This is a genomic window from Flavobacterium nitrogenifigens (genome assembly GCF_003254565.1).
Classification (GTDB): domain Bacteria; phylum Bacteroidota; class Bacteroidia; order Flavobacteriales; family Flavobacteriaceae; genus Flavobacterium; species Flavobacterium nitrogenifigens.
Genome location: NZ_QJRI01000172.1, coordinates 1 through 208146, shown reverse-complemented (window position 1 = coordinate 208146; position 208146 = coordinate 1). Strand labels below are relative to the sequence as shown.

The following is a 208146-nucleotide window of genomic DNA, read 5'->3' as shown; positions in this document are numbered from 1 at the left end:
TCGAACCTGCGAAGTTCACACAGCAGATTTACAGTCTGCCCTCGTTGGCCGCTTGAGTATCTCCCCTAATTTTAAAATTCCATTATTTTAAAGAACCAATTTCAAATCGCATTTGAAATTTCCTGAGCCGATAGAGGGACTCGAACCCACGACCTGCTGATTACAAATCAGCTGCTCTAGCCAGCTGAGCTACATCGGCGAATACATTAAAAAAGTCCGCTATTTCTAACGGACTGCAAATGTAGCTATTTTATCTTTTAATCAAAACATTTTTTAAAAAAAATTTCAATTAAATGTGCGCTCTAATTTTTTCCTTCCTTTTTACAAGCAAACGTTCTAACGACTCTGCAGAAAGCTCAACGGCTTCTTCAAATGTTTTACACTGTTTTTTTACCAAAAAATCATCACCAGGAACATTAATCTTTATCTCCACCACCTTATTCTCTTTATCACTTGTTCTTTCCACTTTTAAAAAAACATCTGATGAAACCACACGATCGTAGTATTTCTCTAGCTTACCCATTCTTTCTTGGATAAAATCGACCAATTTTCTGTCGACAGTAAAATTAACTGCATGAACATCTACCTTCATAATAAAAATTTTAGGATTAACATTTTGAACCGCTATTTACTTCTCGGATGCGCACCTTTATACACTTTCTTAAGCTCCGCAAGACTATTATGAGTATAAACTTGTGTAGACGCCAAACTAGAATGCCCTAGCAATTCTTTAACTGAATTCAAATCTGCCCCATTATTTAAAAGATGTGTTGCAAAAGTATGACGAAGCACATGCGGACTTTTTTTTACCTTTTCTGAGACCCTACTAAAGTATGAATTTATTAAACGATAAACAAAAGATTCGCTCAATTTTAACCCTTTTTTCGAAACAAAAAAATAGTCCGAATCAACCAAACTTTCCAAACCATCCCTTTCCTCTATATACAAATCAATTTGATCAGCAATAATTGGCAGAATAGGAATAATACGCTCCTTATTTCTTTTTCCTAAAACTTTAATCACACCACCAGAACGATCAACATTTTTAATCATTAAATGAATTAACTCCGCCCGACGCATTCCTGTAACATAAAACATCTCCACAATAAGCTTATCTCGAACTTCTTCAAAACCAACTGGAACCTCCATCACATCCAGTAAATCTTTCAATTCTTTTTCCGAAAAAGGAACCTGAACCACTTTGGGCGTTTTCAAAGATTTATGCTTCAACATCGGATTAACTTCAATCTGTTTTGACTTTAAAAGAAACCTATAAAAAGCTTTCAAAGAAGCCATCTTTCTATTAATCGAAACATTCGAAATATCCCGATCCACCAAAAAAACAATCCAACTTCTTACTTGACTATAATTCACCAAATCAATACTTTCTTGATCAAAAGACTCCTTCACAAAAGACTCAAAAGCCGTTATATCATTCAAGTAAGCGCCAACAGTATGCGAAGAGTATTTTTTCTCTAATAAAAGATAATCCGAAAAAGCTTCTTTATTCGTTTTCATAAAATCTAAAAATTAAGCACAAAAAAAACCGTTAGTGTCAAAATTAAAACATTTTGACCACTAACGGTAATTATTTTCTAAAAGCTGATATTAACTTTCTAAACTATCTTTCAAGCCTTGAATGTAAGCCGCTTTTTGGATTTGAGCTCTTTTGATAACAGAAGGCTTAATAAAAGCAGTACGTGCTCTTAATTGACGAACAGTTCCTGTTTTATCAAATTTTCTTTTATAGCGCTTTAATGCTCTATCGATATTTTCTCCGTCTTTAATTGGTATAATTAACATAATATAGACACCTCCTCTCGTTAAGGCTGCAAATGTATATATTAATTATGAATTATGAATTATAAATTATGAATTATTTTTTCAAAAAGAGGAAAGAGCAGAGAATATAGAGAATAGACCTTATATTCTTTATTCTTTATTCTTTATTCTTTATTCTTTATTCTTTAAGCAAATTTCTAGAAATAACCAATTTTTGAATTTCAGTTGTCCCTTCGCCTATAGTACATAATTTAGAATCTCTGTAGAACTTTTCTACTGGAAAATCTTTAGTATAACCGTAACCGCCATGAATCTGAACTGCATCATTTGCAATTTTCACACATGCTTCTGACGCATACATTTTTGCCATTGCACCTAGTGTTGTTACAGGTTTATGCTCTTGTTTTAAATAGGCCGCTTTATGCAAAAGTAATTCTGAAGCTTCAATTTCTGTTGCCATATCTGCCAACTTAAAAGAGATTCCTTGAAAATTACTAATAGGCTGTCCAAACTGATGCCTTTCTTTTGAATATTTCAACGCTGCTTCATACGCTCCTTTTGCAATTCCTAAAGATAGAGCTCCGATAGAGATTCTTCCTCCATCAAGAATTTTCATAGCCTGAACAAAACCTTCACCAACTTCTCCTAATCTATTTGCATCAGGAACACGACAGCTGTCAAAAACCAATTCGGCAGTTTCACTTGCCCTCATTCCTAATTTATTTTCTTTTTTGCCAGATGAAAAACCTTTCATGCCCTTTTCAAACACAAAAGCCGTCATTCCTTTAGAATCACCTTTTTCTCCAGTACGAACAATTACAACAGCAACATCTCCAGATATACCGTGTGTAATAAAATTTTTCGCACCATTTACAATCCAATGATCACCATCCTTTACTGCAGTTGTATTCATTCCGCCAGCATCAGAACCTGTATTATGTTCTGTTAATCCCCATGCTCCAATATGTTCTGCTGTAGCCAATTTGGGCAACCATTTTTTCTTTTGTTCTTCGTTTCCGAAAGTTAAGATATGATTTGTACATAAAGAATTGTGTGCTGCGACTGACAATCCAATTGAAGGATCTACTTTTGAGATTTCCTCAATTACTGTAATATACTCATGATAACCTAAACCTGAACCTCCATATTCTTCTGGAACCAAAACTCCCATGAAGCCCATTTCGCCAAGTTGCTTAAATAATTGTATTGGGAAAATTTGAGCCTCATCCCACTCCATTATATAAGGTCTAATATTTTTTTCTGCAAAGTCTTTTATAGACTGCGCAATCATTAATTGTGTTTCGTTGTAATCAAAGTTCATGAGTTAGTTTCTTTTAGAACTCCAAATATAAACTAATTATTTTTGCTTTTTCAACAGGAAAATCTTTAATTTTTGCTAAATCCTCAATATTCTTAAAATTTCCGTTCATACTTCTATACGTTACAATTTGTTTTGCAAGCCCATATTTAAAGTAAGAAAACTGAGCAAGCTCCTTTAGTGACGCCTCATTTACATTTATTTTCTTCAAAGTTGAAGGAATCACAACCTTAAAATGACTATTCAGCTCATTTATCACTTCAGGCGAAAGTCCCCAAATATCTTTCATCTGCTCCATTGACACAAATGAACCTAGGATTTCTTTCTGGTTTAATATTCTAGTTGAAAGCCCTTCTCCTATTCCGTAGATTTTCATTAAATCTTCTTTAGTAGCCTGATTGATATCTAATATTTCAACCCTTTCTTTTTTTGGAAAACTTTTTATACTAAAATCTTTTTTCTCAATGCTATAATTATTTTTATTCTGTTTCCAATCTGGAAATTTAAACAAAGGAGAAATTTTATTTAATAGCGAATCAGAAATACCTGTAACTTTTTGAAATTCTTCTGCTGAGTTTACATATTTATTCTCTTTTCGAAATGCCAATAAACGATCGATTTCTTGAACAGACATTCCAAGTTTGTATCCTTTATAATCAGAAATAAAATTAGGATTGAAAAGATAGCTAATTGGTTTTGCTTTTTTATTGATTAAGTTTTCCTGGTCGATTTCTGATTGCAAAGCAAGCCATTCTTCTTTTTCTGCGCTATTGGTTTCTGATATATTAAAATCGGCAAACAAATAAAACACCTGCAGTCCGATCATTATAATAAAGAGCATAAAAATGCCTATTCGCTGTTGTCTTGTAAAATGAAAATATTGGTTTGAAAATTTAAAATTCATCGCCGAAAGTGCTTTTTAAAATTAAATTAAGAAAAATCTTTCAAATTTATTAAGAAAAATAGTAAGAAAAGTAACTTTTAAAAAATTATCGAATCTTTTACAAAAGCCTAATTAATTTAATGAATATCAATACTTGAAGAATGTTTCTTACGAGTACTGTAAAAAAATCAAAGATTTTATAACTTAAAACATGATAATTGTTTTTATTTTTTACAAAAAACAATACATTTGGCACTTAATAACAAATAAACCAATAAAATTATATGTCAATTTGGAGAGTTAAACCTATATCAGCCTTTGAGGCCGATATGAAAAAGAGTGATTTAAAGAGAGTCCTAGGTAAATGGAGTCTTACTGCCATTGGTGTTGGTGCCATTATCGGCGGTGGAATTTTTGTACTTACAGGTACTGGGGCTTATTATCATGCAGGTCCAGCATTAGCAATTTCGTTTATCATCGCAGGTATTGCGTGTGTTTTTGCGGCTCTTTGCTATTCTGAATTTGCTTCTATCTTGCCTGTTGAAGGATCTGCTTACGCATATGCTTACGGTACGATTGGAGAAGTTTTTGCCTGGATTATTGGATGGGGACTAATTCTCGAATATGCAATGGGATCGATGACCGTAGCAGTTTCCTGGTCCGGGTACTTTAATAAATTGCTCAAAATATTTCACATTCACCTTCCAGATTGGTTAACTACAGATCCTGCAAGCTACACAGGAGAAGGTTTTTCTATGAATCTTCCTGCTTTCTTGATCGTTATTTTAGTTATTTCATTGCTTATTAAAGGAACAAAAAGTGCTGCTAAAGCGAATAACGCTATTGTAATCCTTAAAGTATCTGCAGTTATTTTCGTAATTGTTGCTGGTCTTTTCTTCATTAATACAGCAAACTGGAGCCCATTTATTCCTGAAGCAACTCAGATCATTGAAAAAGAAACTACTCACAATGCTTACGGAATTGGAGGTATTATCTCTGGAGCTGCAGCAATTTTCTTTGCCTATGTTGGTTTTGATGCCGTTTCTACACAAGCTGGAGAAGCTATTAATCCTAAAAAAGACGTCCCTTTTGCCATCATTGCTTCTTTATTAATCTGTACTACTTTATATATTCTTGTTTCTTTAGTATTAACAGGAATGATGAATTACCAAGACTTTAATCCACTAGGGAAATATCCTGAAGCTATCAAAGCTCCTGTTGCTTATGCATTTGATATTGCAGGACAAGGCTGGGCTGGCTCTATTATTACTGTTGCAGCAACTATAGGTTTGATTTCAGTATTAATGGTAATGATCATGGGACAATCTAGAATTTTCCTTGGAATGTCTAAAGATGGTTTAATTCCACAAGTTTTCTCTAAAGTAAATCCTATTTCTGGAACTCCGAAAACTAACTTAATGATTCTTGGAGCTATTATCGCAACTGTTGCTGCTTTTACACCAATCAACAAATTGGCCGATATGACAAGTTTTGGTACTTTGTTTGCCTTTACAATGGTTTGTATTGCTGTTTGGATTTTAAGAGTAAAACAACCAGGATTAACCAGAACATTTAAAGTTCCTGCTTTACCGGTTATTGCGGTATTAGGAATTGCAATCAATTCTTATTTGATCTTCAATTTAAGTAAAGATGCACAGTTATTATCTTTCGGATGGCTTATTCTTGGTATCATTGTATACTTTGGATATAGCAAGAAAAGATCTAGACTTAATAATACAGATGCGGATGTTGAATAATTTTCAATTCTAGTCATAAAAAAAGCTCCAAACTAAAATTTGGAGCTTTTTTTATAAATCAAATACTGATGTTCTTTTTGAACGAATCAGATCTTTCAATCTAATCCAGAAAGCAAGGGTTAAATATATCCCAAATCCTAGACCCGCTGTAACAAAAGAAATATAGATAAAAAACAATCGAACGCTTGTTACGCGCATTCCGAGTTTATCTGCTAGTCTTGAAGAAACATGAAAACCATATTTTTCAAAAAAGAATTTAAGTTTTAAAATTGCTGACATCTCTATATTTTAGATTTAAGACTTGAGAGTTTTAGATTCCTGACTACTCAGGATTACAAAAGTACAAATTATCTAATTATTTTTAAGCAATTCCAAACCAAGAGCACATTTTAAACATGCTTTACGCTCGCAATATTCATTTTTGAGCTCTAGCAATGACTGACTTTCAAATGCAGATTGAGATTTTATTCCGAATGAATTAAACTTATCAATGATGGTATTTTTCTCAGAAGCAACTTCATTTATAAAATCAATTAAATCTTCGGCAATTGATTCGCCTCTTATGTTTGAATAAGCAAATTGAAGCGGAATTATAGTATTGATAATCAATAAATCTATAAATGACTTAGAAAGCATTTTAGCTTTCTTTGGGCTTTCTTTATCAAATTGATAATGGTTTTGCCAATATGGACTTGCAGAAACATTTAGTAAGCGATATCCTTCGTTAACAGATTTTAAATCAATTACTTTTGAAAATAAGTTCTGATGTTTATGATATAACGATACCAACTGAGAAAGCCTAATTGTAGGGAAATTATCTGGACGGAGTTTAAAAAACTGAAGAGGATCTACATAAGTATTTTCCATTTGATATTTATGCAGCAAATAGAAGTAGCGAAACTTTAAATCTTTATAATAAACATCTTCTTTCTCTATTTCTAATAATCCTGAAGTTCCAAAAAGCAATGCTTCAAGATTTTCGACTTCAAAACTTTCTTTTCTAATCACCGAAAACGGAATTGCCTTTGATATCTGCAAAAAGGAATTTCCATTTGTATTTAACCCAAAATTCTTCGCTAGAAGACAAAATAAGACCGCTTCCCAATCTTGATTAGTTTCTTCCAATAATTGATAAATAAATTTGGATTTTCGCTCTAAGCGCTCAAAAAACAGTCTTTCCTGCCAATTTTTAAAAACAAATCTATCAATTTCTTTTAATTGTCTTTCGCAAGAAACCCAAGTTTTCGGAGAAATCAATGCATTGTAGCTTTCAATTATTTCTTTTGAAATATAATCTTTCAAAACTAAAACAGGTATTTCTGTATTGTCTTCTCTAAAAATAGCGGTATCATTCTCCCATACTACATGAAGAATGACATTTTTATAAGCAGGATCTTTTTCATGGTTATGCAAATACCAATCTGAGGATTTTAAATGGATCTCTACATTACCTGCCCACTTTTGATTTCCGATTTCTATATAGGCATTAAAAAAATCAGGCCCAGCAAGTTCTAAATAATCGCCCGTTTTAAGAACAGTAATTGGCTCACCTTGAGAAGATTCTAAATTCAAACTGTCGAATTTCTTGAATTTCCAAAGATAATGAAGGAAGTCTTCTTTCATTTTAGATTTTATAGTATGTTACAAAATCTAAAAGTAAATAAATTTAATATTATTCTTACAAATTATCAAGATTATTTTAGCGAAGCATATATAATTTAGCGCAAGCTCTTGCATCTGACAATGCTTGATGGTGATTGAGCTGAATTTTCATTTCGCGACAACAATCGCTTAGTTTTGTAGGCTTAATGCCTTTTGCTTTGTAGATTTTAACTGTGCATTCCCATTTTGTGGCGATATTCAAATCATCATAATTTAAACCATGAAGCAACATTGTTTTCATTAAAACATTCCGATCAAAGCTTTCATTATGTGCTACAACAACTCTATTTTTTAGCCTTCTTTCTATCTCAGGATATATCTGAAAGAACGATTTTGCATTGACAGTATCTTTTGGATAAATTCCATGAACACGAATCGTAAACGGATTGTACTCGTTATTTGGTGGCTTAATTAAAGAGACATATTCGTCTACGATAATTCCATTCTCAACTGTAACTATACCAACTGAACAGGGATGATATCCCGTTGCAGTTTCAAAATCAATAGCAGTAAAATTCATATTCTGTTTTTAAAAGACAAATCCATAAACCTTATCGTAAAACAATTAGGTTTATGGATTATTAATATTTGTAAAGGCTTATTTTATTGAGCCAATAATATCATATTTAGTAATAATATGATGGTGTCCGTTTCCTAAATCTACCAAAACAGCATCGTTTTCTTTGCTGAAAAGTTTTGAAACTTCTTCAATTGGCGTTCCTAATTTTACAATCGGGAAAGGTTTCCCCATCACGTCTTTAATTGGTTTTTCGGCAACGTTTTTATCAGCTACATAGCTTCTAAATAAATCTGTTTCGTCTACAGAACCAACAAAGCCATTGATATCGACAACCGGAATCTGCGAAATTTTATATTTACGCATACGCTCAATTGCGTGCGAAACCAATTCTTCTGTACGTACTACAATCAATTCTTTATCAATATGATCTTTGATAACGTCTTCTGCTTTTGTTACGTTTTCTTCCAGGAATCCGCGTTCGCGCATCCAATCATCATTGAACATTTTACCTACATATCGGCTTCCAGAATCGTGAAATAATACCACAACAACATCTTCTGGTTTAAAATGCTCTTTTAGCTGTAACAAACCTTTTATACAAGCCCCTGCAGAGTTTCCAACAAAAATACCTTCTTCAAGAGCAATCTTTCTAGTATAGACTGCAGCATCTTTATCGGTTACTTTTGTAAAACCATCAATTAAAGAAAAATCAACATTCTTAGGCAAAATATCTTCTCCGATACCTTCTGTTATGTACGAGTAAATTTCGTTTTCGTCGAAGATTCCTGTTTCATGGTATTTTTTGAAAACTGAACCATAAGTATCGATCCCCCAGATTTTGATATTTGGGTTTTGCTCTTTCAAGTATTTTCCAACTCCAGAAATAGTTCCTCCTGTTCCAACTCCCACAACAAAGTGTGTAATTTTTCCGTCTGTCTGTTTCCATATTTCTGGTCCTGTTTGTTCATAATGTGCCAACGAATTTGACATATTATCATACTGATTTACATACCAAGAATTTGGAGTTTCTTCTGCCAGACGTTTTGAAACAGAATAATAAGAACGTGAATCTGTAGGTTCAACATCTGTAGGGCAAACAACAACTTTTGCTCCAACAGCACGAAGAATATCCATTTTCTCTTTTGACTGTTTGTCTGAGATTACACAAATTAATTTGTATCCTTTTACGATTGCCACAAGTGCAAGTCCCATTCCCGTATTTCCAGAAGTTCCTTCAATGATAGTTCCTCCAGGTTTAAGTCGGCCATCTGCCTCTGCATCTTCAATCATTTTTACAGCCATTCTGTCTTTTACAGAATTACCAGGATTAAAGGTTTCGACTTTTGCCAATACTAACGCATCAATTTCAGCAACAATTTTGTTGAGTTTTACCAATGGTGTATTACCAATTGTTTCTAAAATGTTATTTGAAAAGTCCATTTTTATTTAAGTTTTATTAGTGGTTCTAAATAAAAAATAAGCCAGTTTTTATTGGAAGAAATTCCAAACCAGACCAAAACGCAACACAAAATCACGATACGGATTATGAGGCGCCGCATAATAGTTGCTTTGTGAAAATAAAGCATTAAAATGTTCCGCTTTTAAATAAAAACGAGTCTGGCGTATTCTGGCATTTACAAAGAAATCGAATGTTGCAAAACCACCGATTTTTTTATCCTGCTGTACAAAAAATTCTGCAATTACAGGGTTATAATCATCTCCGTAATATTTTGTCATATAATTAAACACAAGCCCTGTTTGCATAAACAATGCTTTTTTAAAGAAATGATTTGAATAATAGAATGTATTTCTAGTTACAAAATCAGGTACATTTAAAATTAAATCAGACTGATCTACTTTCTGATATAAAAGTGTATTATCTAGAGCAAAAGGCCCAAATTTAAATTCTCGGCTCGCTTTTATTTCTAAATAATTAATGGCATTTCCATACTGCATTGGCTTAACAATCTGCGCACTTACAGCTTTTTCAGCATCCGTAGCCATATCAGTAAAATACAAATGGTCTTTTAGTACTGTATACTGAACTTGCCCTGTTAACCAAGGAGTTGTAATTTCTGCACTTAACGAATTGATTTTTTCGTTTTTAAAATTATTCGACCAATTGTACGAAATCCAGCTACTTTGATATAAATTATAATTGTTATTTGGCAGTTTATTAATGTTGCGATATCTGAAATCAAATTTGATTTTTTCGCTCATATCGTATCGCAATTTAGCATCCAAATCTGAAAGCGATTCATTGGTTATTGATCTTGAATATAAAAATCGACCATTCCATTTATTTTTCTGATATTCATACTGAGCACCGAAATTATTAAACTGCAAAAACAAATTGTCTGGAACTGCACTTCCGTCAGCATTAACAATAATTCTATTGTATTTATAATTGGATCTATAATCGTCTATAAAAAATATAAACTTACCTAATAGAGAATTCTCATAGGCCGCCCCTACCTTATTATATAGTCTTTCATATTTAGTCTGATCATTAATACTACCTGCCACGTAAGATTCTCCAAATCGCTGTATACGCTTAGTAGATCCATCGTTGGCCGTTATAGTTGAGATTACAGTTGGTTGTTTATATTCATAATCTTTATATTCATAATTAAACTGATGCGTTATGTACAAATTATTACTTCCATCAGTTGGGTTTACTCTAAAAGCATGATCAAAAAACAATCTTCGCCCTTTTAAAAATGATTCTGCATCGGTCAAATAAACCTGCAATCTTTGTCGGTTTTTATAATCTTTATTATCACTTTCAAAATCCGCATCGTTTGTAATACCTCCATTTTCCTCATTCAATATATCCTGATTCGTAAAATGAACGTTTATTGCGTAGCGTTTATTGGTTGTAGCATAACTGGTTGTAATTCTTAAATTTCCAGCACTAACCAATTGGTTATTATAATCTCCTTCAGATCTTAACCCTTTGTAAGCAATAGAAAAATTAAGATTTTTAGAAGCATTTAATGTAATAAAAGAATCTACATTCTGTCCTTTTTTTATAGTGGTATTAAAAAACAATTCTGTAAAAGGTGTTGCAACAGAATAATATCTAATTTGATCTGCCTGCATATAAAGAGAATGCTTCCCATTAAAACCAATTTCTGGATAAGGAGAAAAACTCGTCAAGCTATATTGCAGTGTATTTAATGGCTGTCCAATATTAGATAACTCCTGAAATCCAAAAAGATCTTTTCTAAGATGATTTTGTCTATAAGCACTTTTAATAGTCAGCGAAGTATCTGCATAAATGGTATCATGTTCTAATGTCACAATTCTATACTGATCTATCGTCGCTATTTTCTGTTTTTTCTTTTTTACGGTATCCGTTATGCTTGAATATTCCGTATTCATATCTAAATTATTTTTAGGAGCAGTTTTTTTTTCTTGCGAAAACAATAAAGTTGGAACAACTAATAGATATAGAAAAATGAATATTCTCATTTGATGGCTTTATATAAATTTATTTTGACAAAATTTGCGAAGCAAAGGTAAGATAAAAACGTATAAACGAAAAAACATAATATATAATATGAGGCTAGAAATGTTCTGGTCTTTTGAAAACGAAAACCCCGTATACAAAAGTATACGGGGCTCCCAAAAAAAAATCAAAATATTTATTTTCCTTATTCCCAAAATGGGTATAATTTACTTTGAATCATCAACTTAATTGATGTATATTATATTCTAAAGATTAGAACTTATCCCAGAACAATTTAGTATTTAATAAATCTCCACCAATATCAGCAGAAGCTTTAGTATAATTTGCTTTGTTAATATTTGCTTCTGCAGCTGGATAGGTATATCTAACTGGTACAGTAAAAATAAGCTTGTTTATAGCTGCTTGAGGCGCTTTTAATACAGGGAAATCTAATCTTCTGTAAGAAGTCCATGCCTCGTATCCTCTGTTGTAAAGAGCAAACCATGCTTGAGTACCAATTTTTTCTTTATATGTTGCACCACTTAAAGGATTACTATAATCTACTTTTGGACTTGCAATATAAGCATCAATAGCAGCAGCATCAGTCACTCCCCAGTCTGCCATAGAAGCTTTAATACCCGCTTCATAATATGTTTTTGCTTGAGCAGAACCACCTGGAATTAAATTTTTCTCTGCAGCTTCTGCTAATAGGAAATTCAACTCAGCGAAATCAAAGATAGTCCCAGGAAAAACTGGATTGTTTAATGTTGACGTTATTTGCGAATAAGATGTATAAACGTTTCCTGCACCATACGTTCCACCAACAAATGTTCTTCCTGCAGGAATAACTGGAGCTGGAGAAGTTAGATTCGTAAAAAATTTAGGCATCCTTGGATCTCCGCCAGGAACAATAGCATCCATAGCAGAAACAAAAGGCTCAGCAGGAATAAAATCAAATCTCTGGCTAGTTACTAAATCAGCATATAAAGGGTTTTGATTTCCTGATGTAGTCAAATAAGTCAATTTTGTATTGTCATTATTACCAGCCAAAGCACCAGAAGCAAGAGCTCCCTGAACTTGTGTAGTTGCATAAGCCGGATCGATATCAGACATATTAACTGCCATTCTAATTATCAACGAATTAGCAAATTTTGCCCATTTTGCAGTACTTGCAGCGTTACCTTGATAAATAATATCTGCCGCACCAAAGTTAGCAGCTGTACTGTTTGTTTTTAATATCGCAACGTCTGCATTTAATCTTTTAATAAGATCTTTATAGATTGTTTTTGCATCATCATAAGCTGGCAAAGGATATTTGTTAATATCAATTGCTTGCGAATAAGGAACATTTCCAAAAGTATCTACCAATACACTGTAAGCATAAGCTTCTAAAATATCGATAAGCGCTAATTTATTCTGCTTAACTGCTTCGTCAGCAGGAGTTGCAGGAGTTGTTGCTTCAATCATAACTCTTGAATCGTGAAAATCAGCAAGAACGTCTCTGTACAAAACCAAAAAGTGCGTATCAGGAATTTTTCTGTTTGTAATGTTATATTGGCTTTCATCAGGATAAGTGGTCTCTGTCCATTGCTGTGCAAATAATCTAAAAACATTATTATTCACACTAGTACTAACCATTTGATCGACTAATTTTTTCTCTGCATTTGTAAACAAATATTCCGCTTTGGTTGTTGTTGGTCTTTTCGGATCAACATTCATATCTGTAATGTCCTGGCTGCACGAAACCATCATACCAACCACAGACATTAATAAAAGTACTTTTTTCATGATTTAAAATTTTAATGTTAGGTTACAACCAATGTTTCTTGTTGTCGGAAGTGAACCTCCTGAATAACCTGATGATAAGTTACCTGAACTTAGACCACTTTCTGGATCTGCATCTGGAAGATTTTTACTGATGATCCATAAGTTAGAACCTACTAAAGAAAGACGTAAATCATTCAAACCTGCTTTAGCTATAAATTGTTTAGGAAAACTATACGTAATGCTTACCTCTCTTAATTTCACATAACTTGCATCATAAACAAATGCTTTTTGTGGATTATTATTGTAACCATAGATACTTCCAGCTACTTCAGGATTTGGTGTTCTTGTAGTATTTGGAGTACCATCTTCATTTACTCCAGGTAAAATAACACCTCCACCATTAGCCAATGTATTTCTTACTGGGTTTCCAAGTTCGTTGTTTCCTGCTGTAGTAGTATATAAACCAGAGCTTTGTCCGTAATATTGATCAAGAGAGAAAATATCTCCTCCTTTTTGAACATCAATTAAGAAACCTAAAGAAACCTGTTTGTAAGTAAATTTATTACGGAAGCCACCAATCCAATCTGGAGTAACATTACCAATTACATTAGTAGCAGTTGAAGTTTGCAAATACACTCCATTTTTAGTTACTCTTTGTCCGTCTTTGTAGATATAATCTTTTCCAAGAATATCACCATAAGCATGTCCTTTTGTACCAACGATACTAACACCACCTTGGAATGTACCAATTGTTAAAACATCAACACCTGGAGCTAGAGCTACAACTGTATTCTCATTTTTAGACCAGTTTACACCTAAATCCCATTGAAAATCTTTTGTTTTAACAGGAACCGCATTGAATATCAACTCAATACCTTTATTTTCTACTGATCCTGCGTTTATATACCTAGAAGAGTTACCAGTTGCAGTAGAATAATCTACTGGAAAAATTTGATCTTCACTTAAACTTTTATAAACACTTACCTCAAAACCTACTCTTCTGTCTAGGAATTGCATCTCTAAACCAAGCTCTTGAGATTTGGTTTTTACAGGATGCAAATCTGGGTTATTAGCCGTGTTTGGTCTTGAATAAAGTTGGTTTGACCCAAATGGATTAAATTTAGTGAATACATCTTGCAATGCATAAGGATCAATACTTCCTTGTGGATTCTCAGCATAACTCGCTCTAAATTTACCAAAAGTCAACCATGGCGCATTAATATGTTTTGTAAAAACATAACTCGCAGAAGCAGAGTATGTATTAACATCATTATTACCTTTTGGTAACATCGAGAATGCATCATTTCGTACAGTTCCTTCCACATAAAGGAAATCTCTAAATCCTACTGAAGCAGATGCATAAACACTGTTTACCGCTGAATTATCTTCAACCTCAACCGGGAATGGAGAAGGATTTACCGAATTTGATAATGCATAGATTCCTGGAATAATAAGTCCTCCATCTGTAGAAGCCAATGTAGAGGTGCGTCTAGTTCTTAATGCATTGTACCCAACTAAACCTGTCAATGAAAAATCTTCAGTAAGTTTTTTATTAAAGTTTAATGTAAACTGATAGTTTTGCTCAGAAAACATACCTGTATATTTTTGGTATCCTGAACCAACAGCTAAACGGTTAATTCCAAACGTTCCAGCCAAAGATCCTACCGCTTTTCTCTCTTCACGTAATTCTGAATAAGAATCTGTACTTACTTTTCCTGTAGCGTTTAACCAATCTGTAAATTTATAATCAAACTGTCCATAACCGATGAAACGGTTTCTTTCGTCATTTTGGTAGTTTTTATATCTTGTAAAATATGGGTTATCCCAATATTTAGGATTTGTATTTCCATTAGCAGGATCTGCCATGTTCCATGAAATATTTTGTCCACCTGAATTATTAAAAGCTTCTTTCTGAGATTGAATATCTACGTTAGTTCCCCACCATTGACGGAATAAACCTGCAACGTTATCACCACCGTAACCAGTAGTATTTCTACCCATTGTAGTTTGTGCTAAATAATTTGCAAAAACACTTACAGATAATTTATCTGTTAATTTGTGGTTGAATTTAATACTTGCATTATTTTTCTTCAATTCACTATTTGGTAAAATACCAGTCTCTTTATAGTTGTTGTAATTGATAACAAAATTGTTTTTGTCTGTACCACCTTCAAAAGAGATTGAGTTATTGAAGGTTTGAGCTGTTTGAAAAAATGTTATTGGACCATTTTTAGCTGCTACCCATGGAGATTTTTGTCCAAATTTTGAAGAATATGGAGAATATGACTCCCAAGTATAAACAGAAAGATTTGGATCAAATGCAACACCATAAGAAGCATCGTCTGTAGTACTTACCACTTGGTTACCATTTTTATCTATAACAAAAAACGCACCTGTTGGCCCAACTGGAGTTCCTTTTGGATTACCATTGGCATCGTAAGTTGGTCCATAACCTTGTCCGTATTTGTTTTGGTAAACAGGAAAAGTCTTTTTATCAACAGAACCAACACCAAACTCACTAGATATAGTTACTCCCATACCTTTTTGAGCTTTTCCTTTTTTAGTAGTAATCATAATTACACCATTACCAGCTTGAAACCCATATAAAGCAGATGCAGCAGCACCTTTCAATATGTTTAATGATTCGATATCATCAGAATTAATATCCATACCAGCATTACCATAATCATACGTATTACGAGCTCCTTGTGTTTGCGAACCTTGGCTTGAGTTTACGTTGGTATTGTTAATAGGCATACCATCAATAACAATAAGCATTTGGTTATTTCCAGTAAGGTTTTTAACACCTCTTGACACTACGTTTGTAGATCCTCCGAAGTTTGTATTTTTTCTAATATATACCCCCGCAGATTTCCCAGAAAGATCGTTTAGGAAGTTTGCGCTTGCTGTTCCTCCCGCTAAATCTTCTCCTTTTATTTCCTGAGTAGCATATCCAAGAGCTTTTTTCTCTCTCTTAATACCAAGGGCGGTAACAACAACACTTTCTAATTCTGTAGTATTACTAGTTAATTTTACATTTAATGCTGTAGAACTAGCGGCAACTTCTTGCGTTTTCATTCCAATGTAAGTAAAAATCAAGACTTCGCTTGACGTTGCTTTGATAGAGAATTTTCCATCAAAATCTGTTTGCGTTCCGCTTTTAGTTCCTTTAACTAATACACTCACACCTGGAAGAGGCAATCCTGCATTATCGGAAACTACACCCGAAACAGTTCTTTCTTGCGCAAAGGTTAGTTGCGTAATCAGCGCCACCAGAAGCACTAAGAATCCATTTAACTTTAGTTTCATTTTTAAAAATTTTGAATTAGTATCCGACAAACATCATAATATTTTCTTAAAACAACAATGCGATTCATTGATACTATATAACTTTTTTTTAATATTATTTTAACATGTGTTTATTTTGAAATAATTAATTAACGCAAAATTAGCGATATATGAAATTTTATACATAAAATACTGTAATTTTGTTAATTAAAATATTAACATTTATTTAACATTTAAAGCAAGAATTACCTCAAAAAAAAGAGGTAAAGAAGCAAAACAGAAGTAAGTATTATCCCGCATAAAAACCAAATAAATAAAACATTCTACACTGAAAATGTTTCATTTGACAAATTTTTAATTTAGATTTCATTATCAAATTGTAACAAATTGTAAATCAAGTCTTATAAAACTGAATTTTTATATTTTATAATCAATTTTAAAAAATCAACAATTAAACATTCTGCAAAAAAAATCATAAAATTCAATAGTTTTTACCTGATTTTACTGAAGATCACAAGCTTTTAATCAATCTGAAAAATCATGAAATTTGCGCCAATTTTGATGGCAATATGTCCACTCCAAAAAATGCAAATATCTCTGGGAACCTATTACTGATTTTCAGAAAAAAAAGCACCATATTTGCTTTTTTAAACTCGAAAAAATGCTTGAAAAAAATTTCTCAGGATTTGTTTTAGAAAGTGGTACCGATGAAGCCGGAAGAGGGTGTTTAGCTGGACCAGTTACTGCTGCTGCTATAATTTTACCTGAACAGTTTGAAAATAAAATTCTGAATGACAGTAAACAATTGTCCGAAAAAACAAGAGCGCTTTTAAGACCTATTATTGAAGAACAGGCGGTTTGTTTTGCCGTTACGCATTTGTTTCCAGATGAAATTGATGAAATAAATATTCTAAATGCGTCAATGAAAGGAATGCAGGAATGTATTTTAAAATTAAAGCATGTTCCTGAATATATTATTGTTGATGGGAACCGCTCTTTAAATGCCAAACTCGGACTTAAAAACACTTTCGGAAAACAGTTTTCTCAAGATGAAATTGCGCTTTTAAAATCGATTCCGAACCAAAGTATTATAAAAGGTGATGGAAAATATTTAAGCATTGCAGCTGCGTCTGTTTTAGCAAAAACGTATCGTGATGAATACATGGACAAAATTCACGAAGAGTATCCAATGTACAACTGGAAACAAAACAAAGGATATCCGACTAAAGAACATCGAGAAGCTATTAAAGAATTTGGAACTACAAAATATCACAGAATGAGTTTTAGGCTTTTGCCTGAACAATTAGAACTCGATTTGTTTTAATAAAAAAACGACCTATTATCTAGGTCGTTTTTATTACTTTTTGCTTTTTAAAAACTCAGCAAATGTTTTTGTGTCATAATAAAAAGGTCTAACTGCAGTAATTTTACCATCTTTCAAATCAAAATGTTCTGAAATCGGAACTGACATTGTTTTGCCTGACTTTTTAGATTTACAGTTTATTGTAAAATAAATGATTACTTCATTTTTAGAAACATCACTAAAATAAGTCGGTTCTTTTTCTATCTGAAGATCAAAAAACTCCGTCGATTTTGTAAACATCTTTGTCCATTCGCTAAAACCAGTGTAAGTTCCGCCATAAGGCAATCCAGCGGCCTGATTGTAAACTGCTCCATCTGCCACTACAGTTGCCAAAGCATCAAAATCTTTTGTTTTAAAAAGGCTCTCATAATATTTTGCCACTACATTTAAATTATCAGCCTCAAGATTTTTCAAAACATCAGCTTCAGACAAAGTCGCTCCTTTATCCCAAAAACCGATAATTTTACTTACTTGCCCTTTACCATTTAGACGTGCAAAATCGCGGCCTGCCATTACAAGATTGTTTTTAGAATCAAGAACTTTCCATTCCCACGTTACGTAATTGTCTTTTACAATTTTTGGTCCTGATGTTAATACAGCATCTGGGTTTTTCTTATAAAATTCGTTAATTACATTATTAAAGGCCGCAATTCCTTTTATCGAAGCCGAAGGATCTTCAAAAGTACTGTCTTCTAACCAGATTGATTTAATCATTTTTAATCTGGTATCGCTGTTCTTTTCCTGCCACACTTTTTCATAAACTGCAACTGGATATAATTTATCTTTCTTTTGTGCAAAAAGACCATTAAGCGCAAAAAGGAAACAGAATAAGTAGATTTTTCTCATAAGCAATCAGAAATAAAATGAAATTTAAATTTAATAGTACAAAACCAAATTTAGCATAAAAAGCTAAGAGAACTACAAGAAGTCTAGAATTTGCCATCCCTTCAAAATCTTAACTTTTATAAGATGGTTTTTCAGTTTTTCAATATAAATTTAAGAAAAAAACGCTTTCTATTTAAAAAACGAGCTCCGTTTCCTCATTCACAAGCAAAATAACAACCTAAAAAAACATTTATCACTCAAAATAAAAAACCCGTTTCAAATGAATACTTGAAACGGGTTAATTTTTATTAGCAACTGTTTTTAAACAAATTCAGCTTCAAAAAGCTCGGTCAAATGTTTGATGATTTTAGATTTTACTTCTTCTTCATCTACTTTCTCTACACCAAGTTCTACATTTAAAGATGTAACGCCTTTTCCGCGAATTCCACACGGAATTATATTATCAAAATATCCTAGATCGACATTTGCGTTTAAGGCAAACCCGTGCATGGTCACCCATCTTGAAGCGCGAACGCCCATTGCACATATTTTACGAGCAAACGGAGTTCCAGCACCAAGCCAAACACCTGTTTCTCCTTCACTTCTACCCGACTCCAAACCATATTCTGCCAAAGTCAAAATAATAGACTCTTCCAGCAAACGAAGGTATTTATGAATATCGGTAAAGAAATTTTCTAAATCTAAAATCGGATAACCTACAATCTGTCCTGGTCCGTGATACGTAATATCACCTCCACGATTAATTTTATAAAAAGTCGCTCCTTTGGCTTCTAGCTGTTTTTCGTTTAATAACAAGTTTTCAAGATCACCGCTTTTTCCTAAAGTATAAACATGCGGATGCTCTACAAACAATAAATAATTTGGTGTTGGCAGATCTAATTCTTCTCTTCTGTTCTTTATTTTTAAATCGACTATATCTTTAAAGATTTCTTCTTGATATTCCCAAGTCGATTTATAGTCTCTTTTGCCCAGATCCTGAAGTTGGATTTTTTTATTCATTTTAATTATTTTTCAAACTCAACATCAAAGTTAAGCTTCTCGGGATTCTCCATATAATCCGTAAAAGAGTATTGAATTGTAATTGATTTTCGGTCGTCGCTAAACAAAGCATTGGGGTTAGAGACTTTCTTAATCTTTTTTGGAAAATGATAATTTACAATATAACTAGACGAAGCAAACATCATTTTAGTCATATCAGCAGCCGTATCTTTTGCCTTTGCAGCCTGTAGTTTCTCCTGATCGATTACTGCTTTTCTTGTAAATTTCTTTCCGTCATAAGTATAGCTTAATTTACTTTTGTTATCTCCAAAACCATTTCCAAGTGGACTTGCATTAGCTCCTCCTTCTAATTTTTGGAATGTGCTTAAAGTCTGTAAAATGTCCTGCAGTTCATTGACATTTTTAAAATCTGTTCCTAAATTCATTAGAAACTGTTTTTTCTCTGAACTCATTTTGGTGGATACCACGAAATTTTCTAGCTTTTTAAGCTCTTTCTGAGTTTCTGGTGATAGCTTCGCAATACTGTCTTTTTTTTCTTCAAACAGCTGCTTGAAAGTAAAAGTAGTATCAATATCTTTTTTAGCGTTGCCCATTTGACCTGCAATCTGATCTCCAGCCATTTCCATTAAAGCAGAACCATCCATGTCAACCGAAAATTTTCCGGTTCCATTATCATTCACGTAAATGTTTTCAGTAAAAGTACAGCTTGTTAATGTCGCTATTAAAAAAGAAAAACTCAGTAATTTATATAATTTCATCGCAGTATATTTTTATCAAAGATACAAAGACTATTTTTAAAAATGCATTTTAATGAAAACCTTCAATTATTGCTCAAACTCTACTTTGAAACCAAAATCTACATTACTTTCCTGCATGTTATCTAAAGGAACTTCTAAAGTAAAACCTTTTCTATCTTCGGTTATTACTGCTTTCTTTAGTGAAATGGTTTTGATTTTTTTAGGAAAATGATATTCAGCTATATACTTACATTCCTTTATCATTTCTTCCATTTTTTTTGAGAATGGATCATCGCTTTTTTCTTTCTTAGCTTCTTTTTTCTTTTTAGCCTTTTTATCATCTTTAGCAGGCGTTACAGCCTTTATAAAAACCTTACCATCATAAAAAATAGTCGTGGTTGCTTTTTCTTCTGGTTTGGGTGCAGCACTTAGAAGTCCAAAATTCTTTTTGTCTGCCGCTGCCAACCCTTCTAAACTTTCTGCCGGAGTTGCAATAGATTTATAACCTGTTCCACTAGGAAAATCAAATGCCATAGCATATTCGAATTGCTTTTTTTCGTCATTTACCTTTATGCTTACTTTAAAATTCTCTAAAATTTCAAGTTTCTCTTTTTCTTTTTCAAGTAGCTCTAGTTTTTCTTTATCTCCATTTGGAAGTTTAGAGATGCTGTCTTTTATTTTTTCTAGAACATCTTTGAAAGTAAAAGTAGTATCTAAGACTTTATTGACTTTGGTCGAATCTGATTTTTTCATTCCCATTTTATACATTGGTGACATATCAAATCCGTAAGAGAAAGTTCCAGATCCATCTTCGTTCACGACCACCTGTTCCTTAAGCGTACAGCTTGTAATACAAAATACAATAAAAAAGCAAAGTAGAATTCTTTTCATAATTGAGGTTTAAGTTATTTGAGCGAAGATACCTTCTTTTAAAAATTATTTGAGATTTTTATTCTAAAACTACTTCCAGATTCGTGATTTCAGGATCTCTCAAAAAATCTGAAATCAGAAGCTCTAAGGTTAAAGATTTTCCATCTGAGCCAATAGTGGCTTTTGAGTTGGAAACAGATCTTATCTTCATCGGGAAATGATACTTTAAAGTATAATTTTGAACCAAATTTGAAGCGCCGTATTTAGCAACAAATTGTTCTGATTCTCTTTTTGCTTTTTCAAATTCAGCAGCATTTATAATGGAAACTAAACGTTTAAAAGTTTTCCCATCAAAATCATACGTGATTCTATAATAATAATTTTCTGCAGATAAAGCGTAATTATGCTGAATGTCTGATGCATAATTTTCGGTTTTAAATAAATCTGGAATTTCGGAAACTTTATTAAAATGAAGCGAAAGTTCATTTTTATATTCTTTTTCAAAAGAGCTTCTTTTTAAATGCACTTTTACTTTAGCATATTTTTGAAATAACTGCTGCTCTTCTGCTTTATACTTTACGAAGTTTTCGTTGTATTTATTGATATAATCTTGAAAGATATAAGTTGTATCCTGAAAAACATTTTCTTTAGAATATTCTTCTCCTGCTATTTGCATATAACTGTTTTCTTCTCGAATCTGTTCTATTTCTACAGTACCACTTCCGTCTGATTTTATGGTAATTGTTTCTGTAATTTGACAGCTTGCAAAAGAAATTAGCACAAGAAAAACAGATAAATATTTCATTTTTTTTAAAGAAGATAAGGTTTTAAGTGGCCAAGATACAAAGTTTTTTTTTAGTCGATTTCTTACAGAAATATTTTTCGTTTTTTAACCTTATGAAAAACAAAAACTTCTAATCTAGCCCCGATAGAAATGGAAATCCTTTTGTGCCGGGGTTCGGCACGAAAGATTGAAATGTATAGCGGGACTAAAGTTGATTGAAACCCAATAAATTGCTGCTTCAAAAAATCTAAAAACTGCATTAAAAAATCTACATTCTTTTCTTTATCTTTGCACACTTAAAAAACAGAGCACAAAATGGCATTATCAGAACAAGAAATCATCAGAAGAGAAAAACTTCAAAACTTACGCAATCTGGGAATCAATCCTTATCCAGCTAATCTTTTTCCTGTAAATCATACTTCGAAGCAGATAAAGGAAACTTTCGAGGAAGGTAAGAAGGTTATCGTTGCAGGACGTTTGATGAGTGTTCGTGATCAAGGTAAAGCTTGTTTTGCTGAATTACAAGACAGCGAAGGACGTATTCAATTGTATGTGAATCGTGATGTTTTGTGCGAGGGCGATGATAAAACTTTATACAACCAAGTATTCAAAAAATTAACCGATTTAGGTGATTTTATTGGTATTGAAGGTGAATTGTTTACTACACAAGTTGGTGCAAAATGTATTCGTGTAACTGGTTTTACTTTCTTGAGTAAAACATTGCGTCCGTTGCCTTTACCAAAAGTTGACGAAGATGGAAAAGTACACGATGCTTTCAATGACGCTGAATTACGTTATAGAATGCGTTATGTAGATTTAACTGTAAATCCGCAAGTTAAAGAAACTTTCCTTAAGAGAACTAAATTGTTCACTGCAATGAGAGAGTATTTTAATACTGCAGGATACCTAGAAGTTGATACCCCAGTTTTACAGTCAATTCCTGGTGGAGCTTCGGCAAGACCATTTATTACACACCACAACTCGCTTGATATTCCGCTTTACATGCGTATTGCAAATGAGTTATACTTAAAAAGATTAATTGTTGGTGGATTTGAAGGTGTTTATGAGTTTTCTAGAAACTTCCGTAATGAAGGAATGGACAGAACGCATAATCCTGAATTTACTGCAATGGAAATATATGTAGCCTACAAAGACTACAACTGGATGATGGACTTTGCTGAAGGTTTATTAGAGCATTGTGCAATTGCCGTTAACGGAACTAGCGAAGTTACTTTTGGCGAGCACAAAATCAACTTTAAAGCGCCTTATGCTCGTGTTACCATGACCGATTCTATCAAACATTTTACAGGTTTTGATATTTCTGGAAAAACAGAGCAAGAATTGTTTGAAGCTGCAAGAGGAATGGGAATCGAGGTTGACGAAACAATGGGTAAAGGAAAATTGATTGATGAAATTTTTGGAGCAAAATGCGAAGGAAATTATATTCAGCCAACTTTCATTACAGATTATCCAAAAGAAATGTCTCCGCTTTGTAAAGAGCACCGTGATAATCCAGATTTGACGGAACGTTTTGAATTAATGGTTTGCGGAAAAGAAATCGCAAATGCATATTCTGAACTTAATGACCCTATTGACCAAAGAGAGCGTTTTGAAGATCAGATGCGTTTGGCAGCAAAAGGTGATGATGAAGCAAACGGAATTATCGATGAAGATTTCTTAAGAGCTCTTGAATACGGTATGCCTCCAACTTCTGGAATGGGAATTGGAATGGATCGTTTGATTATGTATTTAACAAACAATGCTTCTATTCAAGAAGTGTTATTGTTCCCTCAAATGCGTCCGGAGAAAAAACAAGCTCAAATCGAACTTTCTGACGAAGAAAAATTCATCATTGACTTGCTTACAAAAAATGAAAATAGAATGGATTTAACGCAGCTAAAAATTACAGCTAACTTAAGTGGTAAAAAATGGGATGCGTCTATGAAAAACTTATCTAAACACGGTTTAACTAAAGTCGTTGTTGACGGAGAGTTTAAATTTGTGGAATTGGTGGGATAATTATTATCCTATTTTATTATAAATACAGCCCAGCAGGTTTGAATCTGCTGGGCTTTTTTATTTAAATTGCCTAAACAGAAAACAACTTAACCATGAATAATCAAGAAATTTATCAATTGGATGAAGAAGAAATAGATATCATCAGACAAAGTGAAGAAGATATAAAATATGGCAGAGTCATTTCTCAAGAAGATTTAGATAGACAAAATTTGGAATGGCTCTCTTAATTTTAAACAACAAACCCGACAGGTTTTAAAAACCTGTCGGGTTTAGTTTTAACTTTCAATTGAAATTTAAAACGAATACTTCTCCAATTTTTCCCCTTGAATATCCAAAACCTTTGTGCTTTCTTTTGGAACATCACCTTTTATAACCTGCTGAACAGAAGGATTGGATGGATATTTTCCGCTTTTCATTTTTAGAAGATGAAATTTTCCTCCGCTTTCAAATATAAGATCATAAAATTTTTCTGTTGATGAAGTGGTTACATAAATAGGAAAATCGGCTACAGTGAAACGATTAATTACGCTTCCATCATTTTTTAAAATATAACCCGAACAGCCTCCGCTTCCGCAGAAATACGGATTTGAGAAACCTACAAAATATTCATTTTTCTGATCGTTATTTAAATCAAAAGCATCATAATAAAAATAACGTTCTTCTTTTGTCAATGCAGGAATGTCATTCTTTAATAAAACCAATAACTGTTTACGGATTAACTCTACTGCTTTATCTTTTTTTGAAGTAACTTCACTCAAATCTGCAGTTCCACCAAGTGTTTTAGACAATGTATCCTGAACAATTGTTTTTACAATATTTTTCGAATTGTCTTTATTCTGACAAGAACTCAATGTCAGAATTGTGATTAGAATTAAAATCTTATTTTTCATAATCCTATATTTTAAATTCGTTATAATTTACACCAGCAATGCCGATTTATTTTCAATATCATTTCGAGTCAGCAATGATTTTATATTGTTAAAAGTCACCAAAGCAATCTGCGTTAAAGCTTCATTGGTAAAAAATGCCTGATGCGCGGTTACCAAAACATTCGGAAAACTCATCAAACGCTGAATCGCATCATCTTGTATAATATCTGCAGAAAGATCTCTAAAAAACAGTTTTTCTTCCTGTTCATAAACATCAATTCCTAAATAGCCAATTTTCCCTTCTTTTAAACCTTCAATTACAGAAGAAGTTTCAATCAATCCGCCACGGCTTGTATTGATAATCATAACACTGTCTTTCATAAAAGAAATAGAAGTAGTATTGATAACATGCTTCGTCTGCTCATTTAGCGGACAATGAAGCGAAATAATATCACTTGATTTAAAAATCTCTTCTAAACCTACAAAAGAAACGCCGTCCTTTTTCATTTCTTCACTTTCCACAATATCATAAGCCAAAACTTTACAGCCAAAACCTAATGCAATTTTAGAAAATGCTTTTCCGATATTTCCTGTGCCGATAATTCCAATTGTTTTCCCGAATAAATCAAAACCTAATAATCCGTTTAATGAAAAATTCTGTTCGCGAACTCTGTTGTAGGCTTTATGTGTTTTTCGGTTTAAAGTCAAAATCATTGCCATGGCGTGTTCGGCAACTGCCTGAGGCGAATATGCGGGAACACGGCAAACTTTTATTTCATGTTTTTTAGCCGCTTCCAAATCGACATTATTAAATCCAGCGCAACGTAAAGCAATTATTTTTACTTTTTTTTCTGCTAATTGATTAATAACCGTTTCATTTACAATATCATTTACAAAAACACAAACAATCTCGCACTCTTCAATTAAAGCTACTGTCTGAGGATTTAACTGTGTTTCGAAAAAGTTCAACTGAAAACCAAAGCCTTCGTTGTATTTATTAAAAAACGTTTTATCGTAAGGCTGAGTAGAGAAAAAGGCAATTTTGCTGTTACTTGGTTCCATAAATTTGATTTTGAATAGTTCCTTAAAATTACGGATTTTATTTTAAAGTAATTTAAGACATAAAAAAAGAGCTTATTAAGCTCCTTAATTATCTTATGTCTCTGCTATTCCACCAACTGCTACTATTTTATTATCTTTTAATTTAATTTCAATACCATGTTCTGTATCTAAATCATAACGAATTGGCATTTTAATCTCATTTCCTTTTAAAATCCTTACGTATAGTAATTCTTTAATGTATTCAAAATGTTTTTCTTTGGTATCAATATTTAAAGGCTCCTCTCCCGACTGTTTTGAATCCTCATAATATTTTGCATAAATCTTTTTATAGCGAAGAAAAGCTTCTTCTTTTATTTGAAGAATAATATCATCAATATTTTCTAAAAAACTGCTATACGTTTTCTCAAAACCATCTAATTCTTCATTTGTTGGAAGCTCTTCAATTTCTTCTCCATCTTCATCAAATTCTTCTCCTAAAAAAACTTGAATTTCATCATCTTTAAAATGTGAAATTTTAAAAAGCTTATTGCCTGAAATTCCTGCCCAGTCTTCTTGAATTTCACCCCAAAATTTATGATTCATAATTTATACTTTTTTTACAAACTTAAGCTTAATCTATTATTCTCAAAATTCCAATTTAAATTCATTCTTCAAAAAAAAACTAAAAATCAATCTGTTAAATAAAACATAATTTTAAATATAAGATTAAACCTAAAGATTTTAATAAAGTCTAATCTGAAAACAATTAAAAAACTTGAATATGAAAAAATTATTTATCGCAGCTATGCTATTTGTTGGAATAGCGAGTTTTGCACAAGACATGGATCAAAAACCAGCGCGTGAGCAAAGAGAAAGAATGACGCCTGAACAGCGTAATGAGAAACAGCTTCAAAAACTGACGACAGAATTAAGTTTAGATGTTAACCAACAAGCACAGGTAAAACAGCTTTTAGCAGACAGAAGCGCAAAAGCCGAAAAATTTAGAGAAGCTAGAAAAGAAAAAAAAGACAGTAACACAAAACCAACTGCTGAAGAAAAAGCAGCTTTCAAAAAACAAATGGAAGACGAAGTCGCAGCAAATGATGCCAAAATGAAATCGATCTTAAAAGCTGATCAATACACAAAATGGAAAGCGCTGCAAGAAGAGAAAAAAGACAAAATGAGAGATAAAATGAAAGAGCGCCAAAAAGATAAAATCTAATTTGATGCATAAAAAAAGAGGCTTTAAAAGCCTCTTTTTTGTTATTTAAAATGTTTTCGAAACTTTATCGATCGCATTAATTGTAAAATCTAAATCTTCGTAAGTCAATGCATCTGTAATAAACCACGTTTCGTATGCAGATGGCGCAATGTAAACACCTTCTTGCAATAATCCGTGGAAGAATTTCTTAAACGTTTCGTTATCACCTTTCGCAGCAGTCTGAAAGTCGGTTACCGGATTTGCATCAAAGTGAACCGAAATCATAGAACCTACTCTATTGATTGTAAATACAACGTTATTTGCTTTTAAAACTCTGTCAATTCCTGCTTCTAAATACGCTGTTTTTTCTTCTAAACGAGTAAAAATTTCTCTATCGCTATCTAAAGCTTTTAACATTGCATATCCCGCAGCCATCGCCAAAGGATTTCCAGACAATGTTCCTGCCTGATAAACTGGTCCAAGAGGCGCTAAATAATTCATGATTTCTTCGCGTGCAGCAAAAGCTCCAACAGGAAGTCCTCCACCGATAACTTTTCCGAAAGTCACAATATCAGCATCAATTCCGTATAATTCCTGAACTCCTCCACGTGCTAAACGGAAACCTGTCATTACTTCATCAAAGATCAATAAGATTCCGTTTGCAGTACATAAGTCTCTTAAACCTTGCAAGAAACCTTCTTTAGGCACAATACATCCCATATTTCCTGCAACTGCTTCGATAATAATCGCCGCAATTTCTCCTTTATTAGCTTCAATTAAAGTTTTTACATTCTCTAAATCATTGTACTTTGCTAATAAAGTATCTTTTGCAGTTCCTTCTGTAACTCCTGGACTATTTGGAGATCCGAAAGTTACAGCGCCACTTCCTGCCTGAATCAAGAATGAATCAGAATGTCCGTGGTAACAGCCTGCAAATTTGATGATTTTATCTCTTTTTGTAAATCCGCGAGCCAGACGAATTGCGCTCATACAAGCTTCTGTACCTGAATTTACAAAACGTATTTTATCAATATTTGGAACCATAGAAACGGCTAGAGCTGCAATTTCTGTTTCCAATTCTGTTGGCATTCCAAATGAAGTTCCCAGTTTTGCTTTTTCGATTACAGCATCAACAACTGGCTGATAAGCGTGGCCTAAAATCATTGGTCCCCAAGAGTTGATATAATCTATTAATTTATTTCCGTCTTCATCATATAAATACGCGCCTTTAGCACTTTTTACAAAAATCGGAGTTCCGCCAACCGCTTTAAACGCTCTTACTGGTGAATTTACTCCTCCTGGAATTACTTTTTCTGCTTCAGCAAAAAGCTGACTACTTCTTTTGTATAACATTTTTTATTTTAGATTTTAGAGTTCAGATTTTAGACTATAACCTGAAAACTTATTTTTGGATTTTTTTTAGATTGTTTGAAAACTTAGACTGAACACTAAAAACTGAACACTGCCCACTTAATTACTTAACCTTAAGTCTCTGCCCGATCGAAATCGCATTATCGGTTAGATTATTCTTCTTTTTTAAATCTTCAACCAATAAATTAAATTTCTTTGAAATTGAATATAATGTATCTCCTTTTTGAACCTCATACAAATTCGGATCGTATTGATTCATATTGATCTTTGGATCAGAAGCAACATCATAAGATGATTTTTTTGGTGGAGCCGAAGTATTTATTGGCACATAATTTCTTCCTGTAACCTGACAATCGTATTGATGCAGATTATATCTTTCAATATAACTAATTAATTTATCTGGATATTTAGGATCTGTTGCATAACCGCAAGCTCTAAGTCCTTTTGCCCAAGCTTTGTAATCGTCTTTTTCATAAGTGAATAAGCTAGCATATCGTTTTTTTCCAACCAAGAATAAAGCGTGATCTCTATACGATTCTGATGCCTGAGGATATTTTCTAAAACATTCCTGAGCCGAGTCATCGTCATGGCGAACACTTTCTCCCAACCAATCATTATGACATTTTATTCCAAAATGATTATTAGCATCTACAGCCAAATCTCCTCTTCCTGCACCCGATTCTAAAATTCCCTGTGCCAGAATAATACTCGCCGGAATTCCGTAAATCTTCATGTTTCCCATTGCAATTTCTTTGTACTGCGACACATAATTATTAATCAAATCACTGGTAACAACTGTTTTAGATGTAGATTGAATAACCTCAGTTGTATTGTTTGTAGAAGGGTAATTTTTACCGATTGGTTTAGTAGGAGTACTTCTTTTTGTTGCCGCCGTTCGAGTTTGAACTGCTGCCGCTTTTTTAGTCGTCGCGATGGCAGGCTTACTAGAAGAGCAGCTTGCTAAAGCTAATATTACGAGAAGTAATACAATTTTTTTAATCATTGGTTTTGAGTATTGGTAATTTCTTCTGCTTCAGCTTTATATTCATTCCGTCAATTCCTTGCAATCCGCCTGTGTGAATGAGCAAAATTTTTGAATGTGCAGGAAAATAATTTTTGTTTATTAAATCTATAACGCCAAAAACCATCTTTCCTGTATAAATTGGATCTAAGGGCACTTTTGTTTCTTCAAAAAAAGCATTAATAAATTCAATTAATTCTAAATTTATCTTGCCATAACCTCCAAAATGATAGTCAGAAATTAAATTCCAGTTATCCTTTTTTGCAAAAATACGAATTTCATCGGTTAAAAAATCACCTTTTAACGCTGGAAAGCCCAAAATTTTCTGATTTTGCAGCGAACTATTAATTAATCCCGAAATCGTACCACCCGTTCCAACTGCACAGCAAACGTAATTAAAAACCGAATCTTCATCTGTCAAAATCTCTTCACAGCCTTTTACGGCAAGTTCATTTGTGCCTCCTTCGGGAACGAGATAAAAATCGCCAAATTTATCTTGCAGCTTTTCTATAAAAGATTCTTCACTTTTTAAACGATACTCCTCTCTCGAAACAAACTCAAACTGCATTCCGTTTTCCTGAGCAAATTTCAAGGTTGGATTTTCTTGTATTTTATCTAAAAGCTCGTCTCCGCGAATGATGCCGATAGTTTTAAAGCCATGCTCTTTTCCTGCATAAGCCACGGCTGCAATATGATTGGAAAAAGCTCCGCCAAAAGTCAATAAAGTCGCTTTGTTTTCGTCTTTAGCCTGAAGTAAATTGTATTTCAGTTTTCTAAATTTATTTCCTGAAACGAAAGGATGAATTAGATCTTCGCGCTTTATTGTCAAAGAAATATGATTCGGAAAATCGATATTTATATGTTGATTGAAAACCTTCATTTTAATTTGATGTAATTCAAAAACTGAAAAAATGATCTGTTTTTAAGATAATTTAAATTGGTTTCGTTTGTATAGGCTTCTCTTTCAAAACTGATATTTCGGTACGCTAAATCTTTGTTTTTGTATTGGATGAAACGAATTAAAAACTCAAAAACATACCAAATAAAGAATGGAAGAATTAACATTTCTAATTGCTGACGTAAATGTATCTTTTCGTGATTGACAAAAACTCCATTTGCTTTATCAAAATCATATTTTACCAAAACAAACGGAAACACAGCCATTCCTCGATATCCTTTCGGAATTAAATATTTGGCAACAATCAGAAACATTGGCTGTAAAATTTATAAATTTGTAGCTATAAAATTGTTCGATTTCAACAAAATCATAATCAAATATTTTTATTTTTGATTTTTAATTATTCGAAAAAGAACGCGAAGCAGATTTATGAAAGAGCAAAGTAATGAAAATAAATTAATCGAAGGCGAAGATTTTTACTATACGCCCGAAGGTTACAAATGCTTTACTGAAAAACATCATTTAAAACGTGGTTACTGCTGTAAAAGTGGCTGTCGCCATTGTCCGTACGGATTTGATAAAAGAACAGGAGAAATAAGAAGAAAAACGAATTAGATAATTTAAATAAATTCCAAATTCTAATCTAAAATTTAAAATCAACAATCTAAAATATTAATATGGATATCCATTCACGAAAATTCAGGATTAAAATCCACAAGTCCTATCATAGGTCGGATATCCGTTATCCTTAGTTTTTTTAATTAGAAAATGTGACAATTTGCCAATGAGTCAATTTGAAAATGGGATAATTAAAATAAATTCCAATTTCCTCGGCTGATATTTCGCTCCGATGGAGCTTTTATATTGGGTGATTATTGTCTTCTATAAATATTTCGCCTTTCCAAGGCTTTATTTTATCAGCTTCAGAGGAGCTAAATATTTATAGAACCAATTAACCGTCAGTCGCATTTAAGCCCCAGCGGGGCGACATAATTTTATAAAAAATAAAAAATTAATCTGTTGTTAATCTAACTAAAATACCTTAGCGTCTTAGAACCTTAGCAACTTAGCATCTCTAAAAAAAAATGACTTTCAAAGAACAAATACAACAAGGAATACCTTCTATATTACCACCAAAACAGGCATACGATCCAGCAATTAATCATGCTCCGAAAAGAAAAGAAATCCTTTCGGCAGAAGAAAAAAAGCTGGCTTTGAAAAATGCTTTGCGTTATTTTGATCCAAAACATCACGCTGAACTAATCCCTGAATTTTCAGAAGAATTAGAAAAATACGGGCGTATTTATATGTATCGTCTTCGTCCAGATTACAGAATGTACGCAAGACCGATCGACGAATATCCTGGAAAATCATTGCAAGCAAAAGCGATTATGCACATGATTCAAAACAATCTGGATTATGCTGTAGCGCAGCATCCGCATGAATTGATTACGTATGGCGGAAACGGTGCTGTTTTCCAAAACTGGGCGCAATATTTATTGACGATGCAATATTTGTCTGAAATGACAGATGAGCAGACTTTGACAATGTATTCAGGTCACCCAATGGGATTGTTTCCTTCTCATAAAGAAGCACCAAGAGTTGTGGTTACCAACGGAATGGTGATTCCTAATTATTCAAAACCTGATGATTGGGAAAAAATGAACGCTTTAGGAGTTTCACAATACGGACAAATGACAGCGGGAAGTTATATGTACATTGGCCCACAGGGAATTGTACACGGAACAACTATTACAGTTTTAAACGGTTTTAGAAAAATAAAACAAAATCCTGAAGGAAGTTTATTTGTAACTTCTGGTCTTGGCGGAATGTCTGGTGCACAACCAAAAGCAGGAAATATCGCCGGATGTATTACTGTTTGTGCTGAGGTAAATCCGAAAATCACCAAAATTCGTCACGAGCAAGGTTGGATTAACGAAGTGGTAACTTCTACAGACGAACTGGTTGCCAGAGTCGCTTTGGCGAAAGCCAATAAAGAAACTGTTTCTATTGCTTATTTAGGAAATGTGGTGGATGTTTGGGAACGTTTTGATCAGGAAAACATCAAAATTGATTTAGGTTCAGATCAGACTTCACTTCATAATCCTTGGGCTGGAGGTTATTATCCGGTTGGAATTTCGTTTGAAGAAGCAAATGATTTGATGGCAAATAATCCAGAATTATTCAAAGAAAAAGTTCAAGAAACTTTACGCCGTCATGCAGCAGCAATTAATAAACACACCGCAAAAGGAACTTACTTTTTTGATTACGGAAATGCCTTTTTACTAGAAGCTTCACGCGCTGGTGCAGATGTAATGGCAGCAAATAATATCGATTTTAAATATCCGAGTTATGTTCAAGATATTATGGGACCAATGTGTTTTGATTACGGATTTGGTCCTTTCCGTTGGGTTTGTACATCTGGAAAGCCTGAAGACTTATTAAAAACAGATGCCATTGCTTGTGAAGTTTTAGAGAAAATGGCAGAAACTGCTCCAAATGAAATTCAGCAGCAAATGCAGGATAATATCAAATGGATAAAAGGTGCTCAAGAAAATAAATTGGTCGTAGGTTCTCAAGCTCGAATTCTTTATGCCGATGCTGAAGGTAGAATTAAAATTGCTGAAGCTTTTAATCAGGCAATTGCAAAGGGAGAAATTGGTGCAGTGGTTTTAGGACGCGATCACCATGACGTTTCTGGAACAGATTCTCCTTACAGAGAAACTTCAAACATCTACGACGGCTCTCGTTTTACTGCCGATATGGCGATTCATAATGTGATTGGAGACAGCTTTAGAGGAGCAACTTGGGTTTCTATTCATAATGGCGGTGGCGTTGGCTGGGGAGAGGTTATAAATGGCGGATTTGGTATGGTTCTTGATGGTTCTACTGAGGCTTCAAAACGCTTAGCTTCAATGCTTTTCTGGGATGTTAACAACGGAATTTCCAGAAGAAGCTGGGCTAGAAATGAAGGTGCTGTTTTTGCTATAAAAAGAGCCATGGAAGTTGAGCCATTATTAAAAGTAACTTTACCTAATCTAGTCGATGAAAGTTTGCTTTAAAATAACGTAATGTCATCCTGAGCGAAGTCGAAGGCTTATAGAGACGAAAGGGCTTTGACTACGCTAAGCCTGACAGATTTAAAAAAGAATATTAATTCTTAGAAATATGAAAACACTTAAGTTAATTCCGTTTTTGCTACTGCTGATATTTACTTCTTGCAGTACTGTGACCGTTTATTCTGATTATGACAAAACTGTCGATTTTACGCCTTATAAAACGTATGCCTATTTTAAGCCCGGAATTGACAAGGTTGAAATATCAGATTTAGACAAGAGAAGAATTCTACGTGCAATTGATGATCAGATGCAAGCTAAAGGTTTTACAAAAAGTGAAAATCCTGACTTGCTGGTAAACATTTTTACAAAATCAAGAGAGCAAGTAGATGTAAACCAATTTACCGCGGGCTGGGGTTACGGTTGGGGCTGGGGTTGGAATCCTTACATGATGTACGGAGGTCAAACTACAGTTTCAACTTCTACTGAAGGCACTTTGTATATTGATTTAATCGATGCTAAAAAGAAAGAAATGATCTGGCAAGGTGAAGGAGTTGGAACTTTGACAAGAAACATTGATAAAAAAGATGAAAAAATTGCTGAATTCGTTGCTAAAATTTTAGCGCAATATCCGCCAGTTAAAAAATAGTTTTCAGTCGCAGTTGACAGTTTTCAGTTTTTGTAAAACTTTAAATAGTTGCGAACTTTTCAGAAATAATTAATACATTTGCGCTTCAATCAGTAAAGAAAATGACAAACTTTAACAACATTATTATCGCTATTATTAGCATTATTGCAATTCAGCAGTAATGGCGAGGTGTTATATAAGTTTGTAAAATATAATTTATAGAAACCTCCCAATTGGGAGGTTTTTTATTTTAAAGAGATTTTAAATCGCCACGAATTACACAAATTAGCACGAATTATTTTTTTTTCTAAAAATAATAAAATTAGTGTCAATTCGCGTAATTCGTGGCAAAACGAAAAACATCATGAGTTTATTTGACGAAGTACTTAATGCCCAAAAGCATCTTGAGAATGTAGTTGCTGCAACGCCTTTAACGCAAAATTTAAATCTTTCAGACGAATTTGAATCGACTATTTTATTAAAAAGAGAAGATTTACAAATTGTTCGTTCGTATAAAATTAGAGGCGCTTACAATAAGATTTCTTCGTTAAGCGAAAAAGAAAAAGCGAACGGAACTGTATGTGCCAGTGCAGGAAATCATGCTCAAGGAGTTGCCTATTCTTGCAATCTTTTAAAGATTCATGGTAAAATTTACATGCCAAAAACCACTCCAAAACAAAAAGTAAAACAAGTTCAGCTATTCGGAAAATCGTTTGTTGAAATTGTTTTAACTGGAGATACTTTTGATGATGCTTATGCTTCAGCAACTGCGGATGCTATCAAAAATCACAAAACATTCATTCATCCTTTTGATGATGAAAAAGTAATCGCTGGTCAAGGAACTGTAGGATTAGAAATCTTAGAAAGTTTTAAAGAACCAATCGATTATGTTTTTGTTCCTATTGGCGGCGGCGGACTGGCTTCTGGTTTATCTGAGGTTTTTAAACATTTAAGTCCGCATACAAAAATAATTGGTGTTGAACCCAAAGGTGCTCCTTCGATGAAAACTTCAATTGAAGAAAATAAAAATACGGCACTAAAAACTATAGACAAATTTGTTGATGGTGCTGCTGTAAAACAAGTTGGCGACAAAACTTTTGAAATCTGCCGATATAATTTAGAAGATATTATTCTGGTTCCAGAAGGAAAAGTCTGCACAACCATTTTGAGATTATACAATGAAGAAGCAATGGTGGTTGAACCTGCCGGAGCTTTAACTATTGCTGCTTTGGATTTTTATAAAGATAAAATTAAAGGCAAAAACGTAGTTTGCATTGTAAGCGGAAGCAACAACGACATTGAAAGAACAGCCGAAATAAAAGAACGTTCTTTACTTTACGAAGGTTTAATGCATTATTTTATGATTCAGTTTCCACAGCGACCAGGAGCTTTAAAAGAATTTGTCAATAATATTTTAGGCCCAGACGATGATATTACATATTTTCAGTTTGCGAAGAAAAATAGTCGTGAAGTAGGTTCTGTTGTGGTTGGTTTAGAATTGAAAAACAAAAATGATATTATGCCAATTAAATTGAAAATGACCGAAAATGGTTTTGAGTTTCAATACCTGAATGACAATCAGGATTTGTTTACGCAATTGATCGGATAAAATAAAAAACAAAGGCTGTCAGATAAGATGACAGCCTTTTCACATTCAATACAAATTACTAATTGAATTGTGGATGTAATTATTGCTTCAAGATTTTTTTCGAATAAGAACCTTTGCTATCGTTAACTTTTACAATGTAAACGCCTTTTGGTAATCGAGAAATTTCTACTTCAGCTTGATTTCCTTTTACAAATTTTACGTTTTTCTTTAAAACTGGCTGTCCAGTAATATTGAAAACCTGTACTTCTGCATCTCCTTCATGATTAGTATCAATTTTTAAAGAGTCATCTGCTTCATTTACAAAAATGGTCATGTCATTTGAGCTTGTATTTTCAACTACAGGTGTTTGCGTGGCTAAAGCACTTTTTGCTGCAGAAGATTCAACCTGTACAAACTGCCATTGCTGATTTAAGCCTCCTGTATAAGCCCAAACTTGAATATTGGCACCATTTGCTGTAGAAACATTTTCAACATCAAGCGATTTGCCACTGTTTACGTTTATAATTTTGTAATATCCTGTACCAAGACTTGTTACCGTCCATTTAAATTCATTTGAAGATGAGAATGTTTTTTGCTGTACTTTTAACCCATCAGCTGTTCCGTTGTTTTCAACAGCCAAATACATTCCTGTCGATTTTATGATGATATAATAATTCCCGCTTCCATCAGAAACAAATTTCCATCTTTGGTTACTTCCTCCTCCATTTGTTATATCGTACTGCTGAATTCTGCTTCCGCTTGTCGTAGCATTATCTGCAACATCTAAACCTTTATTGCTGTTTCTTGAAATAATGTTATAATACCCTGGAAATCCTGTTGAACCAGCCGTTACAGTAATTGCGCTTGTTGCTGTTTTAGCACCATCAACAGTTGTTGCAGTGATTGTTGCATTTCCTGCAGCAATTGCAGAAACCAATCCGTTTGAGTTTACTGTAGCCACAGAAGTATTGCTCGAACTCCAATTTACTGCAGTATTTGTAGCATTGCTAGGAGAAACTGTCGCTGTCAATTGCTGTGACTGACCCGCTGTAAGCGTTGCAGAAGTTGGGCTTACGCTAACTCCCGTAACCGCAACTGGGTTTGATGTTCCCCAAGTAAAAGTAACCGCAGAAGACGCTGGAACTGCATAATTAAATGCTGATGATCCCGAAACTACTTTTATCGTATTTGATGATCCTCCAGAATTATAAATTACAAGTGCAGTTGAACCATCAGGGTTTTTAAATGCAACTGAAGAAATACTTCCGCTTGTACTTGAAGAATTAATTCTTACTGCACCCGGTTTCACATATTTAGAAATCTGACCAATAATATAATATGCAACATTTTTACTATAACTAGTACTATTATTAACCGTGATAGCGCCTAAACAAGTACTGCATCCTCCAGGAGTACGAGGGCCAAGACTTGAGTTGTTCGCAGCATTCCATTCTAAAACTGTTTTAGACCAGTTATTTGTACTTCCAATAACAACGTTTTGCATATGCCAGCCAAAATCTCCGCTAAAGCTTCCGCCTGAACCCGTGTATTGTTCGGTAAAATAAACGTTTTTATTGGTTTGAGTTTTTACCGTTGACATGGCTGAAATGTTTCCTAAATACAAGTGAAATGCCGCTCCGTCAACATAAGAACTATTATTTAAAACATCGATTGGATAAGCTGTATTATCGCAATTGTGATCGAAAGCAATAATTTTGATGTTTCCGTAACCCGCAGCTGCCATTTGAGGGCCAAGCTGTTGATTGATGAAATTCTTTTGTTCTGTAGAATTCATCAGCATACTTGGTTCATTGTTTGGATTTTCTGGTTCGTTTTGCGGTGTAATTCCCCAAATATTAATACCTTGTGCTTTCATAGCATCAAAATATTTTACGAAGTATTTTGCATACGCTGCATAATATTGCGTTTGAAGAGATCCTCCAACCCAAGATCCGTTGGTTTTCATCCATCTTGGTGCAGACCAAGGTGTTGCCAAGATTTTGATGTTAGGATTAATCAATAAGATTTTTTTAAGAATTGGAACCAAATAAGTCAAATCTGGTCCGTTCAAACTAAAATTGTTCATATTGGTGTCGCCCGAAGTTTCATTATAACTGTAAGATGAACTGCTTAAATCTGAAGCGGCAATACTAATACGAACTACGCTTGCATTTAATCCCGTTGTTGGATTGTACAAATCATTCAACAGTTGGTTTTGCTGTGTCGCTGCCATTCCAGAAATGACTTCACAGCTTCCTTCGGTAAGGGTATAACCAAATCCGTCCATAGTTTGATAGGTCGTTCCTGCATTTACTGTTACAGTTGAAGGATTGGTTCCTGAGTTGGTTCCGAAACTTACTGTTGCCTGTTGCTGTAATAGTTTCGTTTGATCTCCTGTGGTCATCCACGGAGTTACCGTCTGAGCATTTAAGCTGTTCATGAATAAAAGCGTACCGCAACATAATAGTTTCAACGCTTTACTTACCCGAATTGTAGGTGTTTGAGTAGTTTTGTGCATTCTTTTGTGGTTTTGGTTTGATAATTAGTTTTTTCTTATTTATTCAGTTTTATTTTACTAAAACAGCACAATATTATGAGTATTTTTATAACATTCTTAATTTTTTAACTTTACAAATACACATCAAATTAAAAAAACTGATATAACAAAAACTCATCTTATTGTTTTCCAAAACACTGAATAACAATATTTTAAAAAATTAAAAATCATAAAAAACTTACCTATTAAAATCGAAATAACTCATCATAAAATAAAAAATCTATACAATTCCTTACAAAACGCGATTTTACCTAGCAAATAAAGGGCATATGACATTTATCAGGGAAGTAAAAGAAAGATATATTGTATTTTTGCAGCTTACTTAAAATACAATAAAATGACAGCTTTAAAAGATATTTCGACAATAGAAGACATTCAGCAAATGGTTAACAGCTTTTATGCAAATGTTAGAAAGGACGATTTAATCGGGCCGATATTTAATGATAAATTACAAGATCGCTGGGAACCGCATCTTCAAAAAATGTACAATTTCTGGCAAACCATTTTATTTGATGTTCGCGCTTATTCTGGAACACCTTTTCCTCCGCACAAACAATTACCGGTAGACAAAACACACTTTGACCGTTGGATTGCTATTTTTAATTCTACAATAGATTCGCAATTTGCAGGGCCAATAACAGAAGAAGCTAAAATGCGTGCTACCAATATGGCTTTTATGTTCAGCCACAAAATTGAATATTTTAGAAATGCAGAAAATGAAATGAGAAATACTATCAAAAAATCTTAAAAAATTTCTTTCAATTAAAAAGTAGAATTTTATATTTGATTAAATGAATTAACCCCAAATCTATATTCTTTTATTTATGAAAAAAGTAATTTTCTTTGTTACAATCTGTTTCTCATTTTTAAATCAATTATCAGCACAATCACAAACTTCAGCTTCAAATTTATATAAAGGAACTGTTGACGGAAAAACGCCGATAACGGTTTATATTAAAATAGAAGAAAACCCTTGCACAGCCGATTTAATGTATACTTCGATGTATCGTCAGAATAAATCGAAAAATTGGATTCAGCTTAATGTTACTCAAAACAGAAAAAAAGAAAATGAATTTGTGTTAGTTGAGCAAGGATTTAGTGGTGTTTTGATTTTACAAAAATCAGGAGACTCTTTCACTGGTTTATGGATTAGCCCTGATGCTAAAAAACAATTAAAAGTGGATCTGAAAGAAGCTTCGATGACTAAAAAAGAACTTGAAAACTTCGAAAAAACAATGGAGAAAGTGAATTATGAAAATAATGACTGCTAAAATTCCATTTATTTCAGCTTTGTAAAAATCTACAAAAATGCAATAAAAGTCAATTTCGAATAAAAATTTTGTGATGGATGATAAAAAATCGAGCCATAAATTCGTAATTTTACATTTTAATCTACAACGTTTTCGAAATGAATCCAAACATTGAAACCAATCCGTTATTAGAGCGATTGCCTAAACATTTACAGCAATTCATTAAACCTCAAGATTATAGTGATTACACTCCTATCAATCAGGCGGTTTGGCGATATGTTATGCGTAAAAATGTAGATTATCTTTCTAAAGTTGCCCATGATTCTTATCTAGAAGGTTTACGTAAAACTGGCATCGAAATCGATTCGATTCCAAGCATGTACGGTATGAACCGAATTCTTAGCGAAATTGGCTGGGCAGCGGTTGCCGTTGATGGATTTATTCCGCCAAATGCTTTTATGGAGTTTCAAGCTTATAATGTTTTGGTTATTGCCTCAGACATTCGTCAATTGGAACATATTGAATATACTCCTGCTCCAGATATTATTCACGAAGGTGCCGGCCACGCTCCTATTATTGCAAATCCTGAATATGCAGAATATTTGAGACGTTTTGGCGAAATTGGCTGTAAAGCGATTTCTTCTCATAAAGATTATCAGATGTATGAAGCGATTCGCTTGCTTTCTATTTTAAAAGAAGCAGAAGATACTCCGCAAGAAAAAATCGATGAAGCTGAAAAAGCGGTTGCCGATTTGCAGAACGATATGGGAGAATTGTCTGAAATGGCTCAAATAAGAAACTTACACTGGTGGACTGTTGAATATGGCTTGATCGGAAACGTTGAAAATCCAAAAATATATGGCGCTGGATTACTTTCTTCTATTGGAGAAAGTGCACACTGTATGACCGATAATGTAAAGAAAATCCCTTATGATATTTCGGCAGCAAATCAGAATTTTGATATTACGCAGTTGCAGCCACAATTATATGTTACTCCAAATTTTTCTTATTTAAGTTTAGTTCTAGAAGAATTTGCTCATAAAATGGCACTTCGTACAGGAGGTCTTTCTGGAATTAAAAAACTGATTCAATCAAATGCTTTAGGGACTATTGAATTGAGCACAGGTTTACAGATTTCTGGAGTTTTCACAAATGTTATTGAAGAAGAAGGAAAGCCAGTTTACATTCAAACTACTGGAAAAACAGCTTTGGCTTACCGCGAAAAAGAATTAGTTGGTCACGGAACTTTAACGCATCCTCACGGATTTGGAAGTCCGATTGGGAAATTGAAAGGTTTTAATCTCGCCATTGAAGATATGAGTCCGAAGGATTTACAGGCTTATAATATCATTGAAGGCGAAAAAATAAAATTAGAATTCGAAGGAAATATTATTGTTGAAGGTGAAATCATTACAGGTTCTAGAAATCTTCACGGAGAAATTATTTTAATTAGTTTTAGAAATTGCACCGTAACTCATGGAGAAACTGTTTTGTTTCAGCCTGAATGGGGCAATTACGATATGGCAATTGGTAAAAAAGTGATTTCTGCTTTCTCAGGTCCAGCCGATGTAAATAGTTTTGACTTGATCAATATTGTTCCTTCAACAAAAACAATCAAAGCGAAACATACTGAAAAGCGCGATGAATTAGAACATTTATACGCAATAGTTAGAGATATCAGAACAAATAAAAGTGATAAAACAGAACTAAAATCTGTTTTTGAAAAACTAAAAAACAATCATCCGAACGATTGGTTATTGGCTATTGAAATTGCTGAACTTTTGAAAGATTCTGATGAAAAGCAGCTTTTACAGGAAGTTTTGATTTATCTGGATCAATTGAAAGTGAAACGCCCTGAAATTGCACATTTGATTGCTGGTGGTTTGGATTTGATTTTTGATAATTTGCCACAATCACGATAGCTATCGGAACTAAGACACAAAGTTTTTTTCTTTTGATAATTTTTTAATCTCGCAAAGACGCAGAGTCGCAAAGTTTTTTACTTTTTAAAGTTTACTTTGCGACTCTGCGACTTTGCGAGATTCTTTTTTACAGCTTTGAATTCAAATCCTGAGTCAATTCTGTTTCCGATTCAATAGTTTTTCCGTTATACTGCAGTTTCCATCCCATCGAATTGGTCATGATTAAAATCTTAGACAATTCACTTATCAATCTATTTTGAGCGTTTGTTTTTAGGGTAGAATTTTCGATTTTCTTAGCCAGATTGGCTTTTACCGATTTATTGATTTTATTGTAATCATCTCCCGTAAACGGATTCAGTTTGCTTTGTTCTACATCGTAAAACTGAATGTCTGGATTGATGGTAATTTCTTCTTTTGGGATATTTAAAATTGTAATGGTCTTGTTTTTTTCATCAATATCATATTTCATCTGATGCAGATCATAAGCAACCGTTACATTAGCATTGACCACAATGAGTGCTTTTTTCTCAAAAGAAATCATGTCCATTAAATACTTTTGCTGATTTTTATAGGTGATGACTTCTGAAAAATGCCCTTCGGTAACAACCAATTTCCCAACGTTAAGAATCTGCTGCTGAATTAAATTGGTATTATACTGAATATCAGAATCGTCTTCTTTTTTGAACTGGCAATATTTAAACCCCAGAACAATTATTAAAACAATAACTCCAATACCTATAATTCGTTTGATCAAGTTTTGCATTCCTCTAAAATATTTTAGACCAATTTACTTCATTTTTTTCTTTTTTTAGCCACGAATTCACGAATTTTCGTTAATCTATGGGGATAATTATAATTGAATTTCACAAATTAAAATTTGTGAAATTGGAAAAATTAATAGACAAAGAAATTAGCGAAAATTCGTGAATTCGTGGCAGAAAAAAATAGCAAAAAAACTTTAGAAAGGATATCCGATAGCGATATTCAAAATGAGGTTGTCTTTTCTCCACGAACTGCTTCCGAAATTAATATCATCAATTACCCATCTTTGCCCATCTGGCAAGGCTGGGTTTCGGAGCGGAATGGCTAAATCGGTTCTTAAAATTAAAAATGATAAATCAAAACGTAAACCTGCACCTGCTCCAACAGCAATTTCTTTCATAAAATCCTTTGAAATTTCAGCACCAGGTTTGTTTGGATCGGCGTGTAAAAGCCAAATATTACCAGCATCCAAAAACACCGCGGCTCTTACAATACTGAAAAGTTTTGCTCGGTATTCTGTATTGAATTCCAGTTTTAAATCGGCAGATTGATCTGGTGTATAATTATCGCTTGTATTGGTCGGAATAACATAACTTCCTGGCCCTAAAGTTCGTGCTCTAAAAGCTCGAATACTATTGGTTCCTCCTACAACAAACTGCTTAGATGCGGGAAGTGTTCTCGAATTTCCGTAGGCAAATCCAGCGCCGACAATCAATCTGCTGGCCAATTCACTTTCTTTTCCAAGCTTTAAATAATGCCTGAAATCTGATCTGATTTTCACATATTGGCTAAACGGAACATCAAAGATTTTTATCGTATCGTTTTTCTTAATATTGGCTCCAGTAATCGCCCCTGTTAGATTTCCAGCCAAATCCAATTCACCATTAAAATAGATAGTATTCTTTTTACGTTTCTGCATGGTATTGGTATAGGTGTAATTGTAGGTAGGTCCAAAAACCAACTGTTTTTCAATTACTTTTCCCAATGCCGGATCTTCATCAATATCTGCCATATATTCTGGTGTTACATGATTCGGACTTACATAAGTCACGTCAATAACATTCAATTGATGTTCTTTACGAATGTTTTCTTTCCACATATAACCAAAAGAAGTATTAAAAGAATTCAAAGCATACAATTGTGTTCTTTTTTGATACTCGTAACGTAAGGTCGCTTTGGTTCTTGGCACATATTCGCTGTTCCCTTCAATATGAAAAGGCGTTATAAATCTTGGCCAAGTTAAACTAACTTCACCTCCAAGTTTATAAATATTTTTCCCTCTGTTTACTCCACCCAACTGAAAATCGGCTCCTCCGAAAACAGAAGCCGTAAACAATTCAGCTCCTTTAAGAAAGTTTCGGTTATTCCAGTTTAGATTTAATTCTGTACCTGTATAACTTGCAGAATTGGTTTTTCCAATCACTTCAACACGAATAAACTTCTTAGGTAAAAGAGTCAAATAGTAATAAGAATCTAAAGTATTCGGAATGGAATCTGACGGTTTAAATTCATTCTTTACAAAACTGAAAGTTCCAAGATTTACAAATCGGTTTAAAGTTAAGTTATGATCTTTTCGATTATACACATCCCCTTTCTTAAAATAAATTGTTCGATCATAAATTCTTGGTTTAAAAGTTTCTGTCGTGTCAATTATAGTGAGATCTTTATATTGCGTGATATTTCTTTTTCTATAAACCGCACTATCATTCGTTAGAGAATAATTAGGATACACAAAGATTTTATCAATCTTGTAAGAAGTCAAGGCTTTTACAGGCGTATCATCTTTTATAACCAATCTGATTCGCACTTCATGATCGCCTTTACTACTGTCAACTTGAGCCAAAATATAATCTGGATTAAAATAGAAATAGCCTTTTTCTTTTAATCGCGCATCGATTCTTTCTCTTTCTGCTTTTATGACATCCAAATCATATGGTTTTCCCACTTTAAGCAGACTCCTTTTATGACTTCTAGCAATAATTTTTGACATTTTTAAAGAGTCGTCAGGAAATGTAACGCTTTTTATAATGTACTGTTTTCTTGGCGTCACAATATATTCTGCAGTTACCCTTTTATTTCGAACAGTTGAATCGGCACTTACGCGGGTTTTAAAATATCCTCTGTTTTCTGTAAAATTTCGCAAAACGGAAGCATTATAATCCAAATCAACTTTACTGAAAAGTACTGGCGGTTCTCCAACTTTATTACGAAGCCAATATCTTGTTCCTTTATCTTTTTTGGGTTGGCCTGCAAGATTATATATCAATAATTTAGGACGAAGTCCGAAGATTTGTTTGTTTGGTTTTGGACGCAATAAACCTTCTAATTCTGTTTCCAAAGCTTTTCGATCTTTCTTTTTCATAATCGAATCTTTGATGGTAACAGAACCGCCTGTATAAAGCAACTCTCCATCGGGAAGGTATTTCGTATTACTGCATCCTAAAACAAAAAACAAGGAAAGCAGCGCGATATACTTTAAATATATATTTCTATGATTAAGTCTTTTGCTCATTTCCTTCAATTGTTTTTTCGTCTTCGTTCTCTTGCAGTTTTCCTTTTTCTTTATCTTCTTTCTTTTTTTGCTTTTCTTTTTCCTTGCGAATTTTTTCTTCTTTTATTAATTCTTTTTCTGCTTCCGTACGATGAAAAAGCTCTCTGAATTTGTTGTAGCTCATTGTAATCACAAAAGCAACTCCTGTCTCGATTACCTGACCTTCTACCGCAACCTGATATTGGTTCTTACGATAGGCACGAACCATATAACGACCGTCTTTTGTTAATTGATAATCTAACGCAACGTCTCCGGCAATATTGGTGCTTTCTTCATTGGCACGTTCTTGTCCTTCAACACCAAAACTGCTTCCAACGGTAATTTTCAGTCGATCATCAAGCAGTTTTTTAGAAACTTCAACATTAAGATCTGTTCTGTTCTGCATCGTTCCTGTTGTATAATCTTCTGTCGATTCTAAATCAAAATTAACTTCAAATCCTTCAATAAGATCTCCTGCCAGATTATTCAATTGCTGCGAAAGTATCTTACTCACACTCTGTCTGGCAAAAGATTCTGCATTTATACCGCCACTTTCACTCGCAAACGGATTTTCGCCCACAAATCTGTTCAATAATAAAAGGGCAAAAACTTGTTTGTTTAATTCTGCTGGATCTTGCTCTAATTGTTTCAGTTTTGCCCGTGTCATATCTACCACATCTGAAGCAACATTATAATTTCCTTCAGGAAGTACAATTCCAAATGAAATTTCAGGTTTCATCAGCTCTCCATTCATTTTCAGTAAAGTCTGAAACGGAAGTTTTTGTTTGTAGGTATTCTGTTCTGCCGGTGTTTTATTCTGTAACTGACTCCCTAACAAATCAATTGGAGCAGTATTTACTTTGTAAATAGCTGTAATATTTAAAGTTGCCATTGTTGGTTCGCCGTTCCAAGTGATGAAACTTCCTTTCTGAATATCAAATTTTCTTTTGATTCCGTTGAAATTCATTTCATAAGCGCCATCCGAAAACTCATATTTCCCCGTCAAAGTTGTTTTTCCCGATTGATCGATTCCGCCGACTAATTCTGCTTCTCCCTTCAAATTCAAATAATCGCCATTAGATTTGTCAATCAGCAATGTCAATTCTGCTTCTTTATTGATCGAAATAGCCACATTAACATCCATTCCTTTCAATTCCGATTGATTCAGTTTGTTCTGCATATCAACCGTTTGTTTCAAGTACAGATTGTCTTCATCAACAAATTCTACAATTCCTTCGCGATCTGCAATTGAAGGATCTGACTGTGGCATTACAACAGTAAAATCGGTTTCTTTATTAATTTTAATAGTTCCATCAACAACTGGACTGTCCAAATTTCCTTTTATATTGAGTTTGGTATCTAAGAATAAATCTCCATAGAACAAATCATTGTCTTTGGCTTTTGAATGAATGGCTCTAAAATCGTCAGCTTCAACCAGCAGATTGAAATTGTATTTGACAAAATCGGGAGATTGAATCATTCCATTTACAAACAGTTCGTTGTCATTTTCATCAAAAAGAGAAAATTTATCAAACGAAATGGTTCCATCATTAAAAGTGATTTTTTCGTTTTTCGTTTTAAAATACGAATTCAATTGTGTCACTCTAAAACCAGCATCATTAAAAATCAATTCTCCATTAACTTTTGGAGCCGAAGCATTTCCTGTCAGTTTAAAATTTCCTGAAAGAAAGCCTTGTCCTTCAGTAATATTCCCCATACTAAAACCTTGAATACTTTTGATATAAAGTTTATTAATCACCACATCAAAATCAAAGTTTCCAGTATCCATCAAATAATCTCCTGTTAACTTTAAATCATTTCCTTCATCGGTCAAGGCAACATTTGCGGCAAGCGTATTAGCAGTTTTATTGTCAACTTTTATTTCTAAGTCACCAACTTTTGAGCCTTTAAAAGTAAAATCATCAATTTTTAAATCGGATGTAAAAGTCGGGTTTGTCATCACGTTTTCAACCAACGCATTTCCGTTTATCAAGCCTTGCATCAACAATTCGTCTTTTTTAACCATATTCATAATGGTTTCGATTTTGAAGTTTACAAAATCTACTTGCAAAGGCGCATTATCTTGCGTTCCTTGTGACTGAATTTTTAACTCGTTTCCGTTATTACTTAAATTGAACTTATTAACATAAAGTCGTTTTTCTCCAAGCTCAATTGCATTTTCAGGATCGACATTCCATTGATCATAATTTAAAATAAAGCTGTCTGGATTCAGTTTTAAAATATTCTTAGAATCTTCTGCTTTAAATTCACCCGCAATAAAATATTGCTGCTTTTGTTTTGCATCTTGAACTTCAAGCGCATAAGTCAGAATATTATTTTGCACATTTCCTGACAAACTTGTTAACGGAATTTTTAAAGAACCGCTTTCAATTGTTGCGACAGAAACCAAATATTCCAGTGCATTTTCTTTGGCTTCAATATTGATTTTTCCGTCAGAAATGGTATTTCCATCATAAACAATTCTCGGAATCGTTCCTTTTACTGTCAAGGAATCAGTCTGATTATTATAATTCCCTTTTATGGTAAAAGGTTCTAATCCAGTTAATTTTGGCAGTAATTTAAAAAGCACAGGATCATTGTCTACTTTGAGCATAAAAGCCAATCTTTGCTCATCTGATTCTGCATTGACTTTCGGGTTTTTAAGGTCAATATATTTGGATAATGATTTTTGAAGTGAGTTTGCCAAAGTCGTCAATTTGTATTTTCCGATCACTTCGGCTTTTAAAAACTGAGACGAAATTTTAATCGAATTACTGTCTTTATCGGCAAAAGCCAAAACATGAATTGAATCTAAAACAATCGGTTCTGCATCTTGCAAAACTTGAATGTTCGAAAGAAAGACTTTTCCATTTAAAAAATCAGGATTACTGTTTGTGATATCCGCATCGACATTTCCGCGCAGTTTCATTGGCCCCGCATGCAGATTCAGTTTTTCTAAATCGGCGATATCCAGATTCAACTTTAGTTTTACGGTCGGATATTTATCTTTTGCATCTCCAGAAGCTATTAAATCGAAATTTAGATTTGGATCTTTCATTCCCGATTTTACAGCAAAAGAACCATTTTCGATATTTCCTTTTAAAGCTAAATCTTTATAGGTGTATCGATTAAAAACCGCTTTCTGTACCAAACCATCAATCGCTGCATTTGCGGTTTTAGGATCTAAACCATTTCCTTTTACTTTCGCTTTAAGCGTAATTTTTCCGATCGAATCGTTTTTAATTAAACGTCCCAAATCGAAATCCAACAGATAAACCTGCGCATCGTATTTTTCTCTTTTTTTAATGCGTTGATCAAATAAGGCATCAACTTTTGCATTTCCGAAACTGCTGGCTAAAGCCATATTGGTTTTAAAATTCTGAGCAGAGCCTGTAAATTTTCCTTGTAAACTTAATTGAGATGGCAGCTGAATATTCTTCGGAATTGTTCCCGCCGGCACAAGCATATTGATGTCTTTTGAAGTCGTCGAAGCTTTTTTAATATCTAGATCATAATAGGCTTTTTGCGCATCTGGCAATCCGGCAATTTCCCCCGAAAGAGAAACTTTTGTAGAACCAATTCCGCTCATTTCAAACTTCGAAATATTCAAATCTTTGACTTTTCCGCTTACACGACTGTCTACATACAAAATGGCATTTGGGGTACTTTTGAATGGGTTTGTATTTTGAAGATCGGGAACAAACAATAAAATGTCTTTGAAACCAATTTTAGATTGCTTTAAATTAGCATCAATACCCAGATTTCCCAAATCTTTCTGAAGAGATTCTAGCGATTTATATTGTGCTTTAATTTTATCCTGAACGAGTGTTTGCGGTGTTTTCAAATATAAATTTTCTAGCGAAGCATTTTTAGGTCCGTAAAAGAAATCGGTTTTGAAAGACTGAATCTCTAAGCCACTTTTTTCGTTTACGGCAAGTGTTTTTATCTTTCCTGAAATCGTATCATTTCCATAATATAATTTCTCGGCTTTAAAATTGAATTTGCTCAAATCTAAATGCGCATAATCTAAACCTCTTGTTTTGGGTTTTGACTGCATATCATCAAATTTGAAAGCGATGTTTTCTAAATTGGTTTCGTTGAGTTTAACCTTCCAACCAGCTTGTTTTATCGCTGTTGTATCTAAATTGGGAGTTTCAATTTGTTTGTCTTTTGTGCCTAATCTCAGATTTCCGCTTAAATTTTTTACTTCGAAAGTATCAAAATCTAAAAGCTGTTTGTTCAAATCAATTTCGTTTACAGCAAGATTTAAATTTCCTAAACGAATGCCTGAATTGAGTTTAGAATCTTTATTGTCATATAAAATATCAATTTTGGACAGGCTTATTTTTTCTAGAACAAGTTTAAAATCTGGCCGTTTCGAAACTGTATCAACCGTCTTAACTGAAACTTCAGCAATTTCCTCTACAACATCCTGATCTAAAACTACTTTTAAACCATTCAAATTAATGTTCGGAATATTAAAATCCATTTTATCAAGATCGAACTTTTTGAATTTGGTGTCAAAATGCGTCAAGTTCACTTTGATATCATTCTTCGAAAAATCGTCTTTAAAATTAAATTTAACCTGATCGAGATTTACTTTTACAACAGATATTTTAAACGGTTTTGCATCAGGATCTTCTACTTTTGGCTCTTTAAATTCGAACGCTTTTATGATATAATCGAAATTGAAAATACCTTCTTTGTTTCTGGAAATATTGGCTTTTACATTTTCTAATGAAATAGAATTAATTTCGAGTTCGCTGCTTACCAATTTAAAAAGATCAACATCAACCTCTAATCGTTTACCAGCCAACAAAGTATCTTTTTTTTGATCTTCAAAATAGAAACCTTCCAGAACTACATCTTTGGGAAATTTGATCGAAATATAATCTAAGGAAACTTTGGTTTTGATCTTACCTTCAAGATAAGTAATCGCTTTGTCTTTAACGAAATTTTGAACTGACGGAACCTGAATTAAGATTATTAAAAGTAATAAAAGTGCAACTATAGAAACCACGCACCATATTAAGATGCGAAGTGTTTTTTTAAGAAAATGAATTGATTTCTTATTCATACGTCAGCAAAACACGATTAGATTAAAGTTGCAGCTTTATAAGACTATAATTATACAGCCTACAAAATTGTGGATTTTAAATCTCAACAATTTACACAATTATCTGCAATTATTCTAAAATTTCACTGATGATAAAGAATCCCGAAGCATTTTTCTACTGGGATTACGTATTACATATGATGAACTTTCATTTACTTCATCCATATTTTGTGCCAGTAAGTTAAACCATGCCAATGACTTAATTGCTAATATTCTATATGGAAACCTATTTGTGATAAAACATTTTCAATCTTGTCATAATCACAAATAGTTGGGAAATCGTATTCTAAAAAAATGCCTTTAATATTGGTCATGTATTTTTGAAAAGCATTTAATACCTATTCTAGACGTTCATAATCTATGACATTTCAGTTCTTAAACCGTCAATTAGGTTTACAGCCCCTTCTTCTATTCCAAATCTACTTTTAGTTAGTAATGGATTTGCTGGATTTTCTTCGTAAGCCCAATCCTTTACGCCAAGTTCTTCAAAACGCTCTTTTATCTTCTGATTATAAAAAGCAGCAATAGTCCGAACCCTACGCTGAATATCTTCTCTAGCTGTGTCATGAGTATTTGCAGCATTTTCGTTAGAATAAATAAATTGCAAATAACCTATTTTAGGCACTCTAAGCAACTTGGTTGCAAGAAAAGTTCGTACTATTAATTCGTAATCATCTGCAATAGATAGTCTTCTTCTATGTCCTCCTATTTGATGATATACTGATTTTCTCCATACCCGAATATGATTTGGAACTCCAACGATATGACGAATTGTTTTTGGGTTAATATTCGCAGAAATAAAGACTTGCATTGATTTCCCCATAACAAGCTGGTTTTCGTATTTGCCATAACCAAAAACGAACTCTCCAGAATAGGTTAAGGAATTCCAGTTCTCATCAATTTCTGCACAATCAGAATACACAAATCCAACTTCTGGATATTTTCTAAATGCTTCAACCATATTAAAAGCACAATCTGGTATAAGATAATCGTCATGATCCAGCTCTGCTAAATAATCTCCATTACACATACATGCAGCGCGATATTTAACCTCGCCAATCAGTCCCCTAGATTTTTCTTTAAAATCATACACTTTTACACGTACGTCATTTGCTGCTATTTCTTCCGCAATTTTTAGCGTTTTTCCGTTATCATTCGAGTCATTTACTATTACCCATTCCCAATTGATGTATGTTTGATTTTTTACTGATTCATACGTTCTTAAAAGTTTTTCACCTGTATTATAAATTGGGGTAAAAAAAGAAATCAAATCATGCGTTTGAAATGATAGAATGTAGTTCATCGCACAGTTATACGCGATTTCGCCAATTTCCTCTTTTTTAGAATCGGGTAAATTTACCCATCTTCTTCTTATGTCTATTGGCAGGCTCATCAGATTGAGATAGCACTCAGGTGAGTTAACCGTAGTTACAATACAGTCAGGATTAAATGAAATAATGCATTTATTAATATCACTATCATCTTTTAAATGCATTACATCTAAATCATTAGATTCAAAACTTCTAATTTTTTTAGACTTAAGATCTGGCTCATCATCTCCAATATAAATAATACGAGGCAACCCTCTTCTCGATTCTAATGCTTTCATTTCTCAACTTAATTTAGAGTTAAAATAAAAATCAAAATTTTACTTTATTTTGTAAAAGCAAATATACAAAAAGCAAGATATTACCTACAGTAAATTAATCTCAGTGTTTTGAGTTTCATAATTTAGTTTTAGAATTTAATATGTGGCAATTTTTCGCCTAAGACATATATTTTTTGCTGTAGTTTTGCTAAGAACTTTTGATACTGTTCTGATTCTGGATTAAAACTTCTATGACGCAAACTTTTTTGAATTTCGTCTACTTCTTTCATTACGGGAACACTATCTTCGGAAACATAGTTTTCACTGAAAAGCTTCCAGATATAATCTATCGCAATCTGATTGGGATGCAGCATATCTTCGTTATAAAAACGATAATCACGAAGTTCGTCCATCATGATTTCGTAAGAAGGAAAATAGTTATGAGTTTTTAAAACTTGATGCAAAGCTGTAAATAAATGCGATTTGCTCAATTGGTTTTCTACGAAACCGTCTTTGATATGACGAACTGGAGAAATCGTGAAAATGAAGTTTATATTCGAATTCAAAGCCTGAATAGATTCAATTGTATTTTGAATACTTTTTTGAATTATTTCTGGCGACAATAATTCTTTTGAAAATTGTTTTTGTGGCACTTTATGGCAATTGGCTACAATTTCGTCTTTTTCAAGATTTCTATAAATCCACGAAGTTCCAAAAGTGATAATAATATGAGTGGCTTCTTTTAATTGTTTGTGAGTTTCTGTTACAGCTTTATTAAGTGTTTCTAATAATTCCTGACGATCAGAATTGCTTAAATCGGAATGAACTTCAAAACTATGCCAGCGTTCGTTATGAAAGAAAACATCTTTTTCTTCGAACCATTCTTGTTTAGAAATTCTGCTAAATATTTTCTCAATAGAAACCGGATTAAAAATAATTCCAAACGGATTTGTTTCATTTTGAAATTTAAAATAATCAAACTTCTCCGCCATGTTTTCTGCAAAACAAGAACCAACAGAAAGTACTTTCGAATCGTAATTGATCGGATTATTACTTTTTGAAATGGGTATTTGGGTTCTGAATTGCATGATTTTTAAATTTAAACACGAATTTCACCAATTTTAACCAATAAAAAAACCAAATACAGAAGTATTTGGTTTTTGTTTAATTTAAAGTGGCAAAATTAATATGTATATAGCATTGTGTAACTTAACTTTGTTCCGTCAAATCGTTTTTGTTCAGTAGGGAAACCATCATTATTATACAAATACGAATATGTAACTTCCTTAGTGGATGAATCTGCAACTGTTGTAACTTTAACCGTATTATTAAGCGTTAAATCGATTCGCCTTATCAAAAGATTCATTCCTAAAATATTAATCATTGGATTCTTTTTTACATCATATTCAAATTGGCTTGTTCCATCTACCTGACCATTCGAAATAGATTGAATCTTTACCACATTACCATTTTTTAAAGTATATTTTTCAGATAAAAAGCTACTTTGACCTATTGGCAAATTCATTCCTTTTCCATCACAAGAAATTGTACCATCTTCATTATAAGTATATTTTATTTCGAAATAATGGGTTTCATTAGGAAATCTTTTAATTTCAGTATTTAATTTCCCATTAAGATAAGTGTATTCTGTTGTCAATGAAAGAACTGTAAAAGATTGAAACTCTTCAACTTTTGTAATTTGATCACCTGTATAAGTATATTTCAATACAAATCCATCGTCATCAGTTGCACTAATTATTTTATTTCCGTCATATTTTATATCTGTTGTATATACTACCTTATTATCAGTATCCATATAAACTATTTTGGTTGGTTTAATATTTTTACTGTCATTAGAATCTGACGAAGATGAATCATCACTTGAACAAGACGTTAATACTAACGTCAAAGCTCCAAAAAGACATAAAATTTTTTTCATTATGATTTGGTTAAATTTGTTATTGAAGCAAACGTAATACAAACAAAAATCAAAACCTTACGGGATTCCATATTGAGAATTCGAATTCGTTTTAACATTTTTCAGCACACTGAAAACAAACAACATACATGTTATTTTTTTTGTAAAAAATCTTTAAAAGAAAAAAAAGAATCTTTCGTTCTCATTTTTTAATTGTAAAATAATCTAAAAAATAGATATAAAAAAAACCAAATACAAAAAGTATTTGGTTTCTATAATTAAAGTATGCTTTTAATTAATAAGTAAACTCAAAAGATTCAGCAGGTGTGATTCCGTCTCTTTGGAAATTAGTAACTTTTGAAAGGAAATTATTTGCATCGTATACGATTTCGCTTTTGTATACTTTTGGTGTTTCATTTGAATAAGATGCTGTATACTTAACAATATTGTTCACAGAACTAAATACAGAACCTTCACCCTCACTATGATCTATTAGCAAATTGAATCCTGCAATGTTTTTGTATGGATTGTTTTTATTGTCATATTCATATTCAGCTGTAAATACACTATCTGATTGTGAATCTGTTTGTACACTTTTAACTAGATTTCCGTTCGCAAAAGTCAACACTTCAGAATAAACACTTTTTGTTTCTATAGTACCATTTACATTGTAGCGCTCTCTTTTTACTGTTCCATCTGCGTTATGCGTAAATACTATTCTGCTATTGTATTCTCCATTAGGGAATTCTGTCGAAAAGCCTTCTGCATATAGAGACTCTGTAAGCTTTCCGTTTGTATATTTATAAGTTGTTATGTCGCTAATAATATCTTTACCGCTTTCAGTATCATAATTAGTTTCTTTTACCACAAGGTTACCATCGTAAGTATAATCAGTTCTTCCTGTTTCATCTTTCATGCTTACAATTTTAGTACCATTGTAAGTTGCTACACGAGTAGAATTCTCTGAAGGATATGCTACACTAGAATATTTAATTGTTTTTGGCAAAATAGCACTTTCTTCTTTATTATCATCACTTGAACAAGATGTTAAAACTAGTGCTAAAGCACCAAAAAGACATAATAATTTTTTCATTTTGATTTGGTTAAAATTCTTAATGGTGCAAACGTAGCATAACCAAATATCAAATCCTTACGGGATTCCACATTAAGAATTCAAATTCGTTTTAACATTTTACAACACACTGAAAACAAACCGAATATAACTTAAATTTCTCGCGAAAAAATATTTAAAAAGTAAAAACAAACATAAAAAAATTGTTTGTTCTCATTTTTTAATTACTCAAAAACCAAAATTATAGATACAAAAAAACACAGACAGAAGTATTTGTTTTTTTAATATAAATATTTTGTTGTACTTGATACTTGTTCTCCCCCGCCTTTATAATAAGTTTTTAAACTTGGATACTCTTTATCATTATATTCATAAGTGTTTTTATCGTAAACAAAATTTGTATTACTTGAAATTGTTAAAATATTATTGCTTGAAGACATCTCATCAGCAATTAATAAATTGACACCTTTAATGTTTTTAAATGGAGAATTTTTATTGTCATACGCATAAATTTGCGTATACATATCAAGTGATGTTTTGGCGTTTACAGTGGTTCTTCTTCTTACATTTCCATTTTTATAGATCAGCATATCATAGGTATCGCTTTCTTTTTCAATATTTGTAAATTGATCTGTATCAAATCTTTGCTCTTTAATTAATGTATCCGATATAAAGGTATATACATTTCTACCTGTAAATTTCCCATTTGGATAATCTATACTAATGCTACTAATAAATTTGCTTGCGGCTAGTTTTCCGTTTTCATAAAAATAAGTTACAACTGTAGTCTTACTTTCTTTACCTTGAACAATCTCATAATACTGTTTTGATTGAATCAATCCTCCTTCGTAAAAAAAGTAAATTTTGTTTTTTTTAGTGGTCATACTTTCAATTTTATCTTCTTTATAAGTGATAAAAGTAGTATCGGACGGAGATCCCGAATAAGTAGTTATAATACTTTTTGGAAATGTATCATCTTTTGCGTCAAGAGAAGAATTTTCATCACTGGTACATGATACTAATAGTAGTGCCAAAACTCCAAAAAGCGGTATTAGTTTTTTCATGATTTATATTGGCTTTTGTGTTTTTTTTAGATTCTGAGATTTCTTAATAAGCATATTCTATTTCGTATTCAATATTCTTGCCACCTCCATCAAATGAAGTATGTCTTGTTGGATATGAAGCCTCATTATAAATATAAGTAGTTAAATAAACCGATGGATTCGGAAATTCAGTTGTTGTTCTTGTAGTTTTTACAATATTGTTAGTCCCAAATCCATCAATTTCGTTTAGTAACAAATTGAAACCTAGTATGTTTTTGAGAGGATTTTTTTTGGAATCGTATTCAAAAACTAATGTTGCGGTTGAAGAGCCAGACTTTTGTTCCTCTTTTATTAGGTTTCCATCTTTATAAGTTAAAGTTCCTTCTCCATCTTTACTTTCAGTTTTCTTTACATTATCAACCGTATAATTAATGTAAGAAACGGTTCCATTGGAATTATGAGTATAAACCACCTTCTCAATAAAATAACCGTCAGGATATTCGGCACTTATCCTTTCTCTAAAAACTCTCGTTTTTAGTTTTCCATTTTCATAACTATACGAAACTTCTTCATTTTTGATTTCTTTTCCATTTTCTATATCAAATTCTTCTTGCTTCACAATTACATCTCCATCATAAGTAAATACTGTTTTTGAATCATCCTTTAGAAGGCTAACTATTTTATTTCCATTATAAGAAGCCGTAGTCTTAGAATTTGTCCCTAACTCGGGAGAAGGATAAATATAAGAAATGTTTTTAGGCAGAGTAGAGTCAATTTCTTCCGAAGAAGATTTCTCATCACTAGAACATGCTGTTAATAACAAAGCTAGAACACCAAATAGCCATAATTGTTTTTTCATAATTGAGAGATTAGTTATACTTTTCAAAAGTAAGAAAGCCAGAAGCATTTGCAACTGGCTTTTTATAATATTAATAAACTTGTTCAAGTATTAATAAAAATATTCAGTTGTGCCTAAACTATCAGATCCTGTATTAACTTCTTTAGTTGGGTATCCTTGATCATTATAGGTAAAAGTGCTATTTCCCCATAAATCACCATCTACTGTATCTGTTAAAATGTTTAATTTAACTCCATTTCCTTCTCCATCAACAAATGCAATTTTATCCATTCCTAAAATATTTTTTGTAGGATTGTTTTTATTGTCATATGTATATTTATGATTCGTTTGATTTGCTGTAATTGCAAGGATTTCACTTACTTCGCCATTTACAAATTTGATTGTTGATGTAACACCTTCACCAGTTTGAGTTTCACTATCTCCAGAATATGACGTAACCAAAATTGTACCATCAGCATTGTACGTATAAACTTCTTTATGTCCCCAATCCATGTTTGGTTCTACTCTAACAAAAGTTGTCAATTTACCTTCGGCATTATAAGAAAAAGTATTTATCTGGTCTATCGTCCCGTCAGGATATTTAAACTCTATTTTAGTGATTAAATCTCCTGTATAAGTATAATACAAGTTTGCATCACCTGTATCGTCTATAGCACTGACAATTTTATTACCATCATATTGATAGTTTGTAGTATATTTTTCTCCATCAGAATTTGTAACAACTGTTTTTTTAAGTAACACATTTGAAGAATCTGAAGAAGAATCATCACTTGAACAAGAAGCTAACAGTAACGTTAAAGCTCCAAAAAGACATAAAATTTTTTTCATTTTGATTTGGTTAAATTTGTTATCGACACAAACTTAATGCAACCAAAAATCAAAACCTTACGGGTTTCCTCATTTGAAACAAACAATACACTTGAAACATTTCTAACATATTGTTTGTAAACAAAATAACCACAACAATTGCCCTATTTTAAAAAAGCAAAAAATGGAAAACACGTACAAATACTTAACTTTTTTCTTATATTTTAATTTATCAAAAAAATTACATTTTTAATAACAAAAAGGAACTTCACAAACTAAAACAATTCCTTATTTTTGCATCTTCCACTTTTTTAAAATCTTTTATGAAATTATTATATACCTACATTATCAGACACAAAATGCTCTTGTTTTTTGCGTTGATAATGGCTACTATCAACATTTGTTTCAGTTTGTCAGACTCCGTAATTACAGGTAAATTAATGCAGGATTGCGGTGTCGGAATTGCAAAATACAAAGGAAACGAAATCGGATTTATAAAATCTTTAGCCTTTTGGCTTGGTCTTTCGCTTGGTGCTGCCATGATTTCCAGAATTACCAAAAATTTTCAAGATTATTTTACCAACGTCGTAATTCAGAGAACCGGTGCGCAAATGTATACTGATGGAATCAAAAAATCTCTTGATCTTCCTTACGCCGAATTTGAAGATCAGCGAAGCGGTGAAACTTTAAGCAAACTGACAAAAGTTAGAATCGATTCAGAAAAACTGATTACACTTTCTATTTCTTTAATTTTCCAGACTATTATCGGATTCATTTTCGTAATTGTTTATGTAGCAAGAATCGATTTTAGAATTTCGATTATCTTTTTAATTACAGCGCCAATTATTGCCTTAGTAAGTTTATATTTAGGAAAAAAGATCAAAATTGTTTCTCGAAAAATTGTGAATCAAACCAATGCATTGGCGGGTTCTACTACCGAAAGCTTACGAAATATCGAATTGGTAAAAAGTCTTGGTTTGACCTATCAGGAAGAAAAACGTTTAAACTTAAATACGTTTAAGATTCTTCAATTAGAATTACAGAAAATCAGATTCATTAGAAGTTTAAGTTTTATTCAGGGAACAACAGTACACTTTTTAAGAACTTGCGTTGTTTTTGCTTTGTATTATTTCTTATTTGGAGGAAAAATTATCGTTGGAGATTTATTGACAATGGTATTCTTTACTTTCTTCATTTTTGGACCTTTACAAGAATTAGGGAACTTTATTATTGCTCTAAATGAGACAAAAGTTTCGATGGAAAACTTCAAGCATTTATTGAACGCTCCAAAAGAATTCCGCCCGAAAACGCCAAAACATATTGGCGCCATTCAGAAATTGCTTTTCGAAAATGTTAGTTTCCAGCACAAAACTGCCAAATTTAAAGCGGTTGAAAATATCAATTTCGAAATCAAACAAGGTCAGACTGTTGCCTTTGTTGGTCCATCTGGGTCTGGAAAAACCACTTTAGTAAAATTATTAGTCGGTTTGTATACTCCAGAAGAAGGACAGGTTTTATATAATAATATTGATTCAACTGAAATTGATTTACTTGATTTAAGAAAACAGCTTGGTTTTGTAACGCAAGATGCACAATTATTCTCTGGAACAATTCGCGAGAACTTGTTATTCGTTAAACCCAACGCAACTGACGAAGAACTTTATGATGCGTTAAAACGTGCAAGCTGCGACAAACTTTTAAGACGTGCTGAAGACGGCTTAAACACTACAATCGGTGAAGGCGGAATTAAAGTTTCAGGCGGTGAAAAACAGCGTTTATCTATCGCAAGAGCTATTCTTAGAAATCCGAATTTATTGATTTTTGATGAAGCAACTTCTGCTTTGGACTCTATTACAGAAGAAGAAATTAATGCAACTATTAGAAATATATCAGACAAAAACCGAATCACAGTTTTAATAGCTCACCGTTTATCAACAGTTATGCATGCTGATAGAATTTTTGTTTTGGAACAAGGTAAAATCATTGAGCAAGGCAAACATGATGATTTAATTGTGGAAAAAGGTCTTTATTACGCTATGTGGCGCCAGCAGATTGGGGAGCGTAAGTAGATGCGCGTAAAGAATCTCGCAAAGACGCAGAGTCGCAAAGTTTATTTTTTAAGCTTTGCGACTCTGCTTTTTTATTTAAGTTTTTTAAGTGCTTATTAAAGATTTGAAACCACTCTTTTAATTCCAAATTTGATAATTGGTACGTTAAAGTTAATTAGTAAACCTAACTTCATTTTTGTGATTTTGAGATATGTTAGAACTTGTTTTGCATGAACATCTGTCAATTGTTCGATTGATTTAATTTCTAGAATTACTTTATTCTCAACTATTAAATCTGCTCTAAATCCAATATCCAAATTTATTTGATCCCAGATAACAGGCAACGTTTTTTGTCTTTCAACACTTAATCCTCTTTTAATTAATTCATGAAACAAAATCGCTTCATAAACTGATTCCAATAATCCTGGTCCTAATTTGACATGTATTTTATAACAAACATCAACCACAACAGCTGAAATTTCATTCTCATTCATTCTCATAAAATTAAAGTATAAACTTACAAAAATAAAATTTAAAAACTTTGCGTCTCTGCGACTTTTCGAGATTAAAACACCATCAACTTAACAAAAAAATCTTAACTATTAAATTGACTTAAAAAAAAAGCCACAAAGCTTAAAAAAATAAACTTTGCGACTCTGCGTCTTTGCGAGATTAAAAACACTTTCAACTTAACAAAAAATCTTAAAGATTAAATCAACTTTAAAAAAAAAGTCGCAAAGCTTAAAAAAACAAACTTTGCGACTCTGCGTCTTTGCGAGATTAAAAACACCATCAACTTAACAAAAAATCTTAAAGATTAAATTAACTTAAAAAAAAAGTCGCAAAGCTTAAAAAATAAACTTTGCGACTCTGCGTCTTTGCGAGATCAAAAAAAAATTACTTCAGGAAATCGATAGCTTTAGTAAGCGCCTCGCCAATTCCGTCAACATTTTTACCTCCAGCAGTTGCGAAGAAAGGCTGACCTCCTCCTCCACCTTGGATGTATTTTCCTAATTCACGAACTACTTGTCCTGCGTTTAGGTTTTTCTCAGCTACAATTTCTTTAGAGATATAACAAGTTAACATTGGTTTTCCTTCATGAGCTGTAGCGAAAACAACGAATAAGTTGTTATAAGAACCACCTAATTCATAAGCTAAATCTTTTGCTCCTTCTGGATTTAAGTCTACTTGTTTTGCCAAGAATTGAACTCCGTTGATTTCTTGCAATTCTTTAGCCAAATCAGCTTTCATATTTTTAGCCTTATCTTTTAATAAAGCTTCCAATTGTTTTTTCAATTGAGCATTTTCATCTTGTAAAGCCAAAATAGATTTTACTGGATCTTGAGCATTTTTAAGCGCTTCTTTAATTTCTGCTAAAGAAACAGCCTGAGACTCAAAATACTCTTTTGCTGCTTCACTTGTAATCGCTTCAATTCTTCTAATTCCAGCTGCAACAGCTCCTTCAGAAACAATTTTAAAGTGCCAGATATCAGATGTATTGGCAACGTGCGTTCCTCCACATAATTCAACAGAATCACCAAATTTAATGGTACGAACTAAATCTCCATATTTCTCTCCAAACAAAGCAATAGCTCCATCTTCAAGTGCTTGCTCTTTCGGAATGGCTCTTTTTTCGATTAATGGCAAACTCTCACGAATCCTTGCGTTTACGAAATTTTCTACTTCTACTAATTCTTCATCAGTAACTTTAGCAAAGTGAGAAAAGTCGAAACGTAATGAAGCATTTCTTACCATCGAACCTTTTTGCTCAATGTGAGTTCCTAAAATCTTACGTAAAGCTTGGTGCAACAAGTGCGTAGCCGAGTGATTTGACGAAGTTTTAGCTCTTTGATTTGCATCAACAACCGCGTTAAAAGTTCCCGTAAGGTTTTCTGGTAACGATTTTGCTAAATGTATCGTTTGGTTATTTTCTTTTTTAGTATCAATAATATAAACGATATCTCCGTTTTGAGCTTCTAAATATCCTTTATCTCCCGTTTGTCCTCCGCTTTCTCCATAAAATGGCGTTGCATTGAAAACCAATTGGAAAATTTCTCCGTCTTTTGCACTTTCAACTCTACGATATTTAGTGATTTTTACTTGCTGTGATAATCTGTCATATCCAACAAATTCCTGAATATCATCTTCTACAAGCACATTCCAGTCACCAGCAGTTACTTTAGAGGCTGCACGAGATCTTTCTTTTTGTAATTGTAATTGTTCTTGGAATCCTTCTTCGTCTAATTTCAATCCTCTTTCAGAAAGAATCAAAGCTGTTAAATCAATTGGGAATCCGTAAGTATCATACAATTCAAATGCTTTTTTACCATCAACAGTATCTGTATTGTTATTTGAAATTACAGCATCTAAAAGAACTAATCCTTGATCTAATGTTTTCAAGAATGAATTCTCCTCTTCACGAATTACATTCGAACAAAGTGCTTTCTGCGTTCTGATTTCTGGGAATGATTCTCCCATTTGTTCGCTTAAAGTTTCAACCAATTTAAAAATAAACGGCTCTTTTGTTCCTAAGAAGGTAAATCCGTAACGAATTGCACGACGTAAAATTCTACGAATTACATATCCTGCACCCGTGTTAGAAGGCAACTGACCGTCAGCAATAGCAAAAGCTACCGCACGAACGTGATCTGCTACTACACGAATAGCAATATTCATTTTATTTTGTTCTTCACTAATGCCTGTTACATCATTAGTTGTATATTTTGCTCCAGTAATGGTTTCGATTTCTCTAATTAAAGGCATGAAAACATCAGTATCATAGTTTGATGTTTTTCCTTGTAAAGCCATACACAAACGCTCAAATCCCATTCCGGTATCAACGTGCTGTGCTGGAAGTTTTTCTAAAGATCCATCAGCTTTACGGTTGAATTCCATGAATACATTATTCCAGATTTCAACTACCTGTGGGTGATCATTATTTACTTCTTCTTTACCTGGTTTTAAAGCTTTCTCTTCTTCAGAACGTAAATCAACGTGAATTTCAGAACAAGGTCCGCATGGTCCTTGGTCACCCATTTCCCAGAAATTATCTTTTTTATTTCCTAAAATGATTCGGTCTTCGTCGATTAAAGTTTTCCAGATATCCCAAGCTTCTTGGTCAAAAGGAACGTTATCTTCTTTACTTCCTTCAAAAACAGAAACATAAAGATTCTCTTTTGGAATTTTGTACACTTCTGTCAATAATTCCCAAGCCCAGTTGATCGCTTCTTTTTTGAAGTAATCACCAAAAGACCAGTTTCCTAACATTTCGAACATGGTGTGGTGGTACGTGTCAATACCTACTTCTTCAAGATCGTTGTGTTTTCCTGAAACACGAAGACATTTTTGCGTATCGGCTATTCTTGGACTTTTTGGAGTTCCGTTTCCTAAGAAAAATTCTTTAAACTGGGCCATTCCCGAGTTATTGAACATTAGGGTTGGGTCGTCTTTAAGAACAATAGGAGCTGAAGGAACAATAGTATGCCCTTTACTCTCAAAAAAATCTAAAAATTGTTTACGTACGTCTTGTGATTTCATATTTAAATTAGAAAAATGTGTCAATTTAATGTGTCAATTTGATAACTAGATGATTAGCTAATTTATTCATTTGATGATACGTTAAGTTTTTTATAATGAAATTAAAAAACTTATATTTTAAACAATAAATTGCCTATTTTGCGCATTATCTAATGATAAAATAGCCCCAATATCTAATCATTAATCCTCGTAAAAAAGTGTCGAATAACTGAAACAATTAGCAGTTTTATTCGACTAACTCATTTTACAAGGTGCAAAAATAGCGTATTTTAAAATATGGCGAAAGTAAAATATTATTACGACCCAGAAAATCTGGCTTATACAAAAATAAAAACCAGAAAAAGAATAAAAATAGGTTACGCACTACTGTTTTTACTGGCATCGGCTCTATTTGGTTTTTTAGTTTTTGTTCTTTTAATTAACACCCCTTATTTCGAAACTCCAAAAGATCGTTTACAGGCACGTGAAATTGAAAATTTAAAGCTTCAATATGCCATTTTGAATAAAAAACTGGATGAAATTGATGCCGCCGCAGACGCATTAGAAGAACGTGACAATAATATTTATCGCGTATATTTTAACAAAGCTGAAATTCCAGATTCAATTCGAAAAGCTGGTTTTAGAAGTTCTGATAAATACAAAGCGCTAGAAGGATACAACAATTCTCAATTGGTTTTGAATGCAACAAAAAGAGTTGACAAATTATCGAAGCAGCTGGCAATTCAGTCTAAATCTTTAGACGAAATTTTAAAATTAGCTGGAGCTAAAGAAAATTTATTATTGGCTATTCCTGCCATTCAGCCAGTTCGAAATGAAAATTTAAAGCGTGTCGCGTCAGGTTTTGGATACCGCATTGACCCTTTCACGAAAGTGAGAAAAATGCATAACGGAATGGATTTCACTGCCAATACAGGCGCGCCAATATATGCAACAGGAGATGGCGTTGTAGAAAGAGCTGACAACACTGCCTCTGGATACGGAAACCACGTAGTGATCAGGCATGGTTTTGGATATGAGAGTTTATATGCGCATTTGAGCAAATACAACTGCCGTCCTGGACAACGAGTAAAACGCGGTGATGTGATTGGATATGTTGGAAGCACAGGAAGATCTGAAGGTCCGCATTGCCATTATGAAGTTCATAAAGACGGTAAAGTAGTGAATCCGCTAAATTTTTATTATGGAAATATTTCAGCTGTAGAATATGTGGCAATTTCACAAATGGCAAACCAAGAAAATCAATCATTAGATTAATAGTACAAAAAATACTATTTTTGAAGTAAAATAGAAAAAAACGAACCATGCATATTGAACTTTCTAAAGACAAAAGATATTACAGTATTGGCGAAGTTGCCAAAGCTTTTAATGTCAATGCCTCTTTGATACGATTTTGGGACAGCGAATTTGACATTCTAAAACCTAAAAAAAATGCAAAGGGAAATAGAATGTTCACTCCAGACGATATTACCAATCTTCAATTGATTTATCACTTAGTTAAAGAAAGAGGATTTACACTTGAAGGTGCCAAAACACACTTAAAAGAAGGCCAGAAGAAAACGTTAGATAAATTCGAAATAATACGTAAATTAGAGTCGATAAAAACGCAACTGAACGACATAAAAAACGAATTGTAATTAAAAATAGAAATAAACTTAAATCAAAACAAACATGAAAAAGTGGTTAATCCCTGTAGGAATTATTGTAGCACTTATTGCTATTATCGCATTTTGGTCGATTGGTATTAAAAATACTGCTTTACAACACAGTCAAGCTGTAAATAAAGAATGGGGAAATGTTCAAACGGCTTACCAAAGACGTAATGATCTTATTGGGAATTTAGTAAACACTGTAAAAGGTGCTGCAGATTTTGAAAAAGGAACTTTAACTGCTGTAATCGAAGCTCGTGCAAAAGCTACTTCAGTAACAATTGATCCAAGCAATGTAACTCCTGAGCAATTAGCAGCATTTAACCAAGCTCAAAGCGGAGTAAGTTCATCTTTATCAAGATTATTAGTTTCTGTTGAACAATATCCAACTTTAAAAGCTAATGAGAACTTCTTGAAATTACAAGATGAACTAGCAAGTACTGAAAACCAGATTTTAACTGCTAGAACACGTTTTAACGAAGCGGTACAAGTTTACAACGGATATGTTTTAAAGATTCCAAACAACTGGTTCTTGAGCGAATACAAAGAGAAACCATACTTTGAAGCTTCTACTGGAGCAGATAAACCTGTTGAAGTAAAATTCTAAAGATTTAATATTTTTGATTAACGATTTTAGATTTCAGATTTAATCTGCAATCTAAAATCTACAATCTAAACTCTAAAATAATTTCCATGTCAAAAGTAGAAGATTTTTTAACCAAAGAAGAAGAACAAGAAATTGTTGAAGCTATTCGCACGGCCGAAAATAATACTTCTGGCGAAATTAGAGTACATATAGAAAAAACAACTTCTAAAGTCCATTTTGATAGGGCTTTAGAAGTTTTTCATGAATTGCGAATGGACGAAACTAAACTGAAAAATGGCGTATTGCTCTATTTTGCCGTTGAAGACAAAAATTTTGTGATTTGTGGAGATAAAGGAATTAATGATTTAGTTTCTAATGATTTTTGGGATTGCACCAAAGACATTATGGTGAATCACTTTAAAGCTGGCAATTTTAAACAAGGAATTGTTGACGGCATTTTGAATGCCGGCGAACAGCTTAAAAAATATTTTCCTTCTCAGGAAGATGATGTAAACGAACTATCTAACGAAATCTCAAAAGGATAAATAATGAAAAATTCCAAAATTAAAATCCCAAATTCCAATAGAATTTTTCAGATTACTTTTTTATTTATCGCATTATTTATCAGCAATGCTATTTTTGCGCAATTTGAGATTCCAGCAAAGCCAAGTTTTCAAACTTCTGTTTACGATTACGCTAACATTTTAAGCTCTACGGAAAAAGCGCAATTAGAAGAAAAGCTAATTCGTTACTCCGATTCGACTACCACTCAAATCGTAATTATCACTATTGAAAGCTTAAAAGGAGAAGATGTAAGCCAATTAGCAACAAAATGGGGCCAAACTTGGGGAATTGGAGGAACCAAAGAAGATGATAATGGAGTTGTCATTCTTTTAGCTAAAAATGAGAAGAAAATTGCCATCAATCCAGGGTACGGACTTGAGGATCGTTTAACGGCTGGTATTGGCGGAGCAATTATCAGAAACATCATTATACCGGAATTTAAAGCAGGAAGTTTCTACAACGGTCTTGATAAAGGAACTGATGCCATTATTGATGTTTTTAAAGGAAAATTTAAAGGCGAACGTAAACAAGCAAAAGGACAAGACTTCCCTATTCTTCCATTTATTGTAATTGTTGTAATCGTATTAATTCTACTTTCTCGAAATAAAAGAGGAGGAGGAGGAAATTCTGGCAACAATGGCGGTGGTGGCCCTAGCCTACTTGACGCTATTATTTTAAGTAATCTTGGAAGAAGCAGTGGCGGATTTGGAGGTTTCGGTGGCGGATCATCTGGTGGTGGTTTTGGCGGAGGCGGTGGCTTCGGTGGCGGATTTGGCGGTGGAGGTTTCTCTGGTGGCGGATCTAGCGGAGGCTGGTAATTTATTCTGGTTCTAATTTTCTTTGTTTGAGGTTTCAAGTTTAGGTTTCAATCTTAAAATATCATACATTTACATTTTACAATTTATTAATAGATGTTATCACATAAAGCAAAATACGCCCTTAAGGCCTTACTTTATTTAGCAGAACAAGACGAAAATCACATTTCCAGAACTGTGGAAATAGCTGAGGGAGCTAATATTCCCAAAAAGTTTTTAGAGCAGATTTTGTTAGATCTAAAACGCGGTCGTTTTGTGAGCAGTAAGCAGGGAAAATTTGGCGGATACTATCTAATTAAATCCAAAAATGACATCACTTTGGCAGAAATTCACCGATTATTTGACGGTGCAATTGCACTTTTGCCATGCGCTTCTTTAAATTTTTATGAGCCTTGCTCTGATTGTAAAACCGAGTCAGAATGCAGTCTGCGTCACGGTTTGATGCTTATTAGAGACAAAACTTTGAAGGCTATGGAAGGTATCACAATCGCTTCACTGGTAAAAAAATAAAAAAATATTTTCTAAAGTCTAGTAAATCGATAGAATTAATTATATATATTTGCCAAAAATAATTAACTAATCATTTACAAAATTTTAACTCATGAAAGTACATTCTAGTCAATCAGGTGGACAAAATCTTTTGCAAAAAAAACATAATTATAATTTCACAACTGTGAATACTGTTTCATCTATGATGTGTATGTGTTGGTAAAAAAAATTTAATTTTAAATTCTACTAATCACATATACTTAATATAAAAATGAAAACATCTATAAAAAACATATTTACAATACTTGCAGTTTTAACATTCTCAATCTCATTTGCTCAAAAAATAGACGGGGTTGTTACAACAGATCAAAATATTCCTTTAGAAGCTGCCAACGTGGTAATTAAAGGAACAACTTTTAGTACAATTACAGATTCTGAAGGAAGATTTTCAATCGAATCACAAGGTAAATTACCCCTTACACTTTTAGTTCAATACATTGGTTATAATACTACTGAACTTGAAATTACAGCCATACCAGCTTCGCCATTATTAATCACTTTACGTGAAGAAAATAAACTTGTTGAGGTTGTAGTTTCTTCACGAAGAAGAATAGAAAAAGTACAAGATGTGCCAATTGCAGTTTCTGTTGTTACAGGAAAACAAGCTGAAGCAGCGGGAGCGTTTAACGTAAACCGTATTAAAGAATTGGTTCCTTCTGTGCAATTGTATTCTTCTAATCCTAGAAATACTGGAATCAACATTAGAAGTTTAGGTTCTCCATTCGGACTTACCAATGATGGTATCGATCCTGGAGTTGGTTTCTATGTAGACGGTGTTTACTATGCGCGTCCAGCAGCAACTACTTTAGATTTTATCGATGTAGAACAAATCGAAGTATTGCGCGGACCACAAGGATCTTTATTTGGAAAAAACACAACTTCTGGAGCTTTTAACATTACTTCTCGCAAACCAAGTTTTACAACTGGTGCCGATTTTGAATTAAGCTATGGTAATTATGCATTTTTACAAGCTAAAGCTTCTATAACAGGAGCATTAGGAAAAAAAGTTGCTGGTCGTTTATCTTTTTCAGGAACTCAGCGTGATGGTTTAATTGATAACATTGCGACAGGAAGACCAACCAATACTTTGAACAATCAAGGTTTTAGAGGACAATTATTATGGACTCCTACAGAAAACACAAACATTACTTTTGCAGGAGACCTTACAACACAGCGTCCTGACGGATATGCTCAGGTTGTTGCTGGTGTTGCTCCTACTCAGAGAGCTGCATACCGTCAGTTTGATGCTATTATTAAAGATTTAAATTACCAATTGCCAAGTTTAAATGCCTTTGACCGTAAGATCGATCATGACACTCCTTGGCGTTCTGGACAAGATTTAGGAGGGGTTTCGTTAAACATTGACACCAAAATTGGAGGCGGAACACTTACATCTACAACTGCTTGGCGTTTCTGGAACTGGGATCCGTCAAATGATAGAGATTTTACAGGATTACAGGTTTTAGCTAAATCTCAAAACCCAACAAGACAAACTCAGATTACACAAGAGGTTCGTTATGCTGGACAATTAACATCAAAAATTAGCGGTGTCGGTGGAGTATTTTTTATCGATCAAACATCGCAGACAGATGGTACAGAAGAATCAGGAAATGCACAATGGAGATTCTCTCAAAGCACTACAAGTCCGTTATGGAAAACTCCAGGTCTATTTGAAGGTTACGGAATCCATACTGATGCAAGAATTAGAGCTTCTAGTGCTGCCGTGTTTGGTCAAATTGACTGGGCTGTTACAGAACGTTTCCATATTTTACCAGGTTTGAGATATAACTTTGATAAAAAAGATGCAAGTTATTCTCGTAAAACCTACGGAGGTCTTCAAACTACAGATCCAGCCTTATTGGCTTTGAAAAAATCAGTTTACTCAGATCAGGCATTTGACTCAAATACAGATAACACAGACTTTTCTGGAAACATAACGCTTACTTATAAAGCGTCTGACAAGATTAATATCTATGGTACCTTTGCTAAAAGCTACAAACCTGTTGGAGTTAACGTAGCTGGACTTCCAACAAATTCAGCAGGCCAGCCGATGACTGAACTTGCAGTGGTAAAACCAGAGAAAGTATACCACTATGAAGTTGGCGTGAAAACATCTCCATTTAAAAATTCAATCTTTAACTTAACGTTCTTTAATACTGATATCAAAGATTTTCAAACTAACGTTCAGGCTGCTGAATTGGGTGTAAACCGTGGCTATCTTGCTAATGCAGATAAAGTACGCGTAAGAGGTGCCGAATTGGATGCCAGTTTTGTAATCAACTCACACTTAACAATCAATGGTGCTGCAACTTATACAGATGGTAAATATGTAAAGTTTACAAATGCACCACTTCCGTTGGAAGAAACTGGAGCACCAGTTGCCTTCAAAGATGTTTCTGGAACTGAATTGCCAGGAGCTTCGAGATGGGCTGGTTCTCTTGGAGGTGAGCTTTCTGACAAAGCAAGATTCTTTGGCAATGCTGGAAAAATCTTCTTTGCTGCTGATGGATATGCTCGTTCTGAATTTTCTTCAAGCCCTTCGGCTTCAAAATATTTAGTAGTACAAGGTTATGCCATCTTTAATGCTCGTTTAGGTTTCCGTGCTTCGCAAGGCTTATCTATCCAGATTTGGGGCAGAAACCTTCTAAACAAAGATTACTACGAACAATTATTGCCTGCAGGTGGTAACTCAGGTCAATATGCTGGAGTTCTTGGTGATCAAAGAACTTACGGAGTTACATTTAAGTATTCACTGTAAGCGGTTAGGTTAGTTAGTTTTAGTATTAAAAACGAGATGCATTTTAATGTGTCTCGTTTTTTTTATTTTCACAAAAAAAAATATAAAACAGATTTTAAAATAATTAAGAATGGGATCATTTGTATAAATTCGCAGCCTGAATTTATCGCAATTGAGCCGAAACCTAAAACTTATATTCTCTCTATTCTTTTTTAGCCAGTTAATTACAGGGCAAAATCAAAGAAATATCGACCATCAGACTTTGACTTGGATTCGATACTATAATATTTTTCCATTATCTGAAAAGTGGGCGCTACATTCTGAATTTGATAATCGAAGCTTTGTAAATCCTGTACATGAAAATCTTTTTGTTATACGGTCTCAAGCGCGTTACAGAGCGACTAAAATGATGGATTTTGGTGCTGGATTTGCCTTTTTTAGCGTGAATACTCAAAATCCAAACATTGATCCCGATTTTTCTGTTCCAGAATATCGTGCACAGCAAGACCTTACTCTTATTAATGATATTGTTAAAATCACTTTTCATAACCGTTTTCAGCTCGAAGAACGCTTCATTCAAAAAGCAGACAAAAACGGACTTTTAGATGAATTCTCCTATGCTTTCAGATTTAGGTACCGTTTACAATCCATGTTTACCCTTTGGGAAAAAGAAGGCAGAAGCATAAAGGGAACTATCTCTGATGAAATTTTATTCAATTTCGGAAAAGACAATCGCAGAAATACATTTGATCAAAACCGTTTCTACATTGCTTTACGCTATCATTTCAATCCAAATCTTGGTTTAGAGTTGGGGTATTTAAAAAACTTTCAAAGGCGCGCCAGTGGCATAGATTTCTATGATCGCGATATTATCCGATTTACTGTTTATCATAGAATTAATCGGAAATTTTAGATTTTCTAATAAAAAAAGAGCGAATCAATTTTGATTTGCTCTTTTTTTATTAGTCACTTTATCCCTTAGAACCTTAATATCTTAGCATCTCAGGACCTTTAAAAAGACTAAGATCCTCTCTGTCTCCTTCCTCCTTTTTTGCTTTCCGCAAAGTTTCCAATTTTATAGGCTAAAGAAAACATTACATATCGTTTTAAAACCGTATTTTCTTCATCTCGGATCGAAGTTGGTGAAATAGTTCTTGTTGCGCTTTGATTCTGGTTTAAAACATCATATACTTTCACTTTTGCATATAATTTTTTATCTAAAAATCCGTAAGACAAACTTGTATTCCAAAGGAAGAAATCTTTTTTGAAATCGTCTGAAATATTTGAATTATAAGTATATCCAAAGTCATTTCCGAAGATTAAATTAGCTGGCCAATATGAGGTTGTCTGCAAATTAATTCTGTGAATTACGTTTGAAGTGGCGTCTCTTGAATAATTTTCATATCTCGTTTCGTTATACGATAAACTATAAGATGGCGCAATCGAAAGCACTTCTCCATAATCATAAGAAGCATAAACACTTGGCGTAACGACAACCGATTTGGCATAATACAAAACAGCATTTGTAAATCCTTTATCAAAATTATAATTACCGCTTAAACGTAAACCATATCTGATAGTATGCGCATCTTTTTTAATCTGCTGGTTCCAGTTTCCTCCAAGCGAAGCCGAATAAGTTCCTGAAATATTTACATAAGTCGTATTTCTTTTTCCGCTGTCGTCATATATAGATGTCGAAACGATATCATTGTTATAATAATCTCCTTTAAGGAATAAACTATAGCCAGAACGCGTTCTAAAATCAAAATTCTTAAAATCAATACCCGCTGTACTTTTTTCAATCGGGTTTAGATTCGGATTTCCAATTACACTATTTAACGGATTATTTAAATCTGCAACTAGCATTAATTGCGTTGCCGACGGAAGAGCATTAGAATAATCGTATTTGAAAGTTAAGTTTTTAGAACGGTTGAATTTGTATCGAAGTTGTGCTGTTCCGTAAGGCAGCATATATCTCTTATTCAGATCTGTAGCTTGATTTAAATAAAAAGAATGATTATCAAACTCAACAATCGACGTTCTCGAATTTACATTCAGCGTAAATTTACTTTTCTGCCAAGTAATACCCACTTTTGGCGTAATAGAATTTTGTTTTGATGTAGTATAATTGGTCAACGATAGATTTAAATCTGAATACTCTTGTGAGGCATCATCAAAATTGAATGTTTTTTGATCATTCATAGAACTTTGCCAGTCAAAATCTGTTCCGAAACGTAATCTCAACGAATCTGTTACAGGCTCTGTATATTCTAAGTCAAGTGAATAAGCATCGCTTTTAGAGGTGTTTTTTGCATTCTGGTTTCTTTCATCATTTGGTTTATTATCCTGATAAAAAATAGTCTCCGAAATATTAATTCCGTTCGAATCGTTTTTAGTGTTATTGTTATTAAAAACCACACTTAAATTTCGCGATTGCTTCTTAAAAGTTTTATTGAAGTTAATACTGTTAGCAAAACTTGTATTTGAACTTTCTGTGTGCGATGTTGCCGTACTTTCGTTCAATGCATCGCCATTTTCATTTTCAGAAAAAGTCGAAGAAGACGAATTGCTATTTGATTCGGATAAATTCAATTTAGGAGCAAAAACAATCTGCGTAGTAGGATTGATTTTGTATTCTAATTCAAAATTTACTTTGTTTCCTGTGTTTTCATTTCTGGTTTTAGAATCTGCTTCGGTTAAGATATTTCCTGTTGGCAATAAACTCAGCTGGTTGGATTTGCTTTCGTTTTTGGTTACAGCATTTGTAAAGTTGTAACTGCTCATAAATTCCAAATCTTTTGTCCAGTCATCAGAGTAATTGATTCCGGCAAGAGTAGACTGCGTAATTCCTTTTCCTCCACTGCTCGCACCTTGACTGCCTCCTTTTGAGTTACGTCCGCCTCCCATATTATCAAAAACCTCATCCATAGAAAATCCCGTTGAGTTGATATTGTTTGATGAAGCGAGTACGCTTATTTTTTGCTTATTCTTAAAGAAGTTCATCATTAAACTGCTTTCGTAGCGCTCGTCTGAACCATATCCGCCAAGAACTTTTCCGAAATAGCCTTTATTTTTCTTTTCGTCAATGGTAATATTTATACTCGAATAATCTGAAGTTGATTCTTGTTTTGCCAGTTCTTCTTTTTTGGTTTTAAAATCAGAAACCTGAACTTTTTTGATGATATCAGCTGGAAGATTTTTAATAGCAATAGCTCCATCTTTATCAAAAAATGCTTTTCCGTTGACTAAAACCTGATTGACTTCTCGCCCATTTACTGTAATTTTTCCTGTATTATCTACATCAAAACCAGGCAACTGTTTCAGTAAAGTTTCCACATTTCCATCTGGACGAACTTTATACGAGCCTGCATTAAATTCAAGAGTGTCTTTTTTAATGGTTATTGGTGGTGCTTCGCTTTTAATTACCACTTCATTTAAAACATTGGCATTTTCAAGCAGGTACAATTTACCAAAGTCTTTACTTTCTGTAAGCGCTTTTTGCTCTTCAAAATAAGTTTGATATCCTGTATAATTTACTTTTAAGAAAACTGGCTTATCATACTTTTTAGTATTGATGATAAAATTTCCGTTTTTATCTGTTGTAGCATACTCAATAATGGTCGAATCTTTTACGGCTGTAAAATAAACGGTCGCGAGTTCAAGCGGAAGCTGCGAGTTGATATCAACTACAGTTCCTTTAATAACGATATTGTTTTGGGCATTTGCCGAATATACAAAAGCTAAAAACAATAGTAATGAATAAATTCTGGTCATAAAATTAGGTTAGTTAGATCAGTAAGACTTAAAAAAACGCAAAAGGTTTAATTGTATTTTTTACATTTATTCAAATATAATGCCAATAAAAAAAATGATACTACAATAAAGATAGACACAAAACATAAAAAAGTCCCCTATTCAGGGGACTCTTTTTTTATAATATTTTTTAATAAATCATACATCAAATCTTAAAGGCATGCATTAAATATCCTTTTGATCTGGTAATGGTGATTTAAAATCAGGCACTAATATTGTCGTTTGCAATTTATTTCCCTCAGGTATTTTATCTGAAAGTATTGTATATATAGTATTAACACTTTCTCCATTAACTACAGTTACTGGGACAGCATATTCTGCAACTTTTTCACCCTTATCATCAAAAATGCTAACTAAATGTTTAAGTGGCGCTCCTTGATAAGCGTAATAACCATCAAGGTGAGTTATACCATTATGAGTTTTATCAACATTTGCCATTCCTGAACCGCTACCTCCTTCAAATTTAGTTTGCACTTTAGCACTATAATTCCAATCTTTCAATTCATTAGATAATTGGAAAACTGATATTATACGCCCATTAGTTGGGATTAAAGTAAATGATACAGGTGTATTTATCCCGGCAACCGCATTTATGGTTTGCGCATTAGATATATAATTAACTGCAGGAGATTGAGCTTCCCATTTAATGAATAAATCATTAACAGATAATGTACTAGATTCATTTGTCCAATTACCATAAACGTATTCCTGTACAGTGCTACTAGAATTTGCTGTAACTGATAATCTCGAAACTCCTGTACTAAAATTTCTTATTTCAAATCCATCTGCTGCACTAGTATTATTATCTGCAACAATATTAAAATTAAAAACACTTGCAACTCTAGTTGGATCAATTCCTCCCCCTGTAGTCCAAGGTTGAACTTTAATTACAACAGAATTAACAGTAACAGGAAGTATTCCTCGTTTTACATCTTTCCCAGTAATATTAGTCTTTTCTGAATTAAGAAGAATATTCATTGAAGTTTCTTGAGCAACAATTTCATTATTATTTGCATCATCTTTAGAGCAACTTATTAAGCTAAAAAAAAGCAAACTTAACAGTAATTTTATTTTCATATCTAATTTTTTAGTTCAAACAAATTTCATTTAAAATAATATTAAATGCAAGTCCATTTTTAAAAATTAACAATGTTATTACTCTTCTTTTCACTAACTAATAATCATTCTTTGTTTTTATAAAAAACAAAAAAACGCTCATGAATGTGAGCGATTTTTATTTTGACAATAAGTTATGCCGTTTATTTTTCTCTTATATAAATATCGATTGGAACTCCAGCAAAATCCCATTTCTCTCGAATTTTATTTTCTAAATACCTTTTATAAGGTTCTTTTACATATTGAGGCATATTGGCAAAAAATACAAACTGAGGTGTTTGCGTTGGCAATTGCATACAATATTTAATCTTTACATATTTTCCTTTTGTCGCTGGTGGCGGATACGCTTCAATTACTTTCAACATATACTCGTTGAATTTTGAAGTTGCAATTCTTTGTTTTCTGTTTTCGTAAACTTGAACTGTTGCTTCAAGCGCTTTTAATAAACGTTGTTTCGTTAAAGCAGAAACAAATAAAATTGGCACATCTGTAAATGGCATCAATTCTTTTTTGATTTTCTCTTCGTAATCACGTGTAGACATAGTATCTTTTTCTACTAAATCCCATTTGTTTACCAAGATTACAACACCTTTACGGTTTTTCTCAGCCAACCAGAAAATACTTTGGTCTTGACCTTCAAATCCGCGTGTCGCATCGATAACCAAGATACAGATATCAGCATGCTCAATTGCACGTACAGAACGCATTACAGAATAAAACTCTAAATCTTCTTTTACTTTTGCTTTACGGCGAATTCCTGCTGTATCAACTAAGTTAAATTCGAAACCAAAACGGTCAAATTTAGTATCAATTGCATCACGAGTTGTTCCAGCAATATCAGTAACAATATAACGATCTTTACCAATCAAAGCATTGATAAAACTAGATTTTCCAGCATTCGGGCGTCCTACAACTGCAAAACGAGGCAAATCTTCTTTAACCTCAACTTCTGGTTTCTCTGGGAAAGCTTCAATTAAAGCATCCAACAAATCTCCTGTTCCGCTTCCTGAAATACTTGCAAATGTGAAATAATCTCCTAAACCAAGATTATAAAACTCAATTGCATCTTTCTCACGCATTGCGTTATCTACTTTATTTACAGCCAATAAAACTGGTTTTGTTACTTTACGAAGTAATTTTGCAACAGTTTCATCCATTGGCGTAATTCCTTCTTCAACATCAACCACAAAAATAATAACATCGGCTTCGTCGATAGCAAGCTCTACCTGTTTACGGATTTCACCCTCGAAAACGTCATCAGACCCTCGAACATATCCACCTGTATCAATGACAGAAAACTCTTTTCCGTTCCACTCGCTTTTACCATAGTTTCTATCACGGGTAACCCCAGATACTGAATCTACAATAGCTTCTCTTCTTTGTATCAGCCTATTAAAAAGGGTCGATTTCCCTACATTAGGTCTTCCTACTATCGCAACAATGTTATTACTCATTTTATTGAATTTTAGTCCCGATAGCTATCGGGATTAGATTTAAGATTTCACTTTCTGACTATATAACAATAAATTATAAGTCAAAAATGCCTTATTTAAATTTTTTGCAAAGGTAGTCTTTTTTTTAGTTTGCAGTCACAGTTTTAAGTATTCAGTAAAAAACTAGTAAAAATGAGACTCTAAACTAAAGACTTATTACATTTTCAGCAATTATTTCTTAATGTATTTTTAGTTCTATGTCGCAGTCACAGTTTTCAAACTGAGACTGTAAACTGCGACTGAAAACTATTTTTACTGATTATAACCAAATCGTTTCAGCATATTAGCATTGCTTCTCCAGTTTTTGTTCACTTTTACATAAAGCTCGATGTGAATTTGTTTTCCGAAGAATTTCTCTAAATCAGCTCTTGCATCGGTTCCAACTTTTTTCAAAGCAGCACCTTTATGTCCGATAATAATTCCTTTTTGCGTATCGCGTTCCACCATAATTACCGAACGGATTCTGATAATATTGTCGGTTTCATGAAATTCTTCTGTTACGATTTCTACTGCGTATGGAATTTCTTTAGCGTAATTCAATAAGATTTTCTCACGAATGGTTTCGTTAACAAAGAAACGCTCTGGTTTGTCTGTTAATTGGTCTTTTGGATAATAAGGTGGTGATTCTGGAAGTAATTCGATAATTCTTCCGAAAACTTCTGGAACGTTGAAATTCTGCAATGCCGAAATTGGGAAAATCTCTGCATTTGGCACTTTTTCTTTCCAGAAAGAAACTTGCTGTTCTAATTGTTCTTGGTTTGAATTATCAATTTTATTTAAAAGCAATAAAACCGGAATCTTAGCATGAATGATTTTCTTGAAGAAATCTTCATCTTTAAGGTCCTGCTCGCCTATTTCGACCATGTAGATTAAAATGTCAGCATCTTCAAAAGCCGATTTTACAAAATTCATCATCGATTCCTGCATTTCGTATGCAGGTTTAATGATTCCTGGAGTATCAGATAGAACCAATTGAAAGTCTTCTCCGTTTACAATTCCAAGAATTCTATGACGTGTAGTTTGTGCTTTTGATGTAATGATCGACAATCGTTCTCCAACGAAAGCGTTCATCAATGTTGATTTTCCAACATTTGGATTTCCGATAATATTTACGAAACCTGCTTTATGTGACATTTTTTGCTTTATTTATTTTGCAAAGGTAGTCATATCAACTCAATACAGAAAATAAAACATTTTTTTAAGTTTTCGTTGGATTTCTCAAAAAACGCCGTATCTTTGCACCCGAAACATCGCGGGATAGAGCAGTAGGCAGCTCGTCGGGCTCATAACCCGAAGGTCACAGGTTCGAGTCCTGTTCCCGCTACAAGGTAAAAGACCTATCTTTCTTAAAGATAGGTCTTTTTTTATACCTTTTTTCGACAATAACAAAGTTTTATCTTACATGAACAGAATGATTCGTAAATCTTTTTAAGTTAACTTGATGGGATTCGAACCTTTTTTTAGTATCTCTATAATCAGCGATTAATTTATTTTTCAACATATCTAGAAATTAAAGTCTAACTTTATTTATAAAAAATCTTTACAGAATAAATTATATTAGCACTTTATAAAACTTGTAATATGTTTAATTTCTTCAAAAGAAAAAAGAGAGTCCAGCTCTTTGGATGGGAAAAAGAATTGTTCAAAAACATATTCACATTACTTGGAAATGAATATCGTAATTTTGAAAAACAAATTTCTGAGGGAATAATTGAATCTGTAAGATTTGACAAGGACATTCCTGATTTTATCAGTTTTAAATTAAATGTAGTATTACTTAATAAATTTGAAATAAAAAAAGAGCAACCTTTTACCCTCAGAGGAATTCAGGTTTACGATAAAACATCCTGTCAATATAAACATCTTGAAGTTGAAATTGGTTATGGTCTAATCTTAGGATATTCAGTTTCTGAAATATTAAATTTTAATCCTGATGTAAATAAAATCAAAATTCATTCAGCTTATAAAATCTTTGTAGAAAATGACGATTTTAAAAATATCCTATTCTTGTTCAATCATGAAGAAATCAGCTTATTAAACACTTCCGATATTTATAAAATTGAATTAAATGGGAAAATTTATTATCATTTAAAAGATTTAGAAGATGGTGATTTTATTGGAATAGATACGCAAAAAAATATTTATCTAATCACTCATGATCCTTTTAAAATTGCTTTACAAGATAATGATTTGAATTATTACCTTAATAATTACTAAAACTAATACTTTATGAATCTTTTAGAATTAATTAAATATTTCAGATCAAACGGAAAATATGAAGCCTTTTGTTTGTCAAGATCATTAAATACTAATTCAGAAGCTATAGATATATATATGACTAAGCCTTTTGTCTTAAATAAAGAATTGGCTTTCTTCGAAATAGAAGATACTGAAGGCAAAATTGAATACACATTTAATGGTTTAAAGTATTTTAATCTCTTTGACTTTTATTTTTTTCTTGACGCCATTGAAGAATTAAACAATGATTTTTCTATGAATGATAATTTACTAGCTCAGAAACTATTTAATTATGCAATTCAAGATGCATAAAAACTTCTTACAATATTCAAATTAAAAAAATACTTACATATGAAATTAATTGATTTAATAGACTCATTATTTAATCCTAGAAAACTGAAAAAGTTAATTACTGAGTTAGGATTAAATACTGAATCTGAAGCATTATTAGTATATATGAAGGAGAATTTAAACATGGCAGCCGATATTCAAATTTTTGAAGTTGAGGAGACAGAAGATGAGATGTTTTTTGAAAAAGACGGCATTAAATATATCCAGCTATTTCCAATTGAACATATTCAGAACTTAATTGAGTTTGATTTAAATATGAAAAATAAAGGATTTTCTGAAATACAAGTAGTCGAAAAACTTTTAGAATATAGAAAACATGATGCATAGCGAATAATCTTAATTGATAGTTAGAAAAGTTTCTAGAAAAGCATCAATATCTAATAAAATTAATTTTCTTTAAATCATCTGAAAAATGGTTCGAAAATTGTCCCGTTGGGGCTACTAAAGAAAAACACCACTTCTACAAGTGGTGTTTTTTTCTTTATACCAATTTATTCTATATTTAGCATCAATTACTTTTTAGTTTATCCCCATTATAAACACAGGCTAAAATAACGAAAAACACGCTGCATAAGGAAGATAGCGATCTTATGTTATTCCAAAAGTTCCAACGGTCTTCGAATATATTTCTCATTTGTCTTGCACTTGCGTTTGAGGAACTTGCAAGATCTAACAAATCCAGCTTATTATTAAGAGGAATGTTTACAAACACAGTTACCACAAACACACCAAGTGAATAAAATAGAGTAGCTATAATGAGTAACAGAAACGATTGCTTTTTGTAGTGCAGAAAACTGGTAATTGGGAGCATAATCAACGTTCCAAAAAAACAAATGAAAAATGGTATATTTTGAATCTCTCGATTGATGTTCTGCATGGCATTTAGAAATTCCTTATCGTTTAGTTTTCCCAATCCCAAACTCACCGAAATCGAATATGAAAAGAAAAGCCCAGCCATTAATGCCGTTATTATTGCCGTAATAATTAGTAAAATATTTGATGCTTTCATTTTAATTGGAAATACTAACTGTTCTTTTTAAATATTCATTGGTATCTAGCTGACGAATCATAAAATCTGCAACTTCCTTACGAGCAATTTTTAGATTGAGCTTTTTATAACTTCCGTCAAAACCTATGCGATACGTATTGGTAATTTGGTCATCGGTAAAAGCACTTGGCCTAACAATTGTATAATCCAAATTACTGTCTAAAATATATTTTTCTTGCAATTTATGGTCTTGAAATGCTTTTTTTAGCAACATCCCGAACATAACATGTTTCCAGATAAAATTAAGATTTCCATAGCTTTCGCCCAAGCCGAGCGTCGTTTGGCAAATCAGCCTCTTTGATCCTTTTTTCCTCATCGCCTCAATAATTTTTTTTGTTCCTTCTGCGCGTATTTTGCCTTTTCTACCATCGCCTAAGGCACAAAAAACTGCTTCTTGATTCTGCAACGCATTTTCAACATCATTCAAACTCAAAACATCACCTACATGAATATGAAGGTTAGGATGAGAAATGGTTTGTAGTTTTTGGGGATCACGAACAAAAGCTGTTACTTCATCACCATTTTTTAATGCTTGTTTTACGATTTCAATGCCAACTGTACCTGTGGCTCCAAAGATTATTACTTTCATTTTGTATCAATTTTTAAGATTAGTGGTACAAAATTGCAATAGATAAATGTTCTAAAATAGAATAAAAGCGACAGTGATTATTATTTCTCAAATAATTTTGGAGTTTTACCAGTAAAAGCTTTAAAAACTCTTATAAAATGAGATTGATCTGAGAACCCATTTTCATATACAATGTCGGTATGTTTTTCATAATCTTTAACAGTCAATTGATCCAAGGAGGCTTGAAATTGAATAATCTTAGCAAACTGTTTAGGAGTAAGACCTGTTTCAGTCAGGAATCTTCTCTCAAAGGTGCGAATATTGAACTTTAATTTACTGGCGATCGAACGGATGCTTTCTTGACCTTTTGTTTGAAAGATGTATTCTATGCCTTGCCGTATTTCAAAATCAAGGTTTTCTTTTTTCTTTTCAAAATACCGTAAAAGCAATTTTGATATAATTTCAATTTTATCTTTTGCGCTTTCATTCGATTCCAATTGTTTTTTAAGCCACCTTATATCTTCTTCAGTATCATCAAAGTAATAACAATTATCATTTATGCTCTGAGGTTGTATATCAAAAAATGTCTTCAAAACATAGGGATACAACTGAAAAACGATAATAAGAAATGCGCCCGAAATCTCAAGTTCAATTGGCAGAATGGTTTGTCCGTAGAGAAAAACTCCTGGCATCTTTTTATCATGAGGCTTTACGATCAATCCGTGATCGGTTTGCTGAAACATCAAACCTGGACACCCATCTGCAAAAAAAGGCAATGTTGTATGCATATTTTTATCTTCATTTTCAAACACCCATATGTTTTTCACAAAAAGTGAAATAGAGTCTTCGGGAACAATATTTTGATAGTTCATATTATTGTGATTACCGATTTTATATATCAAATATCTGAAAATTTTCCAAAACTCAAATTTCGAGACATTTACGAAAATCTTCAACTGTCAACAGAAGCAATACCAATAGCAAACTGTATCTATTATTCAGAACTAGCTATTTTGCAATAACCTAAAAAACACACTCGACAGAATTATTTTTTCTCTATCTTCCCAAAATAAATTTTTCTAAAATGAACCACCAGTTTTCAATAAAAAAATTATTTTTATTCAGTTTCATTGTACTAACCAGCTATTTCTTGGTTTCTTTCCATATAAAAAATACAGAACAGAACACTTCTTATAAAACCAAAAAAGTACTGATTTTCTCTAAAACTAATGGCTTCAGACACGAAAGCATTCCTGCCGGAATTGCAGCAATAAAAAAACTGGGACAGGAAAATCATTTTATTGTAGATGCTACTGAAGATTCTCTGGCAATTAATTCAAAAAACTTAAAGCAATATCGAGCTGTTATATTTTTAAGCGCCTCTGGCCATGTTTTAGGCGAAAATCAAAAATTGGCTTTACAAAAATTTATACAAAACGGAAATGGTTTTGTCGGCATTCATTCGGCCACAAACTGCGAACCAGATTGGTCTTGGTACACCCAAATGATCGGCGGAATCTTCGAGGATCATCCTGAACCGCAGAATGCTAAACTTATAATTGTAAATCATGAACATCCATCTACAAAACATCTTCCTGCAATCTGGGAACGAAAAGACGAATGGTACAATTTTAAATATTTAAACTCAAACGTAAATGTGCTTATAAAGATTGACGAATCTTCGTGTAAAGGAGGTAAACATGGCGATAATCATCCCCTGGCATGGTATCACGAGTATGATGGCGGCAGAGCATTTTACACTGCTTTAGGACACAGCCCTGAAAGTTACAATGATCCTCTTTTTGTGCAGCATTTACTTGGAGGAATTACTTATGCTATTGGCAGATAAAAAGATAGCATAAATATCAAGACTTATAAACTTGCCATTTTTAACTTCACATTCTTTCATAGTTCCTTCATACTGAAAATCAAGTTTAGCCATTACGTTTTTACAATTCTTATTTTCTGTCTCAACAAATGCTTCAATTCTGTTAAGTTCTAAATTATCAAAGCCATAATTACAAATTAGCGGTATTGCTTCTTTGATAATTCCATGTCCCCAAAAATCTGGAATTAACCAAAAACCAATTTCTGCTTTTTTATGTTCTTTACTTAAATTATTTAATCCCGCCGCTCCATAGAATGTTTTATTGTCAGCAGAGCAAATAGCAAACCAAATTCCTGTATCGTTTTTTTCAAGGTCAGCAAAGAAAATCATTTGTTCTTTTGTTGCTTCCAATGTTTGAAAACTCACTCCATAATATTGAATAACTTCTGGATGCGAAAGCCCTTTGAAAACATTTTCAAGATCATTATCCGCAAATTGTCGCAGCAAAAGTCTTTCGGTTTTTATGGTTGGAAATTCTTTTTTCATGATTTTTTTTCTGTTTCTGATTATCAGTTTTCGCGATCAAGGCTAAAAATAACTCATTTATTTTCAAACATGTAACTAAATTCAATTTTATTTATTGGTATTCCGAAAGCTGTTTGGTGTCATACCTGTCGATTTTTTAAAAGCATTGTGAAAAGTAGTCTTCGAAGTGAATCCAGATTCTAATCCTATTGCCAGCAGGCTGTAGTTTTCATAATCCGAATCGAGAATCATTTCTTTCACGGCTTCAACCCTATAGTTATTTATGTAATTGGCAAAGTTATCTCCCGTAATCACATTGACGAGTTGTGAAACATATCCCGCACTTATTCCCAGCTCTTCTGCTACTTTTTCTCGGTTTAAATTGCTGTCTTTATAAATTTGATGCTCTTCGCAAAGTATTTCCAATCTCTTAAAATAAGGGTTTTCTTTTGTAAAGATTTCTAAGCCATTTGCGTCATTTCCTCTTTTAATAGGTACTTCTTCAACAAATATTTCATCGTCTAACAAAGTCTTATTATTTAGCAATTCTTCGATTTCAGTTTTATTGTCAGCCAACCTGTATCTGAACACACCATAATATGCCGTGCAATGAATTAAAAATGTAGCAAACAACGCCAAAATCTGCATAACATAAGAAAGATCATATTCAAAAAGCAGCCCTGTCAAAATAACCACCATCCAGGAAAGCATTAATGCATAAACCAAAAACCATAGAAAAGTGATCCATTTTTTTTCCTGCTTATCTTTTGAAAATTTAATAAAACCGAAAGTATAAACAGCCATAAAAGGCATAAATAACAGAACAAGATAAAAATCAAAACTTCCTAAAGTTTCTAGAAAACTTTTAAGAAAGTGCGGAATTGTAAAAATATGTGCGACAGCATCACAGTCATAAAAAACATTTGTAATGGCTGAATATACAAACGGAGCATACAACCAGCGGATCTTTTTCGTATTTCTAATTGGATGGTTTACCTGATGTATAACAAACATAAAAATGAGAACCGGAAAAAGAAATGCCCATTCTACATTATCCAGAAAACGCAGGAAAGGCATACTGCTGTAAAGATCAATTATTTCGAAAACGAGATTGGCAATAAGCACCGAAAGCGCAAATATTGCATAAGCCAGATATCTATTGGCATTACTCTTAAATAGTGGTGATTTTAGAATAATTGCTCCAAGAACTATTCCTTGAAAAATTGCCGTGTTAAAAAAAATAGTAAAGATCAATCTATATAGTGGTTATTTAGTTAGGATGCTGTTTCTGTTTTTTTTTTTAGGTAATTACCTATAATTTTCCATCACGAAACTATACTTAATTGATTTTATTTACTGTTAAAGGAATTACAATTAAAACTAAACAAAATGACAATTAATAAGATCTGAATTACAAATTATCATTCGATTATTCTGTAAAATCTTTAATAGAATTGGTTTATTTCAACGTTTCATGTTCCTAAGAAAAAGTTAAGAAACAGCTGGAAATAAGTACCAATTTATCCACTTTTAAGCTTTTGAGACCTCTGCTAATTTTGCTTTTTTGAATTTTGGTATCAAATAATTCAAAACACTATTTTATGAAAAAAATTTTATTGTTAGCTGTTTTTACAGTTTTAGGATTTGTGAATGTAAATGCCCAAGAAATTAAATTTGGAGCTAAAGCGGGTTTAAACTTTGCAACTATCAGTGAAGATAATACCGAAAATGCTGATTTTGTAACATCATATAATATTGGTGTTATGTCAGAAATTCCATTGTCTGAAAAGTTCTCTTTTCAACCCGAAATAATGTATTCTCGTCAGGGATATAGTTTCAATAATGATATAATTGCTATGAATTATTTGAACATTCCCTTAATGGGAAAATACTATGTAACAAAAGGATTGAGTCTTGAAGCTGGACCGCAAATAGGCTTTTTGCTTTCTGCTAAAAATGAAAAAACAGATATAAAAGATTCGTTTAATACTTTTGATTTTGGTGTTAATTTTGGCTTAGGATACAAACTTGAAAACGGGCTTAATTTTGGTGTAAGATATAATCTGGGATTAACTAACATTAATAATGTAGATAATTCTTCAATTAAAAATAAAAACGGAGTATTTCAAGTATCTGTTGGTTATTTCTTTTTCTAAACCAATAATAATTTAAAAAAACACCACTCTAAAATAAGTGGTGTTTTTTTGTTTCTTTTATCCAAAAGAGCTACGCAAATAAGTACCGATTTATACAGTTTTAAGCTTTTGAAACCTTTTATAATTTTTCTTATGTCAATTTTGGCTTCAAATAATTCAAATCAATTTTTATGAAAAAAAACTATTTATTACTTATCATTCTTTTTACCTTTTTTTCTGCTAATGCTCAAAACGAAATCGAGTCAAATTCTTTTGAGAAAAAAAATGATATTACCATAAATGCAATTGCCGCTTTAGACAAAACTCTAAATGTAAGCTATGAAAGGCATTTAAACAAAAGATCGTCGTTAGGTATTTATTACTTTCATGTATTAACGAATGATACAAGCAATGACATGAATTATTCTATCTCTCCCTATTACAGAAGATATTTTGGTAAAAAATATGCATCTGGTTTTTTTGCTGAAGGATTTGGAATGCTGACTTCTATTGATGGCAAAAAAGTGTACACATCAGAAGACCATTCAACCTATACTGAAAATCCCGATGTTATCGATTTTGCTCTTGGAGCAGGTGGAGGATGGAAATGGGCCAGTAAAAGCGGATTTATTTTTGAAGCAAATGTTGGCTACGGGTTTTTATTGTTTAATGCGAATAAAACAGACCATAATATTGTAGCAAAATTTGGATTGAGTGCTGGATATAGGTTTTAGAATTAATGTTTGAATACTTCCAGTTAGTGAAAAAAGCTTCAGAGAAATCTGAAGCCTTTTTGCTTGAATAAATTCAATCGCACTAATGGTGAAGATTTTACTAGAAAATTCCAGAAATATATTATTCTACATACATTTAATTGTACCGCCATCTACCCTAATAGTAGCTCCGCTAATGTAATTGGCATAAGTACTACAGAGATATGCAACTGCTCCAGCGATTTCCTCAGGTTCTCCAAAACGTCCCGTATCATTTGGAATTAGCTGCTGAACAGCTTTAGATTTTATTTCATTTAAATCTGTCCCCCAATTAAACTTAGGCGCAGCATTTACAAGCCAATCTTCGACCATAGAGTTTATAATTGCTCCAGGAGATACAACATTTGAAGTTATTCCGGTTTCTTTCAATGATCTCGCAAGTGAGATCGAAAGGTTATGTCTTGCTGCAAGGGTCGCATTATAATGTGGCTGTTCCTTAATAGGCTGTATGCCTAGGCCTCCACCAATATGAATAACTCGCCCCCAACCTAATGTTTTCATTTGTGGCACTATACGCTGAATCATTCTTACATATGAAACCACATTGTTGTTATAAATATCAGCCCAATCAGCCGCTGTTGCTTCACCCCAAGATTTATGCGATGTTGCGCCCGCGTTATTAATTAAAATATCAATTTGACCATTTTTTAGCGCTGCAGAAGCAACCTCATCAGCTCCGTTATCGGTGTTAAGATCTCCTAAAGCGATTTCTGCACTTCCCCCATTGTTAATAATTTCCTGACACACAACATTGGCACGATCTTTATTTCTACCATGAACTATAACGGTCGCTCCTTCATTTGCCAACATTTTAACTATTGATTCTCCAAGTCCCGAACTTGAACCCGTTACAAGTACTCTTTTTCCTTTTAATTTTAAATCCATTTTATCTGTAAATTAGTTGTTCTTATTTCTTTTGCAAAGGCGAAATCCCAAATTCTTTTTTATAGGCGTAAGAGAAATGAGACATATTAGCAAAGCCGATTTCTAAGTAGATGTCGCTTGGACGCTGCTTGCAATTTTCTATTAAATATTTTGCTTCAGAAAGCCGTTTTTTAGTCAGCCATCTGCTTGGAGTAATCTTAAACAATTTCGCAAAATCCCTTTTGAAACCTGACAAACTGCGCCCAGTAAGGAAAGCAAATTTTTCTAACGGAACATTGTATCTATAATGACCATTCATAAACCCTTCCAAATCCAATTTTCCAGGCTCGTTAAATTCAAACAGCATTTGCTTAATTTCAGGATCGATATCTGCAAGTATTAAAACCAGTTCTTTAATTCTAATCCTCAAAATTTCATGATCAACATCTTTTCTTTGGGCATATTCATTTAATAGAGCGACAGATTTTTTCAGCATGTTATTTGCCTCAATAATCTTCACCCCTTCACCATGAAACCTTTCTGATTTAAATCCAAATTCTTTTGAAATTTCTTTAAGCGTATTTTGGTCAAAATGAACCGCTATAGATTTAAATCCGTCAGATTCTGTATGCTTAATTGATTTTGTTAATTGATTCCTTCTAAAGAAGCGGTAATCACCAACAGTAAACGTATATTTCTTATATCCTATCCAAACATCATGTCTGCCACTAATGATATAGCTAAAGATGTGATCGGACACAAAGGCTTCGTTTTCAACGTTCTCTCCCGAATAGAAGTTTTGCATGAGCTTTGGCTCTGAAAGAATTTGATCTTTTTTTGATTCCATTTTCCCTTCATTTTTATCTGATACAAATTTCCCAAATATTTTAATCCGCAAGTTTGTTCAAACGTCCAAATTCATTTATTATCTCTAAAAAAACAGTTCTTAGTAAACTATTTAGCTTTCAAATGCATCCAGCTACTAAACAGAAAAGCTCCAGATTTTTCTGGAGCTTTTTTTAATAAATATACTTTATCGAAATAAAACCCGTTATTTCTTTACAATAATTTAATATCACGTTTTCTTAATAACTGATTTTATATTACTAAATGTTTTATTAAATTCGCAATTCCATAATGAAATCATTTGTTTTCATTCTAAAATTGTGATTTTCACATAAATACCACCAAAAACAACTTTACAACTCTTAAAAACAAATTATATTATAACTACAATTCAACACAATGCTTAAAAAACACAACCCCAAATTTTTATTTTTTACTCTTTTAACATTATTTTTTTCTGTCACTGCATTTTCTCAAAAAAGTGTTTATGCTGGAATTGAAATTGGCCGTCGAGCCATAAAAGTTTCGGTTATTGATGTTAGTAACATCAGAAAAGCCGATTATAAAATCCTTTCTTTCTGGACTGAGAGAATTCCTTTTGCTGACCATATTGACTCTAAAGGTGAGCTTACTCCAGAAGACATCACAAAAACCAGCGTAACGGTTACAAACCAATTGCAAAAAATAAAAGCTGAAAATAAAATTCTTGAAGAAAACATCTTCATTGTAGCAGCTCCAGTATTTGCATCTGCTCGCAACATTGATGTTCTAAAAAACAAAATTGCTATTTTAACTGGTAAACAATTAGAAATTCTAGAAGTTAATGAAGAAGCAAAAACACTTGTAAAAGGTGCAATACCGCCTGTAGATTTTGCTAATGCTTTTCTTCTTGACATTGGTGCTCAAACTACAAAGGGAGGTTATATCGACGAACTTAAAGACGGCAAATTAGAGTTTGTTCCTTTAGAACTTAGTTTCGGAACAATGACTCTTACTGATGCTGTAGAAAAAACGGTGGTAAACAAAAGCCAGGTAAACGATATGTCTACATATCAGGAAAAATCTTTTGATTATAACGTAATTCTGCGCAAAAAGACTAAAGAGCTATTTGATGCAAATCCACCTTTAGCAAAAAAGAATAAACTATACTTATCTGGTGGTGCTGTTTGGGCGTTTTCAACTCTTTTTTATGATGAAACCGTTAATAAAGATCATTACGTTGCTTTAACTCTTCAGGATGTTATTGATTATGATGCTATTCTTAAAAACAACTTTGGCAAGTTTACCAACCTTGCAAAAACTAACAAAGAAGCGGCAAGAGTTTTAAGTACTTACGATCAAAAATATCTGATTTCGGCAAACAATATTCTTGTAACTTGTCTTGAAAGTATTCCAGATCTAGCTTCAAAGAAAGTTTATTTTGCAAAAGAAGGACAGGTAATCTGGTTAATCTCTTACATTGCAGATCGTTCGAAAAAAATAAATACTAATTTCTAAAAAGTATTTTTCAATATTATAAAGCCTCAGAGAAATCTGGGGCTTTTTTACATCTAATTATAACAGTATTTTATATTCCGCTAGGAATATCTGGTCGGTAGAAAAAAATAATTTCGTTTTGCATTGTGTCCTGTAGGGACACCTGATTTGCGAAACATTTAACCAATCAAACGTTCCTAAGGAACGTATAATCATGCTTTATATTTAAATTCTACCTACAAGACGTTCCTACGGAACGTTTAATTGTGATTCCAATTTTATTTCTACCAACGAAACATTCCTAAGGAATGAATTGCTCCAGATTTCTTTAGTTTTTATTTAATCTCAACATAAGATTCTTTAATCTGCATTTCATTAATAATATCTAAAAGCTCCATTTCATCAATTGAAAATAATTGAAGGGCTTGTTCTAAAACATTGATTTCTGTATGGTAACCTTTATCAGCCGATTTTAAAATATTTAAATATTGAGCTGATTGTTTTTTTAGATAACTTATTTTCTCTATTTCTGCCGTTTCCATTCTTTCAATTTTAAATCATTTTCAACAATCCAAGCATCAGAAATACACTCTCAATAATTGGTTATCTTATACGATAACAATTGTTAATATTCCGCTAGGAATATCTCATCGGTAGAAAAAAAATAATTTCGTTTTGCATTGTGTCCTGTAGGGACACCTGATTTTAGGCAAATAAAAAACATGTCCGATTAATCAAACGTTCCTACGGAACGTATAATCACGGTTCATATTTAAATTCTACCTACAAAACGTTCCTACGGAACGTGTATTCGGAATTCAAATTTCATTTCTACCGACGAGACATTCCTACGGAATGAACATAATTTAATGTCGCTCCTCTGGAGCTTTTTGATCATGGGATTTGGATTTTCTACAAATATTTTGTTCCGCTGGAGCATACAAATCTGATTCTATTCCTATGAAATATTTAAAACATAATATTAAACACCAAAAATGCGTAAACCCAAAAGGATTTACGCATTTTTTTTGATGAAACATTATAAAAAACGCCGTTTATCTTCTTCTTCCGCCACCTCCGCCGAAGCCTCCGCCTCCACTAAAGCCACCTCCACCACGAGAACCGCCTCCCATTTGCCCAGCACTTGGTCTTGATGAAGAACTTCCTCCTCTATTAAAATTAGAGTTTGAAGAACTTCCTCTATTAAGATTTGAAGTCCCCGCACTTGGCGATGCACTTTGTCTTGTTCTTCCAGATGCACTGGTATTTCCTGCACGATTGGAGTTTCCTGCAGATGGGCGCGTGCTTGCTGAAGGGCGCGAATTACCTCGATTGGTATTGTATCTGTTATTGGTAGAATTGTCTCGTACGGTAGTAGATCTTGATCTATTATTATTGTAATTATTAAAACTGTTTCTGTTATTAATATATACATTGTTATGTCCGCCATGATAATGCCCGCCATGATAACCATGATGATGGTAGTAATGGTTATGACGATAAATGCCGACTGCCATTACGGTAAAAGCGGCAAAATAAGGCGGATAAAATCCGTAATAATAAGGTGGATAATACGGTACATAAGCTGGTGAATATACATATTGTACAATTGGCACCGTTTCTACCACAACCGCTGTTACGGCTGGCGAACTTTGCACAGGGTCGTCTCCTGCATAGGCAGGATTTGCTGTTTTTGCTGGTGAGGATTTACTTACTGGTTCAATAACATAATCCTTTCCGTACAGCAGTTCATCGCCCACAATCTGCATTTTTACCTTTCCGTTTTTATCTTTATCGACCAAAATAACAGCAACGTCTTGGTTTTCTTTCTTGTTTACAGCAACTTGAAGAATAAAAGTAAACGAATTTCCATTTTTCTTTGTGACTACTTTTATAAAGTCTACTTTTTTATCCAAATCCAAATCCAGATTATTGATTCCTGTTTTCTCCAGATTCAGATTTTTTTCAAATTCCTCAATGGTTTTTGATTTCTGAAACAGAGACATAACGGCATACAAATCAAGATTATCGCCAGGAAGCCCAAGTTCTGGACCATCATTTTCAGATTGGCAAAAAATCAACTGGGCTGACATGATTAATGCAACTGTCAAATATTTTGTAAGTTTCTTTATCATAGTAAGAGTATAAAATATTAATAAGTGGAGTAGAAAATCTTTTTATACTTTCTACTCTGTACCCAGAAATTGTCTAATGCATTTTGGTTTTATCCAATTCGCCAATAAAAGGAATCGCGTTCTGAATTTCAGATCGTATGGTTACTTGCAAATATTGCTCAAGCTGTACAAATTTTGCGGCATTAATTCCGCCAATGGCTTTTACCAGTTTAGAATGCGTTTTGGCTAGGAGTTTCTCAGCTTCTTGATTGTATTTTAGATTTGCCGATGTTAATTCTGTCGCTTTAGCATCGCTCAGTGTGGCATAATTCTTTGCATAATCTTCAAGAATTTGAATCTTCTGCTGACTCAAAGCTTTGCGTTCCGCTTCGTAATTGTCATAAATCGGCTGAAATGCTGTAGCCTGCACATCTGTTAAACCCAAATATTCTTTAACTACATCTGCCTTAGACTTTCCGTAAAGATCTTGGATTAATTTTATCTCATCTACAGAACTTTGAGCAGTGGCATTCAATCCAAAAGCCAATAACAGTACAAATAGTATCTTTTTCATAATCTTTATTTATAAATTACTCTACCAATCCATCAGAAGCACTCATGTCTCTTACGCATACATATTTGCCATCTCTTTTTTCGAAAAAGCTCATATAGTTTCCAGTATTAATTGGTGTTTTGGTAGAATCTGTTACTTTATAATATCCTACTTCTACAACCATATTTCCATCATGAGAAACAAAAACTTCTTTGGTTTCAAATGATATCGTATTGGTGTTATCAGTTAAATCTGATTTCAAAAATTCATATCTCGCCTCTTTACCAATAATTGGTGGCCTGTTCTGATAAAAAGTTATCGCATCGTCTGCATAATACCCTATCTCTTTTAGCTGACCAGCATTGTATGTTGCGGCATATTCATTTTCTTTTGCCTGAATTTGCTTCTTAACTTCCTTTAAGTCAATTACAGTATTTTCGTCCTTTTTTGTATTGCAAGAAATCAATAAAGCACAGAATCCTGCAAGAACCCCTCTTGTAATTATTTTACTTTTCATATATATTTAATTTTCAAGTTGATATTACATTATTCCCTTTTACTAGCAGGCCAAAAAGTGGCTGTTGACTTTAGCAATGATTTTATCAGCATCAATAATAGTATTAGGATCATAAATTTAGATTTGCTTAAACAACAAGATTAATACTCTTCGAATATCTTTTGCAATTCTGCTAAACTTCTCTGTTTCAGCAATGCTACTGATAATAAGATTCTTGATTTTTGCGGATTCAAAGCGTATGAAGCAATAAGTCCTAGTTCATCATCATTGCATTCTACATTACGACTTACAAGTCCAGTTGCAACGCGCGTGCTTCGAACTACGATAATTCCTTTTTTGCTCGCTCTTGCACAAGCGTCTAAAGAAGCTTTGTTCATGTTTCCGTTTCCTACTCCAGCAATTACAATTCCTTTGGCGCCGCGTTCTATTGAAGCATCAATTAAATCTGGTTTCATATCTGCATCTGCATAAATAATATCTACGCGAGGAAAAGTGCTAACGCCTTTCACATCAAATTCTGAGTTTTTTCCAAATTTTTGACTTGGATAATTAAAGAAATCGTTTGTTCCGTAAGAAGTAATACCGATAAGTCCACGAAGCGGAGACATAAAAGTTTGAACGGCCGTTGTACTTACTTTTGTTAATGATTGCGCCGAATGAATCCAGTCATTCATTACCAAAAGCACTCCGCGCCCTTTTGCTTTAGGATCGCCTGCTACTGCAATAGCATTATAAAGATTTAAAGGTCCGTCTGCACTAATTGCTGTTGATGGACGCATTGAACCTACTAGCACTACTGGTTTATCTGTTTTTGTAGTTAGATTTAAAAAAAAGGCCGTTTCTTCCATCGTATCAGTTCCGTGCGTAATTACGAAACCGTCTACATCATTACTATTGGCTAATTCATTAATTCGATTGGCTACTTTCAGCATAATTTCAAAAGACATATCCTGAGATCCAACATTCGCAATTTGCTCGCCTTTTATGTCGGCCACTTTTAAAGCATCTGGAATTGCATTTACCATTGCATCAATGGTAACCTGACCCGAAGTATATCCCGACTGTACTCCAGTTTTAGCAGAACCTGCAATTGTTCCTCCTGTTGCCAAGATTAAAACCTTAGGTTTAGCCTGTCCGAACATGCTGATGTTTAATGACAATATCAGCAGTAAAATTATTTTTTTGTAAAAGTTGATATTTAATTTCATGTTTTTTAATGTTTAAGGTTGAGGTTATTTTTGGCCTGTTAAAGTTGCTGGATCAAGCAGTTTTTTAATTTGATCTTCTGTCAGCAATTTCTTTTCGCGTATAAGTTCCAGAATACCTTTATTGGTTGCCAATGCTTCTTTGGCTAGTTCGGTTGTTTTTTCGTAACCCAAAACAGGATTCAGAGCCGTTACAACACCAACACTTCTATCCATATAATGCGCCAAAACGTCTTTGTTTACCGTAATGCCATCGATACAGTTTTTTCTAAACAATGGCATTGCTTTAAAAAACAATCCTTGCGATTCCATCATGGCAATGGCCTGAACAGGTTCAAAAGCATTTAACTGCAATAAACCAGATTGTGCCGCAATTGTTACCGTAAGATCATTCCCCATTACTTTAAAACACAGTTGGTTCATCAATTCTGGCATAACCGGATTTACTTTTCCTGGCATAATTGAAGATCCTGGCTGAAGCGCAGGCAAATTGATTTCAAAAAAACCTGTACGTGGCCCAGAAGCTAAAATGATCAAATCGCTGCTTATTTTTGCCAGCGCAACTGCCATACTTTTAAGCGTAGAAGAATACATGACAAATCCTTGCTGACTGGTTGTAGCCGCAATAAGATCTTTGCTCATTACTATTGGTTTTCCTGTAATTTTTGCCAGATGTGCTGCTACTTTTTCTGCATAACCAGGAGAAGCTGTAATTCCTGTGCCTATCGCTGTAGCTCCCATATTTTGTTCGCATAGATAAACTTCAGATTTTTTCAAAGCACTAATCTCTGCATCAAGCTGATTTCCGAAAGCATGAAATTCCTGACCTACCGTCATTGGTACAGCATCCTGTCCTTCGGTTCTTCCCATTTTTAAAACATCTTTAAATTCATCACCTTTTTTATGGAAAGCTTTAGCCAAAAGATCGGCTTCTTGAAGCAGTTTGTCATTATGAAGCAGTAATGCCACTTTTATAGCTGTTGGGTACACATCGTTGGTTGATTGCCCCATATTAAGATCATCGTGAGGTTCAATGTATTGATATTCTCCTTTTTTATGTCCGCTCAGTTCCAGTGCAATATTGGCCAAAACTTCGTTCACATTCATATTTGCAGAAGTACCAGCACCTCCTTGGTACAAATCAACCAAAAATTGATCGTGATATTTACCATCAATTACTGCCTGACAAGCTTTTTCTATGGCAGCCAGCCTATCTTTTTTAAGTCGGCCAACATCAGCATTGGCACGTGCCGCAGCTAGTTTGACCATTGCAAAAGCTTTTACATAGTCAGGATAAGATTGCGTAGTCAAGCTACTTATCTGAAAATTTTCTAACGCACGTGCGGTCTGCACACCGTAATAAGCATTTGCTGGGATTTGTTTTTCTCCTAGAAGATCTTTTTCTGTTCGGGTCTGAGCATTAAGACTGCCTAACGACAGTCCGAACAATAGCAGGTATTGTACAGTTTTACACATATTTTCTTTTTTTATTAATTAAAAAACTAAAGGCTTTTACTGATTTCTTTTATAAAATGATTGCGAAAAATTATATCTAAAAGAAAACTGTATTTTATTTATTGAAGTACTCCAACCGTCATTGAAATTTTCGCGGTTACCCCACTGAAATTCCACACCTACCATACAATTTTTCACGGGAGTGTATAAAAGATTTCCCAACACGTACTGTCCCTTTTTAAAAGCTTCATCTGTTTGTCCATCTGAGTTATCGATGTCAATCATAGAATATCCAATTGCAGTACTAAATTTATCACTCCAGTTATGATCTAAGAAAGCAACAACACCCACTAGAGGAAGCGCAACACCTTTTACAGGAGTTACCGGATTGCCAAAATTGTTTTCGATGCCGATGTCTACGGGAGCATCATTCATGTAGTTTTGAATTCCTTCTCCATATACAACCTGGCCTCTAAAAACATCATTTTTACTAAAATTGATATTAGTACTTAAATTAAGTCCCCAGCCTACCGCATCTCCAGACAAATCATACTGATCATTATTCTGATCTTTCCATTCAATTTTTCGAACTATACCAGCTAACTCAACATAGCCCCATTTGGTAGCATGATGGTACTCAGCCGTAAGATCTGGCAACGGAAATCTTGCCTTTACTCCTTGCAGTTCCACACGATTTGCATAATCTCCCTGATCGGCACTTGCTCCAGGTCTTTCTAATGCAATGGTTAAACGGGTATCGCCTTGAATTGGCATATAGCGAATTTGAATATTTCTAAAAAACACCATTCCGGTTGGCCCCCAATATTCTAGCGAATTCGGGAATACGCCAATATCCATAAAAGGGCTCCAAGTTTGACCAGCTCCAAATTTTCCTAATTCAGCATAGGCATGGCGAAGACGAAAAGTAGTTTGTCCTGCATCGACACCTGTACCGAACAATTCGAATTCAAAATGAGTTTTTAATTCGCCAATTCCTGTATCAAAATAATTTTTAAACCCTAATCTAGTTTGACGAACAGAAGCGTAGTAACTGCCATCTGGCCCGTATTGGTCTTTAAAAGCGGGAAGTTTTGTAGGTCTCACCACATCGTACCAATCTGATTGTATCTGATTAAAATTATAACCAATATCGGTCATAATAAATCCGTAGATTTCCATGCTTTTATTCCCTTCATCTTGAGCCTGAACAAAAGTGGAAATGAAGAAACAAATTATGAGGACACTATGCCTCATAGCTGTCATTTGCAAAAACCTTTTTTTCATAATGATTATAGTTTGTTTGTTATGGGATACAACTTTTAATCTGATTTTTGCAGTCCTGGTTTTAAAATAAAAGTCATTTTATTTTAAAAAAAAATCGATTTTTCTCAGTACGAATTTTTATTCACCTTAAAAACTTTTATCTGATCCTAAAAGCTTCTAACAATGGGAATGCAAAAATTTCAACACTTATATTACAGTCTTTTTTTGTTAAAAAAAGAAACAAAACACAGTTTATACCTGATTACCAAACAAATATAACTAATACAACAGCACAAATAGGGTTATTAACCGTTACATTTAACGGTTAAAAATATCAGATTAATAATACTAACATGTTAAAAATTTTCATAAATTTATATCTTCATAAGTATTTGTCCTTTAACATTTTATACGCCCCAGTGACTTTTTTTCGACATTAATAATTTTCAAATAATTTATTATGGAGTCTACAAAAAAAATCCCCTCGGATAAAATCTATAATGAACTGGAGAATGTTTTAAAGTTTTATTCTTTCAAGAACTCAACGCTTTTAAGTAATTTTCTGCGCTATATTGTCACGGAAACCATAGATGAAAGGCAGCAGTTTATAAAAGAATATTCTATCGCTGTAAATGCTTTAAGCAGGCCTTCTCATTTTAATCCTCATGATGACGCCATGGTTCGTATTCATGCAGGACGGTTAAGGAAATTGCTTACTGAATATTATTCTTCTGACGGAAAAGACAATTCGGTTATTATTCACGTCCCAAAAGGCGGTTACGTTCCAGAATTTGTTCATAATAATAAAATGAGATCTCCTGATCTCCCCGTCAGCACCAACAAAACCAGTCCTGTAATTACCGTTTTTCCTTTTAAAACAATTGCCCACCGTCCAGATTTAGAAGCCTTTTCGCAGATTCTTTCTGAAGAAATCAGTGCAGAACTTTCACGTTTTCAGGATATCTCTGTAATAGGTCATTTTTCTTCTGATGTTATAGCAAAAATTAATGAAAATATTCTAGAAGCCGCAAATTTAATCGGAGCAGACTTTATTATCACAGGACATATTCAAATTATCAGTAACAAACTGCAAATCAGAGTCAATTTGATAGACTCATCCTCAGGAAAGTTTATATTGACCAAATTGTTTACACCTGCCACTTTAGATGATGGCATTAGAATTCAAAATGAAATTGTAAAGGATATTGTAGCTTCTATGGGTGGTTATTATGGTATTATTTTTAAAGAAATGATAAAGACTGCACCATCAAAAATAGCAAACAATTCAGTCGTTTTAAAGGCAATCTGCAGTTATCATGAATACCATTGTTCGTATTCTATCGAAAATTATGCTACCGCCTTGTCTAACTTAACTGAAGCTGTAGAATTGGCCCCAAACTATGCAATTGTTTGGGCAATGCTGGGCGAAATGCAGTTGGCCTCTATTGCCTTAGGATTAGACAACTGTAAAAAAACAATCGAAAAAAGCAGTCATTGCATCTCAAAAGCTTTAAATATCGATCCAAATTGCCAGCAGGCTTGGTACGCCTTGGCCATTATAAACTGCTTTAAAAAAGATCAGGATAACTGCCTAGCAGCAGCAGAACAATGCCTCAAAATAAATCCTAATTCTTCTGGTATTGCTTCGGGGATAGGCTGCGTATTGATTTTTGCAGGTTATTTTGAAAAAGGTTTTAATTTATTAGAAAATGCGACCCACATAAATCCCGCACATCCGTGGTGGATTAATGTTGGATATTGTTATTACTATATCCATAAAAAAGAATATCAAAAGTCTTTATATTGGGCAGAAAAAATGGATTTTAACGAGACCATTTGGGATTCTTTGCTTAAAGCTGTGTCTTTATCCCTACTAAGTGAAGACGCGAAAGCCAAAACACACTTAAACAACCTTCTGGAACTACAACCTCAAACAGCAACAGAATTGAAAGAAACCCTTTCTAGTTTCATGTTTTCTGATGAAATCGTTTTTAGAATCATAAACAGCTTGAAAAGAATTGGACTAAAAAATGACTTTTAATCCACAATAGATTTAATAAAAAACTACGCAAAACCTTATAAATAAAAGTTTTGCGTAGTTTTTTATCTAAAAATGCAATTTAGTAGATTGTTTGATATAACTCATTACAAACGAACTCTGTACTTTACTAATATTAGGAATATCCGAAAGCTTTCTGATAAAATCGTTAAACGATTCGGGATCTTTCACCACAACCTTTAGAACATAATCGAAGATTCCTCCTGTTACATATCCTTCAACAACCTCATCGAGTGCCGCAACTTGTCTCGAAAATTCTTCAACCAATTCTAAACGCTGACTGTTTAGAGAAACATTAATAATTACCGTAAAATTTAACCCTACCCTTTTCGGATCAATTATCGCCACATAATCTTTAATATAGCCTTCGTTTTCGAGTTTTTTAATTCTATCATAAACCGAAGTTCTCGACATATTAAGTCTTTCAGTCAAATCTGTAATATCAAATCTTGCATTCTCCTGAAGGATTCGAAGTAACTCTATTTCTTGTTTGCTTAATTCTTGCATCGGATTTTTTCCAGTTAAAGTATAAAAAATAATTCAATTTCGGACAAAACACATAAATAATTACATTTTAAAACATTAAATACATATTTAAATCTAAAATATCGACCTTTATTCTTCATTATATACTTTTGTCTGTACAAAACATATTTCAAGAATAAAAATGAACAAATATATTATCATTGTAGCTTTGGGCGCATTAAGTTTCGGAATGCTTTCTTCTTTTGCTAAAATCGCATACGGAGAAGGTTATTCTCCTGCCGAAATCACTTTGACACAAGCACTTGCAGGAACCCTAATTTTATGGTCGATCGCGATTTTTAAAAACCTAAAAAACGGTCATAAAATGGCTTTAAACTGGAAATTGCTTTTGGCAGGAATCACAATGGGATCTTCTGCTTACACTTATTATTTATCTGTTGCTTATATTCCCGCTTCTTTGGCGATTGTTTTATTAATGCAGATTACGTGGCTTAGCATTTTGGTTGATTGGATATTTTTTAAGAAAAAGCCCAATACAGTTGAGATTGGTTCTGCACTTTTCATCATTTTAGGAACCGTTCTTGCAGGGAATCTTTTAGATCTAAACAATGCTGCTATTTCTTTTACAGGAATCGCTTTGAGCTTATTATCGGCATTGCTTTATACGCTTTATATCGTTTTTACCAGCAAAATTGGCAAAGAAACGCCAATGTTTGAAAAAAGTGCTTTAATGACCAGTGGTTCTGCCATGATTATATTTTTAATCAACTGCGAAGCGATTACCACTAGCACGCATTTAGATTTTGGATTATTGCAATGGGGAACATTTTTGGCCATTTTCGGAACCGTGATTCCGCCAATCTGTTTTACAGTCGGAATGCCTAAAATTGGTTCGAGTTTGAGTTCAGTCTTATTAACGCTAGAATTGCCTGCTGCTGTTTTTTGTGCGCACATTATTTTGGGCGAAAAAGTCACCTTTCTGCAAATTGTCGGCATTGCTATAATGCTTGGCTCAATTGTTTATCTTAATGTTTCGAAAGCTAAAAAAGAAAAAGAAATCCAAAACGAAACCGTAATATGCTAATCAATATAGACGGAAATAATCTCTATGCCGAACATTACAATGAGTTTGAAAATCGCCCTACAATTGTATTTCTTCACGATTCTTTAGGTTGTGTAGAACTTTGGAGAGATTTTCCAAAACAGATTGCTGAGGTTTCTCAATGTAATATTTTAATTTATGATAGATTAGGATATGGGAAATCTGACCCAATGCCGACTTATGTTCGTCCTGTAAATTATCTAGAATTAGAAGCTGACGTTTTAAATACTATTCTAGAAAAGCTAAAAATTGAAAATGCTATTTTATTTGGACACAGCGATGGAGGTTCGATTGCATTGATTGCTGCAAGTAAATATCCGCAACGCATTAAAATGGTTATTTGTGAAGCGGCACATATTTTTGTTGAAGAAATTACGCTTAACGGTATTCGTGAGGCTGTCGTTGCGTATCAAAACACAAACTTACCTGAAAGACTTCAGAAATATCACGGAAACAAAACGGAAACTATTTTTAAAGCTTGGACTGAAACTTGGCTCCGCGTTGATTTTAGAAATTGGAACATTGAAAACCTTCTCCCCAAAATAAAATCTCCGTTGCTATTTATTCAAGGCGAAAAAGATGAATATGGAACTTTAGATCAAGTCAGGAAAACGATAAATGCCGTATCTGGAAAAACTGAAAAATATATCATACCAAACGTTGGACATACTCCACACAAAGAAGCTCCAAAAACTGTTTTAGATAAAATCGCTGCATTTATAGCAGAGAACTACTAAGCCACTTTCTTTGCAACGCGTTTTTTCTTTTCTAATAATATAAGATGATTTTCGGCACATAGAATTTTCTCTGTTGTGCCATTTTTGTGTATCTCAATAAGATAATGAAAATCACTTTCTTTTGAAGTCGATTTTATTATAAGCCCCTTTTTAAAAACCATTTTTCTTTCGATAATAGTTCCCTTGTAAGATATCCCACTCAATGCTGTGTAGGAAACATCTTGTCCTTTTACAAATTTCATTGTTTTAGCCGTTTGTTCCTAATATTTGCTAATACTTCTAAATTTGAAAAACCAATGTTAAGGGGGGAAATCAGTTTTTCTCTTTCGGCGAATGTATAAAGTTTCAACAATCTACAAACCCGTATTTATACCTGTTTTTTGAATTTTAAATATAGTTATTTTTTTAATGTAAAAATAACCTTCCAAAAAAAATTAATACAATTTAGAACAGCTTATTTGGCTAATTTTCTAACATGAATTCTTGGTATTGAAAGAATGGCTTTTCGCTCTAAAAAACTAAAATTCAGCAGTGTTAATATCAAATCAAGAAAAAATACCAAACACATGCCAAAACGATATTGGAGAAACCTGACGAAGAAAATCCCTAATCTTAAAAACAAAAGATAAGTTTATTTACTTTTCCTCAGCGCATCCAGCAATTCAACCATATCCACCACAGCATAAGTTGAGCAATAATCTGAAACGGCATAAGGCAGAATCAAACTGTTATTATGAATAATCGCGCCGCAAGAATATACTACATTGGGCACATAGCCTTCTCGTTCATCTTCCGAAGGCGAAAGCAAAGGTTCAGTCAATCTTCCTATTTCTTTAGACGGATCATCTAAATCAAATAATGAAGCACCAATACAGTAACGTCTCATTGTACCAACTCCATGGGTAATAACAAGCCAGCCTTCTTCTGTCCATAATGGAGAACCGCAATTTCCTATCTGGGTCAATTCCCAAGTAAATTTAGGCTTTTGCAAAAGAATTGGCGTATTCCATTGCGTTACACGATCAGAATACATAATATAATTATTCACACCATCAATTCTCGCCAGCATAGCATATTTGCCTTTTATTTTTCGAGGAAATAAAGCCAGGTTTTTATTCTGCGCTCCTTCTCCGTGAAGTGGCATAACTCTAAAACTATAAAAATCTTCGGTTGAGATTAATTTAGGAAGGATTGTATGGCCGTTATAAGCTGTATAAGTTGCCATAACGCGATCAGAACCGTTATCATCAACAAAACGCACAAAACGTGCATCTTCTATTCCTCGGCTTTCAGAATCAGAAATAGGAAAAATGACGCGTTCTGTTATATCTGAATCATGTTTGAACTGCAAATCGTAAAAAGAATTCGCCAGCCACAATATTTCTTCCAGCGCAACTTTTCTCTCTTCTCTAATTAAAGGATCTTTTAAAGCTTCAATAAGCGTGTTTTTCAGCACAGCAAATTCAAACTCCTCAGGAAGATCCTGCATAATCTGAGCGATATATTTATCAGTTGTATGCATCTCATACAACTTAGTTAAAAACCGCTCTTTATTAAATAATGTTTTATGTTCGATTTCTGCCTGATCAATATGATTTCCTATCTTCATAATGTGCAGATTATTGTCACGGTCTAAAATGGCTCTTCTAAAAACAATCGACGAAATATGGCCTTCGCCCGTTGCACGAAAAGAAATAATAACACGTTTTTCTCCCATTTCCAGCCCCGTCTGATCAAAATCTTCAACAATTGAAGGGTTAAAAATCGCCGCCGATTCTATGGCATATTCCATTGTACAATAAGATCCAATAAGCATTTTTCGGTCTAGAGACATGGCCTCATAATCGATCTCCATTCCTTCAATTATAGGACGAATTCTTTCGCAGTGTCTAAAAAATACAGCCGAGATATTTCGATGTCTTCTGGCAAATTCGCGAAGTGTCTGCTCCAAAGTCTGCAGTACTTGTTTCTCATCCAGCATCATTATTCGAAGCACCATTTGCTGGGTCCTTTCCTGCCCATTCATAAAATATCGGGCAACAACTCTTTTAGAATCTGGCAACAACTTTACATTTTTTCGAACAACGGATACTCGCATAACTGGAAATTTTATGACAACATCATTAAAGGAATCATTTATTACACAACAAGTTAGTGAATTTTGTTAAAGAAAAAAACTTAATTTTTTATTAAACTTTGAATTGGCATATAATCAAAGGTTTTATTCGTACCTATTTCATCAAAACTTTTTTCATAATTTCGTCTTTAAACCAGCAGTTTAAAACCATGAAGAATAAAGTTAAACTTTTGAGAGAAGAAAAAAACATGACTCAAAATGAACTTGCCGAAAAATCGGGTCTTTCATTGCGAACCATTCAGAGAATTGAAGCTGGAAATATTCTCAAAGGTTTTACCCTAAAAACTATTGCTGAAGCTCTTCAAACCGATCCTGAAAACCTCATCGTTAAAAAAGAAAATGCTCAAATTGACAGAGCCAAACTCATTAATCTTTCTGTTTTATCTGGGCTTATTATTCCGTTTGGGAGCATCATTTTTCCTTTAATTTTAACCTACAAAACTAAAGATGAAACAAACAAAGAATTAGGAAAACAAATTGCAAGTGTTCAAATTGTCTTAAGCCTTGTGATTTCTCTTTTAATGATTTTAAGTCCGTTTATCCAAAAAATATTTACTTTAAAATTTCCTCTTTTTATTATTCCTTTAATTGCATATTTGGGCTTAAAACTCCTGATTGTTTTTCTAAACGGAATCAGTTTAAACCAAAAACAAGAGTTATCTATAAAACTGAAAAACAACTTCTTATAATTCAAGTCATAAAAATGGCGTAAAACTGTCGTATTGTTTTTGCACGAAAATCGAAATCGAAATCCGAATCTTGCAGAAAAAACAGACCATGAAATTATTTAAGAAAATTGCAACCGTATTTTTAGTTAGTATCATTTTGTTCCTGCTCGGAGGATATTTTTATTTTCAAAAGAAATTCACCCCGCCAGAAAACTATTTAAATGTTTCAGGAGTTGCAGAAAATATTCCAGCAAAATGGATTTCGAGCAACGGCAACTCCCATTCTGCTCTACTTTTACCTGTTAAAATAAAAGGAGTTAATCACACATTCTACATGCAATTTGATTCGGGTTCGCCTATTACCGTTTTTTACAAAAAATCATTAGAATCTATCGCAGCAAAATTTCAAAATCAACTGATAATTGGCAATGAAAACTCCACGATTTCTACTGCTTTCACAATTGGAAAAATGAATATATCTTCAGATAATTTTGAAGTTTTGAATTATGGTGAAAAAATCAATTTTGATGATTTAAAAGCCGTGAACATAATCGGTACAATCGGAACCGATTTATTAGAAAAACGTGTTACTGTTTTAGATTTCAAGAACAATCAATGTTCATTCATCGAAAAAATCAAAGAAGATGATTTCACCGATTTTGAATTCAAAAAACGTAAAATACTCATTCCTTCCGTTATCGAAAATGAAAAACTAAAACTGCTATACGATTCTGGAACTAGCGGTTATGAACTCATTACAACAAAAGAAATCTGGCAGCAATACCGCAATAAAAACAGTAAGATAAAAACCGAAAAAGGAAATTCGTGGGGAAATACTTTGAGTGTGTATTCCGCTTCCGCGAAAAAGAAAATACAATTTGGAAAAATAACATTGAACCTTTCTGAAGTTACTTATATCGAAGGCACTTCAGATCTTCAAAAATTCTTGATGAAACGTTCTGGAATGCAGGGAATGATTGGCAACAAACTTTTCCTGAACCACAAATTGATTCTAGACTGCAAAAACGAAAAATTCAAATTGGAATAAAAAGTAAAATTCTATAATATTAAGTGTTTTTAAGAATTGATTTCAATGATGTTTTTAACGCTCTCAATAAAAGTTTCGGTATCTTTAATTTCTTGTTTTATCAATTGATAATGGTCAGATAAATTGTGCTGTTCCATCATATCTTTTTTCAAATATTTAATCATCGAATCTAGACTTCGTGTGTCTTTTTGATCTTGTCTTTTTAATTCGCGCTGTTTGCTTTCCAGATATTTTAAAGTCTCTGCTAACTTCTGAACGTTTAATTTTCCCAACCTTTTATTTTTAATAGTGATAAAAATAATAGCTGGAAATGCGAAAATTCAATATGCTCCAAAAACCAATATCATTTGAATTTAACTCCATTCCCAGCCATTATTATTGGTACTTACGAATAAATCGATTACTTGGATTTCAGAAAATTCATATTTTTTCTATAATATTTCAGTTTAAAAACCAAACGATTGTTTTACAGCGTTTTACATTAAAAACATAAAAAATGAAGCCAAATTATTCAGTAAAAATCACAACTTTCAGATTCTCAAAACATTACCTAAAATCATCTAAAATTGTGAATATCTATTTGAAGATTTAACTATTATTTCTGCTGTAAAATTTATCTTTGGCATCCTTAAAATTTAAAAAGAGATGAGCGCAACTTGGTACGAATGCAAAGTAAAATATAGAAAGACAGATGAAACTGGAGGACAAAAAGTTTTAACCGAGCCTTATTTGGTCGATGCTTTGTCTTATACAGAAGCTGAAAAAAGAATGACTGAGGAAATGGCCGCTTATACTAGTGAAGAATTTAAAATCACGGCGATCAAAGTGGCAAATTATGCCGAAATTCATCCTTTTGAAAATGCAGACAGATGGTTTAAATCTAAAATCACTTTAATCGCTTATGATGAAGAAAGCGGTAAAGAAAGAAAAACAAGCATGTATATGTTAGTTCAGGCAAATGATGTTCGTGAAGCTTATGACAATACACTTCACATAATGAAAAATACAATGGGCGAATATTCTATTCCTGCTATTACAGAAACCCCAATTATGGATGTTTTCCCTTATTTCAGCGGTGAAGAAGGCGAAACAGAAATGCTGGAAAGATTTAATGCATTGAAAGCTTCTAAACCAGAAAAGCCAGAAGCAGAAATTATCGACCACATGGAATTTGAAACTGTCGAGGAATAAGACCTTTCGATCAAAGATATTTTCTGAAAATTTGAAAATAAAAAAAGCAAAATAGATTTCTATTTTGCTTTTTTTATTTTTAAGCTATTTCAATAAAGCATTTTTGCCAATGGCGTCACTGCCGAAGCTGATTTGGGCAATAAGGATGTAAGTGCATCAAATTGTGTTGGGCTGATATTCTTTTTCATTTTGGATATAAAAGATTCTCTAGTGGTGGTCATTTTAGAAGTATAACCTGCCTTGTCAGTAGCCATTGTAGGCAAAATATTCTTCTTTTTGTTTAGAGTTTCATTTACCAATGAATTTACAATCGGTTTTTGAGCATCTGTTAATTTCAATTTTGGAGATAGTACCCCCATAACCTGATTCGCTAAACTAGCAACATCAAAACCGGGTACTGCCGCTGTCGACGCCTTACTCGCCGCTTTTGTAACATCTCCTATACTTTGTGCATTTGTAAATGAAATTGTCCCTAAAAAGACAACTAAAATCAATAATTTCTTTTTCATGGTATTTTCTTTTAAAGTTATTTGCTTGATAATAAAGGTAATAAAAATGTTCATCCAACTAACATTTCAATAACATAATTATCTAAAAACCCGCACTTTACATTATTACGCTAACCCCATTTGGAGTAATTTATTTTTATTCAACACATAGAAACATAGATTCTACGTGTCGAAAAGAGTTTAAAAAAGAAACTAGTTTCTAACACATAGTCAACTATGTTTGTTTAAAACAAGTGAAACGCCTTTTTTAAACATTCTAAATCTATGTTTCTATGTGTTTAATTAATTGCGCCCAACTGGTATTTTATGAAATGTTCTAAACATTCAAAAATCAAAATAAGTCCTATCTTAGCTACAGAATTACGTGTTGATTTGAAACTACTTACACCACAAAACCAAACAAGCCTAAGAAACCAAAATCTACATGAACAAAAGAACACTTATTTTAATTGGGTTTATCATTTTAAAATTTGCACTTCAATGTATTTTAGTGAGTCCCGAATACGATTTGCAACGCGATGAATATCTGCATCTGGATCAAGCGCATCATTTGGCTTGGGGCTATTTGTCTGTTCCGCCCGTTACTTCTTGGTTTTCGTATATTATTTATCTACTCGGAAATTCAGTTTTCTGGATCAAGTTCTTCCCTGCCCTATTTGGCGCTTTGACGCTTTTGGTGGTCTGGAAAACTATAGAACTTTTAAAAGGCAATCTTTACGCTTTAATATTAGGTGCTTTATGTGTTTTGCTTTCTTGTCTTCTTCGTCTCAACACACTATATCAGCCCAATTCTTTTGATGTTTTATGTTGGACTGCATTTTATTATTTTCTGATACAATACATTACTTCAGAAAACACAAAATGGATTTATTTCGCTGGAATAACTTTCGCCTTGGGTTTCCTGAACAAGTACAATATCGTATTTTTGTTCCTCGGATTAGTTCCCGCTATTTTACTTTCTAAACAACGAAAAATACTGGCAAAAAAAGAGTTTTATTTCGCCTTGATTTTAGGATTAATACTAATTCTTCCAAATCTCTATTGGCAGTATAGCAACCATTTTCCTATTGTGCATCATATGAAGGAATTGGCCGAAACGCAATTGGTTAATGTAGATCGAGCCAATTTTCTTAAAGAACAGATTCTCTTTTTTATCGGCGGATTACTGGTGATTTTAGCTGGACTTTATGCCGTTTTATTTTACCAACCTTTCAAAAAGTACCAGTTGTTTTTTGCAACCTTTGTTTTCACGCTTTTGATTTTTATTTACTTCAAAGCCAAAGCTTATTATGCAATTGGATTATATCCAATATACATTGCTTTTGGAGCTGTTTTTTTATCGGAAATTTTAAACAACGGATGGAAACGTTTTCTAAAGCCTGTTTTTATCTTACTTCCGTTATTGTTTTTTATTCCGATGTACAACATTGCTTTTCCAAATAAAAGTCCAGAATATATGGTAGCGCATTCAGAGAAATATAAAAAAATGGGAATGCTTCGCTGGGAAGACGGAAAAGACCATCATTTGCCTCAAGATTTTGCTGATATGCTGGGCTGGAAAGAATTGGCCAGAAAAACAGATTCTCTTTACGATTTAATGCCCAACCAAAAAGAAACTATCGTGCTCTGCGATAATTACGGACAAGCGGGAGCCATCAATTTTTATTCTAAAAAAGGAATAAAAGCGGTTTCTTTCAACGCCGATTATCTCAATTGGTTTGATCTTAGTATTCAGTACAAAAACCTGATTCGCGTTAAGGAATTTGACGAAAACAATGAGGAGCTTAAAGAAACAAGTCCGTATTTTGAAACGTCTGCTATTGGCGGTCAGATAAAAAATCAATACGCCAGAGAATACGGAACTACAATTTTTGTTTTCAAAAAAGCTAAAATCGATATCAACAAGAGATTAGAACAGGAAATCAACGAAGAAAAAAGCGATATTATAAATGATTAATTTCAAAGACATATCTTATTTAAAAACAGGAAACCTTAAACAGCAAACCGCCTTTCATATTTTGACCAAACATCAAATTTTGGAAAATCTTGCAGATTTTGATCCTATTTTGGTTGGCACAATTCCGATAAATATTGATATTGAAAATAGCGATTTGGATATTGTTTGTTATTGGCAAAACAAATCTGTTTTTATTGAAAGAATTAAATGTTTATTCGAAAACAAAAACCATTTTTCGATTCGAGAAATTATAATTGACAATCAAGAATCTATTGTGGCAAACTTCTTTATTGAGACTTTTGAAATCGAAATCTTTGGACAAAATATTCCAACAGAACTTCAAAATGGCTACAGACACATGCTTATTGAAGACCAGATTCTTCGTTCTAGAGACGAAAACTTTAGATTAGAGATCATAAAACTAAAAGAAAGCGGTATAAAAACCGAACCTGCATTTGGCTTGCTACTAGGCTTAAACGGAAACGTTTACCAAGAATTATTGGATTATAAAATCTAAGAAAAGTCGTCTTTTATAAAAATTATAAAAAATAAAGTACTAAAATTATTTGCATAACCGTATTTAGTGTGTATCTTTGCACCCGAAACATCGCGGGATAGAGCAGTAGGCAGCTCGTCGGGCTCATAACCCGAAGGTCACAGGTTCGAGTCCTGTTCCCGCTACTAAGACGAAAAGCTTCAGATTCCTCTGAAGCTTTTTTGTATATGATATTTTATATTCACGAGCGAGACGCTGGTACCAGTAACGAAAAATACAACAAATTACTATTTTACTTCCAATTCTGTTTCGGTATGCATCACACACCCCCATTTGTTATTTTCTTTTACCCAAGTAGAAGTACAAACACATTTTATAGGCGCCTTTTCACTTTGATCTACTATTTCAAAATCGAGATGATATCCTATTACAGCAGTATTTTCGGCAATTAGCTTTTCTTTTACACCATAGATGTTCAGCACTTTTATTTTATTGGTCTGTCCAGAGTCAAACATATTTTTGAAATCAGCTTCGCTGATACTTTGAATACCGTTTTTTCCAGCAACTATGCAAGGAAACAGTGTCAGATTTCTTACCGTTTCATAGTTATTGTTTTCAACTCCGTGCCAGTATTTTTTTTCCAATTCTATAATTTGTTCTTCCATATTATCTTGTTGTTAATTAGACATTTCACAAATTTCACATTAATATTGAAATAAAGCCGCTCTTTTAACATAGATTTAATTCAAGCTACTTACTTACAAATCTGGTTTTGGCCCTTTTGAAATGATGGATCTCATCACGCCAGGAAACCATCTTTGCAACCATACGGCTAGTTTGCCATGACTTGTAAAAATGTAATTTCTCTTTCTTTTCAAAATAGCGCTTACCATCACTTTAGCAGCTTTATCAGTAGGCCACATTAAATTTGATGGTCGTGGATCTGACTGTTCGGGATGCCAGATTCCGTCATTATCAATTCGCGCAATTTCAGAAACTACAAATCCGGGATGCATCGTAGTACAACTCACGCCTGTCCCCATTAATTCAATCTGCAAAGTTTGGCCAATAGAGTTTACAGCTGCTTTTGAAGCACCGTATGCACCCACATTAGGATTAGGGAGATAAGCTCCAACACTTCCAACCAAACCAATTCGTCCTTTGTTTTTCTTTAAATGTGGGAGTGCATATTTTACCGTTAGAGCCAATCCTGTCACATTGCCCTGCAATTGCCTGTTCCAATCTTTGGCTGTTAGGTTTTCGACACTTCCGAAAACGCCAAAACCAGCATTGGCTACAACCACATCCAAACGCCCCCACTCTTTAATAATTTGTTGGACTGCATTTTCAATAGAGGTTTCTTCCATTATGTCACACGGAATTACTAATGCTTCTCCACCTGAATCCATAATAGCATCCGCAACTTCATCCAACAGTTCTTTACGTCTTGCGGAAAGAACCACTTTATATCCTAATCTTACCCATTCAAAGGCCATCGATTTTCCAATGCCAGATGAAGCACCTGTTATCCATATCACTTCTTCTTTTGCTTTTGTCATTTTGAATCAATTTTAATTAGTATAGTTATTTCTAAGTTGCGATAGTCTTTATAATCCTAATTTCATATCAAATATTTTTTGCTCTTTGGTCTCGTTAAAACCAATTCTATTGTAAAAAATATGAGTTTCTTTGCGAACCGCATTGCATCTTACTCTGATTTTAGTGCTTTTTCTAGTGCCGGCCCATTCTATTACCTTTTCAACCAAAATTTTACCTATTCCATTTCTTCTGTAATTTTCATCTATTACTAGACCGCCAATTTCCACAAAAGAATCAGACTCAACTCTAAGCGAATAAAAACCATGAACCCAACCAATAACATTTTCATTATCGACACATACATAAATACAATTATCGGTATTGTTTAAAATTTCTGAAAGCCGCTTATGCATTTTCTCAATTGTTGTTTCATAACCTAATTGATTAGATAGCTTGCTTATAAATTCAACATCATTTAATTCTGCTTGCCTTAAAAAAAACTCCATATTTCTATATTTATCATAATCGCTAAAGCATTGACGTCATGATGATTTACAACGAATTTAAGTCCATTCTTCGGATTTGCAAAATAATTTTTTAAGCAATAGACAAATAATCTTTCAAGGAAGATATATCAATTCAGTAAAGAGGGTATGTCTTTATAATTTTTTTTTAAAAGTCAGAAGATTATTCTTTCAAAAACAAAATTATTCAATATTTCGAAAAAATATTTTCCACTTAAAAAATAAACAATTTCTCGACATATACACAAAACAACCAATTATTAATCAAACAAATACAAACCAATTAGCTCAGCTATTGAACAAATATTGATGATTCAAAATGATTTTCAGCCAAAAAAAATCAAAAAGTTTTTTCAAAAAAGCTTTGTACATCTCAAAAATAGTTGCATTTTTGCACCCGCAATAGCAAAGCAGGTCCGTTCGTCTATCGGTTAGGACGCCAGGTTTTCATCCTGGTAAGGGGGGTTCGATTCCCCCACGGACTACTTACTAAGACAAAAGCTTCAGAGAAATCTGGAGCTTTTTTTGTTTATATTTACTCCTTTAAATATTTGAGAAAAAGACAATCAAAAAATCAACCCAAATCTTAAAATGAAACACAAATTAATAGCCCTTTTATTTGTATTCGCCTTTGCAAATATGTCTGGACAAGCGCCCGCCAGCAAAACTAATTACACGAACAGCAATTTACCTGCAGAAGAAGCTGTTACCAATAAATCTCTAAAACCACTTAAAAAGATTTCTCTAGACGACACCTCAATTTTAATTTACGATTATGATGGTTCGCTTTTTTCATGGGATTTAGAAGTCGAAAGTATTGTTTGGACAATAAAAGCTTCAGATGCTCATACTGAAATGTGCGCCAATAAAATTACTATTCATGACGGAGTTGTATATATTCCGTTTATTAATGGCGAAATTTATGCCGTAGATAATGGCACCGGAACTATTTTCTGGAAATCTAGATTAGGAAACATCACAGACCAGATTGTTTTAAAAGATCAGACTCCGATTATAGCTAATGGAAAACTTTTTATAACTGCTCAAAATCAAAATCAGAGCAGTAATTTATACGCTTTAGATCTAAAAGATGGAAGTTTAGCTTGGAACTACAAATTAGACACTCCAAACAACGATATTGAGCCATTGTTTTTTGACAATAAAATCTTTACTCAAAGCGGAACAAATGTGTATTGTTTTGAAGCCAATACAGGAAAATTGCTTTACCAAAAAAGCTTTGACGAAACCATGACCGGAAAACCTGTTACCGATGGCGAAAGTGTTTTTATTGCCGGCGATAAGAATTGGTTGTATGCTTTAAAACCAAACAGCTTAGATGTGTTATGGCAGTTTAAGATAGACGAAAACCAAAACAATGTGAAAGAGCGTATAGTATGTCACGACAAAAAACTATACTTTGCAGCACAAGGCCCTGAAGTCTCTTCAATTTATGCCGTTGATTCTAAAACAGGAACTCAGCTTTGGAAAACAGATTTTAAAGGCGATAATGTCCAATACATCGTTAAAGAAGTTGATAATCTTTGGGGATATACTCTTAACAAAAAACTTTTTGAATTGGATTTATCTAATGGCGAAATAGCTTTTGAAGAAAAACTGACTACGTTGCCAATTTCAAATATTGAATTTCCTGCCGATGACAACTTACTTTACTATTATTGCGATGCAGGCTTAATTCAGTTTGATTTAAAAGAAAAAGACGAAAACGTATACTACATGCGAACTTCGCTTAAAGATGATCCTTACAGCGCTTATTTAAAGATTATTCGATAATAAAAAAAAGAAGCTTTTTCACTTAATGAAGAAGCTTCTTTTTTTTGTTACTCTTTTGAGAAAAATTTATGCTCTAAACAAAGCATATTTATTGTAGTTATACAAGACTTTATCATAAGGAACATAAAGCGAAACTATTTTCTCTGACGATTCATTGAATGTGATTCCGTTGTGTTTCCTGAACAAGTAGATTTCTCTTAAGCAATTAGAAAGACTTTGGTGAATTTCACTTGTAAAAGTTGGCAGTTTTTTGTCGCCCACCAAAAGATCGATCTGATAGTTTGAACTGCTTTTTGACAAATTGTTTCCAATAATTCTAATTGTAAAAGTAGTTGGTTTTCCGTACTGTTCACCTTGATATTGTAGTGTCATGATTTCTTCTTATTAAGTAATTAGTAATACCGCTGATTAATTCGGTTTTTGGTTCTCCGGATACTTTTTATTAAAGTTATAAAAATTTAGACAAACATAAAAAATTCAATTCTAAATTAAATGTTATATTTTTAAAAGACGAAACCTCTAGAAACCATAAAACCGTAACACAGTTACGGTTTTGGCAATTAACTAAATATATTTAATCAACTTGTTTAACGAGTGTAAAATTCATTCATAAGCATCGATTAATTTTGGGTAAACTATTGTAATTTATTTTCTTGGTTTATTTCTAATAAAAACGGATTTCCATTTTCGTCTATCATTGTCACATTTAAAGCATCCAATAAAGCTATCTTTTTTGAAACTTCTCCTGTAAATTTATTATATGAAAGATTCAATTCTTCCAAATTGCTAAGCTTTTCAATTTCCTGCGGAATATCTCCTGTAAAATCGTTATTAAACAAACTAAAATTCTTCAATGCATTCCAATTAATAATTTCATTTGTCAAATTTCCTGACAACTTATTATCGTTTAAAAGCAAGATCTTTAATCCCGAAATTTTATAAATAGAAATAGGAAGCTTTCCATTAATCTCGTTATTAAAAACAGCTAAAATTTCCAACTGATTCAGCTTTCCAATTTCTGATGGAAGTTCTCCAGAAATCTTATTCATAAAAAGCTCTAAATCTTTCAATTTTGTCAATTGACAAATAGAGGACGGAATTGTGCCTGATAATTTATTATCAGCAACATTAAGCAATTCCAATTCCTTCAAATTAAAGATTGACGAAGACAAACTTCCTTCAATTTTATTCTTCTCCAGATTTAGCGATTCTAAATTTATAAGATCGTAAAAAGCTTCTGGCAATTCTCCCTGCAAATTATTATCCGCCAGATTCAGTGCAACGACTTTTCCGTTTTCGGCTTTAACACCATACCAGGTAGAAACAGACAGACTTAAGTCCCATTTGTTTTTCCATTGCAAACCATTTGTTGCATGATATAGCTTTATAAGCGCTTCTTTTTCTTTATCCGAAACGGTATCCGCTAAAACACTTAGTGAAAAAGCAAATATTAAAGAAAAGGTAATTAAAATTTTCATAACAGATTTGGGATTTGTTATTAGCGTAAAATTATACAATTCATAGCTATATTACACTAAATATCGTTAAACTGTTGATAAAAATTTAACTCGTAAGATTTCCATTACTTTTTACTATTTTTAAAAACCTGCATTTTTTTTGATTACATTTGATCAACTAATTCTAAAAACCTCACATTATGCAAATTAACTTCGTTGCATTATTCATTGCAGCTATCGTCACACTGGTAACCGGTTTTATCTGGTACAGCCCAAAAGTATTCGGAACTATCTGGATGAAAGAAAATAATCTTACTCAAGAAGAGCTAAGAAAAGGAAATATGCTTAAAATTTTCGGATTAACGTACGTTTTTTCTTTAATGATTACCATGACTTTAATGTCGCTAACCATTCATCAGTCTGGCGCAATCGGAATGGTTGGCGGACCACCATTGATGGACAGCGCAAAACCTTCATTTGCAGCTTTTATGGCAGATTACGGAATGGCTTATAGAACTTTTAAACATGGCGCGCTTCACGGTTTTATGTCAGGATTATTTTTTGCTTTTCCATTAATTGGAATCAATGGTTTGTTTGAAAGAAAATCTTGGAAATATATTTTTATTCACAGCGGTTATTGGATTCTTACCTTGACTCTTATGGGCGGAATCATCTGTGGATTTGCTTAATATCACTTATAAAAAACCCGTTTGAAAAATTATCTCAAACGGGTTTTCTTAATAATAACTTAAACCCGTTTAGTTATTATAAATATTATCTAATTTTGAAGAAATTAGCTCACTCTTTTGAATACAACTTATTCTTTCCAGATTTACAAAAGCGCATCGTTACTGCCTGTAGAATGGAACTCGCTTGCAGCAAATAACATTTTTTTGACACGCGAATATCTCGAAGTGCTGGAAAACTCTTGTCCAGTAAACATGACTTGCCATTTCATCGGACTTTTTGAAGAAAAAAAACTAATCGGAATTGTGCTAACGCAATTCTTATTTGCAGAAAAGCTAGAGTCTTTTGGAGAACGTGACAAATGCTTAAAAACTTCGGTGCGTAATTTTGCTTTAAAGAATTTTGCTTCGCATGTTTTATTCGTTGGAAACAATATGCTTACAGGACAAAATGCCTTTATTTTTGACAAAAGCGTCAAGGAATCAAAAGCGATAAAAACACTTCATAAAGCAATTAATCATCTTAAAAAAGATTTAAAGGAAAACGGAAAAAAAGTCCACATAACAAGCATAAAAGATTTTACAGCAAAAGAAATCGAACCGCTTCAAGCTGAATTCAAAAACAATTATACCTTTTCGACGCAGCCTAATATGATTTTCAACATCAAAGAAAGCTGGAAAACCGAACAAGATTACATCGACGCTCTGTCAAAGAAATATCGCGATCAATACAAACGCGCACGAAAAAAATCGGAAGGAATTGTAAAACAACAAATGTCTCTTTCTGATATCAAACAATATGAAGACATTATTTACGACCTTTATTTTCATGTTGCCAAAAATGCACCTTTCAATACTTTTTTCTTAGCTCGCAACCATTTTAGCTTTTTTAAAGAAATAATGGGAGACAACTTTCTTCTGTACGGTTATTTCTTGGATGAAAAATTAATCGGCTTCAATACTTTAATCAAAAATAGCGAAGTAATGGACACGTACTTTTTGGGTTACGATGAAAGCATTCAGCGCGAGAAAATGTTGTATTTAAATATGCTCTACGATATGATTGCTTATTCTATCAAGAAAGGTTTTCGTGAAATCGTCTTTGCCAGAACCGCTCTCGAAATCAAAAGTTCTGTTGGTGCAAAACCTGTAAAAATGTACGGTTTAATTACGCACAGCAACGCTTTGATTAATCATAACATTTCGAGATTTTTCAATTATTTGGAACCCAAAACAGAATGGCAGGAGAGAAATCCGTTTAAATAAAAAAAGATGTCGCTCCGCTGGAGCTCTTTGTCTTATCGCCATATTTTTCTATAAATATTTCGCTCTTCCAGAGCTAAAAAAAGCTCCGTTAGGAGCAACATATTTGTAGAAAATGTATGATTCACAAGCCCTAAAAGCTCCAGTGGAGCGACATAATTCACAACACCAATATTTCTTCAATAAAATCACGGAACCGCAATTTTCATTTGTTTATGCAGGATATCAATTTCCAGTGAAGTCTGTGCTCCGCAATATTCTCCATCAATCTGAAAATTAACAGGATAATCTGTTTTTATCGCTGCTTTGTTCGTTGAAATTATTACAATATCATCTGAATCAATCGGCATATTTCCAGTAATTATTTTTCCAATTAAAAGCAGATCAAGACTTTTTAAAATAACCAGCTCAAACTTTCCATCATTCATAGCACCATTTGGGTTGATGATGACTCCTGTTCCGTATTTCTGAGAATTGGCAATTACAATCATTCTTGCAACATGCTGTACCGTTTTATTATTTGCCGAAATTGTTGCTACAAAAGGTTCTTCAGATTCTTTAAGCGCAGTAAAAGCCTGCAATGCGTAACCCCAAAATCCACGAATATCACTTTGCTCATAGTTTTTAACCAGATTTGCGTTCAAGCCAAGATCGCTCAGATGAATACTTTTTTTGCCGTTAATGCAAATCATATCCATTTCGATATAATGGTGTAGGAAAGCTATTTTAAGGTTCTCCTCTATTTCAGCAGGAAGATTCAAATCTACCGAAAGTCCATTTGCAGAACCCGCAGGCAAAATTCCAATTATCACGTCTTGTTCTTCCACAGCTTCAGCCACCATTTTTATCGTTCCGTCGCCTCCGGCAACAATAATTCGTTCTGGAACAGATTCATTATATAAAGATTGTATTGCTCTTAAATCATTTTTTCCAGTTGTTTCATACACTTTCAAATCAAAATGATTGGTTGCCGCAAACTCTTCGACAGCATCTATCAAATCTGATTTATCCAAGTCTCCAGAAATAGGATTTACAACAAATAGAATATTCTTTTTCAAAATTTTACTTTTAAAACCAATTAAATTGAGTAAATTACAGTTACATAAATATACGTAATTAATGAAACCAATTCTACAATTATATCGTGGTTATGCAAATGAACAAGAGCTAATTGTAATGGGGCATGTTTTAAAAAGGGAAAACAAATACAATTTTGAAAAAAGGAAATTAAAAAATGCCACTTCTATTCTCCGACTGTTCAGAATAAAAACTATTAAAAATTTTGATATTTATCTTCATTACAACAACGAAGTAATTCACACCAAAACACTTGATGACGGTTTCTTTAACTTCTGTATTCCGCTAGAAAAAGAAACTCATTTCGGATGGATGTCTTATGAAGTAAGCATAAAATATCGTAACGAAACCACGACCTGCAAAGGCAGTTTTATAAGACCTCACAAAGGTAAACTTGGAATCATATCGGACATCGATGACACTTTTTTGATTTCGCACACCAATAATATCTTTCGAAAAATTTATATTTTATTGTTTAAAAACGTTAATGACCGTAAAGTCTTCAAAGATGTTGTATCTCATTATCAAGCTTTAAGTTCTGCGGGAAGAGATAACCTAGAAGAAGTAAATGCTTTTTTTTATATCTCTAGCAGCGAATGGAATTTATACCGATTTATTGCCAAATTCACACGAATTAACAAACTGCCAAAAGCTGTTTTTCTGCTAAAAGATATCAAACGAGGCATTACCGATTTCTTTATGAGCGGAAGAGGAAATCATGATCATAAATATGAAAAAATTAAACACGTAGTAGAATTTTACCCTACGCTTAAATATGTTTTAATGGGCGATGATTCTCAACACGATCCAATGCTTTATGAAAGAATCTGTAAAATATTTCCAGTAACTGTGGTTGCTGTTTATATAAGACAGACTGGAAAATCTCCTAAAAAAGAAGTTCAAAAGATTCTAAAAAATCTAGAAAGTATAAATGTTTCGGTCTGTTATTTTAAAGAAAGCAGCAAAGCTATTGAGCATTCTCGATCTATTGGAATTATTAAGTAATTTGTTTCAGGTTTCAAGTTTCAAGTTTCAAGTTTTGAATAGAATGAATATTTTACTGCAAAGCACGCCAAGTTTTTTTTAAACTTTTGAGGTTTTATAAAACGCAAAGTTCGCAAAGCTTTATCAGTAGAAAACTTTGCGAACTTTGTACATTGTAAATGTAAAATATAAAACTTAGCGTGCTTTGCGTTAAAAATTACTCGTCAAGATAAAACTTGAAACCTGAAACTTGAAACAAAAAAACTATGCATTAAAACTATCAATTTCCTCTGAAACAACTTCCCAATCGATTAATAATTGCTCTAAATCTTGTTTCTTTTTATTGTAAGCCGTAAAAAATGAAGCATCTTCAATATGTTTGTCATAATTGGTTTCTAACATTTTATCGTCATGCTGGATCTGTTTTTCTAATTGCTGAATCTGACTTTCAATTTTACTTAATTTGTTCTGAAGTGCTTTTCCTTTCTTCTGATCTTCATAAGACACTTTTGCAACTTCTTTTTCTTTTGGAGCTTCTTTTTTCACAACATCCTTTTTCTCCACTTCGCGCATGTTTTCAAGATTGCGTTGCTCTAAGAAAAAGTTGATATCTCCTAAGTATTCTTTAATCTTTTGATCTTTAAATTCGTAAACAATATTCGACATTCCTTGAAGAAAATCCCTGTCGTGAGAAACCAATAATAAAGTTCCGCCGAATTTTTGAAGTGCTGCTTTTAAAACGTTCTTAGATTTAATATCTAAGTGATTCGTAGGCTCATCCATCAGCAACACATTGATTGGCTGTAATAACAATTTACAAAGCGCCAAACGGTTACGTTCACCTCCAGAAAGTACTTTTACTTTTTTCTCAACATCATCACCGCGGAATAAAAAAGAACCCAACATATCACGAACTTTCATACGATTTGTGTCAGTTGCCGCATCTTCCATTGTCTGAAGCAAAGTAATCTCACCATCTAGATATTCAGCCTGATTTTGAGCAAAATATCCTAATTGTACATTATGTCCTAATTTGATATTTCCCTGGTATTCAAATTCGTTTACCAACGCTTTAATGAAAGTTGACTTTCCTTGTCCGTTTTGCCCAACAAAAGCAATTTTACTTCCTCTTTCAACCAGTAAACTAATATCTTTAAGAATCGTCTTGTCTCCGTAAGCTTTCGTTACATGTTCAGCTTCAATAACTACTTTTCCTGGTTCTTTAGAAACCGGAAACGAGATATTCATTACTGAATTATCATCTTCGTCAACTTCGATTCTTTCTACTTTATCTAATTTTTTAATCAACGATTGCGCCATTGAAGCTTTTGAAGCTTTTGCACGGAATTTCTCGATTAATTTTTCTGTTTCTTCAATCTTCTTCTGCTGATTCTTTTGAGTTGCCAATTGCTTCTCACGAATTTCATGGCGTAGTTCTAAATATTGAGTATATGGTTTATTGAAATCGTATGCTTTTCCTAACGAAATTTCGATTGTTCTATTCGTTACATTATCCAAGAACATTTTATCGTGCGACACAATTACCACTACTCCAGGATAATTACGAAGGAAATTTTCTAACCAAATAATACTTTCAATATCTAAGTGGTTGGTTGGCTCATCCAGAAGCAATACATCATTAGACTGCAATAAAAGTTTTGCTAATTCAATACGCATTCTCCATCCTCCAGAAAAAGTCTCGGTTTGGTTATTAAAAACCTCTCTTTTAAAACCTAAACCTAAAAGAATTTTCTCTGTATCTCCAACATAGTTATATCCTCCAAGAAGATCAAATCGATGAGTGTAATCAGAAAGATCTTCTATAATCTTAGCATATTCTTCACTTTCATAATCGGTTCTAGTCACCAATTGATGATTAATTTCTTCTAGTTTTTTCTCAACAATTTTAATTTCTGTAAAAGCCTCATATGCTTCTTCCAAAACAGTTCTTCCTTGTTCAAAATCAATATCCTGACGCAAGAATCCCATTTTAATATCTTTCTCTTGAGAAATTACTCCAGAATCAGGTTTAAAATCGCCAGCTAACATTTTTAGCATTGTAGATTTACCTGCTCCGTTTTTACCAACAAGACCTACGCGGTCACCGGCGCCTAAACGAAAAGTAACTTCTTCAAATAAATAGGTTCCTCCAAAAGAAACGGACAGATTGTGTATATTAAGCATAATGTATTGTGCTGTAAATGTAAAAAGGCTAGAAAACCTTTTTATTCATTAAATAAATAAACTGTAAACAGGCAAATTATCCTGTTACAATTTTGAAAGTGCAAAAGTATAACTTTTAATTGAAGTTTTTATACTGAAAAACAATAGCTTTTGTAAAATTCAAAAACTAAAAACCTTATTTAATTCTGAGTTTTTCTTCTTTAATGAGCCAAAAAATAATTGCATTGAGAATATACTCTTATATGCATTTTAGAAAAAAAGAAACATTATCGCGACAAACATTATACTCAAAATCAAATCAGCATAAGCTGTAAGTTTTTATCCTAATTTAATAGCTTAAAGCCTGAAAATACCTTATATTTGCTTTAAATAATTACTCCCATTCACACTGGTATCCAAATACAAATGAGGTGAATTAAAGACTATAAAATCTACTTAAAATGTTCAAAAGAGGCTCCAAACTAAATAGCATAATAACAGGAAGTTGTCCAAAATGCCAAAAAGAAAGCATGTATGAAGACACAAACCCGCTTCATTTAAGTAAAGTTCTCAAAATGAATGAGCATTGCAGCCACTGCGGATTCAAATATCAGATTGAACCTTCATTCTTTTATGGTGCCATGTATGTTAGTTATGCTCTAAATGTAGCCGTAGGGGTCGCTGCTTTTATAGTTTCTTTTGTGTTTTTCAACACCACAATAGAGCAGTCATTTTTAGCAATTATCATAACGCTGGTTCTTTTATTCCCATTCGTTCTACGTCTCTCAAGAAACTTATACATTAATATGTTTGTTTCTTACGATCCTAATGCTGGCCAAAAGTAAGACCTTTCAAATATCTTTTATGGAATCGTTTAATGTCAGCTTCTTTATCTAGCGGCACATTATTCTCGATATGATCATATAATGCTTTCGCCATAGCTGGACCAAGCATTACACCTCTTGTACCTAATCCGTTTAGAATGTGCAGAGACTTATGCTGTTCATGCGTTCCAAGCAAAGGTCTTCTGTCTGCAACCGTTGGTCGAACTCCTGCAAAATGTTTTACTATTTCAAAATCGCAAGTTATAATTTCTTTAATACGCTCCAAAAGCTCTTGCTTACCTTCTTCTGTAGGTTCAGCAGTTTTATCATGCCAATTATAGGTCGCTCCAACCTTGAACAAATCGTCACCCAGAGGCAAAATAAAAACACTGGTATTCACTATTACATCTAGATTTAAATCTGGAGCTTTTATAATAAACAATTCTCCTTTTGTTCCATCTAGTGGAAGATAATTAAAGAAGGGGTTTTTATGCATTCCAAAACCTTCTGCAAAAATGATATGACGAACTTGGATATCTTTATATTGAATTCCTGAATCTAAAAACTTAACGTGACTAAATTCAAAAGATTCTTTTCTCAATAAATCATTCTGAAGCAAATATTGTCTATAGGCATCTAGCAATAAAGCCGTATCGACATATCCTGTGTGCAAAACTTCTCCGTAATCAAATGGCGAGTCTATGCTGTTATATTTCTTTGAAATTAGTTTAGTTGACAAAAAAGGCGCAAGATTTATTTTATCTGAAGCCGCAAACCAATTGTTCTGCTCTTCAATGGAAAAAAACTTTCTTAAAACAGGCATTTTAAAATTGAACTTCTCTTTTAGTTTTTCTTCTACTTGATCGTAAAAGCCATTCATCAAAACAAGTTGCTCTTTTGCATTCCATACCTCACTAAAACGCTTTAAGATTACAGGATTGTACAAACCACCAGCAACTCTAGAGGAATTTTGAGATTCATCATCTAAAAGTAAAATTGTTTTGTTGTTCTTAAGGGCGACTTCGGCAAAAGAAATTCCAGCCAATCCAGATCCGACAATTAAATAATCAAGCATTGTGAAGTATATAAATAAATAAAAAAAACTCTTACTACAAAGGTAGCAAGAGTTTTTCTTATAATGAGTTTATGAACTTAGTAATTCCACATATCTTCTTCAAAATTACGAATCTTCTCTTTCACTCTCTCCGATTCTAACAATTGGCTTTGTGCATTATCCTTAATGTAATCTTTAATTTCACGATCACCATAAACATTCTCTTCCTTATATATTACAGAATTGAAACGTCTCGAATTTAAAATCTGATCAAATGAAATAGGCAGGGCGGAGTTTTTATCATTAAAGGCTTTTCCTTCATTCAACACTTCTCTCGCATTAGGAAAGAAAACCCAAAACAGCTCTATATAATCTTTTTCATCGCTATTCATGGTATAAACATCAGGAGTAACTGGGCAAATTCCAAGTAGACGGTATTTTAAATCACCTTGTCTTTTATCAAAATACCAAAATCCTTTAATTTTATATTGGCTAACATCAGCAGCCGTAAGATCTTGCTTTAAAATATATTCAGCGGGAACCGTTCTTGTTGGCCCAACTGTCTGGTCAACATAATTCACTTTTTTATTCTTTCCTGAGCCAGTAACCACTTTCTTTTTAATAGTACGCGTTCTATAATCATCAGGATACTGATTAATTAGTTCACGTCCTGCATCTGTTGTGTCAACACGCGACAACGCCCCTTGAATATCTTTTAAAGTCTTTTTTGTATTAAAATAACTATCTGTGTAAACTTCTGTAATTTTTCCATCCCTAATGCCTCTAGTTAGAACATCATAAAGAGAACGCCTATCGGGACCTATGTTAGCAGTATCTACTGGAAAATATAATGGAAAATTGATTTTTTCATTCAAATCAATAATTTCCCAAACTGTTTTTCCCATCAAAATATCCCTATCATTTACATAACCATACTCTAAAGGTTTATCATTATCGAATATTTTTTGGGCTGCCGTCTTAACTCCGATCTGATCGGCAGTTTTAGCATTAAGTAAATTAGACTGAGCATTAGAAGATAAGCTTCCGAGAACAGCAACAATAGCAATTAATAAATTTCCTACTTTCATCATGATAATTTTTACAGAACATTAAACGAAATTTCATTACAAATATTGTTATTTTTCTTACATAATCAAAAAGAAATCAAATATTAATCTATATCATACTGTTGTTAACTTTTTGACATAAAAAAAACTCTTACTACAAAGGTAGTAAGAGTTTTTTAATTATTATGCTATGTATCAACTTAGTAGTTCCACATATCTTGTTCGAAGTTGCGAATTTTCTCTTTCACTCTTTCAGATTCTAACAACTGATTTTGAGCGTTGTCTTTCATGTAATCGCTAATTGCTCTGTCTCCATAAAGGTTTTCTTCTTTGTAAACAACAGCATTAAAGCGTCTTGAATTTAAAATCTGATCAAATGAGATTGGAAGAGCTGAGTTGTTGTCATTAAAAGCTTTTGCTTCATGCAGTGCTTCTCTGGCATTTGGGAAGAATACCCAAAACAATTCAATATAATCCTTTTCGTCACTATTCATTGTATAAACGTCTGGGGTTACTGGGCAAATTCCTAGCAAACGATATTTTAATTCACTTTGGCGTTTATCAAAATACCAGTATCCTTTAATTTTATACTGAGTAACATCTGCAGCAGTAAGATCTTGTTTCAAGATGTATTCAGCAGGAACCGTTCTTGTTGGTCCAACTGTCTCTTCTACGTAAGAAACCGATTTGTTTTTTCCTTTACCAGAAACCACTTTTTTCTTCACAACACGTGATTTGTAGTCATCTGGATATTGGTTAATTAACTCTCTACCTGCATCTGTTGTATCAATACGAGATAAAGATCCTTCGATGTCTTTCATAGATTTTTTAGTGTTGAAATAACTGTCAGTATAAACTTCAGTAATTTTTCCACCTTTAATAGCTTTAGTTAAAACGTCATAAAGAGAACGTCTGTTAGGACCAATATTAGCAGTATCTACCGGAAAATACATTGGAAAGTTGATCTTTTCATTTAAATCAATGATCTCCCATGTTGTTTTTCCCATCAAGATATCTCTATCATCTACATAACCATAAGCCAAAGGCTTGTCGTTATCAGAGATTAATTGAGCTGGAGTTTTAAGTCCAATCTGATCAGGAGTTTTAGCGTTTAGCAAATTTGATTGCGCATTAGAAGCAAAACCTCCAGCGATAGAAACAATAGCTATTAATAAATTTCTTACTTTCATCGTGGTATCGTTATAAGATATTGAATCGTAGTTTACACTACTTTATTATTGTATTTCGTAAATTACAGGAGCTGTTCTTGGCAATAAATAACTACCAGCTCCAACAAGTTTAGTTTTAATTTCAGAAATAGTAACTTGGTCTCCTTTACCTGCTCTTGAAAGTACTTGTTTACATTGTGCATTCATTTTGTTTCCTGTAACAACAACTGTAGGCTGTCCAGCAATTTTCATATTGAATCCAACAACATCTAAACCAACTTCAAAATCAAAATCAAGAAGTTTAGCTCCAATAGTAGCAATCTCTAAGTTAGATTTAGGACCTTTAACAACTCCCATCTCACCTCTAATTGTTCCTGTTGGACCAGGAATACCTTTAATTCTGAATGTTTTCTTATCAGTTACTTTATCACCGTTTGGTAAAGTACCAGTTACAGAAATTGTAGTTTCAGTACCTTGACCTGGGCTCATGTTATATTTTCCTGGTTTTCCAGCAGAAGATAAACCTGGAGCACTTGCAACAATTTTGTTAGCGTCAACACCAGCAAAAGATACAGAGATTGGGTTAACAACTCCTCTATATACTACGTTCATTTTATCTGCAGAAATTGTAGCAGCGTTTGGTCTTGGAACCACAACATATTTACCAGAGAATTTTAAAGGAATATTTTTTCCATCCTCTAAGAAAGTAAATTGTCCGTTGATATCTTGTTCTCCAACTCCACCAGCAGTCAAAGAGATAACAGCTTGTCCGTTTACAATTTGTCCAGGACCTTGGAAAGAAGTTGGTGTAGTGTTTTCGTCATAACGACCTAAAACAACTTTACCAGTAACTTTTTCGCCTTGGAAATAAGCATTTTTATCTAAAACAACTATTGCTTGGTAGTTGCTGTAAGAAGCAGCAGCAACTGCAGCTTTACCTAATGCACTGTTGTAAACGTCTGTTTCAGTCTTTTTAACATCGTTCTGCCAAGCTGAAAGTTTAGCTGCAGAAGCAATAGCTGGGAATCCTTTAAAGTGGTAAGCTAAATATTTTTCTTTAAGTCCCTCTTTGTTTTTAACATCAGAAACATCAAATTTCTTCTCAACCTCAGCAATAATTGCTGCGTATTTTTTGTCTGTTCCTAAAGCAGCTTTGATATCAGCTTTATATTTTTCGATTTTAGCGATAATTTCGTTACCTTTTTTAGTGTAACCATCTCCTGTAAACCAGTCGTCGATATTATCACCTCTATCCATAGACTCATAAGGCATTTTTCCTGTTGCTTTATCAACTTCGAAACCTTTAACAGCCTGAGTTTTTAGAGTACCTATATAATCATAAAATTCTTTTGTAATTGTTTCAACTTTGTGAGCTGTTACTGCAGCAATTGCAAATTCTCCTTTTGCTTCAGCAGCTTTTTGATCCAAAGAAGTTAATAAACCTGCATTTGTCTCTGTTGATGTTTTATTTGCACCTTCAAATTTTTCATTCATCAAACCAAAAGCAGAAATAACTTCTTTTGATACGTTCATTGCTAACATTGCGATGAAAACCAGGTACATCAGGTTAATCATCTTCTGTCTAGGGGTTAATTTTCCTCCTGCCATTTTACTTTAATTAGTTCTTATTAATAAATTTAATATTTAGTTAAAAACTAATTATCCTTTGTTACTCATTGCAGAAAGCATACCACCGTAAACGCTGTTTAAAGAAGCAATATTTGCAGTCATAGATGCCATTTGCTCTTTTAATTTAGACGCATTTTCAGCGATTTCTTTGTTAGCCTCAGCGTTTCTAGAAGCGCTTTCTAACTGTACTTTATATAAACTGTTTAATGATTCCATTTGAGCAGCTGCAACAGATAATTCTTCAGAATATTTCTTTTGTCCAGCGATTGAATCTACAGTTGGAGCAATTCCTTTAGCAGCAGATTCGAAGTTTTTGATGCTGTTTCCTAAACTTGACATTAATTCACCGTCAATTTTAGCTTCTTTTAATAATGTGTCTAATTTTTGAGATAATAATCCTTGAGCATCAGTTGGAGTTTCAGCTTTAGCTTTTTTCTCTCTAGCTTGTCCGTTAGCTAATTCTGGGTAAACTAGAGTCCAATCTAGTTCTTCTTCAACTGGTTCGAAAGCAGAAAGCGCAAAAATTAACGCCTCAGTAACCAATCCTACTGAAAGCATAACTGTACCTGTTAATGGTCCAATCTCAAAGTGAGTAATTTTGAATAACGCTCCAACGATTACCACTGCCGCTCCCATACCATAAGCGAAATTCATTGCTTTTTTACTTAATAATGCCATAATACTTTTTTTTTAGGTTTAAAATAGATTTGTTGGATATTGAATTAATTATAAATTACTTTTTTCTGTTTCCTGTAACTTGAGTACCCATGTAATCTTGTACAGTTCTGAATCCGATGTAGCTTCTCGCTGAGTCAGCATATTCGTGGTCACGAGTACTTACCTGCAGGAAATAAGCAACGTCTTTCCAAGAACCTCCACGAACAACTTTTCTTTGGTTTTTACCATCGATAACGTTTGGATTCATTGTTGATACATATTCGTAAGCATTTGGATTATAAGCTGAATCTGTCCACTCAGAAACGTTTCCTGCCATGTTGTATAATCCGTAACCATTTACATCGTATGATTTAGCTTCAACTGTATAAAGTGCTTCATCAGCAGCATAATCTCCTCTACTTGGTTTGAAGTTAGCTAAGAAACAACCTCTATCACTCTTAGTATAAGGACCACCCCATGGGTAAGTTGCAGACTCTAGACCTCCTCTAGCAGCATACTCCCATTCTGCTTCAGTAGGTAATCTGAAAGCATTTACTAAGTCACGTCCTTTTTTCTTTGATTTAATGTAGCTGTTTTTGTTTAAAGTTCTCCAAGCACAGAATGCTTTAGCTTGTTTCCAAGTAACACCCACAACAGGATAATCTCCATAAGCCTTATGCCAGAAGTAATCATTGTGCATTGGCTCATTATATGAATAAGCGAAATCTTTAATCCAAACTGCAGTATCAGGATAAACATTTACCTGCTCAGTTTTTACGAAATCACTTCTTTTTCCAACTTTTGCTTTTGCAGCAGCTTGAATATCCATCCAAGAATAGCGGAATTTCAATTTATTTACATCAATTGTTCTTAAACCATTGTATGATTCTTCAATTGGCAAATACATAGAATCCATTACTTCTGTGTAATACTCATCTGGATAAGCTTTTGTATCTTTAATTAATTTTACTTTTCTGTTTAATTTTCTTCCAGCATATGGATCATCTTTTGTACCAACACTGTAGTAGTTGTCGTACATATATTTATCATAAGCTGTCATTTTTTCTGGATCAGAATCATTAAAAGCGTAATCAGCAATACTTCCGCCTTTTTTACCTTTTCCATCAGTAGCTTTTTGCCCAGTTTCGTCTGCTAAGATTGCTAAACGAACTCTCATTGTAGAGTCTTTTACCCACTCCACAAATTGACGATACTCACTATTTGTAATCTCAGTTTCATCCATGTAAAATGAACGAACAGTTACAGTTTTAGTTGGAGCATCTTCTACGTTAGCTAAATCAGCATCTGATTTACCCATAATAAAAGATCCACCCGGAACTAATGTCATTCCATAAGGCTTCTCGGGATGCCATTTCCCTCCTGTAACACCGACTAATTCACCTTTGTCACCAGACTTACCACAGCCGATTACTAGTGTTAACATTGCTGCAAATGCAATAAACTTCTTCATATAAATTTGGGATTATCTATTCATTATTAAAAGTCCGTAAACGTATTTATTATTTATCTAAAAAACAATACTACTTGCGAATTTATTTTACCGTTCAAAAATAATGTTAAATAAAATAAAAAAAAAATATTTTATCGACAAACTGTAGTAAAAAATCGATGTAAAACGTTAATTTTTATGTTATATAAATATTTTCTTACTAATTTATTTTAACCTTTTTAAACAGGTTTTAAAAACCTAAGAATTCACTTAAATTTTCGATCTATAAAGCATTTTTTCTTTGCGCTTTCCACCATCTTTCTGGCAATTCTTGATTGCAAGCCGACAAATATTCTTCGTAAGAACAAGGTAATAACGTATTTCTTTTCAGTTTATTGCTGCCGTTTGATTCGTATGGAATTTCGATCCACCAACGGTCTGTTTTATCACTTTTGTAAAATATCAATTCTTCATCATCAAGTGGCACAATATATTTCAAATAATTGGCTCTACTTCCAAACGGATATTCTTTTGAGCGATAGTGATAACCTTCAATAAAATACCATACAATCTGAGCAATGATTGCTGATTCCGCCAATGTACTATTATGGTTAAATACGCCAAAAGAGGAAACTTTATCACTGATACCAGCATATCTAGCCAAGGCACAAATTTCTTTTCCGTTGAATCCGTTTGGTTCAAAAGTTACCATGTTTGCTGAAGCAGAAGACTTTACAGAATTCAAATCTATACTAACCAAGTCTGCATCTCTAAAAACTGGCTCGGCCAATGTAATTTTATTTGAAATTTCACCCAAACGATAAGCATCAAAAAACAGCTTCTCAATCAGATCGATTTCTTCTTGCGAATTATAATAAGTTTGATATCCTATATTACAGTAGTTAAAAAGGTTATTTGGCTCATCAATAATGATTTTTGTAAGATATGAATTAGCCGAAACTGACTCATTTTCTTTACCAAAATCGAATTTATTATCAACTGCAACCAAATTTACCATCTGCTCCAAATCATCGTAAGCACGATATAAAGCATAAGTCAAATCCTGAGAACCTCCTAGGACTATAGGTATGACTTTATTCTTGATTAATGCTGCTGTAACTTTCTTTAACGCAAAATAAGTGTCCTCTACAGAATCGCCTGCAAGTATATCCCCAAGGTCCGCTATTGAAGCATCCCAGTTACCTGGAAACATACTATAAAGCTTTTTACGCACAGCAGAAAGATTAACTTCGTTAATCATATTGATATTTGTGCGGTCTTCTAAGACACCAACAATAGCAATATTTATTTGCGCAATATCAGGAAACTGATCTTGGGTATGAAAAACAACTTTACTTCCAAGCTCTTGTGAAGACAGTCCTCCGACGAATCTTATAATTCCATCATTAACTGGTTCTAGAAAATCAAATTCCATTTATATACTTATTTCTTTTTAGCAGCTGTTTTTTTAGCTGGAGCTTTTTTAGCAGTTGTTGTTTTAGCTGCAGTTTTCTTTGCAGGCGCTTTTTTAGCAGGTGTCTTAGCCGCAATCATTTCTTGAACTTGTGCTAATGTTAATTTTGTTGCATCAACATCTTTGCTTAATTCAATTTTGACTTTGCCTTTCAGAATCACAGAACGTCCCCAGCGGGCTTTCTCTACTACAATTCCTTCTTCCTCCCAGTTATGAATAACCTTATCGATGTTTTTCTGAAGTTTTTCTTCAATCAATTCTTCAACATCTGCTTGAGAAAGATTATCAAAATTATATTTCTTGCTCACATTTACAAAAAGACCGTTCCATTTAATGAATGGCCCAAAACGCCCCACTCCTTTTTGAACAGCTTCTCCTTTATAAACCGCAATTGGCGCATCAGCAAGTGCTTTTTCGTCAATTAACTCTTGAGCTCTTTCTTTAGAAACATTTAAAGGATCTTCTCCTCTTGGCAATGAGATAAAAACGCTTCCGTGACGAACATAAGGACCGTAACGACCGTTATTTACTTCAACTTCTTCACCTTTATATTCACCTAAACTTTTTGGAAGCAAGAATAAATTCAAAGCTTCTTCAAGCGTTATGTTTCCTATATTTTGATCTGCCATTAAGCTGGCAAACTTTTTATCTTCATCGTCTGCTTCTCCAATCTGTGCCATGGGCCCAAATTTTCCTAAACGAACAGAAACTTGTCTTCCGTCAGCATCTTTTCCTAAAATTCTTTCTCCGCTTTCACGTTCGGCGTTGGCCTCAACTTCTTTTACATTTGGATGGAATTTATTGTAGAAATCCTGCATCATTTTTGCCCAGTCAATATTTCCTTCGGCAATTTCGTCAAAATCCTGTTCTACTTTCGCAGTGAAATTATAATCTAAAATGTTTCCGAAATTCTTCACCAAGAAATCAGTAACAATCGTTCCGATATCAGTAGGAACCAATTTTCCTTTATCTGAACCTGTATTTTCTTTCAACACTTTTTCTCCTACTTTACTATTTTGCAAAGTAAGCTGTGTATAATTACGCTCTACACCTTCAAGAGTTCCTTTTTCAACATAATTTCTATTGATAATTGTAGAAATTGTTGGCGCATAAGTCGAAGGACGACCAATTCCAAGTTCCTCCAGTTTTTTAACCAAAGACGCCTCAGTATAACGCGCTGGTGGTCTCGAATATCGTTCTGTAGCTGTAATATAGTTATTAGCCAGTTTTTCGTTTACTTTTAAAGCTGGAAGCATTCCTTCTTGCTCTTCTTCGTCATCATCATGACCTTCTAAGTATACTTTTAAGAAACCTTCAAAAAGCAATACTTCTCCTGAAGCTGTAAAAATCTCATCGTGATTATCTGCTTCGATCTTCACATTTGTTCTTTCCAACTGTGCGTCGCTCATTTGAGAAGCCAAAGTTCTTTTCCAGATCAAATCGTATAAACGAGCTTGATCACGATCAATATTTACAGTATGTCGAGACATATCTGTTGGACGAATTGCTTCGTGCGCTTCTTGTGCACCTTTATTTTTATTAGCAAAAACTCTTGGCTTAGAGAATTCTTTTCCGTAAGATTTGATAATTTCTGCTTGTGCAGCATCCATTGCCTCTTTAGAAAGATTTACAGAATCGGTTCTCATATAAGTAATAAGTCCGGCCTCATATAAACGCTGTGCTAACTGCATGGTAATTCCAACTGGCAAATACAATTTTCTCGCTGCTTCCTGCTGAAGTGTCGAAGTTGTAAAAGGTGCTGTTGGAGATTTTTTGGTAGGTTTAGTTTCTAAATCGGCTACCTTATATTTAGAACCGATGTTTTGATTTAAGAAATCTTCGGCTTCTTTTTTAGTGTTGAAGTTTTTTGGCAATTTTGCTTTGAAAGCTTTTCCTGCTTCGTTTACAAATTCTGCAACAATTGAATATGTTGCAACTGCATTAAAACTTTGAATTTCGCGTTCTCTCTCTACAATCAAACGTACAGAAACAGATTGTACACGACCTGCTGAAAGTCCGCCTTTGATTTTTCTCCATAAAACAGGAGATAATTCATAACCTACTAAACGATCCAGAACACGACGTGCTTGTTGTGCGTTTACTAAGTTATAATCAATTTCTCTAGGATTATCGATTGCTTTAAGGATCGCAGATTTTGTAATCTCATGAAAAACAATACGTTTCGTTTTTTTTCTATCAAGTTTCAGTTCTTCCGCCAAGTGCCATGAAATAGCCTCTCCCTCGCGGTCCTCATCGGATGCTAACCAAACCGTTTCGGCATTCTTAGAAAGTGATTTTAGTTTCGTTACCAAGGCTTTTTTATCCGGAGAAACTTCATATTTTGGTTTAAAACCATTTTCTACATCTACTCCTATTTCCTTTGATGGTAAGTCTGCTATGTGACCATAACTTGACTCCACCTGAAAATCACTTCCGAGAAATTTCTCGATCGTTTTCGCCTTTGCAGGTGACTCCACTATTACTAAATTCTTTGCCATTGCTCTATTTTTCTGCAACAAAAGTATTTATTTTTTTTAAATATTAACCTTACGAATGCATTTTTGAGGTATTTTGATATTATGAAACTTAAAATTGCAGATTTATCTGTAATAATCTCGATAATATATATAGGTATAACTTTTAGTGATTTTTAACCAAGAAATCCCTTTATTTTAGATAGCAGATTTTAGATTTTAGATTTTTCGCAGTTAAATTTAAACTTACAACTAGCACATATCAAATGATAAACAACACATATTCTAAAATCTAAAATCTGCTATCTAAATTTTTTAAAACATTGTTAATTCTTTATCTGACATCTTGTCATATTCATTTCAATTACCCTATCTTTGCACTTTGAATTTTTACAATGGAAAAGATTATTGAAGAAAGCAAACAGGGCGAAAGTCTTGTTTTGGAAAATAAACCTGAGAATACTAAAAAACTTTTTATAGAAAGTTACGGCTGTGCGATGAATTTTTCGGACAGTGAAGTCGTAGCTTCCATTTTATCTGACGGAGGTTACAACACTACTTCTGTTCTAGAAGAAGCCGATTTGGTTTTGGTAAATACATGTTCTATTCGTGATAAAGCTGAACAGACAATTCGTAAGCGTCTTGAAAAATACAACGCTGTAAAACGTACAAATCCGAAAATGAAAGTGGGCGTTTTGGGCTGTATGGCTGAGCGTTTGAAAAGTCAGTTTTTGGAAGAAGAAAAAATAGTTGATCTTGTTGTTGGTCCTGATGCTTATAAAGATCTTCCGAATTTATTGGCTGAAGTTGAAGAAGGCCGTGACGCCATTAATGTAATTTTATCAAAAGAGGAAACTTACGGAGATATTTCGCCTGTTCGTTTAATGAGCAACGGAATTACTGCTTTGGTTTCTATTACTCGCGGATGCGATAATATGTGTACGTTCTGTGTTGTGCCTTTTACACGCGGACGCGAAAGAAGCCGTGAACCACAAAGTATCATGAATGAAATTCAGGATTTATGGAATAACGGCTATAAAGAAGTTACACTTCTTGGACAAAACGTTGACAGTTATCTTTGGTACGGTGGCGGATTGAAAAAAGATTTTGTAAATGCTTCTGAAATGCAGAAAGCAACTGCAGTAGATTTCGATCAATTGCTTGAAATGGTTGCTGTTGGTTTCCCAAAAATGCGTATTCGATTTTCGACTTCAAATCCGCAGGATATGCATGAGAGTATTTTACATGTTATTGCAAAATATCCTAATATCTGCAAACATATTCACTTACCGGTTCAGTCTGGAAGTAACCGAATTTTAAAAGAAATGAATCGTTTGCACTCTCGTGAAGAATACATGGCTTTGATTGACAAAATTAGAGCTATTGTTCCAGATGCTTCGATTTCGCAAGATATGATTGCTGGTTTCCCTACAGAAACAGAAGAAGATCATCAAGATACAATGAGTTTGATGGAATATGTAAAATATAATTTCGGTTATATGTACTCGTATTCTGAGCGCCCAGGAACTTTGGCTGGAAGAAAAATGAAAGATGATGTTGAAGAGGAAACAAAAGCTAGAAGATTACAGGAAATTGTCGATTTACAGCAAAAGCACGCTTGGTTTAGAAGCGAGGAATTTGTTGGAAAAACAGTTGAAGTTTTAGTTGAGAAAGTTTCTAAGAAATCTAAAGACGAATTCTCAGGAAGAAATTCTCAAAGCATAACGGTAGTTTTCCCAAAAGAAAATTATAAAATTGGAGATTTCGTAAATGTAAAAATCACAAGCTGTACAAGTGGAACTTTAAAAGGTGAAGGTGTAGGGCTTAGTAGCATGAATTAGTTTTTTTTTGCCACAGATTAAAAGGATTAGAAAGATTTTTTTTAATATTTTTCTTACTTTTAAATCTTGATAAAAATTAACTGTTTTATGCAACATTATAAAGAAAAAGAGACTTACAAGATTATTGGGATTTGTATGGAAGTACACCGAAATCTTGGGCCAGGTTTATTAGAAGTGGTTTACAAAGATGCTTTAGAAGTAGAATTTAAAGAAAATAATATTCCTTTTGAAAGAGAGAAAGAATATTCGATTGAATATAAAGGAAAAGTTTTAGCTCATAAATTTTATGCAGATTTCATTATTAATGAAGACATTGTTTTAGAGGTAAAAGCAATAAGAGAATTTTCAAGCGAGCACATTGCTCAGATTTTAAATTACATAAAAATATCAGATTCAGAAGTAGGCTTACTTGTAAATTTTCAAACAAAATCTCTTCAATACAAAAGATATATTTTATAATTTAGAAAATCTGTGTTAATCACTTTAATCTGTGGCAAAAGATAAAAATTACAAGCCAAAAGTTTAAAAAGTTAAAGGTCAAACTAAAAACTTGAAACCTGAAACAATAAAAAACTTGAAACAAAAAACTATGGAAACAGTTCAAGCAATAAAACAGCGATTTGAGATTATTGGTAATGATCCGAAATTAAATCGTGCCATTGAAAAAGCCATTCAGGTTGCTCCAACTGATATTTCGGTTATGGTAACTGGAGAAAGTGGTGTTGGTAAAGAAAATATTCCTAGAATTATACATTCGCTTTCGCACAGAAAGCATGGTAAATATATTGCCGTAAACTGCGGTGCAATTCCAGAAGGAACAATTGACAGTGAACTTTTTGGGCACGAAAAAGGAGCTTTTACAGGCGCTACAAGCACACGTGAAGGTTATTTTGAAGTAGCAGATGGCGGAACAATCTTCTTAGATGAAGTTGGAGAATTACCATTAACAACTCAAGTAAGATTGCTTCGTGTTTTGGAAAACGGAGAATTTATTAAAGTAGGTTCGTCTCAGGTTCAAAAAACCAATGTGAGAATTGTTGCTGCGACCAACGTGAACTTATTCAATGCAATCGAAAAAGGAAAATTCCGTGAAGATTTGTACTATCGTTTAAGTACAGTAGAAATTACTTTACCTCCTTTACGCGAAAGAAATGACGATATTCATTTATTGTTCAGAAAATTTGTGGCCGATTTTGCCCACAAATACAAAATGCCTCCTTTAAGACTGGATGATGATGCTGTTCAGCTTTTGCAAAAATTCAGATGGAGTGGAAATATTCGTCAGCTTCGAAATGTAGCAGAACAGATTTCTGTTTTAGAAACCAATCGCGATATTAGTCTTGCTACTTTACAATCTTATTTGCCAGCTGAAGGAAGCAATTTGCCTTCTGTTATCAACGACAGTAAAAAAGAAAGTGACTTTAGCACAGAAAGAGACATTTTGTATAAAGTGCTTTTTGATATGAGAAGCGATTTGAACGATTTGAAAAAACTGACTTTGGAGTTAATGAAAAACGGAACTTCTAAAGTACAGGATATTAATCCGAATCTGATTCAGAAAATTTACGGAAATCAGCAAAACGACAGCGAAATTGATTTTGAAGAAGAACCAAGAACCGCTGTTATGACAACGCCTACTGTTCGAGAAGACAATTATCAGATGCAAGACGATAATTATTTGTTTGCCGAAACCATCGAAGAAGAAGAAATTTTACGTTTGGAACAAAAAGAAATCGAAATGATCAAAAAATCATTAGAAAAAAACAAAGGAAAACGTAAAGCTGCTGCAGATGAACTAGGTATTTCTGAAAGAACTTTATACCGTAAAATCAAGCAATTCGATCTATAAAAATAATTAAATTACAATTTCGAAATTCCAAATTCCAATTATCTATATTTGGCGCAATTGGAATTTGGAATTTAAAAATTGGGATTTCCTCTTAAATATTATGAAAAAAATATATTCTCTTTTCGCATTATTAAGCCTTTTTATGCTGAGTGGCTGTTCTGTTTATAACTTTACAGGAACTGGAAAAATCGATGCTAAAACATTTCAAGTTAACTTCTTTCAGAATAATGCAGACTTAATTGAACCGGGAATTGACAGAATTTTCACTTTGGCTTTGCAGGATTTGATTATGAATCAAACCAATTTAAACTTAGTTAGCAATGGCGGTGATTTGGTTTACGAAGGAGAAATTACAGATTACAGAATTACGCCGATGACTGCAACCGCAGATCAGCAGGCTGCGCAAAACCGTTTATCGATTCGTGTTAATGTTCGTTTTATGAATAAAAAGAAAGAAACCGATGATTTTGAAAAATCTTTCGAATTCTATTACGACTTCCCAGGAAGAGACCTACCAACAGGATCTGTTTTAAGCGAAGCAATCAGAGTTATTTTTGAAAGAATTACACAGGATATCTTCAATGAATCATTAGCAAAATGGTAGTTTTGCTGTTTGTTGAATCGTTTAATCGTACAACCGTTTAATCGATAAAACAACCAAAAACATTAAACAATTAACCGATTAAACCAAAAATAAAGAATGAACGTCAGCGATTATACCTACTTAATGAACAAACCCGATGCTATTACAGAAAAGCAAGCGGATGCATTAGGCAGTGTTTTGAATGAATTTCCGTATTTTCAAAGTGCACGCGCATTGCGATTAAAAGGACTTTACAATCAAAACAGTTTTAAGTATAATTATGCTTTAAAGGTGACAGCTGCACATACAGCAGATCGTTCTGTTTTATTTGATTTCATTACGTCTGAAGCTTTCACTTCTATTCAGAATGATTTCTACGAGCAAAAATTGAGAGATCTTCTTGAAATAACAGTTTTTGACAGCGAAATCATTTCACCTGAACAGATCCAGAAAGCTATTGAAATAAAAACAGATCTTGAAGAACAGCCTGTTTCGGAAACGATTAAAGAAGCACCTATTTCTTCAATTGAAACTCCTTCGGTTACAAAAATCGAAGAACCAGTAAAAGCACAGGAACCTTTAAAAGCAGAAGAACCTGTAATTATTGAAGAACCTAAAAAAGTTCCTGAAATTGACCCTTCTATTTTTCTGGCCATAAAAGAAGCGCATTCTGTTACTTTTGAGAAACCAGTAATAATAGAAGAGCCTAAAAAACTTCCAGAAATAGATCCGTCTATTTTCCTTGCTATCAAAGAAGCTCATTCGATTACTTTTGAAAAACCAGTAATCGAAACAGAAAATAAAATTGATTCTACAGATTCCATTTCAAATATTGAAAAAGAAGAGGAAACTGAAATTTTAGCAGAAGAAACTGAAGAAGAAACAATAATAACGGAAGAGCCTAAAATTGATCGTGTTGAAAATTCTATTTTAAGTTCTATTAAAGTTGCTGAAACTCCTTCTGTAACTGAACCTGAATCTATAATTGCAGTTGAAGAACATAAATTTGATCGTATTGAAAATTCGATTTTAAGTTCGATTAAAGAATCGGAAGCTGCAACTATTGAACAATCTGCAAAAGCGGAGGAAATAAAAACTGAGCCTATTGTAGAACAGCCTATTTTAAATTCGGTTGAAGAAGACGAAGATGACAGCGTTATTGAAGAAATGATTATTCCGGAATTTAAAATGAATTCTGTTGAAAGATCTATTCTTTCTTCAATTAAAGAAGCTGAAACAAAAGCGCCTGAAGAGCCAAAAGAAGAGATTCTAGAAGTTCTGCAATCTGAGGATAAAGAAGAAGAGGAAATTCAAGAAGAAAACGAAGAACCGATTGAAGAAATAATCGAAGAAGAAGAGCCTAATGAACCTGCTAAAACGGCTGCAGAACATTTAGAAATTGGAAAACCTTTGGATTTTTCTCTTAGCGAAAAACATTCGTTCCAAGAATGGCTTCAATTATCTCGAACAGAACCTATTGACCGCTCAAACGAACTTTCTCCAGAAGAACAAGCTAAAATTGAAGCTGCGAAAGAAGAAGAGAGACAAAAGAAGGCTGAAATTATCGATAAATTTATCGAAACCAATCCGAAAATCTCTCCAATTAAACCTGGAACAAGTGCTCCAGTAGTTCAAATTGAGCCCCCAGTAGAGGACAATTCGTATCTAATGACCGAGACTCTGGCCAGAGTATATCTGGAACAAAAGAAATATACAAAAGCAATTCAAGCTTATGAAATATTAATTTTGAAATATCCAGAAAAAATTACTTTCTTTGCAGACCGCATATCGGATATAAAGATTTTACAACAAAATAACAATAACAATAATTAAGTAATGAGCACATTTTCAATTTTTTTAGTTTTAATCACAATAGTTTGTTTTCTATTGATCGTAGTTATCATGGTACAAAACCCTAAAGGAGGCGGATTATCGTCTACTATCAGCGGAACTCAAATGTTAGGTGGAGTACAAAAAACAACTGACTTTTTAGATAAAAGTACTTGGACTTTAGCTACTGTTTTAATTGTGCTAATTTTACTTTCAAGCTTAAGCTTCTCTGGATCTTTAAGCGATACAGAATCTAAAATTATTGACAAAACTGAGGCTCCAGCAAATGCACCTGCAGCTCCAGCGCAAGGAACTACACCAGCTCCTGCAACTCCAGCACCAGCTAAATAATAGAAGCTCTATATAAAATCTAATGCCAGCCTGTCAAAGCTGGCATTTTTTTTAAGAAATAATGTCAGTTTTTCTAGCATGGCATAGTTTCTGAAAGTTTATAGAACAGAAAAAAAATCGTATAACTTATAATAATATAAAATCATGGCTTTAAACATTAAACCGCTTTCAGACCGCGTACTTATTGAGCCTGTTGCAGCTGAAACTAAAACTGCCTCAGGTATTTTTATTCCAGATACTGCCAAAGAGAAACCACAAAAAGGAACTGTAGTTGCAGTAGGAAACGGAACTAAAGATCACACTATGACTGTAAAAGTTGGTGATACTGTTCTTTACGGAAAATATGCTGGTACTGAATTAAAATTAGAAGGTACTGATTATTTGATTATGCGTGAGGACGATATCCTTGCAATTATCTAAAGATTGCTGTAAGCCGTAAGCTTTAAGCTATAAGCTTTCACAAAATGCCTATAGCCTACTGCCTAAAGCTTAAAGCCAACAAAAAAATGAGAGATTTTAAAAAATATGACATTTGGCAGCTTAGCCATTCTTTAACTTTAGAAATCTATAAATTAACATCTCTTTTTCCAAAAGAGGAGTTATACGGATTAACAAGTCAGATTAGAAGGGCATCTTCCTCAATCCCAACAAATATTAGTGAAGGATGTGGAAGAAATAGCGACAAAGAATTTAATCAATTTCTCAACATTGCTTTAGGTTCTGCAAATGAAACAGAATACTTATTGATTTTAGCTCGAGATCTGCAATATTTAAATAGTGAAATTGCAGAAAATCAAATAGAAAAAATCAACAGTATAAAAAGTAAAATTTACAAACTAAAGCAAGTATTAGTTCAGCAATAAGCTGTAAGCCATAGGCAATAAGCACTATGCTGTAACTGAAACCCACAGTAGAAAAGCCTAAAGCTTAAAGCCTACTGCGTAAAGCATAAAAAAAATTATTAACAGCAGTAGAAAAAGCCTAAAGCTTAAAGCCTACTGCCTAAAGCAAATAAAAAAATGGCAAAAGATATAAAATTTGATATTGAAGCACGTGACGGTTTAAAACGTGGTGTTGATGCATTAGCAAATGCTGTAAAAGTAACTCTTGGACCAAAAGGTCGTAACGTAATTATCGGAAAATCATTTGGTGGACCAACGGTTACTAAAGATGGTGTTTCTGTTGCAAAAGAAATCGAATTGAAAGACGCACTAGAAAATATGGGTGCGCAAATGGTAAAAGAAGTTGCTTCTAAAACCAATGATTTAGCTGGAGACGGAACTACAACTGCTACAGTTTTAGCTCAAGCGATCGTAAAAGAAGGTCTTAAAAACGTTGCAGCAGGTGCAAATCCAATGGATTTAAAACGTGGTATCGACAAAGCTGTTGAAACTATCGTTGCTGACTTAGCAAAACAAGCTAAAGTGGTTGGAAGTGATTCTGATAAAATTCAGCAAATTGCTTCTATCTCTGCTAACAATGACGAAGTTATTGGCGAATTAATCGCTACAGCTTTCGCTAAAGTTGGAAAAGAAGGTGTTATCACTGTTGAAGAAGCTAAAGGAACTGATACCTTCGTTGACGTTGTTGAAGGAATGCAGTTTGACAGAGGATACCTTTCTCCTTACTTCGTAACAAATCCAGAGAAAATGGAAGTTGAATTAGACTCTCCATACATCTTATTATATGACAAAAAAGTATCTTCTTTAAAAGAATTACTTCCAGTTTTAGAGCCAGTTGCTCAATCAGGAAAACCATTATTGATTATTGCTGAAGATGTTGACGGTGAAGCTCTTTCTACATTAGTAGTAAACAAATTAAGAGGTGCTCTTAAAATTGCTGCTGTAAAAGCTCCAGGTTTTGGAGACAGAAGAAAAGCAATGTTAGAAGATATCGCAATCTTAACTGGAGGTACTGTAATTTCTGAAGAAAGAGGTTATACTCTTGAAAATACAACTATCGAAATGTTAGGAAACGCAAAAAGAGTTTCTATCGATAAAGACAATACAACTATCGTAAGCGGTGCTGGTGAAGCTGATATCATCAAAAACAGAGTAAACCAAATTAAAGGTCAGATGGAAACTACTACATCTGATTACGATAAAGAAAAATTGCAAGAGCGTTTAGCTAAATTAGCTGGTGGTGTTGCTGTTCTTTATGTTGGTGCTGCTTCTGAAGTTGAAATGAAAGAGAAAAAAGACAGAGTTGATGATGCTTTACACGCAACTCGTGCTGCTGTAGAAGAAGGAATCGTTGCTGGTGGTGGTGTAGCTTTATTGAGAGCTAAACTTGCTTTAGCTGACTTAAAAGCTGACAATGCTGATGAGGCTACTGGAATCCAAATCGTTTCTCGCGCTGTTGAAGCTCCATTAAGAACTATCGTTGAAAACGCTGGTCTTGAAGGTTCTGTTGTTGTGGCTAAAGTTGCTGAAGGTGCTGGCGATTTTGGATACAATGCAAAAACTGACGAATATGTAGATATGCTTAAAGCTGGAATTATCGATCCTAAAAAAGTAACTCGTGTAGCTCTTGAAAATGCTGCATCTGTCTCTGGAATGATCTTAACTACAGAATGTGCATTAATTGATATTAAAGAAGAAAATGCCGGAGGCGGAATGCCAATGGGAGGCGGAATGCCAGGAATGATGTAATTCATTCTCTTCTTAAAAATTAAAGCGCCGGATTTTCTATCTGGCGTTTTTTTTGTTTTGTTCGCCACGAATTCACGAATTATTTTTTTCTAATCTGTGTGTTTTTATTTATTTGCCACAGATTAAAAAGATTACACAGATTATAATCTTTTAATCTGTGTAATTTATCGATAATGATACCCGCAAAGATTTAAAAAAAATAATTCGTGAATTGCTTCGCCTGTTCGCTATCGCTCGGGTCGTGGCTAACTTTTTATTTAACATTCTCTTTTTCTTTAAAATACCTGTTATCTCTACCTTTGTGGTTATTATAAATTTAAAAAATGAAAAAGCATTTTACCTATCTTCTATCTTTCACTTTTCTTTTACTTTCTTTAACTATACAAGCCCAAACCAATAAAGACAATTATGTAGTTTTAGTTTCTATGGATGGCTTTCGCTGGGATTATGGCAAAATGTACAATCTCCCAAATCTAAAGCAGATTGAAAAAGAAGGCGTTCATGCAAAATCAATGAAACCATCTTACCCAAGTAAAACTTTTCCAAATCATTATTCGATTGTAACGGGACTTTACCCAGATCATCACGGCATCATCAATAATGTTTTTTATGATGCTTCTTTGAACCAAGCTTTTTCTTTATCAAGTAATGCAAAAAATGATTCAAGATTTTATGGCGGAAATCCGATTTGGAATTTAGCTGAAGAACAAGGCGTAAAAACAGCTTCTTTCTTTTGGCCAGGTTCTGATATCGACAATAGAAATCCGAGTTATTTCAAAAACTACGATGGCAAAGTTCCTTACGGAGCTAGAATAGATACCGTTATGAAATGGCTACAGCTTCCCGAAAAACAGCGTCCGCATTTGGTAACTTTATATTTTGACGAACCAGATCATACGGGTCATAATTTTGGTCCGCTTTCGCCAAAAACCGAAAAAACAGTGATTAAAATGGATTCAATTATGGGCGAAATATCTAGAAGATTAGATCAATTGCCTATTGGAAAACAAATCAATTTGATCATCGTTTCAGACCACGGAATGGCTACTATCAGCAATGATAAAAAAGTAGCGGTATTGGATTACATAAAACCAGAATGGTTAGGCTATAAAGACGTTATTAACCCAATTATGAGTCTGCAGGCAAAACCAGGCTATCAAGATTCGATTGCCAATGCTTTGAAAAAAGTGCCACATATTAAATTCTGGAAATCGACTGAAGTTCCTGAAAGATTACATTACGGAACAAATCCGCGTGTACATGATTTTGTAATTGAAGCCGATAAAGGATGGAGTTTAGTTAGCAAAGAAAGCACGCATATCAATGGCGGAACGCATGGTTATGACAATGATGAAAAAGATATGCATGCCATTTTCTATGCAAAGGGACCTGCTTTTAAAGTCAATAAAAAAGTAAAACCGTTTCAGAACGTTTCGGTTTATCCTTTAATTGCTCATATTTTAGGCTTGCAAGTTGGCGAAATTGATGGAAAATTGAGTGATGTAGAGGCAATGCTACGTTAAATTAGATAATGTGTCAATTTGATAATTAGATAATTTTTGAATTGGAATAGCTTAATATATTGAATTGCCTCCAGTTTTAGCTGGAGGTCAGCTTATTTAAACATCTCCAAAGGCTTTAGCCGAACTATCAAGTTTGGCTAAAGCCTTTTTTATACACTTTTTATTCCTCCAGCTAAAGCTGGAGGCAATTCAAAAAAACAATTTCATACAGCATATATCTGTAGAGACGCACCGCAGTGCGTCTAGTCTTGTATCTTGTATATCAATCATTGTGGTTACGTTGCATAGACGCACTGCAGTACGCCTCTACAAATACACATTGTCAATAGCATTATCTAATTATCAAATTGCCACATTATCTAATTAACTAACCACTTTATAAGTAGGATCTTCAATAACATTAACATTTATAACCGCATCAGCATTTTTGAGCAGTTGTCTGCAGTCGGCACTTAAATGTTGTAACTCTACGGTTTTATTGAGCTGATTGTATTTTTTAGTAATATTATTCAAAGCTTCAATCGCCGACATATCAGAAACACGGCTTTCTTTAAAATCGATTATAATATGATTGGGATCGTTTTGGATATCAAACTTTTCTAAAAAAGTAGTAGTTGAACCAAAGAATAACGGCCCGTAGATTTCGTAATGTTTTATTCCGTTTTCATCAATATAATGCCTTGCACGAATTCTTTTAGCACTTTCCCAAGCAAAAACTAGAGCTGAAATAATTACGCCAATTAACACCGCTAAAGCCAGATTATGCAACACAATGGTAATTACAGCTACTAGAATTCCAACCAAAATATCATGTTTTGGCATTTTATTAATAATCCTAAAACTTGCCCATTCAAAAGTCGTAATGGCTACCATCATCATTACCCCTACTAAGGCCGCCATTGGCAATTTGCCTATTACAGGCGCTCCAAAAAGGATAATCAATAAAATAGTCAGTGCAGCAATAATTCCCGAAAGTCTGGCTCTAGATCCTGCACCAAGATTCACTAAAGTCTGCGCAATCATAGGACAACCTCCCATTCCGTAGAAAAAACCATTTAAAATATTTGAACTTCCTTGCGCAATACATTCTCGGTTACTATTTCCTCTTGTTCCTGTAATTTCATCAACCAAATTCAGTGTAAGCAAACCCTCAGTCAGACCAACAGCCGCAACAATTACCGAATATGGAAATATTACTTTTAAAGTTTCAAAAGAAAATGGAATATTCGGAATATGAAACGGAGGAAATCCGCCTTGAACCGAAGCGATATCTTCAACCGTTTTGGTTTCGATATTAAAGACAATTACCAAAGCAAAAACGACCATAATAGCTACCAAAGATGCCGGAACTGCTTTTGTAATCTTCGGGAAAATCAAAACAATCGCAATGGTCAAAGCAACCAAGCCTAGCATAATGTATAAAGGAGTTCCCTGAAGCCAAGAAACCTGTCCATTAACAACGGTTTTAAACTGTTCTAGCTGCGACATGAAAATCACAACTGCCAAACCGTTTACAAAACCAAACATTACGGGTTGTGGAACTAACCGAATAAATTTTCCGAGTTTAAAAAGTCCTATGCAGATCTGGACAACACCGCCAAGAGCTACGGCGGCAAAAACATATTCTATTCCGTGCGATTTCATTAAGGCGATCAAAACAATAACCGTTGCTCCCGCCCCGCCCGAAATCATTCCGGGTCTTCCTCCAAAAATAGCCGTAACTAATCCCGCAATAAAAGCGGCATATAAGCCGACTAATGGTGGAAATCCTGCCAAAATAGCAAACGACAACGATTCTGGAATCATAGTCATTGCTACAGTTAAACCCGCTAAAATTTCGTTTTTGTAATTGACTTTCTGGCTAAAATCGAAGAGTTGGAATGCTTTTTTCATACCGTACAAATGTAAAAAATAATGCTTAAAAGCAGAACACACCACTATTTAATAAAAACTAGAAGAAAATAATCCTAAGAACTGTTATTCTATTCTAATCTTTATTTAAAATTTTCTACTTAGCCAACACCCCACAACCATAAACTATAAACTATAAACTATAAACTATAAACTATAAACTATAAACTATAAACTATAAACTATAAACCAAAAACACAAAGCATCTACTTTTTATTTTGGCTGTTTGCTGCAATTTGAGTTTCTAAATATAAAATTACCTTTTGAAGGCTTTCAATCGTTTCTTTTCTGGCCTCAGCCAATTCTTTATAATTAATAAGTTTCTCAGTATCTTCTTTTTCTGTTCTATTATAGACTAATCCTTCTTCATTTAAAACATCACATTTCAACATATTTCCGTTTCCTGTCAAAAGCCATTCTATATTAATTTCCGAGTACTTTTTTAAGATATTTTCTAATTTATCTACCCCGATAGTTTTATTATTTTTTAATTGACTAGCAAAAGAACCATTGGACATCCCAACCTCTTTTTCAAATATACTGACTTTAATCCCTTTAAAATCGATATACTGCTTAATTCTATGTATGGTATTTTCTATCATTAAAGTGATATTTAGAAAATTTCTTACTATTTCTTGTTTGTTTAGGAAATATCTTACTATATTTGTCCGATTGTTAATACAAACAGATCAATGGGCAAAAATATAAAATCTAAACCAAGTTATAATCAAGATGTCTTAAAGATTATAAAAGACAGATACGGGTATTCATACGATTATATTCGAAAATCTATTCGTGGAGATCGGGTTGGAATTATCTGCGACATGCTCAAAACCGAATACCACAAACTGAACAACGAATCTATAAAAGCAATAGAAAGTAGAGCCTATAAACTATAAGCCGTAAGCCTAAGTCATTAACTATAAGTCAACCTTCAAAATGAAAAAAATTACCTATCTATTATTATTGATTCAAAGTGGATTTTTAACTGCCCAAACTAAAACAGTTGTCACTCAATTTGGAGAAAAAGTTAGCATCAATCCATATGTAAATAACGGATTAGAAACCAATAATGGTTATATACAATTAGGAGGTGCGTTGACAAAACCATCTATTCTGACAACAACACCAAACTTTACTTTAGCATTTACAGGACTACAAGCTGGCGGAGCTTCAGATAATGTATTAGTGACTGATGCAAGTGGCGTTTTAAAATCTGTTGCCAGATCAAGTTTTGGAGGCAATGACAACTTAGGAAACCATATTGCCACTATGGATTTAAATATGTCCAACAAAAACATTACAAATATTTATAATGCTTACATTAAAAATGATTTTCAAATTTTTGACCGTATCACTTCTAATACCAACTATTTCGGGCTCTATAAAACCCAAGGAAAACTAGGCATTTGGAATAATGCAAAAAGTGCCAATGCTTTAACAATTGATGAAAATACAAACACAACGACACTGCAATCTGCCGCCATAGCCAAAGGAACAGACAATAAAACTCCCGTACCTGGCTCTGTGGCGACTGCAGCCGATACAAATGGGAATGTAATCTGGACAGCAACAAGCGAGGTAACAGGAGTGCTAGTAGGAGCTTATAATGTGACAGGTTCTGGATTGCCTCTACAAGATATACCAATATCAAGTACAATAAATGATTACTATGATATCAACGGATTAACCTTGTCAATAACAGTAACAAAACCCTCTAGACTCGTTGTTGTTGGTTCTGTACTAGTAACCAGCTCATCTGCCGGATACACTGGTCAAGGATCTATTGCCACATTTGTTGATGGCGTTAAATACAATCCAAATTATTACAGCTTTTTTGACGGCTACGCAAATGGCGCCAGTGGTGGACTTGTCCGTTTAGGTTCAACAGTACCTGTTAATACTGTAGTAGATGTAGAGCCTGGCACTCATACTATAAAACTAAGAGTAAGAGCATGGGCTAGCTATATAGGAGGAATATCGAATTCAACTATTAAACATCGAATTAATCCTACAACAGGTTCGTATTTAGGCTCCTTCAACGAAACAGGAGCACAAGCTCCCAATATGACTGTTTTGGTCTATACAAAATAATGAAGCCATAAAAATATCTACTAAAAACACTAATACGCTCTCAACAAAACAACTAATCTTAAACAATCACAAAACATTTTCATGAAAGAAATTAATTAAAAGCATACAATCAACTTTTAAACTTATGCTTCATAAATGCATTATCTTTTTTTGACTAAAAAAAGCATTCACCTTATTTTATTACAACTAAAACTTTTTAAGGCATAATGTCATATATGAGGTAATTAATTTTGCACTCGATTCTCATGGGAAAATTTTAATTGGACTTTACCATTTCCAAAAACAAAATACCCTAATAATCAATGCTTAAAAAAAAATTACAAATAGTTTAAAAATAATTTAAAATGAAAAATTTAACTTGTATGCTTTTATTAATCTGTAGTGGATTTGTAATGGCACAAACAAAAACAGTTGTTACTCAAAATGGAGAAAAAGTAACAATCAGCCCAACTGTTGATAACGGATTAACAGCAACTAATGGGCATATACAATTAGGCGGTGCATTGACAAAACCATCTGTTCTGGCAACAACATCAGCCTTTACTTTGGCTTTTACTGGACTGCAAACAGGTGGAGCTTCAGACAATGTATTAGTCACTGATGCAAGTGGTGTGCTAAAATATGTGCCGAGATCTAGTTTTAGCGGAGCAGATAACTTAGGTAATCACATCGCAACGCAAGATTTAAACCTCTCAAATTTTAATCTTTTAAACATAAAGAATGCTTACATTAAAAATGATCTTCAAATTTTTGATCGTATCACTTCTAATACCAACTATTTCGGAATCTATAAAAACCAAGGAAAATTTGGCATTTGGAATAATGTAAAAAGCACGAATGCTTTAACAATTGATGAAAGCAACAATAAGACAACTTTACTTTCAGCGCAAATTACTGCAGGAACAAATGGTAGTGCCCCGCAAACAGGCTACATGCTAACTGCAGCAGACCCTTCAGGTAATCTTGTATTTACTGCTCCAAAAGCAATTCCTGGTGCTATTTCGGGTGTCTATGAGTTTTTAGGAACCGATTTAATATCAATTCCAGCCAACACGACCGCAACTATCCCTATGAATGCAAACTCATTTACAATGAGCACTTCTGGAAAAGCATTAATTACTTATTCTGTATTACCCCTTCCTGCAAATGCTTCTCAGCCCGTACAAGGAAGTATCGATTTAATAATAGACAATACTAAAATGATATCCTCTTATTATTCAGCAACAGACTCCCCTTCTACCTTAGTAAAACTAGGAAATTACTCCACTGCTCAAAAGATGATCAGTCTTCCTGCTGGAACGCATACTGTAGGGGTTAACCTTAAATCTTGGTCTGGCACAACCAGAACCAATGTTAATCCTTTCCCTTCGTATGTCGGCTCTATAGCAAATGACAATCAAGCTATGGTAGCAAGAATTACAGTTATTACTTTTAATGATTAAGCACTTTTAAAACTGTTATAAAAACAGCTTACCAAAAGTAAAGAGGCTTATCTTAAAGAGAAACTTCCAAACTTTCAGTTTTGAAGTCTTTTTATCAATATAAAAAAGAAAGAGGGATATCTCATAGTTTTGAGACTTCCTCTTTTTTTTTCTCAATTCAAACCACTTTTTTTCGCAATGATACTCGAGATTATACTATCGATCATGTAAAAAATAGCAAAAAACAACTCTTACTAAAAATACCATATGCCTTTTAAAATATAAGTTTAAAAAAACAATTTTAGCACGATGTAGACTGTTTTCAACAAAACACAGACAATAATAAAACTAGAACAAAAAGCAACAAACAAACCGTGATTCAACAGCAAATTACTCATTTTTCAACAGCATTAAACTCAATAATCAAAGAGAGGCATATAATCCCACACTTTTATCATTTAATAGAAAAACAAAAAAACATCTCTCTAAATTATTGTTTTAGAAATAGTTTACAATAAAATAAAGATCAACTCACAAGCTCAATTTTAAGAAACGATACATCTATATTTAGCATTCATACCATTATAAAGTTTTCTTTTTATCTGCATAAAACACCTTGTAAATTATATATTGACAAAGCATTATATCTGGTTTCTATATGTTTTCCTCAATTATTTTATTCCCTAAAAAACATCTCGAAATTCTATCCTATTAGATCTTCATTTCATTAAAACACAAATTGATTTATTTTATTAGAAATCGCACTTAAAAACCATAAAAAATTCTCGTTTCTTTTTTCGCCAATCCATATTTCACTTCCTCTCTATTCCGCTTTATCCGTTAATTATAATAGTTTTTTTAACACGAAAAAAACCCTAATTTACTACAACTATGTCCTTTAGCGGGTTATATTTTTTTATTGATCAACTTAGTTTTGCAAAAATTTATTTTGATTTCAATTATTGAAATTAATCTTTAACAATCATTTTTAAAGTTTTTCGTAAAAAAGCACAATCCTTTTTTTATTGTAAAAACATGATCGTCTTACATCTTTAAAATCTTAAATTTTAAAAAAATGAAAAAAACTATCTGGATACTACTACTAATCCCATGTGGATTTTTGACAGCACAAACAAAAACAGTAGTAACACAACATGGAGAAAAAGTACAATTTGACCCAAACTCAATCGGCTCTGCAGATAATGGTTTAACGGCACTCAACAAAAATGTACAGCTAGGCGGTGAGTTAAACAAACGCACCACTATCAAAGCCTCTACAACCAATACTATAGCAATTTCAGGATTAACTTCTAGCAATAATACTAGCGACACTCCAGTTGTTGCAACTGCAGACGGCACCTTAAAAAAAGGAGCTTTCCCCATGATAAACATTCTGCCAGACGACATAGGAACTGTTATCGCTATAGATGGCAAGCTTGAAGTTGCGCAAGAAATAAGCGCGATGATTACTGCTAACCTTAATATTGCTGGCACTACTGGAAATATTCCTACTCCTCTTGGCGGAATGACTAAAGTATTTATTGATAATCGCCATACTTTTTACAGCGATAGCAATACCAATTACTTTACCATTAAAACTACTGGAATTTATGCTGTTAACATCAATGTTCCAGTTACCCCTTCAGCCGCAAGTACACCTGCTGTTGGTGTCTGGTGCAATACGGATAACAAATGGGTCGCCCGTGTAAATTTAGATGCTGTACAAAAAGTTCCCTTAACCTTAATGACATCAATTACTTTGGATGCCTCTAAAACCTATTCTTTTAGAGTTATAAATACAGTAGACCTATTAGTAGAGGCTCTCAATTATGGTACATCAGGAACAGGGCCTGTCGGGTTCTTTTCTATCAAAAGATTAAAATAACCCAATTACAAAGTTTGATTCACGCTAAATTTTATCCTCAACATAATATCTGCTTTGCAATTCATTTTTTTAGCTTCAACAAGACTACAATCTAAGCTCGTTTTATTTCAAATTAAAAATTTTATGAACTAATGAAAAAAATCACCTGTCTGCTATTACTATTTCAATGCTTATGCACAATAGCACAAACAAAAACAGTAATCACTCCTCACGGAGAAAAAGTACAGATTAACCCTAATTTAATTGGCACTGCTGATAACGGGCTAACTCTTACAAATAAAAACATTCAGCTAGGAGGCGAATTAAACAAGCCTACTACCATTAAAACTAGTCAGGCTAATCCTCTTGCAATTGATGGTTTAGCTGTTAGTCCTAATACAAACGATATTCCTCTTGTTGTAGATGCAAATGGTGTCTTAAAAAAAGGAGCATTCCCTGTCATCAACATTGTTCCAGATAACATAGGAACAGTTATTGCAATAGATGGAAAGCTTGAAGTAGCTCAAGAAATAACTGCTATGATGACCGCCAACTACTCTTTTGCAGCTGGAACTCCTTATGCTATAGGCAATCTTACCAACGTACTTATCGATAACCAGAACACCTTTAAGAGTAGTGCTACTACAAACTCTTTTACTATTAAAACAGCTGGAGTTTATGCTGTCACAATGAACATGCCTCTTATTACAACAGATGGAGGAATGGTGGTAATAGGTGTTTATTGCGATACCGATTCACTATGGGTGGCCCGCATTAATATTAATGTAATAACAGTAGGAAGAAGAACCAACTTAACCTTACTTACTGCTATAAACATGGATCCTGCTAAAACCTATTCTTTTAGAGTTGGAAACACTGTACCGTCAACAGTTGAGGCTATAAATTCAGACAATACAGGATCTGGACCATCAGCTAGTGTTTCACTAAAAAGATTGAAATAAATATTGCCTTTTTAATAAAAAGACATGATAGGGATACAGTATTTACAATACTAAGAACTTAAAAAATAGAACAATGAAAAAAATCACCTTCCTGCTATTACTACTTCAATCTGTTTTAAGTATAGCACAATCAAAAATACTAGTCACACCACATGGAGAGAAAGTATCTGTTAATATCAACTCGGCTGCAACTGCCAATAATGGTTTAACCGCTGCGAACAAAAATGTGCAACTAGGGGGCGACTTAACTAAACCTACAACCATCAGCACTTCTGCTACTAATACCTTAGCCATAACAGATCTGACAACTAGCACCAATACAAACGATACTCCCATTGTAGTTGCCGCAGATGGTACCTTAAAAAAAGGAGCTTTCCCTTCAATTAATATTGTTCCTAGCGAAATAGGAACTGTTATTGCCGTAAATGGCAAACTTGAAGTTGCCCAAGAAATTATAGCTCTTATGTCGGGAAATTTTTCAATTAACGGCACAACAGGAACCACTCCTGCAGTTATAGGAAATATTACTAACATAATCGTAGATAATCTGCAAACTTTTTCTGGTACTGCGACTAGCAATTCTTTTTCAGTTGCAACAACTGGAGTATATTCTATTAAGATGTCTCTTCCAGTTATTCAATCAACAGGAACACAAGCTATTGGCCTTTGGAATAATACAGACAATAAATGGATGGCTCGCATTAGTATCGTCCTTACAGGAAGAACCAATTGCAATTTAGTTTCCTCAACTAATCTAGAGGCTGGTAAAACCTATTCTTTTAGAGCTGCCAATACGACTAATTTTACCATCGAAGGTCTTAATTTAAATCCAGCAGGAACAGCATCGGTTGCTTCTTTCTCTGTAAAAAGATTAAAATAAGATCCCTATAGACTCCGCAATATCTAAAAAAAATACCAGTCGAAAATCGCATTTCGACTGGTATTTTTATATTAAAAAAATGCTAATGAATCTAAAATCTTCCCTATAGCATAAAAGACTTCTATAGTCGCTTGAACTAAAAAAAATTAACTTCATTAAAAGTTCTATAAAATTATTATTCAAAACTAAAAATCACATTTTACCAGAACTTAAAATCTATACAAAAAAACAAACCATTAATAAAGTCTGATTTTCAACACTCTACCAAAACCTAATCTATTTTAACACAAACATAACCTAAACGAGATACATAATCTATTACGCTATCGCATTGCAGATCAATACCTTCAATTCGTAAAATTTTATCGCAATCTTCCAAATCAAAATTGATTTTGTAATCTGGAAACTGATTTTGCATAACAGCTACAACATAATCTCGATCAGATTCTTTCTGAACATTTGTTTTAAAAATCTCCACGATCATATTGGTATCTTTTAATTCTTTAAACTGGTACATTTTACTTTTATTAAAAAGAGTATAGAAATTCGAATTCAAAAATAAAGGAGAAGCTCCTATTTTAACAGCAATTTTATACCAATGGCGTACGATTTATACGAATGGCGTTGGTATAATTTTTTCTTGATAAATATCTACAAACTATACGATTGTATTATTTTTGTCGATATGACAATTGCAAAAATCTACCAGAACTTTTTTCTACGAAACCTAATCGTAAATACACTTGTTTACTTAGTTATTTTGGCCTGTATTTATGACGAAGTAAAACTCGACGGACATAGCTGGTCTTACATTCTCAGTAAAATTGCTATGGGATATTTTCCGTGTATTGTCTGGATTACGGTTTTTAATATCTGCATTATCAAACCTTTTTTATTTCACAAAAGGTTCAAAATCTTTTTCACGCTTCTTGCAGTCTATTGGACTTGCTTTTATTTCTTCATGAACTGGTTCCTTCCTCTTGTGGAGTTAGGAAATTTAAAAACCCTTCAGATTGTATCGCTCATCATAAACGGCTGCTTTTTTTATTTCCTGCATATTGTTATTAGCAAAAAAATGAGCCAAGCCGACAAAGATATTATGAATTTCAAATCGGAACTTTCGTTTTTAAAACAGCAGCTGAATCCGCATTTTTTACTCAATGCAATGAATAATCTTTATGGAGAAGCTTTGGCAGAACCCGAAAAAGTTCCAGATCGAATCCTGAATCTTTCAGATATGCTGCGTTATCAGATTGAAGCTTCTAAGAAAGATTATGTTTTAATGCAGGAAGAAATTGCGTTTATTAAAAAATACATCGAATATTACACCTTTAGAAACGAAAGACTAGCTGTAACGCAAAAAATTGAAGGTGTTCACGACCAAATCGAGATTCCGCCTTTGTTTTTTCTGCCTTTGGTAGAAAATGCAGTGAAATTTTCTGCCGAAACTGCCGAACCTTTTATCAATCTCGACTTGAAGGTAAATTGCCGAAGTGTTACTTTTACTTTAAAAAACAATTATCTCGATTCGGGATCGCGCCTTTCGAGTACGGGAATTGGAATTGAAAATCTAAAAAGACGTCTAGAAGTATACCGTTTAAAACACGATTTGAGCTGTAGGAAAGAAAAAGATATGTTTATTGTAAAATTGAGTATATGGCACTTACCTACCGCTGTCTAATAATTGATGACGAATCTCCGGCACACAAAGCCTTGATTTCTCATATCTCCAAATTTGACGAACTGGAACATTCTGGAAGTGCTTTTAATGGTATGGAAGCCATAAAACTGCTCAACGAAAACCAGTACGATATTATTTTTCTAGATATTAATATGCCCGTAATTTCGGGTGTAGAATTAATGGAACTCCAGCCCAAACGCCCCATTACAATTGTTACTACGGCTTATTCTGATTTTGCCCTTTCGGCTTATCAAAACGATGCGATCGATTATTTGATGAAACCCATTTCGTTTGATAAATTTTCAAAAGCAATCGAAAAAGCCAAAACGTATCATTCTGGAAATAATCTTAAAAAAGAAACCAGCGATGACGAAAAAGTACTTTCTTATCGTTCCAACGGACAGGTGATTGAAACGCCTCTTTCGGATATTTTGTACATCGAAAGTCTAGGCAATTATATGAAATTGTACAACTGCAAATTAAAATCTCCAATTGTCATTTATGGTTCACTTGCGAGTATAAGTGCCGAAATTGATTGTGCCCATTTTTTGCAAGTTCACCGGTCTTTTATTGTAAATACAACTAAAATTTCTTCCGTTACTTCCAAAAATCTTACGATGTCTAATGGTGATATTGTTCCTGTGGGAAGGAAATATCAGATTCTATTGAACAATCTTTCGATTAGATAATTTGTCCATTTAGATATTTAGATAATTTTTGAAAGGCTCAACTTTTTAAGTTGGGCTTCTTTCTTTATATGAAATTCTAGACAACTCCAAGATCTCTTATTCTTAGTTATAATAAGACTTACAGAATCTAGGAATTATTGTTTTTATTTGTTTTAATCCTGTAGCAATTACCGTCAATTGATATTTTGTGAATTATTTTCTTAAAAAAAACAGCAAACTAAGAAACTTTTCTTACTTAATTATTTAAATTCGCGCCAACCGAACCACTAAGCCCCTAAAAAACCAATGAACATTTTTAATTTTTTTAGAAGATCAGATACAAAATGTCCGAGATGTCTTGGAAAAAGATTTGTTGATTGGGATGATATCCGCCGTTTAAACCGTCAATTAAAATGGGTTCCTGCACCTTGCGCGTACTGCGACGCAACAGGAAGAGTCCCCAAAGAACTGCTTTCGAAAGTTGCTGTTGACTGCATGTATCTCACAATAGACTTGCCAGAATCTGTAATCGAAAAAATAAAAGAAGGCGATCTAGAAACGATTGAAAAAGGAAAACAGCGCGAACTTTTTGTAGATCATCTTATACAATATGCAGAGCATCATTACCTCACTCAAAATCTTGATGCCGAAAGCATTGCCAATTTATATTTGGAATTCGAGGCAGAAAAAGCTCCTTTTGCCGTTACCAAAGAAGAATTAATAAAATATATTCAAGGCGTAATCGAATTAAAGAAATCTGCATTAAGCTAACTCTTTTTTATTTTTTTGCACTTTTTAAAATGTTATGACTTCACTCATTCGTAAACAACTTTTCAAATCAATAAAACATGATTAAAACTTTAAAGCTGATTTTTATTGCAATTTCTTTTTTATTCTTTTTTGGCTGTTCTTCTGGAGATTGCACCAAAATGATTACTATTCCTGCACAAACTATACAAACACCATCTGGATCATCTTACATGCCTGCGTATGAAAGAGAAGTTTCTTGCGATTTTGAAATTGAACCTGTGGAAGAGAACACCAAAGAACTTGAAAATTTCTCGTACGAAATTTTGAATTTCGTTTATACCCCAGACACTGGAAAAAATACTAACCGACTTCAAATGGAGATAAAACTAAACAATCGTAATGACTTTAATGTCACAGGGGCTCCAGTAATTACTATTAATGTTGATGGCGCAGAATCTATTGGAAATTTTGCATCAAAAGCCACCTCACCATGTTATGGAATTGACGCTAAATCTAGTTGTATTTTTACATTTGATCAAGAAACTTCCTTAAATTTTGGACTGATAAAATCTATAAAAATTGTTTCGGTAAAATATATCGTTGCAAAAAATTAGTTTCCTTCTTTTAAAATCTAAAGAAAAAATTCTTCTAAAAAAAACAGGTATAAATACCCGTAGTCATCACTTAATTTTAAACTAATATTGTTCTGAATAATTTTTAGTTTAGGCAAGGTTTTCTAATAGAGAGCTTTTTAATTTTTGTCACTTTTTTTTTGGAACAGAAAGTGGGATTTCAAATCGCTGGTACCGATTAGAAATTTCACTTTTTTTTGTTTACCTATCTAATCTTTTTTTACCGCAAAGGGTTACGCAAAGTTCGCTAAGTTTTTTTTTGAGAAGTTTGCTAAGACACAAAGCTTGATCTACACAAAGCTTTGCGGACTTTGCGGTTTATTAAGTCTTTAATTAAAAATTCTTAGCGCACTTTGCGTTAAAAAAACATTACTCTTAGAAACCTCTGTTGCTTTGTACCTCTGCTCCTTTGCGCCTAAGAAAAAAGCCTTATTTTTGTGCTCTGTAAAAGCCACGAAATTAAGTCCGCATGACTAGAGAACATTATATTCCGTTTAACAAAGAATTTTTACTAGAGCAGCAAATCGCTACGTTTGCCGGAAACGCGCAAAAAGCTGATGATTTTAAAAAGTTATTCGAAATTATCGAACACTATTATCATTACGAATCTTTTAACCTTAATAGAAATCTAAAACAGCATTACGCACTTTACGATCCTGATTTAAGCGAAAAAGAACGTGAACAGTTTATCAATAAAAGCGATTTCCCCCTTTTTAAAGAAACGTTGCTAAAAGTTCTCGAACGTGGCAATTACTACAGAATTAACCAGAAAGCTTTAAACGACGCTTTTAATGAATCAGATTTGATTGGACTAAACCTTTCTATCGATTTTAATGCTTTTAAAGATTTTGAACTCTATGCGCGCGGACATCACAAGGCGAAAGAAAAAATCAAAAAATACTTTTTCTGGACCAAAGAAGTCGAAATTGAATATTATGATAGAGTGCTTATTTATCTTAATTATAGCGACGCTGATTACCTAAGAGAAAAGAAAGTCAAACTAGGAAAAATGCCAATTGATCCAGGTTCTATTGCACTGAAAATCTTTAAGCGTGTTCCTAAAAACGATCTTGAAACCATTTTTCCGAACGCTATTCCGAAAATGTCTCTCAAAGATAAATTGCTACTTTGGGTTCCAGGAGTTTTTGGTGGACTTTCGTTATTAAGTGCAAAAGTAATTCCAGCTTTGATAAACATGTATGAAGCGTATCAAACTGGCGAAACCATCGATTTATTAAACAGTAAAACTTCTTTAAATCAAGGTTTAATTGCGCTTGGAATTTTAGGTGCTTATTGTTTCCGCCAATACAACAACTTCATAAATAAGAAAATCAGATATTCTAAAACACTTTCTGACAGCTTGTATTTTAAGAATATTGGAAACAATAGTGGCGCTTTTTACTCTTTATTAAATTCTTCTGAAGAAGAAGCTTTAAAGGAAACCATTCTAGCTTATACTTTTTTACACGAAAGTGAAGATTCTTTAACAGCCGAAGAGCTGGACAATCAAATTGAATCTTGGTTTCAAACCAAACTAAATACCGATTTAGATTTTGACGTAAACGATGCTTTATTAAAATTAAAAAGCATTGGTTTGGGATTAGAAACTAATGGGAAATGGGAAGTGATTCCGCTCAATGAAGCGCTTATTGCCATAGATGAACTTTGGGATAATGTTTTTCAATACAATCAGAAAGCTGATGCTCTAAATAATTAAAAATGTATACCTACAAATGTTCCTGCTGCGGAGAAGTTTTTGACGAAATGCCTTTATGTTTCGGCAACGAATTTCCTGCTTATTATTTTACAATTCCGCCCGAAGAAAGAGAACAAAGAATTGAATATGGAGGAAGCTGGTGTTATGTTGATGAAGAACATTTTTTTCATCGCGGAAGATTGACCATTCCGATAATCGATTATCATGAAGATTTGGTTTTTAATGTCTGGACTACGATAAGCGAAGATAATTTCTGCCTACGAATGGATTTATGGGAAGATACCAACAGAATTAATCAAGAGCCTTATTTTGGCTGGATGCAGACTGATGTTCCCACTTACGGCAAAACCATATCTCTAAAATCAATCGCCATTGAACAAGATTTAGGATTAATTCCGGAAATAAAACTGATCGAAGAAAATCATCCTTTAACTCTAGATCAGGAAAACGGAATTACACTGGAAAAAGCCATTTCGATTGTAGATCAAATAATGAAAATTCAGCACGGTAAAAGCTAAAAGAAATTTTACTAGATTTACGCATCTAACCTTAAAACCACAAAAAATGAGAACATTAGATCAATGGTTTGCAGAATATGCCGTAAGTCACCAAAACCCGACCAATAAAGCGATTCATTACATTTGCGTTCCCGCAATTTTCTTTTCTATCGTTGGATTATTAATGAGTATTCCGAGCGGAATTATTGCCAACACTTTAAACCTAAATTTACCTATTGTCGAAAATTGGGCTTTTGTAGTTCTGCTTTTTGTTTTGGTTTTCTACATTAGATTATCGGTTGCAATGGCAATTAAAATTGCTTTGTTTTCGGGAATCTGTTTAATCTTAAATTATTATATCGGACAAGTTGTTCCGTTATGGGCATTTTCAATCGGCGTTTTCGTCATTGCTTGGATCGGACAATTTTATGGACATAATATTGAAGGCAAAAAGCCTTCATTCTTAAAAGATCTTCAGTTTTTATTGATCGGTCCTGCTTGGGTTGTTGAGAATTTGTTTTCTAGGAAATAGAGCTTCTCAGCAACTAAAAGAACAAGAGCTAGAAACAAATATTAGAAATTTAAAAAAAGGACAAATATTTTTTGTCCTTTTTTTATGACTAAAATATACTTCAAATATTTTTTATATTAGCGTAATAAATCAAGTCCAAAAATGAGAAGATTAACTGCGTTATTAGCTTTCGGAATTTTACTTTCTGCCTGTAAAAAAAATAACGACAAACCTATTTCTAGCGTCAATAAAACAAAAAGCAACACTATTAAAGAGCAGTCCGCTCCAACAACAGAAAACAGTAATTCAGAATCACTTTTAGAACAATTTTCTAAAAATAAAAATGAAGTTATTCTCAAATTAAAAACACTTTCTAATAAAGAAGCCAATGCTTTGTATGAAAAATATTCTGAAGAAAATACCGCTTTAGTACAGCAAATAGCCGAAAAAGAAGCTGGAGTATTGGATAAATTCTACAATGAAGATGAGGCCAATAAAAAAGCTGTTAAGCTTTTAGGCGAAAAACTTTCTAAACACCAACTAGAGTTTTCTGAAATTGGCGAAGGATATGTTGAAATAGATCCCGTTCATGATTTTTACTATCAGATTTTTAAAAACTATGTTACGAATGATTATAAAGATTATTTGTATTTAATAAGTGAAGAAAGCAAATCGCTTTATTCTGCAGATGCTGGACTTGTTATCTCTTTTAAAGATTTGGGAGAAAGAATAATTTCATGGGAAAATTTCATGACCAAATATCCTGATTCAAATTTGATTGCATCTGTAAAAGAGCAATATAAAAATTACCAGATGGATTATCTTGTTGGTCAAGACAATACACCAACTGCAGAGCGAGCAACAGACGAAAACTATATTTATCCAGAAAATATTCAGGAGTTCAACCGATTCATGAAAAAATATCCAAAAAGCCCAACTGTTCCTCTAATTAACTTGTTTATGGAGAATTTCAAAAACGAGAGTATTTTTGATCTATTAAGAGCTGAACAGGATAAACTATAAATCTGAACCAAAAAAAAATTAACAACCAACAATCTAATTATGGAAAATAAAAACCAACCTATTACATTCGTCTTTTGGATAGTAGCCATTATTTTGGGCGTGACCTTGTATAAGCAATTTGACTTTCATAATCTAAAATTTGAAAATCCGGCAATGGCAGTTATTTATAGCATTGTCTTTGTATTTTCGGTTTATTACATCATTAAAAATTCTAAAAAGAAATAGTAAGAAAATACAATTTAATAATAAACCTTGGAAAGTTTATGAGATATATCTGCCAAATATTGATTAATAGGTCTGATATTTTCTGTAGTATTAACTCATTCGTGTCAAGCAAAAGCCAAAATTTCGCCTAAAAAATAAATCAAAAAAAGACAGAATGGAATTGAATTTTAAAGATTTCCCTAAACTGATTACCGAAAGATTAGTATTAAGAAACATTGAAAACACTGATGTCACTCTAATACATAAATTACATTCTGATGCAATTGTAAATGCTTTTGTTGGAAGAGAAAATTCATCAAGCTTAAAAAAAGCAGAAGAATATATAATCAAAATGCAAAATTTAATTGCGAGAAATGAATGCATTTATTGGGTTATAACAGAAAAAGAAAATAACAACCTAATTGGTTCAGTTTGTTTATGGAATTTTGATATTGAAAATGAAATTGTAGAAATAGGATATGAAATGTTGAGTGAATTTCAAGGCAAAGGAATAATGACCGAAGCAATCAAAAAAATAATAGAATATGCGTTTGAAAAAATAAAAGCAAAAATAATAACTGCTTTTCCCTCTTCTGACAATATTAATTCTGTATCAATATTAAAGAAAATGAACTTTGAACTGGAGAATAAAAAATATAACAATACCCATGAGAATGTAAAAAATCTGGTAACTTACACTTTAAGAAATAGCAAAAATCAATAACTAGAAGAGAATCTTAAAATCTTCAAACCATAAAAAAAACCTGCAAAATATATGCTTTACAGGCTTTTTTATTATTGACCTCGATTGTCTGAAATGTTCACAACAGTGATTATTCTATTGTTTGTCAATATCTTCTAATATTGAAATTCCGGTCAAATTTGCCTGGTTGTTTTTTAAAAATGCGTAAGTAATTTTGTCAACTTTACAATTAATAAATTGAACTTTTTTAAATCTATCATTATACTTAAAAAAAGTGTTTAAAATTGTCGCGTCCTGAAATTTAACTCCATAGAAGGAACAATTTTCAAAATGACAGTCTTCAAAAGCTCCTGTGAATACAATATTACTAATGTTTGATTTGCAAAATTTCGTAAACTTCCATACGACATCATTTACAGTACTGCTCTCTAAGTTTGATTCCAAAATTTCCGCACCCGAAAAGTCAGCTTCAGAAAAATTACATTTTTCAATATTACTTTTAAAAATATTAGCATCAATAAAATAGCAGTTTTTAAACTGATTGTTTGAAAGATTAGAAGACTGGATTTTGGTGTTTCTAATGTCCGAATTAGAGAAATCGCACGCTTCAATATTATTTTTTCCCAGAATTAATCCAGATAAATCAGATTTTATAAACTTGCAGTTCTTCATATTTGAAGAGCTAAATTTTTCCTTTAAGTTTTTTAAACCCGAAAAATCAGCATCAATCCAATTACCTTGAGACATATCCCAATTCCAGTCAAATTTTTCACTTGGATTGTTTTTTGCACTCTCTCCTGTTTCTTTAGAAATCTTTTCAATAAATGGTGTTACATTTTTTTCAGTCTGAAAACTATCAGAGAAATAGTTAAGGTCAACACCCAGAATTTCTGCAAGTCGGTTTAATGTCGTGATATCCGGCATAGATTCGCCACGCTCCCATTTACCAACTGCTTGAGGACTTATGGATACCTTTTGTGCAAGTTCAGCTTGTGAAAGATTTACTTTCTTTCTTGCTGCGACAATTTTATTGCCAATTGATTGTGAATTTAGCATCATAATTTTTGTGTATTTGTGATGTCACAAAGTTATTTTGTCCGTTAGTCCCGATGCAAAAAATAGCACCTACCTTTAGTTGCTTTTACACTACTTTCAGTTGTATTCTGGCAACTAATAGTTGTTTTTGTGTTTTTTTGCTTATTTGAGTCAATTATGCATCTTCATTAAAAATTATTTTAACTGAATATGATTTTTCTTTTAAGAATATCTTGCCAATAAAAAGACCGCAATTGTAATAATTAATTACAGAAGTTTAAGCTTTAAATTAGCGAGCTTAAATCACCAATAACTCACTCATAAACAAATATATCATTATTATTTTTACTACAAATTTAATGTACTAATAAAAAACGGAGATCATTTAAGTAGTTATGGTATTACTTAAAACGAAAAAAACTTGACAGCGTTTAAACCTAAATTCTACGTAAATGCAGAATATATTAAAATTAGATCATTTCTAAATCGATTTTCAAACCATAAAAAAAATCTGAGAATCGACATTCTCAGATTTTTAATTTTTATTGTGACATTGACGGTGCAGACTTCGAATCGTTACTAGAAGAGCTAAGGATTTTAAATAGCTGCATAATCTAATGCCTATTTTCTATTTAAGTAACATTTTAGTATAAGTACTTCGATATAATATTTAAAAATAATTTACTCTAAAATTAAATCGCAAACCAATTCCCGTAAGGGAAAATGAGATCTTAAATGACAATTTCATAATTATCACAGTAATTTTATTGGTATATAAATATCAATAATGTGATGTTTTTCGGGATGCAATTTAGGATCATTTAAATGACTTAAGAAGAAATTTCTATTATCTGGTTGATACCCATTTTCTTCAAACCATACTTCGTAAATATAATTCCATGTTTTAAAGCATTCAGACATTGGCGCTTCTTTATGGAAAATAGCATACAATCCACCACTTATTGTCGTATTGCCAATTATTCCTTCTCCTATTATTTTTTCAGGAACAGACAAACAAACATCTGCTTGAAGCATTCCTTCTAAATTAGCATTACTCCTATAGACGGTTAATGCTTTCGTTTCAGGAAAATTTACCAAATCCCTCGGAGAAGCCCAGCTAAAAAGCTGTTTAAACATATCTTCAAATGTCTCACTATCATGTTTGTGAATATTCAGATTTCGAATATAAATAACATTAAATGCATCCAGTTTTTTGACTTCAAAATCAAGTTTCATAGTTTCACTCATTTCAATATTTTTTAAATTATTTAATTTGAGTGCAAGGTAGTTTTCGATTTCGGACTGCATTTTTCCAATATTGCTATCTATTATACCGATATTGCTATTTTTATACAACTTCCGCCATTCAGAAGGTGTTTGCTGTTTAACTTCACGAAAAGCTCTTGAAAAGGACGAAATACTTAAAAAACCACAATCAGTTGCTATTTCGCTAATCGTTTTGGAAGGATTGTTCATTAAGAAGAATAAGGCTCTTTCAATTTTTGCATTTTTAATAAAATCATTAATTGTTCTCCCTGTAACTGACTTAAAAATTCTATGAAAATGAAACTTTGAAAAATTTGAAAGAACAGCTAATTGCTCTAAAGAAAGTTCTTCATGAAGGTTTTCTTTAATATAATCTATACTCTTATTTATTCTAAAATAATACTCTTTAATAGATTCTTCTTTTGTCATGCTTTTGGATCTATATTTCGTTTCGACTAAAGATTCATGATGTGTAAACCAATATTGAAACCAAAGTTAAGAATGTATTTTTCAACCACAAAAAAGCCTGAGAATCAATATTCTCAGGCTTTCATTTTTTTTATAGTGACCTTGGCGGTACAGAATTCGAATCATTTGTTGTAAGATTTAAAGATTTTGAATGATATCTAATTTTACTATTTTGAATTTAACATCCCTTATTGGTTACAATCGCTTTCCCGATTCATAAAGGAACAAGTACACCAAATTCACATTCATGTTAGTACGAAAATTACTTAATAAATAAAAAGCCCGTTTGATTATTAATGAAATAAAAATCCTATTTTTGAAAATCAGTAAACACTGAGATTTGACATGTCTGGCAAATCTATTTAGGGTAAGTAAGTCTGATATCCTCAGGTACATATATAAATATAGGAGTAATCATAAAAACTCAAATGGAAAGAACAAAAATTAAAAGAATTTTATCAGCTATAGAATTTCATCAAATAAATGAAATTTTATTAAGAGAAATTAATTTTCCAATTGAGGGGGAAGGAATTTATATAAAACATGCTGGAACACATTACGGGCATGTTAAAATTCAAATTTTCGAAAAAACGGAGTTAGGTTCTTCAATTTGCTATTGGCATCTAGAAGAAGAAAAATTTCCAAAAGGTGCTTATCGAGAAGCTATTGAAAAAGTTTTAAGTTTTTTTATCTCTTATTTAGAAGCTATTAGAGGAGAAAGAGTCAATATATATTTTGAGATACTTGATGCAACTTTTCATCCAGTTGATTCAAGTGTAGGAGATTTTGAAATTGCTACTATACAAGCAATAATAAATGCTTTTGATGAGAATTTATATATTCCTGATCACAAGTATGTTTATAGAAAGTGATCTTCTACTAATAATTACTACAAAGGATTTCGGTAATCGGCTTAATGAAAAATTTGCTTTGTATTTGGGAGATTTGACAAATTTTAATGATAGACTTAATTTAATCCCAAAACCACTGTTGTACATAAACCTTTAGCCAAAATTCTAAATCAAACTTAATGAAACAATTTGAGATTATATACGATTTCGGAATTTCGGACGTAATACAAAAATCATGGTTTATGATTATACCCCTATTTATCTATTGGATAGCAGTTAATAAAATCCGTAATAATGAAAATGAAGAAGGAAATTTGATTCAGAGTTTATTTCGACAAAACGAAAGCGCTGATAATACAAATGCACAAATAATTAAATATGTTGCAGTAATCTTTTTTGCATTTCTGCTCTTTATTCAAACAATTAAAATATACCGAACTTACAGCATGTTAAATAGTGGATTAAAATCTATAGAAGGTTATGTGAAAAACTTTCACGGAATGCCATACTCAGGACACGATACTGAAAGATTTAATGTTAAAAATGTAGAATTTGAATTTTCAGATTTTGATTTATCTGACTTTGGCTATAATAATGCAAAATCAAAAGGAGGAGTGCTAGATGAAAATGTCTATGTTAGAATAAAATATTATCAATCAAAAGATCGAAATGTTATACTTAAATTAGAAAAGAGAATATAAAATTTCAACTAACAGCGATGATGGGGTTCGAACCAATTTCTCCCATAAATACTGGTATTCTTAAAGCTAGAAGAAAATGTTGAAAATTTTCGAACCACAAAAAAAGCCTAAGAATCAATATTCTCAGGCTTTCATTTTTTTTATAGTGACCCCGGAGGGGTTCGAACCCCCAACCCTCAGAGCCGAAATCTGATATTCTATCCAGTTGAACTACGAGGTCAAAAATATTTAAATTTTCAATTTTTAAAATCCCAAATTCCAAGTTTAGTATTGGAATTTGGAATTTATATATTGAACTTTCCAATTTGGAATTTGGAATTTCTTTATTGGAATTTAAAAATTACGACAGTAATTTTTTCACAATTGTAGAAATGGTTTTTCCTTCAGCCGTTCCGCCTAATTGAGCAGATGCCAATCCCATTACTTTACCCATTGAAGCAATTCCAGAAGCTCCTGTTTCAGCAATGATTTTTGCAACTACAGCTTCTACTTCTTCTTCGCTCAACTGAGCTGGTAAAAACTTCTCGATTACAGCAACTTGAGCCAATTCTGGTTCTGCTAAATCTGGACGGTTTTGCTCTGTAAAGATTCTTGCGCTCTCTTTACGAGTTTTAACCAATCTCTGAAGTAATTTAATCTCTTCATCTTCTGATAAATCTTCTTTAGATCCAGAAGCAGTTGAAGCCAATAATAATTCAGATTTAACAGCTCTTAATGCTTCTAAAGCTACTGTATCTTTTGCTTTCATGGCCGTTTTAATTTCGTCCATGATTTGTGTTTGTAAACTCATGTCTATATTTTATTTGAATAAGCTAAGCGCTTATTAATTGATCTATTAATTTGGAATTTGTTCTCGACTATTACTATAGTTTGTCAGGCTGAGCGGAGTCGAAGCCCTTTCCGACAAGAAGTCCTTCGACTACGCTCAGGGTGACAATATTATTTTAAAAGTACTATTTAAAAGTCAAATTTTGAAATTCTGTGCGAAGATAAAAAAAATAACCCGAAAATTAAATCCAATTTTCGGGTTACCTAATATTATGATTCTAAAAATTAATCTACATTATCGTGCAAAAATGAATTGTTTGAACGTAATTGTAAATCATTATTACTGTCTGTTCCAACAGAGATTCTAGAATTTGTATTATTAGACTGAGAATTAGACAAATCTATTCCTAATCTTTTGTAAGCTGGCTCTTTTTCCAACTCATCAATTCTAGAAACATTGTTGTGGAATTTATAGTTAAATTCTTTTAGTTTCTTTCTTCTTTCTTCTGCTCTTAAACGCAATGTTTCTTCAATAGTTAATTCTAAAGGAGAAACTTCAGAAGTTGTTGAAATATCTGGCTGACTTGCAAAATCAACTCTTTGTTTCAATGTAATATTTAATTCTTCTGGAATTGTAGGCTCAACTACTTTTTCAACTGGTTTAGAAGCTAATAAATCATTTTCAACTTCCATATATTCTTCTAAAGAATATTTAATAATTCCGTTGTCTGAAACTTCAGTTACAGGAACAAATTGTACTGGATCGTTTACTTTAATATCACGAGTTTCATTTGTCAATTCAAACAAAACTCTATTATCCTCAACAACTGGCTCTCTTTTTACAGGCTCTTGCTTAAACAAAGGAAGATCAAAAGAGAAAGCTGTTTGTTCTTCTTTTTCGAAAACTCTTTGTTGTTGCACTGGCTGGAATGGCTGTTGTTGCTGTACTTGCTGAACTTGTTGAACAGCTGGTGCCTCAGGAGATGAAATTGTAAAATCGATATCTGTAATTGGCGAAACAATTTCGAAAGTTACATCTAGATTTTTGATAAACTCAGACATCACCACTAACTCTTCCTGATTAATTGCTGGAGCAACAGCTTGTGCAGTTGGAGTAAAGGTTTCATCATCGTCAATCAAATCAAAAACAACTTTATCTTCTACTTTTGCTGTCGGTGTATCAACAGTTAAATCAAAAGAAGCAAGTGGTTTGTTTGTTAAATTATGAACACTTCTCTGCTCATCTTCTAACGTATGAATGATTTTCTTTGGCTCTGTATTTACAATTTCATTTTGTTGTTCTACATCAAAACCTGTAGCGATAATAGTTACAGCAATAGCTTCACCAAGAGTTTCGTCTTCACCAACCCCCATAATGATATTTGCATTGTAACCAGCTTCGTCTTGAATGTGGTCGTTGATTTCTCCAATTTCGTCAAGAGTAATCTCATTAGTTCCAGAAACGATAAGCAACAATACGTTTTTGGCACCCGTAATTTTATTGTCATTTAACAATGGAGAATCTAACGCTGAAACAATAGCATCTTTAGCTCTGTTGTCGCCTTCAGCCACAGAAGATCCCATGATCGCAGTACCGCTGTTAGCCAAAACAGTTTTCGCGTCACGTAAATCGATATTTTGCGTATAGTGGTGCGTAATTACTTCGGCAATACCTCTAGAGGCTGTTGCCAAAACTTCATCCGCTTTAGAGAATCCTGCTTTAAAGCCAAGATTTCCGTATACTTCTCTTAATTTATTGTTGTTGATTACAATTAAAGAATCGACCTGCTTACGCAATTTCTCAATTCCAATAATCGCTTGCTCCTGACGCACTTTCCCTTCAAATTGAAACGGAATGGTCACGATACCAACTGTTAATATTTCTCTTTCTTTTGCTAATTGAGCAATTACCGGAGCTGCACCAGTTCCAGTTCCTCCACCCATACCAGCAGTGATAAATACCATCTTAGTATTCTTATCCAACATTTTTTCAATATCCGAAATACTTTCGATTGCCGACTGCTGTCCAACGTCTGGGTTTGCTCCTGCTCCTAACCCTTCAGTTAAATTAACTCCTAACTGAATTTTATTAGGTACCGAACTATTTTGAAGCGCTTGCGAATCGGTATTACAAACGATAAAATCTACGCCTTTAATACCTTGTTTGAACATGTGGTTAATTGCGTTACTTCCGCCTCCACCTACACCTATTACTTTGATTACATTTGATTGATTTTTTGGTAAATCAAATGAAATACTTCCAAATTCTGAGTTGCTCATCATCTTTTTGGTTTTTTGAAATTCTTATTAAGTACATTTTTTACTTCTTGACTTGGGGCAAGAAATAATCCTTCTCTTTTTATTATTCTGCGTTGTCTAAAAATTCTTTGATTTTGTCGACATATCGATCAAAAAATGATCTTCTTATTTTGGTCTCAGTAGATTCATTTTTAGGCACCCTTTGACTTACGGTTTCTCTAGGTTCTTCAATGGTTTCTACTTTCTCAACGTAGTTTTCTTCTACTTCGTATCGCTGTACTGGCGGAGCAGTTCTGTAAACAATTTTTGGCTGTTCTTGAACCATTTCCATTCTAATCGCACTTTGCGAACTGTTTTCAATACTATTCATTACTAATCCTACTGCGGTTGCATATAGCGGGCTAGAGATTTCTTCACTAGAGTTTCCTGCCAAATGCTCGTTCGGATAACCAATTCTAGTATCCATTCCTGTAATGTATTCTACCAGCTGTTTAATGTGCTTTAATTGTGCACCCCCACCTGTTAATACAATTCCAGCGATTAGTTTTTTACGAGGATCTTCGTGTCCGTAAGCTTTAATCTCAGCAAAAACCTGTTCTACAATTTCCACAACTCTTGCATGGATAATTTTAGATAAGTTTTTAAGCGAAATCTCTTTGGGCTCTCTTCCTCTTAAACCTGGGATTGAAACAATCTCGTTGTCTTTATTTTCCCCTGGCCAAGCAGATCCGAATTTTATCTTTAAAAGTTCAGCTTGTTTTTCAATAATCGAACATCCTTCTTTGATATCATCTGTAATTACGTTTCCTCCAAAAGGAATTACAGCTGTATGACGAATGATACCATCTTTGAAAATAGCTAAATCTGTTGTCCCGCCTCCAATATCGATAAGCGCAACACCAGCTTCTTTTTCTTCCTGACTTAAAACAGCATCAGCCGAAGCTAATGGCTCTAATGTCAATCCAGACAATTCAATTCCTGAACTCTGAATACATCTTCCAACGTTTCTGATTGAAGATGCCTGACCCACTACAACGTGAAAACTAGATTCTAATCTTCCGCCGTACATTCCGATTGGCTCTTTAATTTCAGATTGCCCGTCTATTTTAAATTCTTGCGGTAAAACGTGAATAATTTCTTCTCCCGGTAACATCGCCAGTTTATTTACCTGATCGATTAGGAGCTGAATATCTTTTTCCCCAATTACTTCTTCTGGATTATTTCTGCTGATGTAATCGGTATGCTGTATACTTCTGATGTGCTGTCCGGCAATACCCACAACCACATCTTTTATTTTGTATCCTGAATTATTTTCTGCTTCGATTATCGCTTGCTGTATCGATTGTATCGTCTGCGTAATGTTGTTTACTACTCCTCTGGCAACACCCAAACTTTTGGATTTGCCAATGCCCAAAATCTCCAACTTACCATATTCATTTTTTTTGCCAATCATGGCAACGATTTTGGTTGTTCCAATATCTAGACCTACTGCAATGTTATCTTTTTCCATTTTCTATTATTTAGTGCAAACTACTTGTTCCGTAAACCTAAGGTCAATTTTTTTGTATTTGTATAACGAACTATCTAAAACCGCTTTTTGAAAGAAAGCTTTATAGTTTCTAAATTTCTTATCAACATTCATCGTTCTGCCAAAATCTATGAAGTAATCATAGTTACGATTAAACATTTTTAAGCTTCCATTCGGCATAATCTCTATAGCAATGATGTTTTTTTTCAAAAACGCATCGTCATAAATTGTGCGAAATAAAGCTGCTAAATCTTCGTTATTTTTTTCATTTATTGCCCCTGAAACAAGAGGAACTCGCGCAGTGAAATTGTCCGACAAGGGCATTTTATTACCCTCATAGTCAATATAAAAAGAAGCGGCGCCATCATAAACTCTTGCTATGGGCGTCTTCTGTTTTACTACTGCTTTTAGAACTCCATCGATACTTACAAAAACATTTGACTTCTCAATCATCTCTTGCGTATCGAGGGTTTTCTCTATCTTATTCAAATCTACTTCATCTTTTCTAATACTGGAAGCGTCTCTTTTATTTTCTATCAACAATTTATTAACCGTTTCTGGCTTCACAAAAAGCGTATTTTCTCCTACAAAAACAACCATCGATTTTTTCAATTTTCGATCGCCATTTCGATGTTGCGCGAAGGAATATAGAAACAAAACCAGTCCGAAAATAAGTACTAATCTTATATTTGCCCAATTAAATATTTTCATTTAAAACCTTTTTAATTGACGGAACCATCTCTCCCAGATCACCAGCTCCAATTGTTACAATAATAGGCGCATCGCTGGCTTTGATTTCACCTAATAAATTTTCTTTTGCAACAATTTTTTTGTTCGAATTTGTCATTTTACCCAAGAGCCACTCAGAAGTCACTCCTTCCATCGGAAGCTCTCTTGCAGGGTAAATATCCATCAAAAACACTTCATCAAACTGCGATAAGCTTTCGGCAAATCCGTCAACGAAATCTCTTGTTCTGCTGAACAGGTGCGGTTGGAAAATCGCTAAAACTTTACGTCCCGGATATAATTCTCTAACTGCCTGATGAACAGCGTTTATTTCTGTTGGATGATGCGCATAATCATCAATATACACTAAATTTTCGCTCTTAATCTGATACGAAAAACGTCTTCTGATTCCGTTGAATGAAGCAATGGCTTTTGCAATAGAATCGGTCGGGGTGCCGAAAGTTTTAGCCATCGCAATAGCCATCAATCCATTCATTAAATTGTGTTTTCCAGGCAATCCGAAACGCAAGTCCTTCATAATTTCTGACGGCGTTTGCACGTCAAAAACATAAGCCCCATCTTCGATTCGAACATTATAAGCCTTATATACAGCATCTTCATTTATAGCACATTGAACACCGTCTAAAGGCAATTCTTTGGTTATAAAAAGATTATTTTTATCTTCGACTTTTGAAGCAAATTCTCTAAACGAAGCTTGAATAGCATCGCTAGTTCCATAAATATCCAAATGATCCGCATCCATAGAAGTCACACAAGCGATATCTGGACGCAAATGCAAAAACGATCTGTCAAATTCATCTGCTTCGACAACTGTTACGGTTTTTCCGCTTCCGATTAAATTAGAATTATAATTCTCAACAATTCCACCAATGAAAGCTGTTACATCAGCACCACTTTGAAACAAAATATGCCCCAAAATACTTGACGTTGTTGTTTTTCCGTGTGTTCCAGCAACTGCAAAACAGAAAGTATCTCTACTTATAATTCCGAGAACTTCGGCACGTTTTTTAACCTCAAAATTTCTTTCAATAAAATAATTCCATTCTGAATGAGTTTTTGGAACCGCTGGTGTGTAGATTACCAGTGTATTTTCAACAAAATAATCCGTTGGAATTAAATTTATATTATCTTCAAAATGAATATCAATACCACTTTCAATCAATTCACTAGTCAGCATAGAAGGTGTTTTGTCGTAACCTGAAACTTGTTTTCCAATAAACTTGAAATAACGAGCCAGAGCACTCATTCCGATACCTCCGATACCAATAAAATAAACGTTTTGTATTTGATTTAAATTCATTTTCTTTATTTATAAAAATATTCTAAAACTTTATTTCCTAATTCTGAAAGAATATAAACTCCCAAAACAATTACTATCAAAGACAGAATGTCTCTTATAGACTTTTTGAAATATCTTTTATTCTTTTTAAAATCATAATAATATGCTACACCAATTAAAACAATAAACAGAAGAAAAATAATTAGAATATAATTCATTTAATTACTTATTTATCAATTTCACAATCTCAGCAACAATAGCCTGAGTTGCTTTTGGCATAGCTAATTTTTTAATATTATCACTTAATTGTTTCTGTTTTCCGTGATCTTTCAGCAGCGCTTCAAAAACAATGCTAAACTGACTATCAAGCTCAGATTCTTTCAACAAAATCGCACCTTTTTCGTCTACAATTGCCTGCGCATTTTTAGTTTGGTGATCCTCAGCCACATTCGGCGATGGAATAAAAATCACTGGTTTTCCAACAATGCATAATTCTGACACCGACGAAGCACCTGCACGTGAAATTATGACATCTGATGCTGCGTAAACAAAATCCATTCTTTCAATAAAATCAACCACTTTTACATTTGGCTGATTGTAGTTTTTGTATTCTTCAAAATATAGCTTCCCACATTGCCAGATTACCTGAACGTCTTGCGAAAGAAAATTTTGCAATTCTTTTTCGATTAACTGATTGATTCTTCTCGCTCCTAAACTCCCTCCTAAAACCAGTAATGTTTTCTTATTTGGGTCTAAACCATAAAAAGCAATTGCTTCCTCTCGTTTACTTTCGATATCAATCAAATCCTGACGAACTGGATTCCCTGTTAAAACAATTTTTTCTTTCGGGAAAAAACGCTCTAAATTTTGATACGCCACACAAATTGCATTTGCCTTTTTGCTCAACAATTTATTTGTTATACCTGGATAAGAATTCTGCTCTTGAACCACTGTTGGAATTCCAGCCGAACCTGCCGCTTGCAATAATGGCCCACTGGCAAAACCACCCGTTCCGATTACTACATCTGGCTTGAACTTTCTAATTATTCTTTTTGATTCCAATAAACTGCTCGCCAATTTTAACGGAAACATTAAATTCTGCAAAGTCAATTTTCGCTGCAATCCAGCAATCCAAAGACCTTTTATTTCGTAACCTGCCTGAGGCACTTTCTGCATTTCCATTTTATCTTTGGCACCTACAAAAAGAAATTCTGCATCAGGAAATTGTAATTTTAATTCATTTGCAATCGCAATTGCAGGATAGATATGCCCTCCTGTTCCACCTCCGCTAAGTATGAATTTATACTTTGTCATAACTATTCGATCCTTTTATTTGTTCAAAACTGCATTCATCGGATTTCTTGAATTATCTTCGATAGAATACAAAGCTTCTTCTTCGTAAATCTCTTCTTTTTCATTGCTAGCCAAATCTTCTTCAGCCAATTCTTTATCTATTAATCTTTGAAGCGCTTCTTTTCTTCTTGCTTTTTCTTCTTGCTCTTCGGCAATTTCTTCTTCTTTCTTCGTTACACTAATAATAATTCCGAGAGAGAAACATGTCATCCAGATAGAACTACCTCCAGAACTTATCAGCGGAAGCGTCTGCCCTGTTACTGGCAATAACTCTACTGCAACCGCCATATTAATCATTGCCTGAAATATCATCGGAAATCCGAGGCCAACGACGACTAGTTTTCCAAAAAGCGTATTCGCTTTATGCGATGCTATAACAAATCGGAACAATAACAATAAGTACAGAACCAATATTGCAACTCCGCCAACTAAACCATATTCTTCTACTACAATTGCATAAATAAAATCTGAAGATGACTGTGGCAAGAAATTTTTCTGAACACTTTTTCCTGGTCCTAATCCGCCTAATCTTCCAGATGCGATTGCAATTTTTGCTTTTTCAATCTGATAATCATCTTCGTCTGGCTTATCGGTTGTAAAGTTCATAATACGACTTTCCCACGTTGAAACCCTACTGAAGAATCTTGAATCTGGAAATGCTTTTGCCACCAAAAGGAAAAAAGCCAACATTGCAATTCCCGATCCTATGATAAAAGCAATATATTTTAATGGATATTTACCAATAAACGTAAGCATCATTACCATTGAAAATATCAACGCTGTGGTCGAAAAGTTGGCTGGCAATATTAAGGCCAAAGTGATAAATACCGGAACCCAAAGCTGAATAAACGAGGTTTGAAACGGCTCGTTTTCTTCTTTGGTTTTCGACAGATAACGCGCAACGTAAATAAACAATACGCTTGCCGCTAAAGTCGAAGTCTGAAACGTAATTCCAATGAACGGCACCTGAATCCAACGGCTCGCATTTGCTCCCGCGATTACTGTTCCTTTCAATAAGGTGTACAACAACAAAAGCCAAACCACTGGAAGCGCAATTTTCGAAATTGCTCTAAAATAATGATATGGCACTTTATGAACCCAGTAAATAATCAAGAAACCAATACAAACGTGAGCCAGATGTTTTACCAAATACCCCAATGTATTCCCAGTTCCATGACCTATATACGCCAGATTACTACTTGCACTAAAAACAGGCATAAACGAAAACAAAGCCAATAAAGCCACAAATGACCATATTACTCTATCTCCTTTTAGTTTGTTTACCAGCTCTTTCATAATTCTTTCGTTTCAGGTTATTCTTGTTTCAGGTTTCACGTTACAACTTGAAACATGAAACTTGAAACTCTTTTTTATAAGTTGTGGACAGCTTGTTTAAATTGTTTTCCACGGTCTTCGTAGTTTTCGAATAAATCGAAACTCGCGCAGGCTGGAGACAATAAAACTACATCGCCTTTTTCTGTTAATCTTTGAGCAGTTTTTACTGCGTCATTCATATTGTTTACTTCAACCATAATATCTACAACGTTTCCAAAAGCATCGATAATTTTACGGTTATCAATTCCAAGACAGATAATTGCTTTTACTTTTTCGCGTACTAAAGACATTAATTCGTTGTAATCGTTTCCTTTATCAACACCTCCAACAATCCATACAGTTGGCGCATTCATACTGTCTAAAGCAAAGAAAGTAGCATTTACGTTTGTTGCTTTTGAATCGTTGATATATTGAACGTTCTGTATTTTTAATACTTTTTCTAAACGGTGTTCAACACCTTGGAAATTAGATAGACTTTCACGAATCGTTGCATTTCTAATTTGCATCAATTTAGCTACAGAGCTTGCTGCCATGGCGTTTTTCATATTATGTTTTCCTTCTAACGCAATGTGTTCTGTATCCATTGTAAACTCTTCTTGGTTGATCTTTATTTCCATTTTGTTGTTATTTATAGAAGCCCCTTCATCAAATTTTTTCGTCAATGAAAAAGGAATTAGTTTTGCTTTTGTTTTGTTCTTCTTTAACCATTCTGTGCTTGCTTCATCATCTGCATCGTAAATGAGATAGTCATTTTCAGTCTGGTTCATCGTTACTCGGAACTTCGAATTAATATAATTTTCATATTTATATTCGTATCGATCTAAATGGTCCGGACTTATATTGGTTATTATCGCAATATCGGGTCTGTAATTTATTATTCCATCTAACTGAAAACTGCTTAATTCAAGAACGTAGGCATCAAATTTATTTTCCGCCACCTGCCAGGCGAAGCTTTTTCCAATATTTCCTCCCAATCCTACATTTAATCCTGCATATTTCAGCAAGTGGTGCGTGAGCATTGTGGTGGTCGTTTTACCATTACTTCCTGTAATCCCAATCGTCATTGCTTCTGTGTAAGGAATCGCAAATTCTATTTCCGAAATCACTTTAATTCCTGCCGCGACGAGTTTTTTTACTATCGGAGATTTATCAGGAATCCCAGGGCTTTTCATTACCACATCAGCATTTAGAATTAAATCTTCTGTATGCTGCTCCTCTTCCCAGGCTATTTTATTAATGATAAGAACTTCTTTATAACTCTCTTTTATTTTTCCGAAATCGGATACAAAAACCTCATATCCTTGTTTCTTCCCGAGGATCGCGGTTCCTACCCCGCTTTCTCCTCCTCCTAAAACTACTAATCTCATTTATCTTAATTTTAGGGTAATGATTGACAATATGGCTAACATTACAGCTACAATCCAGAATCGGGTTACGATTTTACTTTCGTGATATCCCTTTTTCTGATAATGATGATGAAGTGGCGACATCAGGAAAATTCTTCGTCCTTCACCGAAACGCTTCTTCGTATATTTAAAATAAGTTACCTGAATAATTACTGAAGCACTTTCTGCTAAGAAAATTCCACAGAATAAAACAATCAATATTTCTTTACGAACTGCAATTGCTAAAACCGCGATGATTCCACCAATAGTCAAACTTCCTGTATCTCCCATAAAAACCGATGCTGGATATGAGTTGTACCAAAGAAATCCGATTAGAGCACCAACAAAGGCAGAAATAAAAACCGTCATTTCTCCCGAATTTGGGATATACATAATGTTTAGATAATTCGAGAAAATAATATTACCTGAAACGAATGTAAAAATCCCGAGCGCGAGGACGGATATTGCGGAGGTCCCTGCGGCGAGTCCGTCGATACCATCTGTTAAATTTGCTCCGTTTGAAACTGCCGTGATAATAAAAATTACTACTGGAATAAATACTAGCCAAGCCCATTTTTCATATCCATCACCCATAAAAGACAAAACTTCAGCATAGTCAAATTCGTTGTTTTTCACGAAAGGAATTGTGGTTGCTGTAGACTTTTCTTCAACACCAGCAGGAACAACAACTGTTGAATTTGCTGCCGCTTTAAATACATCTGTACGTCCAGTATCCGTTCTTACTGTAACTGCCGGATTAAAATAAAGCACTGCCCCAACGATGATTCCAAGACCAACTTGACCAATTACTTTAAAAATTCCTTTTAATCCTTGCTTATCTTTTTTGAATATCTTGATGTAATCATCAACAAAACCAATTGTCCCCATCCATAATGTCGTTACAATCAGCAAAACAATATAAATGTTATGCAATCTTGCAAATAACAAAACTGGAATAAGAGTAGCAAAAATGATAATTAATCCACCCATTGTTGGTGTACCCGCTTTTTCGTTTTGACCTGCAAGACCAAGCTCTCGTACAGTCTCTCCTACTTGCTGACGACGCAAAAAGTTGATTACCCTTTTACCATAAATAGTCGACAAAAGCAACGAAAGCATAAATGCCAAAGCTGATCTAAATGTGATGTACTGGAAAACTCCTGTTCCCGGAAGATCCAATGTTTTATCAAAATATTCAAATAAATAGTACAGCATATTTTTCTATTTTTTTTAAATTCCAATCTCGAATTAAATTCCAATTTTTTAAAACCCAAAATCCAATTTTATTGGGATTTGAAATTTGGAATTTCCTTTTTGTTATTTATTTAGTTGTTCTAAAATTTCTTTTACCGTTTCCATATCATCAAAATGATGGCGAACACCGTTTATTTCCTGATACGTTTCATGACCTTTTCCTGCGATTAGAATAATATCTTTAGGCTGAGCCAATTGACAAGCTGTTTTGATTGCCTGTTTTCTATCTGTAATTCGCAGCATTTTTTTATAGTTGTGTGGCTCAACTCCCTGTTCCATTTCATCCAAAATAACTTCTGGATCTTCATTTCTTGGATTATCCGAAGTCAGAACTGCTTTATCACTCATATCCGAAGCAATCTTTGCCATTATCGGACGCTTTGTTTTATCACGATTTCCTCCACAACCAACTACAGTAATCAATTGCTCGTTTTTTGTGCGGATATCATTTATCGTTTTCAAAACATTTTCCAATGCATCTGGCGTATGTGCGTAATCTACAACAGCAGTAATTCCGCTATCTGATACGATATACTGAAAACGACCTGAAACACTTTCTAAATCAGACAGTAAACGCAACGCTTCTAAGCTATCAATACCTAACTCTACAGCAGTTCCATAAATAGCTAAAACATTGTATGCGTTGAATGTACCAATCAGTTTTACCCAAACCTCATTGTCATTGATTTTTAATAATAATCCAGACAATTGGCTTTCTAAAATCTGAGCTCTATAATCTGCATAAGATTTTAAAGCATAAGTCAGTTTTTTAGCCACGGTATTCTGAAGCATTACAGAACCGTTTTTATCATCAATGTTCGATAAAACAAAAGCTGATTTGGGAAGTGAATCAAAAAATGATTTTTTAACATCTCTATATTCAGCAAATGTTGGATGATAATCTAAATGATCGTGAGAAAGATTCGTGAAAATTCCGCCCACAAAATGCAAAGCTTCTGTACGTTTTTGGTGAATTCCATGCGAACTAACCTCCATAAAACAATGCGTAACTCCAGATTCAACCATTTCATTTAAATAATGATTAATCGTTAAAGAATCTGGTGTTGTATGCGTTGCAGGATATTCCGTTTGATCTACTACGATTTTTACTGTTGATAATAATCCAACTTTAAAACCTGCCTTTTGAAACAACTGAAACAATAATGAAGCAATTGTCGTTTTTCCGTTTGTTCCGGTTACACCAACTAATTTTAATTTTGCAGATGGATCTCCAAAATAATTAGCAGCCATAAAAGCCAAAGCGGTATTGGTATCTTTTACTTGAATATAAGTTACCTCATTGGCCGTATTTGCTGGAAGCGTATCGCAAATAATTGCTTTTGCTCCTAGCTGAATTGCTTTCTCTATGTAATCATGTCCATCTGAAAGCGAGCCTCTGATTGCAACAAAAACATCATTTGCTTCAATCTTACGTGAATCAAATTCAATTTTAGAAATAGCAATATCTGTTGAACCTTTTACAGATTCAATAGCTACTTTATATAATATGTCTTTTAATACTTTCACGATAATTCTAATACAATTGTTGTGTTTTTGCTAATACTGGTTCCAGCTTGAATCGATTGATTTTTTACTTTCCCCATTCCATTTACTTTTACTTTCAAACCTAAATTCTCCAGCAAAGCAATCGCGTCCATTCCCGGCATTCCTTTTAAATTAGGAATCTGATTAAGCTTTTTATTAGCTTCAGCCGTGTATTTATCATAACTAGCATCCTGTTTTGGAATTCTAGTGTCTAATTTTTTAATCTTATTTGTTGAAGGCGCATCTGTAAAAATCTTTTGAGCAATTCTTTTGAAAACCGGTCCAGCAACATCTGCTCCATAATAGTTATTTCTAGATGTATTTGGTTTATGAACCACCACGATACAAGAATATTTAGGATGATCTGCCGGAAAATAGCCTGCAAAAGAAGAAGCGTAATACATTCCTTCTCTTCCTGCATTACCATAATTTACCATAGCCGTTCCTGTTTTTCCTGCCATCGAAAAATCTTTTGAATACAACTTAGAACCTGTTCCTTTTTTTACCACATTCGCCAAAACTGCTTTTACTTTTTTTAGTGTTTCTGGCGAACAAACCTTTGGATTCATTACTTCTGTATCAAACTTTTTAATGGTTTTGTTCCATTCTTTAATTTCTGATACAAATTGTGGTTTTACCATTACCCCATTATTCGCAACGGCATTATACAAAGTTAAAGTCTGCATTGGCGTAACCGAAACGTTATATCCAAAAGCCATCCACGGAAGTGTAGTTCCTGACCAATGTTTGTCTCCAGGCTGTGGAACATAAGGTCTTCCTTCTCCTTTAAAATGCAATCCTAATGGCTTATTTAAACCTAAATCATTAATATGATTTACAAACTTACGCGGGTTACTTTTGTAATTATCATAGACCGCTTGTACCATTACCGTATTTGATGAAAGTTCAAATCCGCGTGCTAAAGTAACTTTCCCGTAACCACCTTTATGCGAATCGCGAACAGCTCTTCCATAGTATCTGATTTCCCCACCGTGACTATCGTAAACTGTACTTGTATCAGCTACTTTATCTTCTAAAATCGCCATTAAATCAACTAATTTAAAAGTCGATCCAGGCTCGTGAGATTCAGCAACAGCATAATTTGTGGTTTCATAATAAGAACCATCTTCTGCTCTTCCTAAATTTGAAATCGCTTTTATGTATCCTGTTTCCGTTTCCATTACTACCACACAACCGTGATCTGCTTCGTAATCTTCCAATTGTTTCAACAAAGCGTGGTGCGCAATATCTTGAATAAAAACATCTATAGTCGAAATCACATCGTAACCATCAATTGGATCTACTTCGTTTACATCACGAATTGGTTTCCACTGTCCTTTTGCGATTTTCTGCTTTAAAATTTTACCGTCTTTTCCGTTCAAATAACTTTTAAAAGCCCATTCAATTCCTTTTCCAACTTCTACTCCAGTTGCAGGATCAATACGGTCGTAACCAATTGTTCTTTCTGCAATTTTCCCGATTGGGTGTTTTCTAACCGTTTCTTGCTCAACTATAATTCCACCTTTGAAAGCTCCTAAATTGAATAATGGAAAACCTTTAATTTTCACATATTCAGTATAACTCAAATTGCGTGCAATCAAATAATAGCGGTTTTTATTTTCGCGTGCTTTTCGCAATTCTTTCTGGAAATAACTGCTTGGCTTATCTAAAACTGTCGCCAGAGAATCTGATAATGGTTTTACATACTTCTCAAACGTTTCTTTTTTTGGCGTTTTGGCATCAAAACGAATTTCATAATTCGGAATTGATGTTGCCAGCAAACTTCCATCAGCAGAATAAATATTTCCTTTATTGGCAGGAATCACAAAGTTTCTTACCGTACGCTGTTTTGCCAGTTTTCTGTAATAATCTCCTTCAACCCATTGAATATTGGTCAATTTAACAACAATAGCAATTGCCATCAAAAAGATGAAAACTGCTACGAGGTAAATTCTGTAGGATATATGTTTATCTTCTACTGCCATATTCTTTTAAAGAAACTTTTTTCTTCTTCTTTTTTAACTTCTATTTTCACTGGAGGAACCGTCGACGGAAAAATTTGTTTTTCTAACATTTTATCCGAAATAGTTGACTCCATTTTTAACTTCATCAATTCTGAACGTCGATCTACAAATTCCGATCTCAGTTCTTTTACTTCATTATTTAACTTCGCGATTTCAAAAACCTTTTGTTCATATCGCTGTGTATTGGCAATCATCAAAATGGCCAGCAGAATTATAAAGACAATAAATCGCCAATTTTTTACTGCATCTTCATGAATCAGGAATCTTGCTTTTAATATGCTAAATACACCACTTTTCATTATTTCCTACCTTAATATATATTATAGCTTTTCTGCGACTCTTAATTTGGCACTTCTTGCTCTATTATTAATCTTGATTTCTTCGTTGTCTGGAACAATAAGTTTTCCGATAGTTTTAAATGGAACTGAAAAGTTTCCGTAAAAATCTCTTTCAGGTTCTCCTTCAAACATTCCGTTTTTTATGAATCTTTTTACCAAACGATCTTCTAAAGAATGGTAAGAGATTACAGAAAATCTTCCTCCCGGTTTTAAAATCTCCAATGACTGTTCTATAAATTCTTTAAGAACATCCATTTCTTGATTTACTTCAATTCTGATTGCTTGATAAATCTGAGCCAATACTTTGTTTCGAACTTTCTCTGGCAAAAATTTTTTCAGAACTTCTTTTAATTCTTCAGTCGTTTTGATTGGGTAATCTTTTCTCGCCTCAACAATTGTTCTTGCCAAAACTGGCGCATTTTTCAACTCCCCATAATCAAAAAAAACACGACGTAAATCCTGTTCTTCATATTCGTTAACCACTCGATAAGCATTTAAATCATTTCGTTGACTCATCCGCATATCTAACTCGGCATCAAATCTTGTTGAGAAACCTCTCTCAGGAACATCAAACTGATGTGATGAAACTCCCAAATCTGCCAAGATTCCGTCAACCGCTTTTACTCCGTGAAAACGTAAAAACCTTTTTATGAACCTAAAATTCTCATTTATCAAGGTAAACCTTTCGTCTGGCAATGCATTGGCAAGCGCATCTTCGTCTTGATCAAATGCAAACAGCCTTCCGTTTGGCCCTAATCTTTTTAAAATCTCTTTTGAATGACCACCGCCCCCAAACGTAACATCTACATACACACCATCAGGTTTAATATTTAAACCATCTACTGTTGGATGAAGCAAAACCGGATTATGATATTCCATCTTCGTCGTCATTAATATTTCCCATTACTTCTTCGGCTAGATCTGCAAAATCCATATCTTCGCCGCTTATTGATTTCTCGTATAAATCTTTGTCCCAAATCTCAACAATATTAACCGCAGATGAAAAAACCACATCTTTAGAAATACTTGCAAACGTTACCAAATCCTTTGGAACAAGCAATCTCCCCAGTGCATCAACCTCAACTACTTTAACACCAGCAGTAAACCTTCTAATGAAATCGTTGTTCTTTTTTACAAAGCGATTAAGCTTGTTGATTTTTTTCATCATTGCATCCCATTCTACCATAGGATATAATTCTAAACACGGCTGAAAAACAGAGCGCTTCAAAACAAATCCGTCTTGAAGAGAAGCCGTCAACTGCTTTTTTAAAGGCGCAGGCATCATTAGCCTTCCTTTAGCATCGACTTTACACTCATATGTTCCAACAATTGTGTTCAAAAAAAACTAGTTAACATGTTATACAGCAAAAATATAAAAAATATTACCACATTTTACCACTTTATACCACTTTGTTAATAAGTTTAACCACTTTGCTACCACTTTCTATAATCAGCAATCAATCAATACGTTAACTATTAATTAACAGATTCTTAAATACGTTATTCATTCGAAAAAATAATGCGCTAATTTTCTTAAAAAATTGATTATAATGCATGTTTCTTAACATTTGAATATTTTAACAAATACACGTTTAATTACTGATTTTTAACCTTTTACATATTCTACTCAAATTATCTAGTTAAAAAATGACATCAAAAATTCATTTTTGTTGAATTAACCCTATATTTGTCGAAATTGAAATTGGCATTAGATTAGATGGACAAACACTATAAAAAAGAAGGCAAATACAGCTATTTCGAAGCTGGAGAAGGAACTCCGATCGTTATCCTGCATGGTTTAATGGGAGGCCTAAGTAACTTTGATGGTGTAGCACAATATTTCCCAACAAAAGGATATAAAGTTGTTATCCCAGATTTGCCAATATACACCCAAAGCATTTTAAAAACGAACGTAAAAAGTTTTGCGAAATACGTAAAAGACTTTATCACTTTTAAAGGTTTTGACAAAGTAATTCTTCTAGGAAATTCTTTAGGAGGACACATCGCTTTGTATCATACAAAACTTTATCCTGAGAAAGTTGCCGGACTTGTAATTACAGGAAGTTCTGGACTTTACGAAAGCGCAATGGGAGACAGCTACCCACGAAGAGGCGATTACGAATACATTAAAACAAAAGCCGAAGCTGTATTTTATGACCCAAAAATTGCAACCCCAGATTTGATTGATGAAGTTTACGCTACTGCTAATGACAGGATCAAATTAATCAAAACTTTAACCATTGCAAAGAGTGCAATTCGCCACAATATGGCTAAAGATTTGCCAAAAATGGATGTTGAAACTTGTATTATTTGGGGTCGTAATGACTCTGTAACCCCTCCAAATGTTGCAGAAGAATTTGATAAATTACTACCAAATTCAACTTTATACTGGATTGACAAATGCGGTCACGCAGCAATGATGGAACATCCTCAGGAATTCAATGAAATTCTTGAAAAATGGCTTACTGAAAAGAATTTTTAGCCGTAAAATTTATTTTTTTTAGGAGGTTTTAAAACGAGAGATTATGAAAATTAACACCGCCGAATTTATTGTCAGCAATTCTGACGCATCAAAATGTCCGAAGGATTTTTTGCCAGAATATGCTTTTATAGGAAGATCAAACGTAGGTAAGTCATCTTTGATAAATATGCTTACCAACAACAAAAACCTAGCTAAAACATCTGGAAAACCTGGAAAAACACAATTAATCAATCATTTCAAAATCAACAATAATTGGTTTTTGGTCGATTTACCAGGTTACGGATATGCTAAAGTTTCAAAGAAAACAAAATCAATTTTCCAACAGTTTATTACCGATTATTTCGAAAACAGAGAGCAATTGGTTTGTGCTTTTGTTTTGATTGATATTCGCCACGAAGCACAAAATATTGACATTGAATTTATGTCTTATATGGGCGAAAGCGAAATTCCGTTTTGCATTATTTTTACTAAAGCAGACAAGATTGGCAAAACAAAAATAGATTCGCATATTGCCGCTTACAAAAAACAGATGTTTGCCAACAACTGGGCCGAAATGCCACAGTATTTTGTAACCTCATCTACAGAATCAATAGGAAAAGAAGAGCTTTTGTCTTATATAGATCAAGTGAATCAGGAAGTTTTTAAAAACAACTCAGAATTTTAGAATTAAATTCCAAATTCTAAACTTTAGAAACTCAAAATATTAAATCCCAAATTCCAAATCTTAAAATTGGAATTTGGGATTTTTTTATTGGAATTTACCATTGTAGTTTTTTCTTCGTTTTTCTCCTAAAATTTAAAGATCTCCATTCTTTATAAATCAGAAACTGATAGAAGATGTAAAAAAGAGAATTGAAGAACCAGAAATCCAACACAAACGGTTCTGTAAAAATCACCGATTCACTATTTCCAGACAGAAAAATACCAGCACTGCTTGTTACATAAATAATGAGTCCATTACAGAAATAGAAATAGTTATGCTTATGCTTTTTTAAATTTAAAACAATATAATAGACTGCATAAAACAACAGCGGAATAGATGTTATAGCTATTTCTATCAAATTAAACTCCCAATACAAAGAAGGTCTATCATAATATTGATATCCTAAAAAAAGTAGCACCGAAACAAACACAATTGCCATAATCTGCTTTAGCACTTTACTTGAAAAACTTTTATAAAAAAAGAGATTAAGTGTGATAAACTGGAAAATAAAATAATAGTGCGAAAGGAAGAAATTAGAATTTGGATAAAGGAATCCGATTATATGGCAAAGTAACTCTACACAAAACAACAGTACCAAATAAGCTGTTATAATATGATACAATACATCTCTGTTTTTGCAGGTCATGTAAAACCGTATCGCATTGGCAAGTAAAAAAAACAATCCGACAAGGCTTACCAGAAAAGGAAACAGCATATAATTTGTTTTACCCAGACAATGTACAAAATAAAAAATCCCAAACCCAATATTTAAGATTGGAATTTGGGATTTTCTTTATCTAAAATCTGACTATTTCGTAAGTTCTAGTTTTTCTGCAAAGTAATCGCAGAAATCTTTCATGGTATCAGACATTTTTTCGTCATCTGTTGCACGTTTAAAAGTGTCCGACATTGCCACTAAAGTCTGGTGGAAGAAAATTTTCATTTCATCTACCGGCATATCTTTTGTCCACAAATCAATACGCATGGTTTCTTTTGCTTTACTATCCCAAATAGACAGCATAATTGCTTTTGCCTCTTCGGCTTGAACTCCACCGTCTTGTGCACTCCATGTTAGTTTTTCCGGAACGCGGTTTTCGTCCAATTCTATATTGAATTTAATTTCTGAGTTTATATTTGCCATTATTTCTTAGGTTTATATTTTGATTTTTCGAAGATTTCTTTTGGCTCAAGCTTGAACAATTCAGCCAAAGAAACATCACTATTATTTTTCATGTAAGAACGTACCATCTGCCAGCCAATCCAAGCTCCCACTCGCCCTGGAGAATCGTTATCTATTTCTAAAAAGAATTTAGAAAAAGGTGCTGGAGCTATAAATCGTGCTCTCAATTTAGGATCTTCATTGTAAAGCATTTCATTCTCTATAAAATAACGCCACATATAGGCCTCATTTTCTTCGCACCATTTTATCTGTTCAGGAGTATACCCCATTTTTTCTGCATCTGTATATTCAGGAATCAGCAAATCTTTTGCATAAAGCTGTTTTCCTTCAAAAATCATTTGAGCAACCAAACTCCTATCAATTGAATTTGGAATATTTCGATAAGAAAAACTAGAAACCACGTCTGGCATAATCTGTCTTTCTTCAAAATTCTCTTTTAAGTAATTCGGAAACTCATAAAACTTATGATCCTTTCCTAAATACAATTCCAAAGCTACCACTACAAGACTGTCTGCATAAATTGATTTTGCATTATAATCCATTTCCCCAATAACAGTAATTACTTTAGGAATTTTAGTTTTAGGAAAATAATATTTTACGTGCTGAAAAAGCTCATTAAACTCTTTGCGAACAGGTTCAAAATTGCTGTATTTTTTCTGAACTTCTTCGTAAACTTCTCTCCAGATCGGATCGTTCATTTTCTGAACCCAGACATTATCATCATTGCCAGGAAAGAAAAAAGGATATTGTTTTTTTATTTTTGGAAGATCTTGAGGTTTGGTCTCAAAAAACACCTTATCAAATCTTTCCACTTTAATATCAACAGGAATTTCTTCTACTGCTTTTTCAACCTTACTTTTTTGGTTGCAAGACAAAAAAAACAGGCATAGAACCACTGCAAAGCGATATATTTTCATTTTATTTTAATTAGATTTGTGTTATCAGAATTTTAAGTAAGTGCATACTCAAAATAATTCTGCAAATATACATCCCTGTATCTTAAAACTTAAACTATTATGGCTAAAAAAAGCACAATTCAGACAGAAAAAGTAAATACGCACATTGTAGAGTGGTTAAAAAATTACGCTGCTAATGCAAAAGTAAATGGTTTTGTCATTGGAATCTCAGGAGGTGTAGATTCTGCAGTAACTTCAACTTTATGCGCACAGACCGGACTGAAAGTTTTATGTGTAGAAATGCCAATTCATCAGGCAGAAAGCCAGGTGTCAAGAGGAAGAAAGCATATTGACCAGCTTAAAAAACGTTTCCCTAATGTTTCTGATGTTAAAACTGATTTGACAGGAGTTTTTGAATCTTTTAAAAGCAGTGTCCCTTCAACCGATGATCAAGCTAAAGTAAATTTAGCTTTGGCAAACACGCGTGCACGTATTAGAATGACTTCTTTATATTATTTAGCAGGAATTCATGGTTTATTGGTTGCTGGAACAGGAAACAAGGTTGAAGATTTTGGCGTTGGATTTTATACAAAATACGGAGATGGCGGAGTAGATTTAAGTCCGATTGCCGATTTAATGAAATCTGATGTATACGCTTTAGGAGAATTTTTGCAAATCCCACAATCAATTTTAACAGCTGCTCCTACTGATGGCTTGTTTGGAGACAATCGTACCGATGAAGATCAATTAGGAGCAAGTTATGACGAATTGGAATGGGCGATGCTAGCCGCGGAGTCAGGAAAGACGGCATCTGACTTTGAAGGGAGAGAAAAATCTGTCTTTGAAATCTATAAACGATTAAACACCAGTAACAAGCATAAAATGGATCCGATTCCAGTTTGTTTGATACCAAAAACGTTAAAATAATACATTTTAACATTCTCTGCGAGTTATTACAGAATTTATTTATTAATTTTACCGTTCCAAAAACATGAACAATTCTAAAAAAGGTAAAAATTATGATTAAAGTATGTCTAGCAGACAATCATCCTGTGACGCACTTTGGCGTTAAGTCTTATTTCAAAGACCACGATCAAATTTCAATTGTTGCCAACGTAGGCAATTTTTCAATGGTTAGAGATATCCTTCAAACGAAGGAAATCGATATTCTAATCTTAGATTTAGAACTAGAAGGGCTTTCAAGCATCTTCGAAATCAAATCAATCCTGAAAAATTTCCCAAAAACAAAAATTGTTATTTTCAGTGATCTTGCTGAGCAAATGTATGCTCCAAATGCAATTAAAGCAGGAGTTTCTGGGTATGTACACAAAACAGAAAAACTTGAAACATTAGGTCATTCTATTATTAAAGTACACGAAGGAAAAATTATCATCAACGAAACAGTACGTAAAAACATGGCACTTATCGCTAAACAAAGCAAGAGTGAGCGTCTGTACAGAAAACTTTCTAACCGTGAGATCGAAGTTTTACGTTACTTAAGTGATGGTAAGAAAAACAACGAAATCTCTAAAATCTTAAATCTGAACGAAAAAACGATCAGTACTTACAAATTGAGATTATTAACGAAATTAAACGTCACTAATTTGGTTGACTTAGTAAACAAAGCTAAGACTTTAGAAATTATTTAATTACAGCTCGACTAGCTTAATTTAAGCAAATCGAAAACCTATAAAAACTCTATCTTTTTTTGAATCAATCAAATTAGATAGAGTTTTTCTCTTTTTAATGATAAGGCACCACTACACGACCTAACTTCTTCGAAAAATTATTCAGCAGTTTAGAATAATCAATCACCATGCTTAAAATTTCTGAATTATCTTCTTGCGGATTCGTTAGAAGAGAATTTTTTAATTCTGCTATGATTGCAGACACCAAATACCATCGCATAGCAAATATCGTCTCAGAAACATTCTGCTCAATCGTTTCACTTTTTTGTTTCGGAAAAATATTCTGCCCTTCCCAATTATGAATGGTCAACCTTTCGTCTTCCATTAAAATATTGGTCACTTCCTGAGCAAATTCAGGCTCCAAATGCATCAAATATTTATCCAAACTAAATTTCTCATTCTGATTATAAAAATCAATAATATTAGTGTAAATATTTTTAAATAAAACATTCGACAACTCTATCTCATCTTCCTGAAGGCTTAAATATATTTTTTCGAATACCTTATATTGTCTTTTTTCAGAGACTTCTTTTACATTCCCTTCTTCATCTGCTTTCAAGAAAACATCTTCAAAATCTTCTACCACACTTCCGTACAAAAGTAAAACCTCAATGACTTTTCTTTCGAAACCATATAAAATATCTACTTTTTGAGTTTGTTGCGGAGGGTAATATCCTGGATCTCCTGGATAATCGTAACCTTCTGGCGGGCCTGTTCTCGGATCTTCTGGATCTCCTCCAGAAAACGTACCTGCTTGTGGAGGTTGATTTCTAACAACCTCAAAAGGTTTTTGTTCTTGTTTCTGCTTTTTATTAGCATCAGCTATATCCTTCTGAATTAGCTGAGCTAAAGTGCTCGTTAAAACCTGCTCAGAAATATCCATAATTCGGGCACATTCCTGAATATATACTTCACGCTGAATACGATCTGGTATTTTTGAAATACTCGTAACCATATCACGAATCAGATCAGCTTTTTTTATTGGATCGTTTTTAGCTTCGCCCATTAAAATCGAAGCCTTAAACTGAATAAAATCTTTACTGTTGTTTTCTAAATAAGCAACTAAATCGTCATGAGAATTTTTACGGGCAAAACTGTCTGGATCTTCTCCCTGAGGAAAAGAACAAACTCGCACGTTCATTCCTTCTTCCAAAATCAAATCAATTCCTCTAATGGCCGCTCGTAGACCAGCTGCATCTCCATCAAAAAGAACGGTGATATTTCGCGTCAGACGATTGATCAAACGAATCTGATCTGGAGTTAAAGCAGTTCCAGATGACGCCACAACATTTTCTATTCCGGCTTGATTAAACTGAATCACATCGGTATATCCTTCAACTAAGAAGCAGTTATTTTGTTTGGCTATAGATTGTTTTGCATGATAAATTCCGTAAAGGACTTTACTTTTATGGTAAATGTCACTTTCTGGCGAATTCAGGTATTTTGCCGCTTTTTTATCATTGGTTAAAATACGCCCACCAAAACCTAAAACACGCCCCGACATACTTTGAATCGGAAACATCACACGGCCTTTAAATCGGTCAAACGGACGATCTTCTCTCGGAATTGTTAAACCTGTACTTTCTAAAAATTCTAATTTATATCCTTTCCCAAGAGCCTCTTTCGTCAAAGCATCCCAAGTTTCTGGAGAATATCCTAAATTGAACTTTTTAATGGTTTCGTTGGTAAATCCTCTTTCTTTAAAATAAGACAACCCAATTGCTTTTCCTTCTTCAGAATTAACTAAAACATCCTGAAAATATTTGGCTGCAAATTCAGAAACCAAGTACATACTTTCACGAATATCTGTATTTGCTTTTTCTGCTTCTGTCTGTTCGGTTTCTTCAATTTCGATATTGTATTTTTTAGCCAAGTATCGAATCGCTTCGGGATAGGTAAATTGTGAATGTTCCATTAAGAATTTAACAGAATTCCCTCCTTTTCCTGTACTAAAATCTTTCCAGATCCCTTTTGCCGGAGAAACCATGAACGAAGGCGAACGCTCATCTGAGAATGGACTCAAACCTTTAAAATTACTTCCTGCGCGTTTTAAATTGACAAAATCGCCAATAACCTCCTCTACTCGAGCAGTTTCAAAAACAGAGTCAATGGTGCTTTGTGAAATCAAAGTATATTAAAATTTTAAAAGTTGAGAGCTTGCAAAAATACGCAATTCTTGCTGGAATTTTTATCATTTTAAAGCAAAAAAGCATCTTAAATAAGATGCTTTTTTCACTAACTAAACGACCAGTAATTTTAGTTTAAATCTACGCGAAGTCCTAACGATATGTTATTCTCTTTTACTAGATTATCCTGAAACAATGGGTTTAAATCGTACTTAAAATATAAACTCAATTCTCTATAACCGATATACGAACTCAGACCATAAATAAAATTATTTACATTGTAATCGCCTTTTATGGTGGTTTTATATTTTAAATCTTCTTCTTCAAATTTTAAAATCTGTTTTGATTTTACGTTGATTCCTGCATAACCTCCAACACCAAAACGGAAACTTTTATGGGTTTTAAAATACGTTTTCCCGTCGCGCTCTATTGGCCTTGTAAAATCAAATTCTAAATGCACAGGTGCCACCAAATACACATTTCTGAAACGAGATTCAGTTAAATGAACTGGATTTTCAACCAGATTTGTCTGTTCGCCATCTACTACAAAACTTCTGTTATTTGTTGGACGTATATTATTGTACATTAATGAAAGTCCGTATTTGGCATGAAGCAGATTATCGTTTTTCATTAATCTTGAATTATAGGTAAATCCCCATTCATAAAAATGCGATCCCATAAATTTATAATTTGAGTCCTGAAGTTTTCCGTCGACCATCATATTGTTTAATCCCATTGCAAATACAAATTGGGATGTTGTTCTTTTTTCACTGCGAATAGAATCTTTATGGTGACTATATGACTTCCAACGAATCATATACACTTTTGCAGAATCTTCTTTTATTTTTCCGTCTACTTTTTTCTGAACAAGATCATTTAATTCATTTTGAGCGAGAGTTACTTTTTCTTCGATAATTACAGCTCTCGCTTCTGCTAATTCTTTTTTACGTTTGTCTGCCTGTTCTTGTGTAATTTTCCCTTCAGACAACTGAACATTTACAGCTTCAACTTCTTCCTTTAAAGTTTCTTTTTCCTCTTTGGTAATTTTCTCAATTTTATCAGCAATTCTTTTCGCTTCAGACTCAAAAGTTTCTTGTCCTACTACTTTACTTATTACTAAAAAGAAGAAAAGTATAAGATAAATGGTAAAATTTCTCATGATTGATTGTTTTAAAATGATTGAATATTTGATTGATGATGATTTTTTAAATTGTGAGTGGTAAATCCTATTCTTGCTGATTTCTGTTAGATATAGCAACTTTAACTTCCTGAAGATTTTTGTTCACTTTTGTGATTACTTTTTCTCTAAAAGAAAGTTCCAGTTCTCCATCGACCTGATTGAGCAAATCATTAGCATTGATTTTTACTTTTGCCTTTTTGATTTGATTTTGAGCTACAACTTTATTTTCAGCTGTCTCTAATAACTGATCTACATTTTCTTTTTTTGAAGTTTCTGTAATTTGAATTTGATTATTTACTGATTCTTTTTCTTGATTGTTTTTGATGATGATTGAAGACTCCGCTACTTGATTTGATACATTTTTAATGATTTTATTTGAGATTTGACTTTTGGCTGTTTTTTCTTTATTAACTGTTTCCTCTGAAATTTTTTCAGCAATTATAGTTTCCGTTTTTACCGAATCTGCTTTATTTAAAATAGGTTCTGTAACTGATTTTTTGGTTTCAGTTTCTTTTTCAACAATTACCGTTTCTGGCGTTGCGACTGATTTTTTATTTTGATTGAAAAACAAAGTCCCAATCAATAAAAATCCGATCAAACTGGCAGCGATATACAACCATTTTCTATTTCTCTTTGGTTTCTTTTCTTCTGCTACACTCAACATGGCATCCAATCGATCCCAAGCTTTGTTGCTTGGTTCAATTTCGCGTTGGTTTAGTTTTTCACGGAAATCCTTTTCAAAATTATTCGGTTCCATTATCTTGTTTTTTTAAAATAGTAATTTGTGTTTGCAGCATTTTTCTAGCATGCGATAATTGCGATTTTGATGTTCCTTCATTTATTCCCAACATCTTGGCAATTTCATTGTGTTTGTAGCCTTCAATCGCATATAAATTGAAAACCATTTTGTAGCCATCGGGCAAAGCATCAATTAAATATTGGATCTGTTCTACCGTAAATTGGCTGTCGATTTCATTAAAGCTTTCTTCAACAAAAAATTCATCTTCGGCAAATTTTACTTTTTTCTGAACTCTTAAATAAGAAATGCATTCGTTAACCATAATTCTTCGAATCCATCCTTCAAAACTTCCTTTGTGCTCAAAGTTTTTGATATTCGTAAAAACCTTCATGAAAGCCGTTATCATTACATCTTCTGCCAATTGTATGTCTTTTATATATTGACGGCATACACTTAACATTTTTGAAGAAAACTTACTATAAATCTGCTGCTGTGCCTGACGATTGTTCTCGACAGCCAGCTTTATGATTTTGGTTTCTTCTTGATGTAACGAAATAATTTTCATTAATAAGCTTTTCGGTTTTGGTTTTAGAAACAGACTTCTATTAGCATAGACGATTGTCGATTTGAAATGGTTGCATCTGGTTTAAAAAATTTCAATAAAAAAAATCCAAATTCCAACCACAAGAAATATAACACTGATTTACAACAAAGTAAATCAATTATCAAATTGACAAATTTTCTGATTATCTAATTAAAAAAGATTATTTTTTTCTCTCAATAACGTAGTTCACCATCAAAGTCAAAGCGTCTTTGTATTCTGAATCTTCGAAGTTTTGAAGTAGAGAAAGTGCTTCCTGCTGGAATTGCACCATTTTGTTTTCGGCGTAAGCCAAACCATTGTTATTTTTCACAAAGGCAATCACTTCTTTTACGCGTTTTTTGTCTTTGTTGTGGTTTTTGATGGAGTTTATCAGCCACTTTTTTTCTTGCGGAGTACAAGTATTTAAAACATGAATTAAAGGCAACGTCATTTTTTGCTCTTTAATATCTATTCCAGTTGGTTTTCCGATGGCTTCTTCGCTATAATCAAATAAATCGTCTTTGATCTGGAAAGCCATTCCTATCAATTCACCAAACTTACGCATGTTTTCTACCTGAGCATCGTCTTCGATTACAGCTTTCGCGCCAAGCGCACAACACGCTGCAATAAGCGTCGCTGTTTTCTTTCTGATGATTTCGTAGTAAACATCTTCTGTAATATCAAGTCTTCTTGCTTTTTCGATTTGAAGCAATTCTCCTTCGCTCATTTCACGAACGGCCACAGAAATAATTCTCAATAAATCAAAATCGCCATTATCGATTGAAAGCAGTAAACCTTTCGACAATAAATAGTCTCCAACCAAAACAGCAATTTTGTTTTTCCAAAGCGCATTGATTGAGAAAAATCCGCGACGGCGATTACTGTCATCTACTACGTCATCATGTACTAAAGTTGCGGTGTGAATAAGCTCAATTACTGAAGCTCCGCGATAGGTTCTTTCGTTTACTGTCCCGCCAGAAACCATTTTTGCAGTAAGAAAAACAAACATCGGACGCATTTGTTTTCCCTTGCGGTTTACGATATAATAAGTGATTCGGTTTAATAACGCAACCTTTGAAGTCATCGACTCATGGAACTTTTTTTCGAAAAGTTCCATCTCGTTAAAAATGGGCTGCTTTATTTGAGACGTAATATTCATTTAGACTCCAAATATACTATTTTAAATAAAAATACGTTGTGTATTTTAGGTTACGATTGCAATATTTTATGTCTAAACCTAAAAATTCCCACCAAAAATAGCTCTAACTAATACTGATTTGAATTCATTAACGTAAAAGAAAACCCAAAACTATTTATTTATGAAAACAAAATTTTTATTAATTGGAACATGTATAATTACATTGTCTTTTTTCATTAGCTGTAATTCTGATGAAAAAACAAATGACGGATCATCAGCTAAGATTACAAACGACGAAATTGTAGCTAATTCTAAAATCGACGCTTCTGTAGAAGACGTTACTAATATTGCTGAAGACCAGTTTAGTTCTCAGCTTAACGTAACTTCAAAACCAAGCGGACCAATAAAAAATTATCTTCCAAGCTGTGCCACAATTACTACGGTTTTAACCAATAATACTTGGACAAAAACAGTAGATTTTGGCGTAGAAGGCTGTACACTTAATAACGGAAATACTGTAAAAGGAAAAATGGTCGTTTCTTTCTCGAACGATTTTACATCTTCCACACAAACCATCAGCTATACTTTTGAAGGGTTTTATCATAATGGCAGAAAACTTCAGGGAAGCAAAAGCATTGTAAGAACGATCAAGGAAACTGATTTATTAGTAACACCACACCCCGTATCAACAGCAGCCATAGATCTAACAATTACTTTTGATGATGGAAAAGTTTATTCTAGAAAAGGAACTCTCATTAAAGAAATGACTTCTGGTTACGATACTTGGTTTGATTGGGATGATAATGTATTTGTCGTAACAGGAAGCGGTTCTACGACTTTCCCTAATGGAGATACTTTTTCGGCAGAAATCACAACTCCTTTAGAATTTAATGCTTCTTGCAGAAAATCTATTGCAGTAAAAGGAATTGTTTCTATTACTAAAAATGGCGCTTTGGCAACTATTGATTATGGAAACGGAGAATGCGATACTCTAGCAAAAGTAACCAAAGATGGAGTTACAGAAGAAATAGATTTGAAAAAATAAGCATCCTTTTTGTCCAAAAAAAAGCATTAAAAACGAGAAATAAGTCTTGTTTTTAATGCTTTTTTTATACCGATCAGATACTCCTAACGGAGTATTTCTTTACGCTTCTTTGTTGGCTAATTGTCCGCAGGCGGCGTCGATGTCTTTTCCTCGGCTACGACGTACTTTTACCACTACTCCAATATTTTCCAACGCTTTTATGTAAGCCATAATCGATTCTTCTGAAGCTTGTTGGAATTCACCATCATCAATTGGATTGTATTCAATCAAATTAACTTTACATGGCACATATTTGCAGAATTTCACTAACGCATCAACTGAAGCTTTATCATCATTGATTCCTTTCCAGACTACATATTCGTAAGATATCTTACTTTTTGTTTTTCTGTACCAATATTCTAATGCTTCTCGCAAATCTTTTAAAGGAAAGTTTTTACTGAAAGGCATAATACGAGCACGTGTCTCGTCTATTGCCGAATGCAGAGAAACTGCAAGCTTAAACTTCACATCGTCATCTGCCATTTTTTTGATCATTTTAGGAATTCCTGATGTCGAAACCATAATTCGTTTCGGAGACATTCCTAAACCTTCTTCAGACGTAATCATATCGATAGCTTTAATGACATTATTATAATTCATTAAAGGCTCTCCCATTCCCATAAAAACAATATTCGAAAGTGGGTGATTGTAATATAAACGGCTTTCTTTATCGATAGCTAGAACTTGATCGTAGATTTCGCCCGGTTCTAGGTTTCTCATTCTTTTTAATCTTGCTGTTGCGCAGAAATTACAATCTAGACTGCAACCAACCTGACTAGAAACGCAGGCAGTAGTTCTTGTTTCTGTCGGAATTAAAACCGATTCTACCACAAGTCCGTCATGAAGTCGAACGGCATTTTTCACAGTTCCGTCACTACTTCTCTGCATGGTATCAACTTTAATATGGTTGATTACAAAATTATTTTCAAGCATTGATCTTGTAGCTTTCGCTACGTTTGTCATATCTTCAAAACTGTGAGCGCCTTTGCTCCATAACCACTCATAAACCTGATTTCCGCGGAAAGCTTTATCTCCATTTTCAACAAAAAAATCGCGAAGCTGGTCTTTTGATAAGGCTCGTATGTCTTTTTTCTCCATTTGCATGCTGCAAAGTTAATCACTTTTGTCATTTTTTGCTTTGTTTTTACATTCATTCTTAATTAAACCTCAAAAAAAGCTGGTCAAAAAATGAAGTTGACATTTTTCGACAAACAACACAACAAGCTAACAAGCAAACAGTTAACTCTTAATTCTGTTTTACAAAAATCAAAATCCTAGGAACAACAAGGCTTCGCACTCTTTACTATACCAATTTAATAAAACTTTCGCCATGATTTTTATCATTCCTATTTCTTCACGCGCGTGATAATTTTGGTCTAAGAAATAAGGGCATCTCATAATTCTTTTACCACTAACTGAATTCTACAGCTTCCTTATTTAAATGATTAACCTATACTTTATCAACATGAAAACAATTCAATCATTTTTACTGACAGTAATTTTTACAACAATGGCATTGCAGGCAAATGCTCAAAAAAATTATAATGTAGCTGCAAACTCAACTTTTGAAGTGGCAGGCACTTCTACCGTACACGATTGGGTAATGAAATCTACAGAAGGAACAGGAACTGCCAGCCTAATGGTTAAAGATGCTAAACTAGCAGGAATAAATAGCTTGACTGTTTCTTTATTGGCAGAAAGCCTAAAAAGCTACAAAGCAAGCATGGACAAAGTCGCTTATGAAGCCATGGATACCGAAACACACAAATACATTGAGTATGTTTTAAAATCCGCAGAAAAGATTGATGAAACAACTTGGAATCTTACAGGAGTGTACACTATTGCAGGCGTAAGCAAAGAATACAAAACTCAGGTAAAAGTAACGACCAGCAAAGGAAGTTTCATTTTGCAAGGTTCTAATCAAATCACTTTTGGCGATTTTGAAATGACGCCTCCTAAAGCAGCTCTTGGAGTTGTAAAAGCGGGGAAAGATTTAACTGTAATCTTCAATATTATTCTGAGTTAGAATTCTTATTGATAATGTTAAAGAATACTCCTTTTTTAACTTTTTGCCAATTCAAAATAAATGTTAAAAAATATCAATTTGATAAAATCAACCTTCTCTTTTTGCTTTAACAATCGATTCTCTAAAAAATGAAAACGTTGTAGTTATTAAATACCTATTTAATAAAATTTTAACAATGATTTTTATCATGTACAAAGCTAATTTATAGAGAGATCTTTGATTCAAGTTAAAACAACATTCTTAGTACTAAATAGAAACTGGCCGACTATTAACTTATTTTTTCACAATATAAACATGACAAAAATGAAAACAAATACATTAAAACTTTTCGCCATTGTAACAGCTTTTTTAGGAATCAGCACATTTGCGACAGCACAAAAATCATATGCATTAGATGACAAATCAACTTTTTCTGTTGCGGGTACTTCTACGCTTCATGACTGGGAAATGAAATCGGCTTCTGGAACTGGAACAGCAACTTTAAATATTGCAAATGGAAAACTGACTGATATTGAAGCTTTGACTGTTACTCTTTTAGCAGAAAGTGTTAAAAGCGAGAAAAAAAGCATGGATAAAGTGGCTTACGAAACCTTAAAAACAGACAAAAACAAAAACATTAAATACGTTCTTAAATCTGCTGAAAAAGTAAATGAAACAACTTGGGAACTTACAGGAACTTATACCATTGCCGGAGTTAGCAAAGTTTACAAAACTTCTGTAAAAACAACGGTTACAAAAGATGGATTAAACCTTCAAGGAACTAACAAAATCACTTTTACAGATTTCGGAATGAAATCTCCAACAGCAATGCTTGGAACAATTAAAACAGGTCAAGACCTAACACTAAAATTCAATTTAAACTTTAATTTATAAACGCCATGAAGAAAATTTATATTCTATTCGTCACATTAATCAGCACATTTGCTGTTCAGGCACAGGTCAGTTTTGGAAACATGCAAAACCAAATCTCTAGAGGAAAAGATGGTATCAACGTATTCGACGTTCAAAAAGACAATCGAGAATTTAAAGGTCTTAGTATTGACCTTGGAGGTGCTTTCAACATGGATTTCCAAGCAACGAATTCATTCAACGACCAACCTAATAACATTACAACTACTACAGGGACAACAACTAGATCAATTACAGGATATCGTTTAATGAATACTGAGAACAATTTTACGCTTCCTGCTGCTGATATGTATCTTGGTGCTCAATTGTTTGATGGTGTAAGAGTAAATTTAGATGTCTACTTAGCTTCAAGACACCATAATGAATCTTACGTAAAAGGTGGATATTTACAAATTGACAAGTTAGATTTTATCAAAAAGGATTTCTTGGCTGATTTCATGAAATATGCTACAATTAAAATTGGGCAAATGGAGAACAATTTTGGTGATGCTCACTTTAGAGGTTCTGACAATGGTAATACAATCAAAAATGCATTTGTTGGAAACAACATCATGTATTCTTTCACTACAGAAATGGGTATGGAAGTTTACTATAACAGAAGCGGATTGGTAAGTATGTTAGGTGTTACAAATGGTAATTTAAATCAAAGTAACGAAGAAGTTTTTTATCCTAATGGACCAAACGCTAATACAACGCACAGCCCTTCAATCTTAGCTAAATTAGGTTTTGACAAACAACTTAATGAAGATTTGAGAGTAAGATTAACCGGTTCTTATTATCATAATGCAAATCTTGGTAATGCCAACATATATTCTGCTAATAGATCAGGATTTGGTTATTGGGGCATATTGAACAATAACGCTTATAAAAACACCATAACTAAGACTGATGCTAATGGTGATACCACTACAACTCCAATTGATGTTCCTGCTAGTTTTAATAAAAAATCTACTCCGGAAGCAACGTTCAACCCTAATTTCGGAAATTGGGCTACTACGTACATGATCAACCCTTTTGTAAAATATAAAGGACTTGAATTCTTCGGAACAATCGAATTAGCTTCAGGAGGAGATAAAGTTGGTAGTGACGATAAACGTACTGCTAATCAATATGCTTCAGAGCTTATTTACAGATTTGGAGGAACTGAACAATTCTATATCGGAGGAAAATACAATACTGTATCAGGAAAATTATCTAATGCTGATGCTAAAAAGGTTACTGTAGATAAATTTGAAGCAAGTGCTGGTTGGTTTATGACTAAAAACATTTTAGCTAAATTAAACTACGTTAATCAAAAATATAAAGATTATTCACAATTTACAGGAGATCCTGCTACTGGAAATCTAAACAACTTTTATGGTGGTAAATTTGAAGGTTTAGTATTCGAAGCAACTATTGCATTCTAATGTAACAAAAATGAAAACGAGATTTTCAATCTTAATTATGGGTTTAGTAGTTTTCTTTTTCTTAGGAAGTGCTAAACCCACTTTTTTTCCAGAAGATACAGCTGTGGTAATAAATAAAATAAAAATAGAAATCACAGGCCTATCAACTGTGGGCAAATACAATTGCTCAAACACCTTTTCTATAAAAGATACTGTTTACGTAAACTCAGTTAAAAAGAACACTTTTAATACCGACATTAAAATGTCAAACTTTGATTGTGGCAATAAAATAATGACGAAAGATTTACAAGGAACAGTAAAAGTGAAAAAATTCCCCAACAGCACAGTTTCTATCAGCGATATAAAATCAATGGGGAAAAATTACAAATGCAGACTAAACTTTTTCATAACTGATAAAACACTCAAATACAAAGATTTTATACTATATAACACCGATGATAAAATTCAAGGAACACTTAGTTTAAAGTTCTCTGATATTGAGTTGGAGCCACCAGTAAAAATGGCTGGTCTCATTAAAGTTAAAGATGATATTGTGATTAATTTCAGTTTATACAAAAACTAATATTTTTCTTCTAAAAAATTAATGCCCTACAGCATAATTTCAAAATTTGGCACAAGAATTGTTTTACTCTAAAAAGAAAACATAATCTTACAAAGAGCTCAATCATTTTAAAATTTGTAATTTTATTTTTCAGCCATTTTAACCTTTAAGTTTTATCAACCTAAAAAAAAAATTGAAATTATGAAAAAACAAATTTTGAGTTTAGCTATAATTGCTTTATTAGCATTCGCTGTTCAATCATGCGAGAAAAAAGAAAACAAACCTGCAGAAGACGAATTAACTCTTGGCAACAAAGTTGATTCTCTGACATCAGATATCGAAGAAGTGAAAGATACTGCGGTAAGTAAAGCTGAAAGTGCCGCTACTAAAGCTAAAGATGCTACAGAAAAAGCAGCAAATGATGTAAAAGACGCTACTAAAAAAGCAGCGGAAGATGTAAAAGATGCTACTAAAAAAGGTGCTGAAAAAGTAGAAAATGCTGCAAAAGCTGCAAAAGACGGAACCGTAAAAACAGCTAAAGAGGTAAATGAAGCTTTGAAAAAATAAATTTCATCTAAATCTGAAACAGAAACCATCCACTCACAGCGGATGGTTTTTTTTATGCCTAATATTAAGGGCATATTTTTGTATTTTTGTAACTAAATTACAAGATACTACAACATGCATTTTATATCTCAAGAATTAGAAGATTACATCGAACAGCATTCTGAAAAAGAACCAGAATTGTTGGCGAAACTCAATAAAGAAACTTATCAAAAAATACTTCTACCAAGAATGCTAAGCGGGCATTTTCAAGGCCGTGTTCTAAGCATGCTTTCAAAACTGATTCGCCCAGTTAATATCCTTGAAATTGGGACCTATACTGGTTATGCTGCTTTGTGTTTGTGTGAAGGAATGCAAGAAAACGGACAGCTACATACCATTGATATCAAAGAAGAATTGGTCGATTTTCAACGAAAATATTTTGATATGTCTCCTTGGGGAAAACAAATCTTTCAGCATTTAGGAGAAGCCGTAAGTATTATCCCGGATTTAGATTTAAAATTCGATTTGGTTTTTATTGACGCAGATAAGGAAAACTATTTGAATTATTGGGAAATGATTGTCCCAAAAATGAATAAAGGCGGCATCATTTTATCGGATAATGTTCTTTGGAGCGGAAAAATTCTAGAACCAGTTCATCCAAATGATGTCAGCACAAAAGTACTTTTAGAATACAATCAGCTTTTAAAAGACGATCCTAGAGTAGAAACAGTTTTATTGCCAATTCGTGATGGATTGACGGTTTCAAGGGTATTGTGATTTTTTAGGTTCTAAGGTTCTAAGATACTGAGATTCTAAGTTTTTAAACTGAATTAAGTGCTATTTAGTTATCCCCAGCTAAAGCTGGAGGCAACTCAACAACTATTAAAGATGAATTATAATACCGAAATAAGCTCTGAAGGTTTTTCAATCATAAATAATGTTTTTACAGAAAATGAAATTGAAAATCTAATTTCATTGATTGAAAATAAAACTGCAAATAATCAAGAAAATTATACTTTTAGAAAGTCTCAAGATTTATTTGCCATTAGACAATTTCATAAAGAAATTCCAGAAACGCTTCCTTTTATTTTTAATAAAAAACTACAGGACATTGTAGAATCTACTTTTGGTAAAGGCTTTTTTATAACTAAATCCATCTACTTTGATAAACCAGAAAAATCAAATTGGTTTGTAGCTTATCATCAGGATTTAACAATTTCTGTAAATCAAAAAATTGAAGCTGAAAATTTTGAAAACTGGACTGTAAAACAGAATCAATTTGCGGTTCAGCCGCCAACAGAAATATTAGAAAATAATTTCACAATTAGAATTCATATTGACAAAACCACTAAAGAAAATGGTGCCTTAAAAGTGATTAATAATTCACATTCGAAGGGAATCTTAAGAATTGAAAAACTTGATTTCGAAAAAGAAAAAGAAACAATTTGCGAGGTAGAAAAAGGTGGTATAATGATTATGAAACCGCTATTATTTCATGCATCAAATAAAACCACAAATAACGAACGCAGAAGAGTTATCCATATTGAATTTAGTAAACAACAACTGCCAAATGGTTTGGAATGGAGCGAAAAAACAATTCTGAATTAGTTTTTTTTTAAGATACTGAGGTTCTGAGATACTAAGATTCTAAGTTTTAAACTGAGAAATATATTAATGAATTGCCTCCAGCTTTAGCTGGAGGAACATAATTTAATATCTAGGGCTTTAACCAAATTAAGATTATTTAATTTGGCTAAAGCCCTTTATTTGTCCATAAAAAAACCTCCAACTAAAGCTGGAGGCAATTCAATTATATAACTTTCAAAATCCTAAAGAAAAACCTTAGAACCTCAGTTTCTTAGCAACTTAGAACCTTTCCAAAAAAATCTATCCTGGAAAATACTGTGGTTTTAGCTTTTTATAAACTAAATAAAGTAAAAATCCGAAAAGTGCTCCAAAAAAATATCCAGTAAGGATATCACCCGGAAAATGCAATCCTAAATAAATTCGGCTGTAAGCAAAAACTAAAGGCCAAAGAAATATGAATCCGAAATATTTGAAATAGCGTTTTAAAATCAAAAATAAGAAAGTTGCAACAGCCATAGTGTTGGCCGCATGTCCGGAGAAAAAGCTATATGATTTTCTAACCTGAACCACTCTTATAATTGTGTTTACTTCTGGATCATTACATGGTCGCAAACGCTGGAAAGTGTGTTTGAATAAGTTGCACGTTTGATCCGTAAAGGCAATCAAAACAGCTACAAAAAGCAGTAAATACAGGGTTTGTTTTCCTCCTATTTTTTTATAAATAAGATAAAAAAGCAATAGAAAAAATGGCGTCCAGTATAACTGATTTGTTATAATAAGCCATAATTTGTCGTATGTTTCAGAACCTAATCCGTTAAGAAAGATTAAAAGATCTTTATCTAATTCCTGTATTTTTTCAAGCATTACATTTGGCGTTTAATAGGTCCAGAAAGAGTATCAATATCTTCTTTTACTTTTTCGATTTCAGTTGCAGTATCTCCCAAAAGATTTCCTGGATCTCCAAGTAAATTTGATTTTGCATTATTAATTTCTGCGTTGATATTTCCAGTAATATCAGTCAAGGATTTCGCATCAAGACCATTAGCCTCTGCTCCTTTCTGAATTTCGCTTTTAATATCATTAGTTGCATTTTTTAATTGAGCCATAGCTTTTCCCATTGTACGTGCGATTTCCGGCACTTTATCTGAACCAAAAAGCATTAGTACTATAAACAGTATAAAAACTAATTCTCCTCCTCCTATACCAAACATAACTTTTAATTTTGTAGTCGCAAAGATATTAAATTTTGCAGCTTAGAGTTTTAAAATTAACTTAAAAAGTCCTTGAAAATACATTTAATTAAAATAAAAAAGCTCATCAAGCTTGTATAAACCTGATGAGCTTTTTATCTTTTATATTTTGATTAGTCAAATTTTGACTTCGTTTCTACTTTTGGCCAAGAGTTATTGGTTACATCAATATCTGCTGTTAGCAATTGCGGATCAACTTGAATACTTTTAATCGCTTTTGTAGTAGCATAGACTTTTCTAGCTGTCTCATTACTTTTTCTCCAGATTTGAGCTGGATATTTGTAATTGTCTTTAGAACCGTCTTCGTAAGTAATCTCAACTAAAATAGGCATAATCATTCCGCCTGGTTTGTTAAATTCTACTTCGTAGAAATATTTAGGAGATTTAATACTCGCTTTTTCTTCAGCTGTAAAAGTCTGATCCACATAATCTGCCAAAGGTTTAAAATCTTGTACTTTTAAAGCTTTTTTCTTTGAATCGCTTACTTCTGCATTATCTCCAGCAACTAGGTAAACAAAAGGTCCTTTTTCGTATCCAAAACGTCCCTTTCTAATTTTTACATCTTTAATGTCTGCCGTAGGAGTATCTGAAACGTAATATTGTTTTACATCTTTAATTCCGATATCTACAAAATCTGTTGAATAAAACCAACCTCTCCAGAACCAATCCAAATCTACTGCCGAAGCATCTTCCATTGTTCTAAAGAAATCTTCTGGAGTTGGGTGTTTAAACTTCCATCTGTTTGCATACGTTCTGAATGCATGATCAAATAATTCTCTTCCCATAACTACTTCTCTCAAAATATTAAGACCTGTAGCTGGCTTTCCGTAAGCATTATTTCCAAATTGATGAATAGTTTCAGAGTTAGACATAATCGGCTCTAAAAACTTTTGGTCACCACTCATGTAAGGAACAATGTTTTTTGCAGGTCCTCTTCTTGAAGGGAAATTTGAATCTAATTCCTGTTCTGCTAAATATTCTAAGAATGAATTCAAACCTTCATCCATCCAAGTCCATTGACGCTCGTCAGAGTTTACAATCATAGGGAAGAAAGTGTGTCCAACTTCGTGGATAATAACACCAATCATTCCGTTTTTAACTTCTTTGCTGGTTACCCCATTTTCATCAGGACGGCCATAATTCCAACAAATCATTGGATATTCCATGCCTTGATCTTCTGCAGAAACAGAAACGGCTTTTGGATAAGGATAATCAAAAGTATGAGATGAATAACTTTTTAAAGTATGAGCCACAACCATTGTAGAAGTTTCTCCCCAAAGCGGGTTTGCTTCTTTTGGATAAACAGATTCCGCCATAACAGTTCTGTTTCCGATTTTCACAGCCATTGCATCATAAATGAATTTTCTTGAAGAAGCAATTCCGAAATCACGAACGTTTTTAGCACTGAATTTCCAAGTTTTTTTCTTTTCAGAAAAACCTTTTTCAGCTGCTTCTGCTTCTGCCTGCGTTACAATAACAACAGGTTTGTCAAATGATTTTTGCGCTTGCTCGTATCTTTTTACCTGTTCAGCAGTAAACACTTCGCTTCTGTTCATCAATTCACCCGTTGCGTCGATTACGTGATCTGCAGGAACTGTAATATTTACATCAAAGTTTCCAAAAGGAAGAGCAAACTCTCCGCTTCCCCAGAACTGCATATTCTGCCATCCTTCAACATCATTGTAAACTGCCATTCTTGGGTAGAACTGTGCAATTACATATAATTTATTTCCGTCTTTCTCGAATAATTCATATCCTGAACGACCGCCTTCTTTTCTGTAGTTGTTAATATTATACCACCATTTGATTGAGAATGAAATTTTTTCTCCTGGTTTTAAAGGTGAAGTCAGATTAATACGCATCATGGTTTCGTTGATCGTATAAGACATTGCGCTTCCTTTAGCGTCTTTAACTTGCTCAATATTAAAACCGCGCTCTAAATCTTTTTTCAAATATTTAGAAGAAAAACCATCAAGCGGCAAAACCTGATTGATTTTATCACTTTCAGCTAATGAAGTCTGCGTATTTGCTTTTGCTTGATTTTGATCTAATTGAATCCATAAATACTCCAAACTATCTGGCGAGTTATTTGTATAGGTAATGGTTTCAGATCCGCTTAATTTTGAATTTTTATCATCCAATTCAACATCGATTTTATAATCTGCCTGTTGTTGGTAGTAAGCTGGTCCTGGAGCTCCAGAAGCTGTACGAAACATGTTTGGTGTTGCCAACAAATCGTACATTTGGCTAAACTTGTTTGTGTCGTACTTTCCTTGTTGTTTAGCAGGTGTGGTTGTTGCTTTATCCTGCGCTACTAACATTGCAGGAAAAAGTAATAATAATGAAAGTTTTTTCATAAAATTTTAATGGTAATTTCTTTAGGCTGTGAAAATAGCAATTAAAACATTAATTTTATCAATACCTTAATATTTTAACAATTCTTTCCTTGAAGATTCTGTAAAAAGCACACTTCTTTTTGTATCAAATGCTGAAATATGTGTAATATTTTGCTGTTCTGAATTCCAATCGACCAAAATAGTATTTGAAATTTCAAGCGTTTTGAATTTATCCACATCTTTAATTCTGGAATAACAAACCAAAACATCATCAGCCTCGACTTCTTTAGATAAAAAAGTTATCGCTTTTAACTGCCCATTTACTTTAATCAGAAAGTGTTCTGATAGATATTTTTTTAATAGTTCAACATCTGCGGGAGTTTCTTTGCTAGTGCCAACAAATGTTTTTTTGTGATATTTTTTCTCCATTGCATTATTCAAATCATCAATGAAAATGCGGGAAGTAATTTGCAGCATTTTCTTTTCTGCAGCATAATTTACCTGAAAAACACCAACATAAAATTTATGAAAAGCAAATGCTGAAGACAATATAAACAAAACTCCCAGCAAAGGGAAAACTACCTTTTTTTTCATTTTTGAACAGCCTCGGCTTTCTTAAATTCTTTATTCTTATTGATCATGAAATCCATCAACTGAAATTTCTGATCTGGATCTACCAATTCTTTAGAATGTGGATCGTTTGAGCAGTACATTAAGAAAAGCTCTAATTCGTCATCTTTAAGATTAAGTGTTTTGGCATAAAAATCTTTTGTAAAATTATCTTTAGCATATTCTACAAAAGCAATATCTGTAACTTCTTCCTCTTTTACTTCGTCTTTTTTACTTAAAAGCTTTTTGACATCTTTAAAAATTCGAACAAAATCGGTTCCATATTTTATGGTCTGATCAGAAAGCATTGCATTGTTTTTTGCGGTAGACTGTTTATCGTCTTCAAACTGCATATCAACATATTTCTGCGAACCACCTTGCATTGCTTTTACCTTTAATTCTTTATGAACCACAACTTCTTTAAGCTGATTATTAACCAAATCCAGCTTTATTTTCAAAAGAATCTCATCACAATCTTTTTCTGTTAAGACTACTTTTTTGGATTGAAATGACAGGCCTGAAAACAGCAAGGTGTCTTTCGGCTGCGCCATTATATCAAATAAACCGCCAGCTCCAATAAATGTTCTGACATTAGCATTAACATTCATTACATAACCACTTTCTATGGCTAAAAAATCATTGATAACCTGACCGTGTAATGGCTTCCTAAAACCGTTTTGCCCTAATACAAATTGACAAAATAAGCATACAACGAGTACTACTAATTTATTTTTCATTTTCGAGAATTGTTAGATATTTTCTTGCTAGATCTGTGATTAAAAACATACTCATTGTTTTGTTTTTAGTATTCAAAGATACAGCAAATTCAGTATCATCTACACAAAATAATTGAAATCCTTTTATATCATCTACAGGAATCTTTAATCGATTTGTATAATAATTCTCTTCAAAAAGATATTCCAGCTTTCTAAAAAGAGCTTCTTTTTTCTCTACATTCACTTCTTTTTTCAGCATCGCAGTTCGCCCCGAAATCTTATTCAAAAGCTTATCAATCGAAGTTGAAGTAGCCGTATAAACTTTTCGTTCTGCAGGTGTATATTTTTTTTGTCCGTACGGAATAATTCCTAAATTCTCAGCAGTTATATTGGCATTTTCATTCACAACCACCTCTTTTAATTGCACCTCTTTTGCAGTCATTTTTACAACCAAAAAGCCCGTAGTTATATCTTCCGAAGTGATCCTATGCTTAACAGGGTCTAAATTTACTGCAGAAAAAACCAAAACATCTCCTTCTCTGACTGCAATTGAAAAACTACCATCAGAATCCGAAACTGTTGCGGCCTGTGTAGCATTATTTATAATATTTACACCCTCAACAGAAGTAGACTGTTCCTGTACCTTCCCTGTCAATAGTTTAACATCATTTTTTTGCCCAAAACTTATTTGAACCAAAAGAAAAACAACAATCGATATAACTCTACTTATTCTCACCAGCAATCATTTCTTTATACTTTACAGCCAATTCTCCTAAAAGAAATTCTGTTGAAGTTTTATTTTTAGAATTCAAAATCACTGTAAACTTTTCATTCTCTACAGCATAGTACTCAAAACCTTTTACATAATCTGCCGGAATTTTTAATCGGTCAATAAAATGATCCAGACTAAACATATTCTCTAAAAGCCTCATAAAAAATTCCTTTTTCTCCACCGCCACTTCTTTCTTAAGCATAGCCGTTCTTCCTGAGAAAAAATTTAGTAATGGATCTGCAGAAATAGAACCTCCTGCCATTGTTCCTCCACTTGCAGTAGCATTTAGAGCGGTCGCTGTTTGCAGTTTACGTTCTGCTGCTGTATATTTCTTCTACCCCATAGGAATTACTCCCAAACTTTCAGCATTAATATTATCATATCGCTTTACCACAACCTCTTGTAATTGATACATAATCATACTAAGATTGACAGCAAAATTAAGATTTGAAAAATCTTCTTGTTTCAATAGAATTCTTTTTTCTTTAAAACTTATTGAAGAAAAAACCAGAACATCATCTGCTTTCGCCGAAATAGAAAAAGATCCTGATTCATTTGTTGTTACAGTTTCTTCAGTTTGCGCATTGATTACATGAATCCCTTCTAAATCTGAAGTATTTGAAACCACTTTACCACTAAAAACAGAGCGATCCTGGCTTTGTGACCAGCAAGTCTGCCCAGCCACAATAATTAAAAAACAAGTAATTTTCTGAAACAAAATAAAATAATTTAAAAATATTCTTAAAACGGTAAAAATATCCTAAGTCGTTCCAAATTTAATATTAATAACTTGGTAAAAATTTGTTAATTAAAACATTAAAAAATCAAAGAAAAACAGAGTTTTAATTATCTTTAGCAAACAAAATTTGAGTTTAAAAATCATGAAAAGCATTATCATTGCAAGCACTTCTACTTTACACGGAGGCAACTACTTAGAATATATTTTACCTACTTTAAAAACACATTTTAAAAATTGTAAAACAATCTTATTTATTCCTTATGCGCGTCCAAGCGGTATTTCGCATGACGAGTATACAAAAAAAGCCGCAGAAGCTTTTAACACAATCAATATCAATGTTAAAGGAATTCATGAATTTGAAAATCCGCAAGACGCTGTAAAAAATGCAGAAGGAATCTTCACAGGCGGAGGCAATACTTTTTTATTGGTTACCCAACTTTATAAAAACAATATTATGCAGCTACTTTCTGAAACCGTAAAAAATGGCACGCCATATCTAGGATCAAGTGCAGGAAGCAATATCTGCGGTTTGTCAATGCAAACAACAAACGACATGCCTATTATTTACCCTCCAAGCTTTCAGACTTTAGGATTAATTCCTTTCAACTTAAATCCGCATTATCTAGATGCCGATTTACAATCTAAACACATGGGAGAAACTCGTGAAACAAGAATTAAAGAATTCCACGCATTCAATACAATTCCGGTTTTAGGTTTGAGAGAAGGAAGCTGGCTAGAAGTTAAAGGTGAAAAAATTACCTTAAAGGGAGATCTATCCGCTCGTTTGTTCCAACAAAACCAAGAAGCTCAGGAATTAGAAACTGAAAGCGATTTAAGTTATCTGAAATAATTTTTCTAACCATATAAGCGATGTAAGTTCATTTAAAAAGACTAAATAAAAAACTTACACTTTCTTACATCAATTATATGGTTCAAAAAAGCACGAAAACAAAAAAGCCTCAAACAATGTTTGAGGCTTTTGAAGAGCGAAAGACGAGGCTCGAACTCGCGACAACCAGCTTGGAAGGCTGGAGCTCTACCAACTGAGCTACTTTCGCATTAATCGGGTGCAAATTTAAAAAATTTAATTTTTAAAACAAAATAAAAATCAAAAAATTTATTTTCACATAAGTAAAACGTGTTTACTTTT

General features: G+C 33.3%; 192 protein-coding genes and 6 tRNA genes. 84 read left to right on the top strand and 114 right to left on the bottom strand.

Going from position 1 to position 208146, the window contains the following annotated elements; all coding sequences use genetic code 11:
* Positions 1-125: 125 nt before the first annotated feature.
* The 6 genes from DM397_RS10130 to DM397_RS10105 all read right to left on the bottom strand — a co-directional run bounded on the left by DM397_RS10130 (position 126) and on the right by DM397_RS10105 (position 3941).
* Positions 126-199 (bottom strand) — tRNA-Thr (locus DM397_RS10130).
* A gap of 90 nt (positions 200-289) precedes the next feature.
* The gene (gene hpf / locus DM397_RS10125) at positions 290-592 is read right to left on the bottom strand and encodes a ribosome hibernation-promoting factor, HPF/YfiA family (RefSeq protein WP_008466930.1); all 303 of its coding nucleotides are present in this window, start codon (positions 590-592) and stop codon (positions 290-292) included.
* A 32-nt stretch (positions 593-624) separates the two neighbouring features.
* Positions 625-1518 (bottom strand): tyrosine-type recombinase/integrase, encoded by an 894-nt coding sequence (locus DM397_RS10120; protein WP_111377413.1) that lies wholly within the window; start codon positions 1516-1518, stop codon positions 625-627.
* A gap of 90 nt (positions 1519-1608) precedes the next feature.
* Positions 1609-1803 carry a 30S ribosomal protein S21 gene (gene rpsU, locus DM397_RS10115; RefSeq protein WP_026730435.1) on the bottom strand — a complete coding sequence of 65 codons (195 nt, stop codon included), beginning with the start codon at positions 1801-1803 and terminating at the stop codon, positions 1609-1611.
* A gap of 157 nt (positions 1804-1960) precedes the next feature.
* The gene (locus tag DM397_RS10110; protein ID WP_111377412.1) at positions 1961-3103 is read right to left on the bottom strand and encodes an acyl-CoA dehydrogenase family protein; all 1143 of its coding nucleotides are present in this window, start codon (positions 3101-3103) and stop codon (positions 1961-1963) included.
* 13 nt (positions 3104-3116) lie between these two features.
* A complete protein-coding gene (locus DM397_RS10105; protein WP_317048803.1) occupies positions 3117-3941 on the bottom strand; it encodes a helix-hairpin-helix domain-containing protein in 825 nt (274 codons plus the stop codon).
* Positions 3942-4267: 326 nt separating this feature from the next.
* Here DM397_RS10105 and DM397_RS10100 point away from each other — a divergent pair, with 326 nt between their 5' ends.
* Positions 4268-5740 (top strand): APC family permease, encoded by a 1473-nt coding sequence (locus DM397_RS10100; RefSeq protein ID WP_111377410.1) that lies wholly within the window; start codon positions 4268-4270, stop codon positions 5738-5740.
* 51 nt (positions 5741-5791) lie between these two features.
* Here the strand turns inward: DM397_RS10100 and DM397_RS10095 are convergent, their stop codons facing one another.
* The 7 genes from DM397_RS10095 to DM397_RS10065 form a co-directional block, all read right to left on the bottom strand.
* A complete protein-coding gene (locus DM397_RS10095) occupies positions 5792-6019 on the bottom strand; it encodes a PspC domain-containing protein (protein ID WP_111377409.1) in 228 nt (75 codons plus the stop codon).
* Between the two features lie 72 nt (positions 6020-6091).
* Positions 6092-7363: a DUF2851 family protein gene (locus DM397_RS10090; RefSeq protein ID WP_111377408.1), complete on the bottom strand. Its 1272-nt coding sequence runs from the start codon at positions 7361-7363 to the stop codon at positions 6092-6094.
* Between the two features lie 76 nt (positions 7364-7439).
* A complete protein-coding gene (locus DM397_RS10085) occupies positions 7440-7922 on the bottom strand; it encodes a 3'-5' exonuclease (protein ID WP_111377407.1) in 483 nt (160 codons plus the stop codon).
* Positions 7923-8000: 78 nt separating this feature from the next.
* Positions 8001-9362: a pyridoxal-phosphate dependent enzyme gene (locus DM397_RS10080; RefSeq protein ID WP_111377406.1), complete on the bottom strand. Its 1362-nt coding sequence runs from the start codon at positions 9360-9362 to the stop codon at positions 8001-8003.
* Positions 9363-9410: 48 nt separating this feature from the next.
* Entirely contained in the window at positions 9411-11396 is a 1986-nt protein-coding gene (locus DM397_RS10075; RefSeq protein WP_111377405.1) for a putative porin, read from the bottom strand.
* 250 nt (positions 11397-11646) lie between these two features.
* A complete protein-coding gene (locus DM397_RS10070; protein ID WP_239457834.1) occupies positions 11647-13161 on the bottom strand; it encodes a SusD/RagB family nutrient-binding outer membrane lipoprotein in 1515 nt (504 codons plus the stop codon).
* A 3-nt stretch (positions 13162-13164) separates the two neighbouring features.
* On the bottom strand, positions 13165-16449 hold the full coding sequence (locus DM397_RS10065) for a SusC/RagA family TonB-linked outer membrane protein (protein ID WP_111377403.1): 3285 nt from the start codon (positions 16447-16449) through the stop codon (positions 13165-13167).
* Between the two features lie 640 nt (positions 16450-17089).
* Between DM397_RS10065 and DM397_RS10060 the strand changes: the two genes are divergently transcribed.
* Positions 17090-17752, top strand: coding sequence for a ribonuclease HII (locus tag DM397_RS10060; RefSeq protein WP_111377402.1), 663 nt, complete (start codon positions 17090-17092; stop codon positions 17750-17752).
* 33 nt (positions 17753-17785) lie between these two features.
* On the opposite strand, the gene DM397_RS10055 is transcribed toward DM397_RS10060, so the two are convergent.
* The 5 genes from DM397_RS10055 to DM397_RS10035 form a co-directional block, all read right to left on the bottom strand.
* Positions 17786-18637, bottom strand: coding sequence for a nuclear transport factor 2 family protein (locus DM397_RS10055; RefSeq protein ID WP_111377401.1), 852 nt, complete (start codon positions 18635-18637; stop codon positions 17786-17788).
* A gap of 300 nt (positions 18638-18937) precedes the next feature.
* Positions 18938-19636, bottom strand: coding sequence for a lipoyl(octanoyl) transferase LipB (lipB, locus tag DM397_RS10050; protein WP_111377400.1), 699 nt, complete (start codon positions 19634-19636; stop codon positions 18938-18940).
* A gap of 5 nt (positions 19637-19641) precedes the next feature.
* Positions 19642-20394, bottom strand: a complete 753-nt coding sequence (locus tag DM397_RS10045; RefSeq protein WP_111377399.1) for a hypothetical protein — start codon at positions 20392-20394, stop codon at positions 19642-19644.
* Between the two features lie 66 nt (positions 20395-20460).
* Complete coding sequence (locus DM397_RS10040; RefSeq protein ID WP_142479108.1) at positions 20461-21264, bottom strand: hypothetical protein; 804 nt, start codon at positions 21262-21264, stop codon at positions 20461-20463.
* A 58-nt stretch (positions 21265-21322) separates the two neighbouring features.
* Entirely contained in the window at positions 21323-22048 is a 726-nt protein-coding gene (locus DM397_RS10035; protein ID WP_111377397.1) for a hypothetical protein, read from the bottom strand.
* 294 nt (positions 22049-22342) lie between these two features.
* Between DM397_RS10035 and lysS the strand changes: the two genes are divergently transcribed.
* A complete protein-coding gene (gene lysS, locus DM397_RS10030; RefSeq protein ID WP_111377396.1) occupies positions 22343-24046 on the top strand; it encodes a lysine--tRNA ligase in 1704 nt (567 codons plus the stop codon).
* Positions 24047-24138: 92 nt separating this feature from the next.
* A complete protein-coding gene (locus DM397_RS24100; protein WP_260677870.1) occupies positions 24139-24273 on the top strand; it encodes a hypothetical protein in 135 nt (44 codons plus the stop codon).
* A gap of 66 nt (positions 24274-24339) precedes the next feature.
* On the opposite strand, the gene DM397_RS10025 is transcribed toward DM397_RS24100, so the two are convergent.
* The 3 genes from DM397_RS10025 to DM397_RS10015 all read right to left on the bottom strand — a co-directional run bounded on the left by DM397_RS10025 (position 24340) and on the right by DM397_RS10015 (position 26559).
* The gene (locus DM397_RS10025; protein ID WP_111377395.1) at positions 24340-24936 is read right to left on the bottom strand and encodes a hypothetical protein; all 597 of its coding nucleotides are present in this window, start codon (positions 24934-24936) and stop codon (positions 24340-24342) included.
* 27 nt (positions 24937-24963) lie between these two features.
* Positions 24964-25977, bottom strand: a complete 1014-nt coding sequence (locus DM397_RS10020; RefSeq protein WP_111377394.1) for a 2-hydroxyacid dehydrogenase — start codon at positions 25975-25977, stop codon at positions 24964-24966.
* Positions 25978-26070: 93 nt separating this feature from the next.
* On the bottom strand, positions 26071-26559 hold the full coding sequence (locus DM397_RS10015; protein WP_111377393.1) for a DUF6985 domain-containing protein: 489 nt from the start codon (positions 26557-26559) through the stop codon (positions 26071-26073).
* Positions 26560-26737: 178 nt separating this feature from the next.
* Between DM397_RS10015 and DM397_RS10010 the strand changes: the two genes are divergently transcribed.
* Positions 26738-27178 (top strand): hypothetical protein, encoded by a 441-nt coding sequence (locus tag DM397_RS10010; protein WP_111377392.1) that lies wholly within the window; start codon positions 26738-26740, stop codon positions 27176-27178.
* Between the two features lie 45 nt (positions 27179-27223).
* Here the strand turns inward: DM397_RS10010 and hemL are convergent, their stop codons facing one another.
* The 4 genes from hemL to DM397_RS09990 all read right to left on the bottom strand — a co-directional run bounded on the left by hemL (position 27224) and on the right by DM397_RS09990 (position 30761).
* Positions 27224-28510 (bottom strand): glutamate-1-semialdehyde 2,1-aminomutase, encoded by a 1287-nt coding sequence (gene hemL / locus DM397_RS10005; protein WP_111377391.1) that lies wholly within the window; start codon positions 28508-28510, stop codon positions 27224-27226.
* A 121-nt stretch (positions 28511-28631) separates the two neighbouring features.
* The gene (locus DM397_RS10000) at positions 28632-29531 is read right to left on the bottom strand and encodes a glucosaminidase domain-containing protein (protein ID WP_111377390.1); all 900 of its coding nucleotides are present in this window, start codon (positions 29529-29531) and stop codon (positions 28632-28634) included.
* Complete coding sequence (locus tag DM397_RS09995; RefSeq protein WP_111377389.1) at positions 29524-30429, bottom strand: 1-aminocyclopropane-1-carboxylate deaminase/D-cysteine desulfhydrase; 906 nt, start codon at positions 30427-30429, stop codon at positions 29524-29526. The genes DM397_RS10000 and DM397_RS09995 overlap by 8 nt, the downstream gene beginning before the upstream one ends.
* Positions 30426-30761, bottom strand: a complete 336-nt coding sequence (locus DM397_RS09990; RefSeq protein WP_111377388.1) for a hypothetical protein — start codon at positions 30759-30761, stop codon at positions 30426-30428. Before DM397_RS09990 ends, DM397_RS09995 begins: the two co-directional genes overlap by 4 nt.
* Positions 30762-30876: 115 nt before the next feature.
* Here DM397_RS09990 and DM397_RS09985 point away from each other — a divergent pair, with 115 nt between their 5' ends.
* The 4 genes from DM397_RS09985 to ilvA all read left to right on the top strand — a co-directional run bounded on the left by DM397_RS09985 (position 30877) and on the right by ilvA (position 35740).
* Positions 30877-31062, top strand: a complete 186-nt coding sequence (locus DM397_RS09985) for a DUF5522 domain-containing protein (protein WP_111377387.1) — start codon at positions 30877-30879, stop codon at positions 31060-31062.
* 470 nt (positions 31063-31532) lie between these two features.
* Positions 31533-33509, top strand: a complete 1977-nt coding sequence (locus tag DM397_RS09980; protein ID WP_111377386.1) for a urocanate hydratase — start codon at positions 31533-31535, stop codon at positions 33507-33509.
* A 106-nt stretch (positions 33510-33615) separates the two neighbouring features.
* On the top strand, positions 33616-34152 hold the full coding sequence (locus DM397_RS09975) for a DUF4136 domain-containing protein (RefSeq protein ID WP_111377385.1): 537 nt from the start codon (positions 33616-33618) through the stop codon (positions 34150-34152).
* 343 nt (positions 34153-34495) lie between these two features.
* Positions 34496-35740 carry a threonine ammonia-lyase IlvA gene (gene ilvA / locus DM397_RS09970; protein ID WP_111377384.1) on the top strand — a complete coding sequence of 415 codons (1245 nt, stop codon included), beginning with the start codon at positions 34496-34498 and terminating at the stop codon, positions 35738-35740.
* 79 nt (positions 35741-35819) lie between these two features.
* On the opposite strand, the gene DM397_RS09965 is transcribed toward ilvA, so the two are convergent.
* Positions 35820-38237 (bottom strand): RICIN domain-containing protein, encoded by a 2418-nt coding sequence (locus tag DM397_RS09965; RefSeq protein WP_111377383.1) that lies wholly within the window; start codon positions 38235-38237, stop codon positions 35820-35822.
* Positions 38238-38613: 376 nt separating this feature from the next.
* Here DM397_RS09965 and DM397_RS09960 point away from each other — a divergent pair, with 376 nt between their 5' ends.
* The 3 genes from DM397_RS09960 (at position 38614) to DM397_RS09950 (ending at position 41448) form a co-directional block, all read left to right on the top strand.
* Entirely contained in the window at positions 38614-39024 is a 411-nt protein-coding gene (locus tag DM397_RS09960) for a group III truncated hemoglobin (RefSeq protein ID WP_111377382.1), read from the top strand.
* A 76-nt stretch (positions 39025-39100) separates the two neighbouring features.
* Positions 39101-39547: a hypothetical protein gene (locus tag DM397_RS09955; RefSeq protein ID WP_111377381.1), complete on the top strand. Its 447-nt coding sequence runs from the start codon at positions 39101-39103 to the stop codon at positions 39545-39547.
* A 137-nt stretch (positions 39548-39684) separates the two neighbouring features.
* On the top strand, positions 39685-41448 hold the full coding sequence (locus DM397_RS09950) for an aromatic amino acid hydroxylase (RefSeq protein ID WP_111377380.1): 1764 nt from the start codon (positions 39685-39687) through the stop codon (positions 41446-41448).
* A 127-nt stretch (positions 41449-41575) separates the two neighbouring features.
* On the opposite strand, the gene DM397_RS09945 is transcribed toward DM397_RS09950, so the two are convergent.
* The 10 genes from DM397_RS09945 to DM397_RS09900 all read right to left on the bottom strand — a co-directional run bounded on the left by DM397_RS09945 (position 41576) and on the right by DM397_RS09900 (position 57164).
* Positions 41576-42211 (bottom strand): DUF4230 domain-containing protein, encoded by a 636-nt coding sequence (locus DM397_RS09945; RefSeq protein WP_111377379.1) that lies wholly within the window; start codon positions 42209-42211, stop codon positions 41576-41578.
* Between the two features lie 195 nt (positions 42212-42406).
* The gene (tamL, locus tag DM397_RS09940) at positions 42407-44722 is read right to left on the bottom strand and encodes a translocation and assembly module lipoprotein TamL (RefSeq protein ID WP_111377378.1); all 2316 of its coding nucleotides are present in this window, start codon (positions 44720-44722) and stop codon (positions 42407-42409) included.
* Positions 44706-49817, bottom strand: coding sequence for a translocation/assembly module TamB domain-containing protein (locus DM397_RS09935; RefSeq protein WP_111377377.1), 5112 nt, complete (start codon positions 49815-49817; stop codon positions 44706-44708). The genes tamL and DM397_RS09935 overlap by 17 nt, the downstream gene beginning before the upstream one ends.
* Before the next feature lie 397 nt (positions 49818-50214).
* The gene (locus tag DM397_RS09930; RefSeq protein WP_111377376.1) at positions 50215-51465 is read right to left on the bottom strand and encodes a glycosyltransferase; all 1251 of its coding nucleotides are present in this window, start codon (positions 51463-51465) and stop codon (positions 50215-50217) included.
* 128 nt (positions 51466-51593) lie between these two features.
* Positions 51594-52532, bottom strand: coding sequence for a GSCFA domain-containing protein (locus DM397_RS09925; protein WP_111377375.1), 939 nt, complete (start codon positions 52530-52532; stop codon positions 51594-51596).
* A 95-nt stretch (positions 52533-52627) separates the two neighbouring features.
* A complete protein-coding gene (locus tag DM397_RS09920; RefSeq protein ID WP_149229127.1) occupies positions 52628-53260 on the bottom strand; it encodes a hypothetical protein in 633 nt (210 codons plus the stop codon).
* A gap of 397 nt (positions 53261-53657) precedes the next feature.
* A complete protein-coding gene (locus DM397_RS09915) occupies positions 53658-54455 on the bottom strand; it encodes a hypothetical protein (protein ID WP_111377373.1) in 798 nt (265 codons plus the stop codon).
* Between the two features lie 260 nt (positions 54456-54715).
* Entirely contained in the window at positions 54716-55498 is a 783-nt protein-coding gene (locus tag DM397_RS09910) for a thioredoxin domain-containing protein (protein ID WP_111377372.1), read from the bottom strand.
* A gap of 43 nt (positions 55499-55541) precedes the next feature.
* A complete protein-coding gene (locus tag DM397_RS09905; protein WP_111377371.1) occupies positions 55542-56336 on the bottom strand; it encodes a hypothetical protein in 795 nt (264 codons plus the stop codon).
* 90 nt (positions 56337-56426) lie between these two features.
* On the bottom strand, positions 56427-57164 hold the full coding sequence (locus DM397_RS09900; protein ID WP_111377370.1) for a hypothetical protein: 738 nt from the start codon (positions 57162-57164) through the stop codon (positions 56427-56429).
* Between the two features lie 302 nt (positions 57165-57466).
* Here DM397_RS09900 and DM397_RS09895 point away from each other — a divergent pair, with 302 nt between their 5' ends.
* Positions 57467-59212: an ABC transporter ATP-binding protein gene (locus DM397_RS09895; RefSeq protein WP_111377369.1), complete on the top strand. Its 1746-nt coding sequence runs from the start codon at positions 57467-57469 to the stop codon at positions 59210-59212.
* 95 nt (positions 59213-59307) lie between these two features.
* Here DM397_RS09895 and DM397_RS09890 read toward each other — a convergent pair whose 3' ends face one another.
* A complete protein-coding gene (locus tag DM397_RS09890) occupies positions 59308-59685 on the bottom strand; it encodes a GxxExxY protein (protein ID WP_111377368.1) in 378 nt (125 codons plus the stop codon).
* 403 nt (positions 59686-60088) lie between these two features.
* The gene (gene alaS, locus DM397_RS09885; RefSeq protein WP_111377367.1) at positions 60089-62728 is read right to left on the bottom strand and encodes an alanine--tRNA ligase; all 2640 of its coding nucleotides are present in this window, start codon (positions 62726-62728) and stop codon (positions 60089-60091) included.
* 276 nt (positions 62729-63004) lie between these two features.
* Here alaS and DM397_RS09880 point away from each other — a divergent pair, with 276 nt between their 5' ends.
* The 8 genes from DM397_RS09880 (at position 63005) to DM397_RS09845 (ending at position 70538) form a co-directional block, all read left to right on the top strand.
* Positions 63005-63982, top strand: coding sequence for a M23 family metallopeptidase (locus tag DM397_RS09880; protein WP_111377366.1), 978 nt, complete (start codon positions 63005-63007; stop codon positions 63980-63982).
* A gap of 47 nt (positions 63983-64029) precedes the next feature.
* Positions 64030-64362 carry a MerR family transcriptional regulator gene (locus DM397_RS09875; RefSeq protein ID WP_111364203.1) on the top strand — a complete coding sequence of 111 codons (333 nt, stop codon included), beginning with the start codon at positions 64030-64032 and terminating at the stop codon, positions 64360-64362.
* A gap of 34 nt (positions 64363-64396) precedes the next feature.
* Positions 64397-64981, top strand: coding sequence for a LemA family protein (locus DM397_RS09870; protein WP_095928713.1), 585 nt, complete (start codon positions 64397-64399; stop codon positions 64979-64981).
* Between the two features lie 86 nt (positions 64982-65067).
* Complete coding sequence (locus DM397_RS09865) at positions 65068-65505, top strand: TPM domain-containing protein (protein WP_111377365.1); 438 nt, start codon at positions 65068-65070, stop codon at positions 65503-65505.
* Positions 65506-65508: 3 nt separating this feature from the next.
* Positions 65509-66342 carry a TPM domain-containing protein gene (locus DM397_RS09860; protein WP_111377364.1) on the top strand — a complete coding sequence of 278 codons (834 nt, stop codon included), beginning with the start codon at positions 65509-65511 and terminating at the stop codon, positions 66340-66342.
* Between the two features lie 93 nt (positions 66343-66435).
* Positions 66436-66849 (top strand): RrF2 family transcriptional regulator, encoded by a 414-nt coding sequence (locus DM397_RS09855; RefSeq protein WP_008467009.1) that lies wholly within the window; start codon positions 66436-66438, stop codon positions 66847-66849.
* A gap of 250 nt (positions 66850-67099) precedes the next feature.
* Positions 67100-69646, top strand: a complete 2547-nt coding sequence (locus DM397_RS09850) for a TonB-dependent receptor (protein WP_111377363.1) — start codon at positions 67100-67102, stop codon at positions 69644-69646.
* Positions 69647-69797: 151 nt separating this feature from the next.
* Complete coding sequence (locus DM397_RS09845; protein ID WP_239457833.1) at positions 69798-70538, top strand: DUF2490 domain-containing protein; 741 nt, start codon at positions 69798-69800, stop codon at positions 70536-70538.
* A 107-nt stretch (positions 70539-70645) separates the two neighbouring features.
* Here the strand turns inward: DM397_RS09845 and DM397_RS09840 are convergent, their stop codons facing one another.
* The 4 genes from DM397_RS09840 to era form a co-directional block, all read right to left on the bottom strand.
* Positions 70646-73399, bottom strand: a complete 2754-nt coding sequence (locus tag DM397_RS09840; RefSeq protein ID WP_111377362.1) for an outer membrane beta-barrel protein — start codon at positions 73397-73399, stop codon at positions 70646-70648.
* Positions 73400-73603: 204 nt separating this feature from the next.
* A complete protein-coding gene (locus tag DM397_RS09835) occupies positions 73604-74515 on the bottom strand; it encodes a hypothetical protein (protein ID WP_111377361.1) in 912 nt (303 codons plus the stop codon).
* A gap of 182 nt (positions 74516-74697) precedes the next feature.
* A complete protein-coding gene (gene der / locus DM397_RS09830) occupies positions 74698-76008 on the bottom strand; it encodes a ribosome biogenesis GTPase Der (protein ID WP_111377360.1) in 1311 nt (436 codons plus the stop codon).
* A gap of 291 nt (positions 76009-76299) precedes the next feature.
* Positions 76300-77181, bottom strand: a complete 882-nt coding sequence (gene era, locus DM397_RS09825; protein ID WP_111377359.1) for a GTPase Era — start codon at positions 77179-77181, stop codon at positions 76300-76302.
* Positions 77182-77298: 117 nt separating this feature from the next.
* Between era and DM397_RS09820 the strand changes: the two genes are divergently transcribed.
* The 4 genes from DM397_RS09820 (at position 77299) to DM397_RS09805 (ending at position 78963) form a co-directional block, all read left to right on the top strand.
* A tRNA-Met gene (locus DM397_RS09820) sits at positions 77299-77371 on the top strand.
* 257 nt (positions 77372-77628) lie between these two features.
* Positions 77629-78264 carry a hypothetical protein gene (locus DM397_RS09815; RefSeq protein ID WP_111377358.1) on the top strand — a complete coding sequence of 212 codons (636 nt, stop codon included), beginning with the start codon at positions 77629-77631 and terminating at the stop codon, positions 78262-78264.
* A gap of 12 nt (positions 78265-78276) precedes the next feature.
* Entirely contained in the window at positions 78277-78597 is a 321-nt protein-coding gene (locus DM397_RS09810; protein ID WP_111377357.1) for a hypothetical protein, read from the top strand.
* A gap of 39 nt (positions 78598-78636) precedes the next feature.
* Positions 78637-78963 (top strand): hypothetical protein, encoded by a 327-nt coding sequence (locus DM397_RS09805; protein ID WP_111377356.1) that lies wholly within the window; start codon positions 78637-78639, stop codon positions 78961-78963.
* Positions 78964-79144: 181 nt separating this feature from the next.
* On the opposite strand, the gene DM397_RS09800 is transcribed toward DM397_RS09805, so the two are convergent.
* From DM397_RS09800 to DM397_RS09790, 3 genes are all read right to left on the bottom strand, one after another.
* Positions 79145-79645: an anthrone oxygenase family protein gene (locus tag DM397_RS09800; protein ID WP_111377355.1), complete on the bottom strand. Its 501-nt coding sequence runs from the start codon at positions 79643-79645 to the stop codon at positions 79145-79147.
* A gap of 1 nt (position 79646) precedes the next feature.
* Entirely contained in the window at positions 79647-80273 is a 627-nt protein-coding gene (locus DM397_RS09795) for an NAD(P)-dependent oxidoreductase (RefSeq protein ID WP_111377354.1), read from the bottom strand.
* An 80-nt stretch (positions 80274-80353) separates the two neighbouring features.
* A complete protein-coding gene (locus DM397_RS09790; protein ID WP_111377353.1) occupies positions 80354-81124 on the bottom strand; it encodes a helix-turn-helix domain-containing protein in 771 nt (256 codons plus the stop codon).
* Positions 81125-81336: 212 nt separating this feature from the next.
* Between DM397_RS09790 and DM397_RS09785 the strand changes: the two genes are divergently transcribed.
* Positions 81337-82101 (top strand): ThuA domain-containing protein, encoded by a 765-nt coding sequence (locus DM397_RS09785; RefSeq protein WP_111377352.1) that lies wholly within the window; start codon positions 81337-81339, stop codon positions 82099-82101.
* Here the strand turns inward: DM397_RS09785 and DM397_RS09780 are convergent.
* Together DM397_RS09780 and DM397_RS09775 are read right to left on the bottom strand one after the other, a co-directional pair.
* Entirely contained in the window at positions 82066-82626 is a 561-nt protein-coding gene (locus DM397_RS09780; protein WP_111377351.1) for a GNAT family N-acetyltransferase, read from the bottom strand. The genes DM397_RS09785 and DM397_RS09780 overlap by 36 nt on opposite strands.
* A gap of 87 nt (positions 82627-82713) precedes the next feature.
* Positions 82714-83859 (bottom strand): helix-turn-helix domain-containing protein, encoded by a 1146-nt coding sequence (locus DM397_RS09775; protein ID WP_111377350.1) that lies wholly within the window; start codon positions 83857-83859, stop codon positions 82714-82716.
* Between the two features lie 347 nt (positions 83860-84206).
* On the opposite strand from DM397_RS09775, the gene DM397_RS09770 reads away from it, so the two are divergent.
* Together DM397_RS09770 and DM397_RS09765 are read left to right on the top strand one after the other, a co-directional pair.
* Positions 84207-84761, top strand: coding sequence for a porin family protein (locus DM397_RS09770; RefSeq protein WP_111377349.1), 555 nt, complete (start codon positions 84207-84209; stop codon positions 84759-84761).
* A gap of 170 nt (positions 84762-84931) precedes the next feature.
* On the top strand, positions 84932-85474 hold the full coding sequence (locus tag DM397_RS09765) for a DUF3575 domain-containing protein (RefSeq protein ID WP_111377348.1): 543 nt from the start codon (positions 84932-84934) through the stop codon (positions 85472-85474).
* Between the two features lie 126 nt (positions 85475-85600).
* Here the strand turns inward: DM397_RS09765 and DM397_RS09760 are convergent, their stop codons facing one another.
* Together DM397_RS09760 and DM397_RS09755 are read right to left on the bottom strand one after the other, a co-directional pair.
* A complete protein-coding gene (locus DM397_RS09760; protein WP_111377347.1) occupies positions 85601-86398 on the bottom strand; it encodes an SDR family NAD(P)-dependent oxidoreductase in 798 nt (265 codons plus the stop codon).
* A 22-nt stretch (positions 86399-86420) separates the two neighbouring features.
* The gene (locus DM397_RS09755) at positions 86421-87224 is read right to left on the bottom strand and encodes a helix-turn-helix domain-containing protein (protein ID WP_111377346.1); all 804 of its coding nucleotides are present in this window, start codon (positions 87222-87224) and stop codon (positions 86421-86423) included.
* 398 nt (positions 87225-87622) lie between these two features.
* On the opposite strand from DM397_RS09755, the gene DM397_RS09750 reads away from it, so the two are divergent.
* On the top strand, positions 87623-88720 hold the full coding sequence (locus DM397_RS09750; protein ID WP_111377345.1) for an exopolyphosphatase: 1098 nt from the start codon (positions 87623-87625) through the stop codon (positions 88718-88720).
* A gap of 314 nt (positions 88721-89034) precedes the next feature.
* Here DM397_RS09750 and DM397_RS09745 read toward each other — a convergent pair whose 3' ends face one another.
* The 7 genes from DM397_RS09745 to DM397_RS09715 form a co-directional block, all read right to left on the bottom strand.
* Entirely contained in the window at positions 89035-89241 is a 207-nt protein-coding gene (locus DM397_RS09745) for a hypothetical protein (protein ID WP_111377344.1), read from the bottom strand.
* A gap of 513 nt (positions 89242-89754) precedes the next feature.
* Entirely contained in the window at positions 89755-90834 is a 1080-nt protein-coding gene (locus DM397_RS09740; protein WP_239457832.1) for a hypothetical protein, read from the bottom strand.
* Between the two features lie 73 nt (positions 90835-90907).
* A complete protein-coding gene (locus DM397_RS09735; RefSeq protein WP_111377343.1) occupies positions 90908-91387 on the bottom strand; it encodes a hypothetical protein in 480 nt (159 codons plus the stop codon).
* A 16-nt stretch (positions 91388-91403) separates the two neighbouring features.
* Positions 91404-91883, bottom strand: coding sequence for a YybH family protein (locus DM397_RS09730; protein WP_111377342.1), 480 nt, complete (start codon positions 91881-91883; stop codon positions 91404-91406).
* 140 nt (positions 91884-92023) lie between these two features.
* Entirely contained in the window at positions 92024-93091 is a 1068-nt protein-coding gene (locus DM397_RS09725) for a type II asparaginase (RefSeq protein WP_111377341.1), read from the bottom strand.
* A 24-nt stretch (positions 93092-93115) separates the two neighbouring features.
* The gene (locus tag DM397_RS09720) at positions 93116-94564 is read right to left on the bottom strand and encodes an aspartate ammonia-lyase (RefSeq protein ID WP_111377340.1); all 1449 of its coding nucleotides are present in this window, start codon (positions 94562-94564) and stop codon (positions 93116-93118) included.
* Positions 94565-94600: 36 nt separating this feature from the next.
* Positions 94601-95827 (bottom strand): DcaP family trimeric outer membrane transporter, encoded by a 1227-nt coding sequence (locus DM397_RS09715; protein WP_239457831.1) that lies wholly within the window; start codon positions 95825-95827, stop codon positions 94601-94603.
* 439 nt (positions 95828-96266) lie between these two features.
* Between DM397_RS09715 and DM397_RS09710 the strand changes: the two genes are divergently transcribed.
* Positions 96267-97847: a tetratricopeptide repeat protein gene (locus tag DM397_RS09710; RefSeq protein ID WP_111377339.1), complete on the top strand. Its 1581-nt coding sequence runs from the start codon at positions 96267-96269 to the stop codon at positions 97845-97847.
* 66 nt (positions 97848-97913) lie between these two features.
* Here DM397_RS09710 and DM397_RS09705 read toward each other — a convergent pair whose 3' ends face one another.
* A complete protein-coding gene (locus DM397_RS09705; protein ID WP_111377338.1) occupies positions 97914-98372 on the bottom strand; it encodes an Lrp/AsnC family transcriptional regulator in 459 nt (152 codons plus the stop codon).
* Positions 98373-98532: 160 nt separating this feature from the next.
* On the opposite strand from DM397_RS09705, the gene DM397_RS09700 reads away from it, so the two are divergent.
* Positions 98533-99435: an EamA family transporter gene (locus tag DM397_RS09700; RefSeq protein ID WP_111377337.1), complete on the top strand. Its 903-nt coding sequence runs from the start codon at positions 98533-98535 to the stop codon at positions 99433-99435.
* On the top strand, positions 99429-100190 hold the full coding sequence (locus DM397_RS09695) for an alpha/beta fold hydrolase (protein ID WP_111377336.1): 762 nt from the start codon (positions 99429-99431) through the stop codon (positions 100188-100190). Before DM397_RS09700 ends, DM397_RS09695 begins: the two co-directional genes overlap by 7 nt.
* On the opposite strand, the gene DM397_RS09690 is transcribed toward DM397_RS09695, so the two are convergent.
* Both DM397_RS09690 and DM397_RS09680 read right to left on the bottom strand, forming a co-directional pair.
* Complete coding sequence (locus DM397_RS09690; protein WP_111377335.1) at positions 100187-100432, bottom strand: hypothetical protein; 246 nt, start codon at positions 100430-100432, stop codon at positions 100187-100189. The two genes, DM397_RS09695 and DM397_RS09690, sit on opposite strands and share 4 nt — an antisense overlap.
* Positions 100433-100821: 389 nt before the next feature.
* Positions 100822-102288: a glycoside hydrolase family 130 protein gene (locus DM397_RS09680; protein ID WP_111377334.1), complete on the bottom strand. Its 1467-nt coding sequence runs from the start codon at positions 102286-102288 to the stop codon at positions 100822-100824.
* 188 nt (positions 102289-102476) lie between these two features.
* Here DM397_RS09680 and DM397_RS09675 point away from each other — a divergent pair, with 188 nt between their 5' ends.
* Together DM397_RS09675 and DM397_RS09670 are read left to right on the top strand one after the other, a co-directional pair.
* Positions 102477-103016: a helix-turn-helix domain-containing protein gene (locus DM397_RS09675; protein ID WP_111377422.1), complete on the top strand. Its 540-nt coding sequence runs from the start codon at positions 102477-102479 to the stop codon at positions 103014-103016.
* A gap of 88 nt (positions 103017-103104) precedes the next feature.
* Positions 103105-104043: a hypothetical protein gene (locus tag DM397_RS09670; RefSeq protein WP_111377421.1), complete on the top strand. Its 939-nt coding sequence runs from the start codon at positions 103105-103107 to the stop codon at positions 104041-104043.
* A gap of 29 nt (positions 104044-104072) precedes the next feature.
* Here the strand turns inward: DM397_RS09670 and DM397_RS09665 are convergent, their stop codons facing one another.
* The gene (locus tag DM397_RS09665; protein WP_111377333.1) at positions 104073-104315 is read right to left on the bottom strand and encodes a hypothetical protein; all 243 of its coding nucleotides are present in this window, start codon (positions 104313-104315) and stop codon (positions 104073-104075) included.
* A gap of 373 nt (positions 104316-104688) precedes the next feature.
* Between DM397_RS09665 and DM397_RS09660 the strand changes: the two genes are divergently transcribed.
* A complete protein-coding gene (locus DM397_RS09660) occupies positions 104689-105234 on the top strand; it encodes a DUF4494 domain-containing protein (protein WP_111377332.1) in 546 nt (181 codons plus the stop codon).
* An 89-nt stretch (positions 105235-105323) separates the two neighbouring features.
* Here the strand turns inward: DM397_RS09660 and DM397_RS09655 are convergent, their stop codons facing one another.
* A complete protein-coding gene (locus tag DM397_RS09655; RefSeq protein WP_142479109.1) occupies positions 105324-105743 on the bottom strand; it encodes a hypothetical protein in 420 nt (139 codons plus the stop codon).
* A gap of 424 nt (positions 105744-106167) precedes the next feature.
* Here DM397_RS09655 and DM397_RS09650 point away from each other — a divergent pair, with 424 nt between their 5' ends.
* From DM397_RS09650 to DM397_RS09640, 3 genes are all read left to right on the top strand, one after another.
* The gene (locus tag DM397_RS09650; RefSeq protein WP_111377330.1) at positions 106168-107700 is read left to right on the top strand and encodes a glycosyltransferase family 39 protein; all 1533 of its coding nucleotides are present in this window, start codon (positions 106168-106170) and stop codon (positions 107698-107700) included.
* Positions 107693-108217 carry a DUF4269 domain-containing protein gene (locus DM397_RS09645; protein WP_111377329.1) on the top strand — a complete coding sequence of 175 codons (525 nt, stop codon included), beginning with the start codon at positions 107693-107695 and terminating at the stop codon, positions 108215-108217. The genes DM397_RS09650 and DM397_RS09645 overlap by 8 nt, the downstream gene beginning before the upstream one ends.
* Before the next feature lie 91 nt (positions 108218-108308).
* Positions 108309-108381 (top strand) — tRNA-Met (locus DM397_RS09640).
* 102 nt (positions 108382-108483) lie between these two features.
* Here DM397_RS09640 and DM397_RS09635 read toward each other — a convergent pair.
* From DM397_RS09635 to DM397_RS09625, 3 genes are all read right to left on the bottom strand, one after another.
* Positions 108484-108861: a nuclear transport factor 2 family protein gene (locus tag DM397_RS09635; RefSeq protein ID WP_111377328.1), complete on the bottom strand. Its 378-nt coding sequence runs from the start codon at positions 108859-108861 to the stop codon at positions 108484-108486.
* A 93-nt stretch (positions 108862-108954) separates the two neighbouring features.
* Entirely contained in the window at positions 108955-109755 is an 801-nt protein-coding gene (locus DM397_RS09630; protein ID WP_111377327.1) for an SDR family NAD(P)-dependent oxidoreductase, read from the bottom strand.
* A 48-nt stretch (positions 109756-109803) separates the two neighbouring features.
* Positions 109804-110241 (bottom strand): GNAT family N-acetyltransferase, encoded by a 438-nt coding sequence (locus DM397_RS09625; RefSeq protein WP_111377326.1) that lies wholly within the window; start codon positions 110239-110241, stop codon positions 109804-109806.
* Positions 110242-110672: 431 nt separating this feature from the next.
* Between DM397_RS09625 and DM397_RS09620 the strand changes: the two genes are divergently transcribed.
* Both DM397_RS09620 and DM397_RS09615 read left to right on the top strand, forming a co-directional pair.
* A tRNA-Glu gene (locus DM397_RS09620) sits at positions 110673-110744 on the top strand.
* Positions 110745-110850: 106 nt separating this feature from the next.
* Entirely contained in the window at positions 110851-112050 is a 1200-nt protein-coding gene (locus DM397_RS09615; RefSeq protein ID WP_111377325.1) for an outer membrane protein assembly factor BamB family protein, read from the top strand.
* A 66-nt stretch (positions 112051-112116) separates the two neighbouring features.
* On the opposite strand, the gene DM397_RS09610 is transcribed toward DM397_RS09615, so the two are convergent.
* Both DM397_RS09610 and DM397_RS09605 read right to left on the bottom strand, forming a co-directional pair.
* Entirely contained in the window at positions 112117-112422 is a 306-nt protein-coding gene (locus DM397_RS09610; RefSeq protein ID WP_111365111.1) for a hypothetical protein, read from the bottom strand.
* 263 nt (positions 112423-112685) lie between these two features.
* Positions 112686-113528, bottom strand: coding sequence for a leucine-rich repeat domain-containing protein (locus tag DM397_RS09605; RefSeq protein WP_111377324.1), 843 nt, complete (start codon positions 113526-113528; stop codon positions 112686-112688).
* 179 nt (positions 113529-113707) lie between these two features.
* On the opposite strand from DM397_RS09605, the gene DM397_RS09600 reads away from it, so the two are divergent.
* Both DM397_RS09600 and DM397_RS09595 read left to right on the top strand, forming a co-directional pair.
* On the top strand, positions 113708-114196 hold the full coding sequence (locus tag DM397_RS09600; RefSeq protein WP_111377323.1) for a DUF1761 domain-containing protein: 489 nt from the start codon (positions 113708-113710) through the stop codon (positions 114194-114196).
* Positions 114197-114313: 117 nt separating this feature from the next.
* Positions 114314-115459, top strand: coding sequence for a GNAT family protein (locus DM397_RS09595; RefSeq protein ID WP_111377322.1), 1146 nt, complete (start codon positions 114314-114316; stop codon positions 115457-115459).
* A gap of 185 nt (positions 115460-115644) precedes the next feature.
* Here the strand turns inward: DM397_RS09595 and DM397_RS09590 are convergent, their stop codons facing one another.
* On the bottom strand, positions 115645-116514 hold the full coding sequence (locus DM397_RS09590) for a diacylglycerol/lipid kinase family protein (protein ID WP_111377321.1): 870 nt from the start codon (positions 116512-116514) through the stop codon (positions 115645-115647).
* A 61-nt stretch (positions 116515-116575) separates the two neighbouring features.
* Between DM397_RS09590 and DM397_RS09585 the strand changes: the two genes are divergently transcribed.
* The gene (locus DM397_RS09585) at positions 116576-117538 is read left to right on the top strand and encodes an App1 family protein (RefSeq protein ID WP_111377320.1); all 963 of its coding nucleotides are present in this window, start codon (positions 116576-116578) and stop codon (positions 117536-117538) included.
* A 243-nt stretch (positions 117539-117781) separates the two neighbouring features.
* Here DM397_RS09585 and DM397_RS09580 read toward each other — a convergent pair whose 3' ends face one another.
* Positions 117782-119701 (bottom strand): ABC-F family ATP-binding cassette domain-containing protein, encoded by a 1920-nt coding sequence (locus tag DM397_RS09580; protein ID WP_111377319.1) that lies wholly within the window; start codon positions 119699-119701, stop codon positions 117782-117784.
* Positions 119702-120141: 440 nt separating this feature from the next.
* Here DM397_RS09580 and DM397_RS09575 point away from each other — a divergent pair, with 440 nt between their 5' ends.
* Positions 120142-120525, top strand: a complete 384-nt coding sequence (locus tag DM397_RS09575) for a DUF983 domain-containing protein (protein WP_111377318.1) — start codon at positions 120142-120144, stop codon at positions 120523-120525.
* Here DM397_RS09575 and DM397_RS09570 read toward each other — a convergent pair.
* The 8 genes from DM397_RS09570 to topA form a co-directional block, all read right to left on the bottom strand.
* Positions 120506-121579 carry an NAD(P)/FAD-dependent oxidoreductase gene (locus DM397_RS09570; RefSeq protein WP_111377317.1) on the bottom strand — a complete coding sequence of 358 codons (1074 nt, stop codon included), beginning with the start codon at positions 121577-121579 and terminating at the stop codon, positions 120506-120508. The two genes, DM397_RS09575 and DM397_RS09570, sit on opposite strands and share 20 nt — an antisense overlap.
* A gap of 77 nt (positions 121580-121656) precedes the next feature.
* Positions 121657-122646, bottom strand: coding sequence for a type IX secretion system ring subunit PorN/GldN (gene porN, locus DM397_RS09565; RefSeq protein WP_111377420.1), 990 nt, complete (start codon positions 122644-122646; stop codon positions 121657-121659).
* A 179-nt stretch (positions 122647-122825) separates the two neighbouring features.
* The gene (porN, locus tag DM397_RS09560; protein WP_111377316.1) at positions 122826-123815 is read right to left on the bottom strand and encodes a type IX secretion system ring subunit PorN/GldN; all 990 of its coding nucleotides are present in this window, start codon (positions 123813-123815) and stop codon (positions 122826-122828) included.
* Positions 123816-123860: 45 nt separating this feature from the next.
* A complete protein-coding gene (porM, locus tag DM397_RS09555) occupies positions 123861-125402 on the bottom strand; it encodes a type IX secretion system motor protein PorM/GldM (protein ID WP_111377315.1) in 1542 nt (513 codons plus the stop codon).
* A gap of 51 nt (positions 125403-125453) precedes the next feature.
* A complete protein-coding gene (porL, locus tag DM397_RS09550) occupies positions 125454-126101 on the bottom strand; it encodes a type IX secretion system motor protein PorL/GldL (protein ID WP_008467092.1) in 648 nt (215 codons plus the stop codon).
* A 55-nt stretch (positions 126102-126156) separates the two neighbouring features.
* Positions 126157-127551 (bottom strand): T9SS ring complex lipoprotein PorK/GldK, encoded by a 1395-nt coding sequence (gene porK / locus DM397_RS09545; RefSeq protein ID WP_111377314.1) that lies wholly within the window; start codon positions 127549-127551, stop codon positions 126157-126159.
* Between the two features lie 262 nt (positions 127552-127813).
* The gene (locus tag DM397_RS09540) at positions 127814-128965 is read right to left on the bottom strand and encodes a formimidoylglutamase (RefSeq protein ID WP_111377313.1); all 1152 of its coding nucleotides are present in this window, start codon (positions 128963-128965) and stop codon (positions 127814-127816) included.
* Between the two features lie 8 nt (positions 128966-128973).
* Positions 128974-131502, bottom strand: coding sequence for a type I DNA topoisomerase (gene topA, locus DM397_RS09535; protein ID WP_111377312.1), 2529 nt, complete (start codon positions 131500-131502; stop codon positions 128974-128976).
* A gap of 371 nt (positions 131503-131873) precedes the next feature.
* On the opposite strand from topA, the gene miaB reads away from it, so the two are divergent.
* The 10 genes from miaB to DM397_RS09485 all read left to right on the top strand — a co-directional run bounded on the left by miaB (position 131874) and on the right by DM397_RS09485 (position 142106).
* Positions 131874-133319, top strand: a complete 1446-nt coding sequence (miaB, locus tag DM397_RS09530; RefSeq protein WP_111377311.1) for a tRNA (N6-isopentenyl adenosine(37)-C2)-methylthiotransferase MiaB — start codon at positions 131874-131876, stop codon at positions 133317-133319.
* Positions 133320-133406: 87 nt separating this feature from the next.
* Positions 133407-133778: a GxxExxY protein gene (locus DM397_RS09525; protein WP_111377310.1), complete on the top strand. Its 372-nt coding sequence runs from the start codon at positions 133407-133409 to the stop codon at positions 133776-133778.
* Positions 133779-133908: 130 nt separating this feature from the next.
* Positions 133909-135168 carry a sigma-54 interaction domain-containing protein gene (locus tag DM397_RS09520; protein ID WP_111377309.1) on the top strand — a complete coding sequence of 420 codons (1260 nt, stop codon included), beginning with the start codon at positions 133909-133911 and terminating at the stop codon, positions 135166-135168.
* A 100-nt stretch (positions 135169-135268) separates the two neighbouring features.
* Complete coding sequence (locus DM397_RS09515) at positions 135269-135772, top strand: LptE family protein (RefSeq protein WP_111377308.1); 504 nt, start codon at positions 135269-135271, stop codon at positions 135770-135772.
* Between the two features lie 96 nt (positions 135773-135868).
* The gene (locus DM397_RS23905) at positions 135869-137584 is read left to right on the top strand and encodes a tetratricopeptide repeat protein (protein ID WP_185957093.1); all 1716 of its coding nucleotides are present in this window, start codon (positions 135869-135871) and stop codon (positions 137582-137584) included.
* A gap of 3 nt (positions 137585-137587) precedes the next feature.
* Entirely contained in the window at positions 137588-137932 is a 345-nt protein-coding gene (gene secG, locus DM397_RS09505) for a preprotein translocase subunit SecG (protein ID WP_111365084.1), read from the top strand.
* Between the two features lie 144 nt (positions 137933-138076).
* Positions 138077-138352 carry a co-chaperone GroES gene (locus tag DM397_RS09500; RefSeq protein ID WP_008467105.1) on the top strand — a complete coding sequence of 92 codons (276 nt, stop codon included), beginning with the start codon at positions 138077-138079 and terminating at the stop codon, positions 138350-138352.
* Between the two features lie 86 nt (positions 138353-138438).
* Entirely contained in the window at positions 138439-138795 is a 357-nt protein-coding gene (locus DM397_RS09495) for a four helix bundle protein (protein ID WP_111377419.1), read from the top strand.
* A gap of 156 nt (positions 138796-138951) precedes the next feature.
* The gene (gene groL, locus DM397_RS09490) at positions 138952-140583 is read left to right on the top strand and encodes a chaperonin GroEL (RefSeq protein ID WP_111377307.1); all 1632 of its coding nucleotides are present in this window, start codon (positions 138952-138954) and stop codon (positions 140581-140583) included.
* Positions 140584-140906: 323 nt separating this feature from the next.
* Positions 140907-142106 carry an alkaline phosphatase family protein gene (locus DM397_RS09485; protein ID WP_111377306.1) on the top strand — a complete coding sequence of 400 codons (1200 nt, stop codon included), beginning with the start codon at positions 140907-140909 and terminating at the stop codon, positions 142104-142106.
* A 363-nt stretch (positions 142107-142469) separates the two neighbouring features.
* Here the strand turns inward: DM397_RS09485 and DM397_RS09480 are convergent, their stop codons facing one another.
* Together DM397_RS09480 and DM397_RS09475 are read right to left on the bottom strand one after the other, a co-directional pair.
* Positions 142470-143999: a SulP family inorganic anion transporter gene (locus DM397_RS09480; protein ID WP_111377305.1), complete on the bottom strand. Its 1530-nt coding sequence runs from the start codon at positions 143997-143999 to the stop codon at positions 142470-142472.
* Between the two features lie 224 nt (positions 144000-144223).
* Entirely contained in the window at positions 144224-144619 is a 396-nt protein-coding gene (locus tag DM397_RS09475) for a peptidase S24 (RefSeq protein WP_111377304.1), read from the bottom strand.
* A 90-nt stretch (positions 144620-144709) separates the two neighbouring features.
* Here DM397_RS09475 and DM397_RS09470 point away from each other — a divergent pair, with 90 nt between their 5' ends.
* The 6 genes from DM397_RS09470 (at position 144710) to DM397_RS09445 (ending at position 151238) form a co-directional block, all read left to right on the top strand.
* Entirely contained in the window at positions 144710-144916 is a 207-nt protein-coding gene (locus DM397_RS09470) for a hypothetical protein (RefSeq protein ID WP_111377303.1), read from the top strand.
* A gap of 40 nt (positions 144917-144956) precedes the next feature.
* Complete coding sequence (locus DM397_RS09465; RefSeq protein ID WP_111377302.1) at positions 144957-146111, top strand: hypothetical protein; 1155 nt, start codon at positions 144957-144959, stop codon at positions 146109-146111.
* A 344-nt stretch (positions 146112-146455) separates the two neighbouring features.
* Positions 146456-147553 (top strand): hypothetical protein, encoded by a 1098-nt coding sequence (locus DM397_RS09460; protein WP_142479110.1) that lies wholly within the window; start codon positions 146456-146458, stop codon positions 147551-147553.
* A gap of 1099 nt (positions 147554-148652) precedes the next feature.
* Positions 148653-149417, top strand: coding sequence for a hypothetical protein (locus DM397_RS09455; RefSeq protein ID WP_142479111.1), 765 nt, complete (start codon positions 148653-148655; stop codon positions 149415-149417).
* A 131-nt stretch (positions 149418-149548) separates the two neighbouring features.
* Positions 149549-150358, top strand: coding sequence for a hypothetical protein (locus tag DM397_RS09450; protein ID WP_111377299.1), 810 nt, complete (start codon positions 149549-149551; stop codon positions 150356-150358).
* Positions 150359-150431: 73 nt separating this feature from the next.
* Positions 150432-151238, top strand: coding sequence for a hypothetical protein (locus tag DM397_RS09445; protein ID WP_111377298.1), 807 nt, complete (start codon positions 150432-150434; stop codon positions 151236-151238).
* A gap of 271 nt (positions 151239-151509) precedes the next feature.
* Here the strand turns inward: DM397_RS09445 and DM397_RS09440 are convergent, their stop codons facing one another.
* Entirely contained in the window at positions 151510-151755 is a 246-nt protein-coding gene (locus DM397_RS09440; RefSeq protein ID WP_239457830.1) for a hypothetical protein, read from the bottom strand.
* A gap of 81 nt (positions 151756-151836) precedes the next feature.
* Between DM397_RS09440 and DM397_RS09435 the strand changes: the two genes are divergently transcribed.
* The 9 genes from DM397_RS09435 to DM397_RS09390 all read left to right on the top strand — a co-directional run bounded on the left by DM397_RS09435 (position 151837) and on the right by DM397_RS09390 (position 159645).
* Positions 151837-152919 (top strand): sensor histidine kinase, encoded by a 1083-nt coding sequence (locus tag DM397_RS09435; RefSeq protein WP_239457829.1) that lies wholly within the window; start codon positions 151837-151839, stop codon positions 152917-152919.
* A complete protein-coding gene (locus DM397_RS09430; RefSeq protein WP_111377297.1) occupies positions 152895-153608 on the top strand; it encodes a LytR/AlgR family response regulator transcription factor in 714 nt (237 codons plus the stop codon). The genes DM397_RS09435 and DM397_RS09430 overlap by 25 nt, the downstream gene beginning before the upstream one ends.
* A gap of 285 nt (positions 153609-153893) precedes the next feature.
* Positions 153894-154358 (top strand): hypothetical protein, encoded by a 465-nt coding sequence (locus tag DM397_RS09425; RefSeq protein WP_111377296.1) that lies wholly within the window; start codon positions 153894-153896, stop codon positions 154356-154358.
* 77 nt (positions 154359-154435) lie between these two features.
* A complete protein-coding gene (locus tag DM397_RS09420; RefSeq protein WP_111377295.1) occupies positions 154436-154951 on the top strand; it encodes a hypothetical protein in 516 nt (171 codons plus the stop codon).
* A 487-nt stretch (positions 154952-155438) separates the two neighbouring features.
* On the top strand, positions 155439-156686 hold the full coding sequence (locus DM397_RS09415) for a TMEM143 family protein (protein WP_111377294.1): 1248 nt from the start codon (positions 155439-155441) through the stop codon (positions 156684-156686).
* 2 nt (positions 156687-156688) lie between these two features.
* Positions 156689-157204 (top strand): DUF2199 domain-containing protein, encoded by a 516-nt coding sequence (locus DM397_RS09410; protein WP_111377293.1) that lies wholly within the window; start codon positions 156689-156691, stop codon positions 157202-157204.
* A 46-nt stretch (positions 157205-157250) separates the two neighbouring features.
* A complete protein-coding gene (locus DM397_RS09405) occupies positions 157251-157715 on the top strand; it encodes an Mpo1 family 2-hydroxy fatty acid dioxygenase (protein ID WP_111377292.1) in 465 nt (154 codons plus the stop codon).
* A gap of 141 nt (positions 157716-157856) precedes the next feature.
* Positions 157857-158717: a hypothetical protein gene (locus tag DM397_RS09400; protein WP_111377291.1), complete on the top strand. Its 861-nt coding sequence runs from the start codon at positions 157857-157859 to the stop codon at positions 158715-158717.
* 379 nt (positions 158718-159096) lie between these two features.
* A complete protein-coding gene (locus DM397_RS09390; RefSeq protein WP_111377289.1) occupies positions 159097-159645 on the top strand; it encodes a GNAT family N-acetyltransferase in 549 nt (182 codons plus the stop codon).
* A 114-nt stretch (positions 159646-159759) separates the two neighbouring features.
* On the opposite strand, the gene DM397_RS09385 is transcribed toward DM397_RS09390, so the two are convergent.
* Positions 159760-160683 (bottom strand): helix-turn-helix domain-containing protein, encoded by a 924-nt coding sequence (locus DM397_RS09385; protein ID WP_239457828.1) that lies wholly within the window; start codon positions 160681-160683, stop codon positions 159760-159762.
* Between the two features lie 729 nt (positions 160684-161412).
* Positions 161413-162354, bottom strand: coding sequence for an AraC family transcriptional regulator (locus tag DM397_RS09380; protein ID WP_111377288.1), 942 nt, complete (start codon positions 162352-162354; stop codon positions 161413-161415).
* A gap of 467 nt (positions 162355-162821) precedes the next feature.
* Between DM397_RS09380 and DM397_RS09375 the strand changes: the two genes are divergently transcribed.
* Together DM397_RS09375 and DM397_RS09370 are read left to right on the top strand one after the other, a co-directional pair.
* Positions 162822-163265, top strand: a complete 444-nt coding sequence (locus tag DM397_RS09375) for a hypothetical protein (protein ID WP_111377287.1) — start codon at positions 162822-162824, stop codon at positions 163263-163265.
* 158 nt (positions 163266-163423) lie between these two features.
* Entirely contained in the window at positions 163424-163945 is a 522-nt protein-coding gene (locus tag DM397_RS09370; protein WP_111377286.1) for a hypothetical protein, read from the top strand.
* A gap of 146 nt (positions 163946-164091) precedes the next feature.
* Here DM397_RS09370 and DM397_RS09365 read toward each other — a convergent pair.
* The 16 genes from DM397_RS09365 to DM397_RS09290 all read right to left on the bottom strand — a co-directional run bounded on the left by DM397_RS09365 (position 164092) and on the right by DM397_RS09290 (position 181099).
* Positions 164092-164165: transfer RNA gene (locus DM397_RS09365), tRNA-Arg, on the bottom strand.
* 120 nt (positions 164166-164285) lie between these two features.
* Positions 164286-164735, bottom strand: a complete 450-nt coding sequence (locus tag DM397_RS09360; RefSeq protein WP_008467137.1) for a GatB/YqeY domain-containing protein — start codon at positions 164733-164735, stop codon at positions 164286-164288.
* Between the two features lie 263 nt (positions 164736-164998).
* A complete protein-coding gene (ftsZ, locus tag DM397_RS09355) occupies positions 164999-166996 on the bottom strand; it encodes a cell division protein FtsZ (RefSeq protein ID WP_111377285.1) in 1998 nt (665 codons plus the stop codon).
* A gap of 79 nt (positions 166997-167075) precedes the next feature.
* A complete protein-coding gene (gene ftsA / locus DM397_RS09350) occupies positions 167076-168482 on the bottom strand; it encodes a cell division protein FtsA (protein WP_111377284.1) in 1407 nt (468 codons plus the stop codon).
* A 6-nt stretch (positions 168483-168488) separates the two neighbouring features.
* Positions 168489-169211: a cell division protein FtsQ/DivIB gene (locus DM397_RS09345; protein WP_111377283.1), complete on the bottom strand. Its 723-nt coding sequence runs from the start codon at positions 169209-169211 to the stop codon at positions 168489-168491.
* Positions 169198-170547, bottom strand: a complete 1350-nt coding sequence (murC, locus tag DM397_RS09340) for a UDP-N-acetylmuramate--L-alanine ligase (RefSeq protein ID WP_111377282.1) — start codon at positions 170545-170547, stop codon at positions 169198-169200. The genes DM397_RS09345 and murC overlap by 14 nt, the downstream gene beginning before the upstream one ends.
* Before the next feature lie 5 nt (positions 170548-170552).
* Positions 170553-170744: a hypothetical protein gene (locus DM397_RS09335; protein ID WP_111377281.1), complete on the bottom strand. Its 192-nt coding sequence runs from the start codon at positions 170742-170744 to the stop codon at positions 170553-170555.
* A gap of 4 nt (positions 170745-170748) precedes the next feature.
* Positions 170749-171840, bottom strand: coding sequence for an undecaprenyldiphospho-muramoylpentapeptide beta-N-acetylglucosaminyltransferase (gene murG / locus DM397_RS09330; RefSeq protein WP_111377280.1), 1092 nt, complete (start codon positions 171838-171840; stop codon positions 170749-170751).
* A gap of 15 nt (positions 171841-171855) precedes the next feature.
* Positions 171856-173175, bottom strand: a complete 1320-nt coding sequence (locus tag DM397_RS09325) for an FtsW/RodA/SpoVE family cell cycle protein (protein WP_111377279.1) — start codon at positions 173173-173175, stop codon at positions 171856-171858.
* Between the two features lie 74 nt (positions 173176-173249).
* Complete coding sequence (gene murD / locus DM397_RS09320) at positions 173250-174581, bottom strand: UDP-N-acetylmuramoyl-L-alanine--D-glutamate ligase (protein ID WP_111377278.1); 1332 nt, start codon at positions 174579-174581, stop codon at positions 173250-173252.
* A complete protein-coding gene (mraY, locus tag DM397_RS09315; RefSeq protein WP_111377277.1) occupies positions 174582-175814 on the bottom strand; it encodes a phospho-N-acetylmuramoyl-pentapeptide-transferase in 1233 nt (410 codons plus the stop codon).
* 102 nt (positions 175815-175916) lie between these two features.
* A complete protein-coding gene (locus DM397_RS09310) occupies positions 175917-177380 on the bottom strand; it encodes a UDP-N-acetylmuramoyl-L-alanyl-D-glutamate--2,6-diaminopimelate ligase (RefSeq protein ID WP_111377276.1) in 1464 nt (487 codons plus the stop codon).
* Positions 177377-179383: a penicillin-binding protein gene (locus tag DM397_RS09305; RefSeq protein ID WP_111377275.1), complete on the bottom strand. Its 2007-nt coding sequence runs from the start codon at positions 179381-179383 to the stop codon at positions 177377-177379. Before DM397_RS09305 ends, DM397_RS09310 begins: the two co-directional genes overlap by 4 nt.
* Positions 179374-179721, bottom strand: coding sequence for an FtsL-like putative cell division protein (locus DM397_RS09300; RefSeq protein WP_008467159.1), 348 nt, complete (start codon positions 179719-179721; stop codon positions 179374-179376). The genes DM397_RS09305 and DM397_RS09300 overlap by 10 nt, the downstream gene beginning before the upstream one ends.
* Positions 179722-179742: 21 nt before the next feature.
* Positions 179743-180651, bottom strand: coding sequence for a 16S rRNA (cytosine(1402)-N(4))-methyltransferase RsmH (gene rsmH, locus DM397_RS09295; protein WP_185957094.1), 909 nt, complete (start codon positions 180649-180651; stop codon positions 179743-179745).
* On the bottom strand, positions 180626-181099 hold the full coding sequence (locus tag DM397_RS09290; RefSeq protein ID WP_035691746.1) for a division/cell wall cluster transcriptional repressor MraZ: 474 nt from the start codon (positions 181097-181099) through the stop codon (positions 180626-180628). The genes rsmH and DM397_RS09290 overlap by 26 nt, the downstream gene beginning before the upstream one ends.
* 378 nt (positions 181100-181477) lie before the next feature.
* Between DM397_RS09290 and DM397_RS09285 the strand changes: the two genes are divergently transcribed.
* Together DM397_RS09285 and yihA are read left to right on the top strand one after the other, a co-directional pair.
* A complete protein-coding gene (locus DM397_RS09285) occupies positions 181478-182242 on the top strand; it encodes an alpha/beta fold hydrolase (protein WP_111365039.1) in 765 nt (254 codons plus the stop codon).
* 43 nt (positions 182243-182285) lie between these two features.
* A complete protein-coding gene (yihA, locus tag DM397_RS09280; RefSeq protein WP_111377274.1) occupies positions 182286-182906 on the top strand; it encodes a ribosome biogenesis GTP-binding protein YihA/YsxC in 621 nt (206 codons plus the stop codon).
* A gap of 847 nt (positions 182907-183753) precedes the next feature.
* Here yihA and gldC read toward each other — a convergent pair.
* Together gldC and gldB are read right to left on the bottom strand one after the other, a co-directional pair.
* Complete coding sequence (gene gldC / locus DM397_RS09270) at positions 183754-184086, bottom strand: gliding motility protein GldC (RefSeq protein ID WP_008467164.1); 333 nt, start codon at positions 184084-184086, stop codon at positions 183754-183756.
* Positions 184086-185042: a gliding motility lipoprotein GldB gene (gldB, locus tag DM397_RS09265; protein ID WP_111377272.1), complete on the bottom strand. Its 957-nt coding sequence runs from the start codon at positions 185040-185042 to the stop codon at positions 184086-184088. Before gldB ends, gldC begins: the two co-directional genes overlap by 1 nt.
* A gap of 99 nt (positions 185043-185141) precedes the next feature.
* Here gldB and nadE point away from each other — a divergent pair, with 99 nt between their 5' ends.
* Entirely contained in the window at positions 185142-185948 is an 807-nt protein-coding gene (gene nadE, locus DM397_RS09260) for an NAD(+) synthase (protein WP_111377271.1), read from the top strand.
* Between the two features lie 92 nt (positions 185949-186040).
* Positions 186041-186670, top strand: coding sequence for a response regulator transcription factor (locus DM397_RS09255; protein ID WP_008467169.1), 630 nt, complete (start codon positions 186041-186043; stop codon positions 186668-186670).
* A gap of 94 nt (positions 186671-186764) precedes the next feature.
* Here DM397_RS09255 and dnaG read toward each other — a convergent pair whose 3' ends face one another.
* From dnaG to DM397_RS09230, 5 genes are all read right to left on the bottom strand, one after another.
* Positions 186765-188837: a DNA primase gene (gene dnaG, locus DM397_RS09250; protein ID WP_111377270.1), complete on the bottom strand. Its 2073-nt coding sequence runs from the start codon at positions 188835-188837 to the stop codon at positions 186765-186767.
* 128 nt (positions 188838-188965) lie between these two features.
* Positions 188966-189994 carry a hypothetical protein gene (locus DM397_RS09245; protein ID WP_111377269.1) on the bottom strand — a complete coding sequence of 343 codons (1029 nt, stop codon included), beginning with the start codon at positions 189992-189994 and terminating at the stop codon, positions 188966-188968.
* A 67-nt stretch (positions 189995-190061) separates the two neighbouring features.
* Positions 190062-190772 carry a hypothetical protein gene (locus DM397_RS09240; protein WP_111377268.1) on the bottom strand — a complete coding sequence of 237 codons (711 nt, stop codon included), beginning with the start codon at positions 190770-190772 and terminating at the stop codon, positions 190062-190064.
* Positions 190759-191319, bottom strand: a complete 561-nt coding sequence (locus DM397_RS09235) for an RNA polymerase sigma factor (protein WP_111377267.1) — start codon at positions 191317-191319, stop codon at positions 190759-190761. Before DM397_RS09235 ends, DM397_RS09240 begins: the two co-directional genes overlap by 14 nt.
* A gap of 199 nt (positions 191320-191518) precedes the next feature.
* The gene (locus tag DM397_RS09230; RefSeq protein ID WP_111377266.1) at positions 191519-192496 is read right to left on the bottom strand and encodes a polyprenyl synthetase family protein; all 978 of its coding nucleotides are present in this window, start codon (positions 192494-192496) and stop codon (positions 191519-191521) included.
* A 160-nt stretch (positions 192497-192656) separates the two neighbouring features.
* Here DM397_RS09230 and DM397_RS09225 point away from each other — a divergent pair, with 160 nt between their 5' ends.
* Positions 192657-193520 carry a hypothetical protein gene (locus DM397_RS09225; protein ID WP_111377265.1) on the top strand — a complete coding sequence of 288 codons (864 nt, stop codon included), beginning with the start codon at positions 192657-192659 and terminating at the stop codon, positions 193518-193520.
* Between the two features lie 99 nt (positions 193521-193619).
* On the opposite strand, the gene rlmN is transcribed toward DM397_RS09225, so the two are convergent.
* Positions 193620-194663 (bottom strand): 23S rRNA (adenine(2503)-C(2))-methyltransferase RlmN, encoded by a 1044-nt coding sequence (rlmN, locus tag DM397_RS09220; protein WP_111377264.1) that lies wholly within the window; start codon positions 194661-194663, stop codon positions 193620-193622.
* A gap of 361 nt (positions 194664-195024) precedes the next feature.
* Between rlmN and DM397_RS09215 the strand changes: the two genes are divergently transcribed.
* The 7 genes from DM397_RS09215 (at position 195025) to DM397_RS09185 (ending at position 200595) form a co-directional block, all read left to right on the top strand.
* Positions 195025-195585, top strand: coding sequence for a YceI family protein (locus DM397_RS09215; RefSeq protein WP_111377263.1), 561 nt, complete (start codon positions 195025-195027; stop codon positions 195583-195585).
* Between the two features lie 303 nt (positions 195586-195888).
* Positions 195889-196458, top strand: a complete 570-nt coding sequence (locus DM397_RS09210; protein WP_239457827.1) for a YceI family protein — start codon at positions 195889-195891, stop codon at positions 196456-196458.
* 5 nt (positions 196459-196463) lie between these two features.
* The gene (locus DM397_RS09205) at positions 196464-197900 is read left to right on the top strand and encodes a hypothetical protein (protein ID WP_111377261.1); all 1437 of its coding nucleotides are present in this window, start codon (positions 196464-196466) and stop codon (positions 197898-197900) included.
* Between the two features lie 10 nt (positions 197901-197910).
* A complete protein-coding gene (locus DM397_RS09200; RefSeq protein WP_111377414.1) occupies positions 197911-198462 on the top strand; it encodes a hypothetical protein in 552 nt (183 codons plus the stop codon).
* Positions 198463-198642: 180 nt separating this feature from the next.
* A complete protein-coding gene (locus tag DM397_RS09195) occupies positions 198643-199008 on the top strand; it encodes a hypothetical protein (protein WP_111377260.1) in 366 nt (121 codons plus the stop codon).
* A gap of 114 nt (positions 199009-199122) precedes the next feature.
* Entirely contained in the window at positions 199123-199764 is a 642-nt protein-coding gene (locus tag DM397_RS09190; protein ID WP_111377259.1) for an O-methyltransferase, read from the top strand.
* A gap of 111 nt (positions 199765-199875) precedes the next feature.
* The gene (locus DM397_RS09185; RefSeq protein ID WP_111377258.1) at positions 199876-200595 is read left to right on the top strand and encodes a phytanoyl-CoA dioxygenase family protein; all 720 of its coding nucleotides are present in this window, start codon (positions 199876-199878) and stop codon (positions 200593-200595) included.
* Between the two features lie 279 nt (positions 200596-200874).
* On the opposite strand, the gene DM397_RS09180 is transcribed toward DM397_RS09185, so the two are convergent.
* From DM397_RS09180 to DM397_RS24010, 8 genes are all read right to left on the bottom strand, one after another.
* Positions 200875-201438 (bottom strand): phosphatase PAP2 family protein, encoded by a 564-nt coding sequence (locus tag DM397_RS09180; protein WP_111377257.1) that lies wholly within the window; start codon positions 201436-201438, stop codon positions 200875-200877.
* Positions 201438-201785 (bottom strand): Sec-independent protein translocase subunit TatA/TatB, encoded by a 348-nt coding sequence (locus DM397_RS09175; RefSeq protein WP_111377256.1) that lies wholly within the window; start codon positions 201783-201785, stop codon positions 201438-201440. The genes DM397_RS09180 and DM397_RS09175 overlap by 1 nt, the downstream gene beginning before the upstream one ends.
* Before the next feature lie 152 nt (positions 201786-201937).
* Positions 201938-204181: a M1 family metallopeptidase gene (locus tag DM397_RS09170; protein ID WP_111377255.1), complete on the bottom strand. Its 2244-nt coding sequence runs from the start codon at positions 204179-204181 to the stop codon at positions 201938-201940.
* A 66-nt stretch (positions 204182-204247) separates the two neighbouring features.
* On the bottom strand, positions 204248-204754 hold the full coding sequence (locus tag DM397_RS09165; protein WP_111377254.1) for a DUF6702 family protein: 507 nt from the start codon (positions 204752-204754) through the stop codon (positions 204248-204250).
* Positions 204751-205506 (bottom strand): hypothetical protein, encoded by a 756-nt coding sequence (locus DM397_RS09160; protein ID WP_111377253.1) that lies wholly within the window; start codon positions 205504-205506, stop codon positions 204751-204753. The genes DM397_RS09165 and DM397_RS09160 overlap by 4 nt, the downstream gene beginning before the upstream one ends.
* Positions 205496-206140, bottom strand: a complete 645-nt coding sequence (locus tag DM397_RS09155; RefSeq protein WP_239457826.1) for a carboxypeptidase-like regulatory domain-containing protein — start codon at positions 206138-206140, stop codon at positions 205496-205498. Before DM397_RS09155 ends, DM397_RS09160 begins: the two co-directional genes overlap by 11 nt.
* A 67-nt stretch (positions 206141-206207) precedes the next feature.
* Positions 206208-206519, bottom strand: a complete 312-nt coding sequence (locus DM397_RS24015) for a hypothetical protein (RefSeq protein ID WP_239457825.1) — start codon at positions 206517-206519, stop codon at positions 206208-206210.
* A gap of 72 nt (positions 206520-206591) precedes the next feature.
* A complete protein-coding gene (locus DM397_RS24010) occupies positions 206592-206975 on the bottom strand; it encodes a carboxypeptidase-like regulatory domain-containing protein (protein ID WP_239457824.1) in 384 nt (127 codons plus the stop codon).
* Positions 206976-207138: 163 nt separating this feature from the next.
* Between DM397_RS24010 and pepE the strand changes: the two genes are divergently transcribed.
* The gene (gene pepE / locus DM397_RS09145; protein ID WP_111377251.1) at positions 207139-207846 is read left to right on the top strand and encodes a dipeptidase PepE; all 708 of its coding nucleotides are present in this window, start codon (positions 207139-207141) and stop codon (positions 207844-207846) included.
* 135 nt (positions 207847-207981) lie between these two features.
* Here the strand turns inward: pepE and DM397_RS09140 are convergent.
* Positions 207982-208054 (bottom strand) — tRNA-Gly (locus tag DM397_RS09140).
* Positions 208055-208146: the final 92 nt, after the last annotated feature.

Excerpts from the sequence above, each read along its gene's own strand:
- DM397_RS09850 (WP_111377363.1), top strand. The coding sequence starts at position 67,100 with ATGAAAACATCTATAAAAAACATATTTACAATACTTGCAGTTTTAACA.
- DM397_RS10075 (WP_111377405.1), bottom strand. The coding sequence starts at position 11,396 with ATGAGAATATTCATTTTTCTATATCTATTAGTTGTTCCAACTTTATTG.
- DM397_RS09800 (WP_111377355.1), bottom strand. The coding sequence starts at position 79,645 with ATGAAAGCATCAAATATTTTACTAATTATTACGGCAATAATAACGGCA.
- DM397_RS09570 (WP_111377317.1), bottom strand. The coding sequence starts at position 121,579 with ATGCTTGATTATTTAATTGTCGGATCTGGATTGGCTGGAATTTCTTTT.
- DM397_RS09215 (WP_111377263.1), top strand. The coding sequence starts at position 195,025 with ATGAAAACAATTCAATCATTTTTACTGACAGTAATTTTTACAACAATG.
- DM397_RS09400 (WP_111377291.1), top strand. The coding sequence starts at position 157,857 with ATGAGAAGATTAACTGCGTTATTAGCTTTCGGAATTTTACTTTCTGCC.
- DM397_RS09185 (WP_111377258.1), top strand. The coding sequence starts at position 199,876 with ATGAATTATAATACCGAAATAAGCTCTGAAGGTTTTTCAATCATAAAT.
- DM397_RS09385 (WP_239457828.1), bottom strand. The coding sequence starts at position 160,683 with ATGATGCTAAATTCACAATCAATTGGCAATAAAATTGTCGCAGCAAGA.
- DM397_RS10015 (WP_111377393.1), bottom strand. The coding sequence starts at position 26,559 with ATGAATCATAAATTTTGGGGTGAAATTCAAGAAGACTGGGCAGGAATT.
- groL (WP_111377307.1), top strand. The coding sequence starts at position 138,952 with ATGGCAAAAGATATAAAATTTGATATTGAAGCACGTGACGGTTTAAAA.
- DM397_RS09660 (WP_111377332.1), top strand. The coding sequence starts at position 104,689 with ATGAGCGCAACTTGGTACGAATGCAAAGTAAAATATAGAAAGACAGAT.
- DM397_RS09675 (WP_111377422.1), top strand. The coding sequence starts at position 102,477 with ATGAAGAATAAAGTTAAACTTTTGAGAGAAGAAAAAAACATGACTCAA.
- murC (WP_111377282.1), bottom strand. The coding sequence starts at position 170,547 with ATGAATTTAAATCAAATACAAAACGTTTATTTTATTGGTATCGGAGGT.
- DM397_RS23905 (WP_185957093.1), top strand. The coding sequence starts at position 135,869 with ATGAACGTCAGCGATTATACCTACTTAATGAACAAACCCGATGCTATT.
- DM397_RS09165 (WP_111377254.1), bottom strand. The coding sequence starts at position 204,754 with ATGAAAAAAAAGGTAGTTTTCCCTTTGCTGGGAGTTTTGTTTATATTG.
- DM397_RS09765 (WP_111377348.1), top strand. The coding sequence starts at position 84,932 with ATGAAAAAAAACTATTTATTACTTATCATTCTTTTTACCTTTTTTTCT.
- DM397_RS09730 (WP_111377342.1), bottom strand. The coding sequence starts at position 91,883 with ATGAAAAGTAAAATAATTACAAGAGGGGTTCTTGCAGGATTCTGTGCT.
- porM (WP_111377315.1), bottom strand. The coding sequence starts at position 125,402 with ATGGCAGGAGGAAAATTAACCCCTAGACAGAAGATGATTAACCTGATG.
- DM397_RS10045 (WP_111377399.1), bottom strand. The coding sequence starts at position 20,394 with ATGAAATTATATAAATTACTGAGTTTTTCTTTTTTAATAGCGACATTA.
- DM397_RS09635 (WP_111377328.1), bottom strand. The coding sequence starts at position 108,861 with ATGGAAGAACAAATTATAGAATTGGAAAAAAAATACTGGCACGGAGTT.
- tamL (WP_111377378.1), bottom strand. The coding sequence starts at position 44,722 with ATGAGCAAAAGACTTAATCATAGAAATATATATTTAAAGTATATCGCG.
- DM397_RS10120 (WP_111377413.1), bottom strand. The coding sequence starts at position 1,518 with ATGAAAACGAATAAAGAAGCTTTTTCGGATTATCTTTTATTAGAGAAA.
- porN (WP_111377316.1), bottom strand. The coding sequence starts at position 123,815 with ATGAAAGTAAGAAATTTATTAATAGCTATTGTTTCTATCGCTGGAGGT.
- porL (WP_008467092.1), bottom strand. The coding sequence starts at position 126,101 with ATGGCATTATTAAGTAAAAAAGCAATGAATTTCGCTTATGGTATGGGA.
- DM397_RS09950 (WP_111377380.1), top strand. The coding sequence starts at position 39,685 with ATGAATCCAAACATTGAAACCAATCCGTTATTAGAGCGATTGCCTAAA.
- DM397_RS09910 (WP_111377372.1), bottom strand. The coding sequence starts at position 55,498 with ATGAAAAAACTAATACCGCTTTTTGGAGTTTTGGCACTACTATTAGTA.
- DM397_RS10055 (WP_111377401.1), bottom strand. The coding sequence starts at position 18,637 with ATGAGAAAAATCTACTTATTCTGTTTCCTTTTTGCGCTTAATGGTCTT.
- DM397_RS09610 (WP_111365111.1), bottom strand. The coding sequence starts at position 112,422 with ATGACACTACAATATCAAGGTGAACAGTACGGAAAACCAACTACTTTT.
- DM397_RS09300 (WP_008467159.1), bottom strand. The coding sequence starts at position 179,721 with ATGAAAAGTGGTGTATTTAGCATATTAAAAGCAAGATTCCTGATTCAT.
- DM397_RS09755 (WP_111377346.1), bottom strand. The coding sequence starts at position 87,224 with ATGGAATCAAAAAAAGATCAAATTCTTTCAGAGCCAAAGCTCATGCAA.
- DM397_RS09930 (WP_111377376.1), bottom strand. The coding sequence starts at position 51,465 with ATGAAAGCATTAGAATCGAGAAGAGGGTTGCCTCGTATTATTTATATT.
- DM397_RS09285 (WP_111365039.1), top strand. The coding sequence starts at position 181,478 with ATGGACAAACACTATAAAAAAGAAGGCAAATACAGCTATTTCGAAGCT.
- DM397_RS09375 (WP_111377287.1), top strand. The coding sequence starts at position 162,822 with ATGGAAAGAACAAAAATTAAAAGAATTTTATCAGCTATAGAATTTCAT.
- rlmN (WP_111377264.1), bottom strand. The coding sequence starts at position 194,663 with ATGCAAATGGAGAAAAAAGACATACGAGCCTTATCAAAAGACCAGCTT.
- era (WP_111377359.1), bottom strand. The coding sequence starts at position 77,181 with ATGTCACATAAAGCAGGTTTCGTAAATATTATCGGAAATCCAAATGTT.
- rsmH (WP_185957094.1), bottom strand. The coding sequence starts at position 180,651 with ATGACGACGAAGATGGAATATCATAATCCGGTTTTGCTTCATCCAACA.
- DM397_RS09370 (WP_111377286.1), top strand. The coding sequence starts at position 163,424 with ATGAAACAATTTGAGATTATATACGATTTCGGAATTTCGGACGTAATA.
- DM397_RS09655 (WP_142479109.1), bottom strand. The coding sequence starts at position 105,743 with ATGAAAAAGAAATTATTGATTTTAGTTGTCTTTTTAGGGACAATTTCA.
- DM397_RS09680 (WP_111377334.1), bottom strand. The coding sequence starts at position 102,288 with ATGCGAGTATCCGTTGTTCGAAAAAATGTAAAGTTGTTGCCAGATTCT.
- gldC (WP_008467164.1), bottom strand. The coding sequence starts at position 184,086 with ATGGCAAATATAAACTCAGAAATTAAATTCAATATAGAATTGGACGAA.
- DM397_RS09645 (WP_111377329.1), top strand. The coding sequence starts at position 107,693 with ATGATTAATTTCAAAGACATATCTTATTTAAAAACAGGAAACCTTAAA.
- DM397_RS09210 (WP_239457827.1), top strand. The coding sequence starts at position 195,889 with ATGAAAACAAATACATTAAAACTTTTCGCCATTGTAACAGCTTTTTTA.
- DM397_RS10090 (WP_111377408.1), bottom strand. The coding sequence starts at position 7,363 with ATGAAAGAAGACTTCCTTCATTATCTTTGGAAATTCAAGAAATTCGAC.
- DM397_RS09430 (WP_111377297.1), top strand. The coding sequence starts at position 152,895 with ATGGCACTTACCTACCGCTGTCTAATAATTGATGACGAATCTCCGGCA.
- DM397_RS09875 (WP_111364203.1), top strand. The coding sequence starts at position 64,030 with ATGCATATTGAACTTTCTAAAGACAAAAGATATTACAGTATTGGCGAA.
- gldB (WP_111377272.1), bottom strand. The coding sequence starts at position 185,042 with ATGAAAATATATCGCTTTGCAGTGGTTCTATGCCTGTTTTTTTTGTCT.
- topA (WP_111377312.1), bottom strand. The coding sequence starts at position 131,502 with ATGGCAAAGAATTTAGTAATAGTGGAGTCACCTGCAAAGGCGAAAACG.
- DM397_RS09915 (WP_111377373.1), bottom strand. The coding sequence starts at position 54,455 with ATGAAAAAATTATTATGTCTTTTTGGTGCTTTAGCACTAGTTTTAACA.
- DM397_RS10065 (WP_111377403.1), bottom strand. The coding sequence starts at position 16,449 with ATGAAACTAAAGTTAAATGGATTCTTAGTGCTTCTGGTGGCGCTGATT.
- DM397_RS09495 (WP_111377419.1), top strand. The coding sequence starts at position 138,439 with ATGAGAGATTTTAAAAAATATGACATTTGGCAGCTTAGCCATTCTTTA.
- DM397_RS09240 (WP_111377268.1), bottom strand. The coding sequence starts at position 190,772 with ATGGAACCGAATAATTTTGAAAAGGATTTCCGTGAAAAACTAAACCAA.
- hpf (WP_008466930.1), bottom strand. The coding sequence starts at position 592 with ATGAAGGTAGATGTTCATGCAGTTAATTTTACTGTCGACAGAAAATTG.
- DM397_RS10070 (WP_239457834.1), bottom strand. The coding sequence starts at position 13,161 with ATGAAAAAAGTACTTTTATTAATGTCTGTGGTTGGTATGATGGTTTCG.
- DM397_RS09435 (WP_239457829.1), top strand. The coding sequence starts at position 151,837 with ATGGCGTACGATTTATACGAATGGCGTTGGTATAATTTTTTCTTGATA.
- DM397_RS09420 (WP_111377295.1), top strand. The coding sequence starts at position 154,436 with ATGATTAAAACTTTAAAGCTGATTTTTATTGCAATTTCTTTTTTATTC.
- DM397_RS09925 (WP_111377375.1), bottom strand. The coding sequence starts at position 52,532 with ATGCAATTCAGAACCCAAATACCCATTTCAAAAAGTAATAATCCGATC.
- DM397_RS09475 (WP_111377304.1), bottom strand. The coding sequence starts at position 144,619 with ATGATAGAAAATACCATACATAGAATTAAGCAGTATATCGATTTTAAA.
- DM397_RS09465 (WP_111377302.1), top strand. The coding sequence starts at position 144,957 with ATGAAAAAAATTACCTATCTATTATTATTGATTCAAAGTGGATTTTTA.
- DM397_RS10060 (WP_111377402.1), top strand. The coding sequence starts at position 17,090 with ATGCTTGAAAAAAATTTCTCAGGATTTGTTTTAGAAAGTGGTACCGAT.
- DM397_RS09815 (WP_111377358.1), top strand. The coding sequence starts at position 77,629 with ATGTTTAATTTCTTCAAAAGAAAAAAGAGAGTCCAGCTCTTTGGATGG.
- DM397_RS09630 (WP_111377327.1), bottom strand. The coding sequence starts at position 109,755 with ATGACAAAAGCAAAAGAAGAAGTGATATGGATAACAGGTGCTTCATCT.
- DM397_RS09740 (WP_239457832.1), bottom strand. The coding sequence starts at position 90,834 with ATGATAAAGAAACTTACAAAATATTTGACAGTTGCATTAATCATGTCA.
- DM397_RS09170 (WP_111377255.1), bottom strand. The coding sequence starts at position 204,181 with ATGAAAAAACTTTCATTATTATTACTTTTTCCTGCAATGTTAGTAGCG.
- DM397_RS10025 (WP_111377395.1), bottom strand. The coding sequence starts at position 24,936 with ATGAAAAATAAGATTTTAATTCTAATCACAATTCTGACATTGAGTTCT.
- DM397_RS09770 (WP_111377349.1), top strand. The coding sequence starts at position 84,207 with ATGAAAAAAATTTTATTGTTAGCTGTTTTTACAGTTTTAGGATTTGTG.
- murD (WP_111377278.1), bottom strand. The coding sequence starts at position 174,581 with ATGAGATTAGTAGTTTTAGGAGGAGGAGAAAGCGGGGTAGGAACCGCG.
- DM397_RS09690 (WP_111377335.1), bottom strand. The coding sequence starts at position 100,432 with ATGAAATTTGTAAAAGGACAAGATGTTTCCTACACAGCATTGAGTGGG.
- DM397_RS09230 (WP_111377266.1), bottom strand. The coding sequence starts at position 192,496 with ATGAATATTACGTCTCAAATAAAGCAGCCCATTTTTAACGAGATGGAA.
- DM397_RS09580 (WP_111377319.1), bottom strand. The coding sequence starts at position 119,701 with ATGCTTAATATACACAATCTGTCCGTTTCTTTTGGAGGAACCTATTTA.
- DM397_RS09900 (WP_111377370.1), bottom strand. The coding sequence starts at position 57,164 with ATGAAAAAAATTTTATGTCTTTTTGGAGCTTTAACGTTACTGTTAGCT.
- DM397_RS09205 (WP_111377261.1), top strand. The coding sequence starts at position 196,464 with ATGAAGAAAATTTATATTCTATTCGTCACATTAATCAGCACATTTGCT.
- DM397_RS10085 (WP_111377407.1), bottom strand. The coding sequence starts at position 7,922 with ATGAATTTTACTGCTATTGATTTTGAAACTGCAACGGGATATCATCCC.
- DM397_RS09955 (WP_111377381.1), top strand. The coding sequence starts at position 39,101 with ATGAAAAAAGTAATTTTCTTTGTTACAATCTGTTTCTCATTTTTAAAT.
- DM397_RS09415 (WP_111377294.1), top strand. The coding sequence starts at position 155,439 with ATGACTAGAGAACATTATATTCCGTTTAACAAAGAATTTTTACTAGAG.
- DM397_RS09710 (WP_111377339.1), top strand. The coding sequence starts at position 96,267 with ATGGAGTCTACAAAAAAAATCCCCTCGGATAAAATCTATAATGAACTG.
- DM397_RS09245 (WP_111377269.1), bottom strand. The coding sequence starts at position 189,994 with ATGAGAAATTTTACCATTTATCTTATACTTTTCTTCTTTTTAGTAATA.
- DM397_RS09440 (WP_239457830.1), bottom strand. The coding sequence starts at position 151,755 with ATGTACCAGTTTAAAGAATTAAAAGATACCAATATGATCGTGGAGATT.
- DM397_RS09995 (WP_111377389.1), bottom strand. The coding sequence starts at position 30,429 with ATGAAGGTTTTCAATCAACATATAAATATCGATTTTCCGAATCATATT.
- DM397_RS09470 (WP_111377303.1), top strand. The coding sequence starts at position 144,710 with ATGGGCAAAAATATAAAATCTAAACCAAGTTATAATCAAGATGTCTTA.
- miaB (WP_111377311.1), top strand. The coding sequence starts at position 131,874 with ATGGAAAAGATTATTGAAGAAAGCAAACAGGGCGAAAGTCTTGTTTTG.
- porK (WP_111377314.1), bottom strand. The coding sequence starts at position 127,551 with ATGAAGAAGTTTATTGCATTTGCAGCAATGTTAACACTAGTAATCGGC.
- DM397_RS09725 (WP_111377341.1), bottom strand. The coding sequence starts at position 93,091 with ATGAAATTAAATATCAACTTTTACAAAAAAATAATTTTACTGCTGATA.
- DM397_RS09985 (WP_111377387.1), top strand. The coding sequence starts at position 30,877 with ATGAAAGAGCAAAGTAATGAAAATAAATTAATCGAAGGCGAAGATTTT.
- DM397_RS09360 (WP_008467137.1), bottom strand. The coding sequence starts at position 164,735 with ATGAGTTTACAAACACAAATCATGGACGAAATTAAAACGGCCATGAAA.
- DM397_RS09390 (WP_111377289.1), top strand. The coding sequence starts at position 159,097 with ATGGAATTGAATTTTAAAGATTTCCCTAAACTGATTACCGAAAGATTA.
- DM397_RS09525 (WP_111377310.1), top strand. The coding sequence starts at position 133,407 with ATGCAACATTATAAAGAAAAAGAGACTTACAAGATTATTGGGATTTGT.
- DM397_RS09380 (WP_111377288.1), bottom strand. The coding sequence starts at position 162,354 with ATGACAAAAGAAGAATCTATTAAAGAGTATTATTTTAGAATAAATAAG.
- DM397_RS09160 (WP_111377253.1), bottom strand. The coding sequence starts at position 205,506 with ATGAAAAATAAATTAGTAGTACTCGTTGTATGCTTATTTTGTCAATTT.
- DM397_RS09305 (WP_111377275.1), bottom strand. The coding sequence starts at position 179,383 with ATGGCAGTAGAAGATAAACATATATCCTACAGAATTTACCTCGTAGCA.
- DM397_RS09890 (WP_111377368.1), bottom strand. The coding sequence starts at position 59,685 with ATGAATGAGAATGAAATTTCAGCTGTTGTGGTTGATGTTTGTTATAAA.
- DM397_RS09805 (WP_111377356.1), top strand. The coding sequence starts at position 78,637 with ATGAAATTAATTGATTTAATAGACTCATTATTTAATCCTAGAAAACTG.
- DM397_RS09485 (WP_111377306.1), top strand. The coding sequence starts at position 140,907 with ATGAAAAAGCATTTTACCTATCTTCTATCTTTCACTTTTCTTTTACTT.
- porN (WP_111377420.1), bottom strand. The coding sequence starts at position 122,646 with ATGAAAGTAGGAAATTTATTAATTGCTATTGTTGCTGTTCTCGGAAGC.
- rpsU (WP_026730435.1), bottom strand. The coding sequence starts at position 1,803 with ATGTTAATTATACCAATTAAAGACGGAGAAAATATCGATAGAGCATTA.
- ftsZ (WP_111377285.1), bottom strand. The coding sequence starts at position 166,996 with ATGATGAGCAACTCAGAATTTGGAAGTATTTCATTTGATTTACCAAAA.
- nadE (WP_111377271.1), top strand. The coding sequence starts at position 185,142 with ATGGCTAAAAAAAGCACAATTCAGACAGAAAAAGTAAATACGCACATT.
- DM397_RS24015 (WP_239457825.1), bottom strand. The coding sequence starts at position 206,519 with ATGGCAGGAGGTTCTATTTCTGCAGATCCATTACTAAATTTTTTCTCA.
- DM397_RS09450 (WP_111377299.1), top strand. The coding sequence starts at position 149,549 with ATGAAAAAAATCACCTGTCTGCTATTACTATTTCAATGCTTATGCACA.
- hemL (WP_111377391.1), bottom strand. The coding sequence starts at position 28,510 with ATGTTATACAAAAGAAGTAGTCAGCTTTTTGCTGAAGCAGAAAAAGTA.
- DM397_RS09410 (WP_111377293.1), top strand. The coding sequence starts at position 156,689 with ATGTATACCTACAAATGTTCCTGCTGCGGAGAAGTTTTTGACGAAATG.
- lysS (WP_111377396.1), top strand. The coding sequence starts at position 22,343 with ATGGCATTATCAGAACAAGAAATCATCAGAAGAGAAAAACTTCAAAAC.
- DM397_RS09520 (WP_111377309.1), top strand. The coding sequence starts at position 133,909 with ATGGAAACAGTTCAAGCAATAAAACAGCGATTTGAGATTATTGGTAAT.
- DM397_RS10035 (WP_111377397.1), bottom strand. The coding sequence starts at position 22,048 with ATGAAATATTTATCTGTTTTTCTTGTGCTAATTTCTTTTGCAAGCTGT.
- DM397_RS09960 (WP_111377382.1), top strand. The coding sequence starts at position 38,614 with ATGACAGCTTTAAAAGATATTTCGACAATAGAAGACATTCAGCAAATG.
- DM397_RS09405 (WP_111377292.1), top strand. The coding sequence starts at position 157,251 with ATGAGAACATTAGATCAATGGTTTGCAGAATATGCCGTAAGTCACCAA.
- DM397_RS09735 (WP_111377343.1), bottom strand. The coding sequence starts at position 91,387 with ATGAAAAAGATACTATTTGTACTGTTATTGGCTTTTGGATTGAATGCC.
- murG (WP_111377280.1), bottom strand. The coding sequence starts at position 171,840 with ATGACAAAGTATAAATTCATACTTAGCGGAGGTGGAACAGGAGGGCAT.
- DM397_RS09195 (WP_111377260.1), top strand. The coding sequence starts at position 198,643 with ATGAAAAAACAAATTTTGAGTTTAGCTATAATTGCTTTATTAGCATTC.
- DM397_RS09810 (WP_111377357.1), top strand. The coding sequence starts at position 78,277 with ATGAATCTTTTAGAATTAATTAAATATTTCAGATCAAACGGAAAATAT.
- DM397_RS09780 (WP_111377351.1), bottom strand. The coding sequence starts at position 82,626 with ATGAAAAAAGAATTTCCAACCATAAAAACCGAAAGACTTTTGCTGCGA.
- DM397_RS09500 (WP_008467105.1), top strand. The coding sequence starts at position 138,077 with ATGGCTTTAAACATTAAACCGCTTTCAGACCGCGTACTTATTGAGCCT.
- DM397_RS10080 (WP_111377406.1), bottom strand. The coding sequence starts at position 9,362 with ATGGACTTTTCAAATAACATTTTAGAAACAATTGGTAATACACCATTG.
- DM397_RS09835 (WP_111377361.1), bottom strand. The coding sequence starts at position 74,515 with ATGAAAATAAAATTACTGTTAAGTTTGCTTTTTTTTAGCTTAATAAGT.
- DM397_RS09795 (WP_111377354.1), bottom strand. The coding sequence starts at position 80,273 with ATGAAAGTAATAATCTTTGGAGCCACAGGTACAGTTGGCATTGAAATC.
- DM397_RS09895 (WP_111377369.1), top strand. The coding sequence starts at position 57,467 with ATGAAATTATTATATACCTACATTATCAGACACAAAATGCTCTTGTTT.
- DM397_RS10105 (WP_317048803.1), bottom strand. The coding sequence starts at position 3,941 with ATGCTCTTTATTATAATGATCGGACTGCAGGTGTTTTATTTGTTTGCC.
- mraY (WP_111377277.1), bottom strand. The coding sequence starts at position 175,814 with ATGCTGTACTATTTATTTGAATATTTTGATAAAACATTGGATCTTCCG.
- DM397_RS09980 (WP_111377386.1), top strand. The coding sequence starts at position 31,533 with ATGACTTTCAAAGAACAAATACAACAAGGAATACCTTCTATATTACCA.
- alaS (WP_111377367.1), bottom strand. The coding sequence starts at position 62,728 with ATGAAATCACAAGACGTACGTAAACAATTTTTAGATTTTTTTGAGAGT.
- DM397_RS10000 (WP_111377390.1), bottom strand. The coding sequence starts at position 29,531 with ATGATTAAAAAAATTGTATTACTTCTCGTAATATTAGCTTTAGCAAGC.
- DM397_RS09975 (WP_111377385.1), top strand. The coding sequence starts at position 33,616 with ATGAAAACACTTAAGTTAATTCCGTTTTTGCTACTGCTGATATTTACT.
- ftsA (WP_111377284.1), bottom strand. The coding sequence starts at position 168,482 with ATGGAAAAAGATAACATTGCAGTAGGTCTAGATATTGGAACAACCAAA.
- DM397_RS09935 (WP_111377377.1), bottom strand. The coding sequence starts at position 49,817 with ATGAATAAGAAATCAATTCATTTTCTTAAAAAAACACTTCGCATCTTA.
- DM397_RS09200 (WP_111377414.1), top strand. The coding sequence starts at position 197,911 with ATGAAAACGAGATTTTCAATCTTAATTATGGGTTTAGTAGTTTTCTTT.
- DM397_RS09945 (WP_111377379.1), bottom strand. The coding sequence starts at position 42,211 with ATGCAAAACTTGATCAAACGAATTATAGGTATTGGAGTTATTGTTTTA.
- DM397_RS09180 (WP_111377257.1), bottom strand. The coding sequence starts at position 201,438 with ATGCTTGAAAAAATACAGGAATTAGATAAAGATCTTTTAATCTTTCTT.
- DM397_RS09705 (WP_111377338.1), bottom strand. The coding sequence starts at position 98,372 with ATGCAAGAATTAAGCAAACAAGAAATAGAGTTACTTCGAATCCTTCAG.
- DM397_RS09540 (WP_111377313.1), bottom strand. The coding sequence starts at position 128,965 with ATGGAATTTGATTTTCTAGAACCAGTTAATGATGGAATTATAAGATTC.
- DM397_RS10040 (WP_142479108.1), bottom strand. The coding sequence starts at position 21,264 with ATGAAAAGAATTCTACTTTGCTTTTTTATTGTATTTTGTATTACAAGC.
- DM397_RS09225 (WP_111377265.1), top strand. The coding sequence starts at position 192,657 with ATGAAAACAAAATTTTTATTAATTGGAACATGTATAATTACATTGTCT.
- DM397_RS09445 (WP_111377298.1), top strand. The coding sequence starts at position 150,432 with ATGAAAAAAATCACCTTCCTGCTATTACTACTTCAATCTGTTTTAAGT.
- DM397_RS09865 (WP_111377365.1), top strand. The coding sequence starts at position 65,068 with ATGTCAAAAGTAGAAGATTTTTTAACCAAAGAAGAAGAACAAGAAATT.
- DM397_RS09840 (WP_111377362.1), bottom strand. The coding sequence starts at position 73,399 with ATGACCAGAATTTATTCATTACTATTGTTTTTAGCTTTTGTATATTCG.
- der (WP_111377360.1), bottom strand. The coding sequence starts at position 76,008 with ATGAGTAATAACATTGTTGCGATAGTAGGAAGACCTAATGTAGGGAAA.
- DM397_RS09880 (WP_111377366.1), top strand. The coding sequence starts at position 63,005 with ATGGCGAAAGTAAAATATTATTACGACCCAGAAAATCTGGCTTATACA.
- DM397_RS09720 (WP_111377340.1), bottom strand. The coding sequence starts at position 94,564 with ATGTGTAAAACTGTACAATACCTGCTATTGTTCGGACTGTCGTTAGGC.
- DM397_RS09700 (WP_111377337.1), top strand. The coding sequence starts at position 98,533 with ATGAACAAATATATTATCATTGTAGCTTTGGGCGCATTAAGTTTCGGA.
- DM397_RS09515 (WP_111377308.1), top strand. The coding sequence starts at position 135,269 with ATGAAAAAAATATATTCTCTTTTCGCATTATTAAGCCTTTTTATGCTG.
- DM397_RS09860 (WP_111377364.1), top strand. The coding sequence starts at position 65,509 with ATGAAAAATTCCAAAATTAAAATCCCAAATTCCAATAGAATTTTTCAG.
- DM397_RS09460 (WP_142479110.1), top strand. The coding sequence starts at position 146,456 with ATGAAAAATTTAACTTGTATGCTTTTATTAATCTGTAGTGGATTTGTA.
- DM397_RS09615 (WP_111377325.1), top strand. The coding sequence starts at position 110,851 with ATGAAACACAAATTAATAGCCCTTTTATTTGTATTCGCCTTTGCAAAT.
- DM397_RS09670 (WP_111377421.1), top strand. The coding sequence starts at position 103,105 with ATGAAATTATTTAAGAAAATTGCAACCGTATTTTTAGTTAGTATCATT.
- DM397_RS10010 (WP_111377392.1), top strand. The coding sequence starts at position 26,738 with ATGAAAAAATTATTTATCGCAGCTATGCTATTTGTTGGAATAGCGAGT.
- DM397_RS09650 (WP_111377330.1), top strand. The coding sequence starts at position 106,168 with ATGAACAAAAGAACACTTATTTTAATTGGGTTTATCATTTTAAAATTT.
- DM397_RS09325 (WP_111377279.1), bottom strand. The coding sequence starts at position 173,175 with ATGAAAGAGCTGGTAAACAAACTAAAAGGAGATAGAGTAATATGGTCA.
- ilvA (WP_111377384.1), top strand. The coding sequence starts at position 34,496 with ATGAGTTTATTTGACGAAGTACTTAATGCCCAAAAGCATCTTGAGAAT.
- DM397_RS09575 (WP_111377318.1), top strand. The coding sequence starts at position 120,142 with ATGTTCAAAAGAGGCTCCAAACTAAATAGCATAATAACAGGAAGTTGT.
- yihA (WP_111377274.1), top strand. The coding sequence starts at position 182,286 with ATGAAAATTAACACCGCCGAATTTATTGTCAGCAATTCTGACGCATCA.
- DM397_RS09715 (WP_239457831.1), bottom strand. The coding sequence starts at position 95,827 with ATGAAAAAAAGGTTTTTGCAAATGACAGCTATGAGGCATAGTGTCCTC.
- DM397_RS09480 (WP_111377305.1), bottom strand. The coding sequence starts at position 143,999 with ATGAAAAAAGCATTCCAACTCTTCGATTTTAGCCAGAAAGTCAATTAC.
- lipB (WP_111377400.1), bottom strand. The coding sequence starts at position 19,636 with ATGAATAAAAAAATCCAACTTCAGGATCTGGGCAAAAGAGACTATAAA.
- DM397_RS09760 (WP_111377347.1), bottom strand. The coding sequence starts at position 86,398 with ATGGATTTAAAATTAAAAGGAAAAAGAGTACTTGTAACGGGTTCAAGT.
- DM397_RS09585 (WP_111377320.1), top strand. The coding sequence starts at position 116,576 with ATGAAACCAATTCTACAATTATATCGTGGTTATGCAAATGAACAAGAG.
- DM397_RS09695 (WP_111377336.1), top strand. The coding sequence starts at position 99,429 with ATGCTAATCAATATAGACGGAAATAATCTCTATGCCGAACATTACAAT.
- DM397_RS10110 (WP_111377412.1), bottom strand. The coding sequence starts at position 3,103 with ATGAACTTTGATTACAACGAAACACAATTAATGATTGCGCAGTCTATA.
- DM397_RS09605 (WP_111377324.1), bottom strand. The coding sequence starts at position 113,528 with ATGAAAATTTTAATTACCTTTTCTTTAATATTTGCTTTTTCACTAAGT.
- DM397_RS10095 (WP_111377409.1), bottom strand. The coding sequence starts at position 6,019 with ATGTCAGCAATTTTAAAACTTAAATTCTTTTTTGAAAAATATGGTTTT.
- DM397_RS09600 (WP_111377323.1), top strand. The coding sequence starts at position 113,708 with ATGCAAATTAACTTCGTTGCATTATTCATTGCAGCTATCGTCACACTG.
- DM397_RS09335 (WP_111377281.1), bottom strand. The coding sequence starts at position 170,744 with ATGAATTATATTCTAATTATTTTTCTTCTGTTTATTGTTTTAATTGGT.
- DM397_RS09870 (WP_095928713.1), top strand. The coding sequence starts at position 64,397 with ATGAAAAAGTGGTTAATCCCTGTAGGAATTATTGTAGCACTTATTGCT.
- DM397_RS09190 (WP_111377259.1), top strand. The coding sequence starts at position 199,123 with ATGCATTTTATATCTCAAGAATTAGAAGATTACATCGAACAGCATTCT.
- DM397_RS10020 (WP_111377394.1), bottom strand. The coding sequence starts at position 25,977 with ATGGAACCAAGTAACAGCAAAATTGCCTTTTTCTCTACTCAGCCTTAC.
- DM397_RS09235 (WP_111377267.1), bottom strand. The coding sequence starts at position 191,319 with ATGAAAATTATTTCGTTACATCAAGAAGAAACCAAAATCATAAAGCTG.
- DM397_RS09425 (WP_111377296.1), top strand. The coding sequence starts at position 153,894 with ATGAACATTTTTAATTTTTTTAGAAGATCAGATACAAAATGTCCGAGA.
- DM397_RS09855 (WP_008467009.1), top strand. The coding sequence starts at position 66,436 with ATGTTATCACATAAAGCAAAATACGCCCTTAAGGCCTTACTTTATTTA.
- DM397_RS09965 (WP_111377383.1), bottom strand. The coding sequence starts at position 38,237 with ATGCACAAAACTACTCAAACACCTACAATTCGGGTAAGTAAAGCGTTG.
- DM397_RS09905 (WP_111377371.1), bottom strand. The coding sequence starts at position 56,336 with ATGAAAAAACAATTATGGCTATTTGGTGTTCTAGCTTTGTTATTAACA.
- DM397_RS10100 (WP_111377410.1), top strand. The coding sequence starts at position 4,268 with ATGTCAATTTGGAGAGTTAAACCTATATCAGCCTTTGAGGCCGATATG.
- DM397_RS09745 (WP_111377344.1), bottom strand. The coding sequence starts at position 89,241 with ATGGAAACGGCAGAAATAGAGAAAATAAGTTATCTAAAAAAACAATCA.
- secG (WP_111365084.1), top strand. The coding sequence starts at position 137,588 with ATGAGCACATTTTCAATTTTTTTAGTTTTAATCACAATAGTTTGTTTT.
- DM397_RS09750 (WP_111377345.1), top strand. The coding sequence starts at position 87,623 with ATGCTTAAAAAACACAACCCCAAATTTTTATTTTTTACTCTTTTAACA.
- DM397_RS09345 (WP_111377283.1), bottom strand. The coding sequence starts at position 169,211 with ATGAAAATATTTAATTGGGCAAATATAAGATTAGTACTTATTTTCGGA.
- DM397_RS09990 (WP_111377388.1), bottom strand. The coding sequence starts at position 30,761 with ATGTTTCTGATTGTTGCCAAATATTTAATTCCGAAAGGATATCGAGGA.
- DM397_RS09255 (WP_008467169.1), top strand. The coding sequence starts at position 186,041 with ATGATTAAAGTATGTCTAGCAGACAATCATCCTGTGACGCACTTTGGC.
- DM397_RS09920 (WP_149229127.1), bottom strand. The coding sequence starts at position 53,260 with ATGGATACTGATAATAAGGTAGTATATACAACAGATATAAAATATGAC.
- DM397_RS24100 (WP_260677870.1), top strand. The coding sequence starts at position 24,139 with ATGAATAATCAAGAAATTTATCAATTGGATGAAGAAGAAATAGATATC.
- DM397_RS09175 (WP_111377256.1), bottom strand. The coding sequence starts at position 201,785 with ATGTTTGGTATAGGAGGAGGAGAATTAGTTTTTATACTGTTTATAGTA.
- DM397_RS09625 (WP_111377326.1), bottom strand. The coding sequence starts at position 110,241 with ATGGAGTTTTTTTTAAGGCAAGCAGAATTAAATGATGTTGAATTTATA.
- DM397_RS09785 (WP_111377352.1), top strand. The coding sequence starts at position 81,337 with ATGAACCACCAGTTTTCAATAAAAAAATTATTTTTATTCAGTTTCATT.
- pepE (WP_111377251.1), top strand. The coding sequence starts at position 207,139 with ATGAAAAGCATTATCATTGCAAGCACTTCTACTTTACACGGAGGCAAC.
- DM397_RS09790 (WP_111377353.1), bottom strand. The coding sequence starts at position 81,124 with ATGAACTATCAAAATATTGTTCCCGAAGACTCTATTTCACTTTTTGTG.